The sequence below is a fragment of the Mycobacterium yunnanensis genome (assembly GCF_025823185.1).
GTDB classification, from domain to species: Bacteria; Actinomycetota; Actinomycetes; order Mycobacteriales; family Mycobacteriaceae; genus Mycobacterium; species Mycobacterium yunnanensis.
Window position 1 is genome coordinate 285,861 of the sequence record NZ_JACKVK010000011.1, and the last position, 229,222, is coordinate 515,082.

225 protein-coding genes, 4 tRNA genes and 5 pseudogenes (2 of these 234 only partly in view) are annotated in these 229,222 nt (G+C 67.3%); 105 read left to right on the forward strand and 129 right to left on the reverse strand.

The features are described from left to right. Both H7K45_RS21075 and H7K45_RS21080 read left to right on the forward strand, forming a co-directional pair. Window positions 1-328 carry the 3' portion of a peptidylprolyl isomerase gene (locus H7K45_RS21075; RefSeq protein ID WP_263997913.1) on the forward strand. The gene continues 566 nt to the left of window position 1, outside the view, so only the last 328 of its 894 coding nucleotides appear in the window; its start codon lies off the left edge, out of view; the stop codon is at window positions 326-328. Window positions 329-347: 19 nt separating this feature from the next. Then, window positions 348-1,316: a peptidylprolyl isomerase gene (locus H7K45_RS21080; protein WP_263997914.1), complete on the forward strand. Its 969-nt coding sequence runs from the start codon at window positions 348-350 to the stop codon at window positions 1,314-1,316. A gap of 3 nt (window positions 1,317-1,319) precedes the next feature. Here the strand turns inward: H7K45_RS21080 and H7K45_RS21085 are convergent, their stop codons facing one another. Next, window positions 1,320-4,082 carry a helix-turn-helix transcriptional regulator gene (locus H7K45_RS21085; RefSeq protein WP_263997915.1) on the reverse strand — a complete coding sequence of 921 codons (2,763 nt, stop codon included), beginning with the start codon at window positions 4,080-4,082 and terminating at the stop codon, window positions 1,320-1,322. A 119-nt stretch (window positions 4,083-4,201) separates the two neighbouring features. Here H7K45_RS21085 and H7K45_RS21090 point away from each other — a divergent pair, with 119 nt between their 5' ends. Then, window positions 4,202-4,507: a DUF732 domain-containing protein gene (locus tag H7K45_RS21090; protein WP_263997916.1), complete on the forward strand. Its 306-nt coding sequence runs from the start codon at window positions 4,202-4,204 to the stop codon at window positions 4,505-4,507. A 27-nt stretch (window positions 4,508-4,534) separates the two neighbouring features. Then, window positions 4,535-5,215 carry a hypothetical protein gene (locus H7K45_RS21095; protein WP_263997917.1) on the forward strand — a complete coding sequence of 227 codons (681 nt, stop codon included), beginning with the start codon at window positions 4,535-4,537 and terminating at the stop codon, window positions 5,213-5,215. Here H7K45_RS21095 and H7K45_RS21100 read toward each other — a convergent pair. Beyond that, the gene (locus H7K45_RS21100) at window positions 5,212-5,484 is read right to left on the reverse strand and encodes a hypothetical protein (RefSeq protein ID WP_263997918.1); all 273 of its coding nucleotides are present in this window, start codon (window positions 5,482-5,484) and stop codon (window positions 5,212-5,214) included. The genes H7K45_RS21095 and H7K45_RS21100 overlap by 4 nt on opposite strands. 13 nt (window positions 5,485-5,497) lie before the next feature. Between H7K45_RS21100 and H7K45_RS21105 the strand changes: the two genes are divergently transcribed. Beyond that, a complete protein-coding gene (locus H7K45_RS21105; protein WP_263997919.1) occupies window positions 5,498-6,079 on the forward strand; it encodes a hypothetical protein in 582 nt (193 codons plus the stop codon). Here the strand turns inward: H7K45_RS21105 and H7K45_RS21110 are convergent. Further along, window positions 6,076-6,435 carry an ArsR/SmtB family transcription factor gene (locus H7K45_RS21110; RefSeq protein WP_263997920.1) on the reverse strand — a complete coding sequence of 120 codons (360 nt, stop codon included), beginning with the start codon at window positions 6,433-6,435 and terminating at the stop codon, window positions 6,076-6,078. The two genes, H7K45_RS21105 and H7K45_RS21110, sit on opposite strands and share 4 nt — an antisense overlap. Before the next feature lie 57 nt (window positions 6,436-6,492). Here H7K45_RS21110 and H7K45_RS21115 point away from each other — a divergent pair, with 57 nt between their 5' ends. Next, window positions 6,493-7,725, forward strand: a complete 1,233-nt coding sequence (locus H7K45_RS21115; protein WP_263997921.1) for an MFS transporter — start codon at window positions 6,493-6,495, stop codon at window positions 7,723-7,725. Here the strand turns inward: H7K45_RS21115 and H7K45_RS21120 are convergent. From H7K45_RS21120 to yajC, 6 genes are all read right to left on the reverse strand, one after another. Next, on the reverse strand, window positions 7,701-10,010 hold the full coding sequence (locus H7K45_RS21120; protein ID WP_263998386.1) for a RelA/SpoT family protein: 2,310 nt from the start codon (window positions 10,008-10,010) through the stop codon (window positions 7,701-7,703). The two genes, H7K45_RS21115 and H7K45_RS21120, sit on opposite strands and share 25 nt — an antisense overlap. An 80-nt stretch (window positions 10,011-10,090) precedes the next feature. Further along, entirely contained in the window at window positions 10,091-10,630 is a 540-nt protein-coding gene (locus H7K45_RS21125; RefSeq protein WP_263997922.1) for an adenine phosphoribosyltransferase, read from the reverse strand. A gap of 11 nt (window positions 10,631-10,641) precedes the next feature. Continuing rightward, window positions 10,642-12,297: an ABC transporter substrate-binding protein gene (locus H7K45_RS21130; RefSeq protein WP_372512603.1), complete on the reverse strand. Its 1,656-nt coding sequence runs from the start codon at window positions 12,295-12,297 to the stop codon at window positions 10,642-10,644. Between the two features lie 6 nt (window positions 12,298-12,303). Further along, window positions 12,304-13,572, reverse strand: a complete 1,269-nt coding sequence (gene secF / locus H7K45_RS21135; RefSeq protein WP_263997923.1) for a protein translocase subunit SecF — start codon at window positions 13,570-13,572, stop codon at window positions 12,304-12,306. A gap of 4 nt (window positions 13,573-13,576) precedes the next feature. After that, on the reverse strand, window positions 13,577-15,397 hold the full coding sequence (gene secD, locus H7K45_RS21140) for a protein translocase subunit SecD (protein ID WP_263997924.1): 1,821 nt from the start codon (window positions 15,395-15,397) through the stop codon (window positions 13,577-13,579). A 76-nt stretch (window positions 15,398-15,473) separates the two neighbouring features. Then, window positions 15,474-15,848 carry a preprotein translocase subunit YajC gene (gene yajC / locus H7K45_RS21145; protein WP_263997925.1) on the reverse strand — a complete coding sequence of 125 codons (375 nt, stop codon included), beginning with the start codon at window positions 15,846-15,848 and terminating at the stop codon, window positions 15,474-15,476. 331 nt (window positions 15,849-16,179) lie between these two features. On the opposite strand from yajC, the gene gabT reads away from it, so the two are divergent. Together gabT and H7K45_RS21155 are read left to right on the forward strand one after the other, a co-directional pair. Continuing rightward, the gene (gene gabT, locus H7K45_RS21150) at window positions 16,180-17,523 is read left to right on the forward strand and encodes a 4-aminobutyrate--2-oxoglutarate transaminase (protein WP_263997926.1); all 1,344 of its coding nucleotides are present in this window, start codon (window positions 16,180-16,182) and stop codon (window positions 17,521-17,523) included. 2 nt (window positions 17,524-17,525) lie between these two features. After that, complete coding sequence (locus H7K45_RS21155; RefSeq protein ID WP_263997927.1) at window positions 17,526-18,959, forward strand: aminobutyraldehyde dehydrogenase; 1,434 nt, start codon at window positions 17,526-17,528, stop codon at window positions 18,957-18,959. Here H7K45_RS21155 and H7K45_RS21160 read toward each other — a convergent pair whose 3' ends face one another. Continuing rightward, complete coding sequence (locus H7K45_RS21160; RefSeq protein ID WP_263997928.1) at window positions 18,960-19,646, reverse strand: hypothetical protein; 687 nt, start codon at window positions 19,644-19,646, stop codon at window positions 18,960-18,962. It lies immediately after the preceding gene. Window positions 19,647-20,267: 621 nt separating this feature from the next. Between H7K45_RS21160 and H7K45_RS21165 the strand changes: the two are divergent. Beyond that, window positions 20,268-21,098: pseudogene (locus tag H7K45_RS21165) on the forward strand (GGDEF domain-containing protein); the annotation flags it as partial. Window positions 21,099-21,130: 32 nt separating this feature from the next. Here the strand turns inward: H7K45_RS21165 and H7K45_RS21170 are convergent. Genes H7K45_RS21170 through ruvC form a run of 4 tightly spaced genes read right to left on the reverse strand, consistent with a single transcriptional unit; the run spans window position 21,131 to window position 23,748 of the window. Beyond that, the gene (locus H7K45_RS21170; RefSeq protein ID WP_263997929.1) at window positions 21,131-21,517 is read right to left on the reverse strand and encodes a DUF1304 domain-containing protein; all 387 of its coding nucleotides are present in this window, start codon (window positions 21,515-21,517) and stop codon (window positions 21,131-21,133) included. A gap of 18 nt (window positions 21,518-21,535) precedes the next feature. Next, window positions 21,536-22,603 (reverse strand): Holliday junction branch migration DNA helicase RuvB, encoded by a 1,068-nt coding sequence (ruvB, locus tag H7K45_RS21175; protein ID WP_263997930.1) that lies wholly within the window; start codon window positions 22,601-22,603, stop codon window positions 21,536-21,538. A gap of 3 nt (window positions 22,604-22,606) precedes the next feature. After that, entirely contained in the window at window positions 22,607-23,197 is a 591-nt protein-coding gene (gene ruvA / locus H7K45_RS21180) for a Holliday junction branch migration protein RuvA (protein WP_263997931.1), read from the reverse strand. After that, a complete protein-coding gene (gene ruvC / locus H7K45_RS21185) occupies window positions 23,194-23,748 on the reverse strand; it encodes a crossover junction endodeoxyribonuclease RuvC (RefSeq protein ID WP_263997932.1) in 555 nt (184 codons plus the stop codon). The genes ruvA and ruvC overlap by 4 nt, the downstream gene beginning before the upstream one ends. 162 nt (window positions 23,749-23,910) lie before the next feature. Here ruvC and H7K45_RS21190 point away from each other — a divergent pair, with 162 nt between their 5' ends. From H7K45_RS21190 to H7K45_RS21200, 3 genes are read left to right on the forward strand one after another with little or no spacing between them, the layout of a single operon-like run. Then, window positions 23,911-24,744 (forward strand): alpha/beta fold hydrolase, encoded by an 834-nt coding sequence (locus tag H7K45_RS21190; RefSeq protein WP_263997933.1) that lies wholly within the window; start codon window positions 23,911-23,913, stop codon window positions 24,742-24,744. 9 nt (window positions 24,745-24,753) lie between these two features. Beyond that, window positions 24,754-25,197, forward strand: a complete 444-nt coding sequence (locus H7K45_RS21195) for a VOC family protein (protein ID WP_263997934.1) — start codon at window positions 24,754-24,756, stop codon at window positions 25,195-25,197. Further along, window positions 25,197-25,853 (forward strand): SDR family oxidoreductase, encoded by a 657-nt coding sequence (locus tag H7K45_RS21200; protein WP_263997935.1) that lies wholly within the window; start codon window positions 25,197-25,199, stop codon window positions 25,851-25,853. The genes H7K45_RS21195 and H7K45_RS21200 overlap by 1 nt, the downstream gene beginning before the upstream one ends. 37 nt (window positions 25,854-25,890) lie before the next feature. Here H7K45_RS21200 and H7K45_RS21205 read toward each other — a convergent pair whose 3' ends face one another. The 13 genes from H7K45_RS21205 to H7K45_RS21265 all read right to left on the reverse strand — a co-directional run bounded on the left by H7K45_RS21205 (window position 25,891) and on the right by H7K45_RS21265 (window position 37,652). Next, window positions 25,891-26,646 (reverse strand): YebC/PmpR family DNA-binding transcriptional regulator, encoded by a 756-nt coding sequence (locus H7K45_RS21205; protein WP_263997936.1) that lies wholly within the window; start codon window positions 26,644-26,646, stop codon window positions 25,891-25,893. Between the two features lie 109 nt (window positions 26,647-26,755). Beyond that, window positions 26,756-27,337, reverse strand: coding sequence for a pyridoxal 5'-phosphate synthase glutaminase subunit PdxT (gene pdxT, locus H7K45_RS21210; RefSeq protein ID WP_263997937.1), 582 nt, complete (start codon window positions 27,335-27,337; stop codon window positions 26,756-26,758). Continuing rightward, window positions 27,334-28,182: an acyl-CoA thioesterase II gene (gene tesB / locus H7K45_RS21215; protein WP_263997938.1), complete on the reverse strand. Its 849-nt coding sequence runs from the start codon at window positions 28,180-28,182 to the stop codon at window positions 27,334-27,336. The genes pdxT and tesB overlap by 4 nt, the downstream gene beginning before the upstream one ends. A gap of 8 nt (window positions 28,183-28,190) precedes the next feature. Next, window positions 28,191-29,090, reverse strand: a complete 900-nt coding sequence (gene pdxS, locus H7K45_RS21220; RefSeq protein ID WP_263997939.1) for a pyridoxal 5'-phosphate synthase lyase subunit PdxS — start codon at window positions 29,088-29,090, stop codon at window positions 28,191-28,193. A 78-nt stretch (window positions 29,091-29,168) separates the two neighbouring features. Beyond that, window positions 29,169-30,194 (reverse strand): NUDIX hydrolase, encoded by a 1,026-nt coding sequence (locus H7K45_RS21225; protein WP_372512621.1) that lies wholly within the window; start codon window positions 30,192-30,194, stop codon window positions 29,169-29,171. After that, the gene (locus H7K45_RS21230) at window positions 30,194-31,396 is read right to left on the reverse strand and encodes a glycosyltransferase family 4 protein (RefSeq protein ID WP_263997941.1); all 1,203 of its coding nucleotides are present in this window, start codon (window positions 31,394-31,396) and stop codon (window positions 30,194-30,196) included. The genes H7K45_RS21225 and H7K45_RS21230 overlap by 1 nt, the downstream gene beginning before the upstream one ends. Beyond that, a complete protein-coding gene (locus H7K45_RS21235; protein WP_263998388.1) occupies window positions 31,396-32,319 on the reverse strand; it encodes a phosphatidylinositol mannoside acyltransferase in 924 nt (307 codons plus the stop codon). Before H7K45_RS21235 ends, H7K45_RS21230 begins: the two co-directional genes overlap by 1 nt. Before the next feature lie 26 nt (window positions 32,320-32,345). Then, complete coding sequence (gene pgsA / locus H7K45_RS21240; RefSeq protein WP_308206425.1) at window positions 32,346-33,023, reverse strand: phosphatidylinositol phosphate synthase; 678 nt, start codon at window positions 33,021-33,023, stop codon at window positions 32,346-32,348. Further along, a complete protein-coding gene (locus tag H7K45_RS21245; RefSeq protein WP_263998390.1) occupies window positions 33,020-33,595 on the reverse strand; it encodes an ATP adenylyltransferase in 576 nt (191 codons plus the stop codon). The genes pgsA and H7K45_RS21245 overlap by 4 nt, the downstream gene beginning before the upstream one ends. After that, complete coding sequence (thrS, locus tag H7K45_RS21250; protein ID WP_263997942.1) at window positions 33,580-35,622, reverse strand: threonine--tRNA ligase; 2,043 nt, start codon at window positions 35,620-35,622, stop codon at window positions 33,580-33,582. The genes H7K45_RS21245 and thrS overlap by 16 nt, the downstream gene beginning before the upstream one ends. Before the next feature lie 75 nt (window positions 35,623-35,697). Next, complete coding sequence (locus H7K45_RS21255; RefSeq protein WP_263997943.1) at window positions 35,698-36,120, reverse strand: TIGR02611 family protein; 423 nt, start codon at window positions 36,118-36,120, stop codon at window positions 35,698-35,700. Beyond that, window positions 36,117-36,764 (reverse strand): PaaI family thioesterase, encoded by a 648-nt coding sequence (locus H7K45_RS21260; protein WP_372512605.1) that lies wholly within the window; start codon window positions 36,762-36,764, stop codon window positions 36,117-36,119. The genes H7K45_RS21255 and H7K45_RS21260 overlap by 4 nt, the downstream gene beginning before the upstream one ends. A gap of 21 nt (window positions 36,765-36,785) precedes the next feature. Next, window positions 36,786-37,652: an aldo/keto reductase gene (locus tag H7K45_RS21265; protein ID WP_263997945.1), complete on the reverse strand. Its 867-nt coding sequence runs from the start codon at window positions 37,650-37,652 to the stop codon at window positions 36,786-36,788. Window positions 37,653-37,689: 37 nt separating this feature from the next. Between H7K45_RS21265 and H7K45_RS21270 the strand changes: the two genes are divergently transcribed. The 6 genes from H7K45_RS21270 (at window position 37,690) to H7K45_RS21295 (ending at window position 44,168) form a co-directional block, all read left to right on the forward strand. Further along, entirely contained in the window at window positions 37,690-38,187 is a 498-nt protein-coding gene (locus tag H7K45_RS21270) for a DUF1990 domain-containing protein (protein WP_263997946.1), read from the forward strand. Between the two features lie 12 nt (window positions 38,188-38,199). Further along, entirely contained in the window at window positions 38,200-38,985 is a 786-nt protein-coding gene (locus tag H7K45_RS21275; protein WP_263997947.1) for an MBL fold metallo-hydrolase, read from the forward strand. Window positions 38,986-39,012: 27 nt separating this feature from the next. Continuing rightward, window positions 39,013-39,399: a DUF2237 family protein gene (locus H7K45_RS21280; protein WP_263997948.1), complete on the forward strand. Its 387-nt coding sequence runs from the start codon at window positions 39,013-39,015 to the stop codon at window positions 39,397-39,399. 206 nt (window positions 39,400-39,605) lie between these two features. Continuing rightward, window positions 39,606-40,772, forward strand: coding sequence for an LLM class flavin-dependent oxidoreductase (locus tag H7K45_RS21285; RefSeq protein WP_263997949.1), 1,167 nt, complete (start codon window positions 39,606-39,608; stop codon window positions 40,770-40,772). An 8-nt stretch (window positions 40,773-40,780) separates the two neighbouring features. Then, complete coding sequence (locus H7K45_RS21290) at window positions 40,781-42,154, forward strand: NtaA/DmoA family FMN-dependent monooxygenase (protein WP_263997950.1); 1,374 nt, start codon at window positions 40,781-40,783, stop codon at window positions 42,152-42,154. 64 nt (window positions 42,155-42,218) lie between these two features. After that, complete coding sequence (locus H7K45_RS21295; RefSeq protein ID WP_443677452.1) at window positions 42,219-44,168, forward strand: potassium transporter Kup; 1,950 nt, start codon at window positions 42,219-42,221, stop codon at window positions 44,166-44,168. On the opposite strand, the gene H7K45_RS21300 is transcribed toward H7K45_RS21295, so the two are convergent. Beyond that, on the reverse strand, window positions 44,165-44,899 hold the full coding sequence (locus tag H7K45_RS21300) for a TMEM165/GDT1 family protein (protein ID WP_263997951.1): 735 nt from the start codon (window positions 44,897-44,899) through the stop codon (window positions 44,165-44,167). The two genes, H7K45_RS21295 and H7K45_RS21300, sit on opposite strands and share 4 nt — an antisense overlap. Before the next feature lie 508 nt (window positions 44,900-45,407). Here H7K45_RS21300 and H7K45_RS21305 point away from each other — a divergent pair. The 4 genes from H7K45_RS21305 (at window position 45,408) to H7K45_RS21320 (ending at window position 52,574) form a co-directional block, all read left to right on the forward strand. Further along, on the forward strand, window positions 45,408-46,877 hold the full coding sequence (locus H7K45_RS21305; protein WP_263997952.1) for a DUF3375 domain-containing protein: 1,470 nt from the start codon (window positions 45,408-45,410) through the stop codon (window positions 46,875-46,877). Further along, window positions 46,874-47,569, forward strand: a complete 696-nt coding sequence (locus H7K45_RS21310; RefSeq protein ID WP_263997953.1) for a DUF4194 domain-containing protein — start codon at window positions 46,874-46,876, stop codon at window positions 47,567-47,569. The genes H7K45_RS21305 and H7K45_RS21310 overlap by 4 nt, the downstream gene beginning before the upstream one ends. Then, complete coding sequence (locus tag H7K45_RS21315) at window positions 47,562-50,942, forward strand: ATP-binding protein (protein WP_263997954.1); 3,381 nt, start codon at window positions 47,562-47,564, stop codon at window positions 50,940-50,942. Before H7K45_RS21310 ends, H7K45_RS21315 begins: the two co-directional genes overlap by 8 nt. A 144-nt stretch (window positions 50,943-51,086) precedes the next feature. After that, the gene (locus H7K45_RS21320; RefSeq protein WP_263997955.1) at window positions 51,087-52,574 is read left to right on the forward strand and encodes a multicopper oxidase family protein; all 1,488 of its coding nucleotides are present in this window, start codon (window positions 51,087-51,089) and stop codon (window positions 52,572-52,574) included. Here the strand turns inward: H7K45_RS21320 and H7K45_RS21325 are convergent. The 4 genes from H7K45_RS21325 to cysK are packed head-to-tail and all read right to left on the reverse strand — an operon-like array spanning window position 52,559 to window position 55,929. Then, window positions 52,559-53,242, reverse strand: a complete 684-nt coding sequence (locus H7K45_RS21325) for a response regulator (RefSeq protein ID WP_263997957.1) — start codon at window positions 53,240-53,242, stop codon at window positions 52,559-52,561. The two genes, H7K45_RS21320 and H7K45_RS21325, sit on opposite strands and share 16 nt — an antisense overlap. Beyond that, a complete protein-coding gene (locus H7K45_RS21330; protein WP_263997958.1) occupies window positions 53,200-54,384 on the reverse strand; it encodes a sensor histidine kinase in 1,185 nt (394 codons plus the stop codon). Before H7K45_RS21330 ends, H7K45_RS21325 begins: the two co-directional genes overlap by 43 nt. 17 nt (window positions 54,385-54,401) lie before the next feature. Next, complete coding sequence (epsC, locus tag H7K45_RS21335) at window positions 54,402-54,986, reverse strand: serine O-acetyltransferase EpsC (RefSeq protein WP_263997959.1); 585 nt, start codon at window positions 54,984-54,986, stop codon at window positions 54,402-54,404. Window positions 54,987-54,993: 7 nt separating this feature from the next. Further along, complete coding sequence (cysK, locus tag H7K45_RS21340; RefSeq protein ID WP_263997960.1) at window positions 54,994-55,929, reverse strand: cysteine synthase A; 936 nt, start codon at window positions 55,927-55,929, stop codon at window positions 54,994-54,996. A gap of 198 nt (window positions 55,930-56,127) precedes the next feature. Between cysK and H7K45_RS21345 the strand changes: the two are divergent. Beyond that, window positions 56,128-57,555: pseudogene (locus H7K45_RS21345) on the forward strand (MFS transporter); the annotation flags it as partial. A 19-nt stretch (window positions 57,556-57,574) separates the two neighbouring features. Next, a complete protein-coding gene (locus tag H7K45_RS21350; protein ID WP_263997962.1) occupies window positions 57,575-58,645 on the forward strand; it encodes a sodium:calcium antiporter in 1,071 nt (356 codons plus the stop codon). Window positions 58,646-58,668: 23 nt separating this feature from the next. On the opposite strand, the gene H7K45_RS21355 is transcribed toward H7K45_RS21350, so the two are convergent. Both H7K45_RS21355 and H7K45_RS21360 read right to left on the reverse strand, forming a co-directional pair. Next, window positions 58,669-59,124 carry a hypothetical protein gene (locus H7K45_RS21355; RefSeq protein ID WP_263997963.1) on the reverse strand — a complete coding sequence of 152 codons (456 nt, stop codon included), beginning with the start codon at window positions 59,122-59,124 and terminating at the stop codon, window positions 58,669-58,671. Then, the gene (locus H7K45_RS21360) at window positions 59,117-59,605 is read right to left on the reverse strand and encodes a MarR family winged helix-turn-helix transcriptional regulator (RefSeq protein WP_263998392.1); all 489 of its coding nucleotides are present in this window, start codon (window positions 59,603-59,605) and stop codon (window positions 59,117-59,119) included. Before H7K45_RS21360 ends, H7K45_RS21355 begins: the two co-directional genes overlap by 8 nt. A gap of 69 nt (window positions 59,606-59,674) precedes the next feature. On the opposite strand from H7K45_RS21360, the gene H7K45_RS21365 reads away from it, so the two are divergent. Together H7K45_RS21365 and H7K45_RS21370 are read left to right on the forward strand one after the other, a co-directional pair. Beyond that, a complete protein-coding gene (locus tag H7K45_RS21365; protein WP_263997964.1) occupies window positions 59,675-60,658 on the forward strand; it encodes a cytochrome c oxidase assembly protein in 984 nt (327 codons plus the stop codon). 18 nt (window positions 60,659-60,676) lie between these two features. Further along, window positions 60,677-61,564, forward strand: a complete 888-nt coding sequence (locus tag H7K45_RS21370) for a serine/threonine-protein kinase (protein WP_263997965.1) — start codon at window positions 60,677-60,679, stop codon at window positions 61,562-61,564. 82 nt (window positions 61,565-61,646) lie between these two features. On the opposite strand, the gene H7K45_RS21375 is transcribed toward H7K45_RS21370, so the two are convergent. Genes H7K45_RS21375 through trxA form a run of 4 tightly spaced genes read right to left on the reverse strand, consistent with a single transcriptional unit; the run spans window position 61,647 to window position 64,462 of the window. Next, window positions 61,647-62,051, reverse strand: a complete 405-nt coding sequence (locus H7K45_RS21375) for a tautomerase family protein (RefSeq protein WP_263997966.1) — start codon at window positions 62,049-62,051, stop codon at window positions 61,647-61,649. Window positions 62,052-62,071: 20 nt separating this feature from the next. After that, window positions 62,072-63,751 (reverse strand): FAD-dependent oxidoreductase, encoded by a 1,680-nt coding sequence (locus tag H7K45_RS21380; protein ID WP_263997967.1) that lies wholly within the window; start codon window positions 63,749-63,751, stop codon window positions 62,072-62,074. Then, on the reverse strand, window positions 63,744-64,010 hold the full coding sequence (locus H7K45_RS21385; RefSeq protein WP_263997968.1) for a UBP-type zinc finger domain-containing protein: 267 nt from the start codon (window positions 64,008-64,010) through the stop codon (window positions 63,744-63,746). The genes H7K45_RS21380 and H7K45_RS21385 overlap by 8 nt, the downstream gene beginning before the upstream one ends. Beyond that, window positions 64,007-64,462, reverse strand: coding sequence for a thioredoxin (trxA, locus tag H7K45_RS21390; protein ID WP_263997969.1), 456 nt, complete (start codon window positions 64,460-64,462; stop codon window positions 64,007-64,009). The genes H7K45_RS21385 and trxA overlap by 4 nt, the downstream gene beginning before the upstream one ends. A 241-nt stretch (window positions 64,463-64,703) precedes the next feature. On the opposite strand from trxA, the gene H7K45_RS21395 reads away from it, so the two are divergent. Further along, the gene (locus tag H7K45_RS21395) at window positions 64,704-65,687 is read left to right on the forward strand and encodes a hypothetical protein (RefSeq protein ID WP_263998393.1); all 984 of its coding nucleotides are present in this window, start codon (window positions 64,704-64,706) and stop codon (window positions 65,685-65,687) included. Window positions 65,688-65,721: 34 nt separating this feature from the next. Here the strand turns inward: H7K45_RS21395 and clpB are convergent, their stop codons facing one another. The 9 genes from clpB to H7K45_RS21440 all read right to left on the reverse strand — a co-directional run bounded on the left by clpB (window position 65,722) and on the right by H7K45_RS21440 (window position 74,039). Beyond that, a complete protein-coding gene (gene clpB / locus H7K45_RS21400) occupies window positions 65,722-68,346 on the reverse strand; it encodes an ATP-dependent chaperone ClpB (protein WP_263997970.1) in 2,625 nt (874 codons plus the stop codon). After that, window positions 68,337-68,645 (reverse strand): chaperone modulator CbpM, encoded by a 309-nt coding sequence (locus tag H7K45_RS21405; protein WP_263997971.1) that lies wholly within the window; start codon window positions 68,643-68,645, stop codon window positions 68,337-68,339. Before H7K45_RS21405 ends, clpB begins: the two co-directional genes overlap by 10 nt. Then, entirely contained in the window at window positions 68,642-69,568 is a 927-nt protein-coding gene (locus H7K45_RS21410) for a DnaJ C-terminal domain-containing protein (protein WP_263997972.1), read from the reverse strand. Before H7K45_RS21410 ends, H7K45_RS21405 begins: the two co-directional genes overlap by 4 nt. A 6-nt stretch (window positions 69,569-69,574) precedes the next feature. Next, window positions 69,575-70,087, reverse strand: coding sequence for a nucleotide exchange factor GrpE (locus H7K45_RS21415; RefSeq protein WP_263997973.1), 513 nt, complete (start codon window positions 70,085-70,087; stop codon window positions 69,575-69,577). A 6-nt stretch (window positions 70,088-70,093) separates the two neighbouring features. Then, window positions 70,094-71,995 (reverse strand): molecular chaperone DnaK, encoded by a 1,902-nt coding sequence (dnaK, locus tag H7K45_RS21420; protein ID WP_263997974.1) that lies wholly within the window; start codon window positions 71,993-71,995, stop codon window positions 70,094-70,096. A gap of 2 nt (window positions 71,996-71,997) precedes the next feature. Next, window positions 71,998-72,504: a YflT domain-containing protein gene (locus H7K45_RS21425; RefSeq protein WP_263997975.1), complete on the reverse strand. Its 507-nt coding sequence runs from the start codon at window positions 72,502-72,504 to the stop codon at window positions 71,998-72,000. Window positions 72,505-72,631: 127 nt separating this feature from the next. Continuing rightward, window positions 72,632-73,018, reverse strand: a complete 387-nt coding sequence (locus tag H7K45_RS21430; protein WP_263997976.1) for a DUF2267 domain-containing protein — start codon at window positions 73,016-73,018, stop codon at window positions 72,632-72,634. A 140-nt stretch (window positions 73,019-73,158) separates the two neighbouring features. Then, window positions 73,159-73,512 carry an Hsp20/alpha crystallin family protein gene (locus H7K45_RS21435; RefSeq protein ID WP_263997977.1) on the reverse strand — a complete coding sequence of 118 codons (354 nt, stop codon included), beginning with the start codon at window positions 73,510-73,512 and terminating at the stop codon, window positions 73,159-73,161. A gap of 74 nt (window positions 73,513-73,586) precedes the next feature. Continuing rightward, complete coding sequence (locus H7K45_RS21440; RefSeq protein WP_263997978.1) at window positions 73,587-74,039, reverse strand: DUF1931 family protein; 453 nt, start codon at window positions 74,037-74,039, stop codon at window positions 73,587-73,589. A 359-nt stretch (window positions 74,040-74,398) separates the two neighbouring features. On the opposite strand from H7K45_RS21440, the gene H7K45_RS21445 reads away from it, so the two are divergent. Then, the gene (locus tag H7K45_RS21445; protein ID WP_263997979.1) at window positions 74,399-75,142 is read left to right on the forward strand and encodes an ANTAR domain-containing protein; all 744 of its coding nucleotides are present in this window, start codon (window positions 74,399-74,401) and stop codon (window positions 75,140-75,142) included. Between the two features lie 22 nt (window positions 75,143-75,164). Here H7K45_RS21445 and H7K45_RS21450 read toward each other — a convergent pair whose 3' ends face one another. The 4 genes from H7K45_RS21450 to H7K45_RS21465 form a co-directional block, all read right to left on the reverse strand. Further along, the gene (locus H7K45_RS21450) at window positions 75,165-75,539 is read right to left on the reverse strand and encodes a VOC family protein (protein ID WP_263997980.1); all 375 of its coding nucleotides are present in this window, start codon (window positions 75,537-75,539) and stop codon (window positions 75,165-75,167) included. 248 nt (window positions 75,540-75,787) lie between these two features. Then, window positions 75,788-76,510: an SDR family NAD(P)-dependent oxidoreductase gene (locus H7K45_RS21455; protein WP_263998394.1), complete on the reverse strand. Its 723-nt coding sequence runs from the start codon at window positions 76,508-76,510 to the stop codon at window positions 75,788-75,790. A gap of 318 nt (window positions 76,511-76,828) precedes the next feature. Beyond that, the gene (locus H7K45_RS21460) at window positions 76,829-77,623 is read right to left on the reverse strand and encodes a lysophospholipid acyltransferase family protein (protein ID WP_263998395.1); all 795 of its coding nucleotides are present in this window, start codon (window positions 77,621-77,623) and stop codon (window positions 76,829-76,831) included. Between the two features lie 494 nt (window positions 77,624-78,117). After that, a complete protein-coding gene (locus H7K45_RS21465; RefSeq protein ID WP_263997981.1) occupies window positions 78,118-78,750 on the reverse strand; it encodes a TetR/AcrR family transcriptional regulator in 633 nt (210 codons plus the stop codon). A gap of 149 nt (window positions 78,751-78,899) precedes the next feature. Between H7K45_RS21465 and H7K45_RS21470 the strand changes: the two genes are divergently transcribed. Beyond that, window positions 78,900-80,213 (forward strand): cytochrome P450, encoded by a 1,314-nt coding sequence (locus H7K45_RS21470; RefSeq protein WP_263997982.1) that lies wholly within the window; start codon window positions 78,900-78,902, stop codon window positions 80,211-80,213. A gap of 947 nt (window positions 80,214-81,160) precedes the next feature. On the opposite strand, the gene H7K45_RS21475 is transcribed toward H7K45_RS21470, so the two are convergent. The 11 genes from H7K45_RS21475 to H7K45_RS21525 form a co-directional block, all read right to left on the reverse strand. Then, window positions 81,161-82,339, reverse strand: coding sequence for an NAD(P)/FAD-dependent oxidoreductase (locus H7K45_RS21475; RefSeq protein WP_263997983.1), 1,179 nt, complete (start codon window positions 82,337-82,339; stop codon window positions 81,161-81,163). Between the two features lie 133 nt (window positions 82,340-82,472). Beyond that, window positions 82,473-83,795 (reverse strand): esterase/beta-lactamase LipL, encoded by a 1,323-nt coding sequence (lipL, locus tag H7K45_RS21480; RefSeq protein ID WP_372512606.1) that lies wholly within the window; start codon window positions 83,793-83,795, stop codon window positions 82,473-82,475. 93 nt (window positions 83,796-83,888) lie between these two features. Continuing rightward, window positions 83,889-84,770 (reverse strand): acyl-CoA thioesterase, encoded by an 882-nt coding sequence (locus H7K45_RS21485; RefSeq protein ID WP_263998397.1) that lies wholly within the window; start codon window positions 84,768-84,770, stop codon window positions 83,889-83,891. A 29-nt stretch (window positions 84,771-84,799) separates the two neighbouring features. Next, complete coding sequence (locus tag H7K45_RS21490; protein ID WP_263997984.1) at window positions 84,800-85,981, reverse strand: acyl-CoA dehydrogenase family protein; 1,182 nt, start codon at window positions 85,979-85,981, stop codon at window positions 84,800-84,802. 3 nt (window positions 85,982-85,984) lie between these two features. Next, window positions 85,985-87,055: an acyl-CoA dehydrogenase family protein gene (locus tag H7K45_RS21495; protein ID WP_263997986.1), complete on the reverse strand. Its 1,071-nt coding sequence runs from the start codon at window positions 87,053-87,055 to the stop codon at window positions 85,985-85,987. Window position 87,056: 1 nt separating this feature from the next. Beyond that, window positions 87,057-88,319: an amidohydrolase family protein gene (locus tag H7K45_RS21500; RefSeq protein WP_263997987.1), complete on the reverse strand. Its 1,263-nt coding sequence runs from the start codon at window positions 88,317-88,319 to the stop codon at window positions 87,057-87,059. Between the two features lie 176 nt (window positions 88,320-88,495). Beyond that, window positions 88,496-89,098 carry an Rv1363c family protein gene (locus H7K45_RS21505; RefSeq protein WP_263997988.1) on the reverse strand — a complete coding sequence of 201 codons (603 nt, stop codon included), beginning with the start codon at window positions 89,096-89,098 and terminating at the stop codon, window positions 88,496-88,498. A 20-nt stretch (window positions 89,099-89,118) separates the two neighbouring features. Beyond that, the gene (locus H7K45_RS21510; protein WP_263997989.1) at window positions 89,119-89,964 is read right to left on the reverse strand and encodes an Rv1363c family protein; all 846 of its coding nucleotides are present in this window, start codon (window positions 89,962-89,964) and stop codon (window positions 89,119-89,121) included. A 147-nt stretch (window positions 89,965-90,111) separates the two neighbouring features. Beyond that, the gene (locus tag H7K45_RS21515; protein ID WP_372512622.1) at window positions 90,112-91,524 is read right to left on the reverse strand and encodes a FadD3 family acyl-CoA ligase; all 1,413 of its coding nucleotides are present in this window, start codon (window positions 91,522-91,524) and stop codon (window positions 90,112-90,114) included. Window positions 91,525-91,556: 32 nt separating this feature from the next. Further along, on the reverse strand, window positions 91,557-92,747 hold the full coding sequence (locus H7K45_RS21520; protein ID WP_263997992.1) for an amidohydrolase family protein: 1,191 nt from the start codon (window positions 92,745-92,747) through the stop codon (window positions 91,557-91,559). 68 nt (window positions 92,748-92,815) lie between these two features. Next, complete coding sequence (locus H7K45_RS21525) at window positions 92,816-94,363, reverse strand: AMP-binding protein (protein ID WP_263998398.1); 1,548 nt, start codon at window positions 94,361-94,363, stop codon at window positions 92,816-92,818. Between the two features lie 81 nt (window positions 94,364-94,444). Here H7K45_RS21525 and H7K45_RS21530 point away from each other — a divergent pair, with 81 nt between their 5' ends. Then, window positions 94,445-95,170, forward strand: a complete 726-nt coding sequence (locus H7K45_RS21530; RefSeq protein WP_263997993.1) for an enoyl-CoA hydratase/isomerase family protein — start codon at window positions 94,445-94,447, stop codon at window positions 95,168-95,170. Here the strand turns inward: H7K45_RS21530 and H7K45_RS21535 are convergent, their stop codons facing one another. Next, window positions 95,171-97,390 (reverse strand): molybdopterin-containing oxidoreductase family protein, encoded by a 2,220-nt coding sequence (locus tag H7K45_RS21535; RefSeq protein WP_263997994.1) that lies wholly within the window; start codon window positions 97,388-97,390, stop codon window positions 95,171-95,173. It lies immediately after the preceding gene. A 92-nt stretch (window positions 97,391-97,482) separates the two neighbouring features. Here H7K45_RS21535 and H7K45_RS21540 point away from each other — a divergent pair. The 8 genes and pseudogenes from H7K45_RS21540 to H7K45_RS21575 form a co-directional block, all read left to right on the forward strand. Continuing rightward, window positions 97,483-98,589: pseudogene (locus tag H7K45_RS21540) on the forward strand (LLM class flavin-dependent oxidoreductase); the annotation flags it as partial. Further along, a complete protein-coding gene (locus tag H7K45_RS21545; protein ID WP_263998399.1) occupies window positions 98,587-99,798 on the forward strand; it encodes a sulfotransferase family protein in 1,212 nt (403 codons plus the stop codon). The pseudogene H7K45_RS21540 and the gene H7K45_RS21545, both read left to right, overlap by 3 nt. Next, window positions 99,799-100,608 (forward strand): sugar phosphate isomerase/epimerase family protein, encoded by an 810-nt coding sequence (locus H7K45_RS21550; RefSeq protein WP_263997995.1) that lies wholly within the window; start codon window positions 99,799-99,801, stop codon window positions 100,606-100,608. It begins immediately after the preceding gene. A 1-nt stretch (window position 100,609) separates the two neighbouring features. Further along, complete coding sequence (locus H7K45_RS21555; protein ID WP_263997996.1) at window positions 100,610-101,845, forward strand: DUF1214 domain-containing protein; 1,236 nt, start codon at window positions 100,610-100,612, stop codon at window positions 101,843-101,845. A 258-nt stretch (window positions 101,846-102,103) separates the two neighbouring features. Next, window positions 102,104-102,781, forward strand: coding sequence for a hypothetical protein (locus H7K45_RS21560; RefSeq protein WP_263997997.1), 678 nt, complete (start codon window positions 102,104-102,106; stop codon window positions 102,779-102,781). Further along, window positions 102,778-103,536 (forward strand): hypothetical protein, encoded by a 759-nt coding sequence (locus H7K45_RS21565; protein WP_263997998.1) that lies wholly within the window; start codon window positions 102,778-102,780, stop codon window positions 103,534-103,536. The genes H7K45_RS21560 and H7K45_RS21565 overlap by 4 nt, the downstream gene beginning before the upstream one ends. Further along, window positions 103,533-104,138: a cytochrome c oxidase subunit 3 gene (locus tag H7K45_RS21570; RefSeq protein WP_263997999.1), complete on the forward strand. Its 606-nt coding sequence runs from the start codon at window positions 103,533-103,535 to the stop codon at window positions 104,136-104,138. Before H7K45_RS21565 ends, H7K45_RS21570 begins: the two co-directional genes overlap by 4 nt. Before the next feature lies 1 nt (window position 104,139). Further along, entirely contained in the window at window positions 104,140-104,409 is a 270-nt protein-coding gene (locus tag H7K45_RS21575) for a cytochrome C oxidase subunit IV family protein (protein WP_263998000.1), read from the forward strand. A gap of 116 nt (window positions 104,410-104,525) precedes the next feature. On the opposite strand, the gene H7K45_RS21580 is transcribed toward H7K45_RS21575, so the two are convergent. Next, window positions 104,526-105,137, reverse strand: coding sequence for a TetR family transcriptional regulator (locus tag H7K45_RS21580; protein WP_263998001.1), 612 nt, complete (start codon window positions 105,135-105,137; stop codon window positions 104,526-104,528). Window positions 105,138-105,522: 385 nt separating this feature from the next. Here H7K45_RS21580 and H7K45_RS21585 point away from each other — a divergent pair, with 385 nt between their 5' ends. Beyond that, window positions 105,523-106,005 (forward strand): Rv2576c family protein, encoded by a 483-nt coding sequence (locus tag H7K45_RS21585; RefSeq protein WP_263998002.1) that lies wholly within the window; start codon window positions 105,523-105,525, stop codon window positions 106,003-106,005. Here H7K45_RS21585 and H7K45_RS21590 read toward each other — a convergent pair. After that, window positions 106,002-106,634 (reverse strand): TetR/AcrR family transcriptional regulator, encoded by a 633-nt coding sequence (locus tag H7K45_RS21590; protein ID WP_263998003.1) that lies wholly within the window; start codon window positions 106,632-106,634, stop codon window positions 106,002-106,004. The genes H7K45_RS21585 and H7K45_RS21590 overlap by 4 nt on opposite strands. Before the next feature lie 204 nt (window positions 106,635-106,838). Between H7K45_RS21590 and H7K45_RS21595 the strand changes: the two genes are divergently transcribed. Both H7K45_RS21595 and H7K45_RS21600 read left to right on the forward strand, forming a co-directional pair. After that, window positions 106,839-108,125 carry a cytochrome P450 gene (locus tag H7K45_RS21595; RefSeq protein ID WP_263998004.1) on the forward strand — a complete coding sequence of 429 codons (1,287 nt, stop codon included), beginning with the start codon at window positions 106,839-106,841 and terminating at the stop codon, window positions 108,123-108,125. A gap of 65 nt (window positions 108,126-108,190) precedes the next feature. Then, window positions 108,191-108,622 (forward strand): hypothetical protein, encoded by a 432-nt coding sequence (locus H7K45_RS21600; RefSeq protein ID WP_263998005.1) that lies wholly within the window; start codon window positions 108,191-108,193, stop codon window positions 108,620-108,622. Between the two features lie 17 nt (window positions 108,623-108,639). On the opposite strand, the gene H7K45_RS21605 is transcribed toward H7K45_RS21600, so the two are convergent. Beyond that, a complete protein-coding gene (locus tag H7K45_RS21605) occupies window positions 108,640-109,032 on the reverse strand; it encodes a hypothetical protein (RefSeq protein ID WP_276070421.1) in 393 nt (130 codons plus the stop codon). Window positions 109,033-109,246: 214 nt separating this feature from the next. Here H7K45_RS21605 and H7K45_RS21610 point away from each other — a divergent pair, with 214 nt between their 5' ends. After that, window positions 109,247-109,756 carry an Rv2253/PknI dimerization domain-containing protein gene (locus H7K45_RS21610; RefSeq protein WP_263998007.1) on the forward strand — a complete coding sequence of 170 codons (510 nt, stop codon included), beginning with the start codon at window positions 109,247-109,249 and terminating at the stop codon, window positions 109,754-109,756. A 22-nt stretch (window positions 109,757-109,778) separates the two neighbouring features. On the opposite strand, the gene H7K45_RS21615 is transcribed toward H7K45_RS21610, so the two are convergent. The 10 genes from H7K45_RS21615 to H7K45_RS21660 form a co-directional block, all read right to left on the reverse strand. Beyond that, entirely contained in the window at window positions 109,779-111,467 is a 1,689-nt protein-coding gene (locus H7K45_RS21615; RefSeq protein ID WP_263998008.1) for an MCE family protein, read from the reverse strand. Next, a complete protein-coding gene (locus H7K45_RS21620; protein ID WP_372512607.1) occupies window positions 111,467-112,792 on the reverse strand; it encodes an MCE family protein in 1,326 nt (441 codons plus the stop codon). The genes H7K45_RS21615 and H7K45_RS21620 overlap by 1 nt, the downstream gene beginning before the upstream one ends. An 8-nt stretch (window positions 112,793-112,800) precedes the next feature. Then, window positions 112,801-114,297, reverse strand: coding sequence for an MCE family protein (locus tag H7K45_RS21625; protein ID WP_263998010.1), 1,497 nt, complete (start codon window positions 114,295-114,297; stop codon window positions 112,801-112,803). After that, window positions 114,294-115,388 (reverse strand): MCE family protein, encoded by a 1,095-nt coding sequence (locus H7K45_RS21630; RefSeq protein WP_263998011.1) that lies wholly within the window; start codon window positions 115,386-115,388, stop codon window positions 114,294-114,296. The genes H7K45_RS21625 and H7K45_RS21630 overlap by 4 nt, the downstream gene beginning before the upstream one ends. Continuing rightward, complete coding sequence (locus H7K45_RS21635; RefSeq protein ID WP_263998012.1) at window positions 115,388-116,413, reverse strand: MCE family protein; 1,026 nt, start codon at window positions 116,411-116,413, stop codon at window positions 115,388-115,390. Before H7K45_RS21635 ends, H7K45_RS21630 begins: the two co-directional genes overlap by 1 nt. Next, window positions 116,410-117,603 (reverse strand): MCE family protein, encoded by a 1,194-nt coding sequence (locus tag H7K45_RS21640; RefSeq protein ID WP_263998013.1) that lies wholly within the window; start codon window positions 117,601-117,603, stop codon window positions 116,410-116,412. Before H7K45_RS21640 ends, H7K45_RS21635 begins: the two co-directional genes overlap by 4 nt. A 13-nt stretch (window positions 117,604-117,616) precedes the next feature. Continuing rightward, on the reverse strand, window positions 117,617-118,474 hold the full coding sequence (locus H7K45_RS21645; RefSeq protein WP_263998014.1) for an MlaE family ABC transporter permease: 858 nt from the start codon (window positions 118,472-118,474) through the stop codon (window positions 117,617-117,619). Between the two features lie 7 nt (window positions 118,475-118,481). Continuing rightward, window positions 118,482-119,291, reverse strand: coding sequence for an MlaE family ABC transporter permease (locus H7K45_RS21650; RefSeq protein WP_263998015.1), 810 nt, complete (start codon window positions 119,289-119,291; stop codon window positions 118,482-118,484). A 286-nt stretch (window positions 119,292-119,577) separates the two neighbouring features. Next, window positions 119,578-120,744, reverse strand: a complete 1,167-nt coding sequence (locus H7K45_RS21655; protein ID WP_372512623.1) for a CaiB/BaiF CoA transferase family protein — start codon at window positions 120,742-120,744, stop codon at window positions 119,578-119,580. Between the two features lie 38 nt (window positions 120,745-120,782). Further along, the gene (locus H7K45_RS21660) at window positions 120,783-122,288 is read right to left on the reverse strand and encodes an aldehyde dehydrogenase family protein (protein ID WP_263998017.1); all 1,506 of its coding nucleotides are present in this window, start codon (window positions 122,286-122,288) and stop codon (window positions 120,783-120,785) included. A 240-nt stretch (window positions 122,289-122,528) separates the two neighbouring features. Between H7K45_RS21660 and H7K45_RS21665 the strand changes: the two genes are divergently transcribed. From H7K45_RS21665 to H7K45_RS21695, 7 genes are read left to right on the forward strand one after another with little or no spacing between them, the layout of a single operon-like run. Then, window positions 122,529-123,230, forward strand: a complete 702-nt coding sequence (locus tag H7K45_RS21665; RefSeq protein WP_263998018.1) for an SDR family NAD(P)-dependent oxidoreductase — start codon at window positions 122,529-122,531, stop codon at window positions 123,228-123,230. Between the two features lie 45 nt (window positions 123,231-123,275). Next, window positions 123,276-124,136, forward strand: coding sequence for a mycofactocin-coupled SDR family oxidoreductase (locus H7K45_RS21670; RefSeq protein WP_263998019.1), 861 nt, complete (start codon window positions 123,276-123,278; stop codon window positions 124,134-124,136). A 19-nt stretch (window positions 124,137-124,155) separates the two neighbouring features. Then, on the forward strand, window positions 124,156-124,347 hold the full coding sequence (locus H7K45_RS21675; protein WP_263998020.1) for a ferredoxin: 192 nt from the start codon (window positions 124,156-124,158) through the stop codon (window positions 124,345-124,347). Window positions 124,348-124,379: 32 nt separating this feature from the next. Further along, window positions 124,380-125,747 carry a cytochrome P450 gene (locus tag H7K45_RS21680; RefSeq protein WP_263998022.1) on the forward strand — a complete coding sequence of 456 codons (1,368 nt, stop codon included), beginning with the start codon at window positions 124,380-124,382 and terminating at the stop codon, window positions 125,745-125,747. A gap of 43 nt (window positions 125,748-125,790) precedes the next feature. Beyond that, a complete protein-coding gene (locus tag H7K45_RS21685; protein WP_263998023.1) occupies window positions 125,791-126,465 on the forward strand; it encodes a Crp/Fnr family transcriptional regulator in 675 nt (224 codons plus the stop codon). A 12-nt stretch (window positions 126,466-126,477) separates the two neighbouring features. Then, window positions 126,478-127,155, forward strand: coding sequence for an Abi-alpha family protein (locus H7K45_RS21690; protein WP_263998025.1), 678 nt, complete (start codon window positions 126,478-126,480; stop codon window positions 127,153-127,155). Beyond that, window positions 127,152-128,387: a DUF445 domain-containing protein gene (locus H7K45_RS21695; RefSeq protein ID WP_263998026.1), complete on the forward strand. Its 1,236-nt coding sequence runs from the start codon at window positions 127,152-127,154 to the stop codon at window positions 128,385-128,387. Before H7K45_RS21690 ends, H7K45_RS21695 begins: the two co-directional genes overlap by 4 nt. A 20-nt stretch (window positions 128,388-128,407) precedes the next feature. Here the strand turns inward: H7K45_RS21695 and H7K45_RS21700 are convergent, their stop codons facing one another. Beyond that, the gene (locus H7K45_RS21700; protein ID WP_263998027.1) at window positions 128,408-129,589 is read right to left on the reverse strand and encodes an acyl-CoA dehydrogenase family protein; all 1,182 of its coding nucleotides are present in this window, start codon (window positions 129,587-129,589) and stop codon (window positions 128,408-128,410) included. After that, complete coding sequence (locus H7K45_RS21705) at window positions 129,589-130,587, reverse strand: acyl-CoA dehydrogenase family protein (protein WP_263998028.1); 999 nt, start codon at window positions 130,585-130,587, stop codon at window positions 129,589-129,591. The genes H7K45_RS21700 and H7K45_RS21705 overlap by 1 nt, the downstream gene beginning before the upstream one ends. 247 nt (window positions 130,588-130,834) lie before the next feature. Between H7K45_RS21705 and H7K45_RS21710 the strand changes: the two genes are divergently transcribed. Genes H7K45_RS21710 through H7K45_RS21725 form a run of 4 tightly spaced genes read left to right on the forward strand, consistent with a single transcriptional unit; the run spans window position 130,835 to window position 134,394 of the window. Next, window positions 130,835-131,935, forward strand: coding sequence for an amidohydrolase family protein (locus H7K45_RS21710; RefSeq protein ID WP_263998029.1), 1,101 nt, complete (start codon window positions 130,835-130,837; stop codon window positions 131,933-131,935). Between the two features lie 14 nt (window positions 131,936-131,949). Next, complete coding sequence (locus tag H7K45_RS21715; RefSeq protein WP_263998030.1) at window positions 131,950-133,092, forward strand: amidohydrolase family protein; 1,143 nt, start codon at window positions 131,950-131,952, stop codon at window positions 133,090-133,092. Beyond that, window positions 133,092-133,505, forward strand: a complete 414-nt coding sequence (locus H7K45_RS21720) for a Rieske (2Fe-2S) protein (protein ID WP_263998031.1) — start codon at window positions 133,092-133,094, stop codon at window positions 133,503-133,505. Before H7K45_RS21715 ends, H7K45_RS21720 begins: the two co-directional genes overlap by 1 nt. A gap of 31 nt (window positions 133,506-133,536) precedes the next feature. Next, entirely contained in the window at window positions 133,537-134,394 is an 858-nt protein-coding gene (locus H7K45_RS21725; RefSeq protein ID WP_263998400.1) for an alpha/beta fold hydrolase, read from the forward strand. A 9-nt stretch (window positions 134,395-134,403) separates the two neighbouring features. Here the strand turns inward: H7K45_RS21725 and H7K45_RS21730 are convergent, their stop codons facing one another. Next, window positions 134,404-134,886, reverse strand: a complete 483-nt coding sequence (locus H7K45_RS21730) for a hypothetical protein (protein WP_263998032.1) — start codon at window positions 134,884-134,886, stop codon at window positions 134,404-134,406. 39 nt (window positions 134,887-134,925) lie between these two features. Between H7K45_RS21730 and H7K45_RS21735 the strand changes: the two genes are divergently transcribed. From H7K45_RS21735 to H7K45_RS21760, 6 genes are read left to right on the forward strand one after another with little or no spacing between them, the layout of a single operon-like run. Next, window positions 134,926-136,203, forward strand: coding sequence for an NADH-ubiquinone oxidoreductase-F iron-sulfur binding region domain-containing protein (locus tag H7K45_RS21735; protein WP_263998033.1), 1,278 nt, complete (start codon window positions 134,926-134,928; stop codon window positions 136,201-136,203). Then, window positions 136,204-136,422, forward strand: coding sequence for a ferredoxin (locus H7K45_RS21740; protein WP_263998034.1), 219 nt, complete (start codon window positions 136,204-136,206; stop codon window positions 136,420-136,422). A 1-nt stretch (window position 136,423) separates the two neighbouring features. Further along, window positions 136,424-138,079, forward strand: a complete 1,656-nt coding sequence (locus tag H7K45_RS21745; protein ID WP_263998035.1) for a thiolase C-terminal domain-containing protein — start codon at window positions 136,424-136,426, stop codon at window positions 138,077-138,079. Further along, on the forward strand, window positions 138,076-138,945 hold the full coding sequence (locus H7K45_RS21750) for an alpha/beta hydrolase (protein WP_263998036.1): 870 nt from the start codon (window positions 138,076-138,078) through the stop codon (window positions 138,943-138,945). Before H7K45_RS21745 ends, H7K45_RS21750 begins: the two co-directional genes overlap by 4 nt. After that, window positions 138,945-139,766, forward strand: a complete 822-nt coding sequence (locus H7K45_RS21755) for an NAD(P)-dependent oxidoreductase (RefSeq protein ID WP_263998401.1) — start codon at window positions 138,945-138,947, stop codon at window positions 139,764-139,766. The genes H7K45_RS21750 and H7K45_RS21755 overlap by 1 nt, the downstream gene beginning before the upstream one ends. Then, the gene (locus tag H7K45_RS21760) at window positions 139,763-140,569 is read left to right on the forward strand and encodes an NAD(P)-dependent oxidoreductase (RefSeq protein ID WP_263998037.1); all 807 of its coding nucleotides are present in this window, start codon (window positions 139,763-139,765) and stop codon (window positions 140,567-140,569) included. The genes H7K45_RS21755 and H7K45_RS21760 overlap by 4 nt, the downstream gene beginning before the upstream one ends. Here H7K45_RS21760 and H7K45_RS21765 read toward each other — a convergent pair. Genes H7K45_RS21765 through H7K45_RS21775 form a run of 3 tightly spaced genes read right to left on the reverse strand, consistent with a single transcriptional unit; the run spans window position 140,553 to window position 142,327 of the window. Then, window positions 140,553-140,846 (reverse strand): DUF1330 domain-containing protein, encoded by a 294-nt coding sequence (locus tag H7K45_RS21765; RefSeq protein WP_263998038.1) that lies wholly within the window; start codon window positions 140,844-140,846, stop codon window positions 140,553-140,555. The two genes, H7K45_RS21760 and H7K45_RS21765, sit on opposite strands and share 17 nt — an antisense overlap. A gap of 18 nt (window positions 140,847-140,864) precedes the next feature. Continuing rightward, on the reverse strand, window positions 140,865-141,056 hold the full coding sequence (locus tag H7K45_RS21770; RefSeq protein ID WP_263998039.1) for a ferredoxin: 192 nt from the start codon (window positions 141,054-141,056) through the stop codon (window positions 140,865-140,867). Next, entirely contained in the window at window positions 141,053-142,327 is a 1,275-nt protein-coding gene (locus H7K45_RS21775; protein ID WP_263998040.1) for a cytochrome P450, read from the reverse strand. The genes H7K45_RS21770 and H7K45_RS21775 overlap by 4 nt, the downstream gene beginning before the upstream one ends. Window positions 142,328-142,466: 139 nt before the next feature. Here H7K45_RS21775 and H7K45_RS21780 point away from each other — a divergent pair, with 139 nt between their 5' ends. Beyond that, a complete protein-coding gene (locus H7K45_RS21780; protein ID WP_263998041.1) occupies window positions 142,467-143,264 on the forward strand; it encodes an emopamil-binding protein in 798 nt (265 codons plus the stop codon). 21 nt (window positions 143,265-143,285) lie between these two features. Here the strand turns inward: H7K45_RS21780 and H7K45_RS21785 are convergent, their stop codons facing one another. From H7K45_RS21785 to H7K45_RS21815, 7 genes are all read right to left on the reverse strand, one after another. Further along, on the reverse strand, window positions 143,286-143,792 hold the full coding sequence (locus H7K45_RS21785; protein ID WP_263998042.1) for a hypothetical protein: 507 nt from the start codon (window positions 143,790-143,792) through the stop codon (window positions 143,286-143,288). Next, entirely contained in the window at window positions 143,789-144,415 is a 627-nt protein-coding gene (locus H7K45_RS21790) for a TetR/AcrR family transcriptional regulator (RefSeq protein WP_372512608.1), read from the reverse strand. Before H7K45_RS21790 ends, H7K45_RS21785 begins: the two co-directional genes overlap by 4 nt. A 123-nt stretch (window positions 144,416-144,538) precedes the next feature. Next, window positions 144,539-145,687, reverse strand: a complete 1,149-nt coding sequence (locus tag H7K45_RS21795; protein WP_263998043.1) for an acyl-CoA dehydrogenase family protein — start codon at window positions 145,685-145,687, stop codon at window positions 144,539-144,541. Beyond that, the gene (locus H7K45_RS21800; protein ID WP_263998044.1) at window positions 145,677-146,522 is read right to left on the reverse strand and encodes an enoyl-CoA hydratase/isomerase family protein; all 846 of its coding nucleotides are present in this window, start codon (window positions 146,520-146,522) and stop codon (window positions 145,677-145,679) included. Before H7K45_RS21800 ends, H7K45_RS21795 begins: the two co-directional genes overlap by 11 nt. Next, the gene (locus H7K45_RS21805; protein ID WP_263998045.1) at window positions 146,519-147,736 is read right to left on the reverse strand and encodes a CaiB/BaiF CoA transferase family protein; all 1,218 of its coding nucleotides are present in this window, start codon (window positions 147,734-147,736) and stop codon (window positions 146,519-146,521) included. Before H7K45_RS21805 ends, H7K45_RS21800 begins: the two co-directional genes overlap by 4 nt. A 10-nt stretch (window positions 147,737-147,746) precedes the next feature. Further along, entirely contained in the window at window positions 147,747-148,511 is a 765-nt protein-coding gene (locus tag H7K45_RS21810; RefSeq protein WP_263998046.1) for an SDR family NAD(P)-dependent oxidoreductase, read from the reverse strand. Then, window positions 148,511-149,677, reverse strand: a complete 1,167-nt coding sequence (locus H7K45_RS21815) for an acyl-CoA dehydrogenase family protein (RefSeq protein ID WP_263998047.1) — start codon at window positions 149,675-149,677, stop codon at window positions 148,511-148,513. Before H7K45_RS21815 ends, H7K45_RS21810 begins: the two co-directional genes overlap by 1 nt. Before the next feature lie 346 nt (window positions 149,678-150,023). Here H7K45_RS21815 and H7K45_RS21820 point away from each other — a divergent pair, with 346 nt between their 5' ends. From H7K45_RS21820 to H7K45_RS21850, 7 genes are read left to right on the forward strand one after another with little or no spacing between them, the layout of a single operon-like run. After that, the gene (locus H7K45_RS21820) at window positions 150,024-150,551 is read left to right on the forward strand and encodes a carboxymuconolactone decarboxylase family protein (protein WP_263998048.1); all 528 of its coding nucleotides are present in this window, start codon (window positions 150,024-150,026) and stop codon (window positions 150,549-150,551) included. Window positions 150,552-150,555: 4 nt separating this feature from the next. Continuing rightward, a complete protein-coding gene (locus tag H7K45_RS21825; protein WP_263998049.1) occupies window positions 150,556-151,887 on the forward strand; it encodes an aromatic ring-hydroxylating oxygenase subunit alpha in 1,332 nt (443 codons plus the stop codon). Continuing rightward, a complete protein-coding gene (locus H7K45_RS21830; RefSeq protein ID WP_263998050.1) occupies window positions 151,880-152,209 on the forward strand; it encodes a hypothetical protein in 330 nt (109 codons plus the stop codon). The genes H7K45_RS21825 and H7K45_RS21830 overlap by 8 nt, the downstream gene beginning before the upstream one ends. Before the next feature lie 2 nt (window positions 152,210-152,211). Beyond that, window positions 152,212-153,441: a metal-dependent hydrolase family protein gene (locus H7K45_RS21835; protein ID WP_263998051.1), complete on the forward strand. Its 1,230-nt coding sequence runs from the start codon at window positions 152,212-152,214 to the stop codon at window positions 153,439-153,441. Next, window positions 153,428-153,874, forward strand: coding sequence for a nuclear transport factor 2 family protein (locus tag H7K45_RS21840; protein ID WP_263998052.1), 447 nt, complete (start codon window positions 153,428-153,430; stop codon window positions 153,872-153,874). Before H7K45_RS21835 ends, H7K45_RS21840 begins: the two co-directional genes overlap by 14 nt. Then, complete coding sequence (locus tag H7K45_RS21845) at window positions 153,871-155,001, forward strand: acyl-CoA dehydrogenase family protein (protein ID WP_263998053.1); 1,131 nt, start codon at window positions 153,871-153,873, stop codon at window positions 154,999-155,001. The genes H7K45_RS21840 and H7K45_RS21845 overlap by 4 nt, the downstream gene beginning before the upstream one ends. A 2-nt stretch (window positions 155,002-155,003) precedes the next feature. Next, a complete protein-coding gene (locus H7K45_RS21850; protein ID WP_263998054.1) occupies window positions 155,004-155,798 on the forward strand; it encodes an acyl-CoA dehydrogenase family protein in 795 nt (264 codons plus the stop codon). 31 nt (window positions 155,799-155,829) lie between these two features. On the opposite strand, the gene H7K45_RS21855 is transcribed toward H7K45_RS21850, so the two are convergent. Then, window positions 155,830-157,002 (reverse strand): acyl-CoA dehydrogenase family protein, encoded by a 1,173-nt coding sequence (locus tag H7K45_RS21855; protein ID WP_263998055.1) that lies wholly within the window; start codon window positions 157,000-157,002, stop codon window positions 155,830-155,832. A gap of 183 nt (window positions 157,003-157,185) precedes the next feature. Between H7K45_RS21855 and H7K45_RS21860 the strand changes: the two genes are divergently transcribed. Beyond that, window positions 157,186-157,842, forward strand: a complete 657-nt coding sequence (locus tag H7K45_RS21860; RefSeq protein WP_263998056.1) for a TetR/AcrR family transcriptional regulator — start codon at window positions 157,186-157,188, stop codon at window positions 157,840-157,842. A 173-nt stretch (window positions 157,843-158,015) separates the two neighbouring features. Continuing rightward, entirely contained in the window at window positions 158,016-158,855 is an 840-nt protein-coding gene (locus H7K45_RS21865) for a mycofactocin-coupled SDR family oxidoreductase (RefSeq protein ID WP_263998057.1), read from the forward strand. A 65-nt stretch (window positions 158,856-158,920) separates the two neighbouring features. Here the strand turns inward: H7K45_RS21865 and H7K45_RS21870 are convergent, their stop codons facing one another. The 5 genes from H7K45_RS21870 to H7K45_RS21890 all read right to left on the reverse strand — a co-directional run bounded on the left by H7K45_RS21870 (window position 158,921) and on the right by H7K45_RS21890 (window position 163,578). Continuing rightward, on the reverse strand, window positions 158,921-159,823 hold the full coding sequence (locus H7K45_RS21870; protein WP_263998058.1) for an enoyl-CoA hydratase: 903 nt from the start codon (window positions 159,821-159,823) through the stop codon (window positions 158,921-158,923). A 57-nt stretch (window positions 159,824-159,880) separates the two neighbouring features. Continuing rightward, on the reverse strand, window positions 159,881-161,026 hold the full coding sequence (locus tag H7K45_RS21875) for a thiolase family protein (RefSeq protein ID WP_263998059.1): 1,146 nt from the start codon (window positions 161,024-161,026) through the stop codon (window positions 159,881-159,883). After that, the gene (locus H7K45_RS21880; RefSeq protein ID WP_263998404.1) at window positions 161,016-161,450 is read right to left on the reverse strand and encodes a Zn-ribbon domain-containing OB-fold protein; all 435 of its coding nucleotides are present in this window, start codon (window positions 161,448-161,450) and stop codon (window positions 161,016-161,018) included. The genes H7K45_RS21875 and H7K45_RS21880 overlap by 11 nt, the downstream gene beginning before the upstream one ends. A gap of 75 nt (window positions 161,451-161,525) precedes the next feature. Further along, window positions 161,526-162,416 (reverse strand): ArgK/MeaB family GTPase, encoded by an 891-nt coding sequence (locus tag H7K45_RS21885; RefSeq protein WP_263998060.1) that lies wholly within the window; start codon window positions 162,414-162,416, stop codon window positions 161,526-161,528. 10 nt (window positions 162,417-162,426) lie between these two features. Next, entirely contained in the window at window positions 162,427-163,578 is a 1,152-nt protein-coding gene (locus H7K45_RS21890) for a thiolase family protein (RefSeq protein WP_263998061.1), read from the reverse strand. A gap of 76 nt (window positions 163,579-163,654) precedes the next feature. Here H7K45_RS21890 and H7K45_RS21895 point away from each other — a divergent pair, with 76 nt between their 5' ends. Further along, the gene (locus H7K45_RS21895) at window positions 163,655-164,419 is read left to right on the forward strand and encodes an SDR family NAD(P)-dependent oxidoreductase (RefSeq protein WP_263998062.1); all 765 of its coding nucleotides are present in this window, start codon (window positions 163,655-163,657) and stop codon (window positions 164,417-164,419) included. 9 nt (window positions 164,420-164,428) lie between these two features. Here H7K45_RS21895 and H7K45_RS21900 read toward each other — a convergent pair whose 3' ends face one another. Genes H7K45_RS21900 through H7K45_RS21915 form a run of 4 tightly spaced genes read right to left on the reverse strand, consistent with a single transcriptional unit; the run spans window position 164,429 to window position 168,491 of the window. Next, window positions 164,429-165,193, reverse strand: coding sequence for an enoyl-CoA hydratase/isomerase family protein (locus tag H7K45_RS21900; RefSeq protein ID WP_263998063.1), 765 nt, complete (start codon window positions 165,191-165,193; stop codon window positions 164,429-164,431). Between the two features lie 7 nt (window positions 165,194-165,200). Next, the gene (locus H7K45_RS21905; protein WP_263998064.1) at window positions 165,201-166,289 is read right to left on the reverse strand and encodes an acyl-CoA dehydrogenase family protein; all 1,089 of its coding nucleotides are present in this window, start codon (window positions 166,287-166,289) and stop codon (window positions 165,201-165,203) included. Continuing rightward, entirely contained in the window at window positions 166,276-167,091 is an 816-nt protein-coding gene (locus tag H7K45_RS21910; RefSeq protein WP_263998065.1) for an acyl-CoA dehydrogenase family protein, read from the reverse strand. Before H7K45_RS21910 ends, H7K45_RS21905 begins: the two co-directional genes overlap by 14 nt. Next, on the reverse strand, window positions 167,076-168,491 hold the full coding sequence (locus tag H7K45_RS21915) for a class I adenylate-forming enzyme family protein (protein ID WP_263998066.1): 1,416 nt from the start codon (window positions 168,489-168,491) through the stop codon (window positions 167,076-167,078). Before H7K45_RS21915 ends, H7K45_RS21910 begins: the two co-directional genes overlap by 16 nt. Window positions 168,492-168,593: 102 nt before the next feature. Between H7K45_RS21915 and H7K45_RS21920 the strand changes: the two genes are divergently transcribed. Next, the gene (locus H7K45_RS21920; protein ID WP_263998068.1) at window positions 168,594-168,926 is read left to right on the forward strand and encodes a 2Fe-2S iron-sulfur cluster-binding protein; all 333 of its coding nucleotides are present in this window, start codon (window positions 168,594-168,596) and stop codon (window positions 168,924-168,926) included. On the opposite strand, the gene H7K45_RS21925 is transcribed toward H7K45_RS21920, so the two are convergent. Genes H7K45_RS21925 through H7K45_RS21940 form a run of 4 tightly spaced genes read right to left on the reverse strand, consistent with a single transcriptional unit; the run spans window position 168,914 to window position 172,947 of the window. Then, entirely contained in the window at window positions 168,914-169,975 is a 1,062-nt protein-coding gene (locus tag H7K45_RS21925) for a CaiB/BaiF CoA transferase family protein (RefSeq protein ID WP_263998069.1), read from the reverse strand. The genes H7K45_RS21920 and H7K45_RS21925 overlap by 13 nt on opposite strands. Beyond that, the gene (locus H7K45_RS21930; protein WP_263998070.1) at window positions 169,972-170,928 is read right to left on the reverse strand and encodes an LLM class F420-dependent oxidoreductase; all 957 of its coding nucleotides are present in this window, start codon (window positions 170,926-170,928) and stop codon (window positions 169,972-169,974) included. The genes H7K45_RS21925 and H7K45_RS21930 overlap by 4 nt, the downstream gene beginning before the upstream one ends. Continuing rightward, window positions 170,928-171,329: a cobalamin B12-binding domain-containing protein gene (locus tag H7K45_RS21935; protein ID WP_263998072.1), complete on the reverse strand. Its 402-nt coding sequence runs from the start codon at window positions 171,327-171,329 to the stop codon at window positions 170,928-170,930. The genes H7K45_RS21930 and H7K45_RS21935 overlap by 1 nt, the downstream gene beginning before the upstream one ends. Window positions 171,330-171,354: 25 nt before the next feature. Beyond that, window positions 171,355-172,947: a methylmalonyl-CoA mutase family protein gene (locus tag H7K45_RS21940; RefSeq protein WP_263998073.1), complete on the reverse strand. Its 1,593-nt coding sequence runs from the start codon at window positions 172,945-172,947 to the stop codon at window positions 171,355-171,357. Between the two features lie 216 nt (window positions 172,948-173,163). On the opposite strand from H7K45_RS21940, the gene H7K45_RS21945 reads away from it, so the two are divergent. Genes H7K45_RS21945 through H7K45_RS21955 form a run of 3 tightly spaced genes read left to right on the forward strand, consistent with a single transcriptional unit; the run spans window position 173,164 to window position 175,816 of the window. Further along, window positions 173,164-174,015 carry an SDR family oxidoreductase gene (locus tag H7K45_RS21945; RefSeq protein WP_263998075.1) on the forward strand — a complete coding sequence of 284 codons (852 nt, stop codon included), beginning with the start codon at window positions 173,164-173,166 and terminating at the stop codon, window positions 174,013-174,015. Beyond that, window positions 174,012-175,517 carry a class I adenylate-forming enzyme family protein gene (locus H7K45_RS21950; RefSeq protein WP_263998077.1) on the forward strand — a complete coding sequence of 502 codons (1,506 nt, stop codon included), beginning with the start codon at window positions 174,012-174,014 and terminating at the stop codon, window positions 175,515-175,517. Before H7K45_RS21945 ends, H7K45_RS21950 begins: the two co-directional genes overlap by 4 nt. After that, window positions 175,514-175,816, forward strand: a complete 303-nt coding sequence (locus H7K45_RS21955) for a hypothetical protein (protein ID WP_263998078.1) — start codon at window positions 175,514-175,516, stop codon at window positions 175,814-175,816. Before H7K45_RS21950 ends, H7K45_RS21955 begins: the two co-directional genes overlap by 4 nt. Before the next feature lie 60 nt (window positions 175,817-175,876). Here H7K45_RS21955 and H7K45_RS21960 read toward each other — a convergent pair whose 3' ends face one another. Beyond that, on the reverse strand, window positions 175,877-177,331 hold the full coding sequence (locus H7K45_RS21960; RefSeq protein ID WP_263998079.1) for an aldehyde dehydrogenase family protein: 1,455 nt from the start codon (window positions 177,329-177,331) through the stop codon (window positions 175,877-175,879). A gap of 152 nt (window positions 177,332-177,483) precedes the next feature. Then, window positions 177,484-177,972 (reverse strand): annotated as a pseudogene (locus tag H7K45_RS21965) (nuclear transport factor 2 family protein); the annotation flags it as partial. Window positions 177,973-178,064: 92 nt separating this feature from the next. Between H7K45_RS21965 and H7K45_RS21970 the strand changes: the two are divergent. Further along, complete coding sequence (locus H7K45_RS21970; protein ID WP_263998081.1) at window positions 178,065-179,135, forward strand: NAD(P)H-dependent amine dehydrogenase family protein; 1,071 nt, start codon at window positions 178,065-178,067, stop codon at window positions 179,133-179,135. On the opposite strand, the gene H7K45_RS21975 is transcribed toward H7K45_RS21970, so the two are convergent. After that, the gene (locus H7K45_RS21975; RefSeq protein ID WP_263998082.1) at window positions 179,095-179,871 is read right to left on the reverse strand and encodes a FadR/GntR family transcriptional regulator; all 777 of its coding nucleotides are present in this window, start codon (window positions 179,869-179,871) and stop codon (window positions 179,095-179,097) included. The genes H7K45_RS21970 and H7K45_RS21975 overlap by 41 nt on opposite strands. Window positions 179,872-179,980: 109 nt before the next feature. Here H7K45_RS21975 and H7K45_RS21980 point away from each other — a divergent pair, with 109 nt between their 5' ends. From H7K45_RS21980 to H7K45_RS21995, 4 genes are read left to right on the forward strand one after another with little or no spacing between them, the layout of a single operon-like run. Continuing rightward, entirely contained in the window at window positions 179,981-181,129 is a 1,149-nt protein-coding gene (locus tag H7K45_RS21980) for an acyl-CoA dehydrogenase family protein (RefSeq protein ID WP_263998083.1), read from the forward strand. Next, the gene (locus H7K45_RS21985; protein WP_263998084.1) at window positions 181,126-182,064 is read left to right on the forward strand and encodes an acyl-CoA dehydrogenase family protein; all 939 of its coding nucleotides are present in this window, start codon (window positions 181,126-181,128) and stop codon (window positions 182,062-182,064) included. The genes H7K45_RS21980 and H7K45_RS21985 overlap by 4 nt, the downstream gene beginning before the upstream one ends. After that, window positions 182,061-183,245, forward strand: coding sequence for an acyl-CoA dehydrogenase family protein (locus H7K45_RS21990; RefSeq protein ID WP_263998085.1), 1,185 nt, complete (start codon window positions 182,061-182,063; stop codon window positions 183,243-183,245). The genes H7K45_RS21985 and H7K45_RS21990 overlap by 4 nt, the downstream gene beginning before the upstream one ends. Beyond that, window positions 183,242-184,255: an acyl-CoA dehydrogenase family protein gene (locus H7K45_RS21995; RefSeq protein WP_263998087.1), complete on the forward strand. Its 1,014-nt coding sequence runs from the start codon at window positions 183,242-183,244 to the stop codon at window positions 184,253-184,255. Before H7K45_RS21990 ends, H7K45_RS21995 begins: the two co-directional genes overlap by 4 nt. Window positions 184,256-184,259: 4 nt before the next feature. On the opposite strand, the gene H7K45_RS22000 is transcribed toward H7K45_RS21995, so the two are convergent. The 6 genes from H7K45_RS22000 to H7K45_RS22025 are packed head-to-tail and all read right to left on the reverse strand — an operon-like array spanning window position 184,260 to window position 191,646. Next, window positions 184,260-185,417: a CaiB/BaiF CoA transferase family protein gene (locus tag H7K45_RS22000; RefSeq protein WP_263998088.1), complete on the reverse strand. Its 1,158-nt coding sequence runs from the start codon at window positions 185,415-185,417 to the stop codon at window positions 184,260-184,262. Next, a complete protein-coding gene (locus tag H7K45_RS22005; RefSeq protein WP_263998089.1) occupies window positions 185,414-186,340 on the reverse strand; it encodes an SDR family NAD(P)-dependent oxidoreductase in 927 nt (308 codons plus the stop codon). Before H7K45_RS22005 ends, H7K45_RS22000 begins: the two co-directional genes overlap by 4 nt. Then, entirely contained in the window at window positions 186,337-188,187 is a 1,851-nt protein-coding gene (locus tag H7K45_RS22010) for a flavin-containing monooxygenase (protein ID WP_263998090.1), read from the reverse strand. Before H7K45_RS22010 ends, H7K45_RS22005 begins: the two co-directional genes overlap by 4 nt. Continuing rightward, a complete protein-coding gene (locus H7K45_RS22015; RefSeq protein WP_263998091.1) occupies window positions 188,184-189,365 on the reverse strand; it encodes an LLM class flavin-dependent oxidoreductase in 1,182 nt (393 codons plus the stop codon). Before H7K45_RS22015 ends, H7K45_RS22010 begins: the two co-directional genes overlap by 4 nt. Window positions 189,366-189,368: 3 nt before the next feature. Further along, window positions 189,369-190,754, reverse strand: coding sequence for an aromatic ring-hydroxylating oxygenase subunit alpha (locus H7K45_RS22020; RefSeq protein ID WP_263998092.1), 1,386 nt, complete (start codon window positions 190,752-190,754; stop codon window positions 189,369-189,371). Window positions 190,755-190,791: 37 nt separating this feature from the next. Then, window positions 190,792-191,646: an SDR family NAD(P)-dependent oxidoreductase gene (locus H7K45_RS22025; RefSeq protein WP_263998093.1), complete on the reverse strand. Its 855-nt coding sequence runs from the start codon at window positions 191,644-191,646 to the stop codon at window positions 190,792-190,794. 135 nt (window positions 191,647-191,781) lie between these two features. Between H7K45_RS22025 and H7K45_RS22030 the strand changes: the two genes are divergently transcribed. Genes H7K45_RS22030 through H7K45_RS22050 form a run of 5 tightly spaced genes read left to right on the forward strand, consistent with a single transcriptional unit; the run spans window position 191,782 to window position 198,036 of the window. Beyond that, a complete protein-coding gene (locus tag H7K45_RS22030) occupies window positions 191,782-193,410 on the forward strand; it encodes a Vgb family protein (protein ID WP_263998094.1) in 1,629 nt (542 codons plus the stop codon). Next, window positions 193,407-194,144, forward strand: coding sequence for a GntR family transcriptional regulator (locus H7K45_RS22035; RefSeq protein WP_263998096.1), 738 nt, complete (start codon window positions 193,407-193,409; stop codon window positions 194,142-194,144). Before H7K45_RS22030 ends, H7K45_RS22035 begins: the two co-directional genes overlap by 4 nt. A 4-nt stretch (window positions 194,145-194,148) precedes the next feature. After that, complete coding sequence (locus H7K45_RS22040; protein WP_263998097.1) at window positions 194,149-195,777, forward strand: AMP-binding protein; 1,629 nt, start codon at window positions 194,149-194,151, stop codon at window positions 195,775-195,777. A gap of 1 nt (window position 195,778) precedes the next feature. Continuing rightward, window positions 195,779-196,552 (forward strand): SDR family NAD(P)-dependent oxidoreductase, encoded by a 774-nt coding sequence (locus H7K45_RS22045; RefSeq protein ID WP_263998098.1) that lies wholly within the window; start codon window positions 195,779-195,781, stop codon window positions 196,550-196,552. Further along, window positions 196,549-198,036: an acyl-CoA synthetase gene (locus H7K45_RS22050; protein ID WP_263998099.1), complete on the forward strand. Its 1,488-nt coding sequence runs from the start codon at window positions 196,549-196,551 to the stop codon at window positions 198,034-198,036. Before H7K45_RS22045 ends, H7K45_RS22050 begins: the two co-directional genes overlap by 4 nt. A gap of 54 nt (window positions 198,037-198,090) precedes the next feature. Here H7K45_RS22050 and H7K45_RS22055 read toward each other — a convergent pair whose 3' ends face one another. Continuing rightward, window positions 198,091-198,243: a hypothetical protein gene (locus H7K45_RS22055; RefSeq protein ID WP_263998100.1), complete on the reverse strand. Its 153-nt coding sequence runs from the start codon at window positions 198,241-198,243 to the stop codon at window positions 198,091-198,093. A 174-nt stretch (window positions 198,244-198,417) separates the two neighbouring features. On the opposite strand from H7K45_RS22055, the gene H7K45_RS22060 reads away from it, so the two are divergent. After that, window positions 198,418-198,939: a DoxX family protein gene (locus H7K45_RS22060; protein WP_263998102.1), complete on the forward strand. Its 522-nt coding sequence runs from the start codon at window positions 198,418-198,420 to the stop codon at window positions 198,937-198,939. Window positions 198,940-198,953: 14 nt separating this feature from the next. On the opposite strand, the gene H7K45_RS22065 is transcribed toward H7K45_RS22060, so the two are convergent. The 5 genes from H7K45_RS22065 to H7K45_RS22085 form a co-directional block, all read right to left on the reverse strand. Continuing rightward, window positions 198,954-200,306, reverse strand: a complete 1,353-nt coding sequence (locus H7K45_RS22065) for an amidohydrolase family protein (RefSeq protein WP_263998104.1) — start codon at window positions 200,304-200,306, stop codon at window positions 198,954-198,956. Next, on the reverse strand, window positions 200,300-201,424 hold the full coding sequence (locus H7K45_RS22070) for a CoA transferase (protein ID WP_263998106.1): 1,125 nt from the start codon (window positions 201,422-201,424) through the stop codon (window positions 200,300-200,302). The genes H7K45_RS22065 and H7K45_RS22070 overlap by 7 nt, the downstream gene beginning before the upstream one ends. Continuing rightward, a complete protein-coding gene (locus tag H7K45_RS22075; protein WP_263998107.1) occupies window positions 201,421-202,410 on the reverse strand; it encodes an enoyl-CoA hydratase/isomerase family protein in 990 nt (329 codons plus the stop codon). Before H7K45_RS22075 ends, H7K45_RS22070 begins: the two co-directional genes overlap by 4 nt. Window positions 202,411-202,501: 91 nt before the next feature. Then, the gene (locus tag H7K45_RS22080; protein WP_263998108.1) at window positions 202,502-203,080 is read right to left on the reverse strand and encodes a hypothetical protein; all 579 of its coding nucleotides are present in this window, start codon (window positions 203,078-203,080) and stop codon (window positions 202,502-202,504) included. 197 nt (window positions 203,081-203,277) lie between these two features. Beyond that, window positions 203,278-203,352: transfer RNA gene (locus H7K45_RS22085), tRNA-Val, on the reverse strand. Window positions 203,353-203,597: 245 nt separating this feature from the next. Here H7K45_RS22085 and H7K45_RS22090 point away from each other — a divergent pair. The 11 genes from H7K45_RS22090 to H7K45_RS22140 all read left to right on the forward strand — a co-directional run bounded on the left by H7K45_RS22090 (window position 203,598) and on the right by H7K45_RS22140 (window position 208,301). Continuing rightward, window positions 203,598-203,670 (forward strand) — tRNA-Gly (locus tag H7K45_RS22090). Between the two features lie 26 nt (window positions 203,671-203,696). Next, window positions 203,697-203,770, forward strand: a tRNA-Cys gene (locus H7K45_RS22095). An 11-nt stretch (window positions 203,771-203,781) separates the two neighbouring features. After that, window positions 203,782-203,856 (forward strand) — tRNA-Val (locus H7K45_RS22100). Window positions 203,857-204,755: 899 nt separating this feature from the next. After that, the gene (locus H7K45_RS22105) at window positions 204,756-204,995 is read left to right on the forward strand and encodes a hypothetical protein (protein WP_263998109.1); all 240 of its coding nucleotides are present in this window, start codon (window positions 204,756-204,758) and stop codon (window positions 204,993-204,995) included. Window positions 204,996-205,110: 115 nt separating this feature from the next. Further along, window positions 205,111-205,281: a CsbD family protein gene (locus tag H7K45_RS22110; protein ID WP_263998110.1), complete on the forward strand. Its 171-nt coding sequence runs from the start codon at window positions 205,111-205,113 to the stop codon at window positions 205,279-205,281. A gap of 135 nt (window positions 205,282-205,416) precedes the next feature. Then, entirely contained in the window at window positions 205,417-205,677 is a 261-nt protein-coding gene (locus H7K45_RS22115) for a hypothetical protein (protein WP_263998112.1), read from the forward strand. 58 nt (window positions 205,678-205,735) lie between these two features. Further along, window positions 205,736-206,227 (forward strand): Rv1352/Rv1906c domain-containing protein, encoded by a 492-nt coding sequence (locus H7K45_RS31560; RefSeq protein WP_372512625.1) that lies wholly within the window; start codon window positions 205,736-205,738, stop codon window positions 206,225-206,227. 30 nt (window positions 206,228-206,257) lie between these two features. Continuing rightward, window positions 206,258-206,734, forward strand: a complete 477-nt coding sequence (locus H7K45_RS22125; RefSeq protein ID WP_263998114.1) for an SRPBCC family protein — start codon at window positions 206,258-206,260, stop codon at window positions 206,732-206,734. Window positions 206,735-206,785: 51 nt separating this feature from the next. Further along, a complete protein-coding gene (locus H7K45_RS22130; RefSeq protein WP_263998115.1) occupies window positions 206,786-207,208 on the forward strand; it encodes a PPOX class F420-dependent oxidoreductase in 423 nt (140 codons plus the stop codon). Window positions 207,209-207,256: 48 nt separating this feature from the next. Continuing rightward, window positions 207,257-207,757, forward strand: a complete 501-nt coding sequence (locus tag H7K45_RS22135) for a hypothetical protein (protein WP_263998116.1) — start codon at window positions 207,257-207,259, stop codon at window positions 207,755-207,757. Window positions 207,758-207,764: 7 nt separating this feature from the next. Next, window positions 207,765-208,301 carry a GNAT family N-acetyltransferase gene (locus H7K45_RS22140; protein WP_263998117.1) on the forward strand — a complete coding sequence of 179 codons (537 nt, stop codon included), beginning with the start codon at window positions 207,765-207,767 and terminating at the stop codon, window positions 208,299-208,301. Here H7K45_RS22140 and zapE read toward each other — a convergent pair. Next, entirely contained in the window at window positions 208,298-209,338 is a 1,041-nt protein-coding gene (zapE, locus tag H7K45_RS22145; RefSeq protein WP_263998118.1) for a cell division protein ZapE, read from the reverse strand. The genes H7K45_RS22140 and zapE overlap by 4 nt on opposite strands. Window positions 209,339-209,363: 25 nt before the next feature. On the opposite strand from zapE, the gene H7K45_RS22150 reads away from it, so the two are divergent. From H7K45_RS22150 to msrB, 4 genes are read left to right on the forward strand one after another with little or no spacing between them, the layout of a single operon-like run. Continuing rightward, on the forward strand, window positions 209,364-210,167 hold the full coding sequence (locus tag H7K45_RS22150; RefSeq protein WP_263998119.1) for a pyrimidine reductase family protein: 804 nt from the start codon (window positions 209,364-209,366) through the stop codon (window positions 210,165-210,167). Between the two features lie 25 nt (window positions 210,168-210,192). Further along, entirely contained in the window at window positions 210,193-211,761 is a 1,569-nt protein-coding gene (locus tag H7K45_RS22155; protein WP_263998120.1) for an alpha/beta hydrolase, read from the forward strand. A 20-nt stretch (window positions 211,762-211,781) separates the two neighbouring features. Next, window positions 211,782-213,068 carry an arabinofuranan 3-O-arabinosyltransferase gene (gene aftC, locus H7K45_RS22160; RefSeq protein WP_263998121.1) on the forward strand — a complete coding sequence of 429 codons (1,287 nt, stop codon included), beginning with the start codon at window positions 211,782-211,784 and terminating at the stop codon, window positions 213,066-213,068. Next, window positions 213,065-213,472 (forward strand): peptide-methionine (R)-S-oxide reductase MsrB, encoded by a 408-nt coding sequence (gene msrB, locus H7K45_RS22165; RefSeq protein WP_263998122.1) that lies wholly within the window; start codon window positions 213,065-213,067, stop codon window positions 213,470-213,472. Before aftC ends, msrB begins: the two co-directional genes overlap by 4 nt. Before the next feature lie 121 nt (window positions 213,473-213,593). On the opposite strand, the gene hemQ is transcribed toward msrB, so the two are convergent. The 3 genes from hemQ to hemE are packed head-to-tail and all read right to left on the reverse strand — an operon-like array spanning window position 213,594 to window position 216,746. Continuing rightward, the gene (gene hemQ / locus H7K45_RS22170) at window positions 213,594-214,286 is read right to left on the reverse strand and encodes a hydrogen peroxide-dependent heme synthase (protein WP_263998123.1); all 693 of its coding nucleotides are present in this window, start codon (window positions 214,284-214,286) and stop codon (window positions 213,594-213,596) included. Window positions 214,287-214,317: 31 nt separating this feature from the next. After that, window positions 214,318-215,688, reverse strand: a complete 1,371-nt coding sequence (locus H7K45_RS22175; RefSeq protein ID WP_263998124.1) for a protoporphyrinogen oxidase — start codon at window positions 215,686-215,688, stop codon at window positions 214,318-214,320. Then, window positions 215,685-216,746, reverse strand: a complete 1,062-nt coding sequence (hemE, locus tag H7K45_RS22180) for a uroporphyrinogen decarboxylase (RefSeq protein ID WP_263998125.1) — start codon at window positions 216,744-216,746, stop codon at window positions 215,685-215,687. Before hemE ends, H7K45_RS22175 begins: the two co-directional genes overlap by 4 nt. A gap of 78 nt (window positions 216,747-216,824) precedes the next feature. Between hemE and H7K45_RS22185 the strand changes: the two genes are divergently transcribed. Genes H7K45_RS22185 through H7K45_RS22195 form a run of 3 tightly spaced genes read left to right on the forward strand, consistent with a single transcriptional unit; the run spans window position 216,825 to window position 219,398 of the window. Next, complete coding sequence (locus H7K45_RS22185; protein ID WP_263998126.1) at window positions 216,825-217,406, forward strand: DUF3000 domain-containing protein; 582 nt, start codon at window positions 216,825-216,827, stop codon at window positions 217,404-217,406. Next, the gene (locus H7K45_RS22190) at window positions 217,403-218,710 is read left to right on the forward strand and encodes an HRDC domain-containing protein (RefSeq protein ID WP_263998128.1); all 1,308 of its coding nucleotides are present in this window, start codon (window positions 217,403-217,405) and stop codon (window positions 218,708-218,710) included. The genes H7K45_RS22185 and H7K45_RS22190 overlap by 4 nt, the downstream gene beginning before the upstream one ends. A 22-nt stretch (window positions 218,711-218,732) precedes the next feature. Beyond that, a complete protein-coding gene (locus tag H7K45_RS22195) occupies window positions 218,733-219,398 on the forward strand; it encodes an NIPSNAP family protein (protein WP_263998129.1) in 666 nt (221 codons plus the stop codon). Between the two features lie 5 nt (window positions 219,399-219,403). On the opposite strand, the pseudogene H7K45_RS22200 reads toward H7K45_RS22195, so the two are convergent. The 6 genes and pseudogenes from H7K45_RS22200 to H7K45_RS22225 all read right to left on the reverse strand — a co-directional run. Beyond that, a pseudogene (locus tag H7K45_RS22200) lies at window positions 219,404-220,075 on the reverse strand (NADPH-dependent F420 reductase); the annotation flags it as partial. A gap of 94 nt (window positions 220,076-220,169) precedes the next feature. Next, window positions 220,170-221,072, reverse strand: a complete 903-nt coding sequence (locus H7K45_RS22205) for an alpha/beta fold hydrolase (protein ID WP_263998130.1) — start codon at window positions 221,070-221,072, stop codon at window positions 220,170-220,172. Between the two features lie 29 nt (window positions 221,073-221,101). Then, on the reverse strand, window positions 221,102-223,015 hold the full coding sequence (gene dxs / locus H7K45_RS22210) for a 1-deoxy-D-xylulose-5-phosphate synthase (protein WP_263998131.1): 1,914 nt from the start codon (window positions 223,013-223,015) through the stop codon (window positions 221,102-221,104). 36 nt (window positions 223,016-223,051) lie between these two features. After that, window positions 223,052-224,323 (reverse strand): Na+/H+ antiporter NhaA, encoded by a 1,272-nt coding sequence (nhaA, locus tag H7K45_RS22215; RefSeq protein WP_263998132.1) that lies wholly within the window; start codon window positions 224,321-224,323, stop codon window positions 223,052-223,054. A gap of 28 nt (window positions 224,324-224,351) precedes the next feature. Then, window positions 224,352-225,548: a class I SAM-dependent RNA methyltransferase gene (locus tag H7K45_RS22220; protein WP_263998133.1), complete on the reverse strand. Its 1,197-nt coding sequence runs from the start codon at window positions 225,546-225,548 to the stop codon at window positions 224,352-224,354. Next, window positions 225,545-227,536 carry an APC family permease gene (locus H7K45_RS22225; RefSeq protein WP_263998135.1) on the reverse strand — a complete coding sequence of 664 codons (1,992 nt, stop codon included), beginning with the start codon at window positions 227,534-227,536 and terminating at the stop codon, window positions 225,545-225,547. Before H7K45_RS22225 ends, H7K45_RS22220 begins: the two co-directional genes overlap by 4 nt. Window positions 227,537-227,634: 98 nt before the next feature. Between H7K45_RS22225 and H7K45_RS22230 the strand changes: the two genes are divergently transcribed. Further along, complete coding sequence (locus tag H7K45_RS22230) at window positions 227,635-228,309, forward strand: potassium channel family protein (RefSeq protein WP_263998136.1); 675 nt, start codon at window positions 227,635-227,637, stop codon at window positions 228,307-228,309. 18 nt (window positions 228,310-228,327) lie between these two features. Continuing rightward, a complete protein-coding gene (locus tag H7K45_RS22235; protein WP_263998139.1) occupies window positions 228,328-228,987 on the forward strand; it encodes a potassium channel family protein in 660 nt (219 codons plus the stop codon). A 4-nt stretch (window positions 228,988-228,991) separates the two neighbouring features. Here the strand turns inward: H7K45_RS22235 and H7K45_RS22240 are convergent, their stop codons facing one another. Then, window positions 228,992-229,222, reverse strand: the 3' portion of a protein-coding gene (locus tag H7K45_RS22240) for an MFS transporter (protein ID WP_263998140.1). It continues 1,212 nt past the right edge of the window; the window shows 231 of its 1,443 coding nt (coding positions 1,213-1,443); the start codon falls outside the window, past its right edge; its stop codon occupies window positions 228,992-228,994.

Consider the following 229,222-nt stretch of genomic DNA (forward strand, 5'->3'; position numbering starts at 1 on the left):
CGGCGGACCCGGATACGGCTTCGTCAACGAGTACCCGACTGATCAGTACCGTCCCGACGATCCGGCGCTGCAGGCACCCGTGGTGTACCCCCGCGGGACCCTTGCCATGGCGAACACCGGTGCTCCCGGGTCGAACGGAAGCCAGTTCTTCCTGGTCTACAAGGACTCTCAACTGCCCCCGAACTACACCGCCTTCGGCACGATCGACGCGACAGGTCTGGCGACGCTCGACAAGATCGCGGCAGCCGGTGTGGTTCCCGGCGATCGGGGGGCCGACGACGGCGCGCCGAGGACGCCCGTGCAGATCAAGTCGATCCAGCTGGACTGACACGGGACCGGCGCCCGACGTGACCTTCCCGCCACCACCGCCCTACGGCGGATATCCACCGCCACCGCCACCGCCGCGCACCAACGGCCTGGCCATCGCATCGCTGATCTGCGCGTTCGTCTTCTTCCCGCTGGGCATCGTGTTCGGCCACATGTCCCTGTCGCAGATCAAGAAAACCCGTGAGGGCGGACACGGTCTGGCCGTGGCGGGCCTCGTCGTCAGCTACGTGGTGGCGATGCTGACGGTGGTCGCGGTCGTCGCCACGGTGGTCCTAGCCGGGGTGTTCATCCGCTACGCCGAGGACCTGAATGCCCGACGCCCGGGCGCACCGAGTGCGACGGCGGCACCGGGTCAGCCCCTGCCGCCCTTCAAGCCCTCGGCCACCCTTGGCGCCAACTGCCAGTACCCGGCGACGACGACACCGGCCAGTAAGCCCGTTCAACCGCCACGGACCGGCCGCATTCCCACCACGCCGGCAACCGTCTCGGCCACGGTCACCACCAACCTGGGTGCGATAGGCCTGGAGTTGGACAACGGCATGTCGCCGTGCACCGTCAACAACTTCGTCAGCCTGGCCCAGCAGGGGTTCTACGACGGTACGACGTGTCACCGGCTGACGACGTCCAAGGACTCGGGCCTGTTGCAGTGCGGCGACCCGGCCGGCGACGGCAGCGGCGGCCCCGGCTACCGCTTCCCCAACGAGTACCCGACCAACCAGTACCGCCTGGCCGATCCGGGCCTGCAGTCGCCGGTGGTCTACCCGCGCGGCACCTTGGCGATGGCCAATTCGGGACCGGGCACCAACGGAAGTCAGTTCTTCGTGGTCTACCGGGATTCCGACCTCCCCCCGACCTACACGGTCTTCGGCTCGGTCGACGAGACCGGCTTGGCCGTCGTGGACCGCGTCGCCGCGGGTGGAGTCAAGGACGGTGGCGACGACGGCGCACCCGCGTCCCCGGTGACCGTCACGTCGATCAGGCTCGACTAGACATCACTCGTCGAGGCGCGCCATGCGTTGGCCCAGTTCCGCACGCGATCGGATGCCGAGTTTGCGATAGACGTGAGAAAGATTGGCCTCCACCGTCTTTGGGCTGATGAAGAGTGCTGCTGCAACCGCGCGGTTCGTCATACCGGATGAGATCAATTCGGCGACCCGGCGTTCGGAGGCGGTGAGTCGGGTGGCGGCATGCGGGCCGACGTTCACGCGTTCGAGTTCGGCGCGGGTGCGATCCGCCCAGAGTGCGGTGCCCAGACCCTCGAAGGCGCCGATCGCCTCGCGCAACGTGCGGGCGGCGTCGACGTTGCGGCGTTGGCGGCGCTGCAGCTGGCCCACGACCAGTTGGGTACGGGCACGTTCGAACGGCATGGGTAGTCGGTCGTGCACGGTCATCGCGACGTCGGCGACGTGCGCGGCCGCGGTGACGTCGCCGCGCGCGGCGAGCAGTAGTGCCCGGCACCGTCCGCCCGCCGCGAGCATCCAGGCGCGATCGAGTCGACGGCCGTTGTCCTCCAGCACGTCGACCAACGGCTCCGCGTCGTCGAGCCGGCCCAGCGCGACCATCGCCTCCACGGCGTCGGGGACGAATGAGGCGAGGAAGATCTCCGTCGACCAGGGGGTCTCCCACAGCCTGACCAGCAACGGTTCCAGGCGCGCGAGCGTTCCCTCGTAGTTGCCCACGGACAACTCCAGAAACCCACCGAGCGCGATGGGCCAGCCCGCCAGGATGGACGAGCCGGCGCGGTCGCTGGCGGCCAACGCCTGGTCTGCGGCGGCGCGCGCCTCGTCGATACGCCCGGCGTAGACCGCGACGGTGGCCCGCATCGTGAGCGCGGCGGAGAGCATCACGTCGCCGCCCATCAGCAACGCCCTCTCCATGGCGTCCTCCGCAACGGCGCCCGCTTCGGCGAACGTTCCGCGCCAGACGTGCGTGACGAGGCTGTTGAACGCGATGAACATCCACCCGCCGTCGTCGCCGCGGTCGACGCAGTCTTGGCCGATCACCTGCAATGCCGCGGCCGACCGTTCGAGCTGGCCGGTCCATGCCAGCAGCATCGCGTGCTGCGTACTGGGACGAAACGCCATCGGTGTGGACGGGTGATCCTCCACCGTCAACGCGCGGCGCAGGCCGGCGCCGTCCAGGCCGTCGCCGGCGAGGAAGCGCACCATGACCCGCATGCCGACGGCTTGGCTCGAGCGATGCGGCTGTCCCAAGAGTTCGGCGTGCGCGGTGGCCTCGTCGGCGGTGCGTACGGCAGCGGTGACGTCACCGACGTTGAGGAGGGTGAAGGACAACGCCGTCAACACGTCGACGCGCAGCGCGAGGTCGTCTTCGACGTCGTCGAGTGCGGCCCGCAGGACGTCGACCGCACCCGGCAGGCTGTCTCCGAAGATCAGCACGACGCCGAGCAGACTGGCCGCAGCCGCACGCTCCACGCTGCGCGGCAACCGCGCCACGACCTCGTCGAGGAGCTCACGTGCCCGGCTCGGGTTCCCGGCGTCGAAGTGGTACTGCGCCAGCTTGATTCGACGCTGCGCAGTGTCGCCACCGAGACCGATCGCCATGTCGACGAGCTCGGCGGCTGCGGCGGGGGCGCCACGGACCCGCGACGCCTCGGCGGCCGCGTCGAGAGCGCGAAGGGTGCCGTCGTCGCGGCTGGTCGAGGACAAGGCGAGGTGGCGGGCGCGAAGTTCGGGCTGTGCGACGACGGCGGCCAGCCTTCGATGCATTCGCCGGCGCCGGGCGGGCGCGACATCGGTGTAGAACCCGTGAGCCAGCAGTGGGTGGGCGAAACGCACTCGGCCGCCGTCGATGACGACCACGCCCTGCGATTCGGCACCCTCGAGCAATTCCACCACCCGGTCGACGTCGACGTCGACGGCGTCGGCGATGAGGTCGACGGTCGGCGCGGCCAAGCACGCCGCGGCGAGCAGTGCGTCACCCGCTGCGGGGTCGACCTCGCCGATGCGGGCCCGCACCACGTCGGTCAGGGTGCTCGGCATCTCCGTTGCGGCAGTGGACCTCACGGGGTCGACGACGCGTGCGAGTTCCAGTGCGTAGAACGGGTTGCCACCGGACAGTTCGTGGATGCGGACCAGCGCCGGCCGGGGCAGGTACCGCCCGGTGTGCTCGCGCACGATGCCGTTGATGCCGTTGAGCCGCAACGGCTCCAGCCTGATCCAGGTGACGGCGTCGGGTCGGTGCGACTGCAACCACGACGCGGCACCCTCGTCACGCGGGTCGGAGCGGACGGTGGCCAAGACCCTGGCCCTTCTCGGCAACCGCCGGACGACGTACCCGAGCACCAGCGCACTGGACGGATCCAGCCACTGCAGATCATCGACGGCCAGCAGCACCGGCGCGGACTCGGCCAGGGCCTCGACGACCGACAGCAGACCTGCGGCGACGGCGCGCTGGTCGGTCGATCCGGTGTCAGTGTCGGCGGTCACCAGGACCTGGTCGACGGCCGAGCGCTGCGGGCGGGGCAGTGTCGCGAGAGTCGCTCGGTCCACCTGCCGCAGCAGATCGGCCAGCGGGGTGTAGGCCAACACCGATTCGGCGTCGGCCGCGCGGGCGGACATCACGTGGCATCCGAGTTCTCGGGCGAGATCGCATCCGGCAAGCCACAGCGTGGTCTTTCCGATCCCCGGTTCACCCTCGATCGCCAGCGCCGACGAGCCGTCCGTTCCGGAGAGGAAGTCGGCGATCGCCTGTGCCTCCGCCTCGCGGCCGACGAGGGACGTCGAGCGACCCATGCACCCTCCCCCAACGTGCCGCAGTGTCCAACCTGGCGACGACACTGCCCCATGACATCGCCCGGCGATAGGGAAACACCCGATGTAATCGACGGTCCCTGGCCCATAACGTCGCCGCCATGACATCCCTCCTGCGCATCGTCGCGACCGCCGCCCTTGCGGCGGTCATCGGAATGGCTTGCGCGCCAACCGCCGCCGCCGACCCGGGGAGCTTTCTCGACGAGCTGACCATCAACGACGCCTGGCTTCCGGGAAGGAGCGCCGAGGAGGTCGTCGCGGCCGGATACACGACGTGTGACGAACTGCGCAGCGGCGTGTCCGTGCTCGACGAGATGAGCAACGTCGAGTCCCGTTATCTGTTCGATCAGGGAACGCTGTTCGTCAGCGCCTCCTCGACGAATCTCTGCCCCGACTTCGCCGGCTAGTTCGTCAACTCCTCGAGGAGGCACATCATGGAATCCACCATCGTGACGAGGGCCCGACTGCTGGCGGTGGCGACCGTCGTCGGCGCCTCGTGCGCGCTCACCTCCACGGCCCCTGCGCAGGCCGCCGATCCCAACTGCACGTTCGTTCGTGACTCCTTCACCGTCCTCAGAAAGGACGGCACGATGCTGATCGCCCAGTCGTCATCCGGCGGCAAGGCGGTCGGGCCGAAGAGCACCCTCTACGTCACCCAGCAGACTCCCCTCGGGGACACCGACGTCTTGGCGAGGGGGACGGCACGAGGGGCGATACCCGCTCGAGGTGCCATCGTCGAATTCACCTTCGACGGCGGCGGCCGATCAGATCGCTACTTCGGCGTCATCACCACCGAGGGGGCGATTCTCGGCACCGACGGCATCGGCTGGTCGTCACCCAACGGTTCGGTCAGTTGCACCAAGCTTGAACCCGGCGCCGGCGCGAAGACGGCCACCGTGCTTAAACCCACCGACATCTTCGACGCTCCGAACGGCACGGGACAGCCATACCTCGATGCCAACGGGCGCAACAGGTTCGCACCACGGGGACAGGTCGCACTCGTCGCGCCCGAGCTCTGTGACACCTCGACCAATTGGTGCCGCATCGTCCCGCCGTCCGGTGTGAACGGCAAAGCCTTCATCTACATCGGCGAGGACTACGGCAGCTATCCCTAACCCCGAAGGACGCACATGAAGTCGTCGACGTCATGGGGCACGGCCCTCACCGCAATCGGCGCCGCCGCCATCATCGCGCTGGCACCACCCACACACGCGTTCCCCGGTGTCCCGTTGCCGCTCGCACCCACGGACTGCGATTGGATCATCTTCGACACCGGTTCGACCATCAACCAGGACAACGGAATACAGGTGAAGGTCCAGTGGGGCCGCTCGGGAGGTGGGACCGCAAGCTTCAGCTCGAAGGGCTCCGATTGGTCCGGGCCCATCCGCGGAGGGATCGTGAAGGGTACCAACAGGGTCGACTTCACGATCGACTTCGCGCTGACAAGCGGAGACTTCGGTGGAACAACCGGTGCCGCCCCATCGAACCACTACACCGGCACGATCGACCAGAGCGGGTCGGCGAGCGGAACCACGGTGAACAACGCCGGGGTGACCAACGGGTGGACCATCGGCGGCGGGTTCAAGTGCATCGGTCGGGCGCCCGCGCCCCAGCCCAAGGCGGACCCCGTCCCGATTTCGGACCCGGGCCCGGCGGCGCCGGCGCCGGCGCCGGTGCCGGTCGAAAAGCCGCCGACCGATGCGGTCAGGATGTTGATCGTCCGGCGTGTGCTCGACGTCCAGGTAACCGTTTCGAGCATTGCCAACATCGCCGGTCAATGCACCTATGACGCGAGAGAGGTCAACGGGGTGGGCGTACCCGTTAGCCGGACCTTCGACCTCGCCCCACGGGGAAGTACGACACTCACCTTCCTCGCGCCGCTTCTGGGCCAGACCTATCGTGTGGTGGTGGCCTGCCAAGGGGACTTCAAGGGACAGAATGTCGAGTTCGGCCGCGCCGAGCAAGACGTCTCGGGCTAGACCATGTCCATCGTCGGCGCCGAAACGTCGCCGTTGACGGCGTCCACGATCGACCTCAGCAGCCCGGGCACCGCCGCGTCCACCTCCTGGACGCGAAGCCGCTGCAGGATGTGCCCCTCGACGACGAGCCGTTCGATCAGGCCTACCTCGCGCAGGGTCGTGAAGTGGTGCGACGCCGTGGACTTGTTGATGCCGTCGTAGAGGCGGGCGCATGGCATTGCCGCGCCGGCGTTCATCAGCCGACGGACCATTTCCAGCCGCACCGGGTCGGCGAGCGCGCCGAGCAACTGCTGCACACCGGCGACCGGATGGGTCGGGAACGGCGTGTCCTCGCTCACGACTGGTTCGACGTTCATCGAACCGAGCGTACCCTTGAGCGGGTTCGATCACCGTCCAACTCAGGAGGCCCTTCCGTGACCCCGGTCGCAGCGGCACCCCGCGCCGAAGAAACGCAGCGCGGCGCCTACTCCCTGCTGCTCGTCCTGAGCGGAGTCGCACTGGGCGTCTCGGGCCTACCCGCACCCCTGTACGGAATGTACGAGGAGAAGTGGCACCTCTCCCCGCTGTCCACCACGCTGGTCTTCGCGGTCTACGCCATCGCCGCGCTCGGCGCGGTCTTGGTCGCCGGCAAGGTCTCCGACGTCGTCGGCCGCAAGCCCGTCCTGCTCGGTGCCTTGGTGGCGATGATCGCCGGACTCGGCATCTTCCTGCTCGCCGACGGCATGGCCATGCTGATGCTGGCCCGGGTGATCCACGGCGCCGCCGTCGGCTCGATCGTGGTCGCCGGCGCAGCGGCGCTGCTGGACCTACGCCCCCACCACGGCGTGCGCACCGGCCAACTCAGCGGAGTGGCCTTCAACATCGGCATGACGGTCGCGATCGTCGGCTCGGCCGTACTCGCGCAGTACGCCCCGCACCCCATGCGTACGCCGTACGCGATCGTCGCGGTGATCTGCGCCGTGCTGGGCATCGGCGTCCTCGCGCTGCGCGAGCCCCACCTCTCCCGCACCCGCGGGCCCATTCGCATCGCCAAACCCGCCGTCCCGCCCGAGATTCGCGGCGACTTCTGGTTCGCCGCACTCGGGGCCACCGCGTCGTGGTCGGTGCTTGGCGTGCTGTTGTCGCTGTACCCGTCCCTGGCCGCCCAGCAGACGCACGTGCACAACCTGGTGTTCGGCGGCTCGGTCGTCGGCACCACGGCGTTCGCCGCCGCCATGGCCCAACTCTTCTCCACGCGGATTCCCGCCCGCTGGTCGGCCATCATCGGCGACGTCGGCATGGCCGCCGCGCTGATCCTCACCATCCCCGTCCTGGCCACGCATTCCTGGCCGCTGGTGCTCGCGGCCGCCGCCGTGCTCGGCGCCACGTTCGGCCTGGGCTTCGGGGGCTCGCTGCGCCACCTGTCGCACGTCGTGCCCGCCAACCGCCGCGGGGAGACCATGTCGGCGTTCTACCTGATGGCCTACAGCGCGATGGCGGTGCCGACCATTGCGGCGGGCTGGGCTGCGACCCGCTGGTCACTCGGTGAGGTGTTCCCCTGGTTCGCCGTCCTCGTCGCCATAGCGTGCGTGGCCGCGGCGGCAGTCGGCGCCGTGAGCACCCGCCGGGCGGCTGCGCCGGCTCAGGCCGCCGAGGTCACCCGGTAGACGTCGTAGACGCCTTCGACGTTGCGGACCACGTTGAGCACGTGACCCAGGTGCTTCGGGTCGCCCATCTCGAAGGTGAACCGGCTGATCGCCACCCGGTCGTTGGACGTCGCCACCGATGCCGAGAGGATGTTCACCTTCTCGTCGGCGAGCACCCGTGTGACGTCGGACAGCAGTCGGTGCCGGTCGAGCGCCTCCACCTGGATGGCGACGAGGAACACCGACGACGGCGACGGCGCCCACTTGACGTCGATGATGCGCTCGGACTGCTGCTCCAGTGACGTCGCGTTGGTGCAGTCGGTGCGGTGGACGCTGACCCCGCCGCCCCTGGTCACGAAACCGAGGATGTTGTCACCGGGCACGGGCGTGCAGCACTTGGCGAGCTTGGTCAGCACGCCCGGCGCACCGGGCACTGCCACCCCCACGTCCTCGCCGGTGCGCTGCCGTACCGGCATGGTCGCCGGCGTCGACCGCTCGGCGATCTCGTTCTCGGCCTCGTCGTCACCACCGAGTTGGGCCACCAGGCGCTGTACGACGTGCCGCGCGGAGACGTGCCCCTCGCCGACGGCGGTGTACAGCGACGACACGTCGACGTAGCGCAGCTCCCTGGCCAGCGCCGCCATCGACTCGGCATTCAGCAAGCGCTGCAACGGAAGTCCGCCGCGGCGCACCTCCCTGGCGATCGAGTCCTTGCCCGATTCGAGGGCTTCCTCGCGGCGCTCCTTGGCGAACCACTGCCGGATCTTGGTCTTCGCCCGCGGGGACACCACGAAGGTCTGCCAGTCCCGCGACGGACCGGCGTTGATCGCCTTGGAGGTGAAGACCTCGACCACTTCGCCGTTCTCGAGCTTGCGCTCCAAGGCCACCAGCCGCCCGTTGACGCGCGCGCCGATGCAGCGGTGCCCCACCTCGGTGTGCACCGCGTAGGCGAAGTCAACCGGCGTCGACCCCGTCGGCAGCGTCACCACGTCGCCCTTGGGGGTGAAGACGAAGATCTCCTGCACCGCGAGGTCGTAGCGCAGTGACTCGAGGAACTCACCAGGGTCGGCAGCCTCACGCTGCCAGTCGAGGAGCTGACGCATCCAGGCCATGTCGTCGATCTCGGCGGCGGCGTTGTTGGCCGGAATTCCGTTGCGGCCCTTGGCTTCCTTGTACCGCCAGTGCGCAGCGATGCCATACTCCGCGGTGCGGTGCATGTCGCGGGTGCGGATCTGCACCTCCAGCGGCTTGCCCTCGGGCCCGACGACGGTGGTGTGCAACGACTGGTACACCCCGTAGCGCGGCTGGGCGATGTAGTCCTTGAACCGGCCCGCCATGGGCTGCCACAGCGAGTGCACCGCACCGACCGCGGCGTAGCAGTCCCGGATCTCGTCGCACAGGATGCGCACGCCGACCAGGTCGTGGATCTCGTCGAAGTCGCGGCCCTTGACGATCATCTTCTGATAGATCGACCAGTAGTGCTTGGGCCGTCCCTCGACGGTCGCGTTGATCTTCGAGGTCGTCACCGTGTTGGCGATCTCGGCGCGCACCTTGGCCAGATAGGTGTCGCGCGACGGTGCCCGGTCGGCGACCAGTCGCACGATCTCTTCGTACTTCTTGGGATGCAGAATCGCGAACGACAGATCCTCGAGCTCCCACTTGACCGTCGCCATGCCGAGTCGATGGGCAAGCGGGGCAATGACTTCCAGCGTCTCGCGGGCCTTGCGGGCCTGCTTCTCCGGCGGCAGGAAGCGCATGGTGCGCATGTTGTGCAGCCGGTCGGCGACCTTGATCACCAATACCCGGGGGTCGCGGGCCATCGCGATGATCATCTTGCGGATCGTCTCGCCCTCGGCGGCGTTGCCCAGGACCACCTTGTCGAGCTTGGTGACGCCGTCGACCAGGTGCCCTACCTCCACGCCGAAGTCGGCGGTCAAGGCCTCGAGGGTGTACCCGGTGTCCTCCACCGTGTCGTGCAGCAGCGCCGCGACGAGTGTGGTGGTGTCCATGCCCAGTTCGGCCAGGATGTTGGCCACCGCCAGCGGATGGGTGATGTACGGGTCACCGGAACGGCGCAGCTGGTCGGCGTGACGCTGCTCGGCAACCTCGTAGGCGCGCTGCAGCAGCGCGAGGTCGGCTTTCGGGTAGACCTCGCGGTGCACCGCGACCAGCGGCTCGAGGACGGGGTTGACCGCGCTGCGCTGCGAGGTCATCCGGCGGGCGAGCCGGGCGCGCACGCGACGCGACGCGCTGGAGGAGGTCTTGGAGTTCTCGGGTGCGACTTGGTCGGCCGTGATGACCGGCATCGGCTGCGTTTGAGTCAGGGCGTGGTCGTCGGCCACCGTGCTCACCTCCTGACCCGTGCCGTATTCGTCGAGGATAGACGCTAGACCACGTACAGACTCGTGACTGCCACGTCCGGCAGCTTCGAGCGCCCGTCGAGAGCCGCCAGCTCCAGCACCACCGCACCTGCGGTCACCGTGGCGCCGCCCGCCTCCAGCAGGGTGACCCCCGCAGCCATCGTTCCACCGGTCGCGAGCACGTCGTCCACCAGCAGAACGCGCAACCCGGTCAGTTGCATTCCGTCCGCGGGGATCTCGAGGGTCGCGCTGCCGTATTCCAGGTCGTAGGTCTCGCGGTGCACCGGCGGCGGCAGCTTGCCGCCCTTGCGGATGGCCAGCACGCCGGTACCGAGACGGATCGCCACGGCGGCCCCCAGCAGGAAGCCCCGCGCGTCGATGCCCGCCACCAGGTCTACGTCAGGGGCCACGGCGGCCAATGCGTCGGTCACCGTCGCCAGTCCCCGCGCGTCGGCAAGCACCGGGGTGAGGTCCTTGAACTGGATGCCGGGTTCGGGGAAGTCGGGCACCTCGCGCATCAGCGACTTGATGACCGCCGCGACGTCGGCGTGGCTCGCGTCGCTCATCTACCCCTCGCTCATCGACTCAAGGCCCAACGGTCCATGTTCCACCCAGCACCCCATCGCGTCGGACTGCTGTTCACCGCGGTCATCTTCGACGACGTCAGCAGAGTTCGCTGCTGACGGTACAGCGGCAGGGTGGGCATGTCGTCCCACAGTACGGGCGCGCCCTCCCCCAGCAGCCGGGCGTACTCCTTGGGGTCGGCCGTCACCGCCAGCGCGCCGATGACACCGTCGACCTGCTCGTTCGCATACCCGGACAGGTTGTTGCCGTTGCCGCTGAACAAGTCGTATGCGTCCATCGCCGACGACCCGGTCGACCCGCTGCCGGCCGCGCCGCCCGTGCTCGCCATCAGGACGTCGATCTGGTTCTGCCGCAACGAATCCGGGCCGATCGCGTCGGACGCGGCGTCGGTGACCGTGATGCCCGCCGGAGCGCACGCCTTGGCGATCGCCCCCACGTTGGCCGCCAGTCGGGTGTTGGGACTCTGGTAGCCGATGCGAACCGTCAAGGGTTTGCCGCCGAGCGCGTCCCGCGCCGCCACCGGGTTCGACGTGCTGAACCGGCCGCCCTCTGCCACGTTCTCCGCGGCCGTCATCGAATCCTCCGTCGTCGGATTCAACCTGCTGTTGGAGATCGGGACCTCGGCATTCCTGGCGATCACGTCGCGCGGCGTGCACAGGGCGAGGGCCCGTCGTGCGGCCGGATCCAGCAGCGGGCCACTTGGTGCGAAGATCAGTTGCTCGATGCCGGCCGACGGGCTGTCCGTCCGCACGTAGTCCGACGGCAGGTTCAGTACGCCGGAGGATCCCGCGGACACGTCGACGACGTCGTACTCACCGGAGTTCACCCGATCCTGGATGTCCGCGCCGCGCGGCCACACCGTGATCGTCCCGGTGACGGGCTTGGCGCCCCACCACTTGTCGTTGGCGACCAGCACGACCGCGCCGTCCTCGCGGACCGAGCTCAGCTTGTAGGGCCCCGACGACGGAAAGCGCTTCAGGTCCACCCCGGGGCTCAAATTCCACACGGTGTTCCACGACTGGGCGATGCGTTCGATCCTCGGCAGATCACCGGACTGAATGGCGGCGGTCACCACGCCGTCACCGCCACCAAGTTCGTCGGCGATGACGTGTGACGGCATCATCGACGTCGCCGCGAACAGCTGGCCGAAGTCGACGAAACCGCGGTCCTGGGCGAAGGACACCCGGGCCTTCTTCTGACCGGGGGCGCAGTCGACGCTGGCGATGTCGCCGTACCCGGCCCGGCTCGCGGCGTCGAAACCGGGGAATCTGCCGGACTGCGCCGCCCACGCCAGCACCATGTCGTCGCACGTGACGGGCTTGCCGTCGGAGTAGACGGCGTCGTCGCCGATCACGTAGTCCAGCACCAGCGGCGCGCGACCCACCACCGAGATGGTGCCGAAGTCGCGGTCCCCGACGACCTGCCCCTCGGGCCCGTGATAGTCGAACCCCGTGAGCACGCGTGCGAAGGCCTGCGGACCCGCCGATGCCGCGCCCGCCACCGTGTTGGTGTTGTAGGTGGGCAGGGTCCCGTCGACCGCGTAGTCGATCTCGTCGGCCGGACCGCTCGCGCAGGACGACAGCCCGAGACACCCGACCAACGCGGTTACGGCCGCCAGGATCGAGACCCGTCGGGGTCGGACCATCATCGAGGCTTACCGCCTGGTGTTCCGCTTACCCGACGGCCTACCGGTGGGACGGGTCGGCTTGGCACCAGGGGCCGGCTTCTCGGGCGCGGGGGTGGCCGCGACGGACACCTTCTCCGGGTTGGCGTCGACGACCGACGTCGACGCCGAGTCGACGGAACCCGAGCCCCTGCCCTTGCGCCGATTCAGCACGCGGCGGTTGTGGGCCTTGACCAGATCGGTGCGCTCGCGCATGGCGACCAGCAGCGGAGTGGCGAAGAAGATCGAGGAGTAGGTACCGACCACGACGCCGACGAGCTGCACCAGCGCGAGATCCTGCAGGGTGCCGACCCCGAGCAACCAGACCGCGACCACGATGAGTGCCAGGATCGGCAGCACCGAGATCAAGCTGGTGTTGATCGACCGCATGAACGTCTGGTTGATCGCCAGGTTCGCCTGCTCGGCGAACGTGCGTCGAGTGGTGTGCTCGAACCCGTGCACGTTCTCCTCGACCTTGTCGAACACGATCACCGTGTCGTACAGCGAGAAGCCCAAGATGGTCAACAGACCGATGACCGTGGCGGGGGTGACCTCGAAGCCGACCAGAGAGTAGACCCCGGCCGTCACCGCGAGGTCGAACACCAGCGCCGCCAGCGACGCCGCCGCCATGTAGCGCTCGTAGCGCACCGCGATGTAGGCGGCGACCAGCACCAGGAAGACCGCCAGCGCGATGAGCGCCTTCTTGGTGATCTGGTCACCCCAGGTCGACGACACGTCGGAGCTGCTGACCTCGTCCTTGCTGGGTTGCCCGTTGGCCGCCTTCGGCTGGAAGGCGTCGAACAGTGCCGTGCGCAGCTTCTCGTTGTCCGGGTTGCTGAGCTTCTCGGTGCGGATCTGGATGGTGGCCGAGGACCCGTTGCCGACCTGCACGACCGACTCCGGCGCGGAGCCCAGCGTCTTGCTGAAGACGTCCTCCACCTGCTGGGTGGTCACCTGTCCCTGTGCACCCGTTGCCGGCATCGAGACCTTGGTGCCACCTTCGAAGTCGATGCCGAAGGTGAACCCCCGAATCAGGATGCTGGCGAGGCAGATCAGGACGATTGCGCCGCTGACGCCGAACCACAGCTTGCGCTTGCCGACGACGTCGAAGGCGCCGGTGCCCGTGTAGAGGCGGACGAAGAAGTTGTGTCGTGGCGCCCCGGGGGCCGCCGCGTCCGGCTCGGTGCCCAGTTCTTCGGCAGCCGAGGCGTCGTCGAGTTCGAGGGCGCCGCCCTCATCGGTAGATCCGTGCTTTGCCATGTGGCTACCTCCCTCCCGCTGACGTGGCGGCGGCCCGGCGCTCGCGGGCGATCTGCTGGACCGCACCGAGGCCGTTGTAGGCCGGCTTGGCCAGCATTGCGGACTTGGACGCGAGGAACACCAGCGGCCAGGTCACCAGGAACACCACGACGACGTCGAGGATGGTGGTCAGGCCGAGGGTGAACGCGAAGCCCTTGACCTGCCCGACCGCCAGGACGTAGAGCACGGCGGCGGCCAGGAAGCTGACCGCGTTGCCCGACAGGATGGTCTTGCGCGCGCGGGCCCAGCCTCGGGGCACCGCCGAACGGAACGAACGGCCCTCGCGGATCTCGTCCTTGATGCGCTCGAAGAACACTACGAACGAGTCGGCCGTGGTGCCGATGCCGATGATCAGACCGGCGATGCCGGCCAGGTCGAGCGTGTATCCGATGTACCTGCCGAGCAGTACCAGGATGGCGAACACCATCGCGCCGGAGGCCACCAGCGACAGCGCGGTGAGCAAGCCCAGCACGCGGTAGTACAGCAGCGAGTACAGCAGCACCAGGCCCAGGCCGATCGCGCCGGCGATGAGACCGGCCCGCAGCGATGTCAATCCCAGTGTGGCCGAGACGGTTTCGGCCTCCGAGGACTCGAAGGACAGCGGCAGCGAGCCGTACTTCAGCACGTTGGCGAGCTCACGGGCGGAATCCTGGGTGAAGTTACCGGTGATCTGGGTGCGACCACCGGGGATGGCCTCGTTGATCTGCGGCGCGCTGACCACCTGCGAGTCGAGGGTGAACGCGGTCTGCGTGCCCACGTTGGCGGCGGTGTAGTTCGCCCAGACGTCGGCGCCCTTGCTCTTGAACTGCAGGTCGACGACGTACTCGCCGCGCTGCTGATCCAGGCCGGAGGACGCGCTCTCGATCTCTTCGCCGCTGATGATCGACTTGTCGAGGAGGTAGACCTCCTTGTGGTCCTGCGAGCAGGTCACCAGGGGCAGGTTGGGATCGTCGTTGCCGGCCAGCACGTCCTCGTCGTTGCACCGCGTCGCCTGGAACTGCAGCGCCAGCAGCTGAATCTGCTGATCGGCGCTCTGGCGCAATGCCTTCTCGTCGGAGATGCGCTGAGCGAGGTTGGCGCCCTTGGGATTTGGATCGGGCTTGGCGGGTCCGCCTGGCGCGGGCGCGCCCGGCGCGGGGGCCGGGGCGGGCGACGGTGCCGGCGTGGGCGCCGGTTCCTCCGGGAACGGCCGCGGTTGTGGTGCCGGCTCGGCAGGTGCTGGGGCGCCCTGTCCGTCCTGGCTGGGCGGCACGATGGGTGCGCCCGGTTCCGCGGGTGAGATCAGCGGCGGCATCCCGGGTGGCATTCCCGGTGCGCCTGGCGCCCCCGGCAGTCCGGGGACGACGCCGGGCGCGCCCTGCGGTGCGCCCGCGGGCGCCTGCCCGGCCGGCGGGGTCTGACCCGCCGCGGGGATGGCGTGGATGACGGGACGGATGTAGAGCCGCGCGGTCTGCCCGAGGTTGCGGGCCTCGTTGCCGTCGTTGCCCGGCACGGTGATGACCAGGTTGTCGCCGTCGACGACGACCTCGGAACCGGACACGCCGAGACCGTCGACGCGGGAGCTGATGATCTCCTGCGCCTGGGCCAGCGATTCACGGGTGGGAGGGGTGCCGTCCGGGGTGCGGGCGGTCAGGGTTACGCGGGTGCCGCCCTGCAGGTCGATGCCCAGCTTGGGCTTCGCGTGCTTGTCTCCGGTCAGGAACACCAGCAGATACGCACCGATGAGCAGAACCAGAAAAAGCGTCAGATAACGGTAGGGATGCACCGGCGCCGAAGGCGATGCCACGTTCTTGGTTCTCCTCAGATCGGTACGTCAACCCGCAAAGAGTACGTGGTTGCGCTGTGTGCTCAGCCGACAGTCGTCAGGCGAGGCGGTCCGGGTCCGACTTGACCTCGGTGCCGGTGCCGGGCCGGTCGAGTTCCCGAGCCGTCGGCTGCTCGACCACCTCGGTGGCGTCGTCCTCGTCGTAGTCGTCCTCGTCGACCGAGGTCTTCTCCTTGACGGCGAGCTTGAGCATGGTGACCACGACACCCGGGGCGATCTCCACGTCGACCTTGGAATCGGAGACCGCGGTGATGGTGCCGTACAGCCCGGCCGTGGTCATGATCTCGTCGCCGGCGGTCAGCGAGTCGTGCAGGTTGATGGTCGCCTGCATGGCCTTCTTCTGCTTGCGGGAGGCGAAGAACATGAACGCGCCCATGACGAGGAGCAGCGGAACGAAGATGGCGAGGTCCATGTCAACTCAAACTTTCGTATCGATTTCGGTCGTGACTCCCCGGAACGGATGCGAACACACGGGGGCCCAGTCACCGACCAGTGTGCCATCTATGCGCCCGCCAGCCGACCTCCCCCTTCGCGGCGCGACGGCGGTTAGTACCACTAAACGTCGGTTTCGTCGCCCGGGGCCGTCGACGCCACCGATTGCGTAGGAGATGCACCCCGGTGCCGACGATCTCGCCCGTCGTGCCGCGCCCGAGCCGAGGTTTCCGTTCGCGTCGACGACCCTGGCGACTAGGCTTCGACGTGACTTTCATCGTCGCCCCCGAACCCCTCGCAGGAGTCATGACGTGAGCACCATCGACCAGAGCCGCCACCTCGCCACCGCAATTCCCGGCCCCAAGTCCTCGGCCCTGATCGAGCGCAAGGCCGGAGCCGTCGCACGCGGTGTCGGCACCACCATGCCCGTCTACGCCACGCGGGCAGGCGGCGGCATCGTCGAGGACGTCGACGGCAACCGCCTGATCGACCTTGGATCGGGCATCGCCGTCACGACCATCGGAAACGCCTCGCCCCGCGTGGTCGAGGCGGTCGCCGCCCAGGCCGCCGACTTCACCCACACCTGCTTCATGGTCACCCCGTACGAGGGATACGTCGCGGTGTGCGAGCACCTCAACCGGCTGACCCCCATCGCCGGCGAGGCCCGGTCGGCCTTGTTCAACACCGGCTCCGAGGCCGTGGAGAACGCCGTGAAGATCGCCCGCACCTACACCAACAAGCAGGCCGTGGTCGCGTTCGACCACGCCTACCACGGGCGGACGAACCTCACGATGGCGCTGACCGCGAAGTCGATGCCGTACAAGAGCGGTTTCGGCCCGTTCGCCCCCGAGATCTACCGGGCCCCCATGTCCTACCCCTACCGCGACGCCGAGTTCGGCGGCAAGGAACTCGCCACCGACGGCGAGCTGGCCGCCAGGCGAGCGATCAGCGTCATCGACAAGCAGGTGGGCGCGGCCAACCTCGCCGCGGTCATCATCGAGCCGGTGCAGGGCGAGGGCGGCTTCATCGTGCCCGCGGACGGCTTCCTGCCCACCCTGCTGGACTGGTGCCGGAAGAACGACGTCGTGTTCATCGCCGACGAAGTCCAGTCGGGCTTCGCCCGCACGGGCGCGATGTTCGCCTGCGAGCACGAAGGCATCGAACCCGACCTCATCGTCACCGCCAAGGGCATCGCCGACGGATTGCCGTTGGCGGCCGTGACCGGCCGCGCCGAGATCATGGACGCGCCCCACGTCGGCGGCCTTGGCGGGACCTACGGCGGCAACCCGATCTCGTGCGCCGCGGCCGTGGCGACAATCGAGACCATCGAGGCCGACGGGCTGGTGGCCCGCGCCCGCGAGATCGAGACGTTCATGAAGGAGCGCCTCGGCCGGATGCAGGCCGACGACGACCGCATCGGTGACGTGCGCGGCCGCGGCGCGATGATCGCCGTCGAGCTGGTCAAGTCCGGCACCACCGAACCCGACGCCGACCTCACCAAGGCGCTGTGCGCCGGTGCGCACGCCGCCGGGGTGATCGTGCTGTCCTGCGGCACCTACGGCAACGTGCTGCGCTTCCTGCCGCCGCTGACGATCGGCGACGACCTGCTCGAGGAAGGTCTCGACGTACTCGCCCTGGTCCTCAAGGACCTCTGAGCATGACCACCACCGTCAAGAACTTCATCGGCGGTGAACTCGTGGACTCGGTCAGCGGTGCGACGATGCCGCTGGTCGACCCCAGCACCGGCGAGCGCTACGGCACCGCGCCGGTGTCCAACCAGGAGGACGTCGACCGCGCCTACGCCGCGGCGGCCGCGGCGTTCGCGGACTGGAAGCGCACCACGCCGGCGGCCCGGCAGAAGGCGCTGCTCGACTTCGCCGACGACGTCGAGCGCGCCGCCGACCGGCTGGTCGCCGCCGAGGGACGCAACACCGGCAAGCCCAACCACGTCACCCGGGTCGAGGAACTCCCGCCGATGGTCGACCAGATTCGGTTCTTCGCCGGCGCCGCGAGGGTCTTGGAGGGCAAGTCGGCCGGGGAGTACATGACCGACCACACCTCGTGGATCCGCCGCGAGCCCGTCGGGGTGGTCGGCCAGGTGGCGCCGTGGAACTACCCGATGATGATGGCCATTTGGAAGTTCTGCCCCGCCGTCGCGGCTGGCAACACCGTGGTGCTCAAGCCCAGCGACACGACGCCGGTCACCACGGTCATTCTGGCCGAGCTGGCGGCCAAACACTTCCCACCCGGCGTGCTCAACGTCGTCACCGGGGACCGGGTGACCGGTGCGTCGGTCGTGGGGCATCGAACCCCGGCGATGGTGTCGATCACCGGTTCGGTGGAGGCCGGCCGGGCGGTCGCCGTCAGCGCGGGAGGGCATCTCAAGCGCACGCATCTCGAACTGGGCGGCAAGGCCCCGGTGGTCGTGTTCGCCGACGCCGACGTCGCCGCGGCGGCCGGGGGCATCGCCACGGCGGGCTATTTCAACGCGGGACAGGACTGCACCGCCGCCACCCGAGTCCTCGCACACGCGTCGATCGTCGACGACCTGACCGCGGCGCTCGCCGAGCAGGCGGGCAAGGCGCTGACGACGTTCGGCAGGGTCGACGACGAGGACGCCTGGGTTCCCCCGGTCAACAACGCCAACCAGATGACGCGTGTGTTGGGCTTCCTCGACGACGTGCCCGACCATGCCACCGTAGCCGCGGGCGGACATCGCCAGGGTGACGACGGGTTCTACGTCGCCCCCACCGTCATCAGTGGCCTCCGGCAGGACGACCGGCTGGTCCAGTCCGAGGTGTTCGGCCCCGTCATCACGGTGCAGTCGTTCGTCGACGAGGACGACGCGCTGGAGAAGGCCAACGGCGTGGAGTTCGCCCTCGCCTCGTCGGTCTGGACCAAGGACGTGTCGACGGCGATCCGGATGTCCAATGCGCTCGACTTCGGCTGCGTGTGGATCAACACCCACATTCCCCTGGTCGCCGAGATGCCGCACGGCGGGTTCAAGTCCTCGGGGCACGGCAAGGACCTGTCGATGTACGGCCTCGAGGACTACACCCGCATCAAACACGTCATGGTCTACACCGGCTGATCACCTGCCGACGAGCGTGTCCTGATCGCCGCGGCGGCCGAGGCGCTCGCGCCAACTGCGCTTCGGGCGCGCGGGCTGCGGCAGGCCGCCGGTCGCCGCCGACGGCGACGACCCGGTGCGGTGCATGACGGTGGTCGGCTGCTCGCCGTCGTCGAGGCGCTCCACGCGATCGGCCGACGCCAACCGCTGCGCATGGTCGACGTCGCGCACGCTGCGCACCGACAACCGCCCGAGACCCATCGCCCCGAAGAAGACGATCAGGGCGCCGAGGCCGTAGAAGTACGTGAGTTCCAGCCAGGCCGCCTTGACGGGAGTCGGCGCGACCGGGGCACCGATCTCGCCGATCGTCAGCGTCGTGGCCATCACCCGGCCGACGACGAACCACGCACCTGCCACGACGCTGAGCCAGCCACCCAGCATCCCCGCGGCTCGGTTGCGCGACGTCATCAGCAAGAAGCCACCGATCACCGCGACGGCGCCCGGCAGCACCTCCAGCCAGCCCCGCGCGTTCGTCCACGACGATCCGAGCCCCGAATCGTAGGCGAAGTCGAACAACGGCCCCACGAACGGAACCAACGCGCCCCACAGTCCCAGCAGCACGATCAGGAACCCGCTGGCCGCTCCCCGACTGCGCGGAATGGCCATCCTGCCGCCCTGGACTTCTTCATTCGCAACGACCCGTGACATGTCCGCCTCCTCGTTCGCCCCGGGGTACCCAGCGGGATGCCGAACCCAAACCCTCGGCGACGAACGTCACGGCGACTCCAGCGAAGGTTGCCAGGAGGGCCGTGCCGTCTGGTTTTCGCGGCTTCAAGCCTCTTTCCGTGGCATCGCATGTAGTCGCCACGGCCTGGTCGGCAACGCTGGCAACCGTGGCTCACCACGGTCGATTCAACATCGACAGCAATTCCGTACGTCCGCGCCGTCAAGGTCAGGGCGGCACCGAACGACCACGCACAAGTGGGATCTCGCCGACCTCCGGCAAACTGTCGCCGGTTCTTGTACGATCCGCCTGGGGAGTCCGTCACTCGAGCTGAGACCACGCCCGTGACGGCAGCGGCACACGACTGGCAAGGGCGAACACTCGACGTGGACTGGATCGGCCAATGGTGGCGGCAGCCCGATCACTATCAGTGGCTGTCCGCGTACCTGGCCGTCCGCAACCTCCAGAGGTTCACCCGCTACATGATGGCCGGGATCGTCCTGGCCCTCGGTGCCGTGCCCGGGCTGATGCTGTTCACCCCCGCAGGTCCGCACGCCCCGGCCGCCCGGGTGGCCTGCGCCGCCATCGCGGCAGTCTGCGCGGTGATGGCCGTTGCGTGGACGACGCGGTGGCCCACCCGCAACCAGTCCGCCGTGTTCGTCGTCGTGACCAACCTCGTGGTCGCCGCCACCTGCTTGCTCGCCTTCCGTCCGGCCACCGGGATCCAGGGCGCCACCGCGTTCGCCTCGCTCGCCGGATACGTCGCGTTCTTCCACACCGCCCGCTACCTGGCGCTGACCCTCGCGGTAGCCGTCGGCACGGCCATCGCCTGCGCGGCCCACGTCGCCGTCGCCGGTGACGCGGCACTGGCGGCGAGCAGTCTGCTGATCCTCGGCACCAGCGTGCTGGCGGTGCCCTTCTGCATCCAGGTGCTGGTGCACACGCTGGGCATCGACGCCCTCAACTCCGACATCGACCCGCTGACGGACCTCCCGAACCGGCGCGCGTTTCAACGGTCGGTCCGCATCCTGGCCGCCGAGTCGAGCCGGGACGGCGCCGCTCATCTGACCGTCGTCATGGTCGACCTCGACGACTTCAAGCGCATCAACGACACCGCCGGGCATGCCGCCGGCGATCAGACCCTGGTGATGGTCGGCGGCGTCCTTCGCAACATCCGACGGGGCGACTCCATCGCCGCCCGCATCGGCGGCGAGGAATTCGTCGTCGCGGTCTCCGGCGATCGCCGGGACGCCATCGGCTTGGCCGAGCGAATCCGCCGCGAGATCGCGCACGCACCCATGCGGGTCACCGCCAGCATCGGCGTGGCGAGCGCCTCGCTGTACCGGGTGCCGTCACGCGACCTCGGCACCCACGTCGACTATCTGGTCGAATCAGCCGACCGCGCCATGTACCGGGCCAAGCGCTCGGGGGGCAACCTCGTCCACGTGGTCGGCCACCGTCACGACACCTATGTCGAGAAGCCGACGGCGAGCAGCACGACGGCCAGCAGCGGGAACGTCCCCTGGATGACCGCCGAACGCGCCTTGGCGGGGGCCGAGACCAGGAGCACGGCCGCGGCGGCCAGCATCGAACCGACACCGGCGAAGAGCAAGGCGGCGCCGACACGGGTACCGCCGGAGATCGTGAACCCCACGCCGACGACGGTGACCACGGCCAAGAAGAGGTTGTAGAAGCCCTGGTTGAACGCCATCAGCTTGGTGGTCTCGGCCTCTTCGACCGTCGTGCCGAAGGTCGCCCGGGTGCGCGGAGCGGTCCAGCGGAACGCCTCGAGAATCCAGATGTAGACGTGCAACAGCGCGGCCAGCACCGCGAAGATCAGTCCAGCCGTGGTCATGGAGGTTCGTCCCGCCCGTCAGTCGTAGAGGGTTTGTTGCCCGAGGCCCATGACACCGCTGGGTGGCGTCAGGCCCAGATGCATCCAAGCCTGACTGGTCGCCACTCTTCCGCGCGGGGTCCGGGCGATCATGCCGGCGCGGACCAGGAACGGCTCACACACCTCTTCGACCGTCGTCGGCTCCTCGCCGACGGCCACCGCCAGCGTCGACACGCCGACGGGCCCGCCGCCAAAGCTGCGGGTCAGCGCGCTGAGCACGGCCCGGTCCAGCCGGTCCAGCCCGAGCTCGTCGACGTCGTAGACGGCCAGCGCGGCCTTCGCGACGTCCCGGGTGATCACTCCGTCGGCGCGCACCTCGGCGTAATCCCGCACCCGGCGGAGCAGTCGGTTGGCGATGCGTGGGGTGCCGCGGGAACGGCGGGCGATTTCTGCGGCGGCGTCGGCTCCCACCTCGATGCCGAGGATGCCAGCCGAGCGGATCAGCACCCGCTCCAGCTCGGCGGGTTCGTAGAAGTCCATGTGAGCGGTGAACCCGAACCGGTCACGCAGCGGGCCGGTCAGCGCGCCGGACCTCGTGGTGGCTCCCACCAGGGTGAACGGCGCGACCTCCAGCGGGATCGACGTAGCGCCCGGACCCTTGCCGACGACGACGTCGACGCGAAAGTCCTCCATCGCCAGGTAGAGCATCTCCTCGGCGGGTCGCGCGATGCGGTGGATCTCGTCGATGAACAGGACGTCGTGCTCGACGAGGTTGGACAGCATCGCGGCCAGGTCGCCGGCACGTTCCAGGGCCGGGCCGGAGGTCAGCCGGAGCGACGTGCCGAGCTCGGCGGCGATGATCATCGCCAGCGACGTCTTGCCGAGACCGGGCGGGCCGGACAGCAGGATGTGGTCCGGTGTGCCCCCGCGGTTCTTGGCGCCCTCGAGCACCAGCTGGAGCTGTTCCCGCACCCGCGGCTGCCCGATGAACTCCTTGAGCGAGCGCGGTCGGAGGCTGGCGTCGACGTCGCCCTCACCCACGGTCAGCGCGGCGGACACCTCACGCTCGGTGGTGTCCTCGTGTTCGTCTTCGTCGAAGCGGCCCACGCGCTAATTCTTCCCCAGCATCGACAGTGCGGCGCGCAGCGCACTCGAGGTCGTCGCCTCGGAGTCGTCGGCGAGGACCTTGTCGGTCGCCTCCTCGGCCTGCTTGACCGGAAAGCCAAGTCCGACCAGGGCTTCGACGACCAGCCCGCGAATGGCGTGCCCGCCGACGGCGGCGCTCCCGGCGGTGCCGGCGACGGCCCCGATCTTGTCCCTGAGTTCGAGCACCATGCGTTCGGCGCCGCGCTTGCCGATGCCGGGCACCCGGGTCAGGGCGGCGACGTCACCGTCGGCCAGCGCCTGACGCAGCGTTTGGGCGTCGTAGACGGCCAACGTCGCCAACGCGATCTTGGGTCCGACGCCGGAGACCGACAGCAGGACGGTGAACACGTCGCGCGACTCGGCGTCGGCGAACCCGTAGAGCGTCATCGAGTCCTCGCGCACGATCATCGCCGTGACGAGCCTGGCCTCGGTGCCGCGCCGCAACGTCGCGAGCGTCGTCGGGGTGGTCAGCACCTTGTAGCCGACGCCGGCGGCCTCGATGACGGCGTGGTCGAGCGCAATGTCGAGGACCTCGCCGCGAACCGAGGCGATCACGTCGCCGCCCTCAGCCGGGCCTTGAACTTGCGGCGCTGTTCGGCCGCCAGCGCCTCGGCCTCGGCCATCCGGGCGATCATCGGGGCCCGCCAACAGTGACAGATGGCCAGCGCCAGCGCGTCGGCCGCGTCGGCCGGTGTCGGTTTCGATTGCAGCGCAAGGATTCTGGTGACCATCTCGGTGACCTGCGCCTTGTCGGCACGGCCGTTGCCCGTCACGGCGGCCTTGACCTCACTGGGTGTGTGGAAGTGGACGTCGATGTCCCGCCGGGCGGCGGCCAGCGCGATCACACCGCCGGCCTGCGCGGTGCCCATCGCGGTGTTGGCGTTGTTGTTGGCGAACACCCGCTCGATCGCGAGGACGTCGGGGCAGTGCGTGTCGAGCCAGTGCTCGACGGTGTCGCTGATCGTCAAGAGTCTCTTGTGCAGCGGCTGGTCCGACGGCGTGCGGACCACGTCGACGTCGAGCGCGATCACGGTCCGGCCGCGACCGGTCTCGATGACCGACAGGCCGCATCGTGTCAACCCAGGGTCGACACCCATCACCCGCATCACGACTCCCCGTCGACGAAGGCTGCCGAAGGTCCGAACAGCTGTTCGACACCTTAACGGCTCCAATGGCGCGCACGGCTCAGCGACATGCCCGCAGTGGTCGGGTCGGTAGACCCCACCGCATGCGCGAATGATGGATCCTTGCCCAAGGAGGTGCGGCCCATGAAGTCCGTCGACGTTCCCGCAGGCACGATCGAATATCGCGACGAGGGCGACCCGTCCGGCCCCCCGGTCGTGTTGCTGCACGGCCTCCTGATGAACCATGCCCAGTGGGATCTGGCGCTTCCGCTGCTTCCGAGTGGCCACCGCTACGTGCTGCCGGTACTGCCGATGGGTGGGCACCGGATACCCATGCGCGCCGACGCCGACCTGACGATGCCCGGCATGGTGGCCCTGCTCGCCGACTTCCTCGACGCCCTCGACGTCGTCGACGTGGTGCTCGTGGTCACCGACTGGGGCGGGCCACTCTTCCTCACCGACATCGGGCGCGACCACCGCGTGCGACGGTTGATCATCTGCCCCTCGGAGGCGTTCGAGAACTTTCCCCCCGGCCTGCCCGGCAAGGCCACCCGGCTGATCACGCTCAGTCCGCTCACCGTGTCCCTGGCCATGCGAATCCTGGCCGTCGGTTGGCTCCGTCGGCGCTACCTCCTGTTCGGCATGATGGCCAAGAAGCCGATCCCCCAGTCGATCGTCGAGCACTGGTTCGACCACGCCAGGCACGATCCGGCGCTGCGTCGCGATTTGATCCGCTACGCCAGAACCCGGTTCGACGCCCGTGACCTGGTGCGCGCCACCGAGAGCCTGGCCGGCTTCGGTGGCGAGGTCCTGGTGCTGTGGAGTCGCAACCCGGTGATGCCGGATGCACACGCCCACCGGCTGGCCGACCTGACCGGCGCCACGCTGCGCTACGTCGACGACGCCCACGTGCTGATCATGCTCGACCAACCCGAGCAGACCGCCCGTGCCATCGGCGCGTTCCTGGCTTCGGGATAGCTTGGAGGGGTGACCGAACCCGGCGCCCGACTCCCCCGCTTCCACCTGGCCGTGCCCGTCGACGACCTCGACGCGGCCCGCCACTTCTATGGCACGGTGCTCGAATTGCAACAGGGCCGCAGCGCGGAGTCGTGGGTCGACTGGAACCTGCACGGCCACCAGTTCGTCACCCACCTGGCTCCCGGTGGACCGACCCGGGCGCACAATCCCGTCGACGGTCACGACGTGCCGGTCCCCCACTTCGGGCTGCTGCTCACCGTCGACGAGTTCCACCGTCTCGCCGACCGACTGAGGGCCCACGACGTGGAGTTCGTCATCGAACCGTATCTGCGCTTCGAAGGTCTTCCCGGCGAGCAGTGGACGATGTTCATATTCGACCCGTCGGGAAATGCGTTGGAGTTCAAGGCTTTTGCCGATGATTCCCAGGTATTCGCAACGAAGGAGAACCACTGATGCGCGTCGTCATCGCCGGCGGACACGGCAAGATCGCCCTGATCCTGGAGAAGCTGCTCACCGAGCGCGGCGACTCGGCGGTCGGGCTGATCCGCAACCCCGAGCACGCGGGCGACCTGGAGGCCGTGGGCGCCGAACCCGTCGTCGTCGACCTGGAGAACGCCACGGCCGACGAGGTGGCGGCCCACCTGCGCGGCGCAGACGCGGTGGTCTTCGCCGCGGGCGCCGGTCCCGGCAGCGGGATCGAACGCAAGACGACGGTCGACCGCGACGCCGCGATCCTGCTGGCCGACGCCGCGGAGCGCGCCGGGGTCGACCGCTACCTGATGATCTCGGCGATGGGCGCCGACGAACCCGCCTCCGGCGACGACGAGGTGTTCACCGCGTATCTGGCCGCGAAGTCGGCAGCCGACGCCGCCGTCCGCGAACGGTCGGCCCTCAACACCACCATCGTGCGGCCCGGCGGCCTCACCGACGACCCCGCCACCGGCCGCGTGCGCGTCGCGGAGTCCACCGGCCGCGGCACCATCCCCCGGGCCGACGTCGCGGGCATGCTGCTGGCGCTGCTGGACGCCCCCGCCACCGGTGACGTGACGTTCGAGCTGATCTCCGGTGACGCCACCGTCGCCGAGGCCGTCGCAGTTCTGACGCCCTAGCGGTTCTGACTCCTTAGCGGTTCTGACGCCCTAGCGGTCAGTCCTCGTCGAGCTGGGCGGCAACCTCGTCGGAGATCTCGACGTTGGTCCACACGTCCTGCACGTCGTCGCTGTCCTCGAGGGCGTCGACGAGCTTGAACACCTTGCGGGCACCCTCGACGTCGACGGGCACCGACACCGACGGCTGGAAGCTGGCGTCGGCAGAGTCGTACTCGATGCCCGCGTCCTGCAAGGCCGTGCGGACGGCCACCAGGTCGGTCGGCTCGGACACGATCTCGAAGCTGTCGCCGCGGTCGACGACGTCCTCGGCACCGGCCTCGAGGACCGCGGTCAGGACGTCGTCCTCGGTCAAGCCGTTCTTCTCCAGCGTCACCACGCCCTTGCGGGTGAACAGGTAGGAGACCGAGCCCGGGTCGGCCATGTTGCCGCCGTTGCGGGTCATCGCGATGCGCACCTCGCTGGCGGCGCGGTTCTTGTTGTCGGTGAGGCACTCGATGAGCACCGCGACGCCGTTGGGCCCGTAGCCCTCGTAGGTGATCGGCTGCCAGTCGGCGCCGCCCGCCTCTTCGCCGCCGCCGCGCTTGCGGGCCCGCTCGATGTTGTCGTTGGGGACCGAGGTCTTCTTCGCCTTCTGGATGGCGTCGTACAACGTCGGGTTGCCCGCCGGGTCACCGCCACCGGTCCGAGCCGCCACTTCGATGTTCTTGATCAGCCGGGCAAACTCCTTGCCGCGGCGCGCATCCTTGACAGCCTTCTGGTGCTTGGTGGTGGCCCACTTGGAATGGCCGCTCATGCAGGTACTACTCGCTTTCGTTCACTCTCTAGCCCTGTTGGTCGAGTCTACGTCCTGGCGATTCGTGCACCCGCACCCGCGGTCAGCGCGGGTGCGGGTGCACGGATCGCTACAGGGAGTCGACGAACAGCCGGTGCACGCGACGGTCGCCGGTCATCTCGGGATGGAACGCCGTGGCCAACGTGCGGCCCTGACGCACCGCGACGGGATGCCCGCCGGCCCGCGCCAGCACCTCTACCTTGGGACCGACCCGCTCGACCCACGGCGCCCTGATGAACACCGCGTGCACCGAACCGTCGAGGCCGTCGAATGCGACGTCCTCCTCGAAGGAGTCGACCTGCCTGCCAAAGGCGTTGCGCCGCACCGTCATGTCGATACCCGCCAACGGCAACGCCTCGCGCCCGGGCACCCCGGCGTCGGCGATCTCGCTGGCCAGCAGAATCATTCCGGCACACGAGCCGTAGGCGGGCATGCCGTCGGCCAGCCGGGCCCGCAGCGGTTCGAGCAGCTCGAATTCGCGCAGCAGCTTGCTCATCGCGGTCGATTCCCCACCGGGGATGACCAGGGCGTCGACGGAGTCCAACTCGTGACGGCGGCGCACCGTGACGGCCTCGGCGCCGGCCTCGGTCAACGCGGCCAGGTGCTCTCTGGTGTCGCCCTGCAACGCGAGCACACCGACGCGGACCGTCACTGGCCGGACGGGGTGACGTCGCGGACGTAGCGGGTCAGCCCCTCCTGCATCACCGAGGCGACCATCTCGCCGTACCGGTTGTACAGCTTGCCCTCGGTCAGGGAGCGGCCGCCGCAGGCCGACGGCGAGGACTGGTCGTACAGCAGCCATTCGTCGGCGCGGAAGGGCCGCATGAACCACATCGCGTGGTCGAGTGAGGCCACCATCAGGTGCTTGCGCGCCTCGACGTGGTTGACCTGCGCGGAGCCGAGCAGGGTCAGGTCGCTCAGGTAGGCCAGGGCGCAGATGTGCAGCACCGGGTCGTCGGACATCGGGTCGCGGTGCCGGAACCACACCTGCTGCTGGGACGCCTTGCCCGGTAGCAGCGTCATCTGGTCCCGCGGCACGATCCGGACGTCCCACTCGTCGAATTGCCGGAAGCTGGCGTCGTCGAACACCTTGCTCGCCGACTTGAAGTCGGGGATGTCGTCCGGCGGCGGCGCCGTCGGCATGACGTCCTGGTGCTCGATGCCGCTCTGGTCGGTCTGAAACGACGCCGACATCGAGAAGATCGTCTCACCGTGCTGGATCGCCGAGACCCGGCGCGTGCAGAACGAGCCGCCGTCGCGAACGCGTTCGACGCTGTAGACCGTGGGCGACCGTGCGTCCCCGCCCCGCAGGAAGTACCCGTGCAGCGAATGCACCTGGTACTTCGGGTCGACGGTGCGGACCGCCGACACCAGGGACTGCCCTGCGACGTGGCCACCGAAGGTGCGCTGCAGGAAACCGGACTCGGGGCTGAACACGCCGCCGCGGTAGATGTTGACCTCGATCTGTTCCAGGTCGAGGATCTCTTCGATCGCCACGGGCGGGTTTACCAGCCGCGCTCGGCGAGCCGGTGCGGCTGCGCGATGTCCTCCACGTTGATGCCGACCATGGCCTCGCCAAGCCCGCGCGACACCTTGGCCAGCACGTCCGGGTCGTCGTAGAAGGTGGTGGCCTTCACGATCGCCGCACCGCGCTCCTCGGGGTTGCCCGACTTGAAGATGCCCGATCCGACGAACACGCCCTCGGCGCCGAGCTGCATCATCATCGCCGCATCCGCAGGCGTGGCGATGCCACCGGCGGTGAACAGCGTCACCGGCAGCTTGCCGGCCCGCGCCACCTCGACGACGAGGTCGTAGGGGGCCTGCAATTCCTTTGCCGCGACGAACAACTCGTCTTCGGACAACGACGTCAACCGGCGGATCTCGCCGCCGATCTTGCGCATGTGGGTGGTCGCGTTGGACACGTCGCCGGTGCCCGCCTCACCCTTGGAGCGAATCATCGCCGCACCCTCGCTGATGCGCCGCAGGGCCTCGCCGAGGTTGGTCGCCCCGCACACGAACGGCACGGTGAACTTCCACTTGTCGATGTGGTTGGCGTAGTCGGCAGGCGTCAGGACCTCGGACTCGTCGACGTAGTCCACGCCGAGACTCTGCAGGATCTGGGCCTCGACGAAGTGGCCGATGCGGGCCTTGGCCATGACCGGAATGGTCACCGCCTCGATGATGCCTTCGATCATGTCGGGGTCGCTCATCCGCGACACCCCGCCCTGGGCGCGAATGTCGGCAGGCACCCGCTCGAGGGCCATGACCGCGACGGCGCCGGCGCCTTCGGCGATGCGCGCCTGCTCCGGCGTCACCACGTCCATGATCACGCCGCCCTTGAGCATCTCGGCCATGCCGCGCTTGACCCGGGCGGTGCCGGTCACGGGCGTATCGAGGGAATCCACGTCAATCTCCTCCACATCAGTACTGAAACAGTCTAGGGGCCGGGCCAAATCCGTTCGATCCGCACATGGCTTCGGCGATCATCTGATCGATTGCAGCTGCCGCGCCGGACCGGTGGACCCTGCCGCGGCCATCGCGGTCGCCTCGGGTAGCAACTCCGCGAGCTGCAACGGATACACGGTTTCTCCCCCCTCGACCAACTCCGCGATCGTGGCCTCGTCACACCAGCGGTGTCCGTGGATGGTGCGCGTCTCCAGGGGGGTGAACCCCGTCGTCGACGGTTCGAACCTCTGCGTGCGGTAGACGAAGAACATCTCCTCGCTGCGGATCACCGACCCGTTGAAGTCGAAGACCGCGTCACGCTGCCACACCGGTCCGATCAGATCGGCCTTGCTGACTCGAAGGCCGGTCTCCTCGGCGAGTTCGCGCACGGCAGCGTCGGCGAGCTCCTCACCGGGTTCCACCGCCCCGCCCACCGTGAACCACCATCGCGGCGCCGACTCGGCGGCCGGATCCGAACCACAGAACAACAGGACGTAACCCAGTTCGTCGAGCAACACGATCCGTGCCGAGGTGCGCTTGTAGACCTGCTGGGAGAAGGAGCGTTGGGCGGCGCGTTCGGCGATCTCGAAATAGCTTGGCATGGGCGCGGTTCCGCCAAGGCGCAGCCACCGCACCAGCGGCCGCTCGCGCAGCGCGAGCGTGTCGCGCACGGCGTCGTTGTGGAAACGTCGCCCCAGCAGCACGCGGGCCTCGGCGTCGGCCATCTCCGCGACCAGGGCCACGGGCAGCGACGTCGGGTCGACCGCGGCCAGCGCATTGGACAGCTCGTTCTCGGCGGCTTCCCTGGCGTGCCGCGGCGCCCGCTCGGCGGCGTCGGCCAGCCCCGCCAGCCGTCGCCCGGCTGCTGAGTTGCCGTAGGCGTCGGTCGCCACGGCACGAGCGACGACGGCGCGGCGGGCCAGGATGCCGTCGAGCGCCTGCCAGGACAGGTCGTAGCGCACGTGGAGGCGGTCGAGTCGGTGAGCGGTCTGAAACGCCCAGATGCCGCCGATCAGCAGCAGCGCCGCGATCAGGACGAGCGCGACGACGACGAGCCAGGTGATCACGCCATGTCTCCTGCGGCGTCGAGTTCGCCGGCCCGCGCCTTGGTGGCGCGGCTGCCCCTGCCGCCGTTGCCGGTGGTCCCCTCGACGCGGACCTTGACCCCGGCCCCCGAGACCGTCTCGTAGACCCGCAGGATCTCCTGCGCCACCACCGACCAGTCGTAGCGGCGCACGGCCTCGGTGGCGGTCTCGACGTACCGCCGTCGTGCGGCGTCGTCGCCAAGCACCTCGATCAGCGCCGCGACCAGTGCCGCCGGGTCCTCGACGGGCACCAGACGACCCGCGGCGCCGTCGCAGAGCACGCGCCGGAACGCGTCGAGGTCACTGGCGACGACGGCGGTGCCTGCCGCCATCGCCTCGACGAGCACGATGCCGAAACTTTCACCGCCGGTGTTGGGCGCGCAGTACACGTCGGCGCTGCGCATCGCCGAGGCCTTGCCCTCGTCGTCGACCAACCCCAGGAAACGCAGGTGCCCGGCGAGCGCGCCGGCGTCGTCGGCCAGTTCCTCCTCGTCACCACGCCCGACGACGAGGATCTCCACGTCGGGGAACGACTCGACCAGGGCGGGCAGGGCGGCGAGCAGGACGGCCATGCCCTTGCGCGGTTCGTCGAAGCGACCGAGGAACAACACCGACCGCCCGGGCCGGGGGTAGCCGTCCAGCAGCGGGGCCGATGCGAAGGACTCGACGTCGACGCCGTTGGGAATCTCGACCGCGTCGGAGCCGAGCGCCTCCATCTGCCAGCGCCTGGCGAGGTCGGACACCGCGATGCGGCCGACGATCTTCTCGTGCCAGGGCCGCAGAATTCCCTGAAACACGCTGAGCGTCAACGACTTCGTGGTCGAGGTGTGAAACGTCGCGACGATCGGCCCCTCGGCGATCATCAGCGCCAGCATCGACAGGCTCGGCGCGTTGGGCTCGTGGATGTGCAGCACGTCGAAGTCACCGTCGACGAGCCACCGCTTCACCTTCCGGTGGGTGGCGGGGCCGAACCGCAGCCGCGCGACGGAGCCGTTGTACGGGATGGGAATGGCCTTGCCGCCGGAGACGACGTAGTCCGGCAGGTCGGCTTCCGGGGAGGACGGCGCCAGAACGCTCACGTGGTGTCCGTAACCCCGCATCACCTCGGCGAGTTGCAGCACGTGAGCCTGAACGCCACCCGGCACGTCGAAGGAGTACGGGCACACCATCCCGATGCGCATCAGGTGGTCCCGGTCAGCCGCGCGCGACGCTCCTGCGACAGGTCGGCGATCCACTGCGGCTGCAGCATGTGCCAGTCGGCGGGGTGGGCGGCGATGTTGGCGCCGAAGTGGTCGGCCAGCGCCTGCGTGACGGCCTCGACGTCCCCGGAGGACGTGTCCAGCGGGGCGCCGATCTGGGTGGCGGCGACGTCTCCGTCGTAGAAGGAGTGCACCGGCAGCAGCGCGGCACCGGTCGCCATGGCCAGCTTGGCTGGCCCGGCGGGCAGCATCGTCGGCTCTCCGAAGAGGTCGACGAGCACTCCGGCCTTGGTCAGGTCGCGGTCGGACATCAGACACACCAGCCCGTTGCCGCGCAGGCGCTCGGCGAGGACGTCGAACGGCGGGCGTGAACCGCCGGTCAGCGGCAGGACTTCGAAGCCGAGGCTCTCGCGGTAGTCGAGGAAGCGCTTGTACAGTGACTCGGGCTTGAGGCGTTCGGCGACGGTGGTGAACCGACCGTAGGTGTTGGTCAGCCACACCCCGGCGAGGTCCCAGTTGCCACTGTGCGGCAGCGCCAGTACGGCGCCGCGGCCGGCCTCGAGCGCCGCCGCGACGTGCTCGCCACCGGTGGTCGCGGCGTCGAGTTCCCTGGCCAGCACCCGGTGATCCATCGACGGCAGCCGGAACGCCTCGCGCCAGTACCGCGCGTAAGACGACAGGGACGCCCGGATCAGATCGCCCGGCACGTCGGCGGGCGCGACGCCGAGCACCCTGGCGAGGTTCTTGCGCAGCTGATCGGGGCCGCCACCGCGTGCGGCGTACAGCGCACCGGCGTCGAAGGCGTTGCGCGCGGCGAACTCCGGCAGTGCCCGCACCAGCCGCCATCCGGTGGCGTAACCGACGTCGGACAATCGGCCCCCGAGCGGTACCCGAAACCCGCGCACTCTCGGCAGCCCCGCCGACGGGGTGCTCACGGCTCGCTCGCCTCCTCGGCCGTGCCGTTGGGCGGCGGGCTCGTCGGGACGGGCTCGGACGCACCGGGCGACACGCGCACGGAGTGCAGCCGCTGACCCAGGGTGACCAGACTGGCGACGGCCAGGGCCCACATGGAGACGGGCAGCAACCACGGCACGTGCAAGAACGACACCCCGGACAGCCCGGCGCCGGCCAGCACGATGATGAGCCGCTCGGGGCGTTCGATGAAGCCGCCGTCGCCCTTGAGGCCGTTGGCCTCGGCCCTGGCCTTGACATAGGAGATCACCTGAGAGGTGACCAGCGAGATCATCGTCGCCACGGTCAACGACGCACTGTGAATCCCAAAGGTGGCCCACCACAACAGACCACAGAAGATCGCGCCGTCGGCGACGCGGTCACACGTCGCGTCCAGGACACCGCCGAACGGCGTGCTGAACCCCCGTTCGCGCGCCATCGCGCCGTCGAGCATGTCGGCAAGGACGAAGACGAACACCGCGAAGGCGCCCCACCACAGCTGTCCGATGGGAAACAGCGCCAGCGCGGAGACGACGGTCCCCGCCGTCCCGATGACGGTGATGCCGTCGGGCGTCAGCCCCATGCGCAGCGAGGCCTTGGCCACCGGGCGGCTCAGCTTCGCGTACGCCGCCCTGGTCAGCAGGTAGAAGTCGCTCACGACTGAGCCGCCCACTCGTCTGCCAGCAACTGGCGGGTGTCGCGGAGCAACTGCGGAATGACCTTGGAACTTCCGATGACGGTGATGAAGTTGGCGTCGCCGCCCCAGCGCGGCACGACGTGCATGTGCAGGTGTTCGGCGAGGCTGCCGCCCGCCGAGTGGCCAAGGTTGAGGCCGACGTTGAAGCCGTGCGGCCGGGAGACGGCCTTCATCACGCGAATGGCCTTCTGGGTGAAGGCCATCAATTCGGCGCTCTCGGCGTCGGTGAGGTCCTCCAGTTCGGAGACCCGGCGGTAGGGCACCACCATCAGGTGGCCGGGGTTGTAGGGGTAGAGGTTCAACACCGCGTAGACGAGTTCGCCCCGGGCGACCACCAGGCCGTCCTCGTCGGTCATCCCCGGGATGTCGGTGAACGGCTCCGACGAGCCGGCCGATCCCGACCCGCCCTGCACCTTCGCCTCGGCGATGTAGTTCATCCGGTGCGGGGTCCACAGCCGTTGCAGGTGGTCGGGCTCCCCGATGCCACGGTCGACGATCGTGTTCTCCGGGTCCACCGTCACACCGTGACCAATTCTGCGGTGGGAGCGGCATTCTCGCGTCGGGCGATCCAGTCCACGATGGCCTCGACGGCGACGTCGCGCGGGACGCCGTTGACCTGGGTGCGGTCACCGAACCGGAAGCTCACCGCGCCGGCCTCGACGTCGCGGTCGCCGGCGAGCAGCATGAAGGGCACCTTCTGATTGGTCTGGTTGACGATCTTCTTCGCCATCCGGTCGTCGCTGGCGTCGACCTCGACTCGGACGCCACGCGACTTCAGTTGCGCGGCAACGTCTTCGAGGTAGGGCACGTGCGCGTCGGCGACGGGGATACCGACCGCCTGCACCGGCGCCAACCAGACGGGGAATGCGCCGGCGTAGTGCTCGGTCAGCACGCCGAAGAACCGCTCGATCGACCCGAACAGGGCGCGATGGATCAGCACCGGCCGCTGCCGGCTGCCGTCGGGACCGGTGTACTCCAGCTCGAAGCGCTCGGGCATGTTGAAGTCCAGCTGAATCGTCGACATCTGCCACGTGCGACCCAGGGCGTCCTTGACCTGCACGGAGATCTTCGGACCGTAGAACGCCGCACCGCCCGGGTCGGGCACCAGATCCAGACCCGAGGCCTCGGCAACCTCGCGCAGCGTGGTGGTGGCCTCCTCCCAGTCCTCGTCGGAGCCGACGTACTTGTCGGGATCCTTGGTCGAGAGTTCCAGGTAGTAGTCGTCGAGGCCGTAGTCGGCGAGCAGTTCCAGCACGAAGGTCAGCAGCGAGGTCAGCTCGCCGCGCATCTGCTCGCGCGTGGTGTAGATGTGCGCGTCGTCCTGGGTCATGCCGCGCACCCGGGTCAGCCCGTGCACCACGCCGGACTTCTCGTAGCGGTACACCGAGCCGAATTCGAAGAGCCGCAGCGGAAGTTCACGGTAGGACCGCCCGCGCGCCCGGTAGATCAGGTGGTGCATCGGGCAGTTCATCGGCTTGAGGTAGTAGTTCTGGCCGGGTTTGCGCACGGTGCCGTCGTCGTTGAGCTCCTCGTCGACGTGCATCGGGGGGAACATGCCGTCGGCGTACCACTCGAGATGCCCCGAGGTGATGTAGAGGTGTTCCTTGGTGATGTGCGGGGTGTTGACGAACTCGTAGCCGGCCTGCTCGTGCTTGCGCCGGGAGTAGTCCTCGAGCTCGCGGCGAATGATGCCGCCCTTGGGGTGGAACACCGGCAGCCCGGAGCCCAGCTCGTCGGGGAAGCTGAACAGGTCCAGTTCGACGCCCAGCTTGCGGTGGTCGCGGCGCTGGGCCTCCTCGATCAGTTCGAGGTGGCGGTCCAAGGCCTCTTGGCTCTCCCAGGCGGTGCCGTAGATGCGCTGCAGGCTGGCGTTGGCCTGGTTGCCCCGCCAGTACGCCGCCGAGCTACGGGTCAACTTGAACGCCGGAATGTACTTGGTGGTCGGAATGTGCGGACCGCGGCACAGGTCGCCCCAGATGCGTTCCCTGGTGCGGGGATTGAGGTTGTCATAGGCGGTCAGCTCGGTGCCGCCCACCTCCATCACGTCGGGGTCGCCGGACTTGTCGTCGATCAGTTCCAGCTTGTAGGGCTCGTCGGCGAGATCCTCACGTGCCTCGTCATTGGAGGAGTACACCCGGCGGTCGAAGAGCTGACCGTCCTTGACGATCTTCTGCATGCGCTTCTCGAGAGCCGCGAGATCCTCGGGGGTGAAGGCGCGGGGCACCTCGAAGTCGTAGTAGAAGCCGTCGGTGATCGGGGGGCCGATGCCCAGTTTGGCCTCCGGGAACAACCCCTGGACCGCTTGGGCCAGGACGTGGGCCGCGGAGTGACGGATGACGCTGCGCCCGTCCTCGGTGTCGGCGGCCACGGGGGTGACCTCGGCGTCGGCGTCGGGAATCCACGACAGGTCCCGCAGGCGTCCTTCAGCGTCACGTACGACGACGATCGCGTCGGTGGCTCCTCGACTGGGCAGCCCGGCGTCACGAACCGCCGAGCCTGCCGTGGTCCCGGCAGCGACCCGGATCGGGGCTGCTGGGGCAATGCTGGCGACGGCGGTCATCGGTGGGTTCTCCTGGAGAGGTGACGGGTGCGTTGGACGCGACCATGGTATCGGGGTGGGTGCGGGGGCGAACGCTCAAGACCCCAGGCCGAGGGGACTCTTCAACCACGGCCATTCGAGACCGAACAGACCGGCGACGAAGCTGAGCGCGCCGAACAACCAGAGGGTGGCGACCACCACGGCCGAGGTGAGCACGACGCCGAGCACCTTGACCCACAGGCCCTGGGCCGAGAACCACTCCATGACGCGGTCGTAGCGCTCCTTGGTGAATCGCAACAACCGATGCGCCCATTCGAATTCGGTCGCCAGGATGCCCAATCCGAGGAAGACGATGGCCCATCCCGGCCCCGGGTAGGGAATCGCCAGGATGCCAAGACCCAGCACCGCCAGCCCGACCACCCCGACCACGATGCGGTAGGTGAGGTCGTAGGTGGGTCGTTCGCGCAGACCGTCGCGCCACCGCCCCCAGCGGCGCTTGGCGTCGGCGAGCCTGCTCATGGCTGCCCCGGCAGCAAGGTGAGGAACAACGCCTCGGCCTCGCACACCACGGTGTCGCCGTCCAGGAGGCGGCCGGAGAGGAAGATCTTTCGCCCGTCGATCCGGTCGATACCCGCGTCCACTCGTAACTCCTTCTCCACCGGCACGATTCTGCGGTAGTCGACGTGCAGGAAGGCCGTGCGCTGCCGCGGGCTCTCGCTGAGCTTGAACGCGGTGTACCCCAGCAGCGAGTCGAACAGCAACGCCAGCGCACCACCGTGCACCGCACCGTTGCGGCCCAGGTGGAAGCGGCGGAAGCGGGCCGTGCCCACGACGCGGCCGTCGACCGTCCGCAGGTCCACCGGCACCTGCATGATGTTGCCCCGGTTCGGCAGATCCATCCGGCGCCCCGACGGCGACCGCCACTCGTCGGCGTCGTACGGCGTCAGCAGGGCGTTGACGTCCTCGATCAGGTCGGCGGCCCGCGTCACGACGTCATCGGGCGCATTCGCGCTGCGAGTCAGATCCTGCAGCGTGCGGACGGCTTCGACGAAGCGTCCGTAATCGGGCCCGCCGCTGGTGGTGGGCACCGGCGGGTTGAAGCCGCCGCCGGATCCAGCGGTGTCGGGATGGGGCGCCACCCGACAACCGTATTGCCTCGGCATTCGCCGCGGCCCACCCGGTTGCTACTGGTCGGTGTCGTCGAGCGCCGCGAACTCCTCGTCGGTGAGGGTGACCTCGGCCGCCGAGACGTTCTCCTCGAGGTGGTTGACACGTGAGGTGCCCGGGATCGGCACCATGACCGGTGACCGCTTGAGCAGCCAGGCGACGGCCAGCTGGGAGGGTTTCACGCGGTGCTTGGAGGCGATGCGTTGCAGCGGGCCGCCGTCGGCGACGAGCGGCCCCGAGCCCAGCGGCGCCCACGGGATGAAGGCGATGCCCTGGTCTTCGCAGGCCTGCAGCAACGGGTCTGCGGTGCGCTCGGCCATGTTGTAGCGGTTCTGCACCGAGGCGATGGAGGCGACCTTTTGCGCCGCGGTCAACTGCTCGACGGTGATCTCCGAGAGCCCGATGTGGCGGATCTTGCCTTCCTTCTGCAGCGCGGCCAGTTCGCCGACCTGGTCCTCGGCGGGGAACTTCGAATCGATGCGGTGCAGCTGGAAGAGGTCGATGCGGTCGGTGCCGAGCCGGCGCAGGCTCATCTCGACCTCTTGGCGCAGGTATGCCGGGAAGCCGAGTGGCGTCCACTGGTTCTCACCGGTCCGCAGCAGCCCGGCCTTGGTGGCGACGACGAGACCGTCGCGATACGGGTGCAGCGCCTCGCGGATCAGTTCCTCGGCCACGTACGGGCCGTAGCTGTTGGCGGTGTCGAAGAAGTCGATGCCGAGTTCGACGGCGCGGCGCAGGACGCGGACGGCCTCGGCACGGTCGTCGGGCGGTCCCCAGATGCCGTTGCCGGTCAGCCGCATGGTGCCGAAGCCCAGCCGGTTGACGGTGAGATCCCCACCGATGGCGAACGTTCCGGAGGCACTGGCGACGGGTTGGGTGGTCACCGTTCGACGGTACCTCCGCTGATGGCATGGTGGGCCGGTGAAGTCCAGCGACCTGGCCGGCCTGCCGTTCACCTACGCCGAGGTGGGCGCCACCGCGGGCCCACCGCCGCCCGGGTATCACCACCTGCACGCCTCGGCGGTGATCGGGCATGGGCGGGCGAGGTTCGCCGACGCCGTCGAGCAGCTGATGCGGTGGGGCATGCAGCGCGGCGCCGGGCTGAGCGTCGACGCCACGACCGAGGTGGCGGCCGTCGGGTCGGAGGTCGTCGTCGGTCTCGGTCCCGTGCGGGCGCCGTGCCGGGTGGTCTACGTCCTCGACGAGCCCGACCGCAGGGGCTTTGCCTACGGCACGCTGCCCGGCCACGCCGAGAGCGGTGAGGAACTGTTCGCAGTGCGCTACGACCCGTCCGACGATTCGGTGCACGCGGAGGTAAGCGCCTTCTCGCGACCCGGAACGTGGTGGAGCAAGCTGGCCGGGCCGGTGACGTCGTCATTGCAGCGGATCGTGAGCCAGCGTTATCTGCGGGCGATCTGAGGTGGTTCGGCGATGAAGGTGCACCACCTCAACTGCGGCACGATGGACTCCCCCGGTGCGCCGACCGTCTGCCACGTCCTGTTGCTCGAGACCGACGCCGGGCTGGTGCTGGTCGACAGCGGCTTCGGGTTGCTCGACTGCGCGGACCCCCGCCGCATCGGCCCGTCACGACGGGTGATCCGGCCGCGGTTCCAGGTGCACGAGACGGCGGCCAAGCAGGTCGAGGGGCTGGGCTTCGCTCGCTCGGACGTCCGCCACGTCGTCGCCACGCACTTCGACGTCGACCACGTGGGCGGCATCGCGGACTTCCCGGATGCTCACATCCACGTCACCGCCGCGGAGGCACTCGGCGCGACGAACCCGCCGACGCGGATGGAGAAGCTCCGCTTTCGACCGTCGCAATGGGCCCACGGACCCCACCTCGTGGAACACGAGCCGACCGGCGAGAAGTGGCGCGGCTTCGCTGCGGCGAAGGAACTGGACGTCATCGCTCCGGGCATCGTGCTGGTCTCATTGCCCGGTCACACCCGCGGGCATGCCTGCGTGGCGGTCGACGCGGGCCATCGCTGGGTGCTGCACTGCGGCGACGCGTTCTACTACGAGGGCACCCTCGACGGCCGCTCCACGGTGCCGTGGGGGCTCAAGTGGTCCGAGATGCTCGTCGCGTTCGACCGAAAGGCGGTACGCGACAACCACTCCCGGCTGGCCGAACTTTACGCCCACCGCGACCCGAATCTGCTCGTCGTCTCGGCCCACGACCCGAGGCTCCTCGCCGACGCCGTCTCCACCAGCGTGTGACGGCGCCGGGTGCGCGATACTGGCGCCATGCCCGATCGCAACGTCCTCGGCGGCCTGCTCGACCCGTGCGGCACCGACCCGCTGACCGGGTTTCAGCGCGACGGTTGCTGTTCGACGGGTCCGGAGGACGTGGGGCTGCACACCATCTGCGCGGTGGTGACCACCGAGTTCCTCGAGCATCAACGGTCGATCGGCAACGACCTGACCACACCGGTGCCGCAGTACCGGTTTCCCGGCTTGGTGCCAGGTGACCGGTGGTGCGTCACCGCGCTGAATTGGCTTCGCGCACATCGCGACGGGGTGGGCACCCCGGTGGTGCTGGCCGCGACCCACGAGCGCACCCTCGACGTGGTGCCGCTGGAGGTGCTGCGCGAGCACGCCGTCGACGTGCCCGACGACCTCGGCGGCCTATGATCCGGGGCTCCCGACTTGGCATCACCGTGCGTCGATCTCTGCAGCCGAGGTGGGTCGGCGTCGAAGATGGGTGGGTGAGCTGCGCAGACGTGCCGGCGCGTCACCGAGGCGACCGCCGGCGCCGGGGCCGTCGAGGCGCCGCACCGGAATGCCGGGCACGCGCGAGCGCGTTGTGCTGGTGACCGTGACCGAAAGGGAGAACACCCGTGCCAGGTAGTTCCGATCCGCTTCATCTGGCCGTCGCGTTGGACGGCACGGGATGGCATCCCGCGTCGTGGCGCGAGCCGGACGCCCGACCGGCCGATCTGCTGACGGCGGGGTACTGGACCGATCTGGTCGCCGAGGCCGAGCGCGGTCTGCTGGACTTCGTCACCATCGAGGACGGGTTGGCGCTGCAGTCGGAGCATCCGCTGCGACCTGACGACCGGACCGATCGGGTGCGTGGCCGCCTGGACGCCACCCTCATCGCCGCGCGGGTGGCTCCGCGCACCCGACACATCGGGTTGGTGCCGACGGTGATAGCCACCCACACCGAACCGTTCCACGCGTCCAAGGCGATCGCGACCCTGGACTACGTGAGCTCGGGTCGGGCCGGCGTGCGCATTCAGGTGTCGGCGAGCCCGGCGGTGGCCAAGCACTTCGGCCGTCGGGTGATACCTCAGGACGGCGGAGCCGAACTCATGAGCGAGGCAACCGATTACGTCGAGGTCATTCGTCGACTGTGGGACAGCTGGGAGGACGACGCCGAGATCCGCGACGTCGCCACGGGACGGTTCGTCGACCGCGACAAGTTGCACTACGTCGACTTCGAGGGACGCTGGTTCTCGGTCAAGGGTCCGTCGATCACCCCAAGACCGCCGCAGGGCCAGCCCGTCGTCGCCGCCCTTGGCCACGTCGACGCGGCCTACCGGCTCATCGCCGCGGGCGCCGACGTCGGATTCGTCACCCCCCACGACGCCCGGGAGACCACGGCAATCGTCGAGGAGATCGCCGGGCACCGGGCGGGTGGTCCGCCGGTGCGGGTCTTCGCCGATCTCGTGGTGTTCCTCGACGACACGGCCGCCGCGGCGCGATCGCGGCGCGACCGGCTCGACGAGGTCGCAGGCAGCGCCTTGCGCAGTGACGCCGAGATCTTCACGGGCACACCAGCCGACTTGGCCGACCTCCTCCAGCAGTGGCACGACGCCGGGGCCGACGGTTTCCGGCTGCGCCCAGCCGCCCTGCCACACGACCTGCTGCAGATCACCGACGGGTTGGTTTCCGAACTGCGCGCGCGGGGGGCATTCCGGGCCTCGTATGCGAACGCCAGCCTGCGTGACTCACTTGGACTGTCCCGTCCCGCCAACCGGTACTCGACCGCCGCGACCTCCTAGGAATCTCGATGTCCAAGCCCTTGAAGCAGATTCACCTCGCCGCGCACTTCCCGGGTGTCAACAACACCACGGTGTGGAGTGACCCCGCCTCCGGCAGCCACATCGACTTCGAGTCGTTCGTCCACTTCGCCGAGACGGCCGAGCGCGGCAAGTTCGACTTCATGTTCCTGGCCGAGGGGCTGCGCCTGCGCGAGCAGGGCGGGGAGATCTACGACCTCGACGTCGTCGGCCGGCCCGACACGTTCACCGTGTTGGCCGCGCTGGCCGCGGTCACCGAACGACTCGGCCTGACGGGCACCATCAACTCGACGTTCAACGAACCCTACGAAGTCGCACGGCAATTCGCCTCGCTCGACCACCTCTCCGACGGCCGCGCGGCGTGGAACGTCGTGACGTCATGGGATGCGTTCACCGGAGAGAACTTTCGGCGCGGCGGCTACCTGGCCGAAGATCAGCGATACCAGCGCGCGGAGAGCTTCCTCGCCGCCGCGCACGTCCTCTTCGACTCCTGGCGGGGGGACGAGATCGTCGCCGACAAGGTCGGCGGGGTATACCTCGCCGACGCGGCGGCCGGATCGTTCACTCATTCCGACGCCCACTTCGACATCGGCGGCCGCTTCAACGTGCCTCGCAGTCCGCAGGGCCGACCGGTCATCTTTCAGGCCGGCGACTCCGACCACGGTCGCGAATTCGCCGCCGCGGGGGCCGACGCGATCTTCTCCCGGCACGGCACCCTGGAGGACGGACAGGCGTTCTACGCCGACGTGAAGGGCCGGCTCGCCAAGTACGGCCGCCGAGATGACCAATTGCTGATCCTGCCCGCGGCGACGTTCGTACTGGGCGACACCGACGCCGAGGCCGCCGACATCGCGCACGACGTGCGGCTGGCGCAGGTGTCGCCGCAGACGGCCATCAAGTTCCTCGAGCAGCTCTGGAACCGCGATCTCTCCGATCACGACCCGGACGGGCCGTTGCCCTCGGTGGATCCGGTGGTCGGGGAGAACACCATCGCCCGCGGCCGGGCCAGCGTGCGGATGTACCGCGATCCCGTCGCCACCGCACGCGAGTGGCGGGCGCGGGCCGAGGCCGAGGGTCTGTCGTCGCGCGAGCTCATCGTGGAGGTCACCGGACGGCAGAACTTCGTCGGATCGGCACAGACGGTCGCCGAGCGGATCGACCATCTCGTCCAGGCCGACGCCAGCGACGGCTTCATCCTGGTGCCGCATGTCACCCCGGGCGGCCTCGACCCGTTCGTCGACCAGGTGGTGCCGCTATTGCAGGAACGCGGCACCTTCCGCTCGGACTACGAGGGCACGACGCTTCGGGACCACCTCGGGCTGTCCGTGCCGGCCGGGGCCGTCGGCGCGGCATCGGCCGTGTAAGGGCAAGGACCCCAGCGGGGCGGTTTACGATCGGAGTTTGCCGGCCTGAAGCAAGGGACACCGCGTGCAGACCAACTCCGAAGTCACGACGGCGCCGTCGCGGTCAGCCGGGACCAACCACACCCCGCCGTTTCGTGCCGCACTGGTGCTCGGCGCACTCGGGGTGGTGTTCGGCGACATCGGCACCAGCCCGATCTACACCTTGCAGACGTTGTTCGACCCCGCCGACCCCCACCCCGTACCGGTCAGCGTGGACAACGTGTACGGCATCGTGTCCCTCATCTTCTGGTCGGTGATGATCATCGTCACGCTGACCTACATCACCCTGGTGATGCGCGCCGACAACGACGGCGAGGGCGGCATCATGGCGCTCATCACGATGCTGAAGCACGGGGCGGCCTCACGCGGCCGCCGCACGGCGGCGATGCTCGCGGCCCTTGGCTTGTTCGGCGCGTCGCTGTTCTTCGGCGACAGCATGATCACCCCGGCGATCTCGGTGCTGTCGGCGGTCGAGGGGGTGAAGACCGTGACCTCCAGCCTCGAGGATTGGATCGTGCCGATCACCGCGGTGATCATCGTCATCCTCTTCACGGTGCAGCGTCACGGGACGGCCAAGGTCGGTCGGTTGTTCGGGCCGGTGATGGTGCTGTGGTTCCTCGCGATCGGCGCCTTCGGCATCGGCGGCATCGTCCAACATCCGGAGATCTTGCGGGCGCTGTCACCCACCTATGCGCTGTCATTCATGTTCGGCCACTTCCACATTGCGTTCTTCGCACTGGCGGCGGTGGTACTCGCCGTGACCGGCGCCGAGGCCCTCTACGCCGACATGGGCCACTTCGGCCGGCGGCCCATCACGTTGGCCTGGCTGTTCATCGTGCTGCCTGCGTTGGTGTGCAACTACTTCGGCCAGGGCGCGCTCGTCATCGGCGACCAACGCAACATCAGCGCACCGTTCTTCCTCTTGATACCCGAGTGGGCGCGACTTCCGATGGTGCTGCTCGCCACGGCGGCCACCATCATCGCCTCGCAAGCCGTCATCACCGGTGCGTTCTCGGTGGCGGCCCAGGCCGCCAAGCTCGGCCTCCTGCCGCGGCTGCGGGTCGTCCACACCTCGGCGTCGGCCTACGGGCAGGTCTACGTGCCCGCCATCAACTGGATGCTGATGGTGTCGGTGCTGATCCTGGTGTTCGCCTTCGAGAGCTCGGCGAAACTTGCCTACGCCTACGGCATGGCGGTGATCGGGACCATCACCATCGTCACCCTGTTGTTCTTCTACCTCGCCCGTACGCGGTGGGGTACGCCGTTGTGGATGGTCGTCATCGGCGGGGGCGCACTGTTGGGCGTCGACGCGCTCTTCCTGGCCGCGAACCTGACGAAGCTGGTGCACGGCGCCTGGCTGCCGCTCCTGATCGCGGTGGCGGCGTGGACGGTGATGATGACCTGGGAACGGGGACGCAAGCTGGTGACGGCGGCCAGGGAACGCGCCGAGGGCCCGCTGCCGGAGTTCATCGAGGGGCTGTCGACCTACGATCCGCCCTTGTCGCGGGTGCCAGGCACCGCGGTGTTCCTCAACCGCGGCAAGGAGACCGCGCCGCTGGCGATGCGGGCCAACGTCGAGCACAGTCACGTGCGCCACGAGCACGTCGTCATCATGACCATCGAGACCGAACCCGTGCCGCGCATCCCCGACGACCAACGCACCGAGGTCGACTCACTCGGGCACATGCAGGACGGAATCGTGCACGTGACAGCGAGATTCGGCTACATGGAGTCGTCGGACGTGCCGGCCGCGCTCCGTCTGCTGACCGCCGCGGAGACCGAGGGAAGGATCGACGTCGACGAGGCGTCGTACTTCCTGTCGAAGCTGGAACTCGACCCGAGCCCCGAGCCCACGATGTCCCCGTGGCGCAAGCGGTTGTTCGTCGCGACGTCCTACCTCACGGCCGACGCGGCGGACTTCTTCCATCTCCCCCATGACCGCACGGTGGTCATGGGGTCGCGCATCGAGTTCTAGGGGCGCCCGGCGGCCGACGCCACGTCGGCGTCGTCGTCCAGTCCCCGGGCGGGAGTGCGCAGGATCGGCGGTCGCCACCGCTGCGGCAGCGACCACAGGATCGCCGCGACGACGCCGACGGCGGCCAGCGACGCCGCGATGAGCAGCGGGCCCGACAGGGTCGGTGCGAGGTTCTCCAGCAGCATGTAGGCGCCGAAGAGCAGGAACAGCGCGGAGGCGACGATCTGGATCAACCGTTCGGGCAGGTGCTTGCCCGCAACCGCGCCGACCACGATGGCCAGACCGTCGGCGGCCACCATGCCAAGGGTCGACCCGATCCACACGCCGATCCAGTCGTGGTCGGCGGCCAGCGTGATCGTGGCGATCATGGTCTTGTCGCCGAGCTCGGCGAGCAGGAAGGCCGACGTGACGACGAAGAACGCCGGCGCAGCGGCCTTGTGGGCGCGACTGGTGTCGGCGTCGGTCAGCTTGTCTCCGCGCAGGGTCCACGCCGCGAAGAAGACGAACATCACCCCGGCGATGACGCCGAGGAGGTGGGTCGGCAGTGCGGCGCCGAGGTAGTGACCGATGGCCACCGACAAGATGTGGACGATCGTGGTGGCCGCGGTGATCGCGGCGAGCACGACCCACCAGCGGTAGCGCAGGGCGAACATCATGGCCATGAGTTGGGACTTGTCGCCCATCTCGGCGACGAAGATCACGGCGAAACTGAGTAGCAGTGCGGCGAGCACCCATCACTCCTTGGTCGGTGGGCGTCGCGGGGGTTCGTAGTACGCGCCTCCGGCCGACGACCCAATGGTCACAGCGGCCGAAGGTCTCGCCCACCGGATGACGTTCCGGTCTCGGCGGCCGGGCGGCGCACGCGCTGCCAGCATGTCGACTGCCGAGTTGGGGGCTACTCCCCTTCGTTGCCACGACCATACCCGCCGACCGTCCGTGCCCGCAACTGCGGTGACACGAAATGCCAACGCAAACAATGAGTTTGGGCACCATGGCCGGACGAGTTCGGGTACCCGGAATTCATCAGCCGGGGTTGCCCCGACGGGTCTCGGCGGCCCTCGGCCACCGGACTTCGGCGGACGACACGACGGCGCTCGGTGGGGCGTGCGCGACGGTTGAGGCTCGTGAGACGAGTACCGACGGCGGCAGCGGCGCACGCCTGCGCGTCGTGCGATCCGTCGTCGGCACCGTGCCCTATCTTGGACCGTCGGTGACGAACGAGGTGAGGAGGAAGCCAGGGTGGACGGCACGGCCGAGACGACGGCATCCGAGCTCCTCGACCTCAACCGCGACATCCAGGGCTCGCCGACCATCCGCCTGCTGAGCACCCTCAACCTGGGCGTCTACGGCACGCTGATGGAACGTCACCTGGGCGACGGCGTGATCGGCGAGACCGACCTGGTGGTCCGGTTGGAGCGCGACCTCGACCAACTGGGACGCCCGGGCGGCGAGCAGTCGGGCCTCGCGCTGATCAAGTCGTGGGCGAGCCAGGGCTGGCTGCACCGCGTCGCGGACGAACGCTCCGGGGTGGAACGCAACCTCTGCTACCTGACCCAGGATGCGCGACAGGCGTTGGACTTCCTGCGGGGGCTGCGCCGCCAGGACACCATCGCCACCGGCGGCTCGATCACCGGCATCGCCGCCCGACTCAAGCAGGTCGCCCTGCGCGTCGGCAACGATCCCGACCGGATACGGGCGGGCATCGAGGCCGAGATCACCGCTCTGCACGCCGCGCTGGAGGCCCTCGACCGCGGCGACGACGTGACCGACGTGGCCGAGCCGGATCTGACCGACGCCTACGACGAAGCCCGCGCCATCGCGTTGCAGATGGAGCGGCTGATCACCGACATCGGCCAGTACGGCACGATGATCGAGCGGGCCACCGCCACGCTCGACGAGCCCATCGACAGCAACGTCGAGTACCGCGATCGCCAGCGCCAGATGTACGCCGACTACCAGGCCGCCTGGGACTCGCAGGGCCGTGACTCCCACCGCGCGTTCCTGCGGATGATCAACGACCCGGATCAGCGTGCCGAGTTCGAGGCCGACGTCGCGGCCGTGGCCGAGGCCCTGCCCGCGCTCGATCCGGCCCTGCGCAAGGTGATGGCGGGGTTCTTCGAACTGGTGGGCCACCAGATCGACGAGGTCGAGCGCATCCAGCAGCGGTGCGCTCAACGGGTCAAGCGCTTCACCGCGTTCGGCACCCTCGAGCAGAGCCGCGGCGTGGCCCGGCAACTCAACGAGGCGATCGGCGCTGCCCGCACCCTGCTGAAGTCGTCGCTGACCGATTCGCGCCTCGACCTGGAGCTGCCCCTCGCCCGGCACGCCATCAGCTCGATCGGGGCGCTGAGCTTCCGCATCGGCGACCTGTCCAGCCCGCGCCCGGCCCGCCCCGCCGACGGCGAGGTCGACCTGTCGAGCTTCGCCGCGCTGACGACGCAGGTCGACGCCCCCGCCATGTCGGAGTTGGTCAACGCCGCACTCGCCGACGGCCCGCTGTCGCTGCCCGATGCCGTTCGGATGCTCGACTCGGCCTATCTGGGCCATGTCATTGTGCTGTGGTCCTGGGCCCTCAAACAGCCCGCTGCCGCCGGCGGCACGCAGTCGACCACGGTGCGCTTTCAGTCCCTGGACGGTCGCGACCGTGAGATGGAGGTTCCGCACCTGATGTTCACCGAACCGGTGTCGAGCTTGGTGGGGGCGTCGTGACGGCGCCGGACTACTCGGGCTTCTCGGATCTCCCCCAGGTCGACCAGTCGGCCCGTCCGCCGCATCAGCGCAAGCCGCGTTTCGACGGTGACGTGAGCGAGCTGCCCGACCGTGCGTGCTGGGCGCTGCAGCATCTGCTGACCCGCCGCTACATCAGCGCCGAGACCGAACGCGACCTGTACACCTGGGTTCTGGAGTACCGCAGTCAGCTGACCGTCCGACTGTCCGAACTCGACCTGGTGTTGAAGGTCGTCGACGGGGTGGACGTCGCCTTCGTCGAGCAGGCCCGCTACGAGTCGGCACGGGGGGTCAAGCTGCTTCGCCGCGAGCCGCTGGGCACCTACGACTCCATCCTGGCTCTACACCTCGCCCAGATGATGCGGGCCGCCGGTGACGACACCGTGCTGATCAGCCGTGACGAGGTGCACGGCCTGTTCGCCGGGGTGCTCAACGACGTCGACCGCGACGCGGTCACCTTCACCGCCAGAATCGACGGCGCCATCGCGAGGCTGACGGGACTGGAGATCCTGCGCCGCAGCCGCGACGACGAGGACAGCTACACCGTCAGCCCCGTCATCACCGCAGTCATGACGGCGTCGGTGATCAGCGAGTTACACCAGCAGTTCGAGTCAATCCTCAACGGTGGAAGCACCGGCCTGCCAAGCGAAGTGGACGTGTCACCGGATGTCTGAGCAATTCCACCTGTCCCGCCTTCAGGTGATCAACTGGGGTGTCTTCGACGGCTACCACTCGATTCCGTTCAGCGAGGGCGGCGCGTTGATCGCCGGCGCGTCCGGCAGCGGCAAGTCCTCGCTGCTGGACGCGATCTCGCTGGGGTTCCTGCCGTTCAACCGCCGCAACTTCAACGCCTCGGGTGACAATTCGGCGGCCGGGTCCAATGCCGGACGCCGCACCGTCGACAAGTACGTCCGCGGAGCGTGGGGCCAACGCAGCGAGGCGGGCGCCAGCAAGGTCATGTACCTGCGGGGCGACGGCGCCGCGTGGTCGGCGGTCGCGGTCACCTACACCAGCAACACCGGTCGCGCCGTGACCGGGCTGGTGCTCAAATGGCTGACCGGAGAATCCCGGTCGGATTCCTCGAGCCGGTTCGTGCTGGCCGACGGCGACCGCGACGTCGAGGACGTCTGCAACCGGTGGGCCGCGAACCGCTTCGACGCGAGCGTGTTCAGAGACAACTGGAGGTTCTCGACCAAGGTCGAATCGCAGTACCTGGCACAGCTGTACGCGACGATCGGCATTCGCGCCTCCGACGCCGCCCAGCAGCTGCTCGGAAAGGCCAAGTCGCTCAAGAGCGTTGGTGGTCTCGAGCAATTCGTCCGGGAGTTCATGCTCGACGAGCCCAGCAGCCTCACCCGCCTCCCCGACGCGCTCAAGCAGATCGACCCCCTGGTCGACGCCCGTGAGTTGCTCGCCGTCGCCCAGCGCAAGCGCAAGATCCTCGGCGACATCGAGAAGATCCAGCAGCGCTACGGCTCGGAGTCCTCCGACCTCGGCATCATCGACCTCGTCGACGCGCCGATGGTGCGCGCCTACACCGATCACGTGCGGCTCGCTCAGGCCCCGGCGCAGATCGACTCGCTCGACGCCACCATCGACCAGCTCGGCAACGAGTACGAGGACGTCACCAGGTCGCTCAATCTGGCCAAGGCCGAGGCGGATTCGCTCAATGCGCAGATCAGCGGATCCAGCGCCAGCATCGGGCCGCTGCAATCGCAGGTGGCCGCGGCCGAGGCGCACGCCGAGGAGGTGTCGCGTCGCCGCGCCGCCTACGAGGCCATGCTGGCGCCCCATGGGGCGGACGTCCCGGAGACGGCCGACGAATTCTGGAATCTGCGGGAGGAACTCAGCACGCAGGCCAACGAGCTGCTCGCCCGGCTGGATCGCAGCCGGGAGGCCTCCACCGACGCCGAGTACGCCCAGAAGCTCGCGCGCATCGCCCGCGACGACGCCGCCAAGGAACTGCGCCGGGTGGAGCACGTCGGGTCGGCGTTGCCCGAGTCGGCCATCACGATGCGCGACCACATCTGCGCCGCCGTCGGCGTGGAGCCCGGTGACTTGCCCTACATCGCCGAATTGATGGACCTGCGGCCCGAGCACGGCCGCTGGCGCGTGGCGGTGGAGAAGGTGTTGCGGGGCGTGGGGCTACGACTGTTGGTGCCCGACAGCCACTACGCGGCCGCGCTGCGATTCGTCAACGAGACCAACATGGGCGGCCGGCTGCAGCTGCATCACGTTCGCGCGAAGTTCGTCGGCGCCCAGGCCGTCGACGCCGAACCGAACACGTTGGCGGGCAAGCTCTTCGTCGTCGACCCGGGCCATCCCTGCGCGGCCGAGGCAGCCGACGTCGTCGCCGCGGCCGGTGACCACGTCTGCGTCGACACTCCGGACGTGTTCCCCCGCTTCCGCCGCGCGGTCACCGACGCGGGTCTCTACAAGGATTCCGACCGCCTCGCCGTCAAGGACGACCGGCGTCCACTTCGCCAGGCGGACTACATCTTCCAGGGTGACGTCGCAGCCAAGATCGACGCCTTGACCGTCGACCTGGCCGCGGCCGAGCAGTCCTATCACCAGGCGCGCAGCGCCGCCGACGCCATTGCCACCGAGCGCCAGCTCGCGCGCGACCGTGCGGCGGCGTGCAAGGCGATCTGCGAGCAGTTCCCCCAGTGGAACCAGGTCGACGTCGACTCCGCCGACGGGCACGCCGACCGCCTACGCGATCAGTACGAGTTGCTGCTCGCCGAGCACCCCGACATCGAGGCGCTCAACGCCAGGGCCGACGAATGCTGGGAGCAGATTCAGACTCTGATGACGCGCCGCGGCGCGATCCAGACGCGCCGCGACGACCTCGACCAACGACGGACTCGACTACTCGAACTCGTCGAACGCCTTGCCCCGGCATTCGTGTCGGAACCGTTGACCGAACTCCTGGACCGCTACGCCGGCGACGTCCCGGTGACGTTGGACGTGCTCAGCCCCGAGCCGCACCGCGAGGCCGTCTTCACCGCGATCCGGCGCGAACGCGAGCAGTTGCGGGAGAGTCGCCGGCGTTCCTACGACGAACTGGCCCGCATCCTCAACACCTTCGACACCGCGTTCCCCGACGCCGTCCCCAACGACAGCGACGTCTTCGACGAGCGGGTGCACGACTACGTCGCGCTGTGCAGGCACATCGACGAGCGCGAGCTGCCCGAGGCCTACGAGCGGATGATGCGCCTGGTCACCGAGCAGGCACCGGATGCGATCCTGACGCTGCACCGGGTGGCCGAGCAGGAGACCCGGCGCATCAGCGAGCAGATCACCAGGGTCAACACCGGCCTGGGCGCGGTGGAGTTCAACCGCGGCACCCGGTTGACGCTGCGCGCCACCCCGCGCAGCTTGACCGCGGTCACCGAGCTCACCGAGATCGTCAGGGCCATCTCCCGGCGGATCGCCGAGGTCGGCCTGGGCGACAAGCAGGCGATCCTGGACCAGTACGCCGACATCCTGCGGTTGCGAAACCGGTTGGCGTCGACCGCGCCCGAGGACAAGGCGTGGACCCGTGACGCGCTCGACGTGCGCAACCGCTTCACCTTCGACTGCGCCGAGTGGGACGTCGCCACCGAGGACCTGATTCGCACGCACAGCAACGCCGGCGACAACTCCGGCGGCGAGCAGGAGAAGCTGATGGCCTTCTGTCTGGCCGGTGCGCTGAGCTTCAACCTGGCTGCGCCCTCCAGCGTGGAATCAGACGAAGCCAACCGTCCGGTCTTCGCCCAGCTGATGCTCGACGAGGCGTTCTCCAAGTCCGACCCGCAGTTCGCGCAGCAGGCGCTGCAGGCGTTCCGCAAGTTCGGCTTTCAGCTCGTCATCGTCGCCACGGTGCAGAACGCCACCACCATCCAGCCGTACATCGACAGCGTGGTGATGGTGTCCAAGGCCGACGCCACCGGGCGCAACGCCCGCCCGGTCGCGACGGTGGCGACCAAGACCATCTCAGACTTCACCGCACTGAAGCAGGACATGATGGCCTCGGCGGCTGCGGCGCGGGTGCCGGCGACCGTCTGAGGCGTAGCAGAACCGCTGGCGTGCCACAAGGGCCTGACGAAGGAGGCTGCCGCCGGCACGACCGGCCCGTCGGCTGATTCGTAGGCCGGTCACGCACCGAAGACTCGAGGGGTCCGCTCGATCGACCACCCCCCCGGAGGATTCGTGCCCGTCCTGTCTCGTCGACGATTCTTGCTGGGCCTCGCCGCGAGTCCCGTCGTCCTGTCGTCGTGCTCCAAAACCGTTGGTGCGGTGCCGGATTCACGCCGCGCGCTGCCCATCCCACCCCTGGCCGCCTCGACCCTCGACGCCGACGGCACCCGGGTGTTCGGCTTGCGGGCCGCACCCGGCCGCACCGCGATGGTCACCGGGATGAACACGCCGACGTGGGGATACGACGGCTCGATCCTCGGACCCACGTTGCGGGCGCGCCGCGGAGAAGCCGTCGCGGTGGAGTTCGAGAACGCGCTGCCGGAGCCCACCACCGTGCACTGGCATGGCATGCACCTGCCCGCCCGCTGTGACGGCGGGCCGCACCACACCGTCGCCCCGGGCGGACGCTGGCGTCCTGCCTGGACGATTCGGCAGCCCGCGGCCACGCTGTGGTACCACCCGCATCCGCACGGAGCGACAGAGAAGCACCTGTATCGGGGACTCGCCGGCCTGTTCATCGTCGACGACGACGCGTCGCCCGCCGCGCTGCCGCATGACTACGGCGTCGACGACGTTCCGCTGATCATCCAAGACCGCAGGTTCACCCCGACCGGCACGCTGGACGAATCCGATGCGACCGACGTCGGACTCCTTGGCGACACCATCGTCACCAATGGCATCAACGACGCCTACCTCTCGGTGCCCTCGGAGAAGGTCAGACTCCGCATCCTGAACGGTTCTGGCGGTCGCCTGTTGCACTTGGGGTTCGACGACGACAGGGAGTTCCACCTCGTCGCCACCGACGGAGGTCTGGTGGCCGAACCGGTCGGGGTCCACCGCGTGCTTCTGAGCCCCGGCGAGCGGGCGGAGATCGTCGTCACCGTGACTCTCGGCGTCCCGGTGTCGCTGCGAGCGTTCCCGATCGAGGAACGCACCGGGATTCCGGCCGGGAAGGCACACCGGTTCGGGTTCGACGACTCGTTCCACGTCCTCGAAATCCGGCCGCACCCAACGCTGTCGTCGAGCGCGGCCCTTCCGACGGTCCTGACGAATCTTCCCGCAGCCGTGGCGGCGCACCCGCACACGGCGAGGTCGTTCGACCTGCGGTGGCACATGATCAACTCTTCTCGGATGGATATGGACCGCGTCGACTTCTGCAGCACGGTCGACACCGATGAGATCTGGACGGTGCGCAACGTCGACGACTGGCCGCACAACTTTCACGTCCACGACACCCAGTTCCGAATCGTCGACGTCGACGGAGAGCCGCCTCCCGCCGCACTCGCGGGGTACAAGGACACCGTCTACACCCCTCCGGGACAGCGGATCCGGCTCGCAGTTCGATTCTCGGACTACACCGACCGGACGTGGGCGTACATGTACCACTGCCACCTCGCACTGCACGAGGATCAGGGAATGATGGGCCAGTTCCTCGTCCTGGCACCCGGCGACGAGCCCGCGCCCGCCCAGATGGACATGTCCGATCACGCCATGCGCTGAAACCCGTGGACTGCCAACTGAACACGGTTGCTCGACCCGGTCTTCTCCATCAGGTTGGCGACGTGCGTCTTGACAGTCGTCACGCCCAGATGCAGCCGATCGGCGATCTCCTGATTGGACAACCCCTCGACGATCAGGGGCAGGACGTCGAGCTCGCGGGCGGTGAGCGGCTCCGACGACGCGACCGACTGCGTGTTGGTCTCGGCCTCCGATGCCCTGGCCACCAACCGCCGCAACAGATGTGGCGATAGCGAATGGTCACCGCGTGCCGCACGCCGAATGGCGTCGACCAGCTCCGCCGGACTGGTGTCCTTGACCAGGAATGCCGTCGCGCCGGCGGCAAGCGCCGGGTACAGGTGAGCGTCGTCGTCGAAGGTGGTGAGCGCCAACACCTTCGACTCCGGGCGGCTGGACGTGACGAGCCGAGTGGCCTCGATGCCGTCCATCCCCGGCATGCGCAGATCCATCAGGATGACGTCTGGCGCCAGCTCGAGTGCGAGCCTCACCGCCTGCACGCCGTCGGCGGCCTCCCCGACCACCTCGAGGTCTGCGGTCGACTCGCAGAGCATGCGCAGCCCCGCGCGCACCAGCCTCTGGTCGTCGACGATCAGCACGCTGATCGCGGTCACCGCGCCACGTCCCCGGAAGACGGTGACGTCGGCAGCCACGCCTCGACGACCCACTCGCGTTCACCCCGCGTGACCTCCAGGAAGCCGCCGACGCGATGCAGACGTTCGGTCATGCCGATGATTCCGTGCCCCTCGGCGGACGACGAGGTCTTAGATGCGACCCCGCTCACGACGCGAACCGAGACCCCGGCATCCCGTCCCTGCACGTCCACCGCGACCGGCGACGACGGATCCGCGTGCTTCATCACGTTGGTGAGCGCCTCTTGTGTCACGCGCAGAAGCGTCAGCCGCGCAATGGCATCCAGTCCGGTCAGGTGACGGTCGACCCGAGAGGCCACGGCGAACCCGGCTGCGCGGGCCCGTGCGACGGCCGCGTCGACCTCCACCCACACCGCCTCGGGTTCGATCATCGCCACCTCACCGAGCACCGGGTCACGGAGGGCCACCTGCAGTCGACGGATGTCGGCGAGCGCGACCGCGGCCGTCTCGTGGACGTCGGCGAACACCGAGACCACCCGGGGGTCGACGTCCACCAGCACGTGTTCGGCGACGCCCATCCGGACCACGATCGAGGCCATGTGGTGGGCCACCAGGTCGTGAAGCTCACGCGCCATGGCCGTGCGTTCCTCGGCCCTCACGGCGACTTCCCTTGCAAGACGCCGAGATTCGGCATCGGCGACACGCTCGCGATGGGTCGCTGCGAGGCGCCGCTGGCCTCGCAGGTACAGCCCAAGCAGAAGTGGCAGGCCGACACCGGCGACGAGTGTCACCGCATTGGTGGCGCTCCAGAGCACGGCGTAGGCGTCCAGCCAGGTGCCCAGGAGCAGCGCGGCCAGCCACGCAACGGCCACCAGGGCGACGACACGGTTCCGGTCGCTTCGCGCCGCGACGTCCGCGACGGCGACGGCACCGAGGTAGGGCACGAGGCCGGACACGCCCCAGGCCTCTGCGGCGAACAACGGCACCGCCAGCGCCGACAGGACCAGTGACGCCGCGACGGGCCACCACCGCCCGGCGACGAAGGTGACGGCGGCGGCGACTGCCAAGGCCCAGTAGGCGGCCGAGACGTGGAATCGACCGGGGAACGTGCTCGCCACGAGCATCACCGGAACCAGCACCAATGGTGCCAGCCGAATCCCCCACTGGACCCGGGCCGAGGGCCGGTCCGAAGGCGATGCCACCGCAGGCTGCTCTCGTCTCAGATGTACATCGCGGGGTCGATGTAGAACGTCGGGTCGACGCCCTGTTCGCGCTGCTTCTCCGTCCGCACCCGGACGACGGCGGGGATGCCGGTCGCGATGGAACCCGCTGGCACGTCGCGGGTCACGACGGCGTTGGCGCCGACGGCGCTGTCGTCCCCCACGGTCAGCGGGCCGAGGATCTTCGCGCCGGCGCCGATGGTGACCCGGTTGCCGATCGTGGGGTGCCGCTTGACCTGTTGCATGGTCCGGCCGCCGAGGGTGACGCCGTGATAGATCATGACGTCGTCGCCGACCTCGGCGGTCTCGCCGATGACCACGCCCATGCCGTGGTCGACGAAGAACCGCCGCCCGATGGTCGCACCGGGGTGGATCTCGATACCGGTCAGGAAGCGCGTCAGCTGGGTCAGGATCCGGGCCGGTCCGCGCAGGCGGGGCCGGGCCCACATGCGGTGCGCCACACGATAGGACCAGATGGCGTGCAGGCCCGAGTAGACGATCGCGTTCTCCAGGTCACCGCGCGAGGCGGGATCGTGGGACCGCGCGTTGGCCAGGTCCTCGCGCACGGCGGAGAGCAGGGTCACGTGACGGTCAATCCCTGATGTGGTCGAAGAGCACGGTGGAGATGTAGCGCTCGCCGAAGTCGCAGACCACGGCGACGATCAGCTTGCCGGCGTTCTCCGGGCGCTTGGCCAGTTCGAGTGCCGCCCAGATGATGGCGCCGGACGAGATGCCACCGAGGATTCCCTCCTCGGTGCCGAGTTCACGGGCGACCCGCACGGAGTCCTCGAGCGTGACGTCGATGATCTCGTCGTAGCTCTCGCGGTCGAGGATCTCGGGGACGAAGTTGGCGCCGATGCCCTGGATCTTGTGGGGGCCGGCCTCGCCCTTGGTCAGCAACGGGGAGTCGATCGGCTCGACGCCGACGATCTGGACGTCGGGTTTGCGCGCCTTGAGGACGTGTCCGACGCCGGTGATGGTGCCACCGGTGCCGATTCCGGCGACGAAGACGTCGACCTTGCCGTCGGTGTCGTCCCAGACCTCCTCGGCGGTGGTCGCCTCGTGGATCGCCGGGTTCGCGGGATTGGCGAATTGGTTGGCTGCCACGGCGTTCTCCGTCTCGGAGATGATCTGCTTGGCCCGCGCGACGGCGCCCGCCATGCCCTCCGACCCCGGGGTGAGGACGATCTCGGCCCCATAGGCCCGCAGCATCACTCGCCGCTCCGTGGACATCGTCTCCGGCATGGTCAAGATCACCTTGTACCCGCGTGCGGCACCCACCATCGCCAGCGCGATGCCGGTGTTGCCACTGGTGGCCTCGACGATGGTGCCACCGGGCTTGAGCTCGCCCGACTTCTCGGCGGCGTCGATGATCGCCACGCCGATCCGGTCCTTCACGCTGTTGGCCGGGTTGTAGAACTCCAGTTTGGCCACGACCTGCGCGTCGAGCCCATCAGTCAACCGATTCAACCGGACGAGCGGCGTACGCCCGACCAGCTCGCTGACGTTCTCGTAGATCCTGCCCATGGCTGACCCTTCGTCCTGGCCGGTCGGCACCGGCGCCGTCACTGGAGTTTATGCGTGCGGTCGTCGTGGGGGCGGCGCGGCCACCCGGCGCAACCGGCGGCGACGAATTCGCACCATGTTCACAGCGTAGGTTGCCCCGGCGGTGGGAATGCCGCTCGGGTCGCCGCGGTCGAGTCGGCACGAACGAGAGGAGCTGCGGCGTTGGCCGTCACCAGTGAAGCCCCGGTCGGATTTCGGTCCGAGCGTGGGCCGGTTCTCATCTCGGTCATGCTCAGCACGGGTCTGGTGGCCATCGACTCGACCGTGCTGGCGACCGCGGTGCCCTCGATCGTCGGCGAACTCGGCGGGTTCCACCAGTTCCCGTGGTTGTTCTCCGCCTATCTGCTGGGGCAAGCCGTCACCACGCCGATCTACGCCAAGCTCTCCGACGTCTTCGGCCGCAAACCAATCCTGCTGCTGGGCATCGGGCTGTTCCTCGCGGGCTCCGTCCTGTGTGCCGCCGCGTGGAACATGCTCGCGCTCATCGTCTTCCGTGCCGTACAAGGCCTGGGCGCAGGCGCCGTTCAGCCGACGGCGATGACGATCGTCGGCGACGTCTACACCGTGGCCGAGCGCGCGCGAGTGCAGGGATATTTGGCCAGCGTGTGGGCGGTCTCGTCGGTCGTGGGCCCGATGCTCGGCGGTGCGTTCTCCCAACTCGGCATCTGGCGCGGTGTGTTCTTGATCAACATCCCGCTGTGTCTGCTGGCCGGCTGGATGTTCAACCGGCACTTCCACGAGACCGTCGAGCGGCGGCACCGGTCGGTGGACTCCCTTGGCGCGGTGTTATTGGCCGTGGCCATGACGGCGCTGGTGCTTGGCGTGCTCGGCGGTGGGCAAAGTTGGCCGTGGAGCTCGGTGCCGAGCGTCGCGGCGTTCACCGGCGGCGCGGTGTTGTTGGTGGCGTTCGTGTTCGTGGAGCGTCGGGCCACCGAGCCGATCCTTCCGCTTTGGGTGTTCTCCCGGCGGTTGTTGTGCGCGACGACGATCGTCGGCTTCGGGGTGGGCGCCATCCTGATGGGGCTGACGTCCTACGTCCCGACGTTCCTGGAGGGCTCCCTTGGCGTGAAGCCCATCGTGGCAGGCCTGGCGTTGGCCGCCCTGACCATCGGCTGGCCCGCCACTGCCGCGATCGCCGGAAGGTTCTACCTGCGTTGGGGTTTCAAGTGGACCGCGGTGATCGGCGTGAGTTTGGTGATCGCGGGCGCGGTGGCACTGGTAGGGGCCGTCGGCCATCCGAACGTGGCCGTCGTGGCGATCGCGTGCCTGGTAATGGGTGGCGGCATGGGTCTGCTCGCGGTGCCCACCTTGATCGCCGCGCAGTCCAGCGTGCAATGGGAGGAACGCGGCGTGGTGACGGGCAACAACATGTTCGCCCGCTCGCTGGGCAGCGCCATCGGTGTCGCGGTCTTCGGCGCGATCGCCAACTCGATCTTCGGCGACGGTGACATTCACGCCGTCGGGCCGGCTGCCATTCAGGCGGGTTCGGCAGCGGTCTTCACCAGCGTCCTCGTCGTCGCCGTGGTGACCGCGATTGCCGTGATCGCCATGCCGCGCACACCCGTCGCGCCAGCGGCCGGGCAGTAAGCCGGCGGTCGGAGCGCCCGTGTCGACCTGGCCACTGTGGACTCTGTTCCTCGCCTTCCTGGTAGCCGCAGCGGCCATCTGGGTCGCCGGCATCTCCCTGTCGAACCAGACCGACGTCCTCTCCGTGCGCCTGCACCTGGGGTCGGCGATGGGCGGTGTGGTCCTGTTGGCGGTGGCGACCAACCTGCCCGAGATCGCGATCGTGGCCAGCGCGTCGCTGTCAGGCAACGTCGGGGTCGCAGTCGGAAACATCCTCGGCGGCATCGCCATCCAGACCGTCGTCCTCGTCGCGTTGGACGCCTTCGGCGTCCGCGGACCGCGTCCGCTGACCTATCGCGCCGCGTCGCTGGCGTTGGTGGTCGAAGGCGCGCTCGTGGTGGCCGTGCTCGCCATCGTGATCGCCGGAACCCAGTTGCCTGCGTCGCTGGTGGCCGCCCGCGTCACGCCCGCCGCCCTGTTGATCCTGGTGGCGTGGCTCGCCGGGCTGTGGCTGGTGCGCCGGGCCGGGCGTTCACTGCCGTGGCACGAGTCCGGTCAACCGCCAGACGGTCAGGAACATCCCCGTGGACACAGCACAACGACCAACGAGGACCAGGCATCCGCACGCGGGATCAGCACCGGCAAGTCCGCCACGATCTTCGCCGTCGCCGCGGCGGTGACGCTGTTGGCGGGTGTGGTCCTCGAGCGCAGCGGCGACGCGATCGCCGACCATGTCGGACTCTCGGGAGTGTTGTTCGGCGCCACCGTGCTCGCCGCCGCCACGTCGCTGCCCGAGCTGTCGACTGGATTGGCGTCGATCCGCAACGGCGACTACCAGCTGGCCGTGTCGGACATCTTCGGCGGCAACGCCTTTCTGCCCGTGTTGTTCCTCCTGGCCACCGTGCTCTCCGGGCAGGCCGTCCTGCCGCAGGCCGAACGCACCGACATCTACCTCACGGCCCTGGCGATGGTGCTGACGCTGATCTACGCCGCCGGGCTGCTCTTTCGGCCGCAGCGACGGTTCGCCCGGATGGGCGTCGACTCCGTGGCCGTCCTCGTCGTCTACGTGCTCGGCGTCGCGGGCTTGTTCGTCATCGCGGGAGCCAAGTAGGAGGTCCCCCAAGCAGTCGGTTATCAGCGGACGAGGGTTTCGAGTTCGGCGCGGTACCGCGCCCGATCGTGCTCGGTCAGCGGCGGTGCGAATTCCACGACGACGGTCTCGAGTTGGAACAGGTCGTGCGAGGCCGCGTAGTCCTGCGCCTTCGCCGTGGTGGCAAAGGACGTCACCCGTACGGTGTCGGTGACCACCGACTGCTGACACCCGCTGGCAACGCAGTCGTGGGCGGTGGTGTCGACTGCGTTGGGTGCGCGAAAACCTGCCTGCACCAACGCGTCGACGACACCCCGGGCACTCAGGGCGCCGAGCTCGCCGCCCCGGGTGGCTGCCGCGGACAGCGTCGAGGAACGGGCGACCGCCGACGTCGCCGACGGCGGGTATCCCGGCAACCTGCTCGAGCAGCCGCCGAGCACGACCGCCGCAACAACGCCGACGCCGACGCCGACGATTCGCCCAGCCCCGGTCTCAGACAAGGAAGTCACCGCCGTGGCCGACGGCGGGCTCGCCTCCGGCGCGGGTGAACGCGGTCAGTGCACGCACCAGACCGTCCCGCTCGTCCTCGGGCATGGTCGCGACGATATCGGCGAGGAGCCGGCGCCGTTCAGCGGTGACGGCTCCGACGACGTGGCGGCCGCGCTCGGTGAGGTCGACGACGAGTTCGCGGCGCGACTCGGGGTGAGGCCGTCGGTCGATGAGCCCAGCGGCGACGAGCCGTTCCACCATTCGGCCCGTCGTCGACGGTTGGACGTCGAGCAGACTCGCGAGGGTGGCCAGGTTGACCGGTCCTCGCGTCGACAGGATCACCAGGGTCCGAAATTGGGCAATGGTGAGCGTGTCGTCGTTCTCGGCTATCGAGCGCGACGCGATGGCCACCAGCAGACGGGAGGCCGTCAACAGCGCGTCGGTGATCGCGTCCACCGATTCCCGCACGTCGACGGCGCCGCGTGCCGACATGTGAGTCCCCCGTCCGCGATCGCCCTCGGCCGAGGGTAGAAGCAACTGTTGCATACTGCAATGGTGAACATGGATGCTGCGCCGCCGCCCGATCTGGCCGCCGTCCTGGCGGCGTGGACCGCCTCACCGGTGGCCGACCTGCTGATCGCGCTCGGCGTGGCCGGCTACCTGGCGATGCTGATCAGGCTGCGCCGGCACGGGCAGCGGTGGGCGCCGTCGCGTACCGCCTCGGCCGCGGTCGCCGCCGTGCTCCTCGTCCTGGTGGTCAACGGCCCCCTGGCGGTGTACTCCCACCACCTGTTCTGGGTGCACATGATCGTGCACCTCATCCTCATCACCGTGGTGCCGGCCCTTCTCGTCTGGGCCCAGCCCCTCCGGTTGGCGCACGACGTCGGCGGCCCGATCGGTGACCGCGTCGACGGTGCCCGCCGCGGACGGGCGTTTCGGTGGCTGATTTCGCCGCGCCTCGCGGTGCCGCTCTACGCCGCCGTTCTGGTGCTCACGCACCTCACCGGTTTCCAAGAGGCGATGAGCCAGCACGAATGGATACACGACGGGGAGCTGGTCCTGTACCTGGTGGCCGGCTACCTGTTGCTGCTGCCTCTGGTGGGCGACGAGTCGACCACTGAGCCGCCGCTGGCGCACCTGCTGAGATTCGTCGTGCTGGCCATCTGCATGTTCCCCGACACCTTGGTCGGAATCATGCTGATGATGACCAGCACTCCCCTGGCACCGGCGTACGCGGCGTCGCGCGACTGGGGTCCATCGGCGCTGGCCGACCAGGCCACCGCCGGAGCGGTCATGTGGTTTGGCGGAGACGGTCTGATGATGGTTCTGATGGTGATCGTCGGCGGCCGCTGGGTCGCCAGCGGTGATCGCACCGGCACGAGTCTCGGACCATGGCTCGACGGCGTGCGCAGGGGCGCGACCCTCGGTGCCGACACGACCTCCGACGGCTCGGTCGACTTGGACGACGACGATGCCGCGTTGGCTGCCTACAACGCTCGCCTGGCCGCCCTGCACGACCCCACGCACCGCGACCGGGGCCGGTGACGCACTGCCGTGACGCGCATGGCCGGGCTGGTGGTCGCCGACCGCTTCAAGCTCAAGCGACTCATCGGCTTCGGTGGCACCGGGCAGGTCTGGGAGGCGACGGATCTGCCGACCAGGAGGGTCGTCGCGCTGAAGATCCTGCGCGACGACGTCGCCGAGGACCTGGTGATCCAGGCGCGTTTTCGCCGAGAGGCCGACACGGTCGCGTCGCTCGACCATCCCGGCATCGCCCGTTTCGTCGACTACGGCCACGTCGTCGATCCCGCCGCGCCCGGTGGCCAGGCCATCACCTACCTGGCCACCGAATTCATCAGGGGCGAATCCCTCAGCGCGCTGATCCACCGGTCCGAGCGGCTGCCCGTCGGGCGGACGCTCAACGTGTTGGAGGGCGTGGCACGGGCGCTCGGACACGCCCACGCCGCGGGGGTGGTGCACCGCGACGTCAAGCCGAGCAACATCCTGGTGACCAAGGACGGCGCGGCCAAGCTCACCGACTTCGGCATCGTGCGGGTGCTCGGCGAAGCCACCCTGACGCACGTCGGAACGGTGATGGGCACCGCCCGGTACATGTCGCCGGAGCAAGCCCGCGGCGACGTCGCCACCGCGGCCAGCGACGTGTACGCACTCGCCGTGGTCGGATACGAGATGATCACGGGCACACCGTTGTTCGCCGGCAAGGATCCGTTGTCCATCGCCATGAGCCACATGGAGGACGAGCCGGCTCAGCTGCCGGACACCGCAGGCAAGCCACTGCAGGACCTCGTCGCCACGGCCTTGCAGAAGGACCCCCGCCGCCGACCGGCCAACGGGACCGAGTTCGCCGAGCAGATCGCCGCCGCGCGTCGCCCGGCCGACCGGCCGATTCGGTCGACGCGGCCGTGGCGGTCCCGGTGGCGCCGGACCTGACGGCCCGACACTCGCGAAACTACGCTTGTTGCGCACGATCACGGGTTTCGGGCGCAACGACCGTAGTCTCGGCGACCGTGGGTCAGCGCCACTGCTCCTTGGGGATGACGACGTAGCTGGCCTCGCCGCGGCCAAAGGACCAGTCGTGTCGCTCGTTCTCGGTCAGGACCACGGCGAGATCCTCGGCGCGCACACCGATCCGTTCGCCGAGCAGTTCGGCGAGACGCGCGTAGAACGCCTGCTTGGCCTCGGGGCTCCGACCGGAGGACAAGGTGACGGCGACCATGACGAAGCGGTCGGTGCGGTCGACGTCGAGGTAGGAGCGGTTGAACGCAAATCCGTCCGGCTGGTGCTCGGTGACGATCTGAAATCGGTCGCGCTCGGGCACGCCGAGGGTCTCGACCATCGCGCGTTGCACGCAGTCTCCGATCGACGTGCGCTCGGCGGCCGTGTAGCCCTGCAGGACATCGATTCTCACCAACGGCATTGATCGGACTTTACAGGCGATCACGCCCCGAAGTATTCGTGGACGTGCCGGATCGCCATCGATCCCTCGCCCACCGCGGACGCCACTCGCTTGACCGAGCCGCTGCGGACGTCGCCCGCGGCGAAGACACCCGGGCGGCTGGTCTCCAGCGTCAGCGGCATTCGCCCCGTGGCGCGGCCGGTCCGAGCGTAGAGGGCGGCGGACCCGGTGGCGACGTATCCGTGGTCGTCGAGTTCCACGGCGCCGGCCAGCCAGGCCGTATTGGGCGCGCCTCCGATGAAGACGAACAGCGACCGCGCGTCGAGCGAATACTGCTCCCCGGTCCGTCTGTCTCGGGCCACCACGGCGGTGAGTTCGTCGTCGCCGTCGACGCCCACGACTTCGGTGGACGTCCGCACGGTGATTCGCGGGTGCTGCAGTATTTGGTCGACGAGGTAGCGCGACATGTCCTGGTTGGGGTCGTCGCCACGGATCAGGACGGACACCCGAACCACCCTGGTCGCCAGGAACACCGCGGCCTGACCCGCCGAGTTGCCGCCGCCCACGACGACGACGGGATCGGTGCCGCAGGACAGCGCTTCCTGCACGGTGGCCGCGTAGTACACGCTGTTGCCCTCGAACCGGTCGATCCCCGGTACCGCGAGCCTGCGATACCGCACCCCCGTGGCGAGCACGACGGCGCGCGCAGCCACCGACGTGTCATCGGCGAGTCGGATCACGTGGTGCTCACCGTCGGAGTCCAGTCCGATTGCCTCGGCCGACACCATGACTCGGGCGCCGAACTTCCCGGCTTGCAGACACGCCCTTTCCGCCAGGTCGGAACCGGAGATGCCGGCCGGGAACCCGAGGTAGTTCTCGATGCGTGACGACGTGCCGGCCCGCCCGCCGCTGGCGATCCGCTCCAGCGCCCCGGTGTAGAGACCGTCCGATGCGCCGTAGACCGCCGCGGCTAGGCCGGCCGGCCCTGCCCCCACGACGACGACGTCGACTTCGGCGGACGCCGGGTCGGGCACGGACAGTCCGACCCGGCGAGCCAGCTCCGCGTTGGTCGGGTTTCGCAACACCGTGCCGGCCCAGATCACCACCGGCGTGTCCTGACAGCCAATTCCGAATCGTTGCAGCAGCCGTTCGGCATGTTTGTCACGCTCCACGTCCAACCACTTGTGCGGCAACCGGTTTCGCGTCAAGAACTCGCGAAGTCGCACGGTGTCGGGGTTGAAGCAGGAACCGATGAGGCGCAGCCCGGTGCCCTGCTCGATCAGCAGCGATCGACGGATCAGATACGCCCGCAGGATCACGTCGCTGAGAGCCGGGTCGTGGGCGGCCAGGTCCCGGACGCGCTCGATCGGCACCACCAGCACTTCGCCGGCGTCGACCACTTCGGCGGTGTAGAAGGCGGGTTGGCCTTCGAGCTCACCCAGCTCACCCAGGAACCGGCCGGGGCCGTGCACGCGAATGACGTGCCGCCCTCCCGCGTCATCGCTCGTGCTGATCGCAACGTGACCCGACAGGATGACGAAGAAGTAGTCGGAGCGTTCGCCCTCGCACACCAAGGTCTCGCCCTCGTCGACGGATCGCCGTGAGCCGCCGGCCTCCAGGATCGCGATCTGATGGCCGTCCAGTCGCGGGTACGCACCGTCCATGTCGGGGGTTTCGTCCGGCGGGGTGGTCGCACGCCGGTCCGCCACGGCCTCAGACATAGTTCTCGTGGACATAGCACCACCGCCACTTCGGGCCCGCCTCCATGGATTCGACGATGGGGTGCGCCTGAACGCCCGCGTGCATGCGGGCATGCCGCATCGGCGACGAGTCGCAGCAGCCGACGTGCCCACACGTCAGGCACAGCCTCAGGTGAACCCACGGCGTCCCGAGGCGCAGACATTCCTCGCAGCCGGCGGAGTGGGGGTGTACGTCGCGGATCGCGGTCACGTGCGGGTCGACGCCCACCGACGTGCTCATGCTCGCGCCTCCGTCGTCCGGTCACCCGAGAGCGTGTGGTCGAGCCAATCACGCAGGGCGGCAACGGGTGCCGCGCCGGACCGTCGGCCGAGCACCTCGCCGTCGCGGTCGACGACCAGCAGGGTGGGAACCGCCTGAACGGCGAACCGCTGCCCAACCGCCGGGGCCCGGTCGACGTCCACCTTCACGAGTTTGAGCTCGCCGGACCGTTCGGTGGCCAGCTGTTCGAGGACGGGGCTGACCACCCGGCAGGGCCCGCACCAGGTTGCCCACACGTCGACGAGGACGGGCAACGAGGCGGTGCGAACCACCTCGTCGAAGTCGCCGTCGTCGGCGTCGGCGATCCACGGCAACCATCGTCCACAGTTCGCGCAGCGGGGTCGTCCCGTCGCCGCGCCCCGTACCCGATTGCGCTTCTCGCAGTGCGGGCACGTCGTGATGTGAAACGTCATGGCACTCCTTCGTCGGACTGACGGACCCGTGTTCCGCTCACCCCCCTGACTCTGCCAACCGGGACGCCTCCCGGCATCGGCCCTGGAGTGCCAAAAGACGGCATCCGAGCAGACCCTCGGGGACGGGACCCGTTTGGACCGCCGCGCCCGGGGTACCGGGTGGCACTGGCGTCGTCCGTCGCCGTGGGGAGTGACATTGACCGATAGCAAGTTCACGGTGTTGCTGATCGCCGACCCAGGAATGCCGGCACGCCTGGCACGGCACGTCGCCATGACGCTGCCCGACGGCCAGACCGACGGGCCGGGCTCACCGGCGCACTGGGAGGCCGAGGTTCGGGTCGAGCCGTTTCTCCGCGACGAACGCACGTCGTTCCTCGAGGTCGTGGAGGCAGTGCAACCGGCTGAGAAGGGCGCCGACGTCGTCGTCTACCTGACCGACCTGCCCCGTCGAGACGACCGCATACCAATCCTCGCCGAGGTCAGCACTGCACACCGTTTCGGGCTCATCGCCGTAGCCGGCGTCGGTGCCACGTGGGTCACCCGGCGGGCGTTCGACCTCGTCGTCCTGACCATCGCCGTGGTCACCGAACGCCCCGAACTGCTACCACGAATGGCCGCTCGGTTGAGGTCTGCCGACATTCCCGACGGCATCCGCTACTACGCGCCACGTGGGCTTCGCCGGCTCCGTCTGCTGGCGGGAATGGTGCGGGCAAATCGTCCATGGCGCTTGGTCGCCGGACTGTCGAAGGTGCTCGTCGTGGCGTTGGGATCCGGCGCGCTGGCGCTCGCCACCGACACGATCTGGCTGTTCGCCGACACCATGGGCCCGTGGCGAATCGGCGTGACCACCGTCCTGTCGATTGCAGCGATGGTCGCGTGGCTGATCCTCGATCACGAACTGTGGGAGCGCCCGGAGTCAGCCGCAGAACGTGCCCGGTCGATGCTCTACAACGTCGCGACCGTGATCACCCTGACCATCGGCGTCGCGGTGCTACAGGTGGCCTTGTTCGTCTCGATACTCTTCGCGGCCAGCATCACGTTGCGACCAGACGTATTCGAGCAGACGGTCGGGCATCCGGTGTCGACCGGGGACTACCTTTCACTTGCCTGGTTGGTGGCCTGCATCGCCACCGTCGGCGGTGCGTTGGGGTCGGGACTGGAAGACGACGAGGGCGTGAAGGCGGCCGCCTACGGCATCCGGCAGCGGCAGCGTTTCGACGAGTAGCCATGCTGCCCAACGGCGGTCCAGCACGAGGCCGTCAGGCCGCCAGGGCGGGCTCCGAATAACCCACGGCGAGCTCGCCGTTCACCACCGAGATGCGGATCGTGCCGCCACCGGCGATGTCGCCGCGAAGCAGCGCGCGGCCGATCTTGGTCTCCACCTCGTGGGCGATGAAGCGGCGCAGCGGCCGTGCCCCGTAGACCGGATCGTAACCGTGCTGGGCGATCATCCGGCGCGCTTCGGTGGTGACGTGGAGCTCGATCTGCCTCTCCGCCAGCCGGTTTCGCAGCTCAGACAGCTGTAGGTCGACGATCCGCTCGAGCTGCGGCACCGACAACGGGGTGAACAGCACGATGTCGTCGACGCGGTTGAGGAATTCGGGCCGGAAGTGCCCACGCAGCTCGGACATCACCCGGTCACGCGCCTCCGGCATGATCTCGCCGTCCGGGGTGACGCCGTCGAGCAGGTGGTGGGATCCGATGTTCGAGGTCATGATGACCACGGTGTTGCGAAAGTCCACCTGCCGTCCCTGGGAGTCGGTGAGCCTGCCGTCGTCGAGGACCTGCAGCAGGGTGTTGAACACGTCGGTGTGCGCCTTCTCGATCTCGTCGAGCAGCACCACCGAATAGGGCTTGCGCCGTACCGCTTCGGTGAGCTGGCCGCCCTCCTCGTACCCGACGTAGCCCGGTGGCGCACCCACCAGGCGGCTCACCGTGTGCCGCTCCTGGTATTCGCTCATGTCGAGCCGGACCATGTTGTCCTCGCTGTCGAACAGCGCAGCGGCCACCGTCTTCGCCAGCTCGGTCTTGCCGACCCCGGTGGGCCCCAGGAAGATGAACGAACCGATGGGGCGGCGCGGGTCACGAATTCCGGAGCGGGCCCGGATCACCGCGTCTGACACCAGTTGCACCGCCTCCTCCTGCCCGATCACCCGCTCGTGCAGTATCTCGTCGAGCCGCAGCAGCTTGTCGCGCTCACCCTCCTGCAACCGTGCGACGGGGATACCGGTCCACGCGGCCACGATCTCGGCGATCTCGTCGTCGGTCACGACTTCGCGCAGCAGGGGCTTCGCGCCCTGTTTGGCCTGCAACTGGTCTTCAGCCGCGCGCAGTTTGCGCTCCAGCTCGGTGATCTCGCCGTACCGCAGCTCGGCGGCGCGGTTGAGGTCGTATTGGCGTTCGGCTTCGTCGGCCTCGACCCGCAGCTGTTCGAGTCGCCCACGCAGTTCCTGCACCCGTCGGATCGCCTGTCGTTCGGCATCCCATTGCGCATGCTGGGCGTCGGCCTCAGCCCGCAGATCGGCCAGTTCCTTCCGCAGCTCCTCCAACCGGGACTTGCTCGCCGGGTCGGTTTCCTTCGCCAGGGCGGCCTCTTCGATTTCCAGGCGGGTTACCCGGCGCGTGATCTCGTCCAATTCCGCAGGCATGGAATCTATTTCGGTGCGCAACCGGGCACAGGCCTCGTCGACCAAATCGATGGCCTTGTCGGGCAGGAAGCGATCGGTGATGTAGCGATGCGACAGCGTCGCAGCGGCCACCAGTGCCCCGTCTTGAATCCGTACGCCGTGAAAGACCTCGAGGCGCTCGCGCAGTCCGCGCAGGATCGAGATGGCGTCCTCGACGTCGGGCTCGTCGACCAGCACGGTCTGGAACCGGCGCTCCAGGGCGGCGTCCTTCTCGATGTGCTTGCGATACTCGTCGAGGGTGGTCGCGCCGATCATGTGCAGCTCGCCGCGGGCCAGCATCGGCTTGAGCATGTTGCCGGCGTCGAGGGATCCCTCCGTCGCGCCGGCACCCACCACCGTGTGCAGTTCGTCGACGAACAGCAGAATCTGACCCGCGCCTGCCTTGACCTCCGACAGCACCGCCTGCAGCCGTTCCTCGAATTCGCCGCGATACTTGGCCCCTGCCACCAGTGCGCCCATGTCGAGGGAGAACACGGTCTTGTCACGCAGGCCCTCCGGGACGTCCCCGCGCACGATGCGCTGGGCCAGACCCTCCACGATCGCGGTCTTGCCGACGCCGGGATCACCGATGAGCACCGGGTTGTTCTTGGTCTTGCGGCTGAGGATCTGAGTCACGCGGCGAATCTCGGCGTCGCGTCCGATCACCGGATCCAGCCTGCCGGCGCGAGCCTCGGCGACCAAGTCGCGGCCGTACTTCTCGAGCGACTCGTAGGCCCCCTCGGGGGTGGCGGAGGTGACCCGCTGGTTGCCGCGAACCTTGGCCAGTGCGGCCAGGAACGAGTCCCTCGTGACGTTGTGAGAGAGCAAGATTCGCCCTGCCGTACTCTCCGAGCCCGTCTCGGCCATCGCGATGACCAAGTGCTCCACCGACACGTAGTCGTCCTTGAGCCGGGTGGCCTCGCGCTCGGCGGCCTCCAGGATGCCGGCAAGGCGTCGGGTCACGGACACCTGGCCGGGCGTGGCGCCGGGGCCGCTGACCTTGGGCCGACGGTTCAGCTCGCGCTCCACGTCGGCGCGCAGCGCCTCGGTGTCGGCGCCCGTCTGGTCCAGCAGGCGGGGCACCAGTCCCCCGGGCTGGTCGACGAGCGCCATCAGCAGGTGTCCGTCGTCGACCTCGGTGTGGCCCATGCGGGTTGCGATGCTCTGCGCCTCCGACAGGGCCTCCTGCGACTTCTGCGTCAACTTGTTCACGTCCACCGGGACGTCCTCCTTCGTCGAGACACGGATTCGAGTTCGTCGATGCGGTCCAGCAGGTCGAGCACCAGCCCGATCGCGGCGTAGTTGAGCCCAAGGCCCCTGCGCAACCGGTGGATTCGGGCAACCGTCGTCACCGCGGGCGGTTCGAACCAAAGGTCGCCTTGCACGTCGCGGCGGTGGGTGAGCAGACCGAGTGCCACCAACCGGCGCACCATGTCGGGATGCAACCCGCAGCGGGACGCGAACTCGTCGAGCCCCATACCGGTCCGCCGGACCAGCACGTGGCGTGGAGCGGTCATCGTGACCTCCTCGGATCGAAGGTGGAATCGGCGGCCAGCTGTTCGAACAACTCGCGTTCTCGTGCTGTCGGGGTGGTGGGGACGACGACCTTGATCTCGGCGTAGAGGTCACCCGCGGGCCCCCGGGGATTGGGCATGCCCTCCCCGCGCAGCCGCAACCGTCTGCCGGTCGACGACCCCGGCGGAACCTTGACCTTGGCGTCCCCACCGGGTGTCGGCACGGCGACGGTGGTTCCCAGCACGGCCTCCCACGGGGAGACCGGCAGGTCGACGGTGACGTCGCGACCGTCGAGCCGAAACCTGGGATGAGGCCGAATGTGCACCACCAGATACAGATCGCCGGCGGGCCCGTTGCCACTACCCCGGCCGCCCTCTCCCGCCAGCCGGATGCGTTGACCGTCGACGACGCCGGCGGGAATGTTGACTCCGTAGTCACGGCCGCCTATCGACAGCTGGCGTTTGCCACCCCGGTAGGCCTCCTCGACGGTCAGCTCGAGCACGGCTTCCTGGTCGGCTCCAGGAGATGGCCCGAATCCCCCACTGCCGCTGAACATGTCGCCGAACAGGTCTTCGATGTTGATGCCGTCGGCACCACCGAAACCGCCTCCGAACCCCTGCCCGTAGCGCACCCGGCCACCGGAGGGTCGTCCGCCGCGCGGACCGCCAGCCCCGGCACCCACCCGCTCCTCCCAATCCTCGGGGACCTTGTCGAAGTCCTCTCCGAATCGGTCGTAGCGCTTGCGGGTGTCGGGATCGGTCAGGACGTGGTAGGCCTCGTTGATCTCCTTGAAGCGGTCCTCGGCCGACGGATCCTTGTTGACGTCGGGGTGGTACTTGCGAGCCAGGGTGCGGAACGCCTGCTGGATCTGATCGGCGCTCGCGTCCCGCGATACGCCGAGCACCTCGTAGAAGTCGCGGGCCACCGAGCGTCACTCCCCACGTCGACTGACCACGACGGCCGTGGGGCGTAGTTGCCCGTCGCCGTACCCCGGGCGTAGGACGTCGACGACGGTTCCGGGTTCGACGTCCGACCGATCCACCACGCCCACCACCTCGTGACGTTCCGGGTCGAAGGGCACTCCGGTTCGGGTGTCGCGTGGATAGCCGAATCGCTCCAGTACCCCCACCGCCTCGTCCAGAATGCCTCGCAGACCGTCGAGTACCGCGTCGGAACGGTCACCGGCGTGACTGATCGCCCGTTCGAGGTTGTCCACGACGGGAAGCCACGCGCCGGTCACCCTCGACCGTTCGGTCGCTCGTTCGCGGTCCAGCTCGCGGGCATACCGCTTGCGCAGGTTGTCCGCATCGGCGACCGCGCGCCTCCAGCGGTCCTGCAGTTTGGCGACCTCCGAATCATTGGGTGCGGCAACCGGCTCCGCCGGATCTCCGTCGACCCGGTGGTCGTCTGCGTCGGCCCGAGACTGCTCCTGGGGGCTGGCCATCGTCGATCAGCCCCGGTCGAACTCGGCGTCGACCACGTCGTCGTCACCGACCACCGAGCCCTGTCCGTTGCTCGACGGCTGACCGTTGCCGGTCGGCTGGCCGTTGCTCCCTCCGGATGCCATGGGCTGTAGCCCGTGGAGTATCTGCTGCAGCTCCGAGGTCAGCGACTGCACGCGGTCCATGGGTGCGTCCTCGCTCACGGCCCGACGGGCGTCGGCGACCAGCATCTCCGCACGGGCCCGATCATGGGGCGCCGCCGAGTCACCGAGCTCGGCGAGCCTGCGCTCTACCTGGTACGCCGCCGAGTCGAGCTGGTTGCGAGCCTCGACGGTCCTGCGGAGCCGCTCGTCTTCCTCGCGGTTCCTCTCGGCCTCGGCGAGCATCCGCTCCACCTCGCCCTTGTCGAGATTGGACTGTTCGCTGATGGTGATGCCCTGCTCGCCGCCGGTGTCCTGATCCCGTGCGGTGACGTGCAGGATGCCGTTGGCGTCGATGTCGAAGGTGACCTCGATCTGTGGTTCACCTCGGCGCGCGGGCCGGATGTTCTCCAACTTGAACCGGCCGAGCACCCGGTTGTCGGCGGCGAGTTCCCGTTCACCCTGCAGCACGACGATGTCCACGGCCGGCTGATTGTCCGCCGCCGTGGTGAACACCTCGCTGCGTCGGGCCGGGATCGTGGTGTTGCGCTCGATGATCTTGGTCATCAGGCCACCGGCGGTCTCCACGCCGAGCGAGAGTGGAGTGACGTCGAGCAGAAGGACGTCGGAGACCTCCCCCTTGAGCACCCCGGCCTGGATCGCCGCACCGAGTGCGACGACCTCGTCGGGGTTGACGCTCATGTTGGGGTCCTTGCCGCCGGTGAGACGGCGCACCAACGCCTGGACGGCCGGAATCCGGGTGGAACCGCCGACCAGGATCACCTCGTCGATGTCGTTGGCGCTGACCTTGGCGTCGGCCATCGCCTGCTTGACCGGGCCCATCGTCCGCTCGACCAGATCGGCGGTGAGGTCGTCGAACTTCGAACGCATGACGGTGGTGGTCAAGTGCTTTGGACCGCTGGCATCGGCGGTCACGAACGGCAGGTTCACCTGAGTCTGCGCCACCGACGACAGTTCGACCTTGGCCTTCTCGGCCGCTTCGAACAGCCGCTGCAGTGCCTGGGGATCCTTGCGCAAGTCGATGTTGTTCTCCCGCTGGAACTCGTCGGCAAGGTAGTCGACGAGTCGGTGGTCGAAGTCGTCACCGCCAAGGTGCGAATCTCCGGCCGTCGCACGCACTTCGACCACGCCGTCACCGACGTCGAGCAGGCTGACGTCGAACGTCCCGCCACCGAGGTCGAAGACCAGCACGGTCTCGTGACCCTTCTTGTCCATGCCGTAGGCCAGCGCGGCCGCGGTCGGTTCGTTGATGATGCGCAGGACCTCGAGGCCGGCGATTCGGCCGGCGTCCTTGGTGGCGTTGCGCTGGGCGTCGTTGAAGTAGGCCGGGACGGTGATCACGGCTTCCTTGACCCGCTCACCGAGGAACTTGCCCGCGTCGTCGACCAGCTTGCGCAGCACTTGCGCGCTGATCTCCTCCGGCGAGTACTGCTTGCCGCGCACCTCGAAGCGGGCGGCGCCACCCTCGCCCTCCACGACGTCGAAGCTGACCGCCTTGGCTTCGTCCGATATCTCGTCGAAGCGACGACCGATGAACCGCTTCGCCGAGTAGATCGTGCCCTTGGGGTTCATGATCGACTGGCGCCGAGCCAACTGACCCACCAGACGCTCGCCGGCTTCGGTGAAGGCCACCACCGACGGCGTGGTCCTGGCGCCTTCGGCGTTGGGAATCACGACGGCTTCCCCGCCCTGCCAGGCGGCGATCACCGAGTTGGTCGTCCCAAGATCGATTCCTACCGCAGTTGCCATGATCAGTTCCTTCCGTCGGTGACACCACTGAGCAGTTGGACCGCCCGGTCGGCCACTGACGAGTCGGCGACGACGTCGTAGTACTTGGGCCGCACCGCGCTCACCGAGTGGAAGTCTCGACGGCCGCGCTGAAGGGCATGCATCGCCAATCCGAACAGGGCGCCGACGATGGCGCCGAAAACGATTCCGTAGCAGGCCAACACGGCGGCGGAGAGCACCGGGTCGATCCAGTTGAAGAGTCCGAAGACCCATCCGATGAGTGCGCCGACGATTGCGCCGGAGCCGGCGCCACGCAGAGCGGCCCCACCGTAGTTCAGGCGGCCCAGTACTTGTTCGTGGTACTCCATGTCGCGGCCGATGATGGCCACCTTGTCCACTTCGAAACCCTGATCGGACAGGTGGTCGACTGCCCGCTCGGCATCGGCGTAATCGTCGAACGTCGCGATGACGCGGCGGGCCGGTTCGTGAGCTCGCACGGCCGAGGCTTGGACCGTTGAGTGCTGTGACATCGTTGCTCCTAAGTGCTCGCGGTTCTGGTATGTGATGGTGCGCCGGCCCATACCCCTGGGTACCGTCCGCAACCCTTGGACATCCGTGCTGACAATCGGTTTCGCGGTGCGCGTCCTCCTGATGGGCTCAGCGAGACTGAGCAGTACCGAGGCGATGGAAGTCCGTCGGGAGCTGACTGAGCACGTCGTCGAACTCACCGGGGGTGACCGCTTCGCGGAGGGTGGCGAACACCGCGTCGACGGCCCGTTCGGCGGTCTCCCGATCGGTGTCGGCCCGTTGGGCCGTCAGTTCGACGAACCGCTCGAAGTCGAACGCCACCGCGTTCTCCTGGGTGCCCTGCAAGGCCGCGTCCAAGGGGGCGGGCAGCTGGTCGCCCAGGTCCTGCGCTTCACCCCCGCTGATTCGCTCGGCGAGCGTGGCCAAGGTGGCCAGGGTCAGGGTCAGGGTCGCGGCCTCTTCCACGGGGACGTCGACGTCCACTGCCACTCGTGTGACGAATTCTTCGTACTGCATTGAGATTCCCTTCCACGTAACCGATGACGACTGCCACCGTGATGACCATGGTGGTCGATGCACGGGACCCACCGCTTCGGCCCGGGTGGTCGATTTCCACACCCAGATTCGACCCCTCAGATGGATTGCGCCCCAATCAATCAGTCGTCATGTCGTGCTGGTGTGGACGTCTTCGCCTTTGGCACATAGGCTTTGAGGACACCGTAGGCCAGGGACACCTCGACCTCGTCTTCCTTCAGCTCTCCCGGAAGCGTGATGCGAAGGTCGAACCGCCCCACCGGACGGTTTCGGTGACGAAACAGCCCCTCGCGTACGCGCTCGGCGATCTCTCCGGTGACGACGAACTCGTTGCCGTTCAACGCCACTCCCACGTCCTCGCTGCGTACCCCGGGGAGCTCGACTTCGATGAGGTAGGCCCCGTCGGTCTCGACGACGTCGGATCGGGGCAGCCAGGCGTCCTGGTCCGCGCCTGCCGACCTAGATGGCGATGCCATTGTTTTCTCCTTCGCATCGTCGCGAGTGGCGTCGAAGGACCCACGGCCGGTCGGGATGGGTTTCGGCGCCGGATCTAGAAGACCAGCCTGAAGATCTTGAAGACCTGGTCCCAGTGCTCGCTCGACGGCCGTGTCATGGTCGAGTCCAGTACGCGGAACGACGATGCGACCGCAACGCTGAGCCCGCCGAACAGCTCGGGGAGGAGTTGCTCGGTGTCTTCGGCGAACGTCACGTCCTCCGGTGGCCGTCGGATGGTTTCGGCCAACAGTTCACGAACCTCCCCGGCGACGTCGAGGCCGTCGAATTCCCTCATTCGCTCTTGAACGCCCTTGGTGATCGGGAGATCCTGAGGCTCGATCACATCGCGACCGTTTGCCTTGGCCGAGTTGCGACCGGCGATGGCGAGCGCGTCGATCTGCTCGTCGACGAACTCGTGGAAGCGGCGGACGTCGTTCTCCCCGAGGTCGACGCTGGCGACCGCCCGGAACAGTCGTTGGAACACCTTGACGCCCGACGGATGCGTCACCGGATACCTCCGTTCGTCGGTCCCTGCCGATGTACGGCCCACCATCCAAGGGTTGCACCATCCGCCATGGCCCGGACTCGTCCACGAGGCGCAACTTCGGCACACCTTTTGGACCTCGGGGGTCGAAGTCGACGTGTGGTGGACGTCCCGGCTCGCCCGGGTGGGTAGCGAGAGCGACTGCAGCCCAACGTGTTCGGGTGCTGCACCTCTCGACAGCGTACCGGGCTCCGACGATGGTCACGCGGGGCCCATTCTCGACGAATTTCGTTGCTCTCGTGGGTCGACGCTGAGACTCCACTGGGTTGGCATAGTCGTCACGCAGTGACCTACCCCGACGAGCACACCACGGGAGCCAGCCAGTGGACACGAGCACGGTCCATCAGGAACGACGAGGAGACGCTGGAGGCCATGGCGTCGAACGCCACGGCTACGGCGGAACGGGCCGGTCGACGCGCGCTGAACTCGCGGCCATGCTGGCCGGCGGAGCGGCAGTCGACGACGTGATCCACAACGTGACGGTCGCGTCCGTGGCGTTGGTTTCCGGGGCAGACTGCGCCAAGCTGTCCTTCCTCGACGAGGGGCGCATTCGGTCCTCTGCGGCAACCTCGGAACTTGCCCTGTCGCTGGACGCCGCGCAGCAGGTGTCACGCCATGGTCCCTGCCTGGAGGCGATTCGCACGCGCACCGTGGTCCGCTGCGCCGACCTGCGCGCCGACGGCAGGTGGCCACAGTTCGCTCCGCTCGCCGCTGACGCCGGCGTTCGCAGCCTGCTGTCCCATCCCGTCGACACCCTCGGGGACGGCCGGGCCACGTTGAGCTTGTTCGGATTCCGAGCCAATGCCTTTACGGCCGATTCGGAGGCGGTGGGTGCCGTGCTCGCCAATTACGCGTCCGTCGCGCTCGTCTCTGCGACGCGAGAACGCCACTTCCAGGCCGCCTTGGCGACGCGCGACGTCATCGGACAGGCGAAGGGGATGATCATGGAACGGTTCGGGGTGGACGCCGATCACGCCTTCACGATGCTGACGTCACTCTCCCAGGAGATGAACACGCCAGTTAGGGATCTCGCTGCACAGCTCGCCCAGTCCGCAACTCGGTCGTGAACGGACCGGAGCAGAGGTGCACTCAGTGGTCTTGAGTGACGTAGAACCGATTGCCGTCGAAGTCGCGGAAGGCGAACATCAACGGCGCCGACTCCCAATCTAGGAGCTCCCCCACCTCTAATTGCAGTTCGACGAGCGTGGCGCGCGCAGCTCGGGCATCGCCGGTGAGCAGTCGGACGCCGGTGTCGATCCCAGTGGGCAGATCGTCTCCGGTCATCACCAGCGAAATCGACGTGCCCCCGGCGGGCGGGGCCAGCTCGATCCAACGGAAGCCCGGCTGCAACTCGGTGTCCATCGTCGAGGCGAAGCCGAGATTCTCGAACAAGGCCTTGGCGCGGTCCTGATCGGTGACGGGTATCGCGACGCACTGCAGGGCGGTGAAGATCTCTTCTGTCATGCCACTCTGACTTGCCGGGCGGAGCCAACTAATCGGTGACCGCTACACACGGTCGTGGCGATGCGTTTTGAACCACGCGCGATTTCGGTGGGTCCGGTTCCGGGCGTTGTAACCCGACCTACCTGGACGCCCCGGATCACCGCTCCAAGAGTGTGGCCGAAGGAATCTGCGATCGTTCCGCCGTGGGCTGCAACGAACAGATTCGCGACGACAGGACAGCTTGACATCCTCGATCGCACGTTCTTTCGTCAGCTGATCGAAAAGCCGGCATCAACGGCCAGCGCCTGATTGGTGATGCCGCGCGAAATGGGCAGGGCAAAGAACAGAACCGCGGTTCCGATCTGGCGTCCGTCGACGAGCCCGAATGGGGCCTGCCGCAGCGCCGGTCCTTCGAGCTGCGGGCCGCGAGACCCCATGGATCCCGGAGTGAATACTGACCCGGGCAAAATGGTGTTGACGGTGATGGCGTGTTCGGAGAGCTCGAAGGCGCTGACGCTGCTCAGGGCAAGCAAGGCACCCTTCGATGCGGCGTAGGCCGCCTCGCCCTTGATCAAGGACCCGCGCAGCACATTGGAGGCAATGTTGACAATGCGTCCACCACCACCAGCGATGGCCATGGCCTGACCCAGCTCCCGGGTCATGAGAAAGGCCCCCCGGGCATTCACCGCGTTGATCCGATCCCATTGCGCCACAGTCTCCTTGAACAACACCTCTCGATCTTGGAGCCCAGCGTTGTTCACCAACAACCACGGTGTGCCGTGCTCGGACACGAGGTTCACGCAAAAGGCCATGACCGACGACTCGTCGGAGACGTCGACGCACACCGCGTGGGCAGCCAAGCCTCCCTCGACGAATGCAGCGGCTGTGCGCTGGGCGCCCGTGTAATCAATGTCAGCGACGATCACCGTTGCTCCGGCTTCAGCCAGCACCGCCGCCACCCGAGCACCAATTCCACGAGCGCCACCGGTCACGACGGCGACCCGACCAGCGAGGCTGAACGTAGCGGGCGAGAAGCTGTCCGAATCCGTCAATTACTCGCAGTCCTCCCCGCCAACATGCCGATGATGACCGGATCCCTTCAGCGCCGCGAGCACCAAATGGATCGGGCTCAGACATACCCCACGAAGGGCATACGTGCACGGTAGCCGAGCAACCCTCGAGCGGTCGCCGTTCTGCGACAATCCAATCGAGATCTACCTGCCCGGCAGCGGAATCTGTCGACCGGTAGCTGCACCGACTGTAGCTACACGCTTCGAGCCACTCGACCCAATCATGTTCCCGTTGGCGGTCTACCCAAGGATGGGGAACCGGCGCTTCTTGGCCAGTCTGTCCAATGCTGCCTGCATGACGCCCCGTACGTGGGCATCGACCTGGTCGACGTCGGGTTCTTCGCCAAATCGGGCCCGCACATCTATTGGCTGCTGCACCTCCATGATGATCTTCGTGGGCAGAGGCAGGTTGGGCGGCAGCACGGTGGTCAATCCAAAGGGCACCCCGAACGCCAGCGGAAGCGCCTTGAGCCGAATTCTATTCAGACCGAGTCGCTTCGCCAATCCGTCGCCACGGGCTAAGAACAGTTGCGCCTCTTGGCCACCGATCGAGACCACCGGCACGATTGGCACGTCGGTCGCCAAGGCCGTACGGACGTAGCCGGTGCGGCCCTGGAAGTCCACGACGTTGGCCGTCCTGGTTGGCCGGAACGCGTCGTAGTCCCCACCGGGGAAGACCAGCACCACGCCACCGGAATGCAGTGCCTTTGCCGCGTTCTCGCGGGAAGCTTCGATGCCACCGGCGCGCGAGAACACCGTCCCGAGTGGGCCGATCAGCACCCCGTAGTGGGCCAGGATGTAAAGAGGGCGTTCGTAGCCGAAGGCGTCGTAAAAGGCCGGAGCGAAGATCAGCACGTCGGGAGTGAGCACACCACCGGAATGGTTGCACACCACGAGCGCGCCGCCGCTACTCGGCAACGCCGACAGACCGTTGACCTCGGCACGGAAGTACCGCTTGACAAACGGTCCCACGACGTTCTTGAACTGCCTGGTGAAGGTCGGATCCCATTTGGCGGTTATCTCGTCGTCTGACATCATTCTCCAAGCTTCGATGCGACACCGTCCCGTTCGTTTCCGACCGAGCGTAGCCATCGGTCACGGCGCAAATCGCCAAACGCTTTCAGACGTCACCGATGTCCCTCGTCTCGTGCACCTACCCGCAGCGGAGCCATCGTGGTCGAGGGTCAACGGGTCCGTCGCCCACGCCTGAACGCTGCCGAGGTGGCTCGGTCGTCACGAGACACAGCTGCGTCGGGGCTGCTGGACTGGTATCGGTGCGTCAGCGACGAACAGGGGCCTACTAGGAAGTGCGATGTCCGCGATCGGGGGTCTCGGAACAAGACGGACGATGCGGCACCAAATACCTCGCCCCCCGCGGGGCTCGATGATCCGAAGACGCTCATACGCGGCGGACGGACGCGATCAGTAAGTCTTCACAACGATTACCGCAAATCCTGTGCGAGAAGCGACTGTGGACGAGATTCAGGCATCCGAGACATAAGTCGAACAGAACTAGCACCGTTCGAATGTCACGGCCGAAGCCCCATCATGACCGATGGGGCGGCGAACCGCCTCACCAGTTCGTGCTCGATCTGCTTGTCATTCACGGGCCAATACCAGAATGCGAAGGTGACTCTGATGAGCCATTGCGCAGCCATGGGGTCATCGTGCCCGATGATCTCTTCGGCAATCTTGGCTACGAGCGGTGACGCCATGACGGGGCCGTCGTCGCGGTCTGGCCGGATGTCGCCCATGATGAGCTTCCCGAGCGGTTCGGCTCGCATGCATTCCAATCCAACGACGACTGCCGTGCAGACACGCTCGGTCCCCTCGGTCCCGGCGATGGCTTGGCGCACCGCGTGAATGACACGCTGGGACAACATCGATATGAGGCACTCGAGGATCGCGGCTCTTCCGCCTGCTCGCCGGTAGACGGTTGCGGGTGAGCAATTCAGTCGGGCAGCTAGCGCGTCGATGGTCAACGCCTGAAATCCATTGCGTGAGACAATATCTGAGGCTTCGAGCAGGATTCGATCCCGTGCCACCGCGCCTCGATCCGCGCCTAGGACCCAATCCCTCCGTGCCATGGCATCGAGCATTCCCGGCGCGGTGATGAAAGACAACAAATCCTCTCTCGCATCATGAGACAAATCACGCCGCATGTCTCACTCATGTGCGCAGCTTGGGGTACTTTGCTGCACGCGCCGACCTCATCGACCCGGTGTCAGAGATGTCAACTTTGGTTCCCGGCATTGACCCCGTCGATGCAGATACCGAGTGTGGAGAAGACTGCGACGGGAAGTGAGTGTTCATGGTGAACCTGCTGGGAAGAGCCACTGACAGTGTGACCGCCTTGCTGTCGCCGGTGATCACAGCGGGGCAACTCAACGCCGCGGCGGCAATACGCACACACAGACGCGGCTATGGCGGATGGACCGGTGCGGTCAACACTGACTACGACCCGTTGAATCCAAGCACCGCAGCGCATCCCCACGCCGCGTACGACGCCTTGCACCGCGGCGGACGTGTCCACTACAACCCGAAGCGGGCGACGTGGATCTTGCACCGACTCGACGACGTTCGTGCAGCCCTACGTGACACGGACCGGGTGACCAGCAGCCAGGGAGTGACCCGGGTACGGATGGTCGCCGACCTGGTCGTGGTCACCGACGACGATCAACACAGCCGCCTTCGGAAACAAGTGCAGCCAGCATTCACCAAAGGCGCACTAGATGGGTGGCGAAGCATCATCGATGGGCTCGCCGCAGAAATGATCGACGGAATGATTGCAGCGAATGGCGATGACGCGGTACAGCGAGTGACCGTGCCTCTGCCGCTACGGGCCATCGCAGCCATACTCGGAGTTCCGGACAGCGACATCGCAGACTTTCGTCGTTGGTCAGATGACAGCACGCAGCTGATCAACTTCACGCCAACCCCAAGAGGCGTGGTGAACACGGCGCGCTCCCTCCGCGCCGCAGCAGCGTTGCGTCGCTACTTCTTACGACATCTCGAAGATGGGCATCTCAAGGGATCGAACACCGTCCTTGGCCGTCTCCTGGCCTACAGCACCAGCGGTGCCTTGACTGACAATCAATTGTTCTACATCGCCATTCTGCTGCTGATCGCCGGCAACGAGACCACGACGAATCTTCTCGGCGGGATGCTTCACACCTACGCTCGACATCCTGACCAATACGACATGATTCGAAGCAATCCCGAACTCATTCCACAGGCCATCGAAGAACACCTTCGCTATACCAGCCCCATTCAGAATCTCTACCGCTACACCCGCGCCGACTATCAGGTCGGTGAGGTCACCATCCCTACGGGTTCGCGTGTCCTGATGTCCTTCGGAGCCGCCAACCGCGACCCGCTGGCCTTCGATGACCCGAACACCTTCCGCGCCGACCGAAACCCGCGCAGCCATCTCGGCTTTGGCTATGGTCCTCACCTATGCCTCGGGGCCCCGCTTGCACGCATGGAGGCACAAGCCGTTCTCCGCGAACTGGTCGACCGCGTCTCACGGATATCGCTGACCGGCCCGGCAACGTGGTCCACCAACAGCTCTCTCCGCGGCCCGACACACTTACCCTTGGTCTTTCACGAGAAGGCAATCTCGTGACGTCCTTGCGCGCACCGTCGCGACGGTGGTCTCAATTCGGGGGGTTAGCGCTGGTGGTGTCCGGTGTGGCACATCTCTTGTGCCCACGTGCCTGTGAATCAGTTCAACGCAATGGCCTTCGAGGACAATATCCGAGCCCACGTGCTCGTCAACGGCAGCATCGAAACACTCCCTCACACCGCCCCCCGTATGAGGTCTTTCTGACGAAACAGGCCGATATCTTGGGTGTGCACCAGCGCGGTCCCTCCGCCGTGAGCATTTCGCCACCGTCGCCAACTTGACGAGTTCTTTCACGAGGGCTTTCGAGCCCGGTTGCGGGACGCCGAGGCAGTTGAGTCAACCGATCTATTACCTAGTCATGTGCCTATGCCTCAAGGCTTTACGGCTATACGGAGGTGTGGGATCGTAGACTCATGACATTCCATGGTTTCGTAGCCGTGCAGCCCGGGGGCAACGTAGTGCTACCCGCAGACGTGCGCGGCCGCCTGCGCCTAGACGAACCAGGCGCGCAAATCGAAATCACTGAACGTGAGGACGGTGTTGTCGAGCTCCGGCCGGCCCCGCCGGTTCCTACCGGTAAGCAGCAGCTCCGGCAGCAACGCGACCAAGAAGCTACGTTTCGTCACGGCAGTGACTGGGCTTACGAAACTGCAGGCCCAACAGCGACATTCACTGCCAACACGAGAGCGGAGGACGGCGCACCGTGATCTAGGCTTCATTGCACTCTAGGTGCTATTGGCCGCGAAAGCCGCAACGTCCTGAATTTCGACGCCCCAGCGTCAGCCCTGGGGTAAGAGGTGAACGTCCCGACCTCTTTGCCGTTTGCGTGTGTTCATCGTCAAGAGCGCTGCAGTCTTGGCCTTCTCGAAAGCGCCACTAGATTCTGTGTTCTGGCGGCACCGTCACACATGTCTTCGCCTCGCCGTTCACCAATTGGTGAACGAAATCTAGCCGAGGACATCGGCAATTGGCGCACCAGCGGCGATCTTGCCGCGGGCTTTCATCACCCTCCCTGACATACCCCCGCCGACCACGCCGACGATCACGCCATTCCGTTCGTAATAGGCCAAGAATCTTCGGCCATCGTCGGCGACGACGTGGACGTCGTCGCGTGCATCCGGTTCCCCAAGGCACTGAACCTTTACGTCGTACTGATCACTCCAGAAATAGGGCACCACCGCACTGGCGGAACTGTAGCCAGCACCCAACAAAGCGGGCACGAGCGCGCGTGCTTGTTCGGCGACGTTGCTCCAATGCTCCACGCGCGCTTGATGTCCGTGCTCATTGCGCCAGGACGCGACGTCACCGAGCGCCCAGACGTTGGGGGTGTTGGTGCGGCCAGCGCTGTCACAGACGACCCCGTCGTCGACGTCGACCCCGCTGTCTCGGAGCCACTCGACGGATGGCGTGGAGCCGATGCCGACGACGACGAGGTCGGCCTCGATCTGGACGCCGTCGGAGAGCACCACGGATTCGACGTGCGTCGTGCCCTTGATCTCGTCGACGCCGACCCCGCATCGAACATCGACGCCTTCCTCGCTGTGCAGCCGCGCGACGAGATTCCCGATCTGTTCACCCAGGACGGATGCCAGTGGGGCCGGTTGCGGTTCGATCAGTGACACCTCGACGCCGAGCAAGCGAAGGCTGGCCGCCACTTCGCAGCCGATGAAGCCCGCGCCGATCACGACCGCCCGCCGTGCCGAGCCAGCATGCTCACGCAGAGCCAGGCTCTCGTCCAGCGTGCGCAAGACCCGCACGCCCGCGATGTCGGGGAAGGACGGAATCCGCTTGGGCCGCAGTCCGGTCGCGATGACCAGCTGGTCGTAGGCGATCACGTCACCGTCGAGAAGGGTCACCGTCTGGTCAACGGAATTCAGGCTGGCAGCCCCGGAGCCCAGGCGGACGGTGATCGCGTTGTCTGCATAGAACTCAGCGGTCTTGAGAGAGACGTCGTCGGTCTCGGCACGTAGCACGGCTTTGGACAAGGGTGGCCGGTCGTAGGGCAGGTGAGCCTCGTCGCTGACGATGGTGACCGGCACCGACTCGTCGGCGCGTCGCAACAGTTCGGCGGCGCGAACGGCAGCCAGTCCGCCGCCGACGATGACGACCCCACGCTCGCCGGTCACGCTGACCGGCCCCGGCGGGGCGTGAGTGATAATGTGATTGGTCCTCCTCGAGTCTGGGCGGGTTGAACGAACGCCGCGCTTGTACGCTGCCGTGGCGACGACAGGATTGAATCCGGCTGATGAGGAATCGATCTCACGTGGTCAGTTGCCCCGATGCGCGGTGCGTCGGCGACGTTGGAGTGCCGAAATCCGGCACTGCGTCGACGCCATCCTTGCGGGCGACCGCGGCGCCGCGGTCGACCAATGCCGCCAGCACTCCGATGGACGCGTAATCGGTAATCATCGGAGTGATGAGGCGGTTGTGGACGAAAGCGAACGCCGTCTTCGTGGCCGGATTTGCCCAGCCGATGCATCCACCGACCCCGGCGTGCCCGAATCCAGGCAGCACTCCTGGGACCGGCGAGGCATGGTAACCAAGGTGGAAGGACATGGGTACGACAACATTTCGATCCGGGCGTCGCGACAGCCTGCCGGTGAAATTAGCCACCATCGCAGCTGACAGGAACTGTGTGCCGTCGATGTGACCACCGTTCGCTATCGCGCCGTACATCTTGGCCAGCGATCGAGCGGTCATGACGCCATTGGCCGAAGGAATCTCACTGTCGAGGAAGGGCATGTCCCCCTGGAGAAGGGACTTCAAGCCAGGAACGTAGAAGGCGCCGAGGCCGCCGGACATGGGCGACGCTGCCAGCCGCGGAAACAGGAATTGGAGCACACCGTTGTTCGTCACACCTTGGGGCATCAGGATCTCCGCGACCCGGACCGGTGAGTTTGCCGGCGGACGCCCAAGGTGCAGGCCCTCGGTGTGCAGTGGACCCGCCAGTTCTGACCGAAACAGTTCGCGCATGGTCGAGCCGGTAACCGCTCGCGTCAGCCCCGAGACCAGCCAACCGTAGGTCAGCGCGTGGTAGGCGGACTTACCCAGAAACCGGTCGGACGGCGCAGCCGCCAACCGGTCCTCCATCACGCGTTGGTCAAGGAGGTCGGCGGAGCCGATCCCGCCCAGCAGGGATAGCCCCGCCCGGTGCGCCAAGACGTCGCGCACGGTGATCGCAGACTTGCCGTGTGCACCAAACTCAGGCCAAAACCGGGCAACCGGATCGTCGTAGTTCAACAGATTGCGTTCGACCAACCGGTGAACGACCGTCGACGCCGCGCCCTTGGTGGCGGAGAACGCCATGGCTGCGGTGTCGGCGGTCCAGTGCACTTCCCCGCGCCGATCGGCCCACCCGGTCCAGACGTCTACGACCGGACGACCGTCTTGGTACACAGCGAGCGCCCCTCCCCCATACCCGGGCCCGGGAAACAGGGTGCCGAAGAAACGCACGGCACGGGCGAAGTGCGGATCCGCGGCTCCCTGGACGCCGTGCGGCAGTCCCCCGATACTGCGGGCGGCGCCGTTCTCACCTGATCCGAGTGCGCGGCGGATGGCCCGAGAAGAACCCTTCCACAACATGAGAATCACATTATCAGGATCGAGGTGTCGTGGCAGGAGTCACAGCGATCGCATTTGCGGTGTAAGACGCTTGGCCGGGCGCCGCCAGTGAAATCACAGGCGCGACCGCACGTCGATTCCGGTGTCCACCTGACGCAGGGGACGAATGAGACCCTCCTGGGCAAACGACGCCAGGAGGTCACCCGCCTCGGTGTGCACCGTGCCGCGAACGTAGGACATCCCCGCGCCCACCTGGGTGCTCTCGTGGGTGTACAGCAGCCAGCCCTCCCACGAAACCGGTTCGTGAAAGCTCACCGTGATCGTCATCGGTGCCGTCGACACGGTGTGATGGGCCTGCGCCGTTCCGATTCCTGCATGGGCCCGCATCGTGGTGGAAATGCCCAAATGCCCGGTGAAATAGGCCAACAACGCCTTGGCGGTCGCATCGTCCCGAGGAACGTGGTCATAGTGCAACCACGCATGGAGTTCGGGCGGCCCGACTTCGTCTGGGCTGTTGACGTCCGCCACGTCCACCAGTCGAATCTGCCGTCCCATCATTGGCAGGTCCGCCTCGTGGGCGTCGGCGGGCGGGTCCACCTCGGGGCGCGCCGCGTGATGTCGGATCACGTCGGCTGACGGAACGTCGGTGAGCACGGTCATCGTGATCGCCCGTCGGCCGTGTTGCACTGCCGACACGACGGCGGTCGCCGTGGATCTCCCCTCGGCGACCACGTCGATGACCAATTCCACCGGCAATCCGACCTGGACCGCTCGACTGAACACCGCATGGACCGAACGAATCGACTTGCCTTCGAAGCGTTTGCCGACCGCCACCAGCGCCTGGGCCATGACCTGCGTGCCCTCGACCACCTGCCGGTCGTCCGCACCAGCCAAACCCGTCTCACCCCTGAACCGGTCCGGGCCGTCGGATGTGACCTCGAACAAGGCCAGCAAGCCGTCGAGCGACCACAGGACCGCATCCGATTCCGTCGTCATGTTCACCTCCATGTTGGCGATCTCCTCGATCACGTCACCACCGAATAACTGGGCCGCCCGAGCCCAAGGACGTTCTGAGCGATCATGTTTCGGAACACCTCCAAAGTGCCACCGTAGATACCCGTGGGGACGGCCAATCGGAACAGATGCTCGGCGGCACCGCCGCCGACCGACCCGTCGGCGTCCACCGGCAAGCTCGACGCGATTCCGACGACGTCCATGAGTTCGGGGGCGATGTCACGCATCGTCTGAGCGAGTGCAACCCGGCCGAACATCCCGGGGGTGCTCAGCGCCGCCTCCATGCGGGCGACGAGACGACCGAAGCGGAACCCAACCGACCCGTCGTCGACGAGTCGACGACCGCCTGTGCCAACATCTCCGATCACGGCACCGACGCCGTCGACGGCCTGCGCCATGAGGGCCCCATGGTGTGACATCGTCGAAAGGGATTGGAGCCCAAGCGTGTCGCGGTCCTGGATACCGTGTTCGACCTTCAGGGCCTCGCGCATCACGCTCCACCCGCCGTCGATGTCGCCGATCCGGTAACCGTCGGCGACGCGGACGCCGTCGTAGAAGACGATGTTGGTGCGGTCACCGTCGACGGTGCGGATGCCGTGAATTTCGATGCCCTCGGTGTCGAGCGGCACCAGGAACATGGTCAGGTTGCAGTGCTTCGGCGCGGTCGGATCGGTATTGGTGAGGAGGAAGACGTAGCGGCTGTGCTGCGCGTTGGAGGTGTACATCTTCGAACCGTCGACGATCCAATCGTCGCCGTTGCGCACCGCCCTGGTCTTGCACGTGGCGACGTCGGAACCGCCATCGGGCTCGGTGAATCCCAGGCAGATCCTGACGTGGCCGGACAGCACACCCGGCAGGACCTCCTCGATCAGTTCCGTTGATCCCGTGGACAGTACGATCCGCGCGACCATCGCGGTGGTACCCCAGTGAAACCACGGTGTACGTGCACGTCCGATCTCCAATTCCCAGATTCGCCGTTGCACGGGGCTGAAGCCGCCCTCTGACTCCGGAAGGAAGTCGCCGGCCAGGAAGCCCAGTTCTCCGAGCGCAACGTGAACGGCCTCGTCGAAGTTCTCGCCGGTGTCCCGGTCGCGGCGAATGACCTCGTCGGTAACACACGTCCGCAACGAGGATCGGACCCGCTCGAGGAAGGCCTGATCGTCGTCGGACAGCGGTATCCGGGAGAAGTCCATCCGTCAGACCGCTGCGTCGGAGCGCCTTTCGCGCTCCACGACGACCTTGGCTATGCGCGCAGCGGCGACGGCGACGTCGCCGGCTGCGAGGGGCCACCCCCTGGCCCGAACCAGGTACGCCGACGCGGAGGACTCGACCGAGACTCCGAGACCGCCCTGGACGTGGACGGCAGTCGTCGCGGCCTTGGCCGCCTCGTCGGTCATGAAGACGAATGCCGACGCCGCGAGCTCGGAACGTTCCTCGGGTTCGTGGTCGAGGAACCACGCCGCCCGCCGGGCCAGGTTGCGACCGCTCTGGACCACGATGGCGATGTCCGCCAGCGGGTGCGAGATCGCCTGCAGCGTTGAGATGGTTACCCCGTGGGTGCGTCGATTCTTGGCGAATTCGACTGCACCGTCGAGAGTCTTTTCGACCAGCCCCACCAGCGATGCAGCCACGAGCAGCCGCCACTCGTCAACCGCTCGCTCGTACTTCTCGAGTGCGGCCGGACCCGTGGCCACCACCGTTCGGCTGGCGGCCTCGGCCGGGTCGATCCACGCCATTGGCAGGCGAGCGATGTTGTCGACGACGGGGCGATGCGTGTCGAACGTCAGTCGGACGACGTCGTTCCCGTCGACGACGACCACGTGGTCGGCGACGGCGCCGGAGGCGACGAGCCGTCTGCCGCCCGCACCCGTCGTGTCGAGATCCAGGCCGGCGATCGACCTTCCGCTCAACAGCGCCTCCGCCAAGACCCCGTCGCCGTCGAACGCGCCCAATGCGGCGAGGAGGCGACTCGTCACAACGTGGCCGACCCATGGCACCGGTGCGATCGCGCGGCCGATCTCCTCGGCCACGAGCGTCAAGTCGACCAGCGTGGCGGCGTCGCCTCCGTGAGCACCCGACAGCGCCATCGTCGTCGCGCCCATGGCGCACAACCGATCCCACAGGGCAGGATCGAAACCGCCTGCTTCGGCGGCCCGTACGACCTCGATCGGACAGTGGGATTCGAAGAATCCCCGGTAGGCGACCTGAAGGTCGACGTGGTCCTCGGTGAGGCTGTAGTCGAGCCTCCGCAACTCGTATCGGTCCATGCTAGGTCGTCGTCAGATTCTTCTGAGCGAAGCGTTCCGCCCATTCCTTTCGGGACCTGATGGACACGTCGACGTCAGATGCCTTGGCGCGCAACGAGCCGACGGATGCCTGATCCCGGGGCGTCTTGGCAAACGGATCCCAGCCGAAGAAGCGGCTCGAGTTCTGCCAAGTGATCTTGTCGATGTCCGTGTCGTCGGCGCCTGCCCCGTTCAACTCGGCGAGCACCTGCTCGGGCGCGTCCGGCCAGAAGCAATCCGAGTGTGGGTAGTCGCACTCCCAGGCGATGATGTCGATGCCGATCTCGTGGCGCAGTTTCAGCGACGTCTTGTCCGTCACGTAGCACGCCAGGGAGTGTTCACGGAACACGTCGCTCGGAAGCTTGTCGCCGAAGTCGCGGCGCAGCCACTTTTGGTTGGTGTAGTGCCGGTCACTGCGGTCGAGATAGAACGGTATCCACCCGATTCCGCCCTCGGAGAAGGCAAACTTGAGGTCGGGGTAGTCGCGCATCGCCGGGCCCCACAGCAGATCCTGCGCACACATCGCCGACACCTGGGTGGCCAGGATTATCAGGTTGTCGATCGGGGCGTTGGGCGCCATGCTGATCGCCCCGAAGCCCGTGCCGATGTGAAGGCACATCACCACGTTCAGCTCGGAGAGGGTTCGAAAGACCGGGCCCCAGTACTCACCGTCGTGATAGCTCGGCAGCCCCTCTAGGTGTGGGAGCTCCGGCATCGTCACCGCGCGGCAGCCCTTGGCGGCCACGCGACGGATCTCGGCGCACATCGCATCCGGGTTCCAGGTGGGCATCACTGCGATGGGGATGAAGCGATCCGGGTAGCTGCCCGCCCACTCGTCGATGTGCCAGTCGTTGTAGGCCGACACCATGATCAGCGTGACGTCCTCGCGAAACTGGTTGAGGTGGCGGGCGGAGAAACCGGTGAAGGTGGGAAAGCACATCGACGCGAGGATGCCGTTGCGGTTCATGTCCCGCACGCGCTCGTGCACGTCGTAGACGCCCGGCCGCATCTCTGCGAATCCGGCAGGATCGCGTCCCCATTCCTCCGGGGGCCACGACACCACCGCGTTGAGACCGCTCACGCCCTGCGGCTTGCCCTGGTACATCCACTGGTCGACGCCCTTGTCGTCGGTCACCACGATCGGTGCGTCGGACTTGTACTTCTGGGGCACGTGGTTGAGGAACATGTCCGGTGGCTCGACGACGTGGTCGTCGATGCTTATCAGGATGAGATCGTCGACGTTCAAGGTGCTTCCTCCGATGCGTCTACCGCCACTCCTGGCGGCCCATGTCCCACGATGACATATTAGCTGCACTTTGTAAAGCTCATTGTCCCCAAAGATGTTGTTGGACAACCGTTTTAGCGCGCCGTCGACACACGGCCGCCGCCGGGTAGCACCGTCGCCGACGAGCGCCGACGGGCCTACACGGGGTCGAACGACGAGATGAGCCAGTTGCCGCCCACGTCGGTGAGACCCACCTTGACCGAGCTCGCCGTGAAGCTGCCGGCGGGGTTCTCCTTGCTGGTGGTCGTCTGATTGAGGAAGACCAGGACCACCGCAGAACCCGGTTTCAGTTCCGACACCGCGGATTGCACGACGGTCGCGGACGTCTTCACTGCCTTCTGCCGGACCGCGGGAGTCACGATGTCGTGGGTGAATTGGCTGTAGTAGTCAAGGAATCCGCCGGTCAAATGGGACTTCGCCGTGGTGAAGTCCTTGTCCATCGACTCGGGCGCGTAGGACAGCATGGCGATGGATCCGTCGCTGGCCGCCTTGATGACATCGTTCGCCACCGAGGCATTCGTCTCCCGATCGGGCCGGAACTGGTTGACGTACACCCAAGCGGTCAGCCCTGCCGATCCAATGAGCAACGCCGCGAGCACGATTGGCATGACGAGCCGCTTACCGCGACGCTGCGGCACGGTGCCCTCGGACTGGACGTCGGTGCTCTCATCGGCGTCGGCCTGGGGGTCGGGGGCCTCCGTCGAGGCATCCGCCGTCGTCTCGTCATCGACGCCATCCATGCCCTCTTCGTTCGTCGACGTCACGGTACGAACTCCACTTTCGCCAGCTTGAGTCGACCACCGTCGCGCGCCAAGTCGACCCGAAGTCGCCAGGATCGCGGTTGCTGCTCCTTGCTGGCGGCGTTGGACACCTGGGTGGTGACCGCAACGAGGACTGTCGCCGTGTCCTCGGTCATCGCCTGTACACCGGTCGCAGTGACCGTCGCCTCGGTGATGACCTTCGAAGATTGGGCCACGGAGGCGAATTGCTCGGACTGGCCTTCGAAGTCCTTCTTGAAGTCGCCGGTCGTGTTGTCGAGGATTCGCTTGACGTCGTCCTGAGCGTTGTTGAAGTTCAACGACATCAACGTCACGACGCCCTGACGGGCAGCTGCGGCGAACTCCGCCGATCGCTGCTGCTCCGCCGCGGCCATTCGGTGCTGCCACGTCATGTATCCGGAGGCTCCGAGGAAGCCAAGACTGCATAAGACGACGAGCGCGGCCGCCGCCGACCGAACGCCGATCCGTGGAAGTCGTGGGCGCAGGCGTCGTCGTGCCGGACGTCCGGCGTCGGGGACTTCGGTGGCATCGGGTACGTCAGTGGCTCCAGCTACTTCGGTGGTGCCGGGACCGACGTCGGGCACGTCGACTTGGGGCGTTCCCACTGGTGCCGCGCTCGCGGCTGCAAGCCGGCGCAGGGTCACCGCCTTGGCGCGGGCCCTGGCTGCCGCGGCGGTGGCCTCCGCCGCCTGCGCTTCGGCCTCGGCTTCGGCTGCGAGCGCCGCGAGGTCCTCGGACCTCGTGGCCGGCTCCGGGGCGTCCGTCACGGCCGAATGCCCGTCGGCTCTGCCGGTGAGCACCGGTGAAGCTCCCGTCGGGGGCGACATCCGACCTCCTGTCTCGGCTTCCATGCGGCCTGTCGTGCGAGAATAGCGTTATCATTTTTGCATACTGCTACTACAGTACCTGAGTTTGACAGTGGCGAGAATGCCTTCTTCGCTGCGATAACGTTGTTCTCCGACCCGTGCCCGTCCCTAGTGGAGACGATCCTTGACCACCTTGCCGGCGGCGTTGGTGGGTAACACGTCGAGGAACTGTACATACCGCGGGACCTTGTAACCGGCCATTCGCTGACGGCTCCAGGACAGCAGGTCTTCGACGGTTGGCGGTTCGCCACGGGCCTGCAGCACCACGTAGGCCTTGCCGACCTGTCCCAGCCTCTCGTCGGGCACACCCACCACGGCCGCGTGAGCGACACTGGGATGCTCGGTGAGTATGCCTTCGATCTCAGCCGGGTAGGCGTTGAAGCCGCCGACGATGAACATGTCCTTCTTTCGACCGATGATCCGCAGTCGACCCGACTCGGTGAACTCCCCCAGGTCTCCGGTGTGCAGCCAGCCCTGGGCATCGATCGCCTCCGCCGTGGCCGCCGCGTCGTCGAGGTATCCCTGCATGACTCCGTAGCCGCGGACCAAGACCTCGCCGTCGTCGCCGAGTCGCACCTCGACCCCCGTGCAGGCAAGACCTGCGGTGGTGGCGACGTCGGCAAAGGAATCGCCGGGCCGCGACAGTGTCACGTTGCCGGCTTCGGTCAGGCCATAACCCGTCATCAGCGTCGAGAACGGGAGTTCGGCATGGACCCGCCGAACCAACTCGACGGGAATGTCGGCTGCCCCGGTGACCCCGGCTCGAAGCGACGCCAGCCTGGTCTTGTCAGCCACCGCGAGCAGTGCGACGTACACCGTCGGCGGGCCGGGCAGCATCGTGACGCGTTCGCGTTCCACCAGATCGACCACGAGGTCCAGGTCGAAGACTGCCACCGGCAGCATCGTCGCACCGCGCAGGAACGACGCCACGAGCCCGGCCTTGAGCCCGAAGGTGTGGAAATAGGGATTGATCATCAGGTACCGATCGCCTTCGCGCAGATCGGCCAGGGTGGCCCACTCGTCGTACATCCGAAGCGTCTGGCGATGATTCATCATGGCGCCCTTGGGTTTTCCCGTCGTCCCGGACGTGTAGACGACGTCGGCGATGTCGTCGCCGTCCACCGGGCACCAGTAGGGCGCGCCGGCGACCAGGGCGTCTGATGTCACGTCGTGCAGCCGGATCCCCGGCGGGACGTCGAAATCACGCCCCAGGAAGCCCTTCTGCACGAGGACGGCCTTGGCGCCGCTGCGCGTGATCACGTCAGCAGCTTCGCCGTCGGTGAAGCGCGTGTTGACGGGAACGAGGACGCCGCCAGCGGCCAGTACTCCGAAGGCCGCGACGATCCAGTGCACTGAGTTCGGCGCCCACAAGGCAACTCGGTCACCCGGACGAACGCCCATCTCCGCGAGGGCACCCGATGCGCGGCCGATCCGGTCGACCAGTTTGGTGAACGTGAGGCGCAGCGGACCGTCGACTACGGCCTCTGCATCGCCGAATCGGTCCGCTGCGCTCGCGACCATCTCGGGGATGGTCTTCCAGGCGTGGGCTTCGGTCACGCAGTGATGAGCCGAGCCAAGTTGCCCCCCATGATCTTTGCCTGATCGTCGACTGCGAGGTGATCCAGGGCGGTGACGTAGTGGGTGGGCTCGGCCAATCCCTCTGGGTGGGGCCAGTCGGAGCCGTACAACACCTGGTCGACACCGATCAGGTTGATGAGGTCGTCGATGCCCTCCTCGTAGAACGGGCTGACGAAGATGCGGTTCTTGATCTCCTCCATCGGATTGCCCAGGAACGCCTCAGGGGCCTTCTTGTAGACCTCCGACATGGAGTCCAGCAGCGGAAACATCCACCTGGACCCGGCCTCGACGATGCCGACCTTCAACGTCGGGAACCGGAACAGCGCACCGTGAATCACCCACGACGCCACGGCATCCTGAATCGGACGCCATTCGTTGAGGATCGACATCGCGTTGGTCTGAAATGGCAGCATCTCCTGGGCGCCGCCGTCCCACTCGGAGGTGTAGCGCGAGTAACCACTGTCGCTGGAGTGCATTCCGACGAAGACGTCGTACTCGACGCACTTCTGCCAGAACGGATCGAACTCGGGCAGCGCAAACGACCGCGGGCCACGAAAGCCGGGGACCGGGGCCGGCCGGATCAGGATCGCCCGCGCGCCGCGCTTGACCGCCCACTCGAGTTCCTCGATCGCCTTCTCGACGATGGGCAGCGTGATGACCGGGGTGGTGTAGATGCGGTTCTTGTAGTTGAACCCCCACACCTCGTGCAGCCATTCGTTGAGTGCGTGCACGATGACGTGGATGGCGACGGGATCGTCGGCGAGGCGTTCCTCGATGAGGCTTGCCAACGTCGGGAACATCAGCGACCGGTCGAGTCCGAGCTCGTCCATCTTCTCCAGGCGCGGCGCGGGCTCGAAGAACGCCGGGATGGCCTTCATCGGCTCACCGAACAGCTCTCGCTTGCTCTTGCCGTCGGGGTTGCCGAACTTGAAGTACTCCTCCCAGGCGCCAGGCCTGGCGACGACCGAGAAGGTGGGGTTGGGAATGTAGTTGCTGATCTGGCCTCGCAGCGCAATCTTGGTGCGGCCGTTGATCTCGACGTACTGGACGACGTCCTTGTATTCCTTCGGCAGGTACTTGGTCAAGGCCTCAGGCGGCTCGTACAGGTGGTTGTCCGCGTCGAACAGCGGAAAAGGAATGTCGACCCGGTGCGAAAGCTGACCCATGCGGAATTCTCCTTATCGTTTGTGAGAATCATATTCTCACAAACACTGGCTGGCAATGGTTCGCCAGCTCACACCCGCGGCCGAAGGGACTCCCGAACTCGGAACTTCTGCACCTTGCCGGTCGCCGTACGCGGGAAGTCGGTGGCTTCGTGCAGCTCCTCCGGCCACTTCTGCCGCGCCGCGCCGGCGGCCTCGAACTGCGCGCGCACCTCCGCCAGTCCGGGCATGACTGCCCCCGTCTGGATCCGCAACACCGCCGCGACGCGCTCGCCGAGCCGGTCGTCGGGGGCCGCCACCACCACGGCCTCGGCCACTTGCGGCATCCCGAGCAGCACCTCTTCCACCTCCAGTGCGCTGACGTTCTCGCCGCCCCGGATGATCACGTCGGCGAGGCGGTCGGTGATCGTCAGGTAGCCGTCGGCGTCCAGGACGCCGATGTCGCCGGTGTGATACCACCCGTCGGCGTCGAAGGCCCGTGCGGTGAGTTCGGCGTCGGTGTAGCCCAGGCAGAGGTCGGGTCCGCGACTGAGGATCTCGCCGTCCCCGGCGAGCTTGACCTCGACCCCCGGCCGGGGGTTGCCGTCGGTGTACAGCCGCTTGTCCTCGGGGGCGTCCGGGCGGGAACCCGTGATCGACGGATGCTCGGTGCTGCCGTAGGAGCGGAACACGAAGAAGCCGAGGTTTGTGAGGCGTCGCGTCAGGGCGGCGGGCACGCTGGATCCGCCGAGTCCGACGGTGGTGAAGAGCCTTCGATGATCGTCGGTGCAGTCCGGATGGTCCAGCAGGCTGGTGACGAAGTACGGCGGACCACCTCCAATCGAGAGCCCGTCGGACTTCATCAGGGCCAGCACCTTCGCCGGATCCCAGACGTCGACCAGGTCGACCGGCGCCCCCTCGATGACGGGTATCAGGGACGCGCCGACCATGCCGATGAAGTGGCCTACCGGGGTCGCCGTCATCTGCCTGCCGCGGTCGGGCGGATAGGAGGCGAGCAGCTGGCGTGTCTCACAGCTCAGGGTCTGATGGCTGTGGATGACGCCCTTCGCGTCGCGGGTGGTGCCGGAGGTGAACGCGATCAGCGCGGGGGCACCCGGATCGGTCGGGACGGTACCGAGCAGCGGGTCGTCGGCGAGCAACGCGTCGAAGCCGCGGTCGCCGTCGGTGCCGACCAGCGCGACGATCGGCACGTCCCGGCACAGGTCGGGCGAGAAGGTCATGCGACCGAAGCGCTCGGTGGTGACGAAGACCCGTGGCGCGGAGGTCCGCAGGATGTGGCCGACCTCCCTGGGGCCGTAGAAGTGCACGATCGGCACGACGACCGCACCCAGCAGCGCCGTCGCCCAGAAGGTCGCGGCCGCCTCCATCCAATTCGGCAACTGCATCGCCACGACGTCACCGGGTCCGACCCCACGCGCCCGCAGCCCGGCGGCCAGCCTGCGGGCCACCGCCTCTACCTCGGCGAAGGTGCCCGCCCAGGGGCGTTCTGACGAGTGCACGTGAAACGCCACGTCGGGGTGCGCCGCCAAGCCGGCCGCCAGCATGTCGCCGAGGGTCTCTCGCCGCCACCAGCCCTGCTCCTCGTATCGTTTGGCCAGTTCGGGCGGGACGACTCGCAACGGGTGGGCTACCACGTGGCGATGTTATTCTCCTAATTTGAGAATGCCAATTTCATTGATGGAGAACGGCGGACGAACACCATGATCGACCTGGACGTCGACGACGGCTTGGCCGTCGTCACCATCGACCGACCGCACGCGCGCAACGCCATCTCGCTGCAGACGATGGACCGGCTCGACGACGCCCTCGACGGAGCGGCGGGCGCCCGCGCGCTGGTGATCAAGGGCGCAGGCGACAAGGCCTTCGTCTCCGGCGGTGACCTCAAGGAACTCAGCGCGCTGCGGACCGAGCACGACGCAGCGGCGATGGCACGGCGCATGCGCGGAATCTGCGACCGCATCGCCGCGTTCCCCGGCCCGGTGCTGGCCGCGCTGAACGGACACGCCCTCGGCGGCGGTGCCGAGGTGGCCGTCGCCGCCGACATCCGGTTGGCCGCCGACGACGTGAAGATCGGCTTCAACCAGGTGTCGCTGGCGATCATGCCGGCCTGGGGTGGCGCCGAACGACTCGCCGCCCTGGTCGGGAAGGGCCGCGCGCTGCTGCTGGCAGGGACCGGCAGGATTCTCACCGCCGACGAGGCCCACCGGGCCGGTCTCGTCGACGTCGTGGTCCCCCGCGCCTCCTTCGAAGACGAGTGGCGCACCGTGGCTCGCCAGCTCGCGGCGGCACCGGTCACCGCCATCAAGCGCGTGATCTCGGGGGTCACGGCCGAGGAGGCCGTCGAATCGTTCGCCCGGCTGTGGGTGTCCGACGACCATTGGGCCGCCGCGGATCGGGTGATGAACCGCCCGAGGAGGACCGACTGACTAGTTGGGCCGCGCGCTCACGCGCACGGGGATGTTGCCCTGCCGCGGCATGCCCGTGATCGGGTCGTAGTCGGTCTCGGTGGGCACCAGTCGGCCGACGTTGCTTCCCCGGTCGCGCACCTCGTGATCCTCGGTCACGAGTCCCCCGAACGCGTGGTGCATCGCCACGACGTCGCGACGCAGCGTCTCGTCGGCCTCCAGGACGCTCGGAATGTGGTCGTGCGGCGAGCTGACCGTGACCAGGGCGCCGTCGTCGATGCCGAGGGCGGCCATCGCATCCGGGTGCATGTAGACCGGGTTGTAGGCCTTGCCACGGTTCAGTGCGTCGAGCGCCGTCCCGGACGAATTCATGAAGTTGCCGTGGCGCCGCGGGATCAACCGGAACGGGAAGGCGGATTCACTGCGCGCTGCCCCGAAGTCGTCGGTCAGCATGGCTTCCAGCTCGGCCAGCAGATGGGTGTTGCCGACGTCGAGGCGGTCCGTGCAGCCGGCATCCTTCTCCGCCACGACGGCGTCGACGTCGAAGATCTTGCCGTGCGGGTGAGCGGCGACCTCCGACAACGGAATTCGCGAGTTCGCACACATCTGCTCGAACAGCTCCTCGGTCGTCATGTCGGTGTCCCCGTTGACGTTCAACACCACCGGCGGGGACTCCATGAACCGGCCGCCGCCGCCACCGAAGAAGTTGACGAACCACATGTCCAGTGACATGCGCTTGGCCAAGCCAACGAAGAACTCCCACTCCTCGGTGAGATCGGAGCCGGCGGGTGGGTCGACCAGCCGCGGCGCGTACTGACCGTAGGCAGCCGGGATGCCCGTGCCGCTGGCGTAGAACTTGATCAGCTCGCTGCCCTGCGTCATCGCCGGGGTCTCCATCTGCATCTTCGGTGCGATGACGTAGTCGGCGAGGCGCGAGGTCAGCGACATCTCGGTGTCGAGGGTGACCAGCAGGTCCAAGCTCTCCAACGCGCGTTGGGTCTTTCGCTGATCCGGCCATGCCGCCATCGGATTTCCGCCGACGCAGATCAACGCCTTCACCTGACCGTCGCCCTCGAGCAGAATCTCGTCGGCCAGTGCGGCCGTTGGCATCCCACACACGGCGTCGGTGAGACCGCGCACCCGCAGCCGCTCCCCGTAGCCCCAGCCCTCGTACGGCGGATGGGCCTGGGCCTTCGCGGCGAACGCGGGCATCAGCGTGTTGGGCCTCGTCACCCGGCGCCCCGCCCGCTGCCACCGCCCGCAGATCGTCGTGAGGCAGAGACACAGGTACTCGAGCAGGTTGCCGTGCATGGCGAAGTTGGCGCCGGTTCCGGCATTCACCATCCCGCCTCGTTCACCGTGGGTGGCGAAGAGCCGGGCTGCCTCGACGAGCTGCTGCTCGGGGACGTCGGCGCGCTCGGCGACGTAAGCGGGGGTAAACCCGGAGACCGCTCTTGCCAACTCGGTGAAGCCGTCGACGTTCTCGGCGAGGAAGTCGTCGTCGCACAATCCCTCTGAGATGATCACGTTGAGCATCGCCGCCACGATGGCCGCGTCCTCGCCGGGTCTGGGTTGAAGGTGGATCGCCGCGCGCGCGGCGGTCGGCGACCGCCGCGGGTCGACGACGATCAATCTCATCCCCCTGGCGAGCGCGTCCTTGAGGTTGCGTGCGGGGTTCTGGCCGGGAATGCCGATCGCCTTGGACACCAACGGGTTGGTGCCGATCAACATCCAGCTGTCGGCCCCGTGGAAGTCGACGTCGCCGCCGAGCCAGTGACCGTGTGCCGCCAGTGCGATCTGCTTGCCCGGCTGATCGATGGTGTTGGCGGTGAAGAACATCGGCGACTCGATGGCCCTGATGAAGGCGTTGGCCATCAGCGGCGACGCCGGATACGGCAGCCCGTTGGTGCCGAGATAGAGAGCGACCGAGCGGGGCCCGTGCTCGGCGATCAGTTCGCTCAGCCTCGTGGCGATCTCGTTCATGGCGGGCTCCGCGGCCACGGGTTCGTACGAGCCGTCCGCGCAGCGCCGTTGACTGTGCAGCAGGCGATGTGGGTTGTTGTGGATCTCAGGCAGCGCCCGGCCCTTGGCGCAGCTGTAGCCCTTGAACATCGGGTTGTCGGGGTCACCGGTGACCTTGGTGAGCCTGCCGTCGGTGACGGTGGCGAGCACCCCGCAGTGAGCCGAGCAGATGCGGCAGATGCCGGGGCTGGTGACGGCCTGTTCGGTCACCTCGCGCATGACGCGCAGACGGTGGCGCGATTCCTCGACATAGCGCTGTGCACTCGCTTAGCATAGTCGACATCGACGGGCCGGGAGGCACATTGGCGAGCATGACGGTTCAGCCCGCGGCGTTTCTGCGCACCACCCTGCCGCTCCCCCTCGACGCGCTGACTCAGTACGACTCCGGGCGCTACCACTCGATATGGCTGCCCGACCACATGGTCAGCTTCTGGCCGGACTCCATCTGGATCCCCGAGTTCACCGATCTGGCCACGGTGTCGCCGTCACCGCACCGTCATCTCGACGGCATGGCCGTCGCCGCCGCCGCCGCGGTCCTGACGACCAGGACGTCCCTCGTGACGACCGTCGTCGACACCGTCCGCAGGCACCCCGCCATGCTCGCGCAGAGCGCGCTGACCGTCGACCATCTCTCCGGCGGCCGCTTCATCCTGGGACTCGGCTCGGGCGAGCTGGAGAACACCGTGCCCTACGGATTCGACTTCGCCAAGCCGGTCAGCCGTTTCGAGGAGGCGGTTCGGGTGATCAAGATGCTCTGGGAGAGCGACGGTCCCGTCGACTTTACCGGTGACTTCTTCCGGCTCGAGCATGCCCGGTTGGACACCGAACTGGTCGACGGACGACCACCGCCGATCTGGATCGGCGCCTCGGGACCGCGCATGCTCGACATCACCGGCAGGTACGCCGACGGATGGTGGCCGAACGGGGCGTACACCCCGGAGTCCTACGCCGAGAAGCTCACCGTCATTCACCGGTCGGCTGAACGGGCTGACCGTGACCCCGCAGCCGTGGTGCCCGCGCTGACCCAGATCTGCCTCATCGGCGACGACGACGAGATCGCCGAGATGCTCGAGGCGCCACTGGTCAAGGCGATCATCCTGTTGATGACCGCGGAGGATCTACTGACCTTCGGTTACCGGCACCCGATGGGTCCGCGGTGGCGCGGCGTCATGGACTTCGACCCCGTCAGCCTGTCGCGGGAAAGAATCGTCGCCTTCTGCGAGCAGGTCGACACTCAGGCCATCCGCGACGTCTTCCCCTGCGGCACACCGCAGGAGGTGGCCAGGAAGATCATCGGCTTCGCCGACGCGGGCATGCGAGTGTTCAAGCTGATGGAGTACGGCTCGATGGCCGGGCTGCGGTTCGCCGCGCGATCGGCCGCCAAGGTGCGCGCCACCGAGGACGAGGTGTTGCGCATGCTGGCCGGCCCCGTGCCGACCGCTGCGGCGGGCGGGCGGCTCGACGCCGATGCGCTGCTAAACGCCGCCCAACGTAGTACGGGGTTGTCCGACTGGGGTGACGACACCCTGCCCACCCGCTTCTCCGTCGCGGTGGACCACCTCAACGGGGCGGGCCTGGATGTCGATGGTCGACGGGCCGCGGCGGTGAACTGCGACTGGCTGTTGACGTCGCGGCTGGAGTTCTTCGCCGACCGCCGCCGCCACGACGTCGCCGACGAGGTCGTCGACCGGCCCACGTTCGTCACCGGTGAACCTCGGTCGGGGACGACGCTGATGCACGCGTTGATGTCGGTCGACCCGAATGCCCGGGCACTGCGGTTCTGGGAGGTGATGTACCCGTCGCCCCCGCCCGGGCTCGCCGGTGCCGACGACGACCGACCCGCCAGAGCCGATGCCGACTGGCGCGAGATCAACGCCAAACTGCCCAAGTGGCTGCACTCGCACCCCTACAACGACATGCTCGGCGACGGACTGCCCGAGGACGAGCGGACGTGGGCCTTCGACTTTCGCGTCATGACGCCGACCGCGTGGTGGCGGGTGCCGGTGCAGAGCCTAGTCGCCGGGTTGCCGACCGACGCCGTGGCTCAGTACCGCATCCACCGCGCGATGTTGCAACAACTGCAGTACCGCCGGCCCCCGAAACGGTGGGCGCTCAAGGGCTTTCACGGGTTCCGGCTGGCGGCGCTCTTCGACGCCTACCCCGATGCCCGGCTGATCTGGTTGCACCGTGACCCGGTGCAGGTGGCTGCGTCGCGGACGATGATGATGGCCGACATCATGGACGGCATCCTCGACGGCACGGGCGCCACCTTCGACCTCGCCACCGAGACCAAGGCACATCTGGAGATGACCAGGGCGAGCGTCGCCAACACCATGACAAACCCCTTGACCGACGACCCGCGCATTCGGCACGTGCGCTACACCGACTTCGTCGCGGACCCGGTGGCGACGATTCGCGGGTGCTACGCCTTCGCCGACCGTGAACTGAGCCCCGACGCGGAACGGGCGATGCGGACCTACCTCGCGCAGAACAAGGGCGACCGGCACGGGAAGTTCCGCTATTCGACCACCCTGCTGACCGACATCGGTGAGGATCTCGACCAACTGCACGAGGAGTTCCGGCCGTTCCGGGAACGATTCGGCGTCGAGGTCGAGAAGCGGGACTAGATGCATCCACGGGTGTCGCTGCACCAGGTCGCGTTCCTCGACGAGCCCACCGAGGCGTTCCTCGACCACTGCCGCCGCATCGGCGTCGAGAACGTCTCGCTGATCTCCTCGTCACTGGCCCGATCGGGCGAGTACGACGTCGCCCGGAGTGCCGTCGATGGCGGCGGGCCTCGGGTGTCGGCACTGAACCATCCCTTCGCGGTGTACCCCGATCTCGCCCAGGACACCGGGTCGGCGGTCGAGAACCTAGTCGCGGCAATCGATCTCGCCGACGGCCTCGGCGCTCCGCTGGTGTACCTGATCACCGGCGGCCGCGGAACCCTGAATTGGGAGCAGGCCGCCGGCCGCTTCGCCGACCTGATCTCGCAGTGCGCGGGCCACGCCGCAGCACGCGGGGTCGCCCTCCTGGTCGAGAACGCGTCTGCCTTCAACGCCGACATCCACTTCGTGCACACCCTCGCCGACGCCATCACCGTCGCCGAGGTCGCCGACGTGGGCCTCTGCATCGAGTTGCACGCCTGCTGGTGCGAGGGTGGGCTCGCCGCCCTGCTCGACAAGGCCCTGCCGCGGACCCGTCTGATCCAGGTCAGCGACTACGTGCTCGGCGACCGGTCGGCACCGTGCCGCGCGGTACCCGGCGACGGCGCAATCCCGTTGCAGGACATCCTCGCTCAGCTGATCAGCGCGGGGTACGCGGGCGTCTTCGACGTCGAGTTGGTGGGCCCACGCATCATGGCGGAGGGCGCCCGCGAGGCCACCGAGCGCGGCGCGCGGCATCTGTCGAACCTGCTGACGCGATTGGGGGCCTGACGTGGCCTGCGGCGACGGACCCGCCGACGAGTCGCTCCGCGACGCCTGGCACCACTTCTGCGACCGGCTGAAGACTGCCGGTGACGCCGTGTTCAAGGACGCCAACCCGGCCACACCGATCGCGAGGGCCGACGCCTTCCGCTTCCTGACCCAGAACCTTGGTCAGGCCTTCGACTTGGCACTGGAGACCAAGGATCCGGCCTACCCGCAGCTGCACCCGTTCTGCACGCCTACCCGCAAGCTGGGCGGCGACGTCGCGGACTTCACCTACCGGCAGGCCTGGATCGACGGTCGGCACGCCTACCGGATCACCGGGCGCCGCGGATCGGCTCGCTGGCTGAACGTGACGGTGCAGGGCCCACGGCCCGACCTCATCCCGGGCACCGACTGGCCGAGCCTGCACGAACCGTTCGGCGACGTCCCCGAGTGCAACGTCTTCGGCCATCAACTGCACACCGATGCCGACGGCACCTTCGAGCTCGTCATCGGCGGCGATCGGCGCGAGGGCAACTGGCTGCCGACGACACCGGGATCGCGAAAGGTGTTCATCCGCGAAGCCTTCGACGCCTGGACCGAGACCCCCACCACCATGACCATCGAACGCATCGGCATGGACGCACCACGCCCCGTCCCTGGCCCCGAGGGGCTGATCGACGCGATGGACTGGGCCGGTGCCTTCCTCACCGGCGCCATGCGCGACTGGCCCGAGCATTCCTGGCGGTACTCCGGTGGCATCTGCGATCCCACCGTCACCAATGCCTTCCCCCGCGACAAAGTCGCCGACTCCGCGTCAGACGTCACTCGCGGCCGGGTGGCGGCGCACATGGTGTGGGAGCTGCGGCCCGACGAGGCGCTGATCGTGGAGATGGACGCCCACGACGGGTTTTGGATCTTCGGCATGGGCGGGGTCTTCGTCGGCAGCATGGACTACCTGTACCGCCCCGTGAGCTACACCCCGGCCCGCACCGCCGTCGACGGTGACGGCGTCGTCAGGTTCGTCATCGCCCACGACGATCCTGGAGTGCACAATTGGCTTGACACGCAGGGCTTCTCGAACGGAAATCTCACCTACCGCAACCTGGCCAGCGTTAATCGGGCCGTGTTCCGTACCCGCCTGGTGTCGCGATCGGCGGTGCTCGACGAGCTGCCGGCGAACACTGCGCTCGTCGACGCCGCCGGGCGGGCCCGCCAGCTGACCGACCGCTACCACGGCGTGAAGCTCCGCTACGGCATGTGAAGCGGCCCGAACCTTCCTCGGCCGCCGTGACGGTATGACCGACCACGCGCAATGCGCGTCCCTGCTCGAACCACACTCACTACCAGGACGGCCAATTTTGTTGACTAGAGTCAGCGAGCACTGTTTGATGACATGCGTGCCTGCATCGACGCGGACCGAGGGAATGACGTGACCGAGGTCCACGTCGATGATGAGACCGCCGTGCCCGCCAGCTACGTCGTGCGGACGCAACTCGTGTGCCTCTGGACACTGCCTGTCATGGGCACTTTCCTGCTCATCGCGTTCCTGATGTTTCCCGGCTTTCTTCCCCCGATGTCACCGAGCCTCTCCGCGCAGGAGGTGGCCGACTTCTATCGGGATCACAGTGCCGCAGTGAGATTCAGCATGATCACCTTCAACGTCTTCGGCGCGATGCTGTTACCGTTCTATGCCGTCGTCGTCGGCCAGATTCAGCGGATGGCCACTCCGAGTCGGGTGCTCGGATACTGCTACATCACCGCCGCCGCGAGCGGAGCCACCGTCTTCGCGATGGCAGACATCATGTGGCTGCTCGCCGCCTTCCGGCCCGAGCGCAATCCCGAACTGACACAACTCCTCAACGACATGGCGTGGATGATCTTCATCGCCCCCGTCGGGATGATGGTGGTCCAGAATCTCTGCTTGGCGTTCGCGGTGTACCTCGATTCGCCCGACCGTCCGGTCCTGCCGCGCTGGGTAGCCCTACTGAACATCGCGGCGGCGCTGGCCATCGCTCCGGCCGCCGGGGCGGCCGTCGTGACCACTGGTCCGTTCGCGTGGAACGGTGCCGTGTCGTTCTGGCTCAAACTGACCACCCTCGCGATCTACCTCGTCGCCATGTTCATCGTGCTCCGTCGCGCGGTGCTCCGGCAGGTCCAAGAAGCGGCCGCCGGCCGGTCCAACGGACTGGTGCTGTGACCCAAACCGCGCCGCCGTCGAGTCCGCCCTTCGGCACCACCCGGCGTTCAGCCTTTCTCGGCAATCCCAAAGTCGACCTCTGGGTGGTGTGGTGGACCATCCCGATCTTCTATGCGATCCAGGGCGTCATCTACGTTCCGCTGACGCGACTGATGCCTCCGCGGCGGCCAGACATCGCACCCGATCAGGTGGCGGCGTTCTTCGAAGAGCACTCGCTCGGAATCAAAGTCGGCTTCGGGCTGCTGATGGTGGTGGCGGGCTTCGTCGGCACGGCGAACGGGCTCATCGCCTACCAAATCCGACGAATGTCGGTGCACCCCGCGTTCTCGTATGCGTTCATCGCGACGCTCGCCGTCGGTTCCACGCCCGGATTCCTCTGGGGCGCTTTCGCGTTCCTGACCGCAGTGTTGCGACCCAATCGTTCACCCGAGATGCTGACGGTGCTCTACGACATGGCGTTTCTGTCCTACATCGGATCGTTGGGGTGCTTCGCAGCTGCGTGGGCGGTCCTGGGCGCTGCCATCCTGCTGGACAAGAACAAGGTCTACCCAAAGTGGTTCGGCTACGCCACGATCTGGCAGATCGTCACGGAGTTCATCGCCGGCGTCGTCTTCAACTTCCACGCCGGCCCCTTCGCTTGGAATGGGCTGGTGGCCTTCTACGTCAACACCGTCGTGTACGTGTTCTGGCAGGTTTGCCAGTTCTACGTACTGTTCAAGGCGATCCAATGGCAGAACATGGAGGCACCCTCGTGACGGACACACGTGCCACCGACGCCGAGCGGGTCACCGCAGCTCAGCCCCGCCGGGGACGACTACCCGGTGACGGCGCGATGTGGTTCTTCGTTCTGGGCGACATGATCATCTTCGGGATGTACTTCGTGGCGTTCATGATCTTTCGTGCCGGGGAGGTCGAGGCCTTCGACGCCGCCCAACGCCACCTGTTACTGGACGCCGGCTTCCTCAACACCCTTTTGCTGCTGTTCAGTTCGTGGCTGGCAGCGCGGGCCGTTGTCGAGGCTCGCACTGAGCGCAGCGCATCGACGACGAGGTACCTTCTCGGTGCGGCCGCCTGCGGCGGTGCCTTCCTCGTCGTGAAGCTGTCGGAATGGTTCTTCGAGGTGAACTCAGGCCAGACGTTCAACAGCGGAACGTTCATGGCCTTCTATTACGTGCTCACGGGCGTGCACATGCTGCACGTCGTCATGGGAATGGTCGTGATCGGTGTGGCCACCTGGTACACCAAACGCTCTCGGCTGGTGCGGGTTTCGGTCGTCGAGCAGGCAACGACATTCTGGCACATGGTCGATCTGCTGTGGGTCGTCATCTTCGCTCTCCTCTACGTTCTGAGGGCCTGAGTTGTCCGATACGCAGCGCATCACCGCCACCTGGATCGCGCTATCCGTGGTCACGATCATCACGTGGGTACTTGGTCACGTCGAGCGCGGATTCGACGAACGCTCGACCGCAGTCGTCGCCCTCGTCGTACTGGCCATCGCGTTCGGCAAGGTATGGCTCATCATCCGGCACTTCATGGACGTCCGCTCGGCGCCACGATGGCTGAAGGTGTTCACCGACGTCTGGCTGCTCGTCCTCGGCGTCTCAGTGGTGTCGCTCTACCTGGCGTGACTGCTCAACGTGCTCACGAGGACCGCGAGACTGGCTCCACCAACGCGGCCGTCCGTCAACCGCCAACGTCGCGGGGATTCTCATGCTGACTGACGACAGTCAACCCAGATCCACGGTCATTCGGTCGGGCAATACCCCACACCGCGAAGGGTCTGCTGGAGAAAGTCCTCGATCATGGACGCCTGGGTGGGCCATTGATCCGTCGCGATCAACAGCGCATAAAGCCCGAGGAGGAAGAAGATCGCACTGTTCACGGAGTTGACGGACTGGTCGACGGTGTGGGACGCACGCGACCGCTCGATGACCGCGGCAACCTCGTCGATCAACGGGTGACTCTCATCCTCGTCGACCCTAGGCCTGCGTTGCGAGAAGTGCAGGGCCAGAAAGTCGTTGAACAGCACCGGGCCAAGGCGCCTCTCGAGGCCGGTCACCAGATTGATCGATTCGCGAAGTACCGACTCCAGATCGATTGCGGCGGAGATGAACCGGGCGATCTGGTTGGCGATTCGGCGTTCCTCCCGACGTTCTAGCTCTAGCAGGACGTGCTCTTTGGTCGGAAAGTGGAAGAAGAAGGTTCCGTGCGCAACGCCCGCTGCTGAGACGATGGCGGCAATTTCGGCGGCGGCGACGCCGGACCGCTTGAACTCCGCCACCGCCGCACCCATGAGCCGCTCACGGGTCTGAATGCGGCGTATTTCACGCGAAGCGGGTGGTTGTGCGAAAGCCATGATCGAAATCTATCGCTTATCGGTTGCCCCGCGGTTGGGGTCAGCGACGAAGAGGGTGTCGTGTCGGCGCCCTGAGAGGCGGGTCGAAGAGATTCCACGGGCTGATCGAGGTCAGTCGGCCACCGTCCAGCGGCCCTGGCCCGTCGCCCGGCCCCCGTCTCCTAGGATCCGGCTCTGGCAACCCATCCGGGCATCTCATGCCCCTTGGCGCACCGACCTCGTCGCGATCCAGGCGTCGACTGGCATGGGCAATCCTGTGGTCTAGAAATCCTTTTCGAACCGACAACCGTGGTGGCCATACGGCCGCATGGCGTTCCGGGCAAAGCACAGCGGAGAAATTTCCCGTTACGGGCTCACGGGGGAAATGAGGTTCTAAAATATGGAAATGAGCTTTCCGCGATGTCGCCCGCCACGACAGCCGTGCCGCGGTCGGAGCCGCGCAGCGCTCTCGGCCGAGCTGCTCACGACGGGACTGGTGCTTGGCATCGGGATCGTCACCCCCGTTGCCCAGGCCGACGACGAACCGCCAACCGGTCCGCCGTTGCACTCGGTGAAGTACACCGTCTTCTCCGAGACCCCGTTCCGCAACGCCGAGATCTACTATCACGCCGTCGATCCGCCGAATTTCGCCGAATACAGCCACGACCCCTACGTCTTCACCCCGAACGCCGAGGCCGACCTCGGCCCCAATCAGCAGTGGACCATGGACGTGCTATTGGCAAACCCCGACGACTGGGCAATGGTCACAGTGACGAGCCTGGATTCACCGAAGCGGCCAAACTTCCACTGCGTGCTCGCCGTCGACGGCAAAGTAGTGGTCGCCAACCAGGGACCGGTGGGAGCACTGTGTTCGATACGGAATTACTAGTGTTCGACCGCGGCGCTCACGCCACGTGCAGCATCGTGGTCGGATACGCGCTCGCCCTCCATGCGGCGCAACCACGACTCGCAGAAGGCGAGCGTCTCCGCATGGCCGCTCGACATTCCGAGTGCCTGCTCCATGACCAGCACGCGCGACACGCTCGTCGCGAACACCGCCCATACCACCGGTGGCACGTCGGACACCTCGTAGCCGTAGCGACGCAGCGCGGTCGCCATCGCGTCTACCTGCTGCGCGCGAAACTGCTCGGCATACGCGCCGATCTCGGCCCGCAATGCCTTTCGGTGGTTGGCCAAGCCCATGAACTCCATGGTCAGCTGGGTGCCGGTTGGATCGATGCCGAATTCCCAGAGCGCCCACAACGGCTGCGGCGAGTCGAGCGCGCGCGCCTGCACCTCGAGGCCTTGGACGGCGCGCCGACGAAAGATCTCGATGAACATCTCGTCCATCGTGCGGAAGTAGTAATGCACGAGTTGGGGCTTCAGACCGGCTTGCTCGGCGACGCGCCTCGACGTCACGGCCGCATATCCGTCCTGCAGCATCAACCGCTCGGCCGCGTCGAGCAGCACGGCCCGATTCTTGGCCTCGGGTCCCGCGACCCTTCGATCCGATGCCACGCCGCCACCTCCCTCCACCTTCGTTTGACAGTGCCTCCCAGGCGAATGGTAGGCGCGGCGCCCTCAGATCCCCTTGACCGGGCCACCCCGCAATGCTAAGCATGTGCTCAGCATCTATGGCAACCCAGGTCGTGCGGCCGTGAATCCACGACTCGCCCAACCTCATCCGTCGCCCTCTCGGGCACTGGAAGGATCTTCTCGATCATGACCGCAGACTTCGACACCGTCGACTACTTCACCGACCAGTCGTTGGTGCCGGATCCGCATCCGTACTTCGATCACCTGCGTAGCAAGTGCCCGGTGGTCCGCGAGCCCAACTACGGGGTCCTCGCCATCACCGGATACGACGAGGCGAACACCGTACTGAAGGACACCGACACCTACTCGTCGTGCATTGCGGTTGCCGGGCCGTTCCCACCGTTGCCGTTCACCCCCGAGGGTGACGACATCACCGCCCAGATCTCCGAGCATCGGCAACTGATGCCGATGTTCGAGCACATGGTCACCATGGACCCACCCGACCACACCAACGCCCGCTCGTTGCTCAACCGGCTGCTCACGCCCAGCCGACTGAAGGAGAACGAGGCGTTCATGTGGCGGCTGGCCGACGAGTGCCTCGACGACATCGTCTCCCACGGCAAGTGTGAATTCCTGTCCGCCTATGCAAAGCCGTTCTCGCTGTTGGTCATTGCCGACCTCCTCGGGGTGCCACACGAAGACCACGACGAATTCCGAACGGTCCTCGGCGCCCCGCGTCCCGGCGCGACGGTGGGATCACTCCAAGGCGAGCTGGTGGCGACCAACCCTCTGGCCTGGCTCGACGACAAGTTCGTCGCCTACCTCGAGGACCGCCGTGAGAGCCCTCGCGACGACGTGCTGACCGCGCTGGCCACGGCCAAGTTCCCCGACGGGTCGACTCCGCCCGTCATCGAGGTCGCCCGGTCGGCCACGTTCCTGTTCGCAGCCGGCCAGGAGACCACGACGAAACTGCTGTCGGCGTCGATCAAGGTCCTTGGCGACCGCCCCGACATTCAGGACACGCTGCGTAAGGATCGAAGCCGCATACCTGTCTTCGTCGAGGAAGCGCTGCGCATGGACGCGCCGGTCAAGAGTCAGTTCCGGCTCGCCAAGAAGAACACCGTCCTCAACGGCACCGACGTTCCCGCCGGCACCACGATGATGGTGTGCCCGGGAGCGGTCAACCGCGATCCGGCCCGCTTCGAGAATCCCCACGAATTCAACCTCGATCGGAAGAACGTCCGCGAACACATCGCCTTCGGGCGCGGTGTGCACTCGTGCCCCGGTGGTCCACTGGCCCGGGTCGAGGGCCGGGTGTCGATGGAGCGAATCCTCGACCGGATGACCGACATTCGCATCGACGAGGAGAAGCATGGCCCCGCCGGCGACCGCAGCTACAACTACGAGCCCACGTTCATCCTGCGCGGACTGACGGAGATCAACATCGAGTTCATGCCGGTGGTGTCGAGCTGACGGGCTCCGGTCGGAGGCGCACAGCAGCACCGCTGCTGGGCGCATTGCTGGCTGCGGTGGCGACCGTGACGGCACCCGCCGCCAACGCCGCCCCGCACATGCCGCTGGGCAACTACGAGGTCCTCAACGACCGCTGGAACGACCATTCGTGGATCTGGTCTGTGACGCACTCCTGCAACGACGACCCTGAATGCGGCACGTACTACGACGACCCGGTGCTGGCACCGCACACCGACAATCTCAACGTGCTCGCAATCCCGCGGCCACTGAAGAGCCACCGCTTTCAGAACATCGCGTACTACGCCGACGGGCGGTACACGCTGACGGTGGACGTCGACGACGGGGTGCGCTGCGTGGGGTACAACCTGCCCTCGCACGACGTCTATTCGTGGGACGCCGCGACGCTTGCCGGAACGATTGACTCGACCTACGACGCGGGGTGCTACGGGGCTCCTGGCGGGATCAGCACGTTTACCTTTAGCTTGCAACGGTATTGATCGTCCCCGCCGGGGACTCAGATGTCGCCACGCGTCCAGGTGCTGGCGCCGTTACGGGCGTCGCACGACAGGAATAGTCCGTCGGGCGCCTGGGCCATCTCGCCGTCGCGGCCCGAACAGTTGCTGCCTTCGAGCTTGACGCCACGCAGTTCGGTGGAGCGGAACCACCGCGGTGCGTACCGGCGCGGCGATCCGCAGAACACCACCCTGCCCCAATCCGTCACTCCAAAAACGTAATACGTCGTCTGCTCACACGGTGCGCCAAGAACCGCTCCCGGCTGGATGCCCGGGACGCAGGCCGGTTCGTTGCAGGACGTCGGGTCGTCGGCGGGTGCTGGATCAGCGGGATCGGCCGCGGCGGGCGGCGCCCCGGCCAGAGCGGCGATCAGCAACCCGGCCGCGACACCCATGGCAATGCGCACCCCCAGATTGTGTCATGCGCAGCGCCGGAATTCACCTGATCCACGGCATGCCTTCGACCCCGTGAGCCACGTACCGGCAACTACGCGGCGAACGCCGATACCGAACCAGTGTGAAGTGTTATCCTCTGCCACAGAACGGTATTGCCGCGGCGACGCCCGTCGCCGCACATCACCTGCCGCAACTAATCGACGAGGGGTGGCCGTGGGCACATCCGAATACCTCGCCGGAGTAGTGCTGATCGTCGGAACCTCCGTCGCGCTGGCGGCGCCAGCCACCGCGGACTACGAGCAGTACGCCATGAACGGCACCTACTCCGTCGTCTCCAATGGCGAGTGGGCCAGGATGAACGACCGCTACCAGGACGAGCCGACGGTGCGTAGCACCTGGACCGTCACCTCCACCTGCACCACGGCGCTGACATGCGCAGGCAAGGTGACGAGTTCGCTGGGGTGGACCGAGGACATCTACACCACCTCGGGTGCCAACTGGTTCGTCAAGCACTATGTGCCGGAATGGATTCCGTGTCCCGACGGCGGAACGGCGCCGGGGTTGCAGGTCTACCACATCTATCCGGCCAACGACGACGGCCTCGTCCAAAACGTCTCGGACACGTGGCTGGGCGACGACGTGACGACCGGTCCCAGCGGCAATTGTGGCCGCAGCAAGTCGCTTGTCCTCTCCCTGCCGGTCAAGATCCTCAAGATTTCCTGACCGGCCCTGACCTGGGCCGTTTCTAGTGCGGCAGCAGATCCTGCCACGTCTGCGGAAGTGGGTTCGCAACCGCCAGGTTGGTCACCGTGTACACCTTGCCGTCCGTACCCACGTACTCACCCGTCCGCGGGTTGTACTGCGTGACCGCGATCTTCGGTGCCGCCCCAGCACTGCCTGTGAAGGCGCTCGGCGCCACGGGTGACGCGCCACCGTCGCCGACCGGAGGCACGGGGACGGACGCCTGCTCCGGCGGGGCCGGCGGAGCAGGCGGGGTGGCGGCCGGAGCGGGTGGAATGGGTTGGCCATTCAGCGAATTGCCGTCCGGAGGCGGTGGCGCGACCGGTACTTCCAAGGGCGACACGGGGGCGCCGCTCGGTGGGGTGCCGGACGGCACGGCGCCGGGCGGCAGCGGCGTACCCTGAACCGGCGCGTGAATGTCGTCGTTGAGCGTGGCGCGATCGTCGAGCGGAATGCCCTGGGCGATCAAGCTGGGGTCGAGCGGTACGGGCCCCAACACGTGCTGACGCATGGCCAGTGGCTGATATGGCTTGTCGCTGTTGCAAATGGCGATGGTGGGGGCGCGCTTACCCGGCTTTCTGATGCAGGGGAAGTTGCGGGCGCCGCGCACGGCGATGGGCGAATCCTGCGGAAGTTTGCAGTACAACCCGTCGGGGGTGTCGATGTCGGACACGTCGTCCGGCGATCGCCACGACGACGGCGGCAGGAAGCCAACGGTACAGGCCGGAGGATCGTTGACGGTGATGGCGAAGTCACCGCGCGCTTGCCCCGTGGAGTCAGACGTACTCGAATAACTTTGCTGCTGTGCGATGTACGGCGGTAGGAGCACCAAGAGCTGCTCGAGTGAAGCGTTGTAGGTCATGAGGATCTCGCCGACCGTACTCAGATTGCCGAGCAGGACGGGCAGCGTCGGCTTGAGGTCGTTCAACAACCCGGACACCTCGTCGCCAAAGCCGGGGAAGGTCCGCAGCACCGTTCGCAACTGAGGGTCGTCCTTGACCAACTGCCCCGTGACCCCGGAGAGGCTGCGCGCCCACGTCCGTATCGAATCGGCCCCCTGGGCCTGACCTTCGAGCAGTGGCCGTGCGTCGTCGGCGAGTGCTCGCGTCTGCCCGGCGGCGCCGTTGAGGTCGGCGCTCAGGGACGCACCCGAATCCAGCAGCGATCCAAAGTCCTCACCGGCGCCGTCGAGCCCCTTGTAGGTCTCGTTCAGCAGATCGGCCAGCCGGTCCTTGGGGAACGTGCCGACCAGGGTGTTCACCTTGTCCAGCACCGGGCCGATGGGTGTGGGAATGGTCGCGTTCTGTCTGGTGATGACGGCGCCATCTTGCAGATAGGGCCCGGAGTCGGTACGCGGCATCAAGTCGACGTACTGTTCCCCGACCGCCGACACGCTCTTGACGCTCGCCTCCAGATCGGCGGGAATCTTGGGCGACGTGGCGATCGACATCGTCGCCATCGCACCGTCCGACGTCAACCGTACGTCGGTGACCTTGCCGACCTCGACGCCTCGGTAGGTCACGTTGCTCAACGGGTAGAGGCCACCACTGCTCGGCAATTCAACTGTGACGGTGAGCCTTCCGATACCCAACAGGGTAGGCGCCTGCAGGTAGGAGACGGCCATGACCGACAGCCCGACGATCGACGCCACCGTGAAGATCGCCAATTGGGTCTTGATGAACCGTGTCAGCATCAGTTGCCGCCCTCCGGGCCGGGTGTCGGCACCGCGGCCGCCGGCGCGGCGGCGTCGGGAGGTGGCGGGTCGGCCACCACGGGCCCTGCCGGCGGTGCTTCGGGGGGAGCCGGCGGAGCCGGCGTCGAGCCCGGCCCCGGCAAGCTCTTGGCCGCCCCGGGTGGGTCGGCCTGTAGGCCGGCCGTCGGAGGGTTACCGGGCAGCGGCCCGAGCGGTCCGCCGGGGGGTGGCGGTGCGAGCGGCCGGCCCAGCGGGTCGAGCGTGTAGCGCTGGAAGATGGGTTCGCCCGGCAACGGCACCAGATCGCGGCCCTCCTGTCCGGCTCGGGTACCCAGGAAGAGCGACTTGCGCAGCCGCGGTCCCGAGATGTCGACGGTCACGAAGATGTTGATGAAGTCGCCTCTGATGCCGCGGTCGATGACGCCTTGGCCGAACGGGAAGACCGTGGCGTAGGCCAGGGCGGCGTCCAAGTCGGGTCCGACGTCGGCGAGTGCCTTGATCGTCGGCGCCAGGTTCGTCAGATTCGTGACCAGGTCGGCCTGGGTGTCGTTCACCAGCCGATTGGCGGTGTCGCTGAACTGGCCGAGTTTGGTCAGTGCAGTCGTCAGCCGCGGGCGTTCGCGATCCAAGACCTCCAGCGCTCGCGGGATGCGTTGCAGCGCTTGGTCGATGGTGTCACGACGGTCGGCGAAGGTCGACGCTACCCGGTTCAGCGCGTCGATGGTGGCGACGACGCTCTGACGCTGCTGGTCCAGGGTCCCGACGAAGGTGTCGAGTTGGATGAGCAGATCACGGAAGTCGCCTTCCCGTCCTGACAGAGCGGTGTTGAAGGTGTGAACCACGTCGCCGATCTGGCCAAGGCCCCCAGCGTTTACCACCACCGACAACGACGACAGCGTCTGTTCCGTCGTGGGATAGGTGGACGAGTCGTTGAGCCCGATGGTGGAACCCGACGGCAACTCCCCCGTCGGCGCTTGTCCGGCAGGCGGGTTCAATGCCAGGTGCATCGAACCGAGCAGGCTGGTTTGTCCGACGCTGGCCACGACGTTCGCAGGCACGACGACGTCGGGCTTGACCGACACGTCGACCTCGGCGTGCCATCCCTTGACCCGCATTGCCCCCACGCTGCCGACGACCACGTCGTTCATGAGGACCGGCGAATTCGATTCCAGCGTGGCGATGTTCGCGATCTCCACGTGGTAGACGTGCGCGCCGGAGCCCCGTCCGACCGCCCCGGGTAGCGGCAGGGAGTTGATTCCCTGGAACGCACACCCGGTGACGGTCGTCGCCACGCAGGCCCCGACGGCGAGCAGGCGGGTCGGCATCCTCGATCTCATGACGGCGGTGTCCCCTCGACCGGTGGTGGGCCCGGAACGGAGCTTGACGGACCTTCGGCGGGAAGAAGAACCTGGGGCAGGCTCGGCGGGCCGGCGGCCGGTGGGGGTGACGCATTGCCCGGCAGGATTTGCGGCGGATCCGTTGGCACCGGCGCTCCTGGATACAAGGCCGGGAACGGGGCCACGGGAAGGCGGTCGTTCACCGGAAGCGGCACACCCGGCGGGCCCATCCCCGGCGGCGGCGGGACGTCGCCGTCGAGGCCCGTGTAGGCCGACACCGAAGGGGGAATCTCCGGCGCCGAGGGCGCCCCACCGCTGCCGCCAGGCGCCAGGGCGGGATCGGCGTAGATGACATGGTCCGGACTGGCCGACTTCGCCAGATACGGATTGATCGGAACCGGAATGTAATTGAGGTTCAGCAGCCGCAGGGCCGGTCCGAGGTAGTCGTTGCAGAGCTTCGCGGTCTCGGGTGCGGTGCTGTTGGCGGTCGCTCCGATCATGCCGCACACGAATTGCATGGGGTTCGCGAGATTCGGGATGGAGAATGCTCCCCGCACCGCGCCGAGGTCGGGGTCGTAGATGTTGTAGGCGTTGGCGAACGCGTTGGGCGTGACGTGCAAGACCTGTTCGAGGTCGTCCTTGGAGTCCACCAGCGTCTGGGTGATCTGAGCCAGTCCCCGAACCTGCTCGACGGTCTGATTTCTGGTGCCCTGCACGAATCGCGTCACCTCGTGAATGGCGGCCGCCAGATTCGTCAGCGCTGCGTCGAGATCGTCCTTGCTGCCGTCCAGCACGCTGGACAGCGACGCCAGCCGATCGTTGAAGGATACGATCTGCTCGTTGCTGTCCCGCAGTGCCGTGACGAAGATCTGAAGGTTCTTGACGGTGCCGATGAAGTTGCCGCTCCCGTCGGCCAGAATGCGTCCCACCCCCGCGAGCTGGGCCAGCGTCTGACGAAGCTTGTCGCCGTTGCCATCCAGCGCGTTCGCCGCGCTGTCGATGAATCGACCCACCGAGGACGTCGACACGTCGCTCGTCGGCCCCAGGTCCGTCGCCAGCCGCTCGAGTTGCCGTTTCACCTCGTCCCATTCCACGGGAACGGCCGTGCGGTCCAACGGAATCACGGCTCCGTCGGCCATCTTCGGACCGGACGACCGATAGGCCGGTGTCAGCTGCACGTACCTGGCGGCGATCAAATTCTGAGCGACGATCACCGCCTTGGCGTCGGCAGGCACCGACACGGAGCGGTCGACGCTCATGACGATCTTCGCCTGGGTGCCCTGCGGATCGATCGAGTCGATCGTCCCGACCTTCACCCCCGCGACCTTGACGTCGTCGCCGGGATAGATGGAGGTGGCCGTCGTGAAGAAGGCGGTGATCGTCGCCGGGGCGAAGAACGCGGCTCGGACCGCCAAGAACCCCCCACCGATCAGCGCCACCGCCAGTGCCACGGCAACGGCAGGTGTCAACCAGCGCCGTGTCGCGGCGGTCATCGTGATCCACCCGGAACGGCGTTGTACGGCAGCGGAACCTCTGCCCGGGGACCGGTCTCCGGTGTGGTGGGGGGTGCCCCGGAACCGAACGGTCCGCGGCGGAAGCCAAATGCGTAGTCCAGGAAGGGCTGCAGATACTGCCCAAAGGCGACGTTGGGCACGTAGGCGATGTAGTAGGGCCCGCTGGAGACGGCCTCGCTTTGGGTCAACTGGTACTTCGCCAGACCGGGAAGTGCCTTGGCGATGTTGTCTCGGTTGCGGATGAGTACCTCGTTGACCTTGTTCAGTCGTTCCAGCGTTGGCGCGAGCGCCTTTTCGTTGTCCGCCACGAGGCCGACGAGTTGTTGGGACACCGCGGAGGTGTTGGCCAGCAGGTCGACGATCGCCTGCCGGCGCTCCACCAGCACGCCGAGCAAAACGTTGGCGTTCAGGATCAGGCTGTTCACCTGCTGGCTGCGTTGGGCGAGGATGCCGGTGACGTTCGAGGCGGCTTGCAGCAAATCGCGCAGACTCTCGTTGCGGCCGTTCAGTGCGCGCGACAGTCGGGTCAGGCCGTCGAACGTCGGGCCGAGCCGAGGGGCCACTTGGTCGAGGGTCTCGGACAGGGTGTCCAGCGACAAGTTCAATTGCTGGGTGTCGGTCCCGGCAGTGTTGGTGGTGAGCTCGCCGACGGCGTCGCTCAGCGAGTACGGCGACGACGTCCGGGACACCGGGATCGGATCGGCCCGGTTCAGGGCCTCGCTCCCGCTCGAGTCCAGCGTGAGGACACGTTGGCCGAGAAGCGATCCCGTGCGAATGTGGGCGGAGGTCTCCGATCCCAGCGGATACTTGCTCTGCACGGTGAAGCCGACCAGGGCGTCGCCGTCGTCGAGGGAGATACTCGTGACCGAGCCGACCTTGAGGCCCGACATGGTCACGTCGTTGCCGACGTAGATGCCGCCGGCCTCGGTGAAGAGCGCCTGGTACTTCAACGAGGTGGCATACGAGAACAACCTCTCGGGTTGTAGCCCGACTGCGATGACCAGGACTGCGAGCACCACCCCGACGAAGCCGGCTCTGATCAGGCGTGCACTGGCGCGGTACTTCAGCATCAGGGCTCAGCACACCTTCCGTTTTCCTGTTTGATGAACGGGAACAGCGACGCCCTACCCTGCAGATCGGTGACGCGGACCTGGAGTCCGCAGATGTAGTACTGCACAAAGGATCCGTAGGCCCCGACGCGCGCCAACTTGCGGTAGTTGCCCGGTGCGCGCTGTAGCGCTCCATCGAGGAAACCCTTGCCTCCTTCGAGGTTCGGAGCGAGGCGGTTCAGCTGTTCGACGGTGGCGGCAAGCGGTGGCCGAGCCTGTGCCAGTAGGTCGGTCAGCGACGCCGTGCCATTGTCCAGCGACGTGATGGCCGTTCCTATCGGATCGCGGTCCTGCGCCAACCCGCTGACCAACTTCTCCAGCCGGTCGATCGCGCCGCCGAATTGGTCGCCGTCCTCGGCGATCGTGCCCAAGGTCGTCTTCAGGTCGTCGACGAGGGCCTGGACCGTCTTGTCGTCGTCGGCCACCGTTCTGGTGAACGACGACGTCTTCGACAGCAGGGAATCCAGCGTGCCGCCCTCGCCCTGGAACACTTGCACGAGAGAGGCCGTCAACGCGTTGACGTCCTGGGGGTTGAGACCCTGGACGACGGGCTTGAGACCGCTGAGCAACAGGTCGAGGTCGAGCGCCGGGGCGGTCCGACTGACCGGGATCTGGGCGCCAGGCGGCAACGTCGCCGTCGAGCCGGGGCCGTCGACGAGGTCGACGAAGCGGTCGCCGGTGAGGTTCAAATAGCGGATCTGCGCCCTGGTCCCATCGGTCAATCCAATGCCGCGATCAGCGTCGAAGTCGACGACGACCTGACGGTCCGATTGCAGCGACACGTCGGTGACCGTGCCGACCCGGATGCCGGCCACTCGCACCGAGTCACCCGGCTTCAGCCGGGAGGCGTCGGTGAACACCGCCGAGTAGCCGTTGTTCGACCCGGTGCGGTACTGCCCGAAGGTGAAGAAGAGGCACACGGTGAGCAGCGCCATGACCGACGCGAAGACGCCGAACTTCACGATCATTCCCCGCGACCCGCTCATCCGGGCATCCCTACCTGCGAGGTGTTCCGCGGTGGTCCCTCGAGCGGCCCGAAGAGGGCCTGCTTGAGTCCGTCGGAGTTGACCAGGATGCCCTGGTTGCCGAACCTCCAGGGGTTCGCGCCGACGTCGGTCACCAGGAACGGCGGCCGCTTGCCGTTCGGCACGACCGGCAGCATCTGCTCGGTACACGACGTTCCGCTCTTCGCGGCGACCTTCGGAAGGTCCGACGGGTAGCGGTAACGGTCGACGCCCAGGGTGAACGTCGCCGAAATGTTCAGTCCAGCGTTGTCGAAAGGCGGGGTCTTGGTGAAGGCGGCCAAACCCTGGACACCACAACGCAAGTTGTCGCTGTACTTGCTGGCCACCGACGTCGTCGGCACCAGCATGCGCAGCAGGTCGGTGAGCGCCTGGCGGTTCGTTCCCAGCACGTCCTGCCCGGTCTCGGCCAGACCAATCGAGCTGAGCAGGAAGACGTCGATTGCCTGGGCCTGGTCGACGATCGTGTCGCTCACCTTCGTCGTGTTGGCCAACACGTCGACGAGATCGGGTGCGGCGTCGGCGTAGGCGTTCACCACGACGGGCGCCACCTCCAGGTCGCGGCTGACATTGGCCATGCTGGGGTTGAGATTCTGCGAGAATCGATCAAGGTCGGTGACGGTCTGACCGAGCTTCTCGCCACGGCCGCGCAGGGCACCGGAGACGGCCCCCAGGGTCTGGTTCAACTTGACCGGGTCGACGGCGTTGAGCACCGAATTCAGCTGTTGGAAAACGGTATTAGTCTCCACGGTCACGTGGTCGACGGAGATCTCAGCCCCGGCTGCCAACGGCGTCGACGACGGATCCGGCGGCTCGGCCAGCTGGACTGACTTGGCGCCGAAGACCGTCGACGAACTGACGTCGACGAGGACGTTGGACGGGATGTTCCGAAGCTCGTCGGGGTCCATCGCCAAATGGAGGACGGCCTTTCCGTCGGGGCGGGTCTCGATGGATTCGACCTGACCGACCTGGACGCCACGCATTTGGACCTTGGCCTCGGGATTCATGACCAGTCCGGCCCGTTCGGAGATTACGGTCACCGCGACGGTCTGACCGAAGCCCCCCAGGAACATCACGATCGCGAACACGACGACCGCGACGATCACGACGACGGTGCCCAGTCCCACGAGGGGACGTACGGTCGTGCTCGACATTGGTGCCATCCGCCTATCCCGACAAGTTGAAGTGGCCGTTGGAGCCGTACACGGCCAGGGAGATGAGCAGGGTGACCGACACGACGATGATCAGTGAGGTGCGCACGGCGTTGCCGACGGCCACGCCCACCCCCGACGGTCCGCCACTGGCGTAGAAGCCGTAGTAGGTGTGCACCAGAAGGATCGCCAACGCCATCAGCAGCGCCTGCAGGAACGACCACAGCAGGTCGACGGGGTTGAGGAAGGTGCCGAAGTAGTGGTCGTACAGGCCGCCCGATTGGCCGAAGAGCACCACGGTGGTGAACCGCGAGGCAAGAAAGGACAGGATGACCGCGATCGAGTAGAGCGGGGTGATGGCGAGCATTCCCGCCACGATGCGGGTGGACACCAGGTATTCGATGGGCGGGATTCCCATCGTCTCCAGGGCGTCGATTTCCTCGTTGATCCGCATCGCACCCAATTGCGCGGTCACCCCGGCGCCGAAGGTGGCGGCCAGCCCGATGCCGGCCACCACCGGGGCGGCGATGCGGACGTTGATGAAGGCGGCGAGGAAGCCGGTCAGGGCCTCGATGCCGATGTTGCCCAACGACGAGTACCCCTGTACGGCAAGCGTGCCGCCGGTGGCCAGGGTCAGAAAGCCGACGATCACCAGGGTGCCGCCGATCATGGCCAGGACGCCAGCGCCCATGGAGATCTCGGCGATCAGGCGCACGACCTCGGTACGGAAGTGCGCAGCCGCCCGCGGCGTTCCGCCGAGCGCCTTGCCAAAGAACAAGGTCTGTTCACCGATCCGGCTCAGCCTGCCGATCGGACTGTTGACCGTGCTCACCAGCCGCGGGAACCGACTGCGCACCACCTGCAACGTGCCCATGACGCGCCTACCTCGCCGTCAACTGGATGCCGATGGCGGTGACCACCACGTTGATCACGAACAGGGCCATGAAGGCGAACACCACGGTCTCGTTGACCGCATTGCCGACGGCCTTGGCGCCGCCACCGGTGATGGTCAGTCCGCGGTAACAGGCAATGAGCCCGGCGAATAGACCGAACAATGCCGCCTTGACGCAGGAGATGACGACCTCCGGGACGCCGGTGAGCAGGGTGATTCCCGCGGCGAACGCGCCGGGGTTGACGTCCTGGACGAACACCGAGAAGAAGTAACCACCCAGGATGCCGATGATCACCACCAGGCTGTTCAGCAGGAACGCCACCAACCCCGATGCCAGCATGCGCGGGGTGACGAGGCGTTGCACCGGGTTGATGCCGAGCACCTCCATCGCGTCGATCTCTTCGCGAATGGTGCGCGAACCCAGGTCGGCGCACATCGCCGTCGCACCCGCGCCGGCCACGATCAGCACCGTCACCAAGGGGCCGACCTGGGTGACCGCACCGAACGCCGCACCGGCGCCGGACAGGTCTGCCGCCCCCAACTCGCGCAGCAGGATGTTCAGGATGAAGCTCACCAGCACGGTGAACGGGATCGCCACCAGCAACGTCGGGACCAGCGACACTCGCGCCACGAACCAGCACTGCTCCAAGAACTCTCGTCCCTGAAACGGCCGCACGAAGACGAATCTGATCGCATCGAGCCCCATCGAAAACATGCCACCCACCGCGCCCATCGGCGCCGACATCCCCTTGGGTAGCGATATGCCGGTCGACCAACGCTCCGGTCCCTTGACCGCCATGGCTTCAGGTCCTTCCCGGCTGATCACCGCGAGCGTCAATATGTTGTGCGCCAGCGCAATTCACACATGACGACCTCGAGACACCCAAACACGAAAACGGCTTGACGCACTGTGCCACAACGGTGGTGCGGCGCGCGGCACCTTCGGCGAAGTCGTGCGGACCGATTGGCGGCGACGGCCGATGCGGACGAATCCCTTCGAATGAAGCCGTCCCACGGCGCGTTTCACCGGACCGACCACGTCGGCGTAAAAAGTGGGTCACGAGAGGCACGTCGTCGCCTGGCGCCTAGGTGACCGCGCCCGCGGTCTTCAACTCGATGATGCGATCCCAATCCAGGCCCAGTTCGAGCAGAACGTCGTCGGTCTGCGCGGCGAAGGCCGGGGCCGGGCCGGTGTGCGGCGCGGCGACGTCGAACTGGACGGGGTTGGCGACGAGGTCGAGATCGCCCACCCGCACGATGTATTCGTTCGCGCGCACCTGCGCGTCGGCGGCGGCCTGCAACGTGTCCTGGACCGGAGCCCACGGGCCCGCCAGTGTGGCGAAGCGTTCGCTCCATTCCGGCAAGGTGCGGGTTGAGATGACCTCGCGGAGGATCTCCACCGCGGCTGCGGTGTTCTCCGCGATCGACGCGGCGGTCGCGAACCGCGGGTCGTCCACCAGATCGTCGCGGTCGACGTGCCGGCACACGTCGGCCCAGAACTTGGCGGGCTGCATCATCAACAGGGAGATGTAGCGGTCGTCCTTGGTCGCGTAGACGCCGGCGAGCGGGTTGACCGGGGAGCCGTGCACGCCGGGTGTTGGAGCGACGAGGCGCTGGTCGAGGTGTGACGTCAGCGCAATGGTGTGGCCCATCGCCCACAGCCCGCTTCCGAGCAACGAGACGTCGACCGTCGACGGCTCTCCCGTTCGTTCCCGCTTGAGCAACGCCGCTGCGATGCCGCCTGCCAGGTTGGTGCCAGAGACGGTGTCGCCGTAGGCCGGTCCGGGCGGCGCGATCATGCCCTCCGTGCCCGGCGGGGTGATGGTGGCCGCCGTCCCGGCGCGGCACCAGAACGCGGTCATGTCGTAACCACCCTTCGAGGCTTCTAGGCCGCGCGGGCCGAGCGCACTTCCCCTGGCGTAGACGATCTTTGGATTCACCGCCCGGATGTCGCCGACGTCGATGCCGAACTTCTCGCGGTGCCCGGGCAGGAAGCTGGTAAGGAAGACGTCGGCACGCCGGGCGAGTTCGAGTAGCACCTCGCGGCCAGCCGGGCTCGACACGTCCAAGCCGACGCTGCGCTTGCCGCGGTTGGCATGTTCGATGTTCGGGTTGGGGTCGCCCTCGACGCGCAGTGAACCGGTTTGCCTGAGGCCGCGCTGCGGGTCACCGGTGACGGCGTGTTCGATCTTGATCACGTCGGCGCCCCACTCGGCGAGGACCGCGCCGGCCGACGGCACGAAGCCGTACATTGCCACCTCCAGTACCCGGATGCCGGACAGCGGCAGGCTCACGATGCCGAGCCCGGGACGACGCTGGCGAAGGTCTTGCGCTCCTGGAACTCCTCGAGGCCTGCCACGCCCATCTCCCGGCCGATGCCGGACTGCTTGTACCCGCCGAAGGGGGCGTCGGGGCTGAAGTAGTTGCCGCCGTTGATGGAGAAGGTGCCCGTGCGGATGCGACGTGCCATCGCCACGGCCCGATCCTCGCTGCCGAACACCGCCCCGGACAGGCCGTAGATCGAATCGTTGGCGATACGGACGGCATCGTCGTCGTCGTCGTAGGCGATGACGACCAGCACCGGTCCGAAGACCTCCTCCTGCGCGATCTCGGCGTCGACGGCCACGTTGGTGAGCAGGGTGGGGGTGTAGAAGAACCCAGGATCCTTCTTCTCACCACCGACGACCAGGGTCGCGCCCGCAGCGACGGCGCGCTGGACCATGCCGTCGACCTTGTCTCTCTGCCGCTCGCTGATGAGGGGTCCCATGTAGGTCTTCGGGTCTACCGGATCGCCGTAGCGCACGTGGGCGAAGTTGGCCTTGACCATCTCCACGATGGCGTCGTGGTGCGCTCGCGGCACCAGCAACCGAGAGGTCAACGCACAGCCCTGGCCGGCGTGGGTGACCATGCTGAAGGCGGCGAACGTCGCGGCGGTGCCGAAGTCGGCGTCGTCGAGCACGATCGCCGCCGACTTGCCTCCCAGCTCGAGGAAGACCCGCTTGAGGGTGGCGCTGGCGGCCGCCATGATCGCCCGGCCCGTTGGCGTCGAGCCGGTGAACGTCACGACATCGACGTCGGGGCTCGCCACGAGGGAGGCACCCACCTCGGGATCCGACGAACTCAGCACGTTGACCACCCCGGCCGGGATGTCGGTGTGATTGGCGATGAGCTCGCCGAGCGCGAGCGTGACCAACGGCGTGTCGGGCGCACCCTTGAGGACGACGGTGCATCCGGCTGCCAACGACGGCGCCAGCTTTGCGAGCGCCAGTTGGTTGGGGTAGTTGTAGGCGACGATCGCCGCGACCACACCGGCGGCCTCCTTCTCCACCCACCGATGGTGCTGCATTCCCCGGCTCTCGACATTGCCAAGATCCTCGGTGAACGGGTGCGTCTCGAGCAGGTCGGCATAGAAGCGAACGATGTCGATCGGCCCGTCGAGCTGCGCGCCCGCGAGCAGCGCCGGGGTCGCACCGACCTCGGCGGTGGTCAGGGCGGCCAACTCCTCGCGGTGCTGGACCAAAGCCCGGTGGAACTGGTCGAGGCACCGCATCCGCAGCGCGACGTCCGTCGCCCACGTGGTCTCGTCGAACGCGCGGCGCGCCGCGGCGACGGATGCCTCGGCGTCGACGACGGTCGCGTCCGGGGCGTAGCCCACGATCTCGCCGTTCGCGGGATTGACCGAGCGAAACGATTGCGGCGCCCCGACGAGGCTGCCGTCGATCAGCATGTGTCGAGCGGGTGCCGCTGATTCCGTCTCGGAGCGCTCTCCGGTGGTGATCGTAGGTGACTGGCCCATCATCCTCCTCGACTGTGATGAAAATTTCATTCTCATTGAACGCGAATCATACATTCGGGCTTCAAGAAGACAAACGTCCGAAGATCTGCTAGTCACAGCCTTCCCTGAGTTGACCGAGGATTACCGGCGAATCGTTAGATGGTCATCATTTCTTGCACCAGCACAGTCAGCGAGAGTACGGTTCTCGCAATCGGAAGCCATGTTCTTGTCCTTCCGCGACCGTATCTTGGAGGCAATGCTGTGAAGAACGCCGTCGTCACCGGAGGCGGGTCCGGCATCGGCCGCGCGATCGCGAATCGGCTTCGCTCCGACGGCTATCACGTGGCGACCCTCGACCTGACCCCCTCGGACGAGGACTTCGCCTACACGGCCGACGTCACCGACCGCGCCGCGATCGACACCGCACTCGACGCCATCCACGCTCAGCTCGGACCGGTCACCATCCTTATCAACGCGGCGGGGCTCGACGGCTTCAAGCGCTTCCTCGACATCGACTTCGACAACTGGCAACGGGTGGTGAACGTCAACCTCCACGGCGTCTTCCACTGCATCCAGTCCGTCTTGCCGGACATGATCGAGGCGGGCTGGGGCCGCATCGTCAACATCTCGTCCTCCAGCACGCACTCGGGCACGCCCTACATGTCCCACTACGTATCCGCCAAGTCGGCGGTCAACGGGCTCACCAAGAGCTTGGCGCTGGAGTACGGACCGGCCGGCATCACCGTCAACGCCGTGCCACCCGGGTTCATCGACACCCCAATGTTGCGCAAGGCCGAGAGCCGCGGGTTCCTCGGTGACGTCGCCGAGAACATCGAGCGCACTCCGGTGCGGCGCATCGGCAGGCCGGAGGACATCGCCGCCGCATGCTCCTTCTTCGTCTCGGAAGAAGCCGGCTACGTCACCGGACAGATTCTGGGCGTCAACGGCGGCCGAAACACCTGACGACCCCGCGTGCGGCCGTAGACCAGGAATAGAGAGGACATCCCCATGGGACGCGTTGAGGGCAAGGTCGCATTCATCACCGGCGCCGCGCGAGGTCAGGGCCGCAGTCACGCGATCCGCCTCGCCGAGGAAGGCGCCGACATCATCGCCGTCGACCTCTGCGAGGACATCGCGTCGATCGGCTACCCGCTGGCCACCCCGGAGGATCTCGACGAGACCGCCAAGTACGTCGAGAAGACCGGCCGGCGCACGGTGGCCGTCACCGCCGACGTGCGGGATGCCGCTCAGCTCAAGTCCGCGCTCGACCAAGGCATTGCCGAATTCGGCAAGCTCGACGTCGTGGTCGCCCAGGCCGGCGTCGCCGGAATGAAGGGCGAGCCGCAGATCGACGCCTGGTGCGACGTCATCAACACGAATCTGGTCGGCACCATCAATGCCATTCAGGTGGCACTCCCCTACCTTCGCGAAGGAGCCTCGATCATCGCCACCGGCTCCACCGCCGCACTGATGGACGTGGCCAAGGTCGACAACCCGGGCGCCGACCTCGGCGGAGTGGCCTACATGACCTCCAAGCGCGCCCTCTCCGGCTACGTCTACGACCTTGCCACCCATCTCGCTCCACGTGGAATCCGCGCCAACGTCGTGCATCCGACCAACTGCAACACCGACATGTTGCAAAGCGCCCCGATGTATCGGTCATTCCGGCCCGATCTGGAGAAGCCCACCCGCGCCGACGCCGAACCGGCGTTCAGCGTGCAGCAGGCCATGAGGATCCCCTACGTCGAGCCGTCCGACGTCAGCAACATGGTGCTGTTCCTTGCCTCCGAAGAGTCGCGATACGTGACTGGAATGCAGATGCGGGTCGACGGTGGAGGTTACCTGAAGTGGTACGACTACCACGTATGATTCGAGAAAGGTTGTGACGGTGAAAGTTTCAGTCGACGCACAGCGCTGCCAGGGACACACCCTGTGTTCGATGATCGCACCCGACTCGTTCGAGCTCGACGACGTCGACGGTCATGCGTCGCCCGTCACCGACGTCGTCCCCGCCGAGCGAGAGGCCCAGGTCTCAGAGGCCGCCCACTCGTGTCCCGAGCAGGCCATCATCCTCGAATGACGTTGCGCGACGACAATATAGGAGACACCGCCGTGAGCATCGACGACGTCGTAGGCGACGAGGATCGCAAGAAGGACAACTTTCACTTCGACCGGCACGCGCCGGAATATCGCGAACGGTTTCAGCAGATCACCGAGGAGATGCACGCCAAGTGCCCGGTGGCGTGGACCGACGCATACGACGGCCATTGGGTTGCCGCCGGAAGCAACGAGGTGTTCGAACTGGCCCGCTGCCCGGCGATCTCCAACGATCACGACCTCAACGGCGAGCGACGGGGATACCAGGGCATCACGATTCCGCGCGCCCAGCGGGCCACAGTCGTGCGCGGCGGCATCCTGGAGATGGACGAGCCCGACCACAGCATCTACCGCGGTGCGCTGAACCCCTACCTCTCGCCCGCCGCCATCAAGCGATGGGTGCCCTTCGTCGACGAGATCACCCGGGCCGCGATCGACGAGAGGATCGAGACGGGCCACGTCGACTTCGTCGACGACCTGGCCAACATCGTGCCCGCAGTTCTGACGCTGGCCATGATGGGCATTGCGCTCGAGAAGTGGCCCGTCTACAGCGAGCCCGCCCACCTCTCGGTGTCCACGCCAGAACATTCACCCGACGCCCCTCGCGTCGCGGAGATGAGCAGGCAAATGGGCATCGACATGATCACCACGATGATGGAGATCCGCGAAAATCCGCGGCCCGGCTTGGTGAATGCACTGCTGCAACTGCGAATCGACGGCGAACCGGCACCGGACCTGGAAATTCTGGGCAACCTGGGCCTGATCATCGGCGGTGGGTTCGACACCACGACCGCCCTTACCGCCCACGCGCTGGAGTGGTTGTCGGACAATCCTTCCGAGCGCGAGCGGCTCAGCCGCGAGCGGGACACCCTGCTGCACCCGGCCACCGAGGAATTCTTGCGCTTCTTCACTCCGGCGGCGGGCGACGGCCGCACGTTTGCCGAAGACGTCGAGGTCGAGGGCCAGCAGTTCAAGGAGGGTGAGCGGCTCTGGCTGTCATGGGCGATGGCCAACCGTGACCCGGCGGTGTTCGACGAGCCCGACACGGTGGTCCTGGACCGAAAAGGCAATCGCCACTTCAGCTTTGGCATCGGAGTGCACCGGTGCGTCGGCTCCAACGTCGCCCGAACGGTGTTCAAGTCCATGCTCACCGCGGTGCTCGACCGGATGCCGGACTACGTCTGCGATCCCGCAGGGACCCAACACTACGAGAGCATCGGCGTCATCCAGGGCATGAAGCACCTGCCCGCGACCTTCACCCCCGGCAGGCGACTTGGACCTGGCCTCGACGAGACGTTGCAGCGGCTACAACGGATCTGCGACGAGCAGGAACTGGCGCGGCCGATCACCGAGCGCAAGGAGAATGCCGTCATCACATGGTAGCGGGCACGGATACGGGAGTTGGCGATCGAAGGGTCCCGCAATCATGGTAGAGGTGCTAGCCCAGCACGCCGCGGAACTCGTGCTGCCCGCAGCCACGGTCGAACTGCCGATACGACATTCGACGTCGGTCAGCTTTCCTCGAGCGCATACGGTATTCGCGCAGGGCGACACCGGCGACAGCCTCTACGTCATCGTCAGTGGAAAGGTCAAGGTCGTTCGTAGGGCTGACGACGGCCGTGAGACCTTGGTGGCGTTGATGGGACCAACCGACATGTTCGGCGAGCTGGCCATCTTCGATCCCGGCCCGAGAACGTCGACGGTCACCACCTTGACGAATGTCGAGGCCGTCATCATGGACGGTCACGCACTGCGCTCGTGGGTTTCCGACAATCCCGTCGTGGTGGAGCAGTTCCTGGGTGTCCTAGCCCGTCGGCTGCGCCGGACCAACGACAACGTCTGCGATCTCGTCTTCACCGACGTTCCCGCCCGCGTGGCGCGGCAACTTCTCTACCTCGGCAACCGATTCGGCGTGCGCGAAGGACGTTCAGTCCGCATTGACCACGAGCTGACCCAGGAGGAAATAGCCCAGCTTGCCGGCGCTACCAGAGAATCAGCGAATAGGACGCTGGTGGACTTCGCTCGACGCGGGTGGATTCGTCGGCGCGGAAAGACGATCTTCATCGACAACGCCACGAAATTGGCACGCCGTGCGGGTTGAGTGCGGGTACCAGTGAACTGGATCGGAGGAGTTCTCAACGGCCTGGCGGACGTCGCGAAGAGCCTGCCCGGCGGAGAGGTCATCCTCGCGGCAGCCACCGAGGCCGAGCTGACGGCTCTTCGTGTCGTCCGTGAGCATCTTGCCGCGTTGGATGCCACAGCCGAGGAGGGTCAGCCTGCCGCCCCGCTCGAGCAGGACCAACCGCCGACGTCGACGTCGACGTCGACGTCGACGCTGCGGACGCTGATCGATAAATCGATGTACACCACTCCCAAGGAGAGCCGCGCCGAGTTGCACCGAGCGTTGCTGTTGGGACTGCTACCCGACGAGGCACGCATCCTCGCGGCCCTGTCGGATGGCTCGGCGTACCCGGTCATTCACGTCGCCGAACCCGGTCACCGTGCCAGTACGACGTTCTCGTTGCAATATGCGTCGACCGTCGGACGCGCTGCGGGTGTCTCGCTGCCGCATCGAACACCGCTGTACCTGCGCCGCATGCTTGCGCTGGGCATCGTGTCGATCGGCCCCGAGCTGCCGGAGATGCGTGATGACTACGAAATTCTGCTGACCGATGCCAGTGTCAATGCGGCCTTGACCGCGGCGCGCAACGGATTCCGGTCCGCGCGAATTCAGCGCCTCACCGTTCGTTTGACCGATGTTGGCAAAGAGCTATGGGAGGCAGCACAGTGACCGAACTGATGGCCGGTGCGTTCAACTACCCACTGTGGGTCTACATCTCCATACCCCTTGGAGCGGCGCTCGTTGGATGGGCGACGAAGATCCTTGCCGTGAAGATGATGTTCGAACCCGTGGAGTTCAAGGGCATCCCGCCATTTCTCGGCTGGCAGGGCCAGATTCCGAAGCGGGCGCCGAAAATGGCTGCCGTAGCGGTGGATTCGCTGACAGCGGGCATCATCGATCCACAGGAGATGTTCGACAAGATCGACCCCGACGAGCTGACCGACGAGTTGAGTGCACCGCTGCACGACGCCGCGGCGGAACTGGTGGAAACGATGATGACGTCGTTTCAGCCCCAATTGTGGAACGCCACACCGGATGCCCTCAAGAAGCTCGTCGTCGACAACGTCGAGGGGCGGATCCCTGCTGCGTCGCGCAACATGTTCAACGAGTTCCGCAATCAGATCGATCAGATCTTCGACATCAAGCACATGGTCGTCAGCAACCTCGTCCGTGACAAGGCGACGCTGAACACCGTCTTCCGGGACATCGGTCGACCAGCCTTCAAGTTCCTGATTCGCTCCGGCCTGCTCTTCGGATTCGTCATCGGCCTGGTCCAGATGGCAGTGTTCGGGTTCACCGGCTGGCATCTGGCCCTACCGCTGTTCGGCCTCCTCACGGGCGGCCTGACGGACTACGTGGCACTGCAGATGATCTTCCGTCCCGTCGAACGACGTGCCATTCTTCCCGGAATTCATTGGCAGGGTGTCTTTCAGGCGCGCCGGGAAGAGGTGATCCGCGGGTACGCGGCGTTGATGGCCAAGGAGATATTCACGCCGAAGGCAATCATGGAGAGCCTCCTCACCGGACCCATGTCCGACAAGTTCTTCGACGTCATTCAGAGCGAGATCGCTCGCACCATCGACGAACAGATGGGCTTCGTCGGCCGTATCGTCGACGTGGTCGGTGGGCGTCGGTATCAGGACATGAAGAAGAGCATCGCGGCGTCGATGATCGAAAAGTTGCCGGAAACCTCGGCACATCTCGAGGAGTACGCCGCCAGCCGGCTGGACCTGGAGAACACCATGATCACGAAGATGGCCGAACTCGATCCGCAATCGTTCGAGAACCTTCTCCGACCGGCGTTCAAGGACGACGAATGGATCATCGTCGTGCTCGGCGCCACCTTGGGTTTCTTGTTCGGCGAACTTCAATCCCAGGTGATCGTGCTGCTGGCGTCGTAACACCCGGGGACCTCGAAGGATCAGCGTGCCGGCCGGGGCAACCCCAGCACCTGCTGGGCGATGATGTTGCGCTGGATCTCCGACGTGCCCCCCGCGATCGTCCCCGAGAAGCTGCGCGCGAAGCGCTCGAACCAGCTCGCGTAGTAGTGGTCGAGATTCATGTGCGCATACGAGCCCGACGTGGACGGATGGGTGAGGCCATCGGGCCCGACCGCGGTGAGGATGTTGGCCGAGGCGTTCATCTCCGCCTCGGAGCCGAAGAGCTTGAGCACCGACACCGACGCGACGTCGACTTCGCCCCTGGCCGCGCGAGCCAGGGAGATCGAACCCATTGCCCGCAGCGCCTGGTAGTCCATGACGATGGTCGCGAACTGGTCGCGCTCGAGTTCCGATTTCGGCGAGAAGTCGGTGATCATGTTGTCGATCCGGTCGGCGAAGCCCAGCCACATCATCGTGCGTTCGTGGCCCAGCGATCCGTTGACGACGCCCCAGCCACCGTTGAGCGGCCCCACTAGATTTTCGGCGGGCACCCGGACATCGGTGAAGAACACCTCGTTGAAGTCGTCGTTCTCCTGGCCGCACAGGTCGGCGAACGGCCGGCGTACGACGCCCTCGAGGTCGGTCGGAATGAGCAGTGCACTGATGCCCTTGTGCTTCGGCACGTCGGGGTCGGTGCGCACGAACGTCAGGAGGAAGTCTGCGTCGTGCGCGCCGGAGGTCCACACCTTCTGGCCGTTGACGACGAATGCGTCGCCGTCGAGGATCGCGCGGGTCCGCAGCGAGGCAAGGTCGGAGCCGGCGCTAGGCTCACTCATGCCAAGCGACGCGGTCTTCTCGCCGCGCAGCACTGGGACGGCCCACTCGTGTTTCTGCTCATCGCTGCCAAACGTAAGCAGCGACGCCGCAACGATGTTCACGCCCTGAGGATTGAAACTGTGGTAGATCCGTCGCCGGCAGAGTTCTTCGAGGTGCACGTAGGTCTGCAGCACCGACGCGTTGCGGCCACCGAACTCCGGCGGTTGCGCAGGCAGCAGCCAGCCGTTGTCGAACAACAACCGCTGCCAGTCACGGGCCCACTGGGGAAGGTGCGACACCGAACGGGGCCGCTCGAGCGTCTGCACGGAGGTGGGCAGGTTGCCATCGAGGAAGTCCACGAACTCGGCGCGAAACTCCTCGACGTCGGAGTCGAAGGTCAGTTGCATCAGCAGGTTCCGTATTCCGCGGCGATGACGGCGCGGTGCTCGGCCGCGCCACCCAACATGTGCTCCCCCGCCTTGGCGCGCTTGAGCGCGAACTGCAGATCGTTCTCCCACGTGAATCCCATGGCGCCGAAAAGCTGTAAGCCGTGACGGAAGACCAGCGACTGGCACTCCCCCGCCGACGCCTTCGCCATCGCGGCGGCCAGCCGACGACGTGGGTCGTCGGCGGCGATGGTCAACGCCGCGAAGTACGACAGGGCGCGTGCGCGCTCGATGGCGACGTGCATGTCGGCGGCCTTGTGCTGCACCGCCTGAAAGGAGCCGATCGGCACGCCGAACTGCTGGCGGTTCTTTACGTGGTCCAAAGCCAAGTCGAGTATGCGCTGGCACGCCCCGACCATGGTGATCGCCATTCCCGTCAGTGCGACGTGATGAGCTCGCTGCGCGTCGACCTCGAGGCGATCGGCGTCGTCGACGTGCACGCCGACCAAGCTGACCTCCCCGACGTGCAGCACTGGGTCGAAGACGTCGGCACGGCGGGTCACGACGGCGGGATCGTCCGCATCGACGACGAACACCCCGGCTGCGGTCACCACCGCGAATCGTTCGGCTCGGTCCGCGTCGAGGACGTGGCGGCACGTCCCGGTCAGAATCCACCCGTCGACGTCACGATGCGCACTGATGCCGTCGAGGAGTGCCGCCCCCGCGCGCTGCGGGTCGAAGCGATCGCCGACCAGCGGAGCGAACTGCGTCAGCGTCGCCAAGAACGGGGTCGGATCGGTGGCCCGGCCGAGTTCCTCCAACAGGATCGCCAGTTCGACGGCGTTCTCGGGATCTGCCAGCTCGGTCCAGCCGGCGCCGACGTAGGTCTTCCACAGCGGCTCGGCGTCGGCACCCGCTTCGGCGACGTCGCGTACCAGCGAGGCCGGACATTGCTTGGCCACCGCGTCGCGGACCGTCTCCTGCCACAGACGCTGATCAGCGTCCAGTTCCAACAGCATGCCGCCGCCTCCACTTCTCGTCGCCCTCGAAACGAGAATACCATTCTCGCGGATGATCGGAACATTCTCACACCTACGGAACGCGCCATGGTCGCGGGAGCTGGTCCGTAGTCCTACTCGACGGCGCCACCAGCACAGACGGGCCCGGATCACCAGTGAGAACATAATTCTTGCGTGGGAAGAACAACGATCTACACTAGGGTCCGGCGGAGGCAACGGCACACGCGCGAGCAGAGGACGAGATGACGTGAGGGAACTGCGTGACGAGGCGGGCACGGTGTGGCACACACCGGTCGTCGATGCCAGCGTGCACATCTTCTGCCAGTCCAACGCCGACCTTCGGCACACGTTCATGCGAGAGCCGTTCCGCAGCCGCGGCTTTCCTGACTACGAGATGGACTGGTACGGCGCGCCAGGCGGCGAGTACGTCGAGGGAAGTGTCGGACCGGACAATCAGTACCCCGGGTCCGATCCGGCCCTGGTGGCCCGTGAGCTGTTCGAGCGGCGCGGCGTGGACGTCGCCGTCCTGCATCCGATGACTCGCGGCATCATGCCCGACCGCCACCTCGGCACGGCGATCGCCTCGGCGCACAACGAGATGATGGTGACGAGGTGGCTGGACGGCGAGTTCGGCGACCGCTTCCGCGGCACCATCCGCGTCAACCCCGACGACGTCGCCGGCGCCGTCCGCGAGATCGAGAAATACCGCGAGCACCCGCGCGTCGTGCAGATTGGCATTCCGCTGCAATCCCGCGAGCTCTACGGCAAGCCCCAGTTCTGGCCCCTGTGGGACGCGGCGGTGGCGGCGAATCTTCCCGTGGCAGTGCACGTCGAGGTGGGTACGGGCGTCGCAGCGGCCCCCACCCCGTCGGGCAACACCCAGACCTATGAGCAATACGCCGGCTTCATGGCCCTGAACTACCTGTACCACCTGATGAACATGATCGCCGAAGGTGTGTTCGAACGGCTGCCCGAGTTGAGGTTCGTGTGGGCCGATGGCGCGGCCGATCTGCTGACACCGTTCATGTGGCGCATGGATTGTTTCGGTAGGCCCCATCTAGAGCAGACGCCGTGGGCTCCGAAGATGCCCAGCGATTATTTGACCGACCACGTGTACTTCGTGCAGGGCGATCTCGACGGACCCGGAGATGTGCCGTTCGCCGGCGAATGGGCAGGTTTCACCGGCAAGGACGACATGGTGATGTTCGGCTCGAGCTACCCGCACTGGCAGTGCAACGAACTGGTGGTGCCCGCCAGCTACACCGCCGAGCAGCGAGACAAGCTCTGTTGGCGCAACGCCGCTGAGCTGTACGGCATCGACATCCCGGCCACCGCGGCCGTGACGTAACCCGAGGAGGCCTTGTGACAGTGACAGCCCACCCCAGGGCGGCGGCGACCGAGCGTGTCGCCGTTCGGTGCGTCGACTCCGACGTCCACCCCACGCCGCGTCGCGGAGAGCTTGCCGAGTATCTCCCAGAACCATGGCGCAGCAACTACTTCGGCACGCACCCGGTCGGCGATCAGATTTACTACGACGCCCCCGACTATGCACACGCCTACGCCATGCGTGTTGACAGCTTCCCGCCAGACGGCGAATTCGCCGGCAGCAGTCCAGATCTCGCGTTCAAGCAGCTCATCATGGAGGCCGGCGCCGACATCGCCATCTTGGAGCCGGCGTCCTACTCGGCCCGTCTACCCGGCGCCAACACGGCGATGTGCTCGGCGCTGAACGACTGGCAAGCCAACCACTGGTTGGACGGCCACAACAACTGGCACGAACGCTGGCGTGGCTCCATCTGCGCCAACATCGAGGAGCCCGAGGCCGCAGCGCGGGAGATCGAGAAGTGGGCTGGGCACGATTACATGGCGCAGGTGCTCATCAAGGCCGAGCCACGCCCGTCCTGGGGTAACCCGAAGTACGACCCGCTCTGGGCCGCGGCGACCAAGCATGACATCACGGTGAGCTGCCACTTGTCCCGTGGACATTTCGAGGAGTTGCCCTTCCCACCGGTCGGGCTGCCTAGCTACAACCACGACTTCATGGTGACCTACTCGCTGCTGGCGGCCAATCAGGTGATGAGCTTGGTGTTCGACGGAACCTTCGAGCGGTTCCCGACGCTGCGAATCGTATTCGTGGAGCACGCATTCACCTGGATTCTGCCGCTGATGTGGCGGATGGACGCCATCTACGAACGGCGTAAGCAGTGGATGCAGATCACGCGCAAGCCGTCGGAAATCGTCAAGGACCACATCAAGTTCACGACGCAGCCCCTGGACTATCCGGAGGACAAGACCGAACTGGGCCGGGCGTTCGAGTGGATGGAATGCGAGAAGATTCTGCTGTATTCCTCGGACTACCCGCACTGGACCTTCGACGACCCCCGCTGGCTGGTCAAGCACCTACCCGAGTATGCCCGCGAACAGGTGATGTTTCGCAACGGAATTCAGACCTACCATCTGCCCGAGACCGTTCCGGCGCTCGAGGGTCAGGTCAGGGTGTTTTGATGCCGGCGGGCAGAGGCGGAGCGACCGACGAATCCCAACCGCTCCGACTGGCACAGGGCCGCGAACACGTCGTGGCCACCGTGGGCGACATCCCGCCTGGCACTCACAAATTGGTGCCGATCGGCAGACACGGCGTCGGCGTCTACAACGTCAACGGCACCTTTTACGCGATCGCCAACTACTGCCCACACGAGGGCGGCCCGCTGTGCTCTGGCCGCGCCCGCGGACGCAACGTGGTTGACGAGGCCGTACCCGGCGACACGGTGATGGTCCGCGATCAGGAGTTCATCTTCTGCCCCTGGCATCAATGGGGTTTCGAGCTCGCCACCGGGACGACCGCAGTCAAACCGGAGTGGAGCATTCGCACCTATCCCGTGCGGGTGGTCGGCGACGACGTCCTGGTGCAGGCGTGAGGAATTGGACCGCAACGTGACCGCGGAACGAATGGAGATCAACGGCGGCGACGTCGTCTACGAGGTGCTGGGCCATTCCGGTGACCTCATCGCCTTGACCCCGGGCGGCCGGTTCGGGAAGGACATCCCCGGACTACGGCCGCTGGCCGACGCGCTCGTCGCCGGTGGGTACCGGGTGTTGTTGTGGGACAGACCCAATTGCGGCGCCTCGGACGTGCAGTTCTACGGGTACAGCGAGTCCCACATGCGCGCCGAGACGTTGATGCGCTTGGTCACCGGGCTCGGTCTCGGCCCGTGCATCATCGCGGGCGGCTCGGGCGGCGCGCGCGACTCGATACTGACCACGATTCTGTACCCCGAACTGGTGACCAAGCTGGTGGTCTGGAACATCGTCGGCGGCGTCTACGGCTCCTTCGTGCTCGGGGGGCACTACGTGGTGCCCAGTATCCTGGCCGTCCGGGGATCGGGCATCACGGGACTGCTGGCAATCGGCGAGTGGCAGGACCGGATCGCGGCGAATCCAGCCAACGAGATGCGAATTCGCGATCTGGACGCCGACGCCTTCCTCAAGGTCATGCTGCGCTGGCTGAACGCCTTCGTTCCCAAACCGGGGCAGACCATCCCAGGGGTGGAAGACGGCTCGTTCGACGACATCTCAGTGCCCACGTTGATCATTCGCGGCGGCGAGGACGACTGGGATCACCCCAAGCGGACATCGTTGGAGGTGAGTTGTCTGATCAAGGGCTCGGTGCTGATCGATCCGCCATGGCCGGAGGACGCGTGGGAGCGGGCCGGTGAGAAGTTCGCCGCCAGCGGCGGCACGGACTTCTGTCTGTTCGACACATGGGTGCAGGCCGCGCCCGCAATCCTCGAATTCCTCGGCAGGTAGGCGGTGCGCTCACCGGGTGACGATATGGACCTCACAGTTCAACGAGGCCTCCAACGCCGTCTGGACCCGACTCTCCGGTACCCGCGCCATGGCGTCGGTGGGCAACGTCACCGTCACGACGTCCCAACCGCGGGCGTCGTGAGTACGGTCGACCTCACCACGCAGCCCCAGCCCTTCGAGCACACCGTGCGCGTCGTCGTCGGTACCCCGGCTCACATAGGTGAGCACCCCCGCCGCCGGCGTCGCCCCGAGAACGCCAAAGGAGTCGTCGCACAGTCGAAGTGCCGTCGCCTTCAGTCGATCGGCGTCGTCGCCGGCAATGAGGATTTCGACCTGGCGGCGGCTGGGCGGCAAGGCCGCGAGGTCCACGTCGACGACTTCGGCCCCTATCGCGGCCGCCTTGGCGTGCAGGGACACCATGGCTTCGCGTAGCGGGGTGGACTCGAGCCGCGCGGTGGGATCCACGTCGACCCGCACCACCGCAGTCCTCACGTCCGACACCCTATCCGCGCCGACGACGAAGGGACACCGATGACGGCAATGGCGCGAGAACTGAACGCGATGTCGTGGCCGGGCATCGCGCCCCGGCTGCTGCGCACCACCGCCGGACTCGAGGATCTCGAGCAGTACGGCGACGCCGGAGGATATCGACGACTCGACGACCCCGACGCGCTGCTGGAGGAGGTCGACCGGTCCGGATTGCTCGGTCGCGGTGGTGCCGCATTCCCGTTCGCCGTCAAGCTGCGGACCGTCCGCGACGCGGGCCGCGCCGGTCGTCCCACCATGGTCCTGGCCAACGGCGAAGAGGGAGAACCGGCTTCGGCCAAGGACAAATGGCTCATGCGCCACCGGCCCCACCTGGTGCTCGACGGCGTCCGACTGGCTGCGCACATCGTCTCCGCCCAGCGGGCTCATCTATATCTCTCGGACACGGCTTCCGCCGACGCCCTGCGAGACGCCCTGTCGACCGCTCGCGTCGACGTTCCCGTCGACGTGGTGACCGTAGAGGGGGGTTACGTCGCAGGCGAGGAGACAGCCGCGGTGCGAGCGGTCGACGGCGGCCCGCCCAAACCCACGGACAAACCGCCACGCCCGTTCGAGCAGGGCGTGGGCGGGCATCCGACCGTGGTCGCAAACGTGGAGACGCTCGCCAACCTGCCGTTCCTCCTGCGGCATGGCGCGGACGCCTACCGCGCAGTCGGTACGTCGGCCTCACCTGGAACCTTCCTGGCAACCGTCAGCGGGGCGGGGTTACCACCGGCGCTCTACGAACTGCCGCACGGCGTGGCGCTCACCGACGTGCTCGACCACCATGGCGTGTCGACCGACGGCGTCACCGGTGTACTGATGGGCGGCTACTTCACGGGCCTGCTCAACACCGACGTCCTCGACGCCACCCTCGACCACGAGTCGATGCGCCGGCTGGGCAGCGGGCTGGGTTGTGGAGCCGTCGCCGTCCTCACCGACGAGTGCCCCGTCGCCGTCGCGGCGTCGGTGATGGCGTACTTCGACCGGGAGAACGCTGGGCAGTGCGGGTCCTGTTTCAACGGCACCGCGGCGATGTCGGCGGTGACCACCGCACTCCGCGACGGCCGGGCCACGCCCGAGGATCTCGTACGCCTGGAGCGGTGGTCGGTGGTCCTGCGGGGGCGGGGTGCCTGCGCCACGCTGGACGCGGCCACGAACGTGGCGGCCACCGTGCTACGACACTTTCCGCAGGTGGTCTCCAACCACCTTGCTGCAGAATGCGACTCCTGCCGGGCCGGTGCGTTCACCGCACGGCGGCCCTTCGAAGTGGAGGCACTGTAGATGAAGATCCGCATGGACCGGACGGTGTGCGACGGTTTCGGCACCTGCGCACGGCATGCGCCGCAGTCGTTCTCGCTCGACGACTGGGGTTATGCCTCCCTCATCGGCAACGGCTCGGTGCCGGAGACCGACCGCGACGCGGTCAGGCGCGCCATCTTGGACTGCCCCGTGCACGCGATCACCGAAGTCGACACCCAACCCGAGCGGACGGCGATCTGACGTGCCCGACGCACCGGGGCGCCCCTTGCCTCAAGTCACCGTAGCCAACGAATACTTCTGGACCGCAGGCGCCGACGGTCGGCTACGTCTGCAGGAGTGCCAATCCTGTCGAGCGCTGATCCACCCGCCAGCCCCGATCTGCCGGTACTGCCGCAGTACCGATCTGGGCGTTCGAACCCTGTCCGGGCGGGCCAGCCTCTCGGCGTTCACCGTCAACCACCGCTTCGGTTTCCCGGAGTTACCACCGCCCTACGTCGTCGCACAGGTCGCCGTCGCCGAGGATCCCAGGGTCCGGTTGACCACCAACATCGTCGACTGCGCGCCAGAGGATCTCGAGCTCGGTCAACCCGTCGAGGTGGTGTTCCGGCAACTTGCCGACGTCTGGCTGCCGTTGTTCCGACCCTCCTCCGACGACACCCCCGTGCCCCAGCCGGTCGACGAGATCGACCCCCGCGACTTTTCCCGCCACGTGCGTCCGATGCTCACCACGACCAAGTTCGAGGATCACTCGGCCATCACGGGCATTGGTGCCTCTCGCCTGGGCCGCCGACTGATGGTGCCGCCGCTGGCCCTTACGATCGAGGCCTGTGAGGAGGCGGTCGCGGACGCCGGCCTGACCTTCGACGACATCGACGGATTGTCGACCTATCCGGGGCTCGACGTCGCAGGCATGGGCGAGGGCGGGGTGAGCGCACTCGAGGGGGCCCTCGGACTGAAGCCGACGTGGATCAACGGCGGCATGGATACCTTCGGCCCCGGGGGGTCGGTCATCGCGGCGATGATGGCGGTCGCCACCGGCATGGCCCGCCACGTGCTGTGCTTCCGAACCCTGTGGGAAGCCACCTTCGCCCAGCTGATGAAGGAGGGTAAGGCATCTCCCCCGGGTGGTGCGCGCACCACCAGCTGGCAGGTGCCCTTCGGCGCCACCTCCGCCGCGCACACCCTGGCACTGAACGCGCAGCGGCACTTTCACCGCTACGGCACCACCCGCGAGACGTTGGGCTGGATCGCACTGAATCAGCGCGCCAACGCAACGCTGAATCCGACGGCCATCTATCGGGACCCGATGACGATGGACGACTATCTCGGCGCCCGGTTCATCACTACGCCGTTCGGACTGTACGACTGCGACGTGCCGTGCGACGGCGCCGTGGCCGTCATCGTCTCGGCCGTCGACGCGGCCCGCGACCTGCCGCACGCACCGGTGCTCTTCGAAGCGGTCGGCACGCAGATCGTCGAGCGCACCGATTGGGATCAGTCGACCATGACCCACGAGCCCCAGGTTCTCGGACAGGCGGCGCACCTGTGGACGAGGACCACCATGCGGCCCGATGACGTCGACGTCGCACAGCTGTACGACGGGTTCACCTTCAACTGCTTGTCATGGCTGGAAGCGCTGGGCTTCTGCGGTATCGGCGAGGCCAAGGACTTCCTCGACGGCGGCCACGCGATCGCCCGCGACGGCGCCATTCCGTTGAACACCCATGGCGGCCAGCTGTCACACGGTCGAACCCACGGCATGGGCCTCATCCACGAGGCGGTCACCCAGCTGCGCGGCGAGGCGGGCGAACGTCAGGTGGCCGACGCCAGGACCGCGGTGGTCAGCACCGGCGGCCTCACCCCAAGTGGCGCGATCCTGCTGAGGACCGAATCGTGAACTCCGAGCCCCGCACCCGCGTCATCATGGTCGACGGAATTCCGATGTCGGCGCTGACCATTCAGGTACCGGAACCGCGCGCGGTGATCGTGGCGGTCCACGGCGGTGGAGTCACGGCTCGGTACTTCGACTGCCCCGGGCACCCGCGACTGTCGTTGATGCGGGCTGCCGCGTCCCGGGCATTCACGGTGATCGCCCTCGACCGGCCCGGCTACGGCGCCTCGGCGTTGTACCAAGACGAGATGACGGACCCTAGTCGGAGGACCGAGTTGGCGTTCGGCGCGGTCGACGCGATCGTCGCCGGCGACGGCGGCGCCGGGCTCTTCGTGATGGCCCACTCCTCCGGGTGCGAGTTGGGACTGCGCATGGCAGGTAATCACACCCGCGACGACGTCCTCGGAGTGGAGCTGGCGGGCACGGGGACGCGCTTCGCCGCAGGAGTACGGGCGGCCATCAGCCAGGCGACCACGGCGTCACGACCGGCTGGGTTACGCGACTTGCTGTGGCAGCCTACCGGGCTGTATCCCGCCGAGGTGCTCAGTGGTCAGCTGTCCGCGCCCGGCGCCGCTTACGAGGCCGACGTCACCACCCATTGGGCGGACCGGGACTTCCCCGCCGCCGCCGCGCTCGTCACCGTCCCCGTCCAGTTCAGCGTCGCCGAATACGAGCGCGTATGGGAGGCGACGCCGGAGGCCTTAGCGGACATCGCCGCGTTGTTCACCGGGTCACCCAGCGTGACGGTTAACGAAATGGGCGGCAGCGGGCACAATCTCAGCGTCGGGTCGACGGCCGTGGAATATCACCGAAGGGTGCTGTCCTTCGCCGACCATTGCACGAGGAACGTCGACGAAATGGAGGCACCGTGATGCGCGTCGGGTTCATCGGATTGGGCAGCCAGGGCGCGCCCATGGCGCGCCGCATCGTCGAGGGCGGTTACCCGCTGACCCTATGGGGTCGTCGTCCAGAGTCCGTCGAGCCGTTCGCCGACACTCGGGCGCGGGTCGCGTCCTCCCCCGCCGAGTTGGCCGAGGCCAGCGACCTGGTGTGCATCTGCGTGGTGGGTGACGACGACGTCCGTCAGGTCCTCGAGGGCGACACTGGCGTGCTGGCCGGACTCGCACCGGGCGCCATCGTGGCTATTCACAGCACCGTGCACCCGGACACCTGTCGGACCATTGCCGAACAGGTTGCCGGGCATGGTGTTTCAGTGGTCGACGCGCCGGTGAGCGGCGGCGGCCCGGCAGCCGCCGACGGAACTCTGTTGGTCATGGCCGGCGGCAGGGAGGAGGACGTCGAGAAGTGCCGACCCGTGTTCACGACGTTTGCCGACCCAGTCGTCCACCTCGGGCCGGTGGGCAGCGGGCAGGTCACCAAGATCCTGAACAACCTGTTGTTCAGCGCGAACCTCGGAGCGGCGCTGAGCACCCTGGAACTGGGTGAGGCCCTTGGTGTCCCGCGGACGGCCCTGTGCGAAGTGTTGGCACGAGGATCGGCGGCGAGCAAGGCCGTCGACAGCATGGTCCGGGCCGGTGGCACGCTGTCCTCCCTCGCGCCGATCGCAGGGGCCCTGCTACAGAAGGACGTCCGGCACGCGGCCAGCCTCGCCGACGGCGCATCCGCCCCCCATGGCACCGTCTTCAGCGTTGCCGACGGTGCCTTGGCCGCAATGGACCATCCGCGCGGATGACCGTCGGGTTCGTGGGTGCCGGACGGATGGGCGCCCCAATGGTGCGCAGGCTCGTCGACGCCGGGCACGAAGTGAACGTCTTGGTCCGCAACAAAGGGAAGGCGCGGGCGATCGCCGACCTCGGCGGCAACCCCGTTACCGACGTGCGATCCGTCACCGCTGCTGCCGAAGTCGTCGTGGTCGCCGTCTTCACCGATGAGCAGGTCCGTGGCGTGTGCGTCGACGACGGTCTGCTGGCCGCCATGCAGCCGCAGTCCTGCCTGGTCCTGCACACCACCGGAAGTCCCGACACCGCACGGGCGTTGGCGGCCCGGCGACCCGACATCGCGGTCCTCGATGCGCCGGTCAGCGGCGGTCCACACGACGTCTCGGCCGGGTCGATCACGGTGTACGTGGGCGGGGACGACACCGCCGTGGACCGGCTGCGACCATTGCTCGGCGCGTATGCAGACCCCATCCTGCACGTCGGCGTCACGGGCGCAGGTCAACTCGTCAAGCTCGTCAACAACACCCTCTTCGCCGCGCAGATCGGCTTGGTCGCCGAGGCGGTGCGGCTGGGCACGCACCTCGGCGTTGCCGAGACGTCCCTGCTCGACGCCTTGGCCCACGGCAGTTCACGGAGCAGGGCTCTGGCGATGATCGCCACGGCGGCCTCGGTCGACGCCTTCATCGCCTCGGTCGGTGGCTTCGTCGCCAAGGACGTTGCCGTAGTTCGCAATATCGCGGCCGACCGAGGGACAGAATTGGGCATTCTCGATGCCGCCGCCGGTGTGGTGGCGCCGCGCCTCACAGACCCGAGATGACGACCGCGTGGCAGTCGGCCGCGGCCCGCCTAAGTTTCGCTGCCTGCTGGTAATCCTCGGAGTAGTACCACTCCTTGGCGGCGTCCACCGACTCGAATTCGAGAAGGACAGTTTGGGTTCCGTGCCACTGCCCTTCCAGGGTGGCGACGGCTGGGCTGAACGCCAACAGCTTGGCGGTCGACATCGCGTTGCGGGCCACCTTGCCGTACTCGGCCATCCCGGCTGGGTCCTTGACGTCCTCGGTGAGGATCACGTAACCCTTTGGCTCGTCGGACATCCTCGATCTCCCTTCGACTCAGTTGATCTCGCGGATTGCCCGCTCGGGGCAGTTCTCGATGGCCGTGCGCGCGGCGGCTTCCACACTCTCGGGAACGTCTTCGGGCACGGCAACCGCCCAACCGTCGTCGGTCAGATCGAAGACTTCCGGGCACAGCGTCAGACACATGCCGTGCCCCGCACACCGATCCTCGTCTACGGTGACCCTCACGTGGCGTCGAACTCGACGTGCAACTCGGTCAGCCCGCGCAGGATGTAGGTCGGAAGGTATCGGTAGTTGCGCTGTCCCGCCGGCCCGTGGTGCTTCTCGCTGATGCGCAGGTCAGTCGTCCTGTCGAGCAGCCGTTCGAGGCCGACGCGTGTCTCGGCTCGCGCGAGCGGCGCACCCGGACAGCTGTGGATGCCGCGGCCGAAGGCGAGATGCTGACGCGCGTTCTTGCGGTCCGGATCGAAGTCGTCGGGGTTGTCGAAACGGCGCGGGTCGCGGTTGGCGGCGCCGTTGACGACCATCAAAGTGCTTCCCGCGGAGACTTTCTCGTCGCCGACCACGGTCGGCACGCGCGACAACCGGAAGTCACCCTTGACCGGGCTCTCGATACGCAGGCACTCCTCGATGAAGTTGCCCAGCAGACTGCGGTCGTCGCGCAACCGCTGCTGAATCTCGGGTTGGTCCCCCATGACCTTGATCGCGGTGCTCAGCAGTCGAACCGTCGTCTCTTGCCCCGCCGAGAAGACGTTGGTGGCCACCCGGACGACGTCACCGACCTCGGGCATGGTGCCGTCGGGGAAGGTGGCGGTGGCGAGTCCGGTCAGCACGTCGTCGCGGGGTTGGGCGCGACGGTCCTCTACGTATTGTCCGAAGATGTCGTAGAGGTATTCCAGCGGCGTCTTGGTCATCGCCTTGTCGGCGTTGCCCAGTCCGCTTCCGTGGGTGCCCCGGGCCAGCCGCTCGAGTAGTTCGGGTCGATCCTCCTCGGGGACGCCCAGCAGGTCGGCGATGACACGCAGCGTGAACGGCGCGGCGAATCCGGAGATGAAGTCACCTGCGCCGGGGGCCATGAACTCGTCGAGGACGTCGTCGGCGATCTGCCACATCGCGTCCTCGTTCTCCTTGAGACGCTTGGGCGTGATCAACCGCATCAAGAGTGCACGGTGATTGGTGTGCGTCGGCGGGTCCAGCGTGGGCAACTGGTCGCTGAAGGGAATGTCGTCGCGATGCTTCGTGATCAAATCGGTGACGTCGTCACCCTCGAGGGGAACCGGAAAGCCGGGAAACGGCCCCGTCACCGAGATGCACGACGAGAACGTGTCCGCGTCGTTGTAGACGTCGACCGCCTCTTGCCAGCCCGTCACCATCGTGACGCCGTAATGGTCTTCCCGGGTGACCGGGCACTTGTTCCGCAGCGCGGCGTAGAAGGGGTACGGATCGGCGACCAGTCGGTCATCCCGAAAGAAGTCGACCGACGTCAGATCTTCCGCCATGAGCGCTCCGCTTCCGCAATCTCGTCGAACGAGAATATGATTCTCCTATGTCGCGTATAACATTTTCACACCAGCGTCCGGCCGTCAATCGCCGTCCGGCGCGACGTCGGCCGTCGGTCCTCGATGCGGGTGAGCCACGATGAGCCAGCACGCGGGCGAATCGGCGGAGACCATTCCCGCGCCGCGTCGCGAGACGAACTTCGCGAGGCCGGTCGCGCCGCATCGCGGACGGATCTACCTGGGTACCGGCCTCTTCACCGCGGCCGTGTTCGTCGTGGTCACCATCGGGGTGCACGTCGGCGTCATCGCCCCGACGTTGACCACCGACATCGTCGTGAACCTAATCTTCGGCGTTCCCGTCCTCCTGCTGCCCCTCGTAATCCTCTGGGACGCGCCGGGTGAGAACCGAACGCGCCTCGACAAGGCCGCCGAACTCGTGCTCTTCTACCTGCCCTACACGGCCGGCAGCCAGATCGGCTACGAGTTGGTCTTCCTGATCGGCCATCCCTTGGGCCTGTGGGCGCCGACGGACGACCCCGGCTGGAAGTGGTTGTGGTGGCAGTACGGCCTGGCCGACACGCGCTACGTCAGCGGCAACCCGTGGATCTTCGCGCTGGAAGTAGTGGGTGTGCTCACCGGCATCATGGTGTTCGTCATGTGGACGCAGTTGATTCGCACGCACCTCGCCACGGAGTCGCGCCTTCGATGCCTGTGGTTCACGTTCACGGGCGTGGCCATCCTGATGAGCAGCACCGCGGTGTACTTCATCTCGGAGGTGGGCGCCGGATTCGGCGACATTGGGCAGGGAGGTTACGGCCTCGGTTTCAAGTTCATCGCCGAGAACGTCCCGTTCATCGTGCTCCCCCCGCTCGTGTTGTACGCCACCCACCTGCAGATCGACTACCTCACGCGTGCGGCAGCCCGAGACCGCGCGTAGACGCAGCCGCCGGACCGTGGGTCAGCTAGCCGGGATCAGATCCGCCGCCACCGAGGGCTGAAGCATTGCGCCGCAACGGAATGTCTCCGAGTCACCGACGTCGACGCCTGCGGATCCGATCGCGCCCAGTGCCTGCGCCTTGAAGGCGCGGGCTGCAGCGCTCAGTCGATGGTGCACCGCATCCACGCTGTCGTCGAGTTCGGCCGGACAACGCTCACCCCAGAGCGTCACCTCGGTCAGTCCGTGGTCGAGGGCCTCGAGCACGCCGCGGCGGACCCGCGCGTCGGCGGCGAACATCTCCGCCGCCACGGCCACGGTGTGCGGATGGGGCCGGTCCGCCCACATCGTCAATGCCCCCTCGAGATCCTGGAGCTCGACGCCCAGGATCTCCAAGGCCCGGAGATCCTCCGCACCGTCCACGAGCACCGTGACGTCCCAGCCGGCCATCACCCGGTCGACGACGAACCCGCCGGCGAAGGTGACCACATCGCGGACCGAGGGACCCACCACGTCCAACCGGTACCTCATGGCGCGCTCCTGTCCCCAGGTTCGAAATCCCTGGCCAGCGTCTGGGCGTACCCCTCGAAGACGGCGACCAGGGGTATCGAGGGGTCGAGTAGCCATGCGGACTCCATTCCGTTGATGAAGGCGAGTATTTCGACGGCCTTGATGGCCGGATCGAAGTCGGGGCGGTAGACGCCGGCATTCTGCGTGCGTCGGATGAAGTCGGTCACGATGCCCACCGCAGCTTGCTGCCGCTTGACCAGACGGTCGTGCAGCGGTGCGTCGGGGGCGATGTTCTCGGCGAGCAACACCGTAAAGGTGCCAATCAGCTCGGGCTGGCGGTCGAAGCGTTCGGCGACCCGGCAGATCTCGGTTATGAGGTCGCCCGTGCGGTCCGCGTGTTGGTCGTCGTCGGCGTCACGTGCGTCGAGAACGGCGTTGAGCAGCTGCTCCTTGGAGGCGTAGTGGTGCAACAGACCGGCCGTACTGACGCCCGCCTCCTTCGCGATCTGCGCGAGCGAGGTGTTGCGCCATCCGTTGCGCGCGAGCAGCCGCTCGGCGACCTCGAGGATGCGGACTCTGCGGTCCTCCCCCTTGGCCAACAGCGACGCGTAGGGACGCGGCGCCTGCTGCTCGACAATGGTCACCGGACTCCGATCACTCACCACGCCCCCGCCGCCAAACCAACCTAGTGAACACACAGTAGGTAGGTTTGACGAATGTGACAAGGGTCTCTTTTCGGGCGGGTGGCGGTCGTCGTACGGGTCGGGCTACAGACCCAGCGACTTGGCGATGATGACCTTCATGACCTCGCTGGTACCCGCGTAGATCCGAGTCACTCGAGCATCGGTGTACAGCCGCGCGATCGGATATTCCATCATGTAGCCGTAGCCGCCGAACAGCTGCAGACAGCGGTCGACGACGCGCTGCTGCATCTCGGTGCAGAACAACTTGACCCTGGCCGCGTCGGCTGCGGACAGCTCGCCCTCGACGTGCAATTGGACCGCACGGTCGAGCATCGCCTGGCCCGCCTCGACCTCCGTGGAGCACGCCGCAAGCTCGAACTTGGTGTTCTGAAAGGACGCCACCGGTGAACCAAAGGCCTTGCGTTGCTTCGTGTAGTCGATTGCCGCGGCGATGGCCGACCGCGCCTGAGCGACCGACCCGACCGCCACCGTGAGCCGCTCCTGCGGAAGGTTGTGGCCGAGATAACCGAAGGCCTCGCCAACCTCGCCGAGCACGTTGGCCGCGGGGACCCGTACGTCGACGAACGACAACTCCGCGGTGTCCTGGACCTTGCACCCCATCTTCTCCAGCTCGCGCCCCCGGGTGAACCCAGGCATGCCGTCTTCGACGACGAGCAGCGTCAGACCCTTGCGGCGGTCGTCCGGATCGGTGGAGGTGCGTGCCACCACGACCACCAGGTCGGCTTGCATGCCGCCGGTGATGAACGTCTTGGCACCGTTGAGGACGTAGTCGCTGCCGTCGGCAACCGCGGTACTTCGCATGCCCGCCAGATCCGAGCCGGTGCCCGGCTCGGTCATCGCCACGGCGGACAGCAGTGTGCCCGACGCCAGACCGGGGAACCACCGCGTGCGCTGTTCGGCATTCGCATAGTGCAAGAAGTACGGAAGAATCACCTCGAGTTGCGTGCGCACCGTGGACAGCGTCACCAGGGCGCGCGCCGCCTCTTCCTGCAGAATCACGTCGTAGCGGTAGTCGGGCATGCCGCCGCCGCCGAATTCCTCCGGAATCGCCATGCCCAGCAGACCCAGCTCACCCATCTTCTCGAACACCTCGCGCGGAAGGCGACCGCCCTTCTCCCAGTTGGGGTAGTGCGGTACGACGTCCTTCTCGACGAATTCGCGAGCCAGCGCGCGGAACGCCTCGTGGTCGTCGTCGAACAGGTCACGGCGCACTAGAGCTCCCTTCGGTGGGGTCGGACGCTGAGCCCGACGGCGACGGTCGGGGCGGAACCGCCCACGTACCAAGGAAATTCGGTTCTCGCTTTGCGGCGAATGCGGCGTACGCCTCGGCGGCGTCCGTCGTGGCGAAGTTTCCCGGCTGCGCGCGGGCTTCGTTCGCGAGTGCCTGCTGCAGCGTGCTGCTGGCTCCGTCGTCGACCAACGCCTTGCTCTGCGCCAGCGCGAACGGCGGCCCGGCCGCCAGTCGACCCGTCAAATCGTCGACGAAGGTGTCGATCTCGTCGGCCGGGCGCACCCAGGTCACCAGACCGAGTGCCCGAGCCTCGTCGGCATCGATCATGTCCCCCAGCAGGATCAAGCGCTTGGCCTGCTGCAGTCCGACGAGCTTGGGCAGCAGCCACGACCCTCCGAGATCCACCGACAGTCCGCGCTTTGCGAAGATCTGACTGAACCGCGATTCCGGAGTGGCCACCACCAGATCGCAACCGAGCGCAAGATTCCAGCCAGCACCCACCGCGACCCCGGCGACCTTGGCGACCGTCGGGACGGACAGCTCGTGCAGGGCGAGCGCCACGTCGCCGAGCCGTTGCAGTTTGTACCGGGGGTGCACGTCATCCCCGGCGGCGATGTCGGCGCCCGAGCAGAAGGCTCCGCCCGCACCCGTGATCACCAGCACGCGAACGGTGGGGTCGCGGGCGGTGGCGCGCAACGCATCGGCGAGCTCGCACCACGAGCGGGCGTCGAGGGCGTTCTTGCGGTGCGGACGGTTCAGGGTGAGGGTGCGCACGCCGCCGGCGTCGTCGACGAGCAGGACTGGCTCGTCGGTCATGGGTATGCCGGGCCGATCGCGCCCTCGTCTCGCAGCGCGGCGATCTCGTCACTCGTGAGACCCAACTCGGCGAGGATGAGATCGGTGTGTTCCCCAAGTCCCGGCACGGCGCGCATTGGTGCCTCGTACCCGTCGATCACGGGCGGTGGCAGCAGCGCGGGGATGCTGCCCTTGGGCGAGCCAATGCGGCGCCAGCGATCCCGCGCCCGCAGCTGCGGGTGTGCCACCACCTCGCTCGGCAGGTTGAATCGGGAGTTGCCGATGCCTGCGTCGTCCGCGATCTTCTGCACGTCCGCGAGATCACGCGTGGCACACCATGTTCCGATGGCCTCATCGAGGAGGTCACGATGAGCACACCGGTCGGCGTTCGTGCCGAACCGAGGGTCGTCGGCCAGGTCGGGTCGTTCGATGACGTCCCTGGCCAGGCGTTGCCATTCACGATCGTTGGTGGTGCCGAGTACGACGGTGTGACCGTCGGCGGTGCGGAACGAGCCGTACGGCGCGACGGCCGGTGCCCCGACTCCCAGCGGTACCTGGTCCACGCCGGTGTGCTGGGTGTAGGTGAGCTGGTAGCCCATGATGTCGGTCATCACGTCGAACAGGCTCAGCTCCACCGCCGGCGCGGGAACGTCGGTTCGTCCTCCGCGGGCGACGAGAAGGGCCATGATCGACAGGGCCGCGTAGAGGCCGGTGGTGAAGTCGGCCATCGCCGGCCCAGGCTTGGCAGGCAGGCCCGGGTGACCCGTGACCGCGCAGGAGCCCGATTCCGCCTGCACGAGAAGGTCATACGCGCGCTTGTGCGAGATGGGGCCGCCCGGTCCGTAGCCGTCGATCTCCACGGGAACGACATTCGGGTGACGGGCGGTGAGATCTGCGCGCCCCAGTCCAAGTCGGGCCGTCGCACCGGGCGCGAGATTGGACACGAAGGCGTCAGCCCCGTCGAGAAGTCGATGTAGAACGTCGATCCCGTTCGCCGACTTCAGGTTCAGCGTGATCGACTCCTTGCCGCGATTGCACCAGACGAAGTGCGCGCCTAGTCCGCCGGGTCCGTTGACGACGTCGTCGTAGGCGCGGGCGAAGTCTCCCACGACCGGGTTCTCGACCTTGATCACGCGAGCGCCAAAGTCTGCGAGCACTCGGCTGCAGATGGGCGCGGCCACGGCCTGCTCCAAGGCCACGATCGTGATGCCCGCGAGGGGCCCCGGGTTGGTCATGATGCCCCCGTCACATCACCATGCCGCCGTCGACGGGCAGCACCTGGCCCGTGACGTAGGACGCCGCGTCGGAGGCCAGGAAGACGAAGGCACCGGCGATCTCGTCGGGTTCGGCCCAACGCTGCAACGGGATTCGACGCATCATGGTCGCCGAGAACTTCTCGTTGGTGCGGATGGTCTCGGTCATCGGCGTGGCCGCCAACGGCGCCAGTGCGTTGACGAGGATGTTCTGGCGGGCCAGTTCACGGGCCAGCGACTTGGTGAACCCGATGAGGCCGGCCTTGGCCATCGAATAGTTGACCTGTCCGAGCGTGCCGGTGATGCCGGCCGCCGAGGTGACGTTGACGACGCGCCCGGTACCGTCGGTCGCCAGGAACGGCAGCGCCGCCTGGGTGACCCGGAACGCGCCCATCACGTGAACGTCGACGAGACGGCTGGCGTTGTCCTCGGTGATGTCGGCGAACATCGCCGGTGCGGTGACGCCCGCGTTGTTGACCACCACGTGGAGTACGCCCCCGGTCATCGCCGCCGCCTTCTCAGCCGCGGCATCGGCGGAGCCTCGGTCGGCGACGTCGAGTCCTGCGCTCTCGGCGACGCCGCCCCCCTCGACGATTCCGCCGGCGACGGCGGCTGCAGCGTCCTCGTCGAGGTCGGTCACCAGAACCGACGCGCCGGCTGTGGCGAGCGCTCGCGCGACCGCGGAACCGATGCCGCCGGCAGCGCCCGTCACCAACGCCGAACGGCCGGTGAGGTCGAACAGCGGATTCACGGCCATCAGTAACTCCTTGGCAGGCCAAGCACCTTGGAGGCCAGGAAGTTGAGGATCATCTCCTGGCTCACCGGGGCGATCTTCATCAACCGAGACTCGCGAAAGAATCGTGAGATGTGGTATTCCTCCGAGTAACCCATGCCTCCGTGTGTCTGTAGGGCCCGGTCCGCGGCGTCGAAGCCGGCGTCTGCGCAGAGGTACTTGGCCATGTTGGCCTCCCGCCCGCAGGACTGTCCGTTGTCGTAGAGCCACGTCGCCTTGCGTAGGACCAGTTCCGCGGCGTCCAGGCGCGCCAACGAATCGGCAAGCGGAAACTGGATGCCCTGGTTCATGCCGATGGGGCGATCGAAGACCACCCGGTCGTTGGCGTACTTGACCGCGCGATCCAGCGCGGCACGCCCGATGCCCAGCGCCTCGGCCGCGATCAACATCCGCTCGGGGTTGAGGCCGTGCAGGATGTACTCGAACCCCCGCCCCTCCTCGCCAATTCGATCCTCGAGCGGGATGCGGAGGTCGTCGATGAACAACTCGTTGCTGCTGACCGCGTTGCGCCCCATCTTCTTGATGGGCCGCACGTCGACGTGGTTGCGATCGAGGTCGGTCAGGAACAGCGACAGCCCGTCGGTCTTCTTCGTGACGTCGTCATACGGCGTGGTCCTCGTCAGCAGCAGGATCTTCTCGGACTCCATGGCCTTGGAGATCCACACCTTGCGTCCGTTGACGACGTAGGAGTCGCCGTCGCGCTTGGCGAAGGTGGTGATGCGCGACGTGTCGAGGCCGGCACCCGGTTCGGTGACACCGAAGCACACGTGCAGGTCGCCGTCGACGATTCTGGGCAGGGTCGCGGCCTTCATGTCATCGGAGCCGAAGACCACGACGGGCTGCATGCCGAAGATGGACATGTGGATCGCGCTGGCAGCGTTCATCCCGCCACCGGAACGAGCCACCTCCTCGGCGAGGATCGTCGCCTCGGTGATGCCGAGACCGTGCCCGCCGTACTGCTCGGGAATGGTCATCCCGAGCCATCCGCCGGAGGCGACGGCCTCGTAGAACTCCTGGGGAAATTCGTGACCCTGGTCCTTGTTCATCCAGTACTGGTCGTCGAAACGCGCGGCCAGTTCCGCCACGGACTTGCGGATCAGTTCTTGATCTTCGGTAAGTGCGAAGTTCATCCCACCGGTCACTACAACTCTCCTCGTCGAAGATGCTCGCGTTCGTCGTCCATCGCCAGTTCCACCCGGCGCTCGTCGGTTGCCGACCGGACGGCCCGCGCCGAAGATCGCCGATCGCGCGGACCCGATGCACGAAAACTATCCTCTCGTCATCGGAGAATCAACTAACCTCAGCTGCGATATGCGGCGGCGCCTGCAGTTTTCGCCCACCGATCGATCGGCCCGCGGCCCGGGATGAATCCCCCGCCGTTGACGTTCTTGACGAGACATGGAAATGTATTACTCAAATATGAGAATGCTATTCTCGTGCGTGGCGAGAGACCGCCGTTCGTCGAAGGGAGACGCCGTGCGCATACCACCGCTGCCGGCAGCGGAGTGGGACGACGCCGTACTGGGCGCGCTGCGGATGATGCCCGAGGAGCGCCGAAATCCGACGGCTGCGGGCAATGCGATCGGCACCCTGGTCAACCATCCCGACCTCACCCGCCCCTTCCTGAACTTCAGCTTCTACCTGCTGATGCGCTCCTCGCTGGACGCACGCATCCGGGAGATGGCGATCCTGCGCGTCGCGCATCGCACGTCGTGCGCCTACGAGTGGGACGAGCACGTGGAGATCGGCACCGACGCGGGCTTGACCGCCGACGACATCGCCGCGGTCCAGCAGGTCGACGCCGCCCACGGATTCGACCGCACCGTCTTCGCGGCCGCCGACGAACTGGTCGACGACGCACGCATCTCCGACGGCACGTGGGCTGCGCTGTCCGAACGCCTCGACAAACACCAACTCATGGACTTCGTGTTCACCGTGGGTGGTTACCACATGCTGGCCATGGCCCTGAACACATTCGGCGTAGAACCCAAGAAGGAGAACTGATCGCGTGGCATTCTTCCCCAAACCCGCGGCGGGTAGCTGGACCGAGAATTGGCCCGAATTGGGCACCGCACCGGTCGACTACACCGACTCGATCGACCCGGAGCACTGGAAGCTCGAGCAGCAGGCCATCTTTCGAAAGACGTGGCTGCATCTCGGTCGCGTCGAATTGCTCCCCAAGACCGGCAGCTACTTCACCCGTGAGATGCCCTCGGTCGGTCCGGGAACGTCGATCATCGTCAACAAGGACGGTGACGGCACCATTCGCGCCTTTTACAACATGTGCCGCCACCGGGGAAACAAGCTCGTGTGGAACGACTTTCCGGGTGAAGAGGTCTCGGGAAGCTGCCGACAGTTCGTCTGCAAGTACCACGCTTGGCGCTACGACCTCAAGGGTGACCTGACCTTCATCCAGCAGGAGGGCGAGTTCTTCGACGTCGAGAAGGCCGACTACCCGCTCAAGCCGGTGCGTTGCGAGGTCTGGGAGGGCTTCATATTCGTCAACTTCGACGACGACGCCGAACCGCTGGTGGACTACCTCGGTGAGTTCGGTGAGGGCCTGAAGGGCTACCCGTTCCACGAGATGACCGAGCACTACAGCTATCGCTCGAAGGTCAAGGCGAACTGGAAGCTCTTCATCGACGCCTTCACCGAGTTCTACCACGCCCCGATCCTGCACATGAAGCAGGCGGAGAAGGAAGAGGCCGAGAAGTTGGCCAAGTTTGGGTTCGAGGCGCTCGCCTACGACCTGAAGGGCGATCACTCGATGGTGTCGTCGTGGGGTGGCATGTCCCCGCCCAAGGACATCAACATGGTCAAGCCGATCGAGCAGATCCTGCACAGCGGTCTGTTCGGCCCGTGGGACCGGCCGGACATCAAGGGCGTCCTGCCCGACGAGCTGCCGCCGGCCATCAACCCTGGCCGGCACAAGACCTGGGGCACCGACTCATTCGAGTTCTTCCCCAACTGGACGTTGCTGTTCTGGGCACCCGGCTGGTACCTGACGTACAACTACTGGCCCACCGGCGTCGACTCGCACGTCTTCGAGGCAGATCTGTACTTCGTGCCGCCAAAGAACCTGCGTCAGAGGCTCTCTCAAGAGCTGGCCGCCGTCACATTCAAGGAGTACGCGTTCCAGGATGCGAACACTCTCGAGGCGACGCAGACGCAGATCGGCACCCGCGCCGTCACCGAGTTCCCGCTGTGCGATCAGGAGATCCTGCTGCGGCACCTGCACATGACCGCACATCAGTACGTGGATCGGTACAAGGCGTCACTGGCCCATACCAACGGCGTGCACGCCGCCGCGACCGACGAGAAGGAGGCCTCTCGTGTCTAAGTTGCCCGCGGAGTTCGCCGATCTCGAGCGGTTCTCGGAATGGTGCTTGCCGACCGAGGAGGAGCGCTACGCCAAGCGTCTCGCGTCGACGATGGAAGAGATGCAGGATCTGTACGACGCCGGCATGGCCCGACTCGAGGACATCATGGTCTACGTCGACGCGCGCTTTCCCTTGGCTGGCATGCCGGAAGACGCCAAGGCACTGGTGCATCTCGGACAGTCGATCGTCATGGTGAGCTTTCCGATCGAGGTGTGGAAGCAGCCGCGGGTGCTCGACAGCGGTGCCGCCTACATCCAGTTGATCAAGGAGCCGGTGGTCTAGTCGTGCTCACCCTGAAGGCCGCGGGTTTCGTCGACGTCGACGCCGGCACGGTGATCCGGCCCGCCGTCGTCACGATCGAGGGCGACCGGATCGTCGGCATCGGTGGGGACCTTCCGCAGGGCCCGGACGACGAGGTGCTCGACCTCGGTGACTCCATCCTGCTGCCGGGCCTGATGGACATGGAGGTGAACCTGCTGATGGGCGGTCGCGGGGAGAATCCCGGACTGTCCCAGGTGCAGGACGACCCCCCAACTCGTGTCCTTCGTGCCGTGGGTAATTCGCGTCGCACACTGCGAGCGGGATTCACCACGGTGCGTAACCTCGGACTGTTCGTCAAGACCGGGGGTTATCTGCTCGACGTCGCCCTGGGCAAGGCCATCGACGCCGGCTGGATCGACGGACCGCGCGTGGTTCCCGCGGGTCATGCAATCACCCCGACGGGCGGACATCTGGACCCGACGATGTTCGCCGCCTTCATGCCAGGTGCGCTCGAGCTGACCGTCGAGGAGGGCATCGCCAACGGCGTCGACGAGATTCGCAAGGCGGTCCGTTACCAGATCAAGCACGGCGCCCAGCTGATCAAGGTGTGCGTCTCCGGCGGAGTGATGTCCTTGACTGGGGAGGCTGGTGCGCAACACTATTCGGACGAGGAGCTGTCAGCCATCGTGGACGAGGCGCACCGCCGCGGACTGCGCGTGGCCGCCCATACCCACGGCGCCGAGGCCGTCAAGCACGCCGTCGCGGTCGGCATCGACTGCATCGAACACGGCTTTCTGATGGACGACGAAGCGATTCAGATGCTGGTGGACAACAACCGGTTTCTGGTCACCACCCGGCGACTGGCTGAGGCGATGGACGTGTCGAAAGCACCGAAGGCGCTGCAGGACAAAGCCGCCGAGATGTTTCCAAAGGCCCGCACGTCGCTGGTCGCAGCGTATGAGGCCGGCGCCAAGATCGCGGTCGGCACCGATGCGCCCGCCATCCCGCACGGCCGCAACGCCGACGAACTCGTCACCCTCGTCGACTGGGGCATGCCCGCGGCGGCCGTACTGCGGGCCGCGACGGTCGTCGCCGCGGACCTCATCGGTGTCACCGACCGAGGTCGCATCGCCGAAGGCCTGCTGGCGGACATCATTGCCGTACCGGGAGACCCACTGCAGGACATCGGCGTCACCCAACACGTCGACTTCGTGATGAAGGGCGGAAAGGTCTTCCGACATGACAACGCCTAGCACCCGGCCGTCGCGCACCGACGACCTCGTCGAAATACACCAGCTCCTCGCCAAGTACGCGGTCACCATCACCCAGGGCGACGTCGAGGGACTCGTCACGGTCTTCACGCCCGACGGCACCTACAGTGCATTCGGCTCGACCTACACCCTGGCGCGGTTTCCCGAGCTCGTCGCGGCCGCCCCCAGCGGGTTGTTCATGACAGGGACGGCACTGGTCGACCTCGAGGACGGCTCCGACACCGCGAGCGGTACCCAACCACTGTGCTTCGTCGAGCACTCCACGCACGACATGCGCATCGGTTATTACCGGGACACCTACCTCCGCACGAACGACGGATGGCGCCTGAAGACGCGCGCCATGACGTTCATCCGGCGCAACGGCGACCACGACTCGGGCCGTCCGCACGCCATCGGCAGGCCGGAGGCAGGATGACGACGTTCACCGGCGTCCCCAGCGTCGCCGAGTGTCGGACCGGGTTGCGAAAGTGGCTCGAGGACAACGACTTGACTCCCCCAGCCGACCACTCGCTGCAAGCCCACCAGGCCCAACACGCACGCGTCCTCGGCGCACTCTACGACGCCGGATGGATGCGATGGGGCTGGCCCGAGCGGGCTGGCGGCCTCGGGGGACCCGCGATTCTTCGGGCGGTCGTCGGCGAGGAGATCGTCGGCCGGCGCCTCGACGAACCGGGCCCGTATTCGATGCTCGAGGTGCTCACACCCACGATGATCGACTACGCGAGTCCCGCGTTGGCCGCGGAGATGGTGCCGCGTCTGCTCTCCGGGCAGGAAACCTGGTGTCAGGGATTCTCAGAGCCTGGCTCCGGTAGTGATCTGGCCTCCCTGAGCACCCGAGCCGAGCAACGCGGTGACTCCTGGGTGGTCAACGGCCAGAAGGTATGGACCAGCTACGCGCAGTTCTCGTCCAAGTGCATCCTGCTGACCCGCACCGGGGGCACGGACACCCCGAAGAGCCAGGGACTCACCGCGTTCTTCGTCGACCTGGACAGCCCGGGAGTCGACGTCCGCCCACTGCGCACGATGCACGGCGTGGACGAATTCTGCGAGGTCTACTTCGACGACGTCGTGGTGCCCGCCGACCGCATGCTCGGAAACCCCGGCGACGGTTGGCAACTCGCCATGGACCTGCTGCCCTATGAGCGGTCGACCTGCTTCTGGCAGCGCATCGCCTATCTGTACTCGAGGTTCGACGCGCTGGTCGTGGACGTCAAGGATCTCGGCCGCGACGTCGACGGCGACATGGGCGAAGCGTATCTCGCCCTGCACACGCTCCGCTGCCGTTCCGTGGCCACCCAAGGACGGCTCGGCGACGGGGTCAAGTTGGGTCCGGAGACGTCGGTGGACAAATTGCTGCTGGCCGGTGCGGAGCAGCGGCTCTACGACACCGTGTACGACTTGTTGCCCGGGGCAATCGATCTCGACCACACGGCGTGGCGCAGCGAGTACCTCTACTCCCGGGCGTCGACGGTCTACGGCGGCACCGCCGAGGTGCAGCGCAACATCATCGCTCGCCGATTGCTCGACCTGGGGAGGGAATGACAATGGACTCCGAATCGCTCAAGATGCTCGAGGACACCCTGCGCAAGACGATGCTGTCGGCCTCCGGTGTCGAGTTGGACGATGCGCTCGCCGAGCTGGGGTGGGCCGAGATGCTCACCGATTCGGCCGAAGCGACGGTACCGGTGGTCTTTCGACTTCTAGGCGAAACCGGTTCGCACGCCTCAATTCTGAACGACGTGGTTCTGCAGTCCAGCCGCCGCGAGCTTGGTGGCACCCCCGCGATGCCCTTCGCCGGCAACGTTCAAGTGGTGTGGGACCGGCGGGCAGTGGACGTGGCGGGCACCGTCATGGGCGGGCTGCCGCTGCGCCGAGTGGAGGAAGGCGAATTGCTGCGTCTCGCCGAGGCTCGACGCGCACTTGGCTGGTGGCTGGTTGGCAGTTCACGGGCCATGCTGGACATGGCCCGTCGGCATGCTCTGGACCGGGTGCAATTTGGCAAGCCCATCGCGTCCTTTCAGGCCATCCGGCACCGGTTGGCCGACACGCTGGTGGCCGTCGAGGGCGCCGAGGCGACTCTGACCCTGCCGGGAGTCGACAACCCGGATCTGACGGCGCTGCTCGCCAAGGCGGCCGCGGGACGGGCCGCTCTGACCGCTGCCCGAAACTGCCAGCAGGTGCTCGGCGGTATCGGCTTCACCGCCGAACACGAGCTTCACCATCACGTGAAGCGCGTGCTGGTGATCGACGGATTGCTCGGCAGCTCACGGGAATTGACCATCAAGGCCGGCGCCGGTCTGCGGGCCCGTGGTTCGGTGCCGCGGTTGGCCGAACTGTAGCCACGGCTCGGGGCACAGCATCGACGACCCGCTAGCGGGGGAGCCCGAGGACGCGTTGCGCGATGATGTTGCGCTGAATCTCCGAGGTGCCACCGGCGATGGTCCCGGCGAACGATCGGATGTAGCGGTCGGCCCAACTGCCCGAGTAGTGGTCGTGGTTGAGCGGCACGTATGGCGCCGACATGCCGGGTTGCCGAAGCCCCTCTGCGCCCTGGGCGGACAACGCGTGTTCCGTGGCGGCCTGCACCGAATCGGCCCCGTGAACCTTGAGAACCGACAATGCGGCAACGTCCTCCTCACCGCGGGCTGCGCGCGCGAGCGCTGCGGAGCCCATCAGCCGCAACGCATGGTCGTCCATCACCAACGTCGCGTACTGATCCCGCTCGAGTACCGAAGTCGGGCACCAGTCGTCGACCAGGTCCTGCAACCGATCGGCATAACTGAGCCACAACATGTTCCTCTCGTGGCCCAGCGATCCGGTCGCAACGCCCCACCCCTTGCCCAACCCACCGACGAGATTGGCCGCCGGCACCCGGACCTCGGAGAAGAACACCTCGTTGAAGTCCAGGTCGCCGCGGTCGGCGGCGGATGCGAACGGCCGGCACGTCACGCCTGGCGAATCGGTCGGGATCAGCAGGACGCTGATGCCGCCGTGCTTGACCGCCGCGGGGTCGGTTCGGACGAAGGTCAGGATGACGTCGGACTCGTGGGCGCCGGAGGTCCACACCTTTTGCCCGTTGACGACGAAGTCGTCACCGTCTCGTTCCGCGGTGGTGCGCAGCGACGCCAAGTCCGATCCCGCGCCCGGTTCGCTCATGCCGAGGGAAGCGGTGATCTCCGCGCGGAGTATGGGCACCGCCCACTTCTCCTGCTGTTCGGGGGTGCCGAACGTCAACAGAGATGCGGCGACGATGCCCACACCCTGCGGGTTGAAGCTCGACACCATCCGCCGCCGGGCCAACTCGGTCTGGTGCGCGTACTGCTGCATCAGCGTGGCGTTGCGACCGCCGAAGGCGGGCGGATTCCCCGGTACCAGCCAGCCGTTGTCGAAGAGCAGACGTTGCCACCTGCGGGCCCACTCCGGCATGTGTGCCGACGAGTGCGGTCGACGGACGGCGTCGGCGTCGGATGGGGCATGTTCGTCGAGGAAGGCGGCGAATGCGGAGCGAAAGGCCTCGACGTCGTCATCAAAGGTGAGCTGCACGAGATTCCGTTCGCACTTCGCCGCGAGTCTTCTCTTGCGGACGTTGAGAGAATAATATTCTCATTGTGGGAAAGTTACAATCTCTGACACAAGGGCCAAGATTGGGCGTGGCGCACTGTTCAGTGCCGTTCTCCGGTACAGTTCATCCATGTTCTCCCGAATCGGCCCACGTCAGAGGCGTCGATGACGACTAGCCCCAGCGAAGAACCGGCCTGGAAGCAGCGCGCGGTCGAACGCTCCATCAAGACGGCGAAAGTGCGCGCGGCGCAACGCGTACAACGCTTCCTGGACGCGGCTCAGGCCATCATCATCGAGAAGGGCAGCACCGACTTCACGGTGCAAGAGGTCGTCGACCGCTCACGGCAGTCGCTTCGCAGTTTCTATCTGCAGTTCGACGGCAAGCACGAACTACTCCTCGCCCTCTTCGAGGACGCGTTGAGCCGCTCGGCCGAGCAGATTCGCGCCGCGACCGCCAATCACACCGATCCACTGGACCGACTCAAGGTTGCCGTCCAGCTGTTGTTCGAGTCCTCCCGACCCGACCCGGCAGCGAAGCGACCCCTCTTCACCGATTTCGCACCGCGCCTGCTGGTTACGCATCCGTCCGAGGTCAAAGTGGCGCACGCGCCCCTGGTGGCCCTGCTCACGGAGCTGATGGAGGACGCCGCTTCGGCAGGCGAACTCCGCTCCAGCCTTAATCCCAAGCGGATAGCAGCGATGACCATGCAGACCGTGATGTTCGTCGCGCAGAGCAGCGGTTCGGAAGACATCGCGACGACCCCCATCTCCGCCGACGAGGTGTGGGACTTCGTGTCGCACGGGTTCGCAGCCGAGGCGTAGCTCGTCCGCGTGCCGCATTCCGGCACGGATCCTTCTCGTTCAATTTCGCTCTGATTCAGCAGATCTCGAGAGCACGTGAAGTCCGCATACCGTTGACACGACGACTCTTGCGGTGACAGAGTGCTGAGCAAGTGCACAGCACGTGCGACTCACCGAGGGATTCGAGGGAACAAATGGCTGGACGGGTAGCGGGCAAGGTCGCCTTCATCACCGGCGCGGCACGAGGTCAGGGACGCAGCCACGCGGTACGCCTGGCCGAGGAGGGTGCCGACATCATCGCCGTGGACGTATGCAAGCCGATGACCGCACCGGACGGCATCCCCGCCTCGACGCCCGAGGATCTCGCCGAAACTGCCGACCTGGTAAAGAATTTGAATCGGCGGGTCGTCACCGCCGAGGTAGACGTGCGTGACTATGCGGCCTTGAAGGAGGCGGTCGACAGCGGTGTGGAGCAGCTGGGACGGCTCGACATCGTCGTCGCCAATGCAGGTATCGGCAACGGAGGTCAGACGCTGGATCAGACCAGCGAAGAGGACTGGGACGACATGATCGGCACCAACCTCACGGGAGTCTGGAAGACCGTCAAGGCCGCCGTCCCCCACGTCATCGCCGGCGGCGCAGGCGGATCGATCATCCTCACGAGTTCGGTCGGCGGGCTGAAGGCATACCCCCACACCGGACACTACGTCGCAGCCAAGCATGGCGTCGTCGGCCTGATGCGCACGTTCGCAGTGGAATTGGGCCAGCACATGATTCGCGTGAACTCCGTACATCCCACTCACGTCAGCACCCAGATGCTGCACAATGACGCGACGTTCAAGATGTTCCGACCCGATCTGGAGAACCCGGGTGCCGACGACATGGCGCCCATCTGCCAGATGTTCCACACGTTGCCGATCCCCTGGGTCGACGCCGTCGACGTCAGCAACGCCGTCCTGTTCTTCGCCTCCGACGAGGGCCGCTACCTGACCGGTGTGACGCTACCGATCGATGCGGGCAGCTGCCTGAAGTAGCGGGCGTCCGTCGACACCATGCGCCAGACCGGCCGTCTCGCGCATGGTGACCCGCCGCCAGCGTCCTAGTCTCTGACCCTGCCCTTCGCGGCGGCCACGATCGGCGGCGCCTCGCGCCAATTCGGCAGGCCATCGGCCTCGTTGGCCACCGGGAACCCGCCGCCGTGCACCTGAGACCAATGGCTGTGATTGAGCTGGTGCAGCGTAAAGCACGCGTTCAGCGCGTTGTGGAATCCCTGATTGTCCTGAGTCTGGTTGACCGATTCCTTGATGAGCAGGGCAGCCATCGTCGGGACCTTCGCTATCCGTCGAGCGAATTCCAGCGTGCGGTCGGCCAGGTGCTCGAGGGGAAACACCTTGGAGACCATGCCAAGTGCATGAGCCTCGTCCACCGAGAGCGAATCGCCGGTGAGCATGAGCTCCTTGGTCTTTCGGGCACCGAACTCCCAGGGGTGCGCAAAGTACTCGACCCCGCACATGCCGAGCCGGGTGCCGACCACGTCGGCGAAGGTCGTGTCTTCCGCCGCCACGATGAGGTCACAAGCCCACATGAGCATCAGAGCCGCGGCGTAGACCTCCCCGTGCACCTGGGCGACCGTGATCTTGCGAACATTGCGCCACCGGCGCGTGTTCTCGAAGAAGTGGTGCCATTCCTGCAGCATCAACTTCTCGGCGCCCTCCCGGGTGGCGCCGTTCTCGCCGAAGCTCGGATGTTGGTCCGGGCCGGGCTGATACTCCCGCATCATCACCTTCGAACCCAGGTCGTGACCGGAGGAGAACATCGGGCCGTTTCCACCCAGGATCACCACCCGCACCGCGTCGTCGGCCTCGGCTGCCAAGAATGCCTCGGTCAACTCGACCAGCAGACCGCGCTGCTGTGCGTTGCGCTGCTCTGGTCGGTTGAGCATGATGCGGGCGATGGTGCCCTCGTCCAACGTTTCGTAGGTGATGAAACGGTACTCAGCCATGGGCCACATGCCTTTCAGGTTCCACGGACGCCGTGCCCCACGGGGTTCACTGTCGGATCACAAGGAGAGGATGGTGGCCGACGCGGTACCGGGTGCACCGTAGACCTGTGCCAGCCCCACCCGGGGGTCACCTGGCACCTGGCGTTCACCTGCCTCGCCGCGCAGCTGTCGCACCAGTTCGTGCATCTGCCGCAGACCCGACGCGCCGATCGGTTCACCGTTGGCGATGAGGCCACCGTCGGTGTTCACCGGTAGCGAGCCGCCGATCTCGGTCTCGCCGTCGGCGAGGAGCTTCTCCTGATCGCCGTCGGCGCACAGCCCGGTCTCCGCCATGTGGATGACCTCGGCACCAGCGTCGGTGTCTTGAAGTTGGGCGACGTCGACGTCCTCCGGTCCGATCCCGGCGGCCTCATACGCAGCGCGCGCCGCGTACACCGTCGGGGATGCGTCCTCGTCGAGCGGCGAGGACGTCGCATGGACCTCGTAGGCACCGAAGCGTCGCGTGCGGATCTCGCTGGCACGCACGTAGACCGGCTTGTCGGTGTAGCGGTGGGCGATGTCGCCGCGGCACATGACGACGGCGGCGGCGCCTTCGTCGGGGGCGCAGAACATGAATTGCCGCAACGGATAGTTGAGTACCGGTGAGGCCATGATGTCCTCCTCGGAGATGGGCTTGCGACGGAACGCATTGGGGTTGAGCGCACCATTGCGGAAGTTCTTGGCCGCCACCTTTGCCAGCGTCTCCTCGGAGATGCCGTGCCGATGGAGGTAGTGGTTGGCCTTCATCCCGAAGAACTTGGTGGTGACGAACTGGCCGTTCTCGGCGTACCACTGCGGCAGCGCGAGTTTGGCGGGATCGTCGGTGAACGCCCCCCGGGGGTGCTTGTCCAATCCGACCGCAATGCCGATGTCGTACTTGCCGAGCCGGATGGTGTCGGCGGTCTGCTGGATGGCGCTGGCCGAGGTGGCACAGGCGTTGAACACGTTGGTGAACGTGATGCCGGTCAGTCCGACGAGCCGGGTGACGGAGTCGGGGTTCGACACCTCGTAGCTGCCGCCAAAGCCGAATTGCACGTCTTCCCAGGCAATGCCGGCGTCGACGAGCGCCGACCGGATCGCCTCGGCCCCCATCTCGACGGCGGACTTGTCGAACCGGCCAAACGGGTGGATGCCCACACCGATGATGGCGACGTCATTCGTCATGTGACTTCTCCTCAACAGGTCGGAATGCGAACGTGACGATCTCGTTGCCGTCGGGGTCCGTCGCGAACGGAATCATCGTCAGCTCGACTTCCATGCCGAACGTCAGCTTCGCCGTGTCGTTTTCGGTGAGGCGCCCTTCCACGCGCACGACGTCACCCAGTTCGACGAGACCGACGCCAAAGGGAACGAAGTCCTTGCCCGTGGGGCCGATGTAGGGGGCGCCGGGCGGGAAGCCCTGAGTCGTCCATGCGACGACGGTGCCCCGTCGGGGCAGCAGGACGTCGGTCGTATCGGCCCGACTGCATCTCGGGCAGTGACTCTGGCGGGGAAACACCGTGGCCCCGCATGCCCCACACTGGCTGCCGATGAGTTGCGGGTCGTCGTCCGGCCAGGTGGAGATCGCAGGATCCATTGCCTTCTGCACGATGGCCTCCTCGAAGCGTGAAGTGTTGACGAAATCGTACAACATGACTTTCCTAAATCGGAAATGCCATTCTCATCACGGATTGTCGGCCGGATCGGCAAGGCGCAGAAGCGACTTCGTGGCGAAGTACACGTCGAGCCGACCCCTCGCAACCTCCGCCGCGAGGTGGTCGAGGTCGGGGTGGGAACGCAGGACGCTTTGCGCCAGGGAGAGCACCTGGGCTCTCGCGCGTGCGGCACGGCGGGCGGGATCGTCGGCGCGCAGGTGGGCGTCGACGGCCTCCACGAGCTCGGCGATGCCCTCGTTCTTCGCGGCCACGATCTTGAGGATTGGCACGCCGGTCTCGGCGCGCAGGTCGCGGACGGTCTGGTCCGCGCCCTCCCGGTCGGCCTTGTTGACCACGACGATGTCCGCCACCTCGAGCAGGCCGGCCTTGGCGGCCTGGATGGCGTCCCCGGCACCAGGATTGAGCACGACGACGGCGGGGTCCGCGATCGCCGCGACCTCGATCTCGGACTGGCCGACTCCGACAGTCTCGATGAGCACGACGTCGTAGGACAGTGCGGCAAGCACGGTGACGGCGGCGGGCACGCCCTCGGCGAGTCCTCCGAGGTGACCGCGGGTGGCGACCGAGCGAATGAGGACGTCGGGGTCGTCGACGTGCGCTGCCATGCGAATGCGGTCCCCCAGCAGTGCACCACCGCTGTACGGCGACGACGGGTCCACGGCCAGCACGGCAACCCGCTTTCCCCGTCCGCGGTACGCCGAGACCAGCACGGCGATGGTCGTCGACTTGCCGGCGCCGGGCGGCCCGGTGACGCCGATGACCTGGACGGCTCGGACGGCGACGCCGTCGAGTGTGTCGAGAAGCTCGTCGCGCCTGCTGCTTTCGACCATGCTCAACAGCCGGCCGGCCGCCCGAATCGAACCGCCCCGTGCCGCTGCGACGAGCTCGTCGATCGTCATCGACACGAGCCTACGGGGCCGCGACCTCGATGACCGTCGCCGATCCGATCCCGCCCCCGGCGCACATCGCGGCGACGCCGATACCGCCACCGCGGCGACCCAGTTCGTGGACCAGCGACACGATCATGCGCGCGCCGCTGGCGGCGACGGGATGCCCCAGCGAGCAACCGCTGCCGCTGACGTTGACGATGGCGGTATCGATGTCGAGCATCTTGACCGTCGCCACCGTCATCGCGGCGAACGCCTCGTTGATCTCGAACAGGTCGACGTCGGAGACCGACAGCCCGGCGCGCTTGAGTGCCTTGGGAATTGCCTCGACCGGTGCGAGGCCGGTGAAGGCGGGGTCGACGCCCACCGAGGCCCATGCCCTGACCGTAGCCAGGGCGGGCAGGCCTAGCCGGTCACTGGCGACGACGAGCGCGGCGGCCGCGTCGTTGGCCCCACTGGCGTTGCCCGCGGTGATGGAGAAGCCGTCGATCTCCGGGTGCAAGACCTTGAGCGACGCCAACTTCTCGAGGCTGGTGTCACGGCGCGGATGTTCGTCGGTGTCGAAATGCCCGTGCGGCGTGTCGATGCCGACGATCTCGGCCTTGAACCGGCCTTCGTCGATCGCCTCTATCGCCTTGCGGTGGGAATGAAACGCCCATTCGTCCATTTCCTCGCGCGTCACCCCGGCCCGGACCGCCGAATTCCACCCCACCGTGATCGACATGTCCATGTTCGGCGCTTCCGGGCTGTCGGGATGCGTCGGCGGAAACCACCCCACGCTTTCGGCGTCCTTTGCGCTGCTCACCCGTCGGGTGAACCGCGGTGACGTGGAGGCCGAGTTCACTCCACCGGCGACGATGAGCTGGTCCATGCCGGCGCGAATGCTCGCAGCCGCAGTCTGGACGGCCGCCTGGCCCGCTGCGCAGTGTCGGTTGACGGCCAGTCCAGGAACCCCCTGCAGCCCCGCGGTGATGGCGGCGTGTCGCGCGACGACGCCGCCGCCGTAGAGCCCCTCCCCCAGGATGACGTCGTCGAACTGGGCCGGATCGAGGTCGGCGACGGCGTGGCCGACGACGTGATCGGCGAGCACGTAGGCGTCGGTGTCCCGCAGGGTGCCTCGCAGTGCGGTTCCGATGGGCGTGCGTAGGGCCGAGACGATCACGGCTTCGGGCATGGTCAGTCCCCTTTCGGACGCGTTTGAGAATGATATTCTCATAGCTCGAGAGTCATAATTGCACGAAGGGTGGCACATGCACATCGAAGGGAACTCCGCGCTGGTCGTCGGCGGCGCCGGCGGACTGGGCGAGGCGACGGTCCGGCGTTTGCACGCGGCCGGCGCGAAGGTCGTCGTCGCCGACATGGCCGACGACAAGGGCACGGCGCTTGAGGGCGAACTCGGCGTTCGCTATGTCAAGACCGACGCCACTTCCGAGGAGTCCGTGCTGGCAGCCATCGCCGAAGCCGAATCCCTGGGGCCACTGCGGATTTCGGTGGACACCCACGGTGGCCCGGCCAGTGGTGGTCGCCTGGTCGGCAAGGACGGCTCCGCGCTCGACCTGGACGGGTTCAAGAAGACCGTCGAGTTCTACCTGACGGCCGTGTTCAACGTGATGCGCCTGTCAGCCGCCGCCATCGCCAAGACCGAACCGCTCGAGGAAGGCGGCCGAGGCGTCATCGTCAACACCGCCTCGATCGCCGGCTACGAGGGCCAAGTCGGCCAGCTGCCGTATGCCGCGGCGAAGGGTGGCGTCCTTGGCATGACCCTGGTGGCGGCACGCGACCTGTCACCGCTGGGCATCCGTGTCGTCACCATCGCCCCAGGCACGATCAACACCCCCGCGTACGGCCAGGCCGGCGAGCAACTGGAGAAGTACTGGGGTCCGCAGGTGCCCTTCCCCAAGCGCATGGGCCGGTCCACCGAATACGCCCAGCTCGCCCAAAGCATCGTCGAGAACGACTATCTCAACGGGGAGATCATCCGGCTCGACGGGGCACTGCGCTTCCCCCCGAGATGAGCCGGGGGGTCATCCCTTCGCGATCAGCCCGTCCACGATGTCGTTGAAGTCAGCGGTCCCGAACGACACGTACTCCGCGAGGTTCGCGTAGTCCAGCGATGCCATGACCGACTTCTCGAGTTGGATGTTCATCAACCTCTTGGTGGCTTCCACCGCCTGCTGCGGCAAGCCCATGATCTTCTTCGCGCACGCGATAGCCTCGGTCAGCGGGTCGGCGGCGACATGGTTGGCCAGGCCGAGTTCCACGGCCCGCTGCGCCTTGATCCGCACACCGGTGAGGGCGAACTCCTTGGCCTGCAGCAGGCTGATCTGCGACGGCCACACCAGCGGTCCCCCGTCTGCGGCGACCAGCCCGATCTGCACGTGGGGGTCCGCGAAGAACGCCGTCTCGGCGATGTAGACCACGTCCGACAGAGCCGCCAGGCTGCAACCCAACCCCACTGCGGGTCCGTTGACCGCCGCGATCACCGGGATGCGGCACCGCACCATGCCGATGACCAACTCACGACCGTGCTTGATCGTCTTCTGGCGCAACACTTCGTTGCTGCGCAACTCGTCGAGGTAGTGGAAGTCACCACCGGCGGAGAACGCGCGGCCCGCGCCGGTGATCACCGCCGCCCGCGCATCGGCGTCCTCGTCGAGGGCCGCCCAAACCTTCGCCAATCCGACGTGAAGATCGTCGTTGACGGCGTTGAGTTCGGCGGGCCGGTTCAGCGTGATGATGCGAAGTCCGCCGTCGGCGGTGACGTCGAGTTCTGCTGGCAGGTCGTACATTGTCGTCCTAGGCTCCCAATCCGAGAATGCGCTGAGCAATGATGTTCTTCTGAATCTGCGACGTTCCGCCCATGACACTCTGGGCCCGGCTGTACATGTAGGCCCCGAACATCTCCTCGTCACCCGTGCCAACTGTGGCCAGCGCGGCGTGCCCCACGGACTGTTCGACCCACGTCATCAAGAGCTTGTCGAGCGACCCCTGGGGTCCGTGGGCGATGCCGTCCATCTGCTCGGACAATCGGCGCCGTACGTGCAGCCTCAGCATCTCGGTTTGAACCCATGCCCACGACAGCTCATCGGACGCGGCACCGTCCGATTGCTTCGCCAACTGCCGCACCAGTTTTCCGTATCGCGCCGAGAATCCCAGCGTCGACGGTTCGCGCTCGTGGCTGACCACGGTCATCGCGAGCTTCCACCCGTCGCCCGGTGCACCGACCATGTTGTCGGCCGACACCCTGGCCCCGTCGAACTCGACCTGTCCGAACTCCTTCGTCACGCCGCTGATCATCTTCAACGGGCGCTGCATGACGCCGGCCTGGTGCATCGGCACGATGAAGGCCGTGAGGCCCCGGTGCTTGGGAACGTCCTTGTCGGTGCGGGCGAGCAGAAGGCACCAATCCGCGACGTCGGAGTAGCTGGTCCAGATCTTGTGACCGTCGACGACGTACTCGTTGCCGTCCTTGACCGCGGTGGTGGTCAGGGACGCGAGGTCCGAACCTGCACCCGGCTCGCTGAAGCCCTGGCACCACCGTTCGGTGCCGTCGATCATGCCGGGAAGGAATCGCTTGGCAAGCGACTCGTCGCCATGATGACTCAGCCCGACGACGAGGTATCCGAGGCTCGGCCGCGCGGGCGCACCGGCCTTGGCGATCTCCTCGTCGACGATGACGTCGTACACGGCGGGAAGATCCTGCCCGCCATATTCCTTGGGCCACGTCGTGCCGAAGAACCCCGCCGCGTAGAGCGCCTGATGCCACTCTCCTGCCCTGGCCCAGTACTCGTCACCCGAGGTGGGGAACTTGCCCTTCTGCTCGATCAGCCAGCTGCGCAACCGCTCTCGGAACGCAGCTTCGGATGGTGAGTCACGAAAGTCCAATGGTCAACTCCTCCAGTCTCACCGGCCACGACTCCGTCGCGACCAGCACCCGACGCAGATATACGTGCGCCAGGCATTCCCAGGTGTTGCCGATCCCGCCGTGAACCTGGATCGACGTCTCACAGACGTTCAGCGCCGAGCGCGCGCAGTAGAGCTTGGCGACCTTCGACGCCTCGACGGCCTCCTCCGCCGGGAGCTCGTCGACCGCCCACGCCGCGTGACGCAGCACGCTGACACATCCCTCGATCAACGCGAGGCTCTCCGCCAACAGATGCCGAACCGCTTGGTAGGAACCGATCGTCGACCCATACTGCTCGCGCACCTTGGCGTAGTCGACCGCCAGGGCGAGTGCGCCGCGGGCGGCGCCGACCAGATCTGCGGTCGTCGCCGTCAGTGCGAGCGCGTGCCAGCGAGCCGCGTTCTCGGCCCCCAATTCTTCGAGCTCCTTGGGCGACTCGACGATTCCGGCGAAACCGTTGGTCAGGTCGACGGCGTCGACGTGGCTGGCTGGGCCGGCGACGTCGCGACCGAGTCGGTGGCACAGGTCGTCCTCGAGGACCGGCCACAGGAAGGGCACGTCGACGAGGCCCCTGGCGAATTCCTCCACGACGAGGGCGACCTCGACGCCGGTCGCCTCGTCGGAACGCAGCGATCGCCACCCGGTCGAGTGCACGGTCTTCTCGAGCCGTGCGATGCGGCCGTCGTCGTCGAGATCGGCGACCGACCCCGGCCCGAGGTCGTCGGCCAGTTTGGCCGCCGCCTCGCGCAGTTGTCGTTGTTCGGAAGTCAGTCGGACGTCCACAGTCGCTCCTTGAGCATTCGGCGCAACACCTTTCCGGACGGGAGGCGGGGAATCTCGGACACGAAGAGCACCTGGCTCGGCCGCTTGTAGGACGCCAGCCGATCACCGACCAGCCGGATCAACTCGTCGGCGTCCACCGGGGCGCATCGCGACACCGCTGCGACGACCGTCTCTCCGTGCGCCTCGTCCGGCACGCCGAACACGGCGCAGTCACCGACGGAGGGATGCTCGTGCAGCACGGCTTCGATCTCGGCGGGCGCCACCTGGAAGCCGCGGACCTTGATCATCTCCTTCGCGCGGTCGGTGATGCGCAGCCAACCCTCGGTGTCGAGGTAGCCCACGTCGCCGGTGCGGTACCACCCGTCGATGAAGGCGTCGGCCGTCGCCTCGTCGGGCAGGTAGCCGCTCATCACCGATGCCGACCGGACCTGAATCTCGCCGACCTCGCCGTAGAACACCTCGTCGCCCGTGTGCAGCGAGGCCACTCGTATCTCGACGCCAGGGACGGCTCGACCGACGGTGTCCAGATGTCCACCGTCGAGTGCGTTGCACGTGATCACGGGGAGCTCGCTGGCGCCGTAGGCCGTCACCCAGCGCACCCCGGCACGCCGGGTCACCTCGTCGGCGACACTGCGTGCCACGGGCGTCGCGCACCACATCACGTAGCGCAGCGACGACAGGTCGAAGCTTTCGAGCTCCGGATGGGCGGCAAGTGCCAATGCAATTGGAGCGACGGCCATCTCGACGGTGATGCGATCGGACTCGATGTGTCGGAGCATCACGTCCACGTCGAACCGCGAATGAAGCCGGATCCATGCGCCGGCGTCGAGCGCCGTGGCGATGTTGAGCAGGCCGAGGATGTGCGAAGGCGGAGTCATGATCTGAATGCGGTCCGTCGATGACAGCGCAAGGGCCGCTCGCCAATGTCGCACTGCCGTCGAGAACGCGCCATGGGTGTGCCGGACCGCTTTGGGCATGCCCGTGGTTCCAGAACTGAAGACGAAGAGGGCGTCCGACGCGGGGTCGACGGCGTCGAATCTTCGGCACCCGGGGGTCACGGGTTCGTCGAGGTGCAGCATCGGCATTAGCTCGGACAGCAGAGGATGGTCGCCGACGGCATGTGAGGGTCCGGTGAGCGACAGCGCCTGTGCCACCTCGGCTTTCTTCCACGATGTGCTGATCAGCACCACAGCCGCGCCGAGCGCCCAGATGGCGCGGGCCGCGACGACGAACTCCGGTCGGTTGGACGACATGAGTGCGACGCGGTCCCCCGCCCGCACTCCTCGATGGTCCAGCGTCGTGGCCATCCCGCTGACCGAGGCGTCGACTTCGGCGCGGGTATACCGGCGATCGCCGAAAGCGAGTACGGCTGCCTCGACGGCATGCGACGCTTCGACCACCTCAGCCCGACCTCCCGCCTCCGCCTCGGTTCGAGAATAGCCTATTCTTAAATGAGAATAGTATTCTCATACGGACAGAATGACCACGCCAGGAGTGCCTCGATGACCGCAGACCCCGCACCCACCCCGCAGTCCGGCAGCGCAGGGCAGCCACTGCTCACCGGGGACGTGACGATTCTGTTCGACCGCAAGGCGACGACGGTGTCGAGGCGGCCCGGCGAGACACTCCTGGAGAGCGCTCGCCGGGGTGGCCTGACTCCACCGTTCTCCTGCGAGGCAGGCAACTGCGGCACGTGCATGGCACGACTGACCGTGGGCACCGCCACGATGCGCGTGAACGACGCACTGATGGACGACGAGGTCGCCGACGGCTACGTACTGACCTGCCAAGCCGTACCCGACGACGGCCACGTCACCGTCGACTACGAGGACTGAACCTCTGCAGCGGAGTGCTCACCCAGCGTCGGCGGTGGTCCATACTCCGGCTCATAGCCGACGACGCGAATGGAACTGCGTACGAGGTCGAATTCGCCTGCGCGGATGACGACTTCGGGCGTGTCCCGCAGCGCTTCGGGCAGCGTGCGCACTGCGGCCGCCGGGATGCCGAGCGGCCGCAGCCGCGCCTCCCAACCGACGGCCGAATCCGTCGCCAGGACGGCGGAGACCGCCGCGAGGACTTCCTCTCGGTGAGCCGCCCGCTCGGCCATCGTCGGGAATCCCGCGATGCCCGCCTCCGCGCAGAACGAGCGCCAGAATGCGTCGTGCGTGACGAACAGCGCCAGATAGCCATTCGCGGTGCCGAAAAGTTGCGCCGGAACGTAATACGAATGTGCGCCGTGTGGATGACGGCGCGGTTCGACGCCGTCGTTGAGGTAGGCCGACGCGCGGTAGTTCAACTGCGAGAGCATCACGTCGCGCAGCGACACGTCGACCTGGCCGCCGCGTCCCGACACGATCTGCGCGAGCAGACCTATTGCCGCCGTGAGGCCGGTGGAGTTGTCGGCCGACGAATAACCGGGCAGCGTCGGTGGTCCGTCGGGTTCTCCGGTCAGCGCGGCGATCCCGGTCGCGGCCTGGATCACGTAGTCGAACGCGGGATCATCGGCCGCGTCGAGACCATAGCCGGTCAACGCCACACAGACGATCTTCTCGTTGTGTCGCCGCAGCGCGTCGTAGGTGAGCCCGAGCTTGCGGATCCCCGACGGCTTCAGATTAACCAGCAGCGCATGCGATTCCGCTACCAACTCACCGAGCCGCCGCTGTCCGGCATCGGTCCCCAGCTCGAGGCACACGCTGCGCTTGCCCCGGTTGAGGCTGGCGAAATAGCTGTCTCCGACCTGCCGCGAGATGTCGCCGCCGGGCGGTTCTATCTTGGTGACCTCGGCGCCGAGATCGGCAAGCATCATGGTGGCATACGGACCGGCCAGCATGTGGCCGACCTCCAGGATGCGGATGCCCGCCAGCGGACCGGTCTTCGAACTCACTGCACGGCCTTGGCGAGCTCGCCGATCATCTCCCTGGTCCGATACTTCGACGCGATCAGCTCGTCACGAGTGTCACCGATTGGCAGCAAGCGCACCGATAGATCGGTCACACCCGCGTCGGCGAACGACCGGAATCGATGCAGGATGTCCTCCATGTCACCGGCTGCACACAAGTCGCCCACGTTGCGAGCGTCGCCCCGGTCGAGCAGCTTCTGGTAGTTGGGCGACGTCTCGGCCTCGGCCAGGATGCGGTTCGCCCGCTCCTTCGCCGCGTCGATCTCGGAGGTGGCGCACAGGCACACGGGAATGCCTGCGACGATCCGAGGCGGGGGTTTACCCGCTGCCGCCGCGGCCTCGTTGATCCGCGGCGCGATGTGATCGCCGATGGCACGTTCGTCGGCCATCCACAGCACCGTGCCGTCGGCGTGCTCGCCCGCGATGCGCAGCATCACCGGACCGAGGGCCGCCACCAGCACCGGCATTGACGAAACGGGTTGCAGATCCAGCGGATTGTGCACGGTGAACGTGTCGTTCTCGACGTCGACCGGCCCCGGATTGTCGAATGCCGCGCGCAGCACCTCGAGATAGTCGCGGGTGTAGGCGGCGGGCTTCTCGTAGGGCAGGCCCAGCATGTCGCGGACGATCCAGTGGTGTGACGGGCCAACACCCAGCGCGAGGCGTCCGCCAGCCAGTGCCTGTACCGACAACGCCTGCCGTGCCAGCGCGATCGGATGTTGCGCTTGCAGCGGCACGACGGCCGTGCCCAGCTCGATCCTGGTGGTGCGTCCTGCCATCAGCGCCACCATCGTCAGCGCGTCGAAGTCATTGGGCACCTGCGGCATCCACGCCGTGTCCAGCCCGGCGGCTTCGGCCCACTCGATGTCGGAGACGAGCTTGTGCACCTTGCGGGCCGAGTCTCCGCGCTCCGCGCCGATCATCACGCCAAGGCGCATCAGAGGTCGTCCTCGTTCTTGGTCAGCGCACGTACGTCTCGGACGAGCGTGTCGAGTGAGGTGCCGGTCGGAAACACCGCCGCCGCGCCGACGTCCAGCAACTTCTGCACGTCGGTCTGTGGAATGGTGCCCCCCACCACGACGGCAATCTCTCCCGCGTCGGCGGCACGCAGAGCGTCGACCACCCGGGTGGTCAGACCGACATGGGCTCCCGAGAGGATCGACAGCCCGACGAGCTTGACGTCTTCCTGCAGCGCGATGGAGACGATGTCTTCGATGCGCTGGCGGATACCGGTGTAGATCACCTCGAATCCCGCGTCGCGCAGTGTGCGCGCGACGATCTTCGCGCCCCGGTCGTGACCGTCCAAGCCCGGCTTCGCCACCAGCACACGGGTACCCATCAGGCGTGTCTCCTCTTCGCGCTCATCAGAACACCACCGGTTGCTGGAACTCGCCCCACACTGCCTTCAGCGCGGCCACCATCTCACCGACGGTGCAGTAGGCGTTGGCGCAGTCGACGAGCCGGTGCATCAGGTTGTCCTCGCTGCCACCCGCTGCGCGGGACAACGCCGCGAGCGTGTCCCGCACTGCGACGCCGTCGCGTTCGGCCTTCACCTTCGCCAGCCGCTTCAACTGCAGATCGCGGCCCTCGGCGTTGAGCTCGTAGGTGTCGATGTCGGGAGCGGCCTCGTCGGTGACGAACTTGTTCACCCCCACCACGGGCCGGTCCCCCGATTCCACCTCGTGGTGAATCTTGAACGCCTCGTCGGCGATGAGCCCCTGCAAGTAGCCGTCTTCAATGGAACGCACCATTCCACCGTGCTGTTCGAGGTCGTCCATGATCTCGACGATCTTGGCCTCGGTTGCGTCGGTCAGCGCCTCGACGAAGTAGGAGCCGCCCAGCGGATCCACCACCTTCGTCACGCCGGTTTCGTAGGCGAGGATCTGCTGGGTGCGCAGTGCCAGAGTCGCCGACTCCTCACTCGGCAGCGCGAACGGCTCGTCCCACGCCGCGGTGAACATCGACTGGACGCCACCGAGGACGGCGGCCATCGATTCGTACGCCACGCGCACGAGGTTGTTCTGCGCCTGCGGCGCGTAGAGCGACACCCCGCCCGCTACGCACCCGAAGCGGAACATAGACGCCTTGTCGGTCTTCGCGCCGTAACGCTCGCGCACGATGGTGGCCCACCGGCGCCGTCCCGCTCGATACTTGGCAATCTCCTCGAAGAAATCACCGTGGGTGTAGAAGAAGAACGAGATCTGGGGGGCGAACTCGTCGACGGTCATCCGGCCGCGTTCGACCACTGTGTCGCAGTAGGTCACGCCGTCGGCCAACGTGAACGCCATCTCCTGCACCGCGTTGGCGCCCGCATCCCGAAAGTGCGCGCCGGCCACCGAGATCGCGTTGAACCGCGGCACCTCCGCTGCACAGAATTCGATGGTGTCGGCAATCAATCGCAGCGACGGCTCCGGTGGCCAAATCCAGGTACCCCGTGACGCGTACTCCTTGAGGATGTCGTTCTGGATGGTGCCGGTGAGCTTCTCTCGGGGCACGCCCTTCTTCTCAGCGGCCGCGACATACAGTGCCAACAGAATTGCGGCGGTGCCGTTGATCGTGAAACTGGTGCTGATCTGGTCCAGCGGTATCCCGTCGAACAAGATCTCCGCATCGGCGAGGGTGTCCACGGCGACGCCGACGCGGCCGACCTCCTCGCCGTACTCGGCGTCGTCGGAGTCGTATCCACACTGGGTCGGCAGATCGAGCGCGACCGACAGACCGGTGCCGCCCTGACCGAGCAGGTATCGATACCGCTCGTTCGACTCTTCGGCCGTACCGAATCCCGAATACTGACGGAAGGTCCAGGTCTTCCCCCGGTAGCCGGACGCGAAGTTGCCCCGGGTGAAGGGGAACTGGCCGGGCGGGGGTGGCTCGGACGCCACGTCGGCCGGACCGTACACCGCCTCCAGCGGGATGCCCGACGGCGTTTCTATCCGGGGGCCGGCTTGCTCGCTCATCGTGGATAACGTACTTGCAAAAAATGAGAATTCCAATACCGCCTGCAGCGAACGCGTATCCATCGGGGCCTGCCGCACCCTGGCGGACCGCTTGGCCAACATCGACGCCCACCAGCCAAACCGTGATCCGAACGCGGTAGAGCATTACACTTGCAAAAATGAGAATGCCACTATCGGTCCGCTAGCATGCGAGGCAATTGCACACCAAGGAGATCCATGTCGAGTCTGCATCCACTGGCTGACCGAACGCTGGTGATTTCCGGCGGTAGCCGCGGCATCGGCCTGGCGATCGCGCTCGGCGCAGCCAGGCTCGGTGCCAACGCCGTTCTGCTGGCAAAGACCAGTGACCCGCATCCGAAGCTTCCCGGCACCGTGCACACCGCGGTGGCCGACATCGAGGCGGCCGGCGGCAAGGGACTCGCCGTCGTCGGCGACGTTCGCAACGAGGAGGACGTCACGCGCGCAGTCGACGCGGCCGTCGAACGGTTCGGTGGCGTCGACGTCGTCGTCAACAACGCCAGCGCCATTGCGACCGAGCCCACGGAGCGACTGTCGTCGAAGAAGTTCGACCTGATGATGGACGTCAATGTCCGGGGCACGTTCCTCCTGACCAAGGCAGCGCTCCCCCACCTTCGGAAGTCATCCCACGCCCATGTGATGACGCTCGCGCCACCCCTGAACACGAGTCCCCACTGGCTCGGTGCACATCCGGCCTACACGCTCTCGAAGTACGGCATGACACTGCTCTCACTCGGCTGGGCCTCGGAATACGCCGCTGCCGGAATCGGTTTCAGCTGCCTGTGGCCGCAGACCTACATCGCGACGTCCGCGGTGTCCAACCTCGCCGACGGCGAAACCCTGGTGGCCGCCTCGCGCAGCCCCGAGATCATGGCCGACGCCGCGACCGCCATCCTGGCGATGCCCCCGGCTCGCGCGAACGGCAGGTGCTTCGTCGACGCCGACGTCCTGGCCGAGTCGGGTGTCACCGACCTGTCGGGCTACGGGGGAGGCGACGACCCCAAGTGGGACATCTTCGTCGACGCGCCACAGGCAGGTTCGACCCCGTGAGCATTTCGCTGCTGCTGGAGATGGCGGAGTCGTCGCAGCCCGACCGCGAGGCGCTGGTCTCCGGCGAATTGCGCTGGACGACGGCCGAACTCAGCCGGCTCGCCGACGGTGCCGCAGGCGTCATCACTGAGACCGGTGCCCGGCACGTGGCCTACGTCGGCACCGGGGCGGAGATGCTCCCCCTGCTGCTGTTCGGCGCCGCGGGCGCGAGCGTCCCGGTCACTCCGCTGAACTACCGGCTGTCGGGCGACGGTGTCCGGGCACTCGTCGAGCGACTGCCCGACCCGCTCGTCGTGGTCGACGAGGACTACCGCCACGTCGTCGAGGGCGAACGGGTGATCACGTCGACCGACTTCCTCTCCGCCGCCCAAGTCGCCGACCCCACCTCGGGGTTCGCCGATCCCGATGCGGTGGCCGTAGTCCTGTTCACCTCGGGCACCACGTCGACGCCCAAGGCCGTCGAACTCACGCACAACAACCTCACCAGCTACGTCACCGGAACGGTCGAGTTCGACTCCGCCGAGCCAGGCGACGCGGCCCTCGTCTGCGTGCCGCCCTATCACGTCGCCGGGGTAGGCGCGGCGCTGTCCAACCTGTACGCCGGTCGAAAGATCGTCTATCTGAAGAACTTCGAAGCCCGAGAATGGCTCCGCCTCCTCGGCGAGGAACGGGTGTCGTCGGCGACGGTGGTACCCACCATGCTGGATCGCATCGTCGACGCCCTGGAGAAGTCCGGAGCCGAGTACCCAGTGCCCTCCAGCCTGCGCACCCTCGCCTACGGCGGCTCGAAGGTGGCGCTGCCATTGGTTCGCCGGGCCACGGCCGCGTTTCCCGGCGTCGGGCTCGTCAACGCCTACGGGCTCACCGAGACCAGCTCGACCATCGCGGTGCTGACCCCGGAGGACCACCGCGATGCGCTCGCGGCGACCGACCCCGACGCGCTGCGGAGGCTCGGGTCGGTGGGTCGACCGGTGCCCGGTGTCGAGGTTCAAATTCGGGCCGACGACGGCACGGTTCTGGTCGCCGGCGAGACGGGGGAACTCTACGTACGCGGCGAGCAGGTGTCGGGCCGGTACACCGACGTCGGCTCACTGCTCGACGCCGAGGGGTGGTTTCCCACCAAGGACCGCGCCATGCTCGACGACGCGGGTTACCTGTTCCTCGGCGGGCGGTCCGACGACACGATCATCCGCGGTGGCGAGAACATCGCGCCCGCCGAAATCGAAGACGTCCTCGTGGAGCACCCACAGGTAGGCCATTGCGCCGTCGTGGGTTTGGAAGATTCCGAGTGGGGGCAGATCATCGTCGCGGTCGTCGTTCCCCTGCCGGACACCACGCCGGACGCCGACGATCTGCGGGCGTACGTTCGTGCCCAACTCCGCGGATCCCGCACCCCCGACCGGGTAGTGTTCCGCCACGAACTCCCCACCAACGCGACCGGCAAGGTGCTCCGCCGCGAGCTCGTCGACGAACTAGACGCCCACAGCAAGGAGTCAGCATGATCAAGAACGGCGCACGTCTGCAGAGTCAGGTCTGCGACACCCAGGTGATCGTGGTGCGAAGCGCCGAGAGCCTCGACGATCTTCGGGTGGGCGGAGCCCCGGTGGTGCCCGTGGGTGGCGACGTGGACACAGGCCTGACGATCGACCCGGGTCTGGCCGACGGGACCCTCATGGGCAAGCGCTACGTCGACGACGCCGGCGCCGAGGTGCTCGTCACCAAGGCCGGTGCGGGCACCTTGAGCATCGGGAGCACACCGCTGACCGTCAAGGAAGCCAAGCCACTGCCTGCCAGCGACTGAGCCCACGACGAATGTCGGGGTGAGAGTGGCCCTCCCACCCCGACTTTCGCGCTCCTCCCCCTACAGCTGAGCCCAGACGGACTTCGTCTTGAGGTAGCCCTCGAGCCCCTCCTTGCCGAATTCGTGGCCCCAGCCGGACTGCTTGTAGCCACCGAACGGCACGTCGTGATCGAAGATCAATTGACAGTTGATCTGCACGCTCCCGGCCTGCAGCCGCTTGACGAGTCGATGCCCGCGGCTGATGTTGGTGGTCCAGACGGTGCCCGCCAGCCCGTAGTCGGTGTCGTTGGCCATCGCGATGGCCTCGTCCTCGTCGTCGAACGGGATGATCGACACGACGGGGCCGAAGATCTCCTGCCGGTACAGCCGCATGCCGGGGTCCACGTTCGTCAGGATGGTGGGGTGCACGAAGTAGCCCTTCCGATCGAGCCGGTGACCACCGGTGACCACCTCGGCGCCGTCACGCTTGCCCTCGTCTATGAAGCCCATCACGCGATCAAGTTGCTTGGCACTGATCAGCGGCCCGCTCATGACGCCCTCTTCGCTGGGCCCGCCGTACTTCATGAAGTTCGCCACGCCTGCAATGCCTTCGACGACGCGGTCGTAGACACCTCGCTGGACGAAGATTCGCGAACCGCAGACGCATCCCTGACCGGAGTGGACGAAGATGCCCATGGCCGCCCCGAAGATCGCCTGGTCGAGGTTGGCGTCGTCGAAGATCAGGACCGGCGACTTGCCACCGAGTTCGAGCATCACCTTCTTCAGGTTGCCCGCCGAGGCCCGCACTATTTCCTTGCCGACCTCGGTCGACCCGGTGAAGGCGACCTTCTCGACGCCAGGGTGAGCGCTGATCGCCGCGCCGGCGGTGTGGCCGTACCCGGTGATGAGGTTGACGACGCCTTCGGGCACACCGGCCTGGTGGATCAGCCGGTCCAGCAGCAGCGCCGAGAGTGGTGTCTCCTCAGCGGGTTTCACCAGGCTGCTGCAGCCGGCAGCCAGGGCAGGCGCAATCTTGGCGCACGCGTTGAAGATGGGGCCATTCCACGGAAAGATCAGCCCGACGACGCCGTAGGGCTCCTTGAGCGTGTACGCGTGCAGGTCGACGTAGCTGTCGGCGGCGATGCCCGTGGTCTTGACGTCGTAGGCGGTGCCGTTGATCTTGGAGCACCATCCCGCGTAATAGCGGAAGAACTCGGCGCACGTGGGCACCACCATCTCCGACTGCAGCTTCATCATGCCGGTGTTGGCCGAGTCGATCTCGGCGAAGTCGGCGGCGTGCTCGTCGATGAGATCCGCGATGCGCCACATGATCTTGGCGCGTTCGCGACCGGGGAGTCCCGACCACACGCCTGCGTCGAAGGAGGCTCTGGCGCGCGTCACCGCGTCGTCGACTGCCTCGGCACCGCAGTCGGTGAACTCGGTGATCTGTTCCTCCGTCACAGGATCGATGATCGGGATGACGTCACCCGTGCCTGGGCGTTCTCGAATCTCGTCCAACACCGACTGCAATGTCATCCTGGCCTCGACTTCCTAGGTGTAGTGCTCGTGAAATCCCGTACGTGCCATCGACTTGGCGGATCAATGGAGGTCGACACCCGCACTCGACCACTTGCTGAGCACCTGCTTAGCACCGACGGGGGGTGGCGGTCAACACCGCCCCACCGTCCCAACCGCCGCGCAGTCGTGGCGCCGAGCCGTCTGAGCCGTTCGGAGACGCGAATCGAGACGAGCGGAGTGACCACGTCCTCCCGAAGCCGGGTCAGCCGTGAGGACGCGATCCGCCACTCGCCGTCGGCCTTCTCGTAGGTTTCGTGGTAGTGCCCGAAGCCGTTCAGGCTCAGCCCGGGCGCCAGTTGGACGACGTCGTTGAGCGCCCACACGCCGTTCGCAGTCGTGGCGGAGACGAGGTCGATCTCCGGTGCGTGGACCTGATGAACGGTCGGTTGCGACGGCTGTCCCAGCGTCGTGCGAACGTAGGCCACGAAGTGGTCGGCGCCCCTAATCACGGTGCCACCCGATTCGCTGGTGTCGCTGACGAAGTCCTCGACGAAGACGGTGCGCCACCGGTCCCAGTCCTTCATGTCCAGATGACGGCAGTAGCGGGCCTTGAGCCGTTTGATGGCCTCGATCTCCAGCAATCGTGCCGCGTCGTCCATGACGAGTTCTCCCGGGAAGTCGTGACGCACCGCTGAGGACGAATATCTCCAGAACCACTTCGTCGCGGCCCGCTGGTTCCTATGCTGTGCGGGTGCCCAGCAGCCAAAGCTATCGCATCGTGCAGTGGAACACCGGCAATGTCGGCAAGAGTTCCGTCCAGGCGATCGCCGCCAATCCAGCCTTCGATCTCGTCGGGTGCTATGCGTGGTCCAAGGACAAGGTTGGCCGCGACGTCGGCGAACTGGTCGGCGGCCAGCCCCTGGGTGTCACCGCCACCGACGACGTCGACGAACTCCTCGCGCTCAAGCCGGATTGCGTGGTGTACAACGCGATGTGGCCCAACGTCGACGAGTTGGTCGGCATCCTCTCCGCCGGCGTGAACGTCGTGGCAACCGCGTCGTTCATCACCGGGCACAACCTGGGCGACGGCCGCGATCGAATCCTCGAGGCCTGCAAGCACGGCGGATCGACGATCTTCGGGTCGGGTGTCAGCCCCGGGTTCGCCGAACTGCTGGCCATCGTCGCGGCGAATGCCTGCGACCGAGTCGACAAGGTCACCATTCAGGAATCGGCGGACACCACCTTCTACGACTCGCCCGACACCGAGAAGCCGGTCGGATTCGGCCGTCCCATCGACGATCCCGACTTGGCGCCGATGGCGTCGCAGGGCACCGCGATCTTCAGCGAGGCCGTCCGGCTGATCGCCGACTCACTGGGCGTCGAGCTCGACGAGATCCGCTGCGACGCCGAATATGCCCAGACCACGGAGGATCTCGACCTCGGCTCCTGGACCATCCCCGCCGGGTGCGTGGCCGGTGTCCATGCCAGCTGGAAGGGCATCAGGGCCGGCGAGACCATCGTCGACGTCAACGTGCGCTGGCGAAAGGGCCAGTCACTGGAACCCGATTGGCAGCTCGGCCCGGACGGCTGGAAGATCACCGTCGACGGGCGACCGACGGTCAGCATGCAGGTCGGCTTCCTCCCGCCCCCGTACTTCGAGGCCACCACCCTCGAGGAGTTCATGGTGCTTGGCCACATCATGACCGCACTGCCGCCCATCCATGCCATTCCCGCCGTCGTCGCCGCGGCACCGGGCATCGCGACCTACAACGATCTGCCCCTCACGCGAGCCCGGGGTGTGGTGCCGAACCCACCTGAGTGACGCGGGCGGCCCTCGCCGGAGCTGCCTCGACGACGTCGTCGGTGAAGTGTTCCAGCACCAGTGCTTGCGTCGCGGCGAGATGGCGTCGACCCAGGCGCTCCACCTCGTCGGCACGACCCGCGGAGATTTCGTCGACCAATCGGCGGTGGGTCCGAACGGCACCGCGTGCGGCGGCCGGCGAGGGATACCCCCCACGGCTGCTGATCACCTCGGCCCACTGCTGCTCCTGGGCGGACCACAACGCGACGAGGCTGCGCACGACGTAGCGCATCGTCTCGTTCGGCGTGAACGCCACGACCAGGTCGTGGAATTCCCTGGCGATGCGGGTGAACTCGACACCGTCGGACACCGCCTCCGCCGACGCCTCGACGTTGGCGATTAGCACCGGCACGACGGCGGTCATCCGATCCGGCCGTCGCGCGACGTCGCCGGCACACTGGGGTTCGAGCCGGAGCAGGCCCTGGGCCAGGTCGCCGAGGGTGACGCCGGCGCCCTGAAACACCAGTCCGAGGTGGTACGCGGCCGAGGCCTGGTCCGGTCGGTGCACCTTCGCACCGCCGACGCTCCCACGCCGGGTGGTGATCAGTCCCTCGGTCTCCAGGATCCGCAGCGCCTCACGCACCGACGGATAGCTGACGCCGAATTCCCGCACCAGATGGTCCTGGGTGGGCAGATGGGTCGTGGCCGTCCCGCTCAGGATGCGCTGTCGGAGGTCGGCGGCGACGGTCTCGGCCACCCGCCCTCGAGAAGTGCGGCCAACTCCAGGAGGTGTCACGGGCCGTGAATCTACCATCCTTATGAGGATTGCCCTGGCATCCTTATAAGGATTGACCTAGGATCGCGACGTGGACTTCGAAATAGGCGGCGCAGCAACGGCGTTGCGTCACGATCTCCGACGCCTACTCAAGCAGAACCTCGCCGAGGACTTCCTCGGCGCCTTCACCGCAGACCCCGCCGATCTCGAGACGGCGCAGGCGTTCTGTCGCCTGCTCGCCGAACGCGACCTGCTGTGCATGTCATGGCCGGCGGAGTTCGGCGGTCGCGGCTCCTCGATCTGGGAACAAACCGTGGTGCGCGAGGAGATGTGGGCCCATCACGAACCCCGGGGCGCGCAGTACATGGGAGTCAACTGGGTGGGGCCGACGCTCATGCGCCACGGCACCGGAGAGCAACAGCGCACCCACCTGCCACCCATCGCCCGCGGCGAGGTCATCTGGTGTCAGGGCTTCAGCGAACCGGAGGCCGGGTCCGACCTTGCATCCCTACGCACCACCGCGAGCCGCGACGGCGACGGCTGGGTGGTCAACGGGCAGAAGATCTGGACGTCCTACGCGACGATGGCGCAGTGGTGCTTCCTGTTGGCCCGCACCACCAAGCTCACCGAAGGCGTCCGGAAACAATCGGGTTTGACCATCTTCCTGGTGCCGATGTCCGATCCCGCGGTCACCGTCCGGCCGATCGGCTGCATGATGGGTCCGCACCACCTCAACGAGGTGTTCTTCGACGGCCTTCGGGTCACCGAGGCAGACGTGCTCGGCACCGTCGACGAGGGCTGGTCGGTAGTGTCCGACGTGCTGGCCTTCGAGCGGGTCGGCATTGCCCGCTACGCGAGATGCGAGCGGCTGCTTCACCTTGCGCCGTCGGCGCTCGGGGACCAGTGGGACGAGCTGCCCGCGGAGTTGCACGGCCGGTGGACCCGCATGCTGACCCATTGCCGCCGCGCCAGGCTGCTCGCCTACCGGCTCGTCGCGCTGCAGGCCAGCGGCCAGGTCAGCCCCACCGACTCGGCGGCCTACCGGATCGCGGTGACGAAGCTCGACCAGGACAGCGCCGAGGTGCTGATGGAGATCGTCGCCGCGGCCGACGACAGCGCCGAGGTGTTTCGCGCCGAGGTCGAGGACCACTGGCGGTATGCGCAGGCCTCGACCGTGTCCTCGGGCAGCATCGAGATGCAACGCATCCTGTTGTCCCGTTCGCTGTTGGGGGCCCGATGATCGTCGACGTCAGTGACGAGGCCAAGGAGTATGGGCGCCAAGCACTTCGCGCGTTCGAGGGCGCCGGCGGCGACATCCTGGTGCAGCGCGCCGAGGCGGACCCGCTCGGCCGGGAGCAACTCGTCGGTCCGGTGCTCGAGCAACTCGGCGTCTTGGACCTCCAGCCACGGGACGACGCCGACTCCTTGGAGGCCGCCGCGTCGGTGTGCCGCAGCGCCGGATACTGGGCACTGCCCTATCCCGTCGCCGAGCGACTCGCCCGGCCGGCGGACCTCGACGTCGACGGCCTGGTCGTCGTCGCGGACGCCCGGCCATCCGCCGCCATCGCCGGAACCGGCGGGCGGTGGGCCGCGGTCTCCCTGGACGGTCGCCGCCACCGGGTGATCGGAACGTCGACGCCCGGCGCCGCCTTCGTGACCAGACTGGACCTGGCGCCGCTGGACGGCGACGGCACCGCCGACCTCGCGCTGGCGCTGACCCTGCCGTGCTGGACGCTTCTCGGGATGCTCGACCGGGCAATCGAACTCACCGTCGGCCACGTTCGGTTGCGCCGGCAGTTCGGGCAGCCGCTGTCGCGTTTTCAAGGCGTGCAGTTCCAGCTCACCGACGCCGAGGTGGAACGGTCCGGGCTGGAGATGCTGGCGAGATACACGCTGTGGAGTGTCGGCGGGAGGCGGTCCGAGGCGCTCGACGACGCGCTCGCACTGCGGACCGCCGCGTTGGAGGCGGCCGAGGTGGTCTTCCGCGTCGCCCACCAGTTGCACGGCGCGGTCGGGTTTTGTGACGAGACCACGCTGTCGTGGCTGTCGCGGTACAGCCAACCGCTTCGGCGGCTGCCCCTCGGACTCTCGGCCACCCGGGCCCTGCTGACCTCGCGCGTCGGACGGACCGGTTTGGTGGGCCTCTACGACACCGTCGAAGAGTCCGTCCGATGACCGATCTCGACGCGTTCCGCACCCACGTGTCCCAATGGTGTGCCGAGCACGTACCCGCCGACTGGCGGGCGGCGCAGACCGGCGTCGGGGACGAGGAGTTCGTGGCGTTCCAGAAGTCGTGGTTCGCCGAGTTGCACGCCGCGGGTTTCGCCGTCCCCCACTGGCCGGCAGCGTGGGGCGGTGGCATGCCGGTCGCCGAGCAGATCGTGCTGTATCAGGAGTTGGCGGCTCACGACGCACCCCGACTCGTGTTGGCATTCGTCGGAATTCACCACGCCGCATCCACGCTGCTGATCGCGGGGACCGACGCCCAGCGCCGTCGCCACCTGCCTGCGATCCTCGACGGGGAAATCTGGGTGCAGGGATTCTCCGAACCCGAGGCGGGATCCGACCTCGCCAGCCTTCGCACCTCGGCGCGGCGCGAGGACGACCACTACGTCGTCGACGGCCAGAAGCTCTGGGCCAGTGGTGGGGCGCACGCCGACTGGTGTCTCCTGCTCGCCCGCACCGACCCCGACGCACCGAAACGCAAGGGCATCTCGTACTTCCTGCTGGACATGGCCACCCCCGGCGTCGACGTCCGACCGATACGCAACGCGATCGGCGACTCGCATTTCTGCGAGGTGTTCCTCAACGACGTCGTGATTCCGGCCGACCACCTCATCGGCGCCGAGAATGCTGGATGGCAAGTCGCACAGGCGACCTTGGGCGCCGAACGGGGCATGACCATGCTGGAGCTCGCCGAGCGACTCGGCAATGCCGGATTCCGGTGGCTGGTCGAGGACTGTGCACACCCCCGACCGGACGGCTCACGGCCGCTCGACGACGCGTCCGTCCGCGACGCCTTGGCCCGCTTCGAGACCGAGCTCAGCGGGCTGCGGGCGATGTGCCGCGCGGTGGTCGAGAGGCCCGACGCCGGTGGACCGGCGGACCCGTCCATCGTGAAGTTGTTCTACAGCGAACTGCTGCAACGGATGACCGACTTCGGTACCGAGATCGGTGGGCTCGATGCGCACACGGTGCTGGCCAAGCCGATGTCGAGCGGGTGGGAGTCCGGCGCATGGATGCTGGACTACATCGGCTCCTGGGAGTGGACGATTCCCGGCGGGACCAGCGAGATTCAACGCACCATCATCGGTGAACGGGGTCTCGGTCTCCCACGTGAGCCGGTGACCTCGTGACGTCGGATTTCGCCGAGATCCACGACGAGCTTCGCGCTGTCGCGCGCAAGATCCTCGGCTCGGCAGGCGCCGCAGCCGACTGGACCCGGTTCGCCGACGCCGGCTGGCTCGGTATGGAGGTCGACGACGCCCTTGGCGGCGCGGGGGCTACCTTCGTCGAGACGGCGGTCGTGCTCGAGGAGGTGGGACGGGCCGCGGCACCCAGCAGGTACCTGGGCACCGTGCTTGCCGTGGGAGCGCTCATCGAACTGGCCCCCAACGCTTCCCGCGACGAACTGCTGAGCGCGGTCGGTGCGGGCACGACGACCGCGGCGCTGGTCACGTCACCGTTCCGCCTCCGCCGCAACGGGTCAGACGGACGGCTGTCCGGCCGCGCCGAATTCGTTCCCGACGCCGTCGGAGCCGACCGCGTGCTGGTCCTCGCCGACGACGACGGCACGTCCGTCCTCGTCGACGCCACCGGGCTCACCGTCACCGCGCATCCGTTGCTGGACGAGACCCGCAGCCTGGGCGTCGTCAGTGCCGACGACCTGGCCGTCGACGCGGCGTCGGTCTGGAGGCTCGACGCCGACGCGGTCACACGGTTACGCGATCGAGCGGCCGTCGCGGTCGCCTGCGACAGTCTCGGGATCGGCGAAGCGATGCTCGCCGCGACGGTCGAGTACGCGGCGGTCCGTCAGCAGTTCGGCCGTCCGATCGGGTCGTTTCAAGCGGTGAAGCATTCTTGCGCCGACATGCTGGTTCGGCTGTCGGTCGCGCGCGTCCTGGTCGACGCGGCGGTGGCACGGGTGGCCGACGGCGTGGACGCGTCGGTCGCGGCGTCGATGGCCAAGTCGTACGCCTGTGAGGCGGCGGTCGACGTCGCGGGCAAGGCGATGCAATTGCACGGCGGCATCGGATACACCTGGGAGAGCGGCCTTCACGTCTACTTGAAGCGAGCGGCATTGAACCGAGCTCAGTTCGGCGCGCCAGGCGAGCACCGCCAAAGACTGGCCCGGCGGTACGGCTGACCGGTCACGGTTCGTCCGTCGCCGCCAACTCTGCGAGGACCTCCGCCGTGTCGGCGCCCAATTCGGGAGCGGGACCGGCCACACGACCGGGCGTTCGCGAGAACCAGGTCGGCACACCGGGAAAGCGCACCGGTCCGTGAGGCGTCTGCACCGTCTCGAACAGACCGACGGCGTTGAGGTGCGGATCGTCGAACAGCTCCGCGGGCGTCTGGATGGGTGCGGCCGGAATCTCGAGCTCGCGGAACAGGGTCAGCCACTCGGCGGTCGTGCGCTCCAGCAGCGTCTGGGCGATGAGTCCGTACATGACGTCGATCTGCTTCGCCCGCCGTTCCAGCGAGGAGAACGCCTCACCGTACTCCTCGATCCACGGCGGCGCGACGGCCTCGACGAACGCATTCCAGTGCTTGTCGTTGTAGATCAGCACCGCGACGTGACCGTCCTTGGTGGGGTACGGCTTCCGGTTGCGCGCCACCGTCCGCGGATAGACCGCCGGGCTCAGCGCAGGGGTGAACATGGCTCCGTTGGCATGTTCGACGAGCATGAACGTAGCCATGGTCTCGAACATGCTCACCTCCACCTCCTGCCCCTCGCCGGTGCGCTCACGGTGAAAGAGCGCCATCATCGTGGCGTACAACGCGGTCAGCCCCGCGACCTTGTCCGCCACGATCGTTCCCACGTACGTGGTCTGACCGGTGAGAAGACCCTGTACGGCGGCGAGTCCGGATTGCGCTTGAATGGTGTCGTCGTAGGCGGGGAGGTCGGCGCCAGGGCCGCGGCGGCTGTAGCCGTAGCAGTTCGTGTATACGATCGCCGGATTGAGCGACACCACGTCGTCGTAGGCGAATCCCAGCTTGGCGATGGCCCTGGCGCGCATCGAGTGGATGAAGACGTCCGCCCCGGCGATCAGCGCGCGCAGTGCCGCCTTGCCGTCGTCGGTGGTCAGATCGAGTACCACCGAACGCTTTCCGCGGTTCACGTTGACGAAGACGCCGCTCATGCCGGGAGCAGGACCGACCGAGATGTGGCGCGCGTTGTCACCCTCGGCCGGTTCGACCTTGATGACGTCGGCCCCCATGTCGGCCATGATCTGGGTGCAGTACGGCCCCATCACCACCGCGGTGAGGTCGACGATCCGAACGCCTGCGAGCGGCCCGCCGGTCACGGTGCCGCCGTCGCCTTGGTGGCCATGGCGAAGCCGTAGCCGATGTGGTCGTCGTGCCCGGAGGGTAGGACGGGGAAGATCACCGGGTGGGTGGCGTCGCGGATGACGCCACTTGCCTCGGCCACCTCGTCGACCGTCCAGGAGGGCCGGTGCAGGCCGACGGTCTCACCGACGAACGCCCTGGCGATGCGTCCCGCGATGGCGATGAAGAGTTCACCGGTGGCCGAACAGGTTTCGTGGCTCAGCCACCCCACGGCCGGGGCGACGAGGTCGGGGTCCATCGGTGGATAGGCCGACGTGTCCAGCCCTTCCGCCATCCTGGTGACCGCTGCCGGGATGATGGCGTTGCAGGTGACACCGTGCTCGGCCCCTTCGAGCGCCGCGACGTTCACGAGGCCGATGACACCGGCCTTCGCCGCCGCATAGTTGGCCACCCCGTGATTGCCGTACAGACCGCCGATCGAGGACGTCAACACGACGCGACCATAGCCCGCGTCGCACATGACCGGAAAGGCCGGCCGCAGCACGTGGAATGCGCCGCGCAGGTGCACGTCCAGCACGGCCTCGAAGTCGTCGTAGGACATGTCCCTCAGCGGGGACCGCCGGACGTTCCCCGCGTTGTGGACGAGGACGTCGAGTCGACCGAAGTGCTCCAGCGCCGCCTCGACGATGGCCCGGCCGCCCGCCGCCGTCACCACCGACTCCGTCGACGAGATGGCCTCTCCCCCGGCGGCGTTGATGTCGGCAGTCACGGCGTCGGCGGGCCCGCCGTCGGTCCCGACTCCGGTGAGGCTGCCGCCGACGTCGTTGACGACCACCTTTGCGCCGCGCGACGCCAGCAGGAGGGCGTAGGCCCGACCAAGACCCCGCCCGCCACCGGTGACGACGGCGACCCGGTCGTCGTAACGGAGCTCGGGGCTCATGTCCCGAGGACCAGGCCTTCCATCTCGTCCCGGGACCGCCATGCCGCGAGCAGGTCACCGAATGCGTAGAAGCCGGGGGCATAGGGCTCACCCAGGTGGCTGACGATGCCCTCGCCACCCCCGCCGCCCTCGTTGTTGTAATAGCCCGGAGTGCAGGCGTTGTCGAAAGCCGAGTTGTCGATCGCGGTCTCGCGGATGGTGGCGCACCAGCGGTCCTGCGCCTCTTGGGTGGGTTCGACGGTGGAGATGCCACGCGCCAGCGCTTCGGCGATGACGTAGGCGATGTGCTCACCCTGCAGTTCGTAGTTCGCGGCGATGTTCGCCGAGATTCCCACCTGGGTGAAGCCGGTGAAGAACTGGTTGGGGAAGCCGCGACTCGTCATCCCGTGCAAAGTCTTGAACCCGTCACGCCAGTGGTCGTACAAAGACACTCCGTCACGCCCGTGGATGGCGTCGATGCTGTAGCGCCTACTGATCTCCGTGGTGATCTCGAACCCGCTGGCGTAGATGATGCAGTCGACCGGATACTCGACGCCGTTGGCCACGAAGCCGCGCTCGGTCAGCCTCTCGACGCCCTTGCTCTCGGACACGTCGACCAACGTCACGTTGGGCCGGTTGAACGTCGGCAGGTAGTCGTCGTTGGAACATGGCCGCTTGCAGAGGAATCGGTAGTACGGCTTGAGGGCCTCGGCGGTGGCGCCGTCCTCGACGAGGTCGGCGACCCGACGCCGGAGCCGCTCCATCAGCTTGTAGTCCTCTTCCTCACGCAGACCCATGAACTGCTCGGGGGTCATCGAGGCCGGATCCTCCAATTCGAGGACGCGCGCAGCAGTGTTGCGTCCCAACTCCGTCCAGAAGTCGCAGACGAAGTCCGGTTGTCCGAGCGCCATGCCCTCGAACGTCCAGGAATGGAAGTTGCGTTGACGTTCCTTCTGCCAGCCCGGCTCGAGCGATTGCGCCCATTGCGGGTCAGTGGGCCGGTTGTTTCGCTCGTCGACCGTAGAGGGCGTGCGCTGTACCACGTAGACGTGCTTGGCGTACCTGCCGAGGTAGGGCACGATCTGCACACCCGTCGCACCGGTACCGATGATGGCGACGGCCTTGTCGGCGAGTTTGTCCAGCACCGGGTCGTCCGACGTGCCGCCGGTGTAGTCGTAGTCCCATCGCGAGGAGTGGAAGCTGTGTCCGGAGAAGTCCTTGATTCCAGGGATGCCCGGCAGCTTCGGTCGGTTGAACGGACCGGACGCCATCACCACGAAGCGCGCTCGAAGGTCGTCGTCCCGGTCGGTGGTGATGCGCCAGCGAGCGATCTCGTCATCCCACCTCAGCGCGCGAACCTGGGTGGAGAAGATGGCGCCGTCGTAGAGCCCGAAGTGCTTGCCGATGTTGCGGCAGTGCTGCTGGATCTCGGCGCCGTCGGCGAACTTCTTGCTCGGAATGAAGTCGAGCTCTTCCAGTAGCGGTACGTAGCAATAGGATTCGTTGTCGCACTGGATGCCCGGGTAGCGGTTCCAGTACCAGACGCCCCCGAAGTCGCCACCCATCTCGATGACGTGCACGTCCTCCACGCCCGCCTTCTTGAGGTGAACCGCCGACAGGAGGCCACCGAACCCGCCACCGAGCACCGCGACGTCCATGTCGAGGTCGAGGGGATCGCGCTCGACGCGCGGCGTATGGGGGTCGACTTCGGCGAACTGCGCGTAGCCGCCGCCGGTCTCGACGTATTGCTTGGATCCCTCGGAACGAAGGCGCTTGGTGCGTTCGAACTCGTACTTCGCCCGCAGTGCCGCGACGTCGACGTCCTGTGGCGTCGGGGTGGGCCCGCAGGTGGTGGAACCGGCCGTCATGCCAGCGCCACCGCCGGGAGCGCCGCCTCGTGCAGCGGTGCGGCCATCTCGTGCACGGCGGGCAGCACCTCGCGGGCGAACAGCTTCACGCTCTCGATCGCGTCGGCGTACGGCATGACGCCGAACTGCGGGACTATCGTCACCTCGGAGAACGAGCATGCCTCCTGCGCGGCCTTCAGCTTCGCGAAGATCGTGTCGGGCGTGCCGATCAGCAGGTTGGAGGCGTGGTAACCCGGCATCTTCTTGGTGCCCGGCTCCGGCTTCTCCTGCACGGCCCCGGCCAGCACGGCAGTGGCGCCGGCTTCACGGGCTGCGTAGGCCTCATAACCCTTGACGCCCCGGAAGTTCGAAGCGTTGGCGAACCCATAGTGCACGGTGACGTCTCGGTTGGCCGTCCAGATCCACTCATCGGTCTGCGCCGCATCAGGCTCGTCGGGTGTGCAATACATGAACATGACGTTCTTGGGCTGGCAGGGCTCGAACCCCTCTTCTTGACGGAAGGTGTTGACCTTCTGCACTTCCGCGCCGGCATCCCAGATGGGCTTGTTGCCGACGAACAGGGGCACCATCCCGCGTCGGGACAGAAGTTCCAGCGACTCCGCGGTGGAGGACGAGCTGTAGATCCGCGAGAAGAGGTCCTTGCTGACGGGCTCCGGCCGCAGCGACATCTCGGGGAACGAGAAGATCTCACCGTCGTAGGAGAATCGCTCGCCGCTGAAGGCCAACTCGAGAATGTCGAGACATTCGTTGAACCGCTCGCGGCTCTCTCCCCGCGGCACGCCGACGGCGTCGAATTCCGACTTCGCCACGCCACGACCGATGCCGATGGTGTTGTACCGGCCCTTGGAGACGATGTCGAGGTAGGCGATCTGATGGGCCAGGCGAACGGGGTTCCACCACGGCGCCACGGCGACGAACGTTCCGAGGCCGACGCGCTCGGTGCGCCCGGCGAAGTAGGTGAGGGCCTGGATGGGGTTGGGCGTCATGCCGTAGGGCGTACCGCAATGCTCGGGAAACCAGATGCCATCGAAGCCCAGCGGCTCGGCGAGGTCGCCGAGCGCGAGCGCGCCCTCGACGCACTGCCAGTCGGGCGTCTGCGCGGGGCTGGAGTAGTCGCCGGCGAGCACCCGGTCCCAATCGTGGGAGTTCTGCGCTCCGGTACCAAGATTCACCTTCATCGTTCATTCTCCTTCGTTGAGGTCTCGGGGTGCACCGACGCCCATGTACTTCGACAACTGGTAGTGCAGATTCACGGTGCTGCGCTCGCGGTACGGGTTGGGCATGGTGCCGGGGAATCCGAGCGACTTCATGCCCTGTTGAACGGCGGCCATGTTCGAGAAGTCCTGCGGGAGTACCGAGAACCAGTTCGGGTCGCCGACGGGTGTGTAGACCCACTCGGTCGCGGGTTCTTCGCCCTTCGGATAGAGCTCGAAGACGGCGACCTCGAAGATGCACTTGTTGGGGTCGTAGCTCGGATCAGGGCGGGCGCTATAGCAGAGCGCGCTGGTCAGCCCCTGGCCGATCTGAAAGTTGGGGAACAACTGCCACGCCGTGCCACTCTGACCCAGGATGTCGGCCGGGATGGTCGGCCAGACGACGCCGCGCGCCGCGTCGTCGTTGCGGGCGGAGGTCAGCCAGTGTTCGAGGACCTTGTTGGCCGGGGTGCCCTCGGGCAGTTCGTCGACGAGCCGTTTGGCGGCGTTCACCAATGTCTGCGTCGTGGTGGCGTTGGTCTCCTCCATCGTGTAAACCTGCATCTCCGCCGTCGAGATCCGCGGGTCACCCGAGCCGAGGCGAATCTTGGACTTGGTCTCGTCCAGACCCTTTGGCGCGTCGTAGCCGATGTTGCTGTGCTTGCCCTGCGCCTTGGCCCAGCCCTTGAACTCGCCGAACCTGTTGAACTCCGGGTGAGTGGTGAACACGTGGTAGGTCTCGTTGAAGGCTTCGAGCGCAACCTTCCAGTTGCAGTCGAAGTTCAACCACTTGCGCCACTTGAACCGCATGTTCTCCAACCCAAACGGGTCGAGGATCTTGGCGGCGGGAAAGAGATAGTCCGCCAACGGTTCTGGATCGTCGTCGAGGTTGACGAACAGCCAGCCACCCCACACGTCGACGTGCACGGGCGCGAGGTGGGTGTTCTCCGGTGTCAGGGCGCCCTGCCAGTCGTCCCTCTCGCGAACGTGGGTGCACGCTCCGTCGAGCCCGTAGGTCCAGCCGTGGAATCCGCACACGAACGCCTTCCTGGTTCGGTCGCACGCATTCTTGGCGCCGCTCGGGACGTCGACGAGCCGGCGGCCGCGGTGCATGCAGACGTTGTGATGCGCCGCGAATTCCTCTGGCCCCGTTCGTACGACGACGATCGAATCGTCGAGGATGTCGTAGGTCAGGTAGCTGCCGACCTCGGGGATCTCCTCGACGCGACCGACCTGCTGCCAGACCTTGCGCCAGAGCTTGTCGCGTTCGGCCCTGGCATAGGCCTCCGAGACGTAGGCCTCCACGCCAATCGTGGTGGGCGAGGCAAGTTCCTCGACCACTTCGCGCACCACGTCGTCCTTCGTGTCGGTCATGGTCGGTGTCTCTCCTCTGCCCTCGTCATGCCCTTGGTCATGGTCGGCTGATCTCCGCGCGAAACGATTCGTCGGTCAGGAACAGCGACGTGTGGTCGGCGGCCAGGTGGCTCCACTTCAGGTCCAGACCGCCGTCGACCAGCAGTGTCTGACCCGTCACGTAACTCGACAGCTCGGAGAGGAGGAACAGAATGGCTCCCGCCTGCTCTTCAGGGCGTGCGCGGCGACCCATCGCAATGGCGGCACGATCACGGTCGGGATCGGCGCCGACGTAGGTCGCCGACGCCGCCGTCTCGGTGACACCGGGTGCGATCGCGTTGACGCGGATGCCGTCGGTGGCGAGTTCGAGGGCCATGGTGCGGGTCATTGCCACCACGGCGGCCTTGGCGGCTCCGTAGGCGATGTGAAACGGGGCGGTGTTCATGCCGCTGATCGACGACACGGACACGATCGAACCCGGATTGCCGTGGGTGCGCAGTTCACCGGCAAAGGCCTGGCTGGTGAAGAACGCCGTCTCCAGATTGGCGGTGAAGAGATCCCGCCAGTCCGGCCGACTCACCCTGGTCGACGGCATCCACGTCGACGGCGCTGCGCCGCCGGCCACGTTGACCAGACCGTAGAGCTCACCGTCGGTCCGTCGTACGACGTTCATGGCAGCGGCGATGCCGTCGTCGGTCGACATGTCGGCCGTCACCGGTACGACGGGAAGGCCGCGCCCGACCAGCGGGCCCACGTGTTCGTCGAGGTTCTCGGCGGAACGGCTGACCGCGACGACCGTGGCTCCGGCCTCGGCGGCCATGGCGGCGGTCGTAGTACCGATGCCGCCGCCACCCGCGCCCGACACCACGACGATGCGACCGTCGAGACCGGGTAGGCCGTGCACCGGGGACATGTCTCACTTCCGTCAATTGTCCGGACAACAAACGTGACTCTGTAAACTGGAGAACACTATTCCGCAGGCACTATGCGGCCGTCAAGGATGGTTGCTTGCGTCGTGCGGTTATTGTCTGGACCACATTGGCTTGATATGGTCCGAGCCGTGGCCAGCGCAACCGTGAATCGCTACGCGGCGTCGACGTCGCCGTCGACGGCCCACGGCTGGGAATTCCGGCGGCTCACTGCGCCGAGCCGCCTCTTCGGTGCGAACGGTCTGCGCACCGGACCCGACGGCCGCATCTACGTCGCCCAGGTCACGGGCAGCCAGATCAGCGCGCTCGACGTGACGACCGGCGCGCTGGACACGGTGAGCGCCACCGGCGGTGCCATCGTCGCGCCCGACGACGTCGCCTTCGACGACCGCGGGAACCTCTACGCCACCGAGGTGATGGACGGTCGGGTCAGCGTCCGCGAGACCACCGGCATCACCCGCGTGGTGCGCGACGACATACCGTCGGCCAACGGCATCACGTTCGACCGGGGCCGACTGTTCGTCGGCGAGTGCCGCGAAGGCGGCCGGCTGCTGGAGTTCGATCTCGCGGGCGGCCCGCCCCGGGTCATCCTCGACGACGTGCCGTCGCCCAACGCCATGGAGGTCGGCCCCGACGGGCTGCTGTACTTCCCGGTGATGGGTGCGAACGAAATCTGGCGCATTCACCCCGACGGTGGCGATGTGCAGGTCGTCGCAACGGGTCTCGGCGTCCCCGACTCGGTGAAGTTCGGTGCGGACGGTTGCATCGTCTCGACCCAGGTGGCCACCGGGCAGGTACTGCGAGTCGACCCGCGGACCGGCACCCACACCGTGCTGGCTCAGCTGTCCCCCGGCCTGGACAACTGCACGATCGTCGGCTCGGGCGCGGACGCGCGACTGTACGTCTCCAATTTCACCGGTGAGATCACCGAGGTCGGACCCGATGGCGCCACCCGCACCACGCTGCCGGGTGCCCTCAACTGGCCACTCGACCTGACGGTCGGCGCCGACGGGCGGCTCTACGTCGCCGACGGCACCTACCTCTACAGGGTCGACGACGGCTCGCTGACCACGGTCGGCATGCTGTTCTCCCCCGGCTACCCGGGGTTCATCCGCGGGGTGGCCGCAGGCCCTGCCGGCGAATTCGTGGTCGCCACCTCCGGCGGCCAAATTGCGCGATACCGTCCCACATCCGGTGAAAGCGACTTCCTTGCAACCGGTTTCGATCAGCTCTACGGAATTGCCCCGGCCCTAGGTGGCTTCGCGTTCGTCGAGCAGGGGGCAGGCCGCGTGCTTCTGGTCGACGAATCCGGCACCGTCTCGGTCATCGCGGCGGGGCTCGACACCGCCGTCGGCGTGACGACCAGCTCAGACGGCGGCGTGCTCGTCGCCGAGTCGGGCGCCGGGCGCGTAGTGCGGGTCACCCCGTCGGGCACCGAGACGGTCGTCGACGGCTTGGAACGACCGCAGGGGGTGGCGGTCGCCGACAGCACACTCTTCATCACCGACGCCGGCGACAAATCGGTCGTCGCCGTCGACCTCGTGACCGGTATGCGCTGCTCGATTGCCACCGGCCTCGCGATTGGACCGCCGCCGGGTGTCGTCCCCAAACCGCTACGGGGAATGCCGCCGTTCTCCGGGCCGCAGGGGCCGTTCGCCGGAATCACCGTCGGACCGGACGGCACGATCTACCTCTCCTGCGACGGCGACGGGAGCGTCGCTGCACTCCGTCGGGTCGAACGCTCGTGACGGTCACCGCCGCCGACCACCGCTACCTACAGGTCGCGCGAACACTGCGTAAGGAGATCGTCGAGGGGGTCTTCCCCGTCGGATCGCAATTGCCGACCGAACACGAACTGTGCGAACGGTTCTCGGTTAGTCGCTACACCGTCCGAGAGGCATTGCGCCGGCTACGGGACGACAATCTGGTGTCGTCGCGCCCGCGCGCCGGCACCACGGTGGTGCCCCGGGACTCGACGAGCTCCTACGCCCAAGACAACATGACGATCAACGACCTGCTGGCGTTCGCCAGCGGCGCCGCACTCGACATCGAGTCCATTCGGATGATCGTCGTCGACGCCGAATTGGCCGCCAGGACGTCACTTCCCGAGGGTGAGGAGTGGCTCGCCGTGCTGGGCTTCCGTCAAGCCGTCGGCGCGGAGGACACCCACTGCTGGACCGAGTACTACGTCAACCGGGCCTACGCGGCGGTGGGCCGAATGCTCAAGCGCCACACCGGTCCGATCTTCCCGCTCATCGAAGATCTCTTCGGTGTCACCGTCGTAGAGGTGCAGCAGGACATCGGCGCCGTCGCCGTCAGCGCCGAGTTGGCCCCCCGGCTCGACGTGGCGGTGGGCACACCCGCGCTCGAGGTGCACCGCACATACCGGACGTCCGAGGGCGAAATCGCCCAGGTCACGATCAACACCCACGCGGCGTCGCGGTTCCGGCACTCGACGACGCTGCGCCGGGTCAAGGGCTAGCCGCATGCGCGCATCCCCCGACGCCGACCGCAGAACGATTGCCGGACGGTCGATTCGATGGAACGACGAATTCGCCACCCGGGCATACGCCGACGGACTGTGGGTGACGGACACTCTGGCCGACGCCCTCGCCAACGCTGCCGAACTGACTCCGGGGCGCATCGCCGTCGTCGACGGTGAGGTGCGAATGAGCTGCCGTGATCTGCACCGTCAGGCCACCGCACTCGCCGGTGCCCTGGTGACCCGTCTGCCCGTGGGCAGCGTGGTCGCCTCCGCGCTGCCGAACTGGCACGAAGCGGCTGTGGTGTACCTCGGGGCCACCTTGGCCGGCATGGTGGTCACGCCGATCTTGCCGTCGCTTCGCGACCGGGAGATCGAATTCATCGTCGACGACGCCGACGTCCGAATCGTATTCGTTCCCAGCTCGTTCCGGTCGCACGACTACCCGGCGATGCTCACCCGCGTGATGGCGGGACGCGACCGGCCGCCCGAGGTGGTCGTGGTGCGCGGCGATCCTGGCGCCCACACCGACTACGCTCGGCTTCTCGCCGACCCCGCCCGTGCGCCCCTTCCAATGCTCGACCCCGACGCCGTCCGAATGATCCTCTACACCTCCGGCACCACGGGGCGGCCCAAGGGCGTCATGCACACGCACAATTCACTGCACGCGCTGCTCGCCCAGATTCGGGTGCACTGGCGGGTCGAGCCGGGCGACGCCTTCCTCGTGCCGTCACCCGTCGCCCACATCGGAGGGTCGATCTACGCCTTCGAGGCGCCACTGCTAATGGGCACGACGGCCGTGTTGATGGAGCGGTGGGACGCCGCCGACGGGGTTGATCTGATCGCCGTCGAACGGTGCACCCACATGGCCGGTGCAACGCCATTCCTCGAACAGTTGTTGACCGCCGCGCAGAGCGCCGGCACCCGACTTCCCGAATTGAAGGTCTTCATCTGTGGCGGGGCATCAGTGCCACCGTCGTTGATCCGCAGGGCCACGGCGTTCTTCGATCGTGCCATGGTGACACGCGTCTACGGATCTACCGAGGTCCCGGTGACCACCGTCGGCACCCCCGACGACGCGGACCGTGCCGCCGACACCGACGGTCGCCCCGGAATCGCCGACGTCCGGCTCGCCGACCACGACGCGGCGACGGCGGGTTCCGGTGAGATCCTGGCCCGCGGAGCCCAGATGCTCGTCGGCTATCTGCACGAGGAGGACGAGACGAATTCGTTCGACGACGACGGATACTTCCGGACCGGCGACCTGGGCACGTGGGACCGCGACTGTCTGGTGGTCACCGGTCGGGCCAAGGACATCATCATCCGCAACGGCGAGAACATCTCCCCCAAGGAAATCGAGGACATCCTGGTGGGACACGACGGCATCGCCGAGGTCGCGATAGTTGGTGTGCCACATCCGACGACCGGTGAACGGGCGTGGGCGGTGATCGTGCCCTCGACGCCGACGACCACCGTCGCTGTCGCCGATCTCTGGGACTACCTCCGCGAGCGGGGCGTTTCGGCGTTCAAGGTTCCCGAGCAGGTCGCGATGTGGACCGAGCTGCCGAAGAACGCGGCGGGCAAGGTGCTCAAGCAAGAGATCAGATGGACGCTCCGTCACGAAGGTGGATGACATGCAGGTTGCGATCGTTACGGGGGCGAGCAGCGGAATCGGCTTCGGCACGGCTCTCACACTGGCCGGGTCGGGCATCGCCGTCCTGGGCACCGGGCGGGATCGTGAACGCCTCGACGAACTGGCCGCGGCGGCGGGCGAGTGGGGCCAGGTGGCCACCTTGGCCGTCGACCTCACCGCCGAAGACGGGCCCCGGCGAGTCGTCGACGCGGCCCTCGACCGGTGGGGCCGAGTCGACTACCTGGTCAACAATGCCGGAGTCGGCAAGCCGAAGCCACTGCACGAAACCGACGACGAATCCTTGGACTACTTCCTCGGTTTGATGCTCCGTGCGCCGTTTCGGCTCGCCCGTGAGGTGATCCCGCATCTGGCCCCCGGGTCGGCCATCGTCAACGTCACGTCGACGTTCGCCGTCGTCGGCGGCCTACGCGGCGGGGCGTATTCCGCCGCGAAGGGCGGTCTGGGCGCCCTGACGACGCACATCGCCTGCCAGTATGGCGCGCAGGGCATTCGGTGCAACGCGGTCGCCCCCGGTGTCACCCTCACCCCGATGGTCGCCGAGCGACTCGACGACGAACGGTTCCGCAAGATCAACGCCGAGATGACACCGCACGAGCGACTGGGCACCGTCGAGGACGTCGCAAGCACCATCGCGTTCCTGTGTTCCCCCGGTGGCAGTTTCATCAACGGGCAGACCATCGTCGTCGACGGCGGCTGGAGTTCGACGAAGTATCTCTCGGAGTTCGCGCTGTCTTCGAAGTGGGAGCCCCGGTGAACGTCTTCAGCGTCCTGGACCAGGCTGCCGCGCGGTATGGCGACCGTGGCGCAGTCTTTCTCGGCATGCAGCAGCAACACACCTGGGCAGAACTGCACGAGCGCGCTCTGCGACTGGCCGGGTCGATCCGTTCGACACTGCCTGCCGGTTCACGCATCGCGGTGGCCAGCGAGAACTGCCCCGAATTCGTCGAGTTGATGTTCGCGGCCTGGGCCGCCGAATGCGTGATCGTGCCCGTCAACTACAAGCTGCACGTTCGAGAGATGCAACAGATATTCGACGACTCCGGCGCGGCACAGGTGTTCGCCTCCCCGAAGATCGCCGCCCAACTCGACGGTACGGCAGCCGTTCCCGTCGAGGTAATCGGCTCCGACGCATATCGACACCGCATGTCGACGACGCCGCTGGAGTCACCGCGGCGGACCGATCCCGCGTCGTTGGCGTGGCTGTTCTACACCAGCGGAACCACCGGCCGCTCCAAGGGCGCCATGCTGTCGCACCGCAACCTGATGGCGATGACCGTCTCGCACCTCGCGGACTTCGACGACCCCAACCAGGACTGCAGCCTGATCCACGGGGCACCGATGTCGCACGGTTCGGGCCTGTACATCGCACCGTACGTGCTACGTGGTGCACGGCAGGTGATTCCTCAGTCACAAGCATTCGAGCCCGAGGAGTTCCTCGATCTGTGCGATCGGCATCCCGGATGCAGCACGTTTCTCGCGCCGACGATGGTGGGACGCCTCGTGCACACCGGTCGAAACTGCCCGGCCAATCTCCGCACGATCGTGTACGGCGGGGGACCGATGTACGTCGAATCCCTGAAGAAGGCGATGGCGGCGTTTGGGTCCGTCTTCGTCCAGCTGTACGGCCAGGGTGAGGCCCCGATGACGATCACGGGCCTACGACGAGCAGACCACGAGAACACCGACGACGCGACTCTCGGCTGCGTCGGATACGCCCGGTCCGGAGTGGACGTGACCGTCCTGCGGGCCGACGGCACCCAAGCCGACATCGGAGAAATCGGCGAGATCGTCTGCCGCGGAGACGTCGTCATGTCCGGGTACTGGAACAACCCGGCAGCCACCGCGACCACTCTGCAGGATGGCTGGCTCCTGACCGGGGACATGGGGTGCTTCGACGCGCGTGGTTACCTCACTCTGCGGGACCGGTCCAAGGACGTGGTCATCAGTGGCGGCAGTAACGTCTACCCCCGCGAAGTCGAAGAGGTGCTGCTGGAACATCCTGCGGTGGAAGAGGTTTGCGTGGTCGGCATGCCTGACGCGGACTGGGGCGAAGTCGTGGTCGCGTTCATCGTCGGCGCTGCGGCCGAGACTGATCTCGACGCCCATCTGCTAGAACGGATCGCCCGCTTCAAGCGACCCAAACGCTACGTCTACGTCGACTATCTACCGAAGAATGCCTACGGCAAGGTGCTCAAACGAGAACTACGCGAGAGGCTGTTCGCCGAGGAGCCAGCATGACCAAACCCGCTGCCAGGCTGCCCAGTCCGTGCCCGTGCCGCGTACGGGTGCCGCTCAGCGTAATTCAACCTCAGGGTCCTCGTCAGGCGTGGCGGCGGTCCCCAAGCCTTCGGCGCCGGGGGTGGCCGGGGCCAACACCTCGTCGTCGCGTTCCTCGCCGTCGGCCAGTTCGGCCGCCACTCCCTCGTTCGGTCCAAGAGCACCCATGATTCGACCTTCTTTCGATTGGACGATCGCCGACTTTCGTGCCGATCGCAAAACGACTGACTGTCTAACTCTTACCCCACGACAGCCTTCCCCAATCAGTCGGATCTCATTGGCGCACAGCTTGACCCGGCCGCAGAAGATGAACCTCGATCACACGTCCTAGATTGGAGCGCCATGAATGCCCTTGACTTCAGCATCCTTCTGCTACGCCTCGTGCTGGGCCTGACGATGGCGGCGCACGGCTACAACAAATTCTTCGGCGGGGGCCGAATCCCGGGTACCGCTGGTTGGTTCGACAGCATCGGTATGCGGCCAGGCATGTTTCATGCTCGCGTCGCAGCCACGACCGAGGTCGCCGCTGGCTTGGGCTTGGCCCTAGGGTTGCTCACTCCGGTGCCCGCCGCGGGGTTCGTCGCGCTGATGATCGTTGCAGCCTGGACGGTGCATCGCAAGAACGGATTCTTCATCGTCAAGGAGGGTTGGGAATACAACCTCATCCTCGGAGCCGCGGCGGTGGCCATCGCGGGCCTCGGCGCGGGCGAAATCAGCCTGGATCACGTGCTATTCGACTCCGACACACGTAGTTACCTGCAAGGTTGGACGGGTCTACTCATCGCCGTGGTGCTGGGCTTGGCGGGCGGCATCGGACAACTGGTCATCTTCTTCCGACCTCCCCCGGCCAAGGAAGCGGTCTAAGGCTGGCCAGGCCGTTATCGACGCGCTGGGTCGGGCCAAACCTGCTCGCCGCCAACGATGGTCGCGATTACATCGGTCGAATCCAGCCGGGCCAGCGCTTCGTCGGGAGGGACCCGTAGCACGCAGAGGTCTCCCGCCTCGCCAGTGGCGACTGTTCGCGGTGACGCCGGGTCGTCGCAAAGGCCCAGGAACATGGTCAGCGCTTCGATCGGGCTCACCCGCTCCTCGGCGCCCAGGACGACGCCGTTGCGGGTACGTCGCGTCACCGCGGCGCGCATCGAGGCCCACGGGTCACCGTAGCCAAATGGCATGTCCGTCGACAGTGCCACGGGCACGCCAGCGCGACGCAGAGAGGCCACCCGCCACAGTTGGTGGTGTTCTTCTGGTGGGACGTCGACGAGGTACTGGTCGCCGCGTTCGGCGACGAAGTTGGGTTGGGTAACCACGGTTGCACCGAGCTCGGCGAGATCGGCGATGCAGTCGTCTGGGATCACCGCCGCGTGTTCGATGCGATCACGAGGGTGGACTCCCATCTCCCGCAGCGCGGCGATGGTCACCACCAACTGCGCAGCGGTGACACTGTGAACGGCGACCGGCCTTCCCCCTTCGTGGCAACGCCCGACCCACCGGCACAGCCCGTCGAGATCGAGGTCGACGTCGTCGAGAATGCGCTTGGCCGGCCCCTGCGAGCTGCCGAGGACCGCTTCGACGCCCGGCGGAGCCATAAGGTGCATTCGCGGAAGGAAGTCGCCAGACAGTGATGCAGCGGAGAGACTTTCGATGTCCGCTGCGCCGTATTCCGGGGTGGCGTCGGTGACGCCGGTGACGCCTCGACTCGCCAGCACGTTACTGAGCGCACGCAGGGAAGCCGCGTCGCCGAGGGGGCCGGGACCGGCGCTCGTGTCCGCGCGGTGCAGACGCCCGTCGGACAGGTTCGTCAGCCCGGCCTTCGCGAGTCCGATGGAATTGAAGGTCCACGATGCGCCGCTACGATGCTGCACCCGCACTGGCACTGGAGGCGCGAGCACGTCCAGCGACGTCCGGTCCAACGGCCCGGCGACCGAGTCGTGGTAGCCGACGGCTCGAATCCACCCGTCGGCACCGACGGAGGCAGTCGCGAGCGCGTGCCTGAACTCGGATTCAGATCGAATGTCTGGCGGTCCCACCGCGACGGACCCCAAGGCGGCTGCAGCGGAACGCAGATGCACGTGATGATCGTGAAGTCCCGGAATCACCGTGCCGAGGCCTGCCTCGAGCACCACCTCACCAGACTGCGGATCCAGCCCTACCCCAACGGCTTCGATCAGGTGGCCAACACGAAGATCGGTGACCGTACCGTCGAGAAGTGTCGCGTTGACGATCAGCACGGCGACTTAGTGCGTTCGGCGAGCAGTTGCCTCACGGCGCCGTTGTCGGCACCGAGGTCACGAGCCGCCGCGCACGGCTCCGGCGGCACCGAGGGCGTGAAGGGTACTTCGGCGGCCGCGGGCAGTGCCGCGTAAGTTGCGGCGACCTGAGCCATGGCGACTTCGATCAGCTCGCCGCCGCCTCTCGCCAGCGCCGCGAATACCTCACGCGCAGCGGTGATCCCGGTGAGCGGGTCAGCGATGGCGTCGCCGCAGAAGACTGGCCGGTTGGCGGCCCACCTGACCAACCCACCGGCAACCGCAGCATCGTCGCCGAAGGCCGGGCGCTGGTCGTGGCCTTTGCGGGTGCCGTAACCGCTGATGCGCAACCACACGCGTCCAGGTCTACCCTCCAAGTGGCTCGGGCCCACCCGACGACGCAGCAGCGCCGCAGGTCGCGACCCCTCCAGGATGACATCCGACGCGGACAACAGTTCCCTGAGCGCCTCGACGTCGCGATCGAAGTCGACTGCATAACTGAGCTTGTCGCCGTTCATCGAGTCGAAGAACGCTCGATGTCCACGCCGGGTGCCGTCTGGTCGCCGTGGGCTCTCCACCTTGACGACGACTGCGCCAGCGCGCGCCAAGAGCAGACCACACAGTGGACCGGCCCACATCGACGTCAGATCGGCCACCAAGAGTCCCGCGGCCGACCGGGGCGCGGCCGCGACGCCGGACGGCGATACGGTTGGCGAAGCTGGCGCCGTCTCGTTTAGCGCGGCTGCCGGGACGTCGAGAAGCCGTGCGCGTTGCACGACCTGCGCGGTCGACCGGGTCGCGGCCCAGCGCTGCACCGTCGACCACGGATCTGGGGCGGCTCGGTCCTGTTCGACGAGGGCTGGCACGGCGTCGACGTCGTCGTTGCGCGACAACGTGATTGCGCACCAGTCGTCCAGTGTTCGAAGGAGATGCGTCGCGCCGCCTGCGGAGACCTGGCCGTGCGGGGCGATCGCCAGCAACCGTGCGCGGCCGGTCAAGACGTGGTGGGCGTCGAGGGACACCCCGGCGAGCGACTGTATCTCCGCCGCAACGCCGCTGGCGCGAGACAACACTTCCGAGGGGATGCCAAGCGGAGTCATCCTTGCGCCCCCGGTGTGGCGGGCGCCCGTTCATCCGCTGTCTCGACCGCGTCGACCAGCCCCCAGCGCAGTGCCGTTGCGGCGTCGACGGTCCTTCCCGTCAGCACGAGGTACGCAGTCCGCCACCGCCCGATGCGCCGGGTCACGCTGACGGTACCGCCGGCACCGGGTATCAAACCCAGACGCAACTCCGGCAACCCGAGCACCGTGTCCGGCCTGCAGACGACGTGCCCGCAGAACGCAGCCATCTCCAGCCCGCTGCCGAGCACGTGACCATGGATTCGGGCCTGGCAGTCGCGCTTTAGACGACGGGCGAGTGAATCGAGCGCCAGAGCGGGGCTATGACGCGTTCGGGCGAGGTGGGCGCTCACCGGATCGGCAAGGGTTCCGAACTCTGCGAGGTCGCCGCCACTGCAGAACGACGGTCCCGCACCCGACAACACCACCTTGACGATGGAGGTGTCCGTGTTGGCAACCTCCAGGGCGTCGAGGAGAGCGGCGCGCATGCGGTTACTGAATGCATTGTGTTGGCGCGGGCGATTCAACCGAACGTCGAGTTGATCGCCCGTTCGCTCGATGAGGACGGGATCGCCGGAGTCGTCGCACGTGGCTCGTCCTCGGCCGGCCAACCAGCCCTTGAACTCTGAACCTGCTTGCAACGTCGAATAAGCCAGGGACTCGGTGACGATACCGGTCAGCGTGGGAGTATCGCGCGCGACGGCCCGGAGCACGTCGTCGCAAACGGCGGCGGCCTGTGACCACCGCGCCAACCGGTCTTCCAACTCCTCGAGCGCTGCGGGCACCGACGGAACCTGAACCCACCGAACGTCGTCGACTTCGGTTTCGGTCAGCGCGAAAGATGCCTGTTCAAGCCAGCGGTCGTCAGCGGAGGCCCTCGAGTCGCCATGGGCCACGACGACGCCGGACGGATTCTCCCGCTCGGCGAATCGATCCGGACCGGCCAGGTCCAGCACGCGGAACGTCATCGACCCACCGTGCCATCTTCATTGCAAAATCGTCATCTAACGTTCGCCATTGGCGCAAGGCTCTACGGAAACCCTGGGGCGTCGTCGACCCTCAGCCGCGGTAGAAGAGCGCAGGCGGCAGCGCGCGGATTCCGCCGCCGGCGTTGCGCGCCGTGAAGCGCAGAGCGGATTGACGTGGTTGCCCGTCGATCGTCAATTCGCCGATGCGACGGAAGCGGCTGACCGCTCCGCACACGAGGAAATCGAACCGGTCGCCCTGGGCGAGGCCCTCGTCGTGGGTGACGTGGTTGGCCCTCAGACCGAACACGACCGGCTGCAGACCCGCGAGGTAGAGCCACAGCGACGAGTACAGCTGGGTATCTGGGCGCTCGACCGGTAGCACGGCGTGGTGTATTGGCACACCGTCCGCCGAGGAGGCCATCAAGAAATCTTGGTCCCGGCCGACCCCATAGATGTCGGGGATCTTGATACAGACCGTGCGCGCACTGGAATGGCCTTGCCCGTCCGACATCCGGACGTCGACGTCGAAGCGGCGCCCCGGCGTCAAGAACCGGGTACCGCGGGGCACATCGGCGGACTCGTCGATGTGCAGCGAGGCACTGTGCAGCGGGGCAGCGTCACTGAAGAGCCCGCCTGCCCCGCCCAAGAGCGCTGAGGCAGTGAGACGCACACTGGCTCCTAGACTTGGAATATCCACCAGGCCCAAGGTAGTACGCAACGCGGGCGTGTCCTGCCTGGCCTTCGTCAAGCCCATGGCGACGGTCGCCGACGGCCTCTGAATCGGGATGATCTCCCCATGACTTGCGCCAATGCCTGGTGAAACGATCTACCCGCGCGAAGTGCAATAGGGCTTGAAGTGCCATGTGCTGGTGGTCCCGGCTGGTATCGAACCAGCGACCTTCCGCGTGTGAGGCGGACGCTCTCCCACTGAGCTACGAGACCGTGGGGAACACCGGCTGCGACCGGTGGACGACGAGGAACATTATCACGCAGGGCGTCGGGGCCCGGAATCGGTCGGCGCTCGAGTCGACCGCGTTCGGACCGCTCCACCACGGGGTTACGAGCGCCTGCGCTGCCGGACGGCCCCCGGCTGACCCACATTCGGTCGTGGCGTCGAGATTTGTGGTGCCGAGCGTCGATGCACTATCGTCGTGCATCGCAGAGAGCGACGATCTCGCTCGATGCACGCGGATGTAGCGCAGTTGGTAGCGCACAACCTTGCCAAGGTTGGGGTCGCGGGTTCGAATCCCGTCATCCGCTCGATGGTGCAGACGCATCAACCCTGCGGTGGAGTGGCCGAGTGGTGAGGCAACGGCCTGCAAAGCCGTGCACACGGGTTCGATTCCCGTCTCCACCTCCAAGATGGGTCCCGCGCGATTAGCTCAGCGGGAGAGCGCTTCCCTGACACGGAAGAGGTCACTGGTTCAATCCCAGTATCGCGCACCACGTAGTCTGCAGGTCAGGCCCGGTTTCTACCGGGCCTTTCGTGTATCCGCTCGACGAGCGCTGCGACCATACGCGACGGGCGGAAGCTGTCGCACGAACTGAGCTACCAGCTGGGCCACCCGTGTCCCGTGCGCAGCAGTCATCCGTGGTTGCGCGCCGTGGCTTGAAGGTACGGCGGTGGCCGAACTCCCCACGCGCATCGAGGATTTCGACGCTGCAGCGGAAGCGGATGAGAGTAAGCACCGTCGTTAAGAGGCGACGAAAGCACTCGGGCGACGCTGATACCGCGGGCACGACCCAGAACCGGCCCGCCCCTCACAGCAGCGAGTGGCATCCCCGCTGCGAACGCCGCAATTTGATCTTGTTGTCGGAAACGCAACGGAACGGCGTCTCGTGGTGTTCGCTGTCAATAGCCGCCGCGGTCGGGGCTCGACTACCAAGTCCGTCGTTCCGGAGTGGCGTCGTCGCTGGCAACGTCGCGCCCATTGGTGGGGCGCGTGGACCTACCGTGTCGCGGCGAGGCCTCGGCCGTGCCGGTCGCTCGCCCCCAACCCCGGCGTCGACTTCTCAGGAGAGTCTCAGCCCGGAACTGCCTGCTCTTTGAATCGTTTCACGATTCTTCGCGTACCGTGAAGGAGGGGCATCCGCAGTCCCCCCATTGCGGATGTCCAAGCCTTTGGCGGTTCACCTCCCCCCCGAACCGCCAAAGGCGTCCCCACCGGGTCTCTCGCGGACCTCACCGACACCAGTTCTCGTTCAACCACTTTGACGACGAACGACCTCGTCTGCCGTGCCGACCAGCCCCGCCGGCGAGACGACCCGGCAATCCTGCACGCGTCCTTTCGCCTCCCCCGATGGTGATTTCCGCTACATTTGAAAACATCGCATTGGGGGAATGCATGGGCATCAGATTCACGACACGCGACCGCACGAGGCGCGAGACCACGGTGATCGACGCCGAGCTCCGCCTCATCGCCGCACTCCGGCGCAGCGCCCGAGCGCGCGGCGGACCACTGCCCGCCAACGACCGGATCGACGACCTCCTCGACGAACGCCTGTCTCCCGTCGACTCCCAGATGAGGACGGGCGACTCTTCGCCACGGCACTCTCGGACCACCGCGCGGTCGGCGCTCGGCTAGCCCGTCGGGTCGTGACGCCCGACTCGTCATGTTTCGAAAAAGTCCATCGGTGGCATCCCCACGGCACGTTCGGACAGAGAGCCGAAACGATTCACACCGATGAGGAGTTGATGTCATGAGTGCTCTGGACAAGGCGAAGAACAAGGTCGACGATCTTGGCGGCCAGGCCAAGGAAGCCACCGGCAAGGCCACCGGCGACAAGAGCACCGAGAACGAAGGCAAGGTCGACCAGGTCAAGGCGAACCTCAAGGACGCCGGCGAAAAGGTCAAGGACGCCTTCAAGTAAGCCGCACTACTTCGATTCGGCCCGTCGCCCGTTGGCGACGGGCCGAATTGCGTGTGCCCGGTACTTGACGGCACCCCCGGCGGCGAGTTGACTGACCCTGCAGTAAATTCGCTGTCAGCGAACTTCAGGGGACATGTGACTGGTGCAGTGGTGTGCGGCTACCTCGCGGGCTGGCTGCTGACGACGACGGTGGCGGTGCTGACCGCGTCGCGGGCCAACCGTCCACGATGGTTGAGCATCGTCGCCGGTGCCGTGTGGCCGGTATTGGCTGTCGCAGTGGCCCAAGTGGTGCTCATCGCCCTGATGGCCACCCTCATCCGAAGCACCGACGCGGGACCGGCGGATACGACCAAGCTCACGCCGGACGTCGACGACACATTTGTGAAGACGGTCTAAGCTGTCGGTCATGTGGGTGAAGAAGGCGGCGACAGCCGCAGCGCTCGTCCTCGCCGTGATGGGCGCCGTTCCCGGCGTCGCGATCGCCGATCCCACCGACGCCCCGGCCCCCACCCCCGCGCCCGACGCAGCAGGCCCGACCGCCCCGCCCACCCCATCTGTGTCGCCCACTCCGGGCCCGGCTCCCGCCACCGCCGGCCCCAAGACCTCGGTCGACGCCGACGGCACGTACGCGGTCGGCACCGATGTCGCCCCCGGCGTCTACACCTCGGCCGGCCCGGTCGGCGACGGGACGTGTTTCTGGAAACGCCTCGGCCCCGACGGTGCGACCGTCGACAACGCGCTGACCAAGAAGCCCCAGACCGTCACGATCGACCCCACCGACAAGTCCTTCAAGACCAACGGGTGCCAGCCGTGGCAGCTTTCCGACCAACCCGCCCCGCCGCAGGCCTCCGGACTGGGGCCCGTCGTCGCCGGTCTGCAGCTGCAGGCCTACATGGCCCAGCTCAACGCCCGCGCCGCGGCGTCCGGACAAGCTCCGCCCCCGTGATTCCCGTCGGCGTCTGACACCATCGAGGCCATGGCCGACCGCATCGAAGTTCAACGCACCGTCGCCGCCCCGCCGGCCGCCGTGTTCGCCCTGTTGTGCGACCCGCAGGGTCACGTGGCCATCGACGCGACCGGGATGTTGCAGGACGCCGACGGCGATCCCGTCACCGCTAGCGGTGACAGCTTCGTCGTCCACATGGACCGCGAAGCGCTCAACGACTTCCCGTTGGGCAAGTACGACGTCACCGTGTCGATCACAGACTACGAGAAGGACCGGCTCATCGCCTGGACCATCTTCGGCAAGATCGAGCCGCCGATCGGACACGTCTACGGCTATCGTCTCGACGCCGAGGGCGACGGCACGCTCGTCACGTCCTTCTACGACTGGTCCGACATTCACCAGACGTGGCGGGACTCCGGCATCTTCCCCGTCATCTCCGAGGCGGCGCTGCGCGGAACGCTCGGCATCCTCGACCGCACGGTGCGACGGGGCTACCCGCGCGGATGACCCGTCACCGCGAACGGGAATGAAACACGCGTCGACGCGGTACTAGGAATCATGAAACTCGACGACTCTGCCCGCACCCTGATCGGTGACGGTGCCGACGCCACCCTCGTCACCCTCAACCCCGACGGCAGCCCCCAGGTCTCGGTGGTCTGGGTCGCCCTCGAGTCGACGCCCGACGGTGACGAACTGGTCAGCGCCCACCTCGCCGAATACAAGAAGACCCGCAACGTCCGTCGCGACGGTCGGGTGGCGGTGACCATCATCGGCCCGACACCTCCCGGCCAACAGGCGCCCTACCTCTCCGTCACCGGGACCGCGCGCATCGTGGAGGGCGGGGCACCGGAGTTGCTCACCACGCTCGCCGAGGCCATGCTCGGCTCGAGTGAACACTTCCCACCGAAGGGTGCGCCCGGCGGCCTCCTGACGCGCATTCGCATCGAAAAGGTCGGCGGCATCGGCCCCTGGGCCTCCTGACACCCGAACGCGCCCTCGGCGAGGGCGCGGTGTGCGATCATGCGAGACATGCGTCGCTGGTTCACGATGATGGTTGCCGGACTGGCGGTCACGGCCGGAGTTCTGGCCTCCCCCGCGCCCTACGCCGCGGCCGTCGCGCCGATCGGCCGGCTCGGCGAGGTGCTGCACGTGGACTACATGACCGTGATTGCCGACGTCGCGGTGACCAGCGTGGACTTGGTCGACGTGCCACCGGGTTTCGGCTATCCCCCACGCGGACCGCGCTACCAGGTGTACCGCGCCAACATCACCGTCCACGTCATCAAGGCACCCAACCCGTACATCACCTCGTTGTTCTTCGACTTCGAAGGCGTGACCCCGATCGCGGACGCCTACAAGCCACGCAACACCGACGTCCCCGACGACATCCGTGCCGTGCTGCAGAACGCACCCCCTGGATCGACCGTCAGCGGCGGTGTCTACTGGGACGTCTACCGCGACCTGGTCACCAACGTGATGCTCCTCGACAAGGTGACGGGCACCCACCTCGCGCAATGGAACCTCAACTAACCCTCGCATGTCCCTCGAGGTGACCCCGGCCGTCGCGGCCGATCTTCTTGAGTTGGCCGACGTCGCCGCCCGCACCTTCCCGTTGGCCTGCCCACCCGAGGCGGGTGCCGACGACGTCGCGGCCTTCATCGCCGAGAACCTCTCGCCCGCCCGCTTCGGCGACTACCTCGCCGATCCCGACCGCGTGGTGCTCGTCGCGCGCGACGGTCGACGAATCTCGGGCTACGCCATGCTGATTCGCGGAGTGGTCGACGACGACGACGTCCGGAAGGCGGTCTCCGCGCGACCGGCGATCGAGTTGTCCAAGATGTACGTCCTGCAAGAGGCCCACGGTGCGGGCGTCTCCGCGGCGCTGATGACCGCGGCACTCGACGCATCCCGGGCACTGGGGGCGGCGTGCGTGTGGCTGGGTGTCAACCAGGAAAACCAACGCGCCCAACGTTTCTACGCCAAGCACGGCTTTCAGGTGAGCGGCACCAAGACCTTTCGGCTGGGCGGCCGCGTCGAAGACGACTACGTGATGGTGAACCCGCTGGCGAACTAGGAGGGTGTTCGGCCCGCGGCGGTGAGCGCCAGCAGCCGCGACGTGGCCCGCAGGTACTTCTTGCGGAACCCTCCGGCCAGCATGTCCTCGCTGAAGACCGTGTCGAGCTTGGTGCCCGAGGCCACCACCGGGATGCCCGCGTCGTAGAGCCTGTCCGTCAGCGACACCAGCCGCAGCGCGACGCTCTGGTCGTCGAGTGGGTGTACCCCGGTGATGAACACCTCCGAGACACCCTCGATCAGCGCCTGGTAGCGCGACGGGTGCATGGTCGCCAGGTGGGCGCACAGCGCGTCGAAGTCGTCGAGCGTCGCACCGGTGACCCCGGCGGCCTCCTCACGCACCTCGTCGTCGGACGGCGGGACCGGCGCGGGCGGCAGGTCGCGGTGCCGGTAGTCCGGCCCCTCGATGCGCACGGTGGTGAATATGGCTGCCAGCGTGTTGATCTCGCGCAGGAAGTCCTGAGCGGCGAAACGGCCTTCACCGAGCTGCTCGGGCAAAGTGTTCGAGGTCGCCGCCACCGACACCCCGCGTTCCACCAACGCCGAGAGCAACCGCGAGATCAGGGTGGTGTTGCCGGGGTCGTCGAGCTCGAACTCGTCGATGCACACCACCACGTATCCGGAGAGCAACTCGATGCACTCGACGAACCCGAACACCCCCGCCAGCTGGGTCAGCTCGCCGAACGTCGCGAAGGCCGCCGGCCCGGCGTCGGCCGCCTTCAGCGCGTAGTACGTCGACGCCAGCAGGTGGGTCTTGCCGACGCCGAAACCGCCGTCGAGATACATCCCGACACCGGGCAACGCCTCCCGCTTGCCGAACAGCTTCTTCTTGCCGGCGCGACGCGCCACGGCCTGCTCGCAGAACTCTCGGCACTGGCGCACCGCGTCGGCCTGGGAGGGCTCCCCCGGATCGGGCCGGTAGGTGTCGAACGAGACGTCGGCGAAGGTGGGCGGCGGCACCAACCCGGCGACCAGTCGCTCGGGCGTCACCTTCGGGTGACGGTCGGTGAGATGGTCGACGTCGTTGGCCCCAGACATGAGGGAACTGTAACGACGTGCTGCAATGGTCAACGTGTCCGATCCCGATGCTGCGACTGAGCTCACAGAGCTAGGCCCCCTGGGCACCGGGTTCGACGGCGACGACGGACGGCTCGCCGCGTTCTACTCCTACCCACGAAATCTCGACCGCTGCTGGGTGCGCGCCAACATGATCTCCAGCCTCGACGGGGGCGCCACCGACGACGGGAAGTCCGGTGGCCTTGCCGGTCCCGGCGACCGCGCCATCTTCTCCCGCATGAGGCAGGAGGCCGACGTCATCCTCGTCGGCGCGTCCACCGTGCGCATCGAGAACTACTCCGGTGCCCAGATGTCGCTCGCCGAGCGGCGAGAACGGCAAGACCGCGGGCAGAGCGAGGTGCCGCCCATCGCCGTCGTCACGCACTCCGCGGACTTCGACCACGACGCGCTGATCTTCACCCGGACCGAGGTGCCCCCGCTCATCGTCACCTGCCACGAGACCGTGCCCGAGGCTCGAAGCCGATTCGGCTCCAGCGCCGAGGTGGTCGACGCCTCCGGCCCCTACCCCGACCGCGTGGACGCCGGAGTGATGCTCGAGACCCTCGCCGAGCGCGGGTTGCGACGCGTGCTCTCCGAGGGCGGACCGTCGCTGATCAGCCTGCTCACCGAACACGACCTCCTCGACGAACTGTGCCTCACCATCGCACCGGTCCTGGTCGGCGGCGCCGCCCGCCGCATCGCCTCCGGGTCGGCGGAAGCCCACACCCGGATGCGTCGCAGCCACCTGCTGACCGACGACGAGGGTTATCTGTACACGCGCTACGTGAAGGACGCGCCGGGCGGGGAGTAGCTCGTCGATCGCTAATGTGGTGACCATGCGTCGGGATCGTCAGCTGCTCAGGTCCCTCTGTCTGCCCGTCGTCGCGGCCGTCGTCGCGGCCGGATGTGCGCCTGGCCTGGCCGCCAACCCCCGCTTCGCGACCGACACCGGCGCCGGCCCCCAAGGCGCGCCCGAGACCACCCAGCCAGTGGCCGGGCCCCCGGCGATCGAGAAGCCCAAGAACGACCTGAACTGGCAAGACTGCACGGCACGGACGTTCTCGCAAGCGGCCGTGGCCGCCGTACCCGGCGTGAGCCTGGACTGCGCCACCTACGACGCCGACCTCGACTCGATCAACGGTGCCACCGGGACGCTCACCATCGGGGTCGTCCGGGCCACGTCGTCTGCCACCCCCGCCGACGCCGGACCCCTGGTCATGACCACCGGCACCGACCTGCCGACCTCGACGCAGCTGCCGGTGTGGCTGTCCCGCGGCGGCGCCGACGTCCTCAAGACCAACCCGATCGTGGCCGTCGACCGCCGCGGCATCGGCACCTCCGGCGCGCTGGACTGTCGCGATCTCTACAGCCGCCAAGAGATGCTCGACCAGGCCCAGTTCGCATCCGGCAACGATCCCGTCGCCAATCTCAGCGCCATCGTCCAGACGGCCACGCAGAGTTGCACCGACGCGATCGCCCCGGGTGACTCGGCCTACGACAACGCCCACGCCGCCGAGGATCTCGAGCGGTTGCGCAGCACGTGGGACGTGCCGACGCTGGCCCTGCTCGGCGTCGGCAACGGCGCCCAGGTCGCCCTGGCCTACGCGGGTTCACATCCCAACAAGGTGTCCCGGCTCGTTCTGGACTCTCCCCTGCCCCTGGGCATCGCCGCCGAGGCCAGGACCGAACAGAAGGTCAAGGGGCAGCAGGCGGCGCTCACCGCGTTCGCCGCACAATGCGCCGCCTCGGCCTGCGCGCTGGGACCCGATCCCAAGGGTGCCGTCGACGCCATGCTCGCGGCCGCGCGGCAGGGCACCGGCCCCGGCGGCGCCTCGGTGGCCGCCCTCACCGACGCCATCGCCACCGCCCTGGCGTTCCCCCGCGGGGACTTCGTCTCGTCGACGACGGCACTGGCCGCCACCCTCGCGGCGGCGCGCAGCGGTGACGTCACCGGACTCAACGCCCTCATCGACGAGGCTCAGACGCAACGCGAGACCGACGGGCAATTCGTCAACGGCTGCAGCGACGCGCTCAACCGCCCGACTCCGGACCGGGTGCGCGAGCTCGTCGTCGAATGGGGCAAGCTCTACCCCGAATTCGGCACCGTCGGCGCCCTCGACATGGTGAATTGCCTTGCCTGGCCCAGTGGTTCGACCCCACCGGATCCGCAAAACCTGAAGATTCCGGTGCTCCTGCTCGGCGTGCAGAACGATCCGATCGTCGGCAACGAGGGCGTCGCGGCCGTCGCGGCGACCATCATCAACTCCGGTGCGGCGAATCGGCGCGTGATGTGGCAGGGCGTCGGGCACGGCGCCAGCATCTACTCCACGTGCGCGGTTCCACCGGTGCTCTCCTACCTGGGATCCGGCAAGGTCCCCGAGACCGACACGTACTGCCCCGCCTAGTTCGACGCGCGCAGCGTCCGGTGTACGGTGCGCTGGTGGCGGTACCAGACAGTCTCTTGAACGCATTCCGGCCTCGTACGTCGCCCCCCAGCATCGCGAACGTCGTGCGTTCGGCGTTGTGGCCCATCGCCATCCTCTCGGTCATCCATCGCGGCTACGTGCTCGGCACCAATGGCTACATCACCGACGACTTCGGGCCCGTCTACCGCGCAGTGTCCAACTTCCGGCGCGGTCTGGAGATCTACAACGAGCACTTCGACCAAGTGGACCCGCACTACCTCTACCCTCCGGGCGGGACGCTGCTGCTGTCCCCCTTCGGCTTCCTCCCGGTGACGGCGGCGCGGTACTGGTTCATCACCATCAACGCCATTGCGATCGTGATCGCCGCGTACCTCCTGCTTCGGCTGTTCGACTACACCCTGTCCTCGGTGGCCGCACCGGCCCTGCTGCTCGCCATGTTCTGCACCGAGAGCGTCACCAACACGCTGGTGTTCACCAACGTCAACGGCTGCATCCTGTTGTGCGAGGTCCTGTTCTTCCGTTGGCTTCTCGACGGCAAGGTCACCCACCAGTGGTTCGCCGGCGTCGCCATCGGATTGACGTTGGTCGTCAAACCCTCGCTGGCACCCCTGCTGCTGTTACCGCTGCTGAACCGACAGTGGCGTGCGCTGATTCCCGCCTTCGGCGTGCCGCTGCTGTTCAACGCGGTGGCGTGGCCGCTGGTCAGCCACCCCATGGACTTCGTTCATCGCACCGTGCCCTACATCTTCGCCACCCGCGATTACTTCAACAGCTCCATCCTCGGCAACGGCATCTACTACGGCCTGCCAATGTGGCTGATCCTGTTGCTGCGCGCCGTCTTTGGCGTCCTGGCCGTCGCCAGCCTGTGGCTGCTCTACCGGTATTACCGCGAGCGGGACCCGCTGTTCTGGATGCTGACGTCCTCCGGGGTGTTGCTGATCACGTCGTTCCTGGTGCTGTCGCTGGGCCAGGCCTACTACTCGATGATGCTCTTCCCGTTCCTCATGACCGTGGTGCTGCGCAGGTCAGTGATCCGCAATTGGGTGGCCTGGCTGGCGATCTACGGGTTCATGACGATGGACCGTTGGCTGCTGATCTACTGGCCGGTGACGGGGCGAAACCTGGAGTACCTGAAGATCACGTACGGCTGGTCGCTGATGCTGGTCGTCGTGTTCTGCGTGCTGTACTTCCGCTACCTCGACGCCAAGGCCGACGGCCGCCTCGACGACGGCATCGACCCACCGTGGATGACGCCGGATCGCGACCGCGCTAGCGTTGAGGCATGACTGTCCCGAAAGTTCAGCTGACCGACGACGAGTGGCGCACGAAGCTCTCGCCGCAAGAGTTCGCGGTGCTGCGCCAGGCCGGTACCGAACGCCCGTTCACCGGTGAGTACACCGACACCAAGACCGAGGGCGTCTACCAATGCCGGGCGTGCGGCTCGGAGATCTTTCGCAGCACCGAGAAGTTCGAATCCCATTGCGGCTGGCCGTCTTTCTTCGACCCCGCCGACTCCGACGCCGTCGTGTTGAGGACCGACGACTCGGGCGGCATGCACCGCGTCGAGGTGCTGTGCGCCAACTGCCACAGCCACCTGGGTCACGTCTTCGAAGGCGAGGGCTACCCCACCCCCACCGATCAGCGGTACTGCATCAACTCCATCTCGATGAAGCTGGTTCCCGCAACGTAAGTCGGCGCAGCAACTCGCGCAGGTCGGCGTCGGGCCGAAGTGGTATCCCTCCGCGACGTCGTGTCGGCAGCCGTCAGCCCGACCGTCCGGCTTTTGGAACGACCGCAAACAATCGCGACCGTCAGGGCAGACGGGCGACGAGCTCCTCGACCCCGACGCGCGGACCCGTGAAGAACGGCGTCTCCTCGCGCACGTGCCGCCGAGCGTCGGTGTACCGCAACTTCCACATCAGCTCCACGATGCGGCCCAGGTCAGGGCCCTCGAAGGCCAAGATCCACTCGTAATCCCCGAGCGCGAAGGCGGGCACCGTGTTGGCGCGCACGTCCGGGTACTCCCGGCCCGCCATGCCGTGCTCGACGAGCATCTTGCGGCGCTCGTCGTCGGGCAGCAGATACCACTCCAGGGACCGGACGAACGGATACACGCAGACGTAGTCGCCGGGCTCCTCGCCCGCGATGAATGCCGGGACGTGGCTCTTGTTGAACTCCGCGGGGCGATGCAACGCCACCACGCTCCACACCGGCTCGCTCGCCAGCCCCAGCGGCGTACGCCGGAACGACGAATACGTCTTCTGCAGGTCCTCGACGCGCTCGGCGTGCGTCCAGATCATGAAGTCGGCGTCGGCCCGGAAGCCGGCCACGTCGTAGACGCCACGCACGACGACGCCGTGCTCCTCCTGCTGCTTGAGGAACCTCGCCGTCTCGTCGACGACGGCGGTGCGGTCCTCGCCGAGTGCCTCCGGCCGCACCGCGAACACCGAGATCATCATGTATCTCGTCATCGAATTCAGTGCGTCGTAGTCCAGCTTGGCCATTGCTCAGTTGCTCCTCACGTGCGCGGCATCTCTATCGTCCCACGCCCGCCCTCGTCAGCGCCGCGGCCGCCCTGGTGGCGGAGCCCACACAGGCCGGTACCCCGATGCCGTCCAGGTAGGCCCCCGCGACCGTCACGGTCGGTGGCAGACCCGCCCGAATCTCGGCGACGAGCCCGGCGTGCCCCGGGCCGTACTGCGGCAGGGCGTCCATCCACCGCTGCACGTGGCAGTCCACCGGGTCCGTCGTCACGCCGAAGACCGTCGACAGATCCTGGGCGGCCCAGGCGAGCAGGTCCTCGTCGCCCACGTCGCGCGCGATGGAGTCGCCGTAGCGCCCGAACGACAACCGCACCAGTTCCACGTTGCCGCGGCGGCCCCACTTGCGCGAGGTCAGCGTCATCGCCTTCGAATGCAACCGTTCACCGCCGGCCACCAGCACGCCCGACTGCTCCGGCAGCGGGGTGCCTCCCGGCAGGGCCAGCACGACCAGCGCCGAGGACGCCGTGCGGATGCGCCGGGCCGCGGCGGCCGTCCTCGGCGCGACGTCGTCGACCAGCGTGGCCAGCCGCGGCGCCGGGACGGCGAGCACCACGCCGTCGGCGTGCCAGTGGCCGCCCTCGTCGTCCACCAGTGCCCAGGCGCGGCCGTCCCGGTTCAGCTTCTGGACCCCGACGTGCACCCAGTCGACCGCCGCCTGACGCGCCAACGCGTCGAGCAGCACCGCGTAGCCGCCGTCGACGGCACCGAACACCGATCCGGGCATCGGCGGTGGCAAGGCCTCGCGCACGGCGTCGGTCAGGGTGGCGGCGCCGCGGTCCAGGGCGGCCGCCAGAGTCGGCACGGCGGCTCGGAGGCCAATCGTCGCCGAGGATCCCGCGTAGACGCCGCCGAGGAGCGGGTCGACCGACCTCGCCACCACCTGCGCCCCGAAGCGATCGCCCACCAACTCCGCGACCGTGGCGTCCGCGCCGGAACGCCACGAGAACGGCCGCGACCGCTCGTCGGCGATGCGCTTCACGGTGGCGTCGTCGACCAGTCCGGCCATCGACGACGCCTGCGCCGGGATGCCCTGCAGCGTGCCCTGCGGCATCGCCCGCAGCCAGCCCTCGCTGAAGATCAGCGGCCGTACCCCGGTGGTGCCGATCTGCCGGTTGGCCAACCCCAGTTCGGCCAGCAGCGCAGGCACCTCGGGTCGCCGCGCCACGAAGGCCTCGGCGCCGACGTCGACGGACTGTCCCCCGATGCGCTCGGTACGCAACGCGCCACCGAGCCGGTCGGCCGGGTCGAACAGCGTGATCGAGGCGTCCGGACCCGCGGCGACACGCAGCCGGTAGGCGGCGACCAGGCCCGAAATACCGCCTCCGACAACGCAATAGGAGCGCCGCGAATACGTCGAACTCACAACGCGTGCACCAGCGCCACCGCCTCGGTGATGACGCCCGGGTCGGTGGGCGGCAACACGCCGTGACCCAGGTTGAACACATGCCCCGTCGCGCCGGCGTCGACGGCCCGCCTGCCGTCCTCCACCACGTTGCGCACGGCCCGCTCGACGACGGGCCAGCCGGCCAGCAGCACCACCGGGTCGAGGTTGCCCTGCAGCGCGCAGCCCTGGCGCACGCGTCCCGCGGCGTCGGTCAGCGAGGTGCGCCAGTCGACGCCGACCACGGGCGCGTCGCCCACCGACACCGCCTCGGACATCGCGCCGAGCAGCTCTGCCGTGCCGACCCCGAAGTGCGTCATCGGCACGCCCCGCGGCGCGAGGGTTTCGAACACCCGCGCACTGTGCGGCAGCACGTAGGTCCGGTAATCGGCCAGCGACAGCGTGCCCGCCCACGAGTCGAACAGCTGAATGGCGTCGACGCCCGCGTCGAGTTGGGTCTCGAGGAAGCCGATGGTGACGTCGGTGAGTGCACTCATGAGGGCGTGCCACACGTCGGGCTCGCCGAACATCATCGCCTTGGTGCGCTCGTGGTTGCGGCTGGGGCCGCCCTCCACCAGGTAGGACGCCAAGGTGAAGGGCGCGCCGGCGAAACCGATCAACGGCACGTCGCCCAACGCGGCGGTCAGCGACGACACCGCCTGCGCCACCGGCGCGACGGCGTCACGGTCCAGCGGGGTCAACGTCCCCACGTCGGCGGGGGCGCGAATGGGCGTGGCGATCACCGGGCCGACGTCGGGCACGATGTCGACGTCCACGCCCGCGGCGCGCAGCGGAACCACGATGTCGGAGAACAGGATCGCCGCGTCCACGCCGTGGCGCCGGACCGGCTGCAACGTGATCTCGGTGATCAGCTCGGCGTCGAAGCAGGCCTGCATCATCGTGTTCTTTGCCCGCAACGCCCGGTACTCCGGCAGGGACCGGCCGGCCTGCCTCATGAACCACACGGGAACGCGGCTGGGTTTACGGCCTGCGGCCGCGGTCAGATAGGGCGACTCGGGCAGGTCACGGCGGGTACTCATCGGCTCCCATGCTGCCATGCAGTCACGTTTCGGCGCGCCTTCGCTGCCGGTTGCCGCAATCCGCTAGCGTCAAACCCCATGACCACCGTCGAGCCGGCTCAGTTCCGGGCAGCGGTGGAGGCAATGAATGCCACCACCGTCCGGCCCGAGATCGAGCTCGGTCCGATCCGGCCGCCACAGCGCCTGGCGCCATACAGCTATGCCCTGGGGGCCGAGGTTCGCCATCCCGAGGCCGCCGAGATCCCCGAGCGTTCCGAGGGCGACGCGTTCGGTCGGCTGATCCTGCTGCACGACCCCGAGGGCGCCGAAGCCTGGGACGGCACCATGCGCCTGGTGGCCTACATCCAGGCCGACCTGGACTCCAGCGAAGCCGTCGACCCCCTGCTACCCGAAGTGGCCTGGAGCTGGCTGGTCGACGCGCTCGCCGAGCACGACGACCACGTCACCGCCCTCGGCGGCACCGTGACCGCGACGACGTCGGTGCGCTACGGCGACATCTCGGGTCCACCCCGGGCTCACCAGCTGGAGCTGCGTGCGTCGTGGACCGCGACCAACCCGGAACTGGGTCCCCACGTGCAGGCGTTCTGCGAGGTGCTCGAGCACGCCGCAGGCCTTCCGCCAGCCGGGGTCACCGCCCTGGGTGCCCGCACGCGCGCATGACCGACGGCGTGATCGCCGGCGACGATTCGGTCACCCCCGACCCACCGGAAGCCCCGCCCGAGCCCGAGGCGACTCCCCTCCTGACCCCTGCCGACGGCGTCCCGGAGCTCGCCGTCACCGCCGATCAGATCCTCGCCGCCGCCGAACTGCTGGTGTCGGGTCACGGTCCCTTCGCCATCGACGCCGAGCGCGCGTCGGGCTTCCGCTACTCCAACCGCGCCTACCTGATCCAAATTCGGCGCGCCGGTGCGGGATCGGTTCTCATCGACCCGGTCAACCACGGCGAGGATCCGCTGATGGTGATGGCGCCCCTGGCCGACGTCCTCGACACCGACGAATGGATCTTGCACGCCGCCGACCAGGACCTGCCATGCCTGGCCGAGCTGGGCATGGTTCCGCCACAGCTCTACGACACCGAACTCGCCGGCCGGCTGGCCGGTTTCGACAGGGTCAACCTGGCCGCGATGGTGCAGCGGCTACTAGGTCTTCAGCTGATGAAGGGCCACGGCGCGGCGGACTGGTCCAAGCGGCCCCTGCCCGCCGAATGGCTGATCTATGCCGCCTTGGACGTCGAGGTGCTGCTGGAACTCAAGGAGGCCGTGGCCGCCGCACTCGAGGCTCAGGGCAAGACCCGTTGGGCCGCTGAGGAATTCGAGCATCTGCGCACCTACGTCGCGGCCCCGACCCGCCGCGACCGCTGGCGTAGGACCTCGGGCATCCACAAGGTGAAGAACCCGCGGACGCTCGCCGCGGTGCGCGAGCTCTGGACCACGCGCGACCACATCGCCCAACGACGTGACATCGCACCCGGCCGCATTCTGCCCGACGCCGCCATCATCAGCGCCGCCACCGCCGACCCCGACACCGTCGAGAAGCTGGTGGCGCTCCCGGTGTTCGGCGGCTCGCGTCAACGCCGCAGCGCCGGAGTGTGGCTGGAGGCCTTGGCGCGGGCCCGCGCCACCGACGACCTGCCGTCGGCGTCCGAACCCGTCACCGGGCCGCCCCCGGCGGTGCGGTGGAGCCGGCGCAAACCGGAGGCAGCCGAACGACTCGACCGCGTGCGTGCCGGTCTCGCCGAACTCTCCGAACGCGTCTCGGTGCCCACCGAGAACTTGTTGACGCCCGACCTGGTCCGACGGTTGGTGTGGGACTGGCAACCCGTCGGCCATCCAGACCGGGCCATCGACGCGTTCCTCGCCGAGGCGGGTGCCCGGGCGTGGCAGCGGGAGTTGACGGTGCCCGTGCTGACCGAGGCGTTGACCGCCCCCGAGACACCCCCGGCCGAGGATTCCGAATCCTCCTGAACGGGGCGGAGAGGAGCGCGTCGTGGACGCACCCGCGATCATCACCGGCGACGACGTCGACCCCGCAGACCAGAGGGTCCGCTATGAACTGACCACGGTGGCGTTCCGGCTACCGGACGCCGCAGCCGCCAAGGACGGCGTCCAGGATTGGCTGCAGGCTCCCGAGGCTGGTGGTCGTCTCCTCGGTTGGTGGGAGGCCGAGCACGGCGTGCTGGGCCGGGTGTACGTCCTGCGCGAATTCGACGACGACGGCACCTTGGCCGCCGAACGGATGCGCGCCGCGCACAGTGCGGCCCCGTTCGGCGCCGGCGCCCACCTCACCGACCTGACGATGCACGGATTCGCCCCGTTCCCGTTCATGCCGAGGGTGGTCACGGGCGCCTTCGGGGCGGTCTACGAGATTCGCGACTACCACCTCGTGCCAGGGGGACTGCCCGCGACGGTGGCCGGGTGGCGCGTCGCTCTGCCCGTCCGCCACCGCGTCGACCCCATCGCCGTCGTCATGTACGCCCTCGACGGGCCCGCGCGCATCGTGCACATCTGGCCGTTCCCTGGGCTCGACGAGCGGGTCGAGGTCCGGCGACGCCTCTACGAGGCCGGCGATTGGCCGCCCCCCGGCGGGCCAGAACACATCAAGGAAGCCACCTCGACGATGGCGTGGCCGCTGCCCGGGTCACCGCTGCACTGAAGCGCTCAGGCGGTGCGCGCGCTCCACTCCGCAGTGCGCTCCGGTGTAGCCTCCGCCAACGCCCGCCTGGTGGCCTCCACGTCGAAGTCCTTGCCGTACACCGGCGTTCCCGGCTGCTGGCGCCAGGACTGTGCGATTGGACCGGCGTCGACGGCATCGAATCCGAGCTCCTCGACGACACCGTGCACCAGGTCGCGGCCGGCACCGTCCTCGCCGGCGACCGGCAACGCGATGCGGTTCGGGGCACCGGCGGGGACGCCGTTGTCCAACAGATGCTTCCACCAGATGCCGTTGAACACCTTGTACACCGGTGCGCCGATCTGGTCGGCGACCCAGGCGCTCTCGACCTGACCGTCCTCGATGGCGGCGATCTCACCGTCGCGCTGCTGCGGGTAGTAGTTGTTGGTCTCGATGACCGGGGCGCCCGGCTTGCGGGCGTCGACGATGCCGCTGACCAGATCGGGCACGTTCTTCTGCGGGATGCTGAGGATGACGAGGTCGGCATCGGCCGCGGCGTCCTTGGCCCAGACCGCCGTCGCACCGGTCTCGGCGGCGAGCTCCGACAACGTCTCCGGGGACCGTGAATTGGCCACTGCCACCTTGTGTCCCAATTGGCACAGCCGCCGCGTCAGCGTGCCGCCGATCTGTCCTGCTCCGATGATGCCGATCTTCACGAGGTGCCTCCGTTGGCTCGGTGGTGAGACGTGACCACGGGGCGGCCACGGTGAGGTTCAACCGGCGTCCACCCCGCGCGCATTCCTCGCCGGCGCCTCAGACGGCGGCGACCCGGTTCACGTGGGCGAAGAAGTGGCGCAGGACGTCCTCGGGCGCCTCGATCTGGGGCCAGTGCGCGATGTCGTCGGCCAGCATCACCACGTCGGCATTGGGGATCACCTCGGAGTAGCGCCGCGCCATGTGCCGCCCGGAGTTGGGGTCGCTCGGGCCGTCGATCAAGCGCATCGGCACGGCGGTCTCCCGCATCGCGCGCACCCAGCGGTTGCGATGACGGTAACGGTCGGCGACGAAGCGGCCCACCGCGTGACTCACCCGCCTGCCGTCGTTGAAGTCCAGGATCTGGTGGAATTGCTCGAGCTGCCGCGGCGTCGGCTTGGTGTTCGCGCCAAACATCTGATCGAGCGTGCGGTCCACCACCCGCCGCGCCAACCCGCTGCCCTGGAATCGACTCGTCATGTCGCCCAACGGAGTTCGCGACATCAGCTTCTGCAGCAGTCGCGGCGTGTACGCCTCGTTGAACAGCCCGCCGTTGAGCCAGGTGATCGACTCGATGACCGGAGCGCCGTAGGCGTTGTCACCGGCCTCGTACCTGGCGAGCAACTCTTGGCCGACGGAGTCGCCGAGGTCGTGGGCCAGCACGTGGCACGAGTCGACGCCCAAGTGCAGCAACAGTGCCTCGTGCATGTCGGCGTGGTCGGACACCGAGTACTCGTAGACCGTCGGCTTGTCGGAGAAGCCCATGCCGATCATGTCCGGTGCGATCACGGTGAACCGCTGCACCAGCGTGGGCCAGATCAGCGACCAGTCCCACGAGCTGAACGGGTACCCGTGGATCAGGAGCAGCGCAGGCCCGGAGCCCTCGACGCGGTAGAACACGTCGAACCCGAGGTAGTCGAAGTGTCGACCGGTGGTCTTCCAGCGCTCCAGTTCGGCGTCCATGGGCGAAGCCTAGGCCCGCGGGGATGGCGCTAGTCGACCCGGTCGGTGACTTCGGATTCGCCAACCGAACTGCCGAGCGCGGCCACCCAGCCGGTGATCTGGCGGGAGATGTTCTGATCGGTCAGGCCCAGATCCGCGAGCACCTCGGTGCGGGAGGCGTGGTCCTGGAACTCCTGAGGAACGCCGACGTCCCGGCAGGGCACGTCGATCTCGTTGCGCCGCAAGGCCGCCGACACCGACGATCCGATGCCGCCGTGCAGACCGTGGTCCTCGAGCGTGACGACCAGCTTGTGCGCCACCGCGAGCGGGCCAAGCACCTCGGGCACCGGCAACACCCAGCGGGGGTCGACGACGGTGACGCCGATCCCCTGGTTGCGCAGCCGCTCGGCCACCGACAGCGCCATCGAGGCGAACGACCCGACCGCAACCAGCAGGACGTCCTGGCTCAACCCGTCGGCAGGCACCGCGAGCACGTCGACGCCGTCGCGGCGTTCCACCGCCGGGATGTCCTCCCCGACGTCGCCCTTCGGGAAGCGGATCGCGGTGGGAGCGTCCTTGACCTCCAGCGCCTCGCCCAGCTCCTCGCGCAGCCGCGCCGCGTCTCGCGGAGCGGCCACCCGCATGCCAGGCACCACGCCGAGGATCGACATGTCCCAGACCCCGTTGTGACTGGCGCCGTCGGGACCGGTCACCCCGGCGCGATCGAGCACGATCGTCACCGGAAGCCGGTGCAGCGCAACGTCCATCATCATCTGGTCGAAGGCCCGGTTGAGGAACGTCGAGTAGATCGCGACGACCGGGTGCATGCCACCCATCGCCAGACCCGCCGCCGAGGTCATGGCGTGCTGCTCGGCGATGCCCACGTCGAAGAAGCGGTCGGGGAACCGCTGCCGGAATGCGCTCAGACCGGTCGGGCCCGGCATCGCCGCGGTGATGGCGACGACGTCGCGGCGCTTGGCGGCACGCTTGATGAGCTCGTCGGAGAAGACCGACGTCCAACCTGGTGCGGCGACCGACGTCGCCAGTCCGGTTTGGGGGTCGATGATGCCGGTGGAGTGCATTTGCTCGGCCTCGTCGGACTCGGCGGGGCCGTATCCCATGCCCTTGCGGGTGGCCACGTGCACGATCACCGGGGCGTTGAAGCCGCGGGCGTGGCGCAGCGCAGCCTCGACCGCGTGCTCGTCGTGGCCGTCGATCGGGCCGACGTACTTGAGCCCGAGATCGGTGAACATCACCTGTGGGGACAACGCGTCCTTGATACCGGCCTTGACGCTGTGCATGGCTTGGTAGCAGACCTCGCCGATGAGCGGCAGCCCGCGCACGGCCTTGCGGCCCTCCTCCAACAGCCGTTCGTAGCCGGGCTGCAGGCGCAGAGCGGCCAGGTGATCGGCGAAGCCACCGATCGTCGGCGCGTAGCTGCGGCCGTTGTCGTTGACGACGATGATCACCGGTCGCTTCGACGCCGCGATGTTGTTCAGCGCCTCCCAGCACATGCCGCCGGTCAGCGCGCCGTCGCCCACGACGGCGACGACGTGACGGTTGCGGTGGCCGCTGAGCTCGAAGGCCTTCGCCAGACCGTCGGCGTAGGACAGCGCGGTGCTGGCGTGGCTGGACTCGACCCAGTCGTGCTCGCTCTCGCTGCGCGACGGATAGCCCGACAGCCCACCCTTCTTGCGGAGGTGGTCGAAGTCGGCGCAGCGGCCGGTCAGCATCTTGTGGACGTAGGCCTGGTGGCCGGTGTCGAAGATGATCGGATCGTGCGGTGAGTCGAACACCCGGTGCAGGGCGAGCGTCAGTTCGACGACGCCCAGGTTGGGGCCGAGATGTCCGCCGGTGGCAGCAACCTTGTGAATCAAGAATTCACGGATCTCGAGGGCGAGGTCCTTCATCTGTGACTGCGACAGGTTCTGCAGATCAGCGGGACCGCGGATCTCTGAGAGCATCACCTGAGTTTACGCACGCAGCGGTCGCCGAGCCCGTCAAGGCTCGTACACGTCCGGCACGCCGTCGCCGTCCTCGTCGGCCGTTTCACGCCGGTGAATCCGCCGGTAGGCGGCATTGCGGCTGACCAGGACCACGGCCGCCAGCACACCTGCCAGCACCGACCCGACGAGCACCCCGATCTTGGCGTCGGCCCCCGTCACGGTGCCGTAACCGAAGGCCAGCTCACCGATGAGCAGTGACACGGTGAAACCGATCCCCGCCAGCAGCGCGACCCCGAGCACGTCTCGCCAGGCCAAGTCGTCGTCGAGCCGAGCGCGGGAGAACTTGGCGAGCAGGAATGTGGTGATGAACACACCCAGCGGTTTGCCGAGGACCAGCCCCGCCATGACGCCGAGGGTGACGGGGTGGGCGAGCGCGTCGACCAATCCGGCGACGCCGCCGACCGTCACCCCGGCGGCGAAGAACGCGAACACCGGGACCGCGACGACTGCCGAGACCGGTCGGAGCACGTGTTCGAAGCGCTCGGCGAGGGCGTGACGCCCCAGCACCGGCACCGTGAACCCCAGCACCACGCCGGCCACCGTGGCGTGGATGCCGCTGGCGTGGACCAGTGCCCAGGTGGCCACCGCCAGCGGCAGCAAGATCCACCACCGGGTCGACCCGCGCTGCACGGCCAGCGCGAACAGCCCTCCCGGCAACAGTGCCAGCGCCAGCGGCCCGACGGCGAGGTGGTCGGTGTAGAAGAACGCGATGACGGTGATGGCCAGCAGGTCGTCGACGACTGCCAGCGTCAGCAGGAAGGTCCGCAGCGCGGTCGGCAGATGCGTCGACACCACGGCCAACACGGCCAGCGCGAAGGCGATGTCGGTGGCGATGGGTACGGCCCAACCGCCCAGGTTGTCCTGGTCCCCCGCCGCCACGTTGACCCCGATGAAGATCGCGGCGGGCACGACCATGCCGCCGACGGCCGCGGCGATCGGCAGCGCGGCGCGCGCCGGGTCACGCAGATCGCCGGCGACGAACTCCCGCTTGAGTTCGGTGCCGACGACGAAGAAGAAGACGGCCAGCAGACCGTCGGCCGCCCACGACGCCAGGCTCAGCCGCAGGTGCAGGGACTCCGGTCCGACGGTCAGTTCCGACAGCGCGCGGTAGGTGGCCGCCCACGGCGAGTTCGCCCAGACCAGCGCTGCGCCCGCGGCGACGAGCAGCAGCATGCCGCCGACGGTCTCGCGCCGCAGGATCTCCGAGACGCGGCTGGCCTCGGGCCATGACCCGCGGCTGAACAGCCGTGGGCCCGGGCCCGTCACGACGGCCCCCGGTTGTCCGGCACGCTCGTCACGACCGAGACAGCACCGCGACGCACTCCACGTGATGCGTCAGGGGGAACGAGTCGAATACCCGGATCTGCTCGACGGTGTACCCGTGCCCGCGGTAGAGACCGACGTCGCGCGCGAATGACGCTGCCTCGCAGCCGATGTGGACGATGCGCGGCACCCGGGCCGCGGCCAGCAGGTCGACGACCTCGCGACCGGCACCGGTGCGGGGCGGGTCGAGTACGGCGACGTCGGCACCTCGCCGTTGCGTGGACAGCGCCCGTCGCACCGACTCGGTGAGCACCTCGACCCAGTCGAGGTCGGCCAGTGCGCTCCGCGCGGCCTTCGCCGATCCGCGGGACACGTCGACGCTGAGCACGTGCCCCGTCGGCCCCACCGCCTCGGCCAGCGTCGCCGCGAAGACGCCTGCGCCGCCGTACAAGTCCCACGCCGTCATCCCCGCGTCGAGGTTGGCCCATTGCCCGACCAGTGCGCTGTAGGTGGGCGCCGCATCGCGGTGCGCCTGCCAGAACGCGGTGACCGGGACGCTCCATGTTCGACCGCCGACGCGCTGCGTGGCCTCGTAGGACCCCTCGACCACCTTGGTCGAGGCCTTGCGGTCGGTGCGCGGACCCGTCTGCACGACGTGCCGTTCACCGGCGTCGTCGAGCACAACGTGCAGCTGCACGCCGGGTGGCCAAGTGGTGTCGTCCAGCCCCGCCAGCATGCCGTCGGGGACCTGCCCGCACGACAGGTCGGTCACCAAATCCTCGCTGTGGTAACGATGGAACCCCGCTCGCCCGGCGTGTGGACCGTCGGTGGCGACGTCCAGACGCACCCGGGTGCGCCACCCCGTTGGCCCCGTCGACCCGACTTCCTCGGCGGCACCCTGCCAGTGGTGCCCACCGAGCCGCTCGAGCTGATTGGCCACCACGTCGCCCTTGAGTCGGCGGGCGGCCTCGGGTGTCACGAACGCCAGATCGCAGCAACCCGATCCGTCGACGCCGGCAATGGGACACATGGAGTCGACGCGGTCGGGTGACGGCTCGAGGATCTCGACTGCCTCGGCGTGCCAATGACTTCCACGTTCGGAGGTGACGCGGGCGCGCACCACCTCGCCCGGCAGCGCATACCTCGTGAACACGACGCGTCCCTCGTGCCTGGCCACACAGCTGCCGCCGTTGGCCGGCGGCCCGACGGTCAAGGTGAGAGTGCTCAACTGAGGAATCCGCGCCGGGCGTCGCCGGGTGCCGGCTGCTCGTCGACGACCTTCAGCCGCTCGGAGGAACTCAACTGCCACGGCACCGAGGTGACCATCACGTTGGGCTCGAAGAGCAGCCGACCCTTGAGCCGCAACGCGCTCTGGTTGTGCAGCACCTGTTCCCACCAATGCCCTACGACGTACTCGGGGATGAACACGGTCACCACGGTGCGCGGCGAGTCCTTGATGATGCGTTGGACGTAACTCAGGATGGGTCTGGTGATTTCGCGATAGGGCGACGCGATGACCTTGAGCGGCACCGTGACGTCGCTGACCTCCCACTTGTGCACCAGCTGGTGGGCCTCCTCGTCGTCGACGTTGACGGTGATGGCCTCCAGCACGTCGGGACGCGTCGCCCTGGCGTAGGCCAGGGCCCGCTTGGTGGGCAGGTGCAGGTTCGACACCAGCACGATGGCGTGGTTGCGGCTGGGCAAGACCACGTCGCCCTGCTCGGCGGCGCGGGCCTCCAACTCCGACGACACGGTGGCGTAGTGCCTGTGGATCAGCTTCATGAGACCGAACAGTGCGCCCATGGCGAGGATGGCGATCCACGCCCCCGCCCGAAACTTCGTCACCACGACCACGATCAGCACGGCGCCGGTGCACAGCAGGCCGATCGCGTTGATGATGCGGGACCGGTACATCCGGCGCCGCTGCGTGGCATCGGTCTCGATGCGCAGCAACCGAGTCCAGTGCCGCACCATCCCGATCTGGCTGAGAGTGAAGCTGACGAACACGCCCACGATGTAGAGCTGGATCAGCGCGGTCACCTCGGCTCGGAACGCCACCACGAAGGCGATCGCCGCGAACGCCAGGAACAGGATGCCGTTGGAGAACGCCAACCGGTCGCCGCGGGTGTGCAGCTGTCGTGGCAGGTACCGATCCTGCGCGAGAATCGAACCCAGCACGGGAAAGCCGTTGAAGGCGGTGTTCGCGGCGAGCACGAGGATCAGCGCCGTGACGCCTGCGATGAGGTACAAGCCGATTGGGAAGCCGTGGAACACCGCGTCGGCCAGCTGAGCGATCAACGTCTTGGGGTGATATCCCTGCGGGGCACCCACCAACTGGTCGACGCTGTCGACCACCTTGGCGCCGGTCTCCTTGGCCAGCACGATGATTCCCATGAACAGCGACACCGCGATGGCGCCCAGCAGCAGCAGGGTCGTGGCCGCGTTGCGCGACTTGGGCTTCTTGAACGCGGGCACCCCGTTGCTGATGGCCTCGACGCCGGTCAACGCGGCGCAACCCGACGAGAACGCGCGCGCCACCAGGAACACCATCGCGAATCCCAAGACGTCACCGTGCTCGGACTTCACGGTGAAGCCGGCGGTCTCGGCCTGCAGGTGGTCACCGAGCACGAAGATCTGGAACAACCCCCAGCCGACCATGAGGTACATGCCGATCATGAAGGCGTACGTCGGAATGGCGAACGCCGTGCCCGACTCCCTGATGCCGCGCAGGTTCAACGACGCCAACAGCAGGATCGCAGCGACGGCGAAGAGCACCTTGTGCTGGGCGATGAACGGCACGGCGGAACCGATGTTGGACATCGCCGAGGCCATCGACACCGCCACCGTCAGCACGTAGTCGACGAGCAGCGCGCTGGCCACCGTCAGACCGGCGGTCGGCCCGAGGTTGGTGGTCACCACTTCGTAATCACCGCCGCCGGACGGGTAGGCGTGCACGTTCTGGCGGTAACTCGCGATGACGACGAGCATCACCGCTGCCACCGCCACACCGATCCACGGCGCCATCGTGTAAGCACTCAGACCTGCCACGGAGAGGACGAGGAAGATCTCCTCGGGCGCGTAGGCCACCGACGACAGCGCGTCGGAGGCGAACACGGGCAGGGCGATTCGCTTGGGCAGCAACGTGTGCCCCATCGCGTCGCTGCGGAAGGGTCTACCCAGTACCAACCGGCGAGCGGCGGTAGAAAGCTTGGACACGAGAGCCAAGGGTAAGCCCATGGGCGAATGGCTGTAGCGTTCCGGTTGCGCAGGTTCGCCACGAGCCGTGTCTGCCGAACCCCTGGGAGGATCGACGCGTGCGTGTAGTCGTAATGGGATGCGGCCGGGTAGGCGCATCGCTGGCCGATGGCCTGGCCCGAATCGGCCACGAGGTGGCCGTCATCGACCGTGATGGCACCGCGTTTCACCGGTTGTCGCCCGAATTCCCCGGCGAGCGGGTCCTGGGCATGGGCTTCGACCGCGACGTGCTGCTGCGGGCCGGCATCGAGGGGGCGGGCGCGTTTGCCGCCGTCTCCTCCGGTGACAACTCCAACATCATCTCCGCCAGGGTCGCGCGGGAGACCTTCGGCGTCGAACGCGTCGTGGCCCGCATCTACGACGCCAAGCGCGCCGCCGTCTACGAGCGCCTGGGCATCCCCACGGTGGCGACGGTGCCGTGGACCACCGACCGTCTGCTCAACGTGCTGACCCGCGAGACCGAGACCACCAAGTGGCGGGACCCGTCGGGCAACGTGGGCGTCACCGAACTCCCTTTGCACGAGGGGTGGTTCGGCCGGCGGGTGACGGCGCTGGAGGCCGTCACCGGCGGTCGCGTGGCGTTCATGATCCGCTTCGGCACCGGGTTGCTTCCGGACAAGAAGACCGTGATCCAGGCCAGCGACCAGGTGTACATGGCCGCCATCTCGGGTCACGTCGCCGAGGCCATCGCCATCGCCGCGCAGCCACCGGGTGAGGACGCCGATGACCAGTGACCGACCAGGAGGGATCGCGTGAAGGTCGCCATCGCAGGGGCCGGTGCCGTCGGCCGGTCGATTGCCAGGGAACTCGTCGACGTCCACGACGTCACGCTGTTGGAGCGCAACCCCGACCACGTCGACACCGAGGCCATTCCGGCCGCGCAGTGGCGGCTCGGTGACGCCTGCGAGCTGACGCTGCTCGAAGCCGTCCGACTCGAGGAGTTCGACGTGGTCATCGCGGCCACCGGTGACGACAAGGCCAACGTGGTGCTCAGCCTCCTGGCCAAGACCGAGTTCGCGGTGCCACGGGTGGTGGCCAGGGTCAACGACCCCCGCAACGAGTGGCTCTTCGACGAGGCATGGGGCGTCGACGTCGCGGTGTCGACCCCTCGGATGCTGGCCTCCCTGGTCGAGGAGGCGGTGTCCGTCGGCGACTTGGTGCGCCTGATGAGCTTCCGCAAGGGGCAGGCCAACCTCGTCGAGATCACCTTGCCCGACGACACGCCGTGGGGCGGCAAGGCCGTCAAGCGCCTCGAACTCCCCCGCGACGCCGCCCTGGTGACCATCCTGCGGGGTGCGCGCGTCATCGTGCCCGAAGACGACGAGCCGCTGGAGGGTGGTGACGAACTGCTGTTCGTCACCACCGACGAGGTCGAGGCCGAGCTGCGCGAACTGTTGCTGCGCGCCCGCTGACCCGTCAGTCCGAGGCGGCCAGCGCCGGTGGCGGCGTCGCCCGGTCGTGGCATTGCGCCGCGGCCTCCGGTGACACCCGGCCCATGTCGCACTGCCGGTTGCTGATGCCGAGCGCCGACACCACCCCGGCGACGGCGAACAAGACGGCCACCGTCACCACGCCGTAGCGGAAACCCGCGAAGTCCATCGACGACGATCCGGCGTCGCCGGACGTTCCGCCCAGTCCGACGATCAC

Coding starts and splice junctions, on each gene's coding strand:
- H7K45_RS21085 (WP_263997915.1), bottom strand. CDS start 4,082: ATGGGTCGCTCGACGTCCCTCGTCGGCCGCGAGGCGGAGGCACAGGCG.
- H7K45_RS21090 (WP_263997916.1), top strand. CDS start 4,202: ATGACATCCCTCCTGCGCATCGTCGCGACCGCCGCCCTTGCGGCGGTC.
- H7K45_RS21095 (WP_263997917.1), top strand. CDS start 4,535: ATGGAATCCACCATCGTGACGAGGGCCCGACTGCTGGCGGTGGCGACC.
- H7K45_RS21100 (WP_263997918.1), bottom strand. CDS start 5,484: ATGGGCCCGGACCAATCGGAGCCCTTCGAGCTGAAGCTTGCGGTCCCA.
- H7K45_RS21110 (WP_263997920.1), bottom strand. CDS start 6,435: ATGAACGTCGAACCAGTCGTGAGCGAGGACACGCCGTTCCCGACCCAT.
- H7K45_RS21120 (WP_263998386.1), bottom strand. CDS start 10,010: ATGCCGGTCATCACGGCCGACCAAGTCGCACCCGAGAACTCCAAGACC.
- H7K45_RS21125 (WP_263997922.1), bottom strand. CDS start 10,630: ATGAGCGACGCGAGCCACGCCGACGTCGCGGCGGTCATCAAGTCGCTG.
- H7K45_RS21130 (WP_372512603.1), bottom strand. CDS start 12,297: ATGATGGTCCGACCCCGACGGGTCTCGATCCTGGCGGCCGTAACCGCG.
- secF (WP_263997923.1), bottom strand. CDS start 13,572: ATGGCAAAGCACGGATCTACCGATGAGGGCGGCGCCCTCGAACTCGAC.
- yajC (WP_263997925.1), bottom strand. CDS start 15,848: ATGGACCTCGCCATCTTCGTTCCGCTGCTCCTCGTCATGGGCGCGTTC.
- H7K45_RS21155 (WP_263997927.1), top strand. CDS start 17,526: ATGACCACCACCGTCAAGAACTTCATCGGCGGTGAACTCGTGGACTCG.
- H7K45_RS21160 (WP_263997928.1), bottom strand. CDS start 19,646: ATGTCACGGGTCGTTGCGAATGAAGAAGTCCAGGGCGGCAGGATGGCC.
- H7K45_RS21170 (WP_263997929.1), bottom strand. CDS start 21,517: ATGACCACGGCTGGACTGATCTTCGCGGTGCTGGCCGCGCTGTTGCAC.
- ruvC (WP_263997932.1), bottom strand. CDS start 23,748: ATGCGGGTGATGGGTGTCGACCCTGGGTTGACACGATGCGGCCTGTCG.
- H7K45_RS21190 (WP_263997933.1), top strand. CDS start 23,911: ATGAAGTCCGTCGACGTTCCCGCAGGCACGATCGAATATCGCGACGAG.
- H7K45_RS21200 (WP_263997935.1), top strand. CDS start 25,197: ATGCGCGTCGTCATCGCCGGCGGACACGGCAAGATCGCCCTGATCCTG.
- H7K45_RS21205 (WP_263997936.1), bottom strand. CDS start 26,646: ATGAGCGGCCATTCCAAGTGGGCCACCACCAAGCACCAGAAGGCTGTC.
- H7K45_RS21230 (WP_263997941.1), bottom strand. CDS start 31,396: ATGCGCATCGGGATGGTGTGCCCGTACTCCTTCGACGTGCCGGGTGGC.
- thrS (WP_263997942.1), bottom strand. CDS start 35,622: ATGACCGCCGTCGCCAGCATTGCCCCAGCAGCCCCGATCCGGGTCGCT.
- H7K45_RS21255 (WP_263997943.1), bottom strand. CDS start 36,120: ATGAGCAGGCTCGCCGACGCCAAGCGCCGCTGGGGGCGGTGGCGCGAC.
- H7K45_RS21260 (WP_372512605.1), bottom strand. CDS start 36,764: ATGCCGAGGCAATACGGTTGTCGGGTGGCGCCCCATCCCGACACCGCT.
- H7K45_RS21275 (WP_263997947.1), top strand. CDS start 38,200: ATGAAGGTGCACCACCTCAACTGCGGCACGATGGACTCCCCCGGTGCG.
- H7K45_RS21280 (WP_263997948.1), top strand. CDS start 39,013: ATGCCCGATCGCAACGTCCTCGGCGGCCTGCTCGACCCGTGCGGCACC.
- H7K45_RS21290 (WP_263997950.1), top strand. CDS start 40,781: ATGTCCAAGCCCTTGAAGCAGATTCACCTCGCCGCGCACTTCCCGGGT.
- H7K45_RS21315 (WP_263997954.1), top strand. CDS start 47,562: ATGTCTGAGCAATTCCACCTGTCCCGCCTTCAGGTGATCAACTGGGGT.
- cysK (WP_263997960.1), bottom strand. CDS start 55,929: ATGGGCAGGATCTACGAGAACGTCAGCGAGCTGGTCGGGCGTACGCCG.
- H7K45_RS21360 (WP_263998392.1), bottom strand. CDS start 59,605: ATGTCGGCACGCGGCGCCGTCGACGTGCGGGAATCGGTGGACGCGATC.
- H7K45_RS21365 (WP_263997964.1), top strand. CDS start 59,675: ATGGATGCTGCGCCGCCGCCCGATCTGGCCGCCGTCCTGGCGGCGTGG.
- H7K45_RS21370 (WP_263997965.1), top strand. CDS start 60,677: ATGGCCGGGCTGGTGGTCGCCGACCGCTTCAAGCTCAAGCGACTCATC.
- H7K45_RS21375 (WP_263997966.1), bottom strand. CDS start 62,051: ATGCCGTTGGTGAGAATCGATGTCCTGCAGGGCTACACGGCCGCCGAG.
- H7K45_RS21380 (WP_263997967.1), bottom strand. CDS start 63,751: ATGTCTGAGGCCGTGGCGGACCGGCGTGCGACCACCCCGCCGGACGAA.
- H7K45_RS21385 (WP_263997968.1), bottom strand. CDS start 64,010: ATGAGCACGTCGGTGGGCGTCGACCCGCACGTGACCGCGATCCGCGAC.
- trxA (WP_263997969.1), bottom strand. CDS start 64,462: ATGACGTTTCACATCACGACGTGCCCGCACTGCGAGAAGCGCAATCGG.
- H7K45_RS21395 (WP_263998393.1), top strand. CDS start 64,704: ATGCCGGCACGCCTGGCACGGCACGTCGCCATGACGCTGCCCGACGGC.
- H7K45_RS21405 (WP_263997971.1), bottom strand. CDS start 68,645: ATGACCGCTCCACGCCACGTGCTGGTCCGGCGGACCGGTATGGGGCTC.
- H7K45_RS21415 (WP_263997973.1), bottom strand. CDS start 70,087: ATGGCCAGCCCCCAGGAGCAGTCTCGGGCCGACGCAGACGACCACCGG.
- dnaK (WP_263997974.1), bottom strand. CDS start 71,995: ATGGCAACTGCGGTAGGAATCGATCTTGGGACGACCAACTCGGTGATC.
- H7K45_RS21425 (WP_263997975.1), bottom strand. CDS start 72,504: ATGTCACAGCACTCAACGGTCCAAGCCTCGGCCGTGCGAGCTCACGAA.
- H7K45_RS21430 (WP_263997976.1), bottom strand. CDS start 73,018: ATGCAGTACGAAGAATTCGTCACACGAGTGGCAGTGGACGTCGACGTC.
- H7K45_RS21435 (WP_263997977.1), bottom strand. CDS start 73,512: ATGGCATCGCCATCTAGGTCGGCAGGCGCGGACCAGGACGCCTGGCTG.
- H7K45_RS21450 (WP_263997980.1), bottom strand. CDS start 75,539: ATGACAGAAGAGATCTTCACCGCCCTGCAGTGCGTCGCGATACCCGTC.
- H7K45_RS21460 (WP_263998395.1), bottom strand. CDS start 77,623: ATGTCAGACGACGAGATAACCGCCAAATGGGATCCGACCTTCACCAGG.
- H7K45_RS21465 (WP_263997981.1), bottom strand. CDS start 78,750: ATGCGGCGTGATTTGTCTCATGATGCGAGAGAGGATTTGTTGTCTTTC.
- H7K45_RS21470 (WP_263997982.1), top strand. CDS start 78,900: ATGGTGAACCTGCTGGGAAGAGCCACTGACAGTGTGACCGCCTTGCTG.
- lipL (WP_372512606.1), bottom strand. CDS start 83,795: ATGTTGTGGAAGGGTTCTTCTCGGGCCATCCGCCGCGCACTCGGATCA.
- H7K45_RS21485 (WP_263998397.1), bottom strand. CDS start 84,770: ATGACGACGGAATCGGATGCGGTCCTGTGGTCGCTCGACGGCTTGCTG.
- H7K45_RS21490 (WP_263997984.1), bottom strand. CDS start 85,981: ATGGACTTCTCCCGGATACCGCTGTCCGACGACGATCAGGCCTTCCTC.
- H7K45_RS21495 (WP_263997986.1), bottom strand. CDS start 87,055: ATGGACCGATACGAGTTGCGGAGGCTCGACTACAGCCTCACCGAGGAC.
- H7K45_RS21505 (WP_263997988.1), bottom strand. CDS start 89,098: ATGGATGGCGTCGATGACGAGACGACGGCGGATGCCTCGACGGAGGCC.
- H7K45_RS21510 (WP_263997989.1), bottom strand. CDS start 89,964: ATGTCGCCCCCGACGGGAGCTTCACCGGTGCTCACCGGCAGAGCCGAC.
- H7K45_RS21515 (WP_372512622.1), bottom strand. CDS start 91,524: ATGGTCGCGAGCGCAGCGGACCGATTCGGCGATGCAGAGGCCGTAGTC.
- H7K45_RS21520 (WP_263997992.1), bottom strand. CDS start 92,747: ATGGGTCAGCTTTCGCACCGGGTCGACATTCCTTTTCCGCTGTTCGAC.
- H7K45_RS21530 (WP_263997993.1), top strand. CDS start 94,445: ATGATCGACCTGGACGTCGACGACGGCTTGGCCGTCGTCACCATCGAC.
- H7K45_RS21535 (WP_263997994.1), bottom strand. CDS start 97,390: ATGCGCGAGGTGACCGAACAGGCCGTCACCAGCCCCGGCATCTGCCGC.
- H7K45_RS21545 (WP_263998399.1), top strand. CDS start 98,587: ATGCTGGCCGGCCCCGTGCCGACCGCTGCGGCGGGCGGGCGGCTCGAC.
- H7K45_RS21550 (WP_263997995.1), top strand. CDS start 99,799: ATGCATCCACGGGTGTCGCTGCACCAGGTCGCGTTCCTCGACGAGCCC.
- H7K45_RS21560 (WP_263997997.1), top strand. CDS start 102,104: ATGGGCACTTTCCTGCTCATCGCGTTCCTGATGTTTCCCGGCTTTCTT.
- H7K45_RS21580 (WP_263998001.1), bottom strand. CDS start 105,137: ATGGCTTTCGCACAACCACCCGCTTCGCGTGAAATACGCCGCATTCAG.
- H7K45_RS21585 (WP_263998002.1), top strand. CDS start 105,523: ATGAGCTTTCCGCGATGTCGCCCGCCACGACAGCCGTGCCGCGGTCGG.
- H7K45_RS21595 (WP_263998004.1), top strand. CDS start 106,839: ATGACCGCAGACTTCGACACCGTCGACTACTTCACCGACCAGTCGTTG.
- H7K45_RS21605 (WP_276070421.1), bottom strand. CDS start 109,032: ATGGGTGTCGCGGCCGGGTTGCTGATCGCCGCTCTGGCCGGGGCGCCG.
- H7K45_RS21615 (WP_263998008.1), bottom strand. CDS start 111,467: ATGCTGACACGGTTCATCAAGACCCAATTGGCGATCTTCACGGTGGCG.
- H7K45_RS21620 (WP_372512607.1), bottom strand. CDS start 112,792: ATGCCGACCCGCCTGCTCGCCGTCGGGGCCTGCGTGGCGACGACCGTC.
- H7K45_RS21625 (WP_263998010.1), bottom strand. CDS start 114,297: ATGACCGCCGCGACACGGCGCTGGTTGACACCTGCCGTTGCCGTGGCA.
- H7K45_RS21630 (WP_263998011.1), bottom strand. CDS start 115,388: ATGCTGAAGTACCGCGCCAGTGCACGCCTGATCAGAGCCGGCTTCGTC.
- H7K45_RS21635 (WP_263998012.1), bottom strand. CDS start 116,413: ATGAGCGGGTCGCGGGGAATGATCGTGAAGTTCGGCGTCTTCGCGTCG.
- H7K45_RS21640 (WP_263998013.1), bottom strand. CDS start 117,603: ATGTCGAGCACGACCGTACGTCCCCTCGTGGGACTGGGCACCGTCGTC.
- H7K45_RS21645 (WP_263998014.1), bottom strand. CDS start 118,474: ATGGGCACGTTGCAGGTGGTGCGCAGTCGGTTCCCGCGGCTGGTGAGC.
- H7K45_RS21650 (WP_263998015.1), bottom strand. CDS start 119,291: ATGGCGGTCAAGGGACCGGAGCGTTGGTCGACCGGCATATCGCTACCC.
- H7K45_RS21655 (WP_372512623.1), bottom strand. CDS start 120,744: ATGTACGGCTTCGTGCCGTCGGCCGGCGCGGTCCTCGCCGAGTGGGGC.
- H7K45_RS21660 (WP_263998017.1), bottom strand. CDS start 122,288: ATGGGCCAGTCACCTACGATCACCACCGGAGAGCGCTCCGAGACGGAA.
- H7K45_RS21670 (WP_263998019.1), top strand. CDS start 123,276: ATGGGACGCGTTGAGGGCAAGGTCGCATTCATCACCGGCGCCGCGCGA.
- H7K45_RS21685 (WP_263998023.1), top strand. CDS start 125,791: ATGGTAGAGGTGCTAGCCCAGCACGCCGCGGAACTCGTGCTGCCCGCA.
- H7K45_RS21700 (WP_263998027.1), bottom strand. CDS start 129,589: ATGCAACTGACCTTCGACTCCGACGTCGAGGAGTTTCGCGCCGAGTTC.
- H7K45_RS21705 (WP_263998028.1), bottom strand. CDS start 130,587: ATGCTGTTGGAACTGGACGCTGATCAGCGTCTGTGGCAGGAGACGGTC.
- H7K45_RS21720 (WP_263998031.1), top strand. CDS start 133,092: ATGCCGGCGGGCAGAGGCGGAGCGACCGACGAATCCCAACCGCTCCGA.
- H7K45_RS21725 (WP_263998400.1), top strand. CDS start 133,537: ATGGAGATCAACGGCGGCGACGTCGTCTACGAGGTGCTGGGCCATTCC.
- H7K45_RS21735 (WP_263998033.1), top strand. CDS start 134,926: ATGACGGCAATGGCGCGAGAACTGAACGCGATGTCGTGGCCGGGCATC.
- H7K45_RS21740 (WP_263998034.1), top strand. CDS start 136,204: ATGAAGATCCGCATGGACCGGACGGTGTGCGACGGTTTCGGCACCTGC.
- H7K45_RS21755 (WP_263998401.1), top strand. CDS start 138,945: ATGCGCGTCGGGTTCATCGGATTGGGCAGCCAGGGCGCGCCCATGGCG.
- H7K45_RS21760 (WP_263998037.1), top strand. CDS start 139,763: ATGACCGTCGGGTTCGTGGGTGCCGGACGGATGGGCGCCCCAATGGTG.
- H7K45_RS21765 (WP_263998038.1), bottom strand. CDS start 140,846: ATGTCCGACGAGCCAAAGGGTTACGTGATCCTCACCGAGGACGTCAAG.
- H7K45_RS21775 (WP_263998040.1), bottom strand. CDS start 142,327: ATGGCGGAAGATCTGACGTCGGTCGACTTCTTTCGGGATGACCGACTG.
- H7K45_RS21780 (WP_263998041.1), top strand. CDS start 142,467: ATGAGCCAGCACGCGGGCGAATCGGCGGAGACCATTCCCGCGCCGCGT.
- H7K45_RS21785 (WP_263998042.1), bottom strand. CDS start 143,792: ATGAGGTACCGGTTGGACGTGGTGGGTCCCTCGGTCCGCGATGTGGTC.
- H7K45_RS21800 (WP_263998044.1), bottom strand. CDS start 146,522: ATGACCGACGAGCCAGTCCTGCTCGTCGACGACGCCGGCGGCGTGCGC.
- H7K45_RS21805 (WP_263998045.1), bottom strand. CDS start 147,736: ATGACCAACCCGGGGCCCCTCGCGGGCATCACGATCGTGGCCTTGGAG.
- H7K45_RS21810 (WP_263998046.1), bottom strand. CDS start 148,511: ATGGCCGTGAATCCGCTGTTCGACCTCACCGGCCGTTCGGCGTTGGTG.
- H7K45_RS21815 (WP_263998047.1), bottom strand. CDS start 149,677: ATGAACTTCGCACTTACCGAAGATCAAGAACTGATCCGCAAGTCCGTG.
- H7K45_RS21840 (WP_263998052.1), top strand. CDS start 153,428: ATGACAACGCCTAGCACCCGGCCGTCGCGCACCGACGACCTCGTCGAA.
- H7K45_RS21845 (WP_263998053.1), top strand. CDS start 153,871: ATGACGACGTTCACCGGCGTCCCCAGCGTCGCCGAGTGTCGGACCGGG.
- H7K45_RS21850 (WP_263998054.1), top strand. CDS start 155,004: ATGGACTCCGAATCGCTCAAGATGCTCGAGGACACCCTGCGCAAGACG.
- H7K45_RS21860 (WP_263998056.1), top strand. CDS start 157,186: ATGACGACTAGCCCCAGCGAAGAACCGGCCTGGAAGCAGCGCGCGGTC.
- H7K45_RS21865 (WP_263998057.1), top strand. CDS start 158,016: ATGGCTGGACGGGTAGCGGGCAAGGTCGCCTTCATCACCGGCGCGGCA.
- H7K45_RS21870 (WP_263998058.1), bottom strand. CDS start 159,823: ATGGCTGAGTACCGTTTCATCACCTACGAAACGTTGGACGAGGGCACC.
- H7K45_RS21875 (WP_263998059.1), bottom strand. CDS start 161,026: ATGACGAATGACGTCGCCATCATCGGTGTGGGCATCCACCCGTTTGGC.
- H7K45_RS21885 (WP_263998060.1), bottom strand. CDS start 162,416: ATGACGATCGACGAGCTCGTCGCAGCGGCACGGGGCGGTTCGATTCGG.
- H7K45_RS21890 (WP_263998061.1), bottom strand. CDS start 163,578: ATGCCCGAAGCCGTGATCGTCTCGGCCCTACGCACGCCCATCGGAACC.
- H7K45_RS21895 (WP_263998062.1), top strand. CDS start 163,655: ATGCACATCGAAGGGAACTCCGCGCTGGTCGTCGGCGGCGCCGGCGGA.
- H7K45_RS21900 (WP_263998063.1), bottom strand. CDS start 165,193: ATGTACGACCTGCCAGCAGAACTCGACGTCACCGCCGACGGCGGACTT.
- H7K45_RS21920 (WP_263998068.1), top strand. CDS start 168,594: ATGACCGCAGACCCCGCACCCACCCCGCAGTCCGGCAGCGCAGGGCAG.
- H7K45_RS21930 (WP_263998070.1), bottom strand. CDS start 170,928: ATGCGCCTTGGCGTGATGATCGGCGCGGAGCGCGGAGACTCGGCCCGC.
- H7K45_RS21935 (WP_263998072.1), bottom strand. CDS start 171,329: ATGGGTACCCGTGTGCTGGTGGCGAAGCCGGGCTTGGACGGTCACGAC.
- H7K45_RS21940 (WP_263998073.1), bottom strand. CDS start 172,947: ATGAGCGAGCAAGCCGGCCCCCGGATAGAAACGCCGTCGGGCATCCCG.
- H7K45_RS21945 (WP_263998075.1), top strand. CDS start 173,164: ATGTCGAGTCTGCATCCACTGGCTGACCGAACGCTGGTGATTTCCGGC.
- H7K45_RS21955 (WP_263998078.1), top strand. CDS start 175,514: ATGATCAAGAACGGCGCACGTCTGCAGAGTCAGGTCTGCGACACCCAG.
- H7K45_RS21960 (WP_263998079.1), bottom strand. CDS start 177,331: ATGACATTGCAGTCGGTGTTGGACGAGATTCGAGAACGCCCAGGCACG.
- H7K45_RS21985 (WP_263998084.1), top strand. CDS start 181,126: ATGATCGTCGACGTCAGTGACGAGGCCAAGGAGTATGGGCGCCAAGCA.
- H7K45_RS21990 (WP_263998085.1), top strand. CDS start 182,061: ATGACCGATCTCGACGCGTTCCGCACCCACGTGTCCCAATGGTGTGCC.
- H7K45_RS22005 (WP_263998089.1), bottom strand. CDS start 186,340: ATGAGCCCCGAGCTCCGTTACGACGACCGGGTCGCCGTCGTCACCGGT.
- H7K45_RS22010 (WP_263998090.1), bottom strand. CDS start 188,187: ATGACGGCCGGTTCCACCACCTGCGGGCCCACCCCGACGCCACAGGAC.
- H7K45_RS22015 (WP_263998091.1), bottom strand. CDS start 189,365: ATGAAGGTGAATCTTGGTACCGGAGCGCAGAACTCCCACGATTGGGAC.
- H7K45_RS22020 (WP_263998092.1), bottom strand. CDS start 190,754: ATGACCGACACGAAGGACGACGTGGTGCGCGAAGTGGTCGAGGAACTT.
- H7K45_RS22025 (WP_263998093.1), bottom strand. CDS start 191,646: ATGTCCCCGGTGCACGGCCTACCCGGTCTCGACGGTCGCATCGTCGTG.
- H7K45_RS22030 (WP_263998094.1), top strand. CDS start 191,782: ATGGTCCGAGCCGTGGCCAGCGCAACCGTGAATCGCTACGCGGCGTCG.
- H7K45_RS22040 (WP_263998097.1), top strand. CDS start 194,149: ATGCGCGCATCCCCCGACGCCGACCGCAGAACGATTGCCGGACGGTCG.
- H7K45_RS22045 (WP_263998098.1), top strand. CDS start 195,779: ATGCAGGTTGCGATCGTTACGGGGGCGAGCAGCGGAATCGGCTTCGGC.
- H7K45_RS22055 (WP_263998100.1), bottom strand. CDS start 198,243: ATGGGTGCTCTTGGACCGAACGAGGGAGTGGCGGCCGAACTGGCCGAC.
- H7K45_RS22060 (WP_263998102.1), top strand. CDS start 198,418: ATGAATGCCCTTGACTTCAGCATCCTTCTGCTACGCCTCGTGCTGGGC.
- H7K45_RS22070 (WP_263998106.1), bottom strand. CDS start 201,424: ATGACTCCGCTTGGCATCCCCTCGGAAGTGTTGTCTCGCGCCAGCGGC.
- H7K45_RS22075 (WP_263998107.1), bottom strand. CDS start 202,410: ATGACGTTCCGCGTGCTGGACCTGGCCGGTCCGGATCGATTCGCCGAG.
- H7K45_RS22105 (WP_263998109.1), top strand. CDS start 204,756: ATGGGCATCAGATTCACGACACGCGACCGCACGAGGCGCGAGACCACG.
- H7K45_RS22110 (WP_263998110.1), top strand. CDS start 205,111: ATGAGTGCTCTGGACAAGGCGAAGAACAAGGTCGACGATCTTGGCGGC.
- H7K45_RS31560 (WP_372512625.1), top strand. CDS start 205,736: ATGGGCGCCGTTCCCGGCGTCGCGATCGCCGATCCCACCGACGCCCCG.
- H7K45_RS22125 (WP_263998114.1), top strand. CDS start 206,258: ATGGCCGACCGCATCGAAGTTCAACGCACCGTCGCCGCCCCGCCGGCC.
- H7K45_RS22130 (WP_263998115.1), top strand. CDS start 206,786: ATGAAACTCGACGACTCTGCCCGCACCCTGATCGGTGACGGTGCCGAC.
- H7K45_RS22135 (WP_263998116.1), top strand. CDS start 207,257: ATGCGTCGCTGGTTCACGATGATGGTTGCCGGACTGGCGGTCACGGCC.
- H7K45_RS22140 (WP_263998117.1), top strand. CDS start 207,765: ATGTCCCTCGAGGTGACCCCGGCCGTCGCGGCCGATCTTCTTGAGTTG.
- zapE (WP_263998118.1), bottom strand. CDS start 209,338: ATGTCTGGGGCCAACGACGTCGACCATCTCACCGACCGTCACCCGAAG.
- H7K45_RS22150 (WP_263998119.1), top strand. CDS start 209,364: ATGGTCAACGTGTCCGATCCCGATGCTGCGACTGAGCTCACAGAGCTA.
- H7K45_RS22155 (WP_263998120.1), top strand. CDS start 210,193: ATGCGTCGGGATCGTCAGCTGCTCAGGTCCCTCTGTCTGCCCGTCGTC.
- msrB (WP_263998122.1), top strand. CDS start 213,065: ATGACTGTCCCGAAAGTTCAGCTGACCGACGACGAGTGGCGCACGAAG.
- hemQ (WP_263998123.1), bottom strand. CDS start 214,286: ATGGCCAAGCTGGACTACGACGCACTGAATTCGATGACGAGATACATG.
- hemE (WP_263998125.1), bottom strand. CDS start 216,746: ATGAGTACCCGCCGTGACCTGCCCGAGTCGCCCTATCTGACCGCGGCC.
- H7K45_RS22185 (WP_263998126.1), top strand. CDS start 216,825: ATGACCACCGTCGAGCCGGCTCAGTTCCGGGCAGCGGTGGAGGCAATG.
- H7K45_RS22190 (WP_263998128.1), top strand. CDS start 217,403: ATGACCGACGGCGTGATCGCCGGCGACGATTCGGTCACCCCCGACCCA.
- H7K45_RS22205 (WP_263998130.1), bottom strand. CDS start 221,072: ATGGACGCCGAACTGGAGCGCTGGAAGACCACCGGTCGACACTTCGAC.
- dxs (WP_263998131.1), bottom strand. CDS start 223,015: ATGCTCTCAGAGATCCGCGGTCCCGCTGATCTGCAGAACCTGTCGCAG.